The following is a 230,686-nucleotide window of genomic DNA, read 5'->3' as shown; positions in this document are numbered from 1 at the left end:
GCGGGGAGCGCGCGGGAGATCGCCGAAGATCTCCGGCATCAACGACGTCTTGCCGTGGAGCCGGAGCACACACTCCACGAGGAGCTTCGCCGCGCGATAGGTGTTGATCCACTCGTCGCGGGCGGCCTTCATCTCCGGGGTCACGGTGCGGCGCGCGAGCCGGGTCTTGCGCACGCTCCTGATGAGCGGCTCGATGGCGTCCCGGGAGCGCTCGAGGTCGTCCGTCCACGCCTCGCGCTCGGGCAGCTGCCCCTCGTGCTGCTCGAGCACCTCGATCGCGTGCGTCAGCGCGGCGGCGAGCGCCGCGGGGCGGCGGCGCAGCACGGTGGCGAGCGACTGGCCCTGGAGGAGCTCGCGGGCCAGCGCGACCCCGTTGGGCCGCGAGGCGGCGCGCTCCACGAGGCGGCGCAGCAGGCCGCGGCCCGCCGCGACCGGATCGGCCCGGACGCCCCTCGAGCCGCGGGACGCGCTGGGAGGCACGGGAGCGGCCGTCGCGTCCAGCTTCGCCTTGCGCAGGGCCTCGGTCGCGGCGTCCAGGCGCGCCGTGACGGTGCGCAGCGCCTTCCCGAACCCCGCGTCGACCGGCAGGACGAGCTTCTGGATCTGCGACGCGGTGAAGCTGCCGTACGTCTCGATATCACGCTGGTAGATGTGGGGATCGGGCATGGAAGCGACTCCACCGCGCGCGGGCGCGTTCAGGGCGGGCGCCATCATACCTGTCGCCGGCGTTGACGAAAGGAGTCGACCTCGCGAGAGTGGGAACGATGGGGCGGCGACGGCGATGATCACGAAACAGCTCAAGAGCCTGCTGATGATCCCGTCGCCGAACGCGCCGCGACCCCGGCCTGGCGCGCCGACCTCGGCGGCAGCGGCGCGCGCCCCCTCGGAAGCAGCCGGCGCTGCTCGCGCGGACGCGCCTGCGCCGCCCGAGCCGAGCGAGGCGCACGCGCCGCGTCCGACCGGCGAGCAGGCCGCGAGCCGCGCGCCGGCGGTGCCGAGCTACCTGCGCGCCGCAGCGGACGCGCCCTCGCCCGCCGCCGCGTCGATTTCGCCCGCGGCCGCGTCGATTTCGCCCGCGGCCGCGTCGATTTCGCTCGTGCCGGAGGGGATGCGGCACTTCAAGCTCCACGGGACGGAGCGCTCCTCGGACGCTCCCAGGGGCCCGGCGCTGCCCTTCAAGTCGGGCGACGCCTCGACGTCCACGGCACATGCCGAGCCGCGCCGCTCGCCGCCGGCGCCGGTCGACGCAGCGTCGCTGGTGCCGCCGGGCATGCGGGGGTTCACCGAGCTCCGTGGCACGCAGCCCACCTCCGCGGCCGCTTCCGGCGCGCCCGTGCTGCCGTTCGGCCCCCCTGCCCCGCCGGAGCCTGCGCGCCCCGCCTCGCCGACCGCGGTCCTGCCCGCCCTCCCTGCCCCGCCGGAGCCTGCGCGCCCCGCCCCGCCGACCGCGGTCCTGCCCGCCGTCCCTGCCCCGCCGGAGCCCGCGGATCCCGCCGTGGCGATGGCCCTGGTGCCGAAGGGCATGCGCGGCTTCACCAGCCTGACCGGTACGCACCCGACATCCGGAGCGCCCTCAGGCGCGCCGTTGCCGTTCGCATCCGGCCCCCGCGCCGCGCCGGCCGCTCCCTCGGCCCCGCCGCCGACGCCGGCGCTCTCGCTGGAGCAGTACGCATCGCTCTGCGCCGATCTCGCCGCCTCTCCTGGCGACGCCGAGGCCCTCTTCGCGCGGTACGGGCTCGGCCGGCCCGAGGAGCGCGCCGCGGTGGACGCCTTCTGGCGCGATCGCCTGGCGCGCGACCCGGCCGCGCACCGGCGCTGGCAGGAGCTTTACTCGCAGCACCGTTCCCGCTCCGCTCCCGCAGGGGAGAGCCGCAACGAGCCAAGATGAGCGCCGCGCGGTGTCGTCGCGCGCGCGCCACCCGAGGAGACCCGACCATGGCCATCGACGTGAGCCTGACGTTCCCCCGTTCCGGAGTCACCGGCTTCGAGGTCCACCAGATCGAGTACCGGGACGCGCTCAACGAGCTCTTCGAGCTGACGCTCGACGTGGTGAGCACCGATCCGGAGCTCGATCTCTCCAGCGTCGTGGGCGAGGAGATCGTCATCGAGCAGAGCACCGAGCCGTTCCTCAAGAAGGTCCACGGCATCGTGCGCCGGGTGCGGCAGGTCTCCGCGGAGCCCAGCGGCGTGTCGCGGTACGAGTTCGCCGTGGTCCCGCCCCTCTGGCTCGCCACGCGGAGCGCGGATCACCGCATCTTCCAGGGCCTCACGGCGGACGGCGTGTGCAAGGTCGTGGCGGGCGCGTACGGCGGACGTATCCCGGCGCCGAGCTCGCTCGTCGCGTCGCCGGACCGGCCAGCGCGCGAGTACCGCGTCCAGTACGGGGAGACCGACTTCGATTTCATGTTCCGCGCGCTCGCGGAGGAGGGCCTCGTCTCGTACTTCGATCACGGGCCAGGCGGCAGCGACTGGGTCCTCTCCGAGGACACGGCGTTCACGGACGACGGCGCGCCCCGGGTGCCGTTCGTGCCGCCGGTGGACGCGGGCATGAACGCGGCGGGCCCCGCGGTCTCGTTCATCGCGATCACGTCGTCGATCGAGACGTCGATGGTCACGGTGCGGGACTACGACTTCAAGAAGCCGGAGTACGTCCTCGATCAGCGCGCCGAGACCTCGCAGCGGGCGTTCGTCCGCGAGGCGACGCTCGAGCGGTACGAGTTCTCGACGAACCGGTTCACGGCGGCCTCCGAGAAGCGGGGCGAGGCGCTGGCCAAGCAGTACCTGGAGGAGGCCCGATCGGAGCGGCGCACCTTCGAGTGCCACACGAGCTTCGCGCTCGGCGCTGGCGCCCGCTTCACGGTCGAGGGGCACCCGCGGGCCGACGTGAACGGCCAGCTGCTCGTGATCCGCTCCCGCTGCGCCGTCACCGAGGGCGCCGACGGCCGTCCCGCGCGCCGGAACGTCCTCGTCTGCGTCCCTGCCGGCGATCCCTGGCGCCCTGCGCGCCGCCCCAAGCCGCGCATCTTCGGCACGCAGACCGCCTTCGTCGTCGGCAACAAGGCCGGCGTCGACGAGATCGACGTCGACGAGCACGGCCGCGTCAAGGTCGAGTTCCGCTGGGATCGCCGCGATCTGCACGAGGGCAACCCCACCCGCTTCGTCCGCGTCTCTCAGGGCTGGGCGGGCCTCGACTACGGCTTCGTCATGCTCCCCCGCGTCAACGAGGAGGTCATCATCGCCTACCTCGACGGCGACCCCGACGAGCCCGTCGTCGTCGGCCGCCTCCACAACGCCTGGAGCGTCGCCCCCCTCAAGCTCCCGGCCGAGAAGACCCGCTCGATCTGGAAAAGCAAGACCTCGCCCGGCGGCGAGGGCTTCAACCAGATCATGATGGAGGACAAGAAGGGCGAGGAGCTGCTCGAGCTCCACGCCCACCGCGACAACCTCGTCACCGCCGGCGCCAACCAGACCGTCGATGTGGGCGGAGACCAGAAGGTCCACGTCGCTGGCAAGCGAGAGGACCATGTCGAGGGCGCGGTCAAGGAGGACTACGACACGTCCCTGACCACGACCATCGGCGGGAAGCAGGAGACGACGGCCCAGGACGTGATCGAGCGCTACGCCAGCCAGGACACCGAGATGGCGGGCAAGAAGCACACGAAGGCCGGCGCCGTGGACGAGGACTTCGCGAGCCTCAAGACGACCATCGCGGGGCTGCACGAAGAGAAGTTCGGGACGACGGAGCTTTCGGGCGGGAAGGTCCAGTGGAGGGTGGGCGCGCTCGACTGGGAGACGAAGGGGCTCAGCTGGACCCTCAGCGAGAAGGGCTACATCAAGGCGCCGAGCTTCGTCATCGATTCGCCGGAGTTCAAGGTCACCAACGCGGGGAGCCACAAGGAAATCAAGGGCGTGTGGGAGACATTGCAGGCAGCCCGGAAAGACACCGCCTCGCACAAAGCCGCGTTCATCACATCAGACACGAAAGGGGTGGTTGTAGAGCACAAGTTCTTTGTCTCGAGCCTCAACTTTGGCGCGGAGAAGATCGACGTCACGATCATGAAAGTCGATCTGGCAGGCTTCAAGCTCCAGAACAATGCCTTCAACCTGAAGAAGCTTGGAGAGGTAGCGGACATAGCCGGAGTCAAGACAACGATCGCCGGAATTTTCTCCATTGCATAAGCACCTTCCCCGCTGGCGACATATCATTCAAGCAAAGAAGGCATGGGGGCGACGTAGGTCAACCTAGGATTTCCTGGAACCATCCAGGCGCGCACCTTGCCCCCCTCACCGCCAAGCTCATCGAACCGCTTCCTGTCGAGAGCCCAAAGAGAAGCGCGCGCGAGCACAATGGCTGGTTGATTGGCTCGAGTGATCAGCACTTTAGTACCGAACCCCGAGCTCCAATGGGTGGACAAGCGACCGACGACTTCGTTCTCAGGGCGGCAAATATGCCAGTAGCGCAATCTCATCCGAAGCCACAAACACAGGAAGATAGCAGCAGGAACGACGAAGCAACCAGCGATCGCCAACTCGATGCGCTCGAATGCACCTGGTGCAACGACAAAAAATCCTAGCGCCCCCAGGACCCCTAGACCGCCACCTATCGTAACGGCAGGCGTCTGAAAGCGCATGAGGTTAGCCGGCTCCCGCCGCGGGTCGGCTGCGACATGGATGACGAGCCACCAGCGCTTCTTGATCCTCGGCGGGTGCAGCGCAGCCCACACCGCATCCGGCAACGCGACCCGCGCCGAGCAGTAGCCGCACGGCACGATCCGGCTCGACCCATCCGCCACGAGCGGCCCGCCGCACTGGGTGCACGCGACATGCACCGGCTCGCGCGGTCGCTCCTCGGCCACCGCCGGCTCATCGCTCACGAAGCCTAGGACAGGGCTGTTCTCCGGAAGCCACGGCGGCTTCGGCAAGATCGCCCGCCCAGCCCCACACGCGGGACAGACGCAGCCCCCCTGCGGCGCGAGGCGCATCGTTGTCTGGCAGCGCGGGCACGGCGGGGCGTCGTGGCCGCGCTGCCACTCGACGTGCGGCCCCGGTGGAGGGCCGCCCTCGCCCCACACCGGGCCGTGGCGCAGGTACCCGGTCGCGAACTGCACAACGTCCTTCTCGACGCCGCCCAGCGCCTCGTCCCACACCGACGGCGGCAGCGCCGACTCCATGAGGCAGCTCGAGCAGCGGGACCGGTCGGTCAACGTGTTGACCGCCATCGGCGCGCTGCAGTGGGGGCACGGGCTCAGCAGCTCGATGCCGGCAAACTCGACGGTCGCGGTGCTCATCCTGTCCTGGGGTCGGCGGCGCCTCGGAGCGCGTTGCGTACACTCTATACCCACTGCACGCCGCGCGGTCCGCACCTTCGAGTGCCACACGAGCTTCGCGCTCGGCGCCGGCGCCCGCTTCACGGTCGAGGGGCACCCGCGGGCCGACGTGAACGGCCAGCTGCTCGTGATCCGCTCCCGCTGCGCCGTCACCGAAGGCGCCGACGGCCGTCCCGCGCGCCGGAACGTCCTCGTCTGCGTCCCTGCCGGCGATCCCTGGCGCCCTGCGCGCCGCCCCAAGCCGCGCATCTTCGGCACGCAGACCGCCTTCGTCGTCGGCAACAAGGCCGGCGTCGACGAGATCGACGTCGACGAGCACGGCCGCGTCAAGGTCGAGTTCCGCTGGGATCGCCGCGATCTGCACGAGGGCAACCCCACCCGCTTCGTCCGCGTCTCTCAGGGCTGGGCGGGCCTCGACTACGGCTTCGTCATGCTCCCCCGCGTCAACGAGGAGGTCATCATCGCCTACCTCGACGGCGACCCCGACGAGCCCGTCGTCGTCGGCCGCCTCCACAACGCCTGGAGCGTCGCCCCCCTCAAGCTCCCGGCCGAGAAGACCCGCTCGATCTGGAAAAGCAAGACCTCGCCCGGCGGCGAGGGCTTCAACCAGATCATGATGGAGGACAAGAAGGGCGAGGAGCTGCTCGAGCTCCACGCCCACCGCGACAACCTCGTCACCGCCGGCGCCAACCAGACCGTCGATGTGGGCGGAGACCAGAAGGTCCACGTCGCTGGCAAGCGAGAGGACCATGTCGAGGGCGCGGTCAAGGAGGACTACGACACGTCCCTGACCACGACCATCGGCGGGAAGCAGGAGACGACGGCCCAGGACGTGATCGAGCGCTACGCCAGCCAGGACACCGAGATGGCGGGCAAGAAGCACACGAAGGCCGGCGCCGTGGACGAGGACTTCGCGAGCCTCAAGACGACCGTCGCGGGGCTGCACGAAGAGAAGTTCGGGACGACGGAGCTTTCGGGCGGGAAGGTCCAGTGGAGGGTGGGCGCGCTCGACTGGGAGACGAAGGGGCTCACGTGGACCCTCAGCGAGAAGGGCTACATCAAGGCGCCGAGCTTCGTCATCGACGCGCCGGAGTTCAAGGTCACCAACGCGGGGAGCCACAAGGAAACGAAAGGCTTCGTGGACACGGTGATCGCGAGCTGGAACGACAGGACCTGGTACAAGTCGGCGGTCATCGGCATTGATATGAAAGCAGTGATCGCCGAGAACAAGAATTTCGGCCGAAGCATTAACATCGGCTATCAAAAGCTGGACATAACTGGCTTCAAGATCGACTTCGCCGCATTCAAGATGCAGAACAACGCCGTCAACATGAAGACCATCGGCACCGTCAAAAAGGAAGCTCTCCACTCGACGCTCGCGGGTATCTTCTCGATCGCATGAATCAGCATCTCTCGACGCAGCGAGCCGCACTCCATGGGTAACGACCCGAACAAAGGTACCTATTCCAGCACAGAAGGCACTGCCTCAACGTGAGTCCGATCAGCTCTTCCCGGCACCATCCATGCGCGGACTTTGCCGCCCGCCCCGCCGAGTTCAGCAAAGCGCTCGGCGCTAATGTACCGTAGAACGGCACGTGCCAAAACAACCTCCGGCTGATGCGGCTTCGCGAGGAGCACGCCGGCCTTGTGCTGCAAGTACCAAGGGTCTACCAGACGGCCTACGATTTCGTGTTCAGGACGACAGATCGTTCCGTATAGCCAGCGCCCTCGGAGCCACAAGGCGACGATGACGACAATCACCGTGAGGAGAGAGGCGACAACCACTTCGATTCGCCAATCAAATAGTGCACAGAGAAGGCCAATGGGCCAGGGTCCCCCCCAGCACCGCGAGGAGGATAGCCCAGAGCGCTGGTTCGCTAAACAGGTCGGGCCGCGCCGGCTCCCGCCGGGGATCGGCCTCTACGTACACGGCGAGCCACCACCGCTTCTTGATCCGCGGCGGGTGCAGCGCAGTCTACACCGCATCGGGCAACGCGACCCGCGCCGAGCAGTAGCCGCACGGCACGATCCGGCTCGACCCATCCGCCACGAGCGGCCCGCCGCACTGGGTGCAGGCGACGTGCACCGGCTCGCGCGGCCGCTCCTCGGCCATCGCCGGCTCGTCGCTCACGAAGCCCAGGACAGGGCTGTTCTCCCGCAGCCACGGCGGCTTCGGCAAGATCGCCCGCCCCGCCCCGCACGCGGGGCAGACGCAGCCCCCCTGCGGCGCCAGGCGCATCGACTGCTGGCAGCGCGGGCACGGCGGGGCGTCGTGGCCGCGCTGCCACTCGACGTGCGGGCCTGGCGGCGGGCCGCCCTCGCCCCACACCGGGCCGTGGCGCAGGTACCCGTTCGCGAACTGCACAACGTCCTTCTCGACGCCGCTCAGCGCCTCGTCCCACACCGACGGCGGCAGCGCCGATTCCATGAGGCAGCTCGAGCAGCGGCACCGGTCGGTCAGCGTGTTGACCGCCATCGGCGCGCTGCAGTGGGGGCATGGGCTCAGGAGCTCGATGCCGGCAAACTCGACGGTCGCGGTGCTCATCCTATCCTGGGTCGACGGCGCCTCGGAGCGCGTTTCGTGCATCGTACACGAAGCGCTGCTCCGGCGCACAAAGCGCTGCCCCGGAGCACGAAATGCTGCCCCTGACGCGATCGATGGCTCCAGCCGTCAGCTCGATCGCAGCAGCCGCCGGCGCCTCGACGTGGCCCAGCCGTCCTCTCGCGCCCGCCCTAGAAGCCGCGACCCCGACCGAGCCCCCGTCTCACAGCCCTGCTTTGGCGAGCCGCGCCGGCAGGCGCTCTCCGAAGCTCGCTGGCGCGAGCCGGCCGGCTTGCCGGTCCCTCCTGCCGGACGCCTTCGCGACCGCTGCTCATGGGCAGCAGGTGAAGAGCGCGCTCGCGGCCTCGCCATCGAGGCAGGCCGCGTTGCCAAAGCCGTACCCGATATGGAAGAGCGTCTGGTCGGTGCGCGCGCACAGGACGCTGACTTCGGCATCGAGCACCGGTAGTGCCTGGCACAGCTCCCCGTGGTCGAGCTTGCTCGTCCAGCACCGGGACGACGGCAGCGGCTCCGCCGCCGGGCAGCACGTGTAGGCGGCCCTCATGTTCTCGCTGATCCCGCAGCCAGAGCTGTCAGAATCGTAATCGAGGGCGGCGAGATCCCCTCCCTGGTTCCTGCACGTGATGTAGGCCTCGTCCTTCAGATCGATGCTGTCACGGCAAGTGAAGCCGTCGCCGAGCTGACCGCTCCAGCACTCGGTCGGCTCGCCGTCGAGGCACGTGTGCTCGATACCGCGGTAGCCGCCGTCTCTACAGGGCTCGAGCAGCCTGACGTTGCCAAGGATGAGGCCCTGCGCGTCGCACATCGCCTCGACCTCGCTCGTCAAGTCATCCGCCGTCCGGCAGCCCGTCTCTTCCTGCGGAGACGTCGACTCCTCGCTCGGCTTCGCCGTTGCAGGTCCGTCCGGCCCCTGGGCGCTGCTCTCGGCGCTTCGTTCGTCCTTTTGCCCAGCCACCCCCGCTGGCACGCCGGCGCCGCCGGTGCCTCGGCTCGACGAGGGGAGCTGGCCGCGCGACGGCGACGCCTGGACCGGCGGACGTTCCAGGGCGTCGACCCACCCGGGGGTCGACGGGAGCGCGACGTCCGACGGCTGGGCGCGCGCGCGCAACGACGAGGCTGGGGGGGTGCGGCCCTCGGGGAGCTCGCCGCTGCGCTGGCTTAAGGGCGCGTTGCGCGCGTCCGGCGGCGCTGCCGAGCTGTGCGGCGCAGGGGGCGAGGCCTTCGGCGGCGGAGCGAGCCGGCGGGGCGGCTCCCGGAGGAGCGGGGCGAGGATCCGGGGCGGCGCCGGCGGGTGGCCCTCGGCCGGCGTGCGCTCCGGGATCCCGCCGTCCGTGCGGGAGCGATCGCCGACGATCTCGATCGCCGGATCGACGGCCGGGCTGCTCGCGGAGACCTCGGGGGTCGCGGGGCGCTGGAGAGCGGCGCCGAGGGCGACCGCGGCCGTTCCGGCGGCGAGGGCCAGCGCGAGCGGGCGCCCCACGCGCCGGGCGAGGGACGGGCGCGCCCCGCGCAGCTGCGCGCCGAGGCTCGCCGCGAGCCGGGGCGACGGCGCCGCCGCCGCGAGCCGCGCGTCGACCTCGTGCAGCAGCGCGAGCAGGTCGCGGTCTCGCGTCATGGCCCCACCTCCCACCCGGCGTCGCGGAGCCGCGCGACGGCCCTTTGAATCAGCTTGCACACGTACCCTTTGGAGTGGCCAAGGACGCTCCCGATCTCCTCCTGCTCCTTGCCGTCGAGATAGAACATCGAGAATGCCACCTGCTCCTTGGGAGGCAGCGTGCCCAGCGCCTTGAACGCCCGGCGCAGATCGTCGCGCGCGATGGCCACCTCTTCCAGCATCGGGCGCGGATCGGCCTCGTCCTGCCCGAGCAGCCAGCGGATGGGCGCGAGGTCGAGGAACCGGTCCCGCCGCAGGCGGTTCAGGCAGCGATTCGAGGTCGCCCGGTACAGCCATCCTTCGAGGTTGTCTCGATCGGTCAGCGTCGCGAGCGCCTTCATGAGGTCGAGAAACACGTCCTGCGTCACATCCTCGGCCCAGGCCACGTTGCCGCGGCCGTAACGGAGGGCGAGGCGGTACACCAGGAGATGGTGGCGGCGGTACAGCGCCTCGGCGTCCAGCGCCGCTGCGCCCGAGGCCCGCCCCCTGGACGCCGGGAGATCCTGGGACGACATGGGGGCGATGTGCTCGGGCGGGTCGTACCGCTCGCCGTCTGCGGGACGGGGGAGCAGCTCCCCGGCCCCGGCCTGCGGGCCGAGCCGGGATCGCGCGGCGAGATTCACGGGAGCCTCGGCGCGAGGGACCCGTCCGCCGCGATGCACCATGAGCCGACCACCAGCACCGTCATCTCGCACACTACACAACCGAGATCGCCGCCGGTTTCCTCTCGGCGCGCCGCGGTGACGATCGCGCAGGCCCGGATCTGGGGGCTCCTTGAAAATTCTACCGAGCCCTGGATCGTGCCCCTCTCACCTCCACGGTGATGAGCGCGCGCCACGGCCGCGACGTTCCGGATCCCCACGCTGCGCTTGGGCGACGCGGCGCTGGTTCTGAAGCTCCTGGCCTGTACGCAGCCGAGGTCCCCGCCGCAGCCGCCCCCATCCCCACGTCGTGATGCTGGTTGCGCCCCCTGCATCACGCCTCCGCGAGCTCGCCCAAAGAATCGACGCAGCGGAGCTACGGCGCAGCGAGCAGAAACTCCCAGATCGTCTTCTGTGAGTCCTGAGGAAGCGTGTGACCGAGCTCGTGTTGCCACCACCACGTCGGCTTGGTGCAGCCCTCGTAAGCGACGCACGAGCCCGCGCCTGCGGGCGAAGTGCCGGAGCCGCATTGATTCAAGGCCACGAACCTGTCCCGGGTCTGGATGCCGGAGTCGAGCGGCTCGGCGTTGTCCGCCGCGCCGTGGACGATGAGAGCGCTCACCGGTCCGGCGCACGGACCTTCGGGCGGCCCACCCGCGCCGGAGACCAGCGCGCGCACCTGATCGCCCAGCGCGCAGCCCGCCTGGGCCGACATCCAGCCACCCCAGCTGAAGCCCACCAGGAAGACGCGCGAACGATCGATACAGTGCGACGCCGCGGCCTCGTCGATGAGCGCCTTGGTGAACGCAACGTCGGGGGACGTCGTGCTGCGATTGTCCCATCCCACGGCATCGCCGTACCAATCCTGCGGCACGCCATCGGGGAACATCAGGACGGCTTGCCCCCCGGTGGTGTCGCGGAGGGCGAAGGTGGACACGTCTCCCTGACCCGTGCCGCTGTGCCCGTGAAAGCTGATGACGAGCGGCGCGGGCGACGTCGTCGTCGCGGGGACGAGATAGTAGCGGCGGGTCGTGCCGCCCACCTCGATCGACCTGTAACCTTCGGTTGCCTGGTCCGGCGCCGCGCAGCCATCGCTCGGGTCGCCGCCGCCAGCGCCCGTCGCGCCAGCGCCCGTCGCCGGGCCGCTGCCGCCGATGCCGCCCGAGCTTGTCGAGCCGCCGGTCGACGCTCCTTGGCCGCCCGAGCTGCCGTTGCTGCCGCCGCTGCTCTGGCTGCCGGTGCCGCCCTCCGCCCCCGAAGTCCCTCCGGAGGTCGAGCCCCCGCCGCCAGCCTCGCCGTCGCCGGAGCTCGCGCCGCCGCTTCCGCTGCACGCGGCCACGCAACCGCCGACGAGGGCAGCCAGCGCGATCGACGAAACGACGCCTTCACCATATTGGTACTTCAAGAGCCACCTCGCCCCTTCCACACGCTGGACATGCCCCGCATCACCCGCAGGCTGTGGAGTGTACCACTGTCCATTCGATGGGGACCCTGAGGTGCGGGGCGGCCGGAGCTCGGCGCCCTGGGTCAGCTCCGTTGAGCCGAGGGGCTCAATCGCAGGCCATGTTCGCGCAAGGGTCGCAAACAGCGGGCAGGCAGCGGCCGTCGACCACGATATTCCTCGCGCAGAGCGCGTCCAGCACGCCGCCGAACGAGCTTTCACCGGGGTTCCCCGAGAGCGAGACCCGCGCGCAGCGGTCGAACACGACGTCGTTCAGCGGAGACGCGTCCTCGATCAGGTTGTCCGACAGATCCAGGACGCCGATGCGCTGTACGCCCAGGAGGGGCGTGAGGTCGGTGATGGAATCGGAGCGCGCCTCGATCCAGGTGAGACCCGCGAGCCCCGTGACCCAGCTCAGATCCGCGCCGCTCGCGCCGATCTCGCTGATCGTCACCCCCCTCAGCTGCGGGTACGTGGAGAGCAGGGACGTGTCCGCCAGCGGATTGCGAGCGAGCCCCAGGTGCTGCAGGGCGGGCACGCGCGCGGGGTCGAGCCCGGCGATCGACGCGATGTGATTGCCGCTCAGGTGCAGGTTCGCGAGGGCCGGAAGGACCGCTCCGAGGCGCACGTCCTCGACCTCCGCGTCATCGAGGATCAACGTCGTCAGGGAGTGGAGGCCCGGCAGCGTCGCGAGGCTCGTCACCTTGGTCTCGGTGAAGTTCGCGTTGTCCAGCGCCGGAAACCTGGAGAGGCTCGAGAGCTCGGCGACGTCGGTGTGGTCGACCGAGAGATGGAACAGGGCGTGTGTACCGTCCAGCCCTTCGAGGGCCTCGAGCGGATTGCCCGACAAGTTCAGGTTCTGAAGCTCCGGAAGGTCGTTGAGGTCCCTCGTCGACGACACCAGGTTGTCCTTCGCGGAAAGCGTCATGAGCCCCTGGTGCCCGGAGAGCGCGCCCAGCGAGACGATCCGATTCCCGTCGAGGTGCAGGTTGTAGAGCCGCGGCAGGCGCGCGAGGACCGAGATGTCCTCGATCCGATTGCCCTGGAGGAACAGCTGCTCGACCGATCTGGCGCACTCGAGGCCGCTCAGGTCCTCGATGCCGAGGTCGGCGAGGAAGAGGATGTCAGGCGCGGCGACCGCCGCCCCCGGGATCGGTTCGCCGGCGCCGAGGCCGAGCTGCTCGCGCAAGCCCGCGGCGAGCGCCGGATCCGGCACGTCCAGGGTGCCGTTGCAGCCCTCCGGAGCCGGCCTGGGGTCGATGCTCGGGTTGCCCGGAGCGCCGCCGGTATCGCTCGACGCGTCCCCCGTGCCCTCCACGCCCCCCGGAGGACCGTTCGACGCGCTCCGATCGTCGACGATGGTGGCGCAGCCGACGAGGGAAAGGCACGTGGCCAAGGCAAAGAAGCCCCGCGTTCTGGTGAGCATGAGGCGGCTCCAGCAAACCCGGTGCCGCCACGGAACACAGCCAGCTTCCGACGATCTCGTTCATCGCCCTGCCCGATGAGCCAGCCTGCGCCAACTCCCCTGTGCCACGTCGCAGCCTGCTCACGCTACCCGCGCGGTCCTCGGCGACGCGCCCCCCCCTTCTGGCGCGGCGACCACGGCGATCGCCCTGATCTATCGTATAATCTATGATTTTATCCCATGGGATAGACCCCAGACCGACGGGAGACGTCAGCGGCCCTTGCCGCCGTCCGCTTCCCCGGGGTTTCTGCGGCCGGCACCGGCGGAGACCGCCTTGGCATCCGACCTGCAATACCCCCCAGCGTCCACGCCAGAGTAGCTCAGCGGTTAGAGCGCGAAAACAACTCCGGACGGTGTTCTCCGGCGCGATGAGCGCCGGCAGTGAGCTCCGGGGTTACTTCCCTTCTCAGGACGAGGTCGCGGGTTCGAGTCCCGCCTCTGGCACCAGGGCACAGCGCGGCAGTGAGCGTCACGGTTCCTTCGTTTTGACACGACCAACCCCGTGACCACCATCCTCCGCGCTGCGCCCGTTTTCTACGAGCGGGGCGCAGCTTCAATCTGCGCCCCGCTCTCGACCCCTCGCCGCGCGTGCGTCGAGGATGGAGGTGTCATCATGGCGTTCTTTCAGCATCTCAAGCGTCAGGACAAGCGCAGCGCCGACTCGCACCTGAACTGGATGGGCGGCCGCTCCTTCGATATCGCCGATCCGCTGACGCGCCTCCGCCTCGCGGCCTCGTCGTGCTTCTTCGGCGAGCCCATGTACTACCACCGCGACCCCGCGGATCCGCGCCCGGCGAAGGCCGTGAACGCGGCGAAGGCGAAGGTGTCGGCGAAGTCGTCGGCGAAGGCGGCGAAGAAGGCGGCCGCCCGCGCGCGCCTCTCGGACGCCGAGGTGCGGCGCCTGCGCGAGACGCTCGGCGCCGTGGATCCGGCCGAGTGGCGCAAGCTCTCGCCGGCGGCGCTGATCGAGAAGGCCATCGACGAGGCGCTCGCGGCCGATCCGGAGGCGACGCTCGCCGAGGCGGTGCGGCTGCGCGAGGAGGAGCATATGCGCACGACGCCCCAGGTCATCCTGGTGCGCGCGGCGAACACCGCCTCCGTGCGCGGGACGGGCCTCGTGCGCAGCTACGCGCCGCGCATCCTGAAGCGCGCGGACGAGCCGGCGGTCGCCCTCGCGTACCAGCTCTACCGCTTCGGCAAGCCGGTGCCGAACGCGCTGAAGCGCGCGCTGCGCGACGCGCTCGAGCGCTTCGACGATCACGCCCTCGCGAAGTACCGGCTCGAGGGCAAGGGGAGCAAGACCGTGGACGTCATGAACCTCGTGCACCCGAAGAGCCCCAGCGTGGACCGCCTCGCAAAGGGCGCGCTCCGCGCGACCGGCCGCACGTGGGAGGCGATCGTCTCGGCGCGCGGCTCGAACCGGACGGCGTGGCGCAAGGCGCTGCCGGTCATGGGCCACATGGCCCTGCTGCGCAACCTGCGCAACCTGATCGAGGCGGGCGTGCCGTTCGACCAGTTCCTCCCGAAGCTCGTCGAGACGGCCGCGGAGGGGAAGCAGCTGCCGTTCCGGTACTACAGCGCTTACCGCGCGGTGAAGGGCTGCGCGCCGGGCGCCGTGCTCGACGCGGTGGAGAAGTGCCTGAACCGCTCGCTCGGCCAGGTGCCGTATTTCCCCGGCCGCGTGATGGTGCTCTGCGACAACAGCGGCTCGGCGCAGGGGACGACCACGAGCAGCCTCGGGACGATGCAGATCTCCACGATCGCGAACCTCACGGGGGTCGTGGCCGGGATGCGCGCGAGCGACGGGCACCTCGGCGTGTTCGGTGACCGGCTGGAGACCTTCGCGGTGCGCAAGCAGGAGAGCGTGTTCTCGCAGCTCGAGAAGGCGGAGCACATCGCCCGCACGATCGGGACGGCGACCGAGAACGGCGTGTGGCTCTTCTGGGATCGCGCGATCCGCGAGCGGCAGCGCTGGGACTCGGTGTTCGTGATGAGCGACATGCAGGCCGGCCACGGCGGCCTGTACGGTACGCGGCCGAAGGACTACGCGGACTTCGCCTGGAACGGGCACTACATCGACGTGGCGAAGCTCGTCGCCACGTACCGCGCCCGGGTGAACCGCGACGTGCGCGTGTTCCTGGTCCAGGTCGCCGGGTACCAGGACACGCTCGTGCCCGAGTTCTACGACCGCACGTACATCCTCGGCGGCTGGGGCGAGGGGCTGCTGCGCTTCGCCGCGGCGATGGCGCAGCAGTAGCAGTAGGCGCGCGATCGGGGCTGGCGCGACGAGCGTCGGCGGCCGTGAGCGTTGACTGACGCGAGTCGCTCGGAGACAGTGCGCCGCGGCCCCGGGCGACGTCGTCCCCGGGGCCGTGGACCCGCGCGCTGGCGGCGCGACCCCCTCCCGATGAAGACGATCAAGCCCCAGAAGCTCGGCCTCCTCCACAGGGTCTTCGAGGACGGCAGCGACTGCTATCTGTCCGTCACGGTCCTCGCGTTCTTCTCGTTCGGCCCGCCGGCAGCCCTGCTCTCCGAGATCGATCTCTGGAAGTTCACCGCGGCCGAGCTCGGCAAGGACGCGGTGCTCGACATGGGGATGCCCAAGCCGCGGGGAGAGCTCCTGATCTCGGGGCGGGCGTACCCGCCCGGGGGCCGCGCGCCGGCCTGCGCGGTGCGGGCGCGGCTCGGCGCGGTGGACAAGACGCTCTACGCCATCGGCGACCGGATCTGGCGGCGCGGGGTGCCCACCGAGCCGGAACCGTTCACCGAGATGCCCATCGCCTGGGAGCGCGCCTTCGGCGGCCCGGAGTTCGCCCAGAACCCCGTGGGCAAGGGGGCCCAGCCGGTCGAGACCGAACGGGGCGAGATCCACCCGCTCCCGAACATCGAGCTGCCGAAGCCGCTGATCACGTCGCCGAGCGACCAGCCCGCGCCCGCGGGCTTCGGCCCGCTCGACCTCATGTGGCCGCAGCGCTTCGGCAAGATCGGCACGTACGACCAGAAATGGCTCAAGGAGAGGTTCCCGGGCTTCGCCGAGGACACCGATCTCGGCATGTTCAACGCGGCGCCGGAAGACCAGCAGATCCAGGGGTTCTTCCGGGGCGACGAGCCGCTCTTGCTGGAGAACATGCACCCGGAGAGGCCCGTCATCGAGGCGGCGCTGCCGGGCGTCGCGGCGCGCGCGTTCATCAACCGGAAGAGCGGAGGCGAGGAGACGTTCGGGGAGGTGGCGATGCGCCTCGAGACCGTGCACCTCTTCCCCCACGCCGAGCGCGGCGTCCTCCTGTTCCGGGGGATCGCGCTCGTCGACGAGGACGACGCGGCCGACGTGCTGCAGATCGTGATCGGCGCGGAGGCGCTCGGCGCGCCGAGGCCCGCGGAGCACTACCGCGAGGTGCTGAGGCAGCGGCTCGACCCCAAGGCAGGGCACCTCGCGTCGCTGCGCGAGAGCGATCTGCTGCCTGCGCTCCCGCCCGGAGCGCGGCCGCCGCGCGACAAGTCCGACGTGGAGCGGCTGCTCGAGAGCGACGATCTGCTCCGGAAGAACCTCCAGGGCGGCGCGCGGCGCAGGGCGGAGGAGAACCGCCAGAAGGCGCGCGCGACCGTCGTGGAGCTCGGGCTCGACCCGGCGCAGTTCGGCCTCGAAGGAGAGGAGGAGCCCGTCGTGGAGCCGGTCATCCCCGACATCGAGGAGCTGGGGCCCTTCGTCGAGGAGCTCGAGGCGCGCGCGGAGCGGGAGCAAGCCGAGGCGGAGGGCCGCCGGGCGAAGGCCGAGGCCGAGGCGCGCGCGGCCTACGCGGCGGCCGGGATGGACTACGACGCGCTCCAGGAAGAGGCGATGAAGCAGGCCGCCGGCCCGCCGAGGTTCTCGGCGAAGGCCGAGCGCGAGCGGCTGGAGGATCTCGCGACCCTGCTCGCGAACGCGGGGTACCCGAACGCCGAGCTCGAGGAGACGCTCGCGGATCCGGCCCTCGATCGGAAGCTCGCCCGGATGGAGGCGCAGGTGATCGAGGGATACCGGCAGACCGCGCACTTCGGCCCCGAGGCCGGCCGGCTCGCCGGCGAGGCCGCGCGGCGCCTCCGCGAGGAGGTGATCGAGGCGCACCGCGCGGGGCGCTCGCTCGCCGGGCGCGACCTGACCGGCGCGGATCTCTCCGGCCTCGATCTCCGGGGCGCGACGCTGACCGGCGCGCTGCTCGAGGGCGCGAGCCTCGCGGACGCCGACCTCACGGGCGCCGACCTGGAGAAGGCGGTCCTCGCGCGCGCCGACCTCTCGCGCGCCGCGCTCCGGGGCGCGAAGCTCGAGGAGGCGAACCTGGGGCGGGCGAAGCTCGCGGGCGCCGATCTCTCTGGCGCCGATCTCTCCGGCGCGGTGCTCTACCAGGCAGATCTGACGGGCGCGTCGTTCCGCGGCGCGGAGCTCACGCTGGCCGACCTGTCCGAGGCCACGCTGCGCGACAACGACCTCTCCGACGCGCTGGCGCAGCTGCTCACGCTGCTCCGGGTCGACCTCGCCGGGTCGAAGCTCGCCGGCGCGGATCTCTCGCGGTCCACCTTCATCGAGTGCAAGCTCGGCGGCGTGGATCTCTCGGGCGCCCGGCTGATCTCGACGGCGTTCTTCTCGTCGGAGGGCCGAGGCGCCGTGCTCCGGGGCGCCTTCGCGGAGAACCTGCGCATGGTCAAGGAGTGCGACTTCGACGGCGCCGACTTCCACGGCGCCACGCTCACGGGCGCGAACCTCCGCGGGGCGAGCCTCGCCGGCGCCGATTTCACCGAGGCGTGGATGAACGGCAGCGATCTCGGCGAGTGCGACCTGCGCGGCGCCAGGATGGCGTGGATCGCGGCGCGCGAGGCGCGGTTCGTCCGCGCCGACCTCACGGACGCCGATCTGACGTGCGCCGATCTGATGCAGGGCGTCCTCCAGAAGGCAAAGCTCATGGGCGCAGACTTCACCCGGGCCAACCTCTTCCGCGCCGATCTCGCGAAGGTGATCGGCGACGATCGGACGCGCTTCGAGGAGGCGAACCTCCGGGAGGTGCGCTTCGTGCCGCGGAGGCCGCGTGGACAGGGCTGAGCTCATCGCGAAGATCAAGGGCGGCGAGACGATCGAGGGCGCCTGCCTCGACGGCGAGGACCTCGGCGGCGCCGACCTCTCGGGCGGGCTCTTCGAGCAGGTGAGCTTCAAGGGGGCGCGCCTCGCCGGGGCCACGTTCAAGGAGTCGATCCTCACCGCGTGCGACCTAACGGGGGCGGATCTGACCGGCGCCAACCTGCACCACGCGGCGATGCACCGGTGCGCGCTCGCGCAGGCGAAGCTCGCACGGACGACCTGGGCGGCGGCGCAGGTCGCCGAGTCCGATCTGTCGCTCGCCGATCTCTCCGAGGCGGACCTGGTCATCGCGGCGTTCGCAAGCTCGCGCTTCGCGGGCGCGAGGCTCGCGCGCGCGAACCTGGATCGCACGGTGCTCGTCGACGCGAACGTGGAAGAGCTCGATCTCTCGGGCGCGCGGCTCGAGTTCACGCACCTGATCCGGGCGGACATGACGTCGGTGGCGCTGGCCGAGGCGCGCTGCCGGAGCGTCGTCTTCATCGGCGCCCGGTTCGCGGGCATGGACCTCTCGGGGCTCGACTTCACCCTGAGCCAGTTCACCGACGCGGATCTCTCCGGGGCGAACCTGACCGGCGCGAACCTCACGCAGTGCGGCTTCAAGGGCGCGAAGCTCGCCGGCGCTCGGCTCGACGACGCCAGGGCGGCGAACGCGATCTTCGTCGAGGCCGATCTGACGGGCGCGAGCCTGCGCGGAGCGCAGCTGACGCAGGCGATCTTCGTGGACGCCGCGCTCGGAGGCGCCGACCTCGCGAGGGCCAGCCTCGAGCAGAGCATCTGGCACCGCGCGCGCTGCGAGCGCGCCCGCTTCCCGGGCGCGGAGCTCACCTACGCCGACTTCTCCCACGCCGACGTGCGAGGGGCGGACTTCACGGGGACGGCGCTCTTCCGGGCGCGCTTCCACCGGACGCGGGACGAGGGGGCGATCTTCACGAGCCGCGCGCTCGCGCTGGGCGACGACGAGCCGCTCGCCGAGGCGGAGGCGTGGCAGGACAGGCTTCGAGGCAAGGCCGGCTGAGCCGGCGCGGGAGGCGCGGTGCGAAACAACGTTGCGAGGAAGATCGAGACGATCGAGCCCGAGGCCGCGAAGCAGGAGGCGGGGCGCGTGGTGCGCGCCGCGGGCGGCGCGTTCGTGGTGGCCACCGGCTCCGCCGAGCTCGAGGCGCGCCGCGCGGTGAGCTGCATGGTGGAGCCGGCGGCGGGCGACGTGGTGCTCGTCTCGGTGCTGCCGGAGCGCGGCGCCTACATCCTGGCGGTGCTGGAGCGGCAGGGCAGCGACCTCTGCGTGGTGCTGGACGGGGACCTGCACGTGAAGCTGCCGAGAGGGCGGTTCGTGCTCGGCGCCGCCGAGGGCGTGACGCTCGCGTCGGGCAAGGAGGTCGGGGTGGTGGCCGGCGAGCTGAAGGTCAACGCGCGCCGCGGCAGCCTCCTCGTGGAGAGCCTGTCGTACCTCGGGACGGCGGTGCAGGCCGAGATCGAGAAGGCGAAGGTCAAAGCGGCGGCGTTCGACGCGTCGTTCGAGCGAGTGACGCAGCGGCTGAAGCGGGTGTACCGCTTCGTCGAGGAGCTCGAGCAACTCCGGGCGGAGCGCGTCGACTACGTGGCGAAGAAGAACATGAGCCTGCGCGGCGAGAACACGCTCGTGACGGCCGAGGAGCTGGTCAAGCTCGACGGCGCGCAGATCCACCTCGGCTGAGCCTCACGAGAGGAACGGGAGGAGAACAGCGATGTTTGCCAATTCGCAGATGATGGGTATCGACATGGGGCTCCCGGACGTGTGTTTGACGCCGACCCCGGCGCCGGTGCCCGTGCCCTACCCCAACATCGCCGCCGGGCCGATGGGCGTGCCGGCCGTGTACAACGTGCTCTTCATGGCCGCGCCGGCGCACAACCTGGCGACGACGATCCCGCTGACCAACGGGGACAACGCCGGCGTCGCGATGGGGGTCGCGTCGGGCACGGTGATGGGGCCGAGCCGCCACCTGACCGGGGCATTCTCGGTGCTGATCCGCGGGATGCCGGCGAGCAGGCTGACGAGCATGTCGCTCCAGAACAGCACGAACTGCCCCGGGGTGCGCGTCGTGCCGAGTCAGGTGAAGGTGCTGATGCTGGCGCCCTGAGGGGCCCGCGCGGCGACCGCACGGGCCGTATCAGGGGCACACGCCGCGAGCAGCCTCACCGACCGGGTCGGGGGCCGCTCACGGCGAGCGCATCACGACGGTAGAACGGGTTCGGTCAGGCCTTGCCGCCGAGCCCGAAGCCATCGTGCAGCGCACGGACGGCCAGCTCGGCGTACTTCGTCGAGACAAGACACGAGATCTTGATCTCGCTCGTGGAGATCGCCTGGATGTTGATCCCATCCGCCGCGAGCAGCTGGAACATCCGCGCCGCCACGCCCGCGTGCGTCCGCATCCCGAGTCCGACGATCGACACCTTCACGATGTCCTCCTCGTAACGGATGCTCATCGCGCGCACGGCGCTGGCGACCTTCTCCATCACGAGCTTCGCCCGCGGGAGATCCGCCTTGCCGACGGTGAACGTGACGTCGGCCTTCACCTCGCCGGACGTGCCGCGCGTCTCCAGGCCGTAGCTCGGCGCGTTCTGGATGATCATGTCGACGCTGATGTTCTCCTCGGCCAGCGCGCCGAAGATCTGTGCCACCACGCCCGGCTTGTCGTCGACGCCGACGAGCATGACCCGCGCCTCGTTCCGGTCGAGCGCCACGCCCGTCACCGTCACGCTCTCGAGAGACTGCTCCTCGCTGACGACCCACGTGCCCGGCACGTCCGAGAACGATGACCGCACATGCACCGGGACACCGTACTTCATCGCAACCTCCACGCTCCGTATCTGAAGGACCTTCGCTCCCAGCGAGGCGAGCTCCAGCATCTCTTCGTAGCTGATCCGCTCGATCTTCCGCGCCGTCTTGCAGATGTTCGGGTCCGTTGTGTAAACGCCGTCGACGTCCGTGTAGATCTCGCACTCGGCACCGACCGCCGCCGCGATCGCCACGGCGCTCGTGTCGCTGCCGCCTCGGCCGAGCGTCGTGATGTTGCCCGCGTCGTCCACGCCCTGGAACCCGGCGACCACCGCGATCTTCCCCCCGGCGAGCGCCTCGTGCAGCCGCTGGGCGTCGATCGCCTTGATCCGCGCCTTCGTATAGGCGCTGTCCGTCAGGATCTTCAGCTGGTGGCCAAGGAAGCTCCGCGCCTTGCCCCCCTGCGCCTGGATCGCAATCGCCATCAGCGCGGCCGAGACCTGCTCGCCGGTCGCCGCGAGCGCGTCCATCTCCCGCGCGTCGGGCACGGGCGCGATGTCCGACGCCAGCTTGAGCAGCCGGTTCGTCTCGCCGGACATCGCGCTGACGATGACCACGACGTCATGACCGGCCTGCTGTGTGGCGAGCGCCCGCGCGGCCGCCCGCTGGATGCGCTCGATGGACCCGACGGACGTGCCGCCGAACTTCTGGACGATGAGGCTCACGCGAGGTGTGGCCAACTAGTCCAACACAGACGCCCAGGTCAAGGACAAATTCGGCAGCCGCGCGCCGGGCGAGCCCGTCCCACGCACGACACGCCGCGGAGGAACCGCGGCGACGCCGTCAAACCGGGGATAGCCCGGACAACCGTGCCCGGAGCAGCCGCGATCGCCGGGAATAAACCCCAGGTTCAGCCGCTTCGGGTCGGCGCTGTTGACAGAGATCCACCCGCCGCTACGATGGCGCCGCCTTTCGCCTGGGTAATGGGTGATCCAGGGTGCCACAACGGCGCGCCCTCTGGTCAGTGCGGGGGGGATCGCCAGGGGCGAACGACGGAGCCGGGCGCTCCGCTTCTCAAGGAACCATCTAAGGAGGTCATTTTGGCTAGCGATGTGATGATCGAGGCGAGCTCGCTGACCAAGCGCTATGGGTCGCTGCGCGCGCTCGACAAGGTGAGCTTCGAGGTCCATCGCGGCGAGGTCGTCGGCTTCCTGGGACCGAACGGGGCCGGCAAGTCGACGACGATGCGCATCCTCACCTGCTTCCTCTCGGCGTCGGCCGGGACGGCGCGGGTCCACGGGTACGACGTCTTCGACGACCCGCTCGATGTCCGGCGCAAGCTCGGGTACCTGCCCCAGCGCGCCCCGCTCTACGGCGAGATGAACGTCTGGGAATACCTCTCGTTCGTCGCCGACATGCGCGGCCTCGATCAATCGCTCTTCCAGAAGCGAATGAAGGGGATCGTCGAGGTGTGCGGCCTCGCCCAGGTGCTCGGCAAGGACATCGGCACGCTCTCTCACGGCTATCGCCAGCGCGTCGGCCTCGGCCAGGCGCTCGTCCACGACCCCCCGATCCTCATCCTCGACGAGCCGACGAGCGATCTCGACCCGAACGAGAAGGCGGAGGTCATCCGCTACATCAAGGAGATCGGCAAGGAGCGGACGATCCTCCTCTCCACCCACAACCTGTCCGAGGTCGAGGCCGCCTGTGCCCGCGCCATCGTCGTCTCCAAGGGGCGCGTCGTCGCCGACGGCCCGCTCGACGAGATCCGCGCCAAGAGCGGCAAGGTCCGGTACGTCGTCACCGTCCACGAGAAGAAGGTCTTCGAGGGCGGCGACGGTTACCGGTCGGGCGCGCGCAAGCCCCCGACGGCCCAGGAGGTCCAGGAGGCGCTCTCCGGTCTGCCCGGGGTCACCAGCGTCACCGAGCTGCCGACCGGCGACAGCGCCCACAGCTTCCAGCTGCTCGGCGCGCTCGGCGGCGACATCCGGCCCGAGCTCTTCCAGCTCGTCGTGCAGAAGGGCTGGCTCCTCCTCGAGATGCGGCGCGACTCGCAGAGCCTCGAGGACGTGTTCAAGGCGCTCACGCGCGGCGACGAGCGCAAGGACCGCGGCCGCAAGCTGATCACCGACGACCTCGACGACGAGGACGAGGCGAGCGCGTCGGCCGACGACGAGGACGACGAGGACGACGAAGACGACAGCGCCGGCGACGAAGCCAAGGACGGCGGCGACGGCGGCGAGGACGAAGGCGCAGAGGAAGAAGCGCCCGCCAAGAAGAAGGGCTGAACGGTATGAGCACCACCCTGACCATCGCGAAGCGGGAGTTCCGCTCCAACTTCGATTCCCCCCTGGCCTATGTCGTGATCTGCTTCGGGCTGATCGCGCTCGGCGTCATCTTCTTCCTGATGAACGGCGGCTTCTGGCAGGCGGACCGCGCCTCGCTCGTGCAGCTGTTCAGCTGGGCGCCGATAGGGCTCTCCTTCCTCATCATCCCCGTCATCACGATGCGGCTCCTCGCCGAGGAGAAGCGGAGCGGCACGCTGGAGATGCTGATCACCCTGCCCGTGCAGGATCACGAGGTCGTCCTCGGCAAGTTCCTCGGCGCGTGGGGGCTCGTCCTCGTGCTCGTCTTCTCGACGATCCTCTACCCGCTGATGATGTTCGTGTGGCCCTGGCACCTCGGCGCGCTCGACAGCGGGCCGGTGCTCTCGGGGTACATCGGCCTCGTGCTCTACAGCGCGGCGGCGGTGTCGATCGGCCTCCTCATCTCGTCGCTGACCGACAGCCAGGTGATCGCGTTCTTCATCACCTTCCTGGTGCTCGGCTTCCTGCACGGCGTGGACAACCTCGCCGACTACGCCCCGTCGCTCTTCCGCGACGTCCTCTCCTTCATCAGCTTCGACACCCGCCTCACGCCGTTCGCGCGCGGCATGGTGTCCACCCGAGACATCGTCTTCTTCCTCTCGATCACAGCGGGCTGCCTCATGGCCTCGTTCAGGGCGCTCGAGCGCAGGAAGTGGGCGTAAGGACCAACCATGGAACGGAAAGCCAAAGCCGCGACGCAGACAGGCGTCTACCTGGCCATCGTCGCCGCCATCCTCGTGGCGGCCAACGTCATCTCGTACGGCGCCTACAAGCGCTTCGACATGACGAAGACCGAGAGGTTCACCCTCTCGAAGGGCTCGGCCCACCTCGTCCGCGAGGGGCTCAAGCAGGATCTCCAGATCGACGTCTACGTCACCCGGGGGCTCCCGAAGCACGAGGCGTTCATCCAGGACCTCACCGACCTCATGAACGAGTACGAGCAGGCCTCGAACGGCAAGCTCCACTACGCGATCATCGAGGCGAAGACGGACGAGCAGCGCGCCGCCGCCAAGGAGGCGGGCCTGCAGGAGGCCGCCTTCGGCGAGGGGAGCGAGACCGGCCAGGATCAGGCCACGATCACCCGCGGGTTCATGGGCATCGCCTTCAAGTACGGCAGCGAGAAGGAGGCGATCCCGATGCTCTCGCCGGACCAGGCGCAGGGCCTCGAGTTCTGGATCACGAACACCATCCGCGAGATCCGCGACAAGGCGGACGCCATCGACACCAAGATCGGCGTCGTGACCGGCAAGGATGAGATCAAGCTGACCGACGCGAACCTCGTCGCGTCGCAGGGCGGCCGGGGCGGCGGCCCGTCGATGCGCGCGCTGCTCGAGCACCACTTCCCGTTCTACAAGTTCGAGGACGTCGACCTGAAGGGCGGCGACAGCGAGATCAACAAGGAGCTCGCCGGCCTCGTGATCACGCAGCCGGGCAAGGAGTTCACCGAGAAGGAGCTGCGCCGCATCGACCAGTTCATGATGCTCGGCAACAAGGCGCTCGCCGTGTTCGCCGGCGCGGTGAACCTCAAGGCGTCCGACCCGGCGATGAAGGCGTCGCTCAACACCTGGGGCCTCGAGAAGCTGCTCGACGGCTACGGCGTCGAGATGAAGAAGGAGGCGATCCTCGACTGGAGCCGCTCGATGGCCATCCCGGTGCAGACGCAGTCGGGCCAGATGATGTGGTTCCGCGCGCCGGGCATCCTCCAGCTCCAGGAGGACAGCCGCTTCGACGAGAAGGAGCAGATCCTCGACTCGTCGTTCCCCGGCTTCTTCCGCCTCCCCGAGCTCGCCTTCCCCTTCCCGTCGACCCTCGTGCCGCACCCGGAGAAGCAGCCCGAGGCGACGATGAAGGTCGTCGCGCGCTCGACGCCGAAGACGACGGTCGACGTGTCCGAGGCCATCGACATGAAGTTCTCGGCCGACTGGAAGCCGAAGGGCGAGTACGCGCAGCGCGCGATCGCCGTGACGGTCGAGGGCAAGCTCAAGAGCGCCTTCGGCGGCCAGGAGGGGCTCGGGATCAGCGCCCCCGCGGAGAGCGCGGACAAGGGCCGGATCCTCGTGCTCTCGGCGTCGCAGTTCCTCGCGAACCCGTTCGCCCGCTCGGGCAACCCGCCCCCCATGCCGCCGCAGATGGCGATGATGGGCGGGATGGGCGGCGACGAGGATCTCCTGATGCTCTCGCAGCCGTACGCGCAGAAGTACCTGACCGCCACCATCCTGGCGTTCAAGAACACCCTCGACTGGATGGCGGGGGACAGCACGCTGCTCGCCGCGACCGCGAAGATGTTCGGCGAGACGAACCTGACCTACGCGGGCATCGAGAAGCCGAAGCAGGAGGCCACGGACGACGAGGCCACCCTGGCCAAGAAGGCCGAGGAGTACCGGGCGGAGCGCAAGACCGTGCAGCAGCGCGTGCAGTGGACGCTGACGCTCCTTCCGGCGGCGCTCTTCGCCGTGTTCGGCCTCATCCGGTGGCGGCGTCGCGAGAGCGCCCGCGAGAACATCACGCTCGACTGAGCCAGAGCCCCATCGGGTGAAAGAGCCATGAAGACCGAGCACAGAATCTACATCGCCCTCGCCGTCCTCGCGCTCCTCGGCCTCGGCGTGTACTTCACGCAGAAGAAGCAGAAGGACGAGCTCGCCGCGCACTCGGCGACCGCCGCCACGGCGGATCTGCCGAAGGTGGGGGTCTCGAAGGAAGACGTCGAGAAGGTCACGAAGATCTCGATCAAGAACGCCGACAAGTCCGACGTGACGCTCGAGAAGAAGGGCGACACGTGGGAGGTCACGAAGCCCGTCAACGCCAAGGCGAACGCGGCGAACGTCCGGAGCCTCCTCGACAACCTGAAGGAGCTCAAGCTGAAGGAGGTCATCGACCGGACGAGCGGCACGTACCCTCAGTACGAGCTCACCGACGAGAAGGCGGTCCACGTCGTCGCGTACAAGGGCGAGGAGAAGGCGCTCGACCTGTACTTGGGCAAGAGCGGCTCGCGCGGGCAGATGGCGCGCGTCGACGGGCAGGACGGCGTCTACGTCGCGGGCGGCTACTCGAGCTACCTCTACACGCGGGAGCCGAAGAACTGGCGCGAGACGTCGATCCTCAAGTTCGAGGACGAGAACGCCATCCAGGTCTCGGTCGAGAACAAGAACGGCCTGTTCAGCTTCTCGAAGAACGACGACAAGTGGGCCGGCACGTTCGCTCCGCGCGACAAGGGCGGCAAGCTGGGCGCGGCCTCCGCGAAGTGGGAGAAGTTCGACGAGGCCAAGGTGAAGGACCTGCTGCGCGCCTACAAGAACCTCGGCGCGGAGGACTTCGGCGACGAGAAGTCGGACACCGGGCTCGACGCGGCGGCCTCGAACGGCGGCATCATCACGATCAAGCTGAAGGACAACGCGGGCGACTTCACCGTCAAGGTGGGCAAGACCGCGAAGGGGTCGAGCCGCTACGCCACGAAGGAAGGCGGCGACGGCACGATCTACGTCCTGTCGTCGTGGTCGGCCGACTGGGCCCTCGCAGAGCCGAAGAGGTTCGAGAAGACCGAGAAGAAGGACGACAAGAAGGGCGAAGACGCCCATGAAGATGAGGCGGCGGGCCACATGGGCCTGGACGACGGCGAGTAGCAGGCGACGTCGCGTGTGAGAGCGGGAGGCGCTGGGAGACCGGCGCCTCCTTGCATTTTGTGCGCCCGCCTCCCGAAGCCCCGCCGGCGAGACAACCTCAACCTGGGTCGGCGCCGGCAACCTCAACCTGGGTCGGCGTCAACCTCAACCTGGGTCGGCGCCGGCAACCTCAACCTGGGTCGGCGTCAACCTCAACCTGGGTCGGCGCCGGCAACCTCAACCTGGGTCGATGCAATCCAATCGGCCCGGTGTGGCTCTCGCGTCACGCGAACCTCGATTCGCACTCAGGGGCCGATGTGACGAATATTCGACGCACTCTGCGCACGATTTTTCGTCACCTATGACCCTCGCGCCCGGGGGAATCAGAGGCGTTCACGGCGGAATCAAGCCCAAACCCTGGATTCCCGTGTTTTCTGTTTGCCCTGGCTCGATTTTCGCTTATGGCTGCGCTCACTCAGGCCCCCCGCTGTCCTTAGCGGACGGATCACTACGTCCGGCCGACCTGAGCCGCCAGAGAGCCTATGCGCACGTTCGTCGAAGTCCTTCAGCAGAATTCGGTGCACGCCGACCGCGCAGTCACGTTCGTTCGCAGCTCCGGGGAGGAGCGGGCGATCAGCTACGCCGAGCTCTGGCTCGAGGCGAAGCGCCGAGCGTACGCGCTTCGCAAGCTCGGGCTCCGCAAGGGCGACCGCGTCGCGCTGATCCTGACGGAGGCCGACGAGTTCGTCCTGACCTTCGTGGGCGCGCTGACGGCAGGCATCGTCGCCGTCCCGATGTACCCGCCGCAGTCGCTGGCCAAGCTCGAGGCGTACGGCGAGACGGTGCAGCACATCCTCGAGGCGTCAGGCGCCAGCGTGCTCGTCACGAACGAGCAGCTCAAGGAGATGATCGACGCCTACCTCGCGGCGAACGGAGAGAGCCGTGAGGCCCTGCCAGGCCTACGCGTCGTCCTCGAGCGCGATCTGCGCGCTGGCGATGGGTTCGACGCGTCCGAGGCATCCCACGCGGCCGAGCCCTGGCGCGTGTCCCTCGACGACCTCGCGTTCCTGCAGTTCACTTCGGGGAGCACCTCGCGGCCGAAGGGCGTGATGGTGACCCACCGCAACCTGACGGTGAACAGCCACGCCATCATGTTCGACGGGCTGCGCTCCACGCCGGAAGATCGCGGCGTCAGCTGGCTGCCCCTCTACCACGACATGGGGCTCATCGGCTTCGTCATCGCGCCGCTCTACGCGCTCGTGCCGGTGATGTTCCTGCCGACGACGGCGTTCATCCGCCGCCCCTCGCTCTGGCTCGACGCGATCCACAGGTTCCGCGGCACGATCACCTTTGCCCCGAACTTCGCCTTCGCCCTCGCCACGCGCGCCGTCACCGACGCGCAGGCGGGCAACTGGGACCTCTCCTGCGTGCGCGCGCTCGGGTGCGGCGCCGAGCCGATCCAGGCCGACGTGCTCCGCGCGTTCCTCCGCCGCTTCAGCGAGCGGGGGCTCCGCCCGGAGAGCATCCTTCCCTCGTACGGCATGGCCGAGGCCACGCTGGCGATCACGTTCAGCGACCTCAAGGCCCCGCTCACCACCGATCGCGTGGACGCGAAGGCGATGCAGGCCGGGAAGGCGTGGCCGGCGAACGGCGGCGCGTCGCTGGAGCTCGTCTCCTGCGGTCGCCCCCTCCCCTGCCACGAGCTCATCGTCGCGGGCCCCGACGGATCGCCGCTCGGCCCGCGTGAGGTCGGGGAGATCTGGGTGCGCGGCCCGAGCGTCGCCGCCGGCTACTTCAACGAGCCAGAGGCGACGGAGGCCGCGTTCGGAGGGGGCTGGCTGCGGACAGGCGATCTCGGCTATACGGTCGCCGGCGAGGTGTACCTGTGCGGCCGCTCCAAGGACCTCATCATCCTGGGCGGCAAGAACTACTTCCCCCAGGACATCGAGCGCATCGCGTCCTCCGTCGAGGGGGTGCGCGACGGCCACTGCGTCGCGTTCTCGTGCCTCACCGCCGAGGGGGCCGAGCGCGCGATCGTCGTCGCCGAGGCCAAGCGGAGCGTCGCCGGCGTCGCGCAGGCGATCACCCAGGCCGTGCGCTCCCAGCTCGGCGTGCAGCTGTCCGAGGTCGCGCTGATCAAGCGGGGGACGCTGGCGAAGACGTCGAGCGGGAAGGTGCGGCGCCGCGAGATGAAGCGGCGCTTCGAGGCCGGCGAGCTCGAGGTCGCCTCGGACATTGACGAGGGCGCGACGCCCTCTCCCCATGGCGACGTGGTCCGCGCGGGCGGCCCTGTGTCGCGAACCGAAGGGGGCCGCGCGGGCGGCGCCCCGGCACGTGTCGAAGGAGTCATCGATGGGATCCAGTAAGGCCGAGGTCGAGGTCAGCTACGACGTCTCGAACGAGTTCTTCAGGCTCTGGCTCGACGAGCGCATGAACTACACCTGCGCCGTCTACGAGTCCCCCGAGCAGTCGCTCGAGGCCGCGCAGCTGAACAAGCTCCGGATCCTGTCGGACTTCGCCAAGGCGGGGCCCGGGAAGAAGGTGCTCGACATCGGCTGCGGCTGGGGCGCAGCGCTCGAGTACGTGGCCACGGCGCGCGGCGTGACGCGCGCGGTCGGCGTCACCCTGTCCACCGCGCAGGCCGCCGAGGTGAACGCCCGGAAGATCCCCGGCGTCGAGGTGGTCGGCGGCGACTTCCGGACCTTCGCGACGGCCGAGCGGTTCGACAGCCTCATCTCGATCTGCATGATCGATCACCTGTGCTCGCCGGAGGAGGCGCGCCAGGGCAAGGCGATCGACATCTATCGGGCTTACTTCAAGAAGGCCTGGGAGCTCACGAACAAGGGCGCCTGGTTCGGCCTCCAGACCATCCTCCGCAACCGGACGCCGCGGATGACGCCCTGGGGCGGGCTCCCCGCCGGCACGAGGAAAGAGCTGGAGGACATCTACTTCGTCACGAAGGAGATCTTCCCCGGCGGCCTGAACCCTCGGCTCGAGGACATCATCCAGGCGGCGAACCCCTACTGGGAGGTGATGCAGGTCAACACGCGGCGCGAGCACTACCAGCGCACCACCGCGGAGTGGCTCCGCCGCCTCAAGCTGAACGAGAAGACCATCCGGTCGACGTGGGGGGACAAGGTCTTCGACGACTACGATCGTTACCTGTCGACGTGCGTGAACGCGTTCGACAAGCACTACAGCTCCCTCGCTCAATACGAGCTTCGCAGGATCGACTGAACCATGACGGACAAGACCAATCTGCTCGAGATTTTCAAGACGGTTGCCGCCCGGGTGGACAAGCGCGAGTTCCCCAATGTCACCGCGGCGTCTGTGATCACGGAGCTCGGCATCGACTCGCTCTCGATGATGCAGATCGTGGGAGAGATGGAGACCGAGCTCGGGATCATGATTCCGGACGAGGATCTGGTCGAGCTCATCACGGTGGGCGACCTCTGCAAGAAGGTCGGAGAGCGGCTGGAGGCGATCGTATGAGCCGGCTGGAGGAGAAGATCTTCCAGGAGTACATGACGTTCTTCGAGAAGGCGGAGCGCGAGCGCCGCTGGAACGTCTTCCAGGACATCCCGTGGGAGCGCGTGAACAAGGAGGCGAGCGAGGAGCTCGCCCTGTGCGCGGAGACCTTCTGCTCGGTCGAGATGTACCTGCCCGACTACGTGGCGAACGGCATCAACCTCGTGCGGAAATACTTCGGCCAGGCGTGGTTCCAGGCCAACTGGGCCTACGAAGAGTCGAAGCACTCGCTCACGCTGATGCAGTACCTCCTGCGCTCCGGAAAGCGCACGGAGGAGCAGCTCAGCGATCTGCAGCACCAGATCTTCGCGAAGAAGTGGGACCTCCCGTTCCACACGCCGCGGCAGATGACGTTCTACGGCTGCGTGCAGGAGATGGCGACGTTCGTCATCTACGTGAAGCACCGGGAGCGGGCCGCGACGGAGGGCGACGAGTGCCTGCGGACGATCTACGACTACATCGCCCGCGACGAGATCGCCCATTGCCGCTTCTACCAGAGCGTCGTCAAGGTGCTGCTCGAGGAGGACCGGCCGGGGACGCTCGCGGACATGGCCCACGTGTTCGCGAACTTCGAGATGCCCGGCGTCGGGATCGTCCCGGACTACGACTCGCGCATCCTGAAGATGCGCGAGGCCGGCGTCGACCGGAACGTGTTCATCCAGAAGGTCTACATGCCGATCCTCAAGTACCTCGGCGTGAACCGGCACGAGATGCTCGCCGCCCAGCGCACCGCGCTCGATCTTCGCCGCGGCGGTGAGCGCCGTGACCCCTCGATCGAGGGCCTCGCAAGCGCTCCCAACCTGGACAACACTGCGCCCCAGGCGCTGTCCGCCTGAACCTTCCACCTCCCCCCCAACGAGCAAGAGCAGTCCGATGCGAAGGCGCGTCGTCGTGACCGGGATCGGCGCCGTTTGCCCGCTGGGCAACGACGTCGCGACCACCTGGCAGAACCTCCTCGCCGGCCGATCCGGCGTGGACTACATCCGCGATTTCCCCGTCGACAGGCTCCGCAGCGACATCGCAGCCAGCGTGAAGGGGTTCGATGTCGGGAGGTACCTGTCGCCCAAGGAGGCGGACATCTATGGCCGCGTGACCCACTTCAGCCTCGCGGCCGCGGTGGAGGCGCTGCGCGAGGCCGGCATCGTGCCGATCGAGCGCGCCTCAGGCGCGGAGGACGAGGCGGCGGAGCGCGCGGGCGCGCGGGCACAGGGCGCGCCGCTCGCCGCCGCGGCGCCGGCGAGCGGCATCGACCGGACCCGCGTCGGGTGCCTGATGTCCACGGGCATGGGGTCGGTCGAGATCTTCGAAGAACAGGTCGGCAGGAGCGCGGCGCGCGGTCCGCGGGCCGTGTCGCCCTACTTCATCCCGGGGGTCATGCCGAACGGCGCGGCAGCGCTCATCTCCATGCGCTACGGGCTCATGGGGCCGTCGTACAACCTCGCGAGCGCGTGCGCGACGGGCACGCACTCGATCGCGACCTCGGCCCTCATGATCGAGGCGGGCGAGGCCGACGTGATGGTCGCGGGGGGCGCCGAGGCCGCGACGCGGCTCAACACCGTCGCGGGGTTCGGCAATGCGAAGGCGCTCGCCAGGGCCGTCGACGGCGACCCGGCGCGCGCGAGCCGCCCGTTCGACCGGCGCCGCCAGGGCTTCGTGATGGGCGAGGGAGCAGGCGCGCTCGTGCTCGAGGAGGAGCAGCACGCGCTCGCGCGCGGCGCGAAGCCGCTCGCCGTCGTGGCCGGCTTCGGGATGACCACGGACGCGGAGCACCTCACGCGGCCGCACTCGGGGGGGCTCGGGCTCGCGCTCGCGCTGGAGCGCGCCCTCGCCAGGGCGGGCACGGCGCCGGAGGCGATCGGCTACATCAACCCGCACGCGACCTCGACGCCGCAGGGCGACGCCGCCGAGGTGCTCGCGCTGCGGCGCGTGTTCGGCGAGCGCCTCGCGCGCATCCCGATCTCGGCGACCAAGTCGATGATCGGGCACCTGCTCGGCGGCGCCGGCGCCGTCGAGACGATCGCGGTCGTGTGCTCGCTGCGCGACCAGCTGCTGCACCCGTCGATCAACGTGGATGAGCTCGATCCGGAGTGCTCCCTGGACGTCGTGAGGGAGCGGCGGGCGGTCGATCTGCGTCACGCGGTGAAGTGCTCGGCGGGCTTCGGCGGGCACAACTGCGCGCTGGTGCTGGAGCGGGCGTAGCGCCGGCGACCGCGCCACGGCTGGCGGACGGCTGGCGGCCCCCCGCGCCCGGCCCTACGTGGGGCCCATGGCAGCCCACAAGAACAGGCTCGCGAGCGAGTCGTCGCCGTACCTCCTGCAGCACGCGCACAACCCGGTCGCGTGGTACCCGTGGGGCGCCGAGGCGCTCGATCTCGCTCGTCGAGAGGACAAGCCGATCCTCCTGTCCATCGGCTACGCCGCCTGCCACTGGTGCCACGTGATGGAGCGCGAGTCGTTCGAGGACGAGGCGATCGCCCGGCACATGAACGACCTCTTCGTGAACATCAAGGTCGACCGGGAAGAGCGGCCCGATCTCGACCACATCTACCAGCTCGTCGTGCAGCTCATGGGCCGGAGCGGCGGCTGGCCGCTGACGGTGTTCCTCACCCCGGATCAGCGCCCCTTCTTCGCGGGCACGTACTTCCCGCCGAAGGACGCGCTCGGCATGCCCGGCTTCCCGAAGGTGCTCGACAAGATCGCCGACGCCTTCAGGAACCGGCGCGACGACGTCGAGCAGCAGGCGCAGGAGATCACCGAGGCCATCGAGCGCGCTCAGCGCGCGCCGGCGCGCGCTGCAGGCGTCGTCGCGCCCGCGTCGTCCGATCTGCTCCGGCGCGCGTCGCGGCAGCTGCTCGCGCGCCTCGACCCCCGCCACGGCGGCATCGGATCGCGGCCGAAGTTCCCGAACACGATGGCGCTCGACGTGCTGCTCCGCCGCGGCGCGCTGGAGGGCGATCGCGTCGCGGCGGAGGGCGTCGAGCTCACGCTGGACAGGATGCGGGACGGCGGCATCTGGGATCACCTGCGCGGCGGCTTCCACCGCTACTCGACGGACGAGCGCTGGCTCGTGCCCCACTTCGAGAAGATGCTCTACGACAACGCGCTGCTCCTGCGCCTCTACGCCGACGGGTTCCGCGCGTTCAAGAAGCCGATCTACGCCGAGACGGCGCGCGAGATCGTCGGCTACCTGTTCGCCGAGATGCGCGACCCGGAGGGCGGCTTCTACGCGTCGCAGGACGCCGACTCCGAGGGGCGCGAGGGCAAGTTCTTCGTGTGGACGCTCGATCAGCTCCGCGACGCCGTCGGCGAGGATCAGCTCGCGTACGACGTGGCCCGCCTCGTCTTCGGCATCAGCGAGGAGGGCAACTTCGAGGACAGCGGCGCGACGGTGCTCTCGCAGCACCGCACGCTCGAGCAGGCCGCGGCGGTCATCGACGACGGCGCGGCAGGTGCCGCCTCGACCCACCTCGATCGGTGCCGCGATGCGCTCGCGCGCGCCAGGGTCGCGATGCTCGCGGCGCGCGACGCGAGGGCTCGACCGGCGCGCGACGACAAGGTGCTCGCGAGCTGGAACGGGCTGGTCATCGGGGCGCTCGCCGACGCCGGCCGCGCGCTGGACGAGCCCGCCTGGGTCGACGCCGCGGCGCGCGCCTTTGCGCTGCTCGAGCGGAAGCTCATCCGCGGCGGCCGCGTCGGCCGTTATCTCAAGGACGGCGCGCCTGCAGGCGCGAAGAGCGAGCAAGGCGGCTCCGGGGCGGCCGTGCGCGACGTCCGGCAAGGGTTCCTCGACGACCAGGCGTACCTCGGGAACGCGGCGCTCGACCTGTACGAGGCCACCTCCGACCCGCGCTACGTCGACGTCGCGCGCGCGATCGCCGACGCGATGATCGCGCACCACTGGGACGAGGCCGCGCCCGGGTTCTTCTTCACGCCGGACGACGGCGACGCGCTGATCGCGCGCACGCAGGACATCTACGACCAGGCCGCGCCCTCGGCCGCCTCGATGGCGGCGCTCCTCTGCCTGCGCCTCTCCGAGATCGCCGACGAGCGTTACCGCTCACCGGCAGAGCGGCAGCTGGACGTCCTCGCGCCGACGGCGCTCGAGAACGCCTTCGGTCTCGGCCAGACCGTGTGCGTGCTCGACCGCCTGACCCGCGGCGCAGTGACGGTCGTTGTGGTCGGCGAGGCGGGCTCGGCGTCGGCGGCCGAGCTCGCGCGCGAGGCGTTCAAGGCGTACCTGCCGAACCGGGCGATCGTGTTCGTGGACCCGGCTCGGCCGGAGAGCGCCGCGGCGGTGAAGGTCGTCGCCGAGGGCAAGCCCGCGCGCCCTGACGGGGCGGTCGCCTACGCATGTCGCGGGCGGACGTGCTCGGCGCCCGTCAGGACGGCGGCCGAACTCAAGGCGCTGCTGGCGTAACGCGGCACGCGCCGAGCTCGCACGGGCCGCGATCCGGCGCGCCTCCGCAGGTGCATCCAGACACCGGGCCCGGCGCATGGGTCTGCGCGCATCCACGTCCGACGCCTTCGGCGCGGGCGTCGCTCGGAGCGCAGACCTCCACGTCGAGCCTCGAGTCATCGTCGAAGTCGGTAACGAAGGTGCAGCTGCAGCGGTAAGGCGTGCCCTGCTCAGGGCGGCACGCCGACGAGAGCACCACGCACAGCAGGGCTCCCGCGCGCGCCGCCCGGATGGGCCACCTACGGCGTGACGGTACCGCCACCCTTGTCGCCGCCAGCCTTGTTCCCGCCCGTGTTGCTCTCGCGGATGTGGAACTCGACGCGCCGGTTCTTCTGGCGCCCGGCCTCGGTGTTGTTGTCGTCGATCGGCCGCTTCGGACCAAAGCCCGCCGCCGTGAGCCGGGCGGGATCGATGCCGCCCCGCTCGATCAGGTACGTCCTGACCGAGTGAGCGCGATCGTTCGAGAGCTTCTCGTTGAGCTGGTCCGAGCCCCGGTTGTCGGTGTGGCCCTCGATCGCGACGAGCGTGATCTCGGGGTTCACCTTCAAGAGCCGGACGACCTCGTCCAGGATGCTGTAGCTGTTCTGCAGGATCCTCGCGCTGCCGGTCGCGAACTGCACCTGCTTCAGGATCTGGATCTCGCTCGACCCCGTGATGCGGCGGATGAACTGCGGGCAGCCGTTCTTCGTCGGCTCGGGGCTCGGCTGGCCCGGCTCCTTGGGGCAGGCGTCCTTCGCGTCCGGGATGCTGTCCTCGTCGGCGTCGTCCTCCGGGCAGCCGTCGGCGTCGTTGATCTTGTCGAAATCCTCGGGTTGATCCGGGCACTTGTCGCTGGTGTCGGGGATGCCGTCGCCGTCCCGATCGGGCAGCGCCGGGCAGCCGTCGTCGGCGTTCGGCGGCTTGCCGTCCTCGGGATCGGTCGGGCAGAGATCGATGTCGTCCGGGAGCCCGTCCTTGTCCGTATCCGCGGCGCGCGGCGGGACCGCCTGGAAGCGCCTGCCGGGAGACACGGGCTCGACATCCTTGATGCCGAACGAGTAGCCGACGACCGCGACCATCCGGAAATCCGGCGCGTAGCCGCCCGACAGCCGCGTCCCGGCGCCGACCCCGAGCCACCCCTTCTTCCGCTGATCGAGCGCGAGCCGCCCCTCGGCCATCCACTCCAGCGGCGTGTTGTCGCCGGTGAACGTCGTGTCGCGGCCGAGGCCCGTCGATCCGAAGATCTGCGCGCCGAGCCGCAGCGCCCCGTTCCGCAGCGGGAGGAAGCCGCCGATCCCCCACCTCCACTCGTTCGTCACGGTGAAGTCGTTGAGCGATGAGTACGGACGGAAGTGCACCCCGGTGTTCAGGACGAAGAACATCGACTTGAGATCGATCTCACCCGAGAGCCCGATCATCGCGCTCGCGGCGTTGTCGCCCGAGAACGAGAGCTTGCTGCCGGTAGGCACCCACGCCGTCGCGTTGGCGCCCAGCTTGAAGAAGCGATCCTCGGTGCGGTACAGGATCGCCCGCCCGTCGAGCCGGATGTCCATGAGCGCGGCGGTCGACGGGCTCGCCGCGTCCTCCGCGCCGACGACGCTCGGGTCGTTCGTCGGGTTGCTCGTCTGGAGGGCGATGATCGGCAGCCCCACCTGGAGCGAGAAGCGGTCGAGCAGCTCGACGCCCCCGTTGAAGTAGCCGATGAGCTGCGAGGACACCGGCGAGCCGTGTTCCCTGCTGAACCGCCCCGCGGCCTGCTCGTCATTCAGCATGTTCTCGACCCGGAAGGGATTGAGGCCGAGGCCGAGCCCGAACTGCCCGAAGAAGCGCGTCTCCGGCGCCACCTGCGGTCGCCAGAGCGCGATCGAGTCGTCGGGAGCGCCGGCCATGTAGAGCCGGTCCAGGTAGAACGTTCTCGTCTGCGCGCTCACAGGGAGCGCGCTCAAGAACAAGGCTCCCGCCGCAGCAGCCGCCAGCGCGCGTCGCTTGACGCCCCGTGCGGGCGCGTGCTGCTTTTCCCCCTCATGTCCTCCGGTGCGCGTCAAATTCCCTCCTGTGACCCGCTTTTGAACGACCGTTGCGGTCGATCGGAGGCTACACGCTAACCCAGGCCTCTAGAAAGGTGAGAGAGAACGGCGAACGTGGGCAACGCGCGTAACCGTGCGCGCAACCGTACGCGTAACCGTACGCGTAACCGCGCATCACCACGTCGTCTGGTGTTGACCTGGGCCAAATGCCGTGCTTTCTTGCGCGCCCGCTTGACGTGCGGCCAGGATGCCGCCGTTCGCGCTCCAGACCGAAGGACCACCAGCCATGAAGCGCACCTACCAGCCCCATAACACCCGCCGCGCCCGGACCCACGGCTTCCGTGCGCGTATGGCGACCGCCGGCGGTCGCAAGGTCATCAACAACCGCCGCCGCAAGGGCCGCGCCCGGCTCGCGCCCAGCATCTACAAGAAGTAACGCGGCGGTGATGGCGCCAGCGCAACCGCGCTCGTCGGCGTCCTCCTCCACGTTCCCGCGCGAGCGCCGCATTCGCAGGCGGGCAGAATTTGTCCGCATCCAGAACGGTGGTCATCGCGTCAGCACCCGCCACCTGCTGATCCTCGTGGCGGCCCCCACCGAGGGCGCTGCTCGCGGCGAGGCCCCCCGCGGCACGAAGAGCGCTGCCGCGCCTGTCCCATCGGGGGCGCCTCGCCTGGGCCTCGTCGCCTCGCGCAAGGTGGGCGGCGCTGTGGCGCGCAACCGCGCGAAGCGCCTGCTCAGGGAGGCGTTCCGGAGATTCCCCGAGCTCTTCCCTGAGCGCGTCGACATCGTGGTGATCCTCCGCACTGGCGCCGGCTCGCTCGGCCTCGATGACGTCCTCACGGAGCTTCGTGGCGTGGTTCCGGTGCTCCGCCGCCGGGCGAAGGAGGCGCTCACCGCCGCGTCGCGCGCGCGAACGGAGGTCATGGCCGAGCGCAGCGCAGGCGATCCGCCAGCGCCCGCGCCAGACCAGACTGACCCGACCGACGGCTAGAAGGAAGATGGCGCGGCATACCTTGCGCCGTGGTGCGCTGGGCCCCAAGCTCCTCGCTCTCTCACGGCTCACCGCATGCTGGCGACGCTCCTCCTCGCGCTGATCCGCGCCTACCAGATGACGCTCTCCAGGCTCATCGTGGCGTTGATGGGCCCGGTCTGTCGGTTCGAGCCCTCCTGCTCGCGCTACGCCGCCGCCTGCATCGTGGACCATGGGGCGCTCCGGGGGAGCTTGCTTTCGCTCAAGCGACTGTGTAGGTGTCACCCGTTTCATCCAGGCGGGTTCGACCCTCCGCCACCACCTCGTCTTCGCCGTGCCGCGGCTGCCCGGATGCCGCGTCAACGGGACGCTGACCCGCGGGATACGACACGCAGTTCGTCTACTGGCGCGGAGCTCGCCTCGCGCGCCTCATCCCCTTGTCGAGCGGGCTTCAGCGGCCGGGTCACCCTCATGGACTAATCCCGCTCGGCCATCGACAAGGCCCCCTGCGGCACGGCGCCCGACACGCCGCGGAGCGGAGCCCGCACGGAGCGACCCTGGGCAGGCTCGTGAGGCGTCACGAGACGCCCGCAGCGAAGGGCGCGGCTCGAGATCCTGGGATCGACGAAGGACTTCATGGAACGCAGCAATATCGCCAAATGGCTGTTCCTCGGCCTCGCCATCATCCTGTTCTTCCAGTTCGGCAAGCCGCTCCTCTTCGGTGAGGGCGCGCCGCAGCTCCAGCCGCTCGACGTCAACGACAGCACGGCCCCCGCCGAGCGCGCGCCCGCGGAGACGTGCGTCATCGACGGAGATCGCTTCAAGGCTGAGCTGTCGACGCAAGGCGGGTCGCTCCGGCACCTCTGGATGACGGACCCGAAATACACGACGGGGAACGGCGAGCGCAGGCCGATGGACCTGGTGACGACCTCGCTCGAGTCGCGGATGCCTCTCAGGACGGACCTGCACCTGCCTGGCGGCAGCGCGCAGCAGGTGCCGTTCGACGACCTCGACTGGAAGCTCTCGGCGCAGGACGGCAAGAGCTGCACGTTCACCTACGCCGACAGCGCGACGAGGCTCACCAAGGTCGTCGCGGCCACGGGGCGTCCCTTCGAGCTCTCGGTGCAGATGACGGTCGAGAACCTCGCGCAGGAGCCGCGCAAGCACCGGCTCGCCGTCGAGCAGACCGCGTGGCGGACCCAGAAGGAGACGGAGGGCCATCTCGGCCTGATCTCCGAGTGGATCACCGAGACGGTCGCCGCGACCGACCAGAAGACCGAGCGTCAGCTCCCCGACGCCTTCGAGCCCGGCGACTTCAAGGACCCGGAGTTCACCGCCGAGCGCTGGCGGCGCACCCCGGGCAACGCGCGGTTCGCCGCGGTCTCGAGCAGCTACTTCAGCAAGATCGCGATCCCGCTGGAAGGGCCAGGGCAGCCCACGGCCGAGACGCAGATCGAGGACGTCTGGGATACATCGAAGTTCCAGGACAAAAGCAAGGACCCGAGCTTCGGGCACGTCTATCGCGCGCGGCTCGCCTATCCGGAGCACGAGCTCGCGCCCGGCGGCGCGGTGACCTACAAGCTCCTGTCCTTCACCGGGCCGAAGGAGCGCGAGCTGCTCGCCGCCGTGGACCACGGGGCGAGCGAGGTCATCAACCTCGGCTGGTTCTCGCCGATCGCGAAGCTCCTCGTCTCGTACCTCTACGTCCTCTACGGCGCCGTGGGCAGCTGGGGCTGGGCGATCGTCCTGCTCACCATCACGGTCCGGCTCCTGCTCTTCCCGCTGAGCATCCAGCAGATCAAGAGCGCCGCGGCGATGCGCAAGCTCAAGCCGGAGATGGATGAGATCAACGCGAGGTACAAGGACGACGCCGCCCAGCGCGGCCTCGCGATGCAGGAGCTCTGGCGCAAGAACAAGGTCGCGAACCCGGTCGTCGGCTGCTTCCCGATGCTGCTCCAGATGCCGGTATGGTTCGCCCTCTACACCGCGCTCCAGACCGCGGTGGAGCTCTACCACACCCCGTTCGGCCCCGTGATTCCGGACCTGTCGGCCCCGGGAAAGTACTTCATCATTCCCATCGTCCTCGGCGGCTCGAGCTTCATCCAGCAGAAGCTCATGCCCCCGCAGGGCGACCCGGCGCAGCAGAAGATGATGCTGTACCTGATGCCCGGCATCTTCACCGCGATGATGCTCTTCCTCCCGGCCGGCCTCGGCGTTTACATGTTGACGAACACCTGGCTCGGCATCGGGCAGCAGGTGCTCGTCGAGCGCTACCTGAAGGCGAAGAACGAACGGGCCGGCGGCATCCAGGTGCGAGAGGTCGCGAGCGCGGAGCCCCAATCCGCGATGAAGAAGACTCCGGGCGACGACGACAAGTCGGCCCCTGCTCTCGGAAAGGGAAAAGCACGTGTCCGTGGATAGTGAAGTTGCCGAAAGGGGAATCGACGCAGCGGACGTCGATGTCGATGCCGAGGCGCAGGGCGCTGGCGACGCGGCCGAGTTCGAGGAGGATGGGCGCGCCGACGTCGCGCTCGACTTCGTCATCGATGTGCTCGCGGCGATGGGCATGGACTGCACCGTCGACCTCCTCGAGAACGAGGAGGAAGATCCGCCCGAGGAGATCCGGCTCGAGATCGAGGGGAAGGACGCGGGCCGCGTGATCGGCAAGAAGGGGCAGACGCTCTCGGCGCTGCAGTTCCTCGCCAACCGCGTGATCAACCGGCCCGGCAAGAAGCGGCGTCATGTGATCATCGACGCCGAGGGCTACCGGCAGCGGCGCGAGGACACGCTCTCTTCCATGGCGCGCAGGCTGGGCAAGCAGGCAGTCGAGGAGGGCAAGATCATCACCTTCGAGCCGATGAACCCGCAGGACCGCCGCGTCGTCCACCTGGCGCTGGCGAAGTTTCCGGGCGTCGTCACCAAGAGCGACGGCGAGGGAGAGGCCCGCCGCGTGCAAATCATCCCCGTTCGCCGCTGAGGCAGTAGGCCCGGCAGGAAACGCGCACCAGACGCGCGCATCAAGAGCGACTGCGCGACTGCGCCGCTGCCGGCGTTGACACCGGATCGCCCGCATGCATAATGCCGCACCTCTCCGGTACCCCCCGGGGAGGTGCGCGGGCACGCGCTCGCGCCCATGTTCTCCCGGAACCGCAACCGGGTTCCATCTGCGTTCATCGCGTGAAGCACGAGGGCCGCGCGCGGCCCCCGCTCCGCCGGACGCAGCCCACGAACGGCGGCGGCCCAGCCCCCCTTGAGCACGGGCACGGGACCGCGAAGACGGATCCCCGACCCTTTGAAGGATTGACCGACCATGCAGACCTCGAACATCCTCGCGAAGATCGAAGCTCCCCTGTTCCGCGAGGGGATCCCGGATTTCCGGGTCGGCGATACGGTGCGCGTCCACTACAAGATCGTCGAGGGCGAGAAGGAGCGCATCCAGGTGTTCCAGGGTGTCGTTCTGAAGCGCCACCGCGCCGGGGTCCGGAGCACCTTCACCGTGCGCAAGGTGAGCTTCACGGTCGGCGTCGAGCGCATGTTCCTCCTCCACAGCCCCCGCATCGACAAGGTCGAGATCGTCTCGCGCGGCGTGGTCCGCCGTTCGCGGCTCTTCTACCTGCGCAACCTGGCAGGCAAGGCCGCTCGCGTCCGCGACGCAAAGGATTGATCCCGCCGGCCGGCACACCGGCCGCGAGGAGAGCGCTCCCGCAGCGCAGATTGCCAGGGGGACAGCCGGCTCCCTGGCTCGATCGCGCGCGCGCAAGCATCCATGGCACAGCGCGGAAGCAGCTGCGCGCTGGGCGGTGACGCCTGCATGCGTGCGCACGCGCCGCGTTGCCGGCCTGTAGCAAGGGTTCCCGCATACTTCTTCCTTGATCCTCGGCCGAGCGGCCACGGTATGCTCGCGGCGGCGGTGCCCCGGCGCCGCGAAACCCGAGAAGGATCACCATGCTCTGTCCGCGTTGCGGTGCGCCCGCGACCCCCGCCGATAAATTCTGCGCTGTGTGCGCCTCGCCGCTCACCCCGTCCGGGCCTGGAGCGTTCGGGGCTCCTCCGCCGCCTCCTCCTCCGCCGTTTCCTGCTCCGGGCTTCGGGGCGCCCCCCGAGCCTCCCCCGAACTATGGCTCGCCGAGCGGCGGTTTTGGTCCGCCCCCGCCGGCGCCTTTCGGGGCTCCTCCAGGCTCGCCTCCCGGGTTCCCGCCGGCGCCCGAGGGCGGCCCGGCCGGCTTCGGTCCGCCTCCGCCCTTCGGGCCGCAGCCTGGTGGTTACGGGGCGCCCCAGCCGCCTCCTCCGGTGCCGCTGAAGCCGCCGCCGTTCCCGCCGGAGCCGCCGATCTACGGCGCGCCGGGCGGCGGCTATGGCTCGGCCCCGAGCTTCCCGGAGCAGCAGGGCAGCTATCCCGGCCCTCCGCCCCCGCGGCCCGGCTTCGGCCCGCCCCCGCAGCCCGGCTTCGGCCCGCCCCCGCAGCCTGGGTTCGGTCCGCCCCCGCAGCCGCAGGGCGCGCGCTGCGTGCAGGGGCACGCGATCCCGGCGGGCGGCTCGTTCTGCATGGAAGGAGGCCACCCGATCGCCCTCGACGGCATCCAGATGAGCGGCGATCCCTTCAACCAGACGGCCTATGCGCCCAACCAGCAAGGGGCATCCGCGCCGCCGCCGATGCCGCAGGCGAGCGGCAGCGGAGCCTACGGCGAGCCGCCGCAGCCACAGCAGAACATCGCCCCGCCGGGCCCGCCGCCCGCGTACATCCCGCCTCCTCCCGCGGTGCGCCCGCCGACGCCGGCGCCGCCGAGGGCCGCGGGGCAGGAGAGCCGCCGCACCCTCGCCGGCTTCCTCGTCAGCTTCCAGGACGACGCGCTCGGCAGGTTCTGGCCGCTCTGGCAAGGCAAGAACATCATCGGCCGCGCCGAGACAGGGCAGAAGGTCGACATCGAGATAGCGCATGGGACGACCTCGACGCATCACGCGACGGTCGAGATCGACGGAGGTCGGATCGTCCTCGCCGACCTCGGCTCCACCAACGGGACATTCCACAACGAGGAGGCGATCGGCTTCCAGGGCCGACGCGAGCTGCGCGATGGCGACAAGATCCGCTTCGGCGGGTTCAGCGTCATCCTGCTCAGCGTGGCCGCGCGGGCCTGACGGGCCCATCGCACGAGGAGAGGCGTTGCCGAGCCTGGCCCCCCTTCCCCCGCGACGTTCGACCGGCACCTGGCGCCCCGCCAGGCTGCGTGAAAACCAACCGGATAGCCGCCGCCAGCGCGCGGCGGCCGCCCCGCTCGCGCAGGGAGCGCTCCTCGGCTCCCTCGCGCCCGCTGGAGATCCCCACGCATGACTCCCTCTCATGACGCGACTCGCCCGATCCACTCCATGAGCGCCTCCGCCCGTCGCGGCAGGCGCGAGGGCAAGGCCCTGCGCTGCGCGAGGCTCCTCGCGCTCGCGGCCGCTGTCCTCGCGCTCCTCGCCGGACAGCGCCGCGCCGAGGCCGCGCCCGAGGCGCACGTGCTCCGCATCGACCCGCGCGCGAGCACCGTGGACGGCTCGCCCGTGCTCACGACCGTGCTCGAGGTCGTGCAGAACAAGCGCCTCAGCGACCTCACCCGCAACTGCGCCGCGCTCACGGGCAACGCGAACCTCGATTGCGTCGCCGATGCGATCGAGCAGCCGTCGGCGCTCTACTCGTCGTTCGACTTCCCGGACAAGAACGCGATCCTCTCCGTCACGGTCGACGGCACGGATCTGCCGGCGAAGTTCGAGTCGAAGGCGCGGTGGGGCGACAGCGCCGGTCAGCCGGGCGTCGGGACGGCGTGGCTCATCCTGATCGACGCCGCGTCGAGCATGGGCAACCGCTTCGACGAGGCGAAGGCGGTCGCGAGCGCGTTCGTCAACGCGATGCAGCCGAACGACATCGTCGACGTGATGTTCTTCAACGATCGCGGCATCGTCGAGGACTCGAAGTGGGTGAGCAACAAGCAGGCGGCGGCGCAGGCGATCGCCGGCGTCGCGCGCACCTACCCGACGCAGGGCCGCACGCGCCCGCTCTTCACGATCATCAAGAACGCCGCGACCGACGCGTTCAAGGAGCTCGGCAACGCAGGTCAGGGCGTCCAGGTGCCGATGCACCAGGCGATGGTGGTCCTCTCGAACGGCTCCGCCGGCGCGGATCCCAGCTCGACCGCCGCCGCGTCGAACCTCCTCCGCGAGTACCTGACGAAGGGGCGGTTCCCCGAGAACAACGACGTCCTGCCGAAGACGCCGGTGCCCGTCATCTCGATCTGGTTCCCGAGCCAGCTCGTCGAGGAGTTCACGGCGAACGCCCGCGAGTTCATGGAAGGGATGGCGAACACCGAGATCGGCGGCTTCTTCAGCGTGGTGCGGGACGGCCAGCAGCGGCGCGCGGCCAACATCGTCAACGCGATCCGCACCCGCTTCAACAAGATGCACATCGTGAAGTGGCGGGTCTCGTGCGTCGCGCCGAGCATCACGCAGACGTTCAAGCTCGCCTTCATCAACACGGATCCGCCGATCGCGGGCGACGCCACCTTCCAGAACGTCCCCGTCGGCATCGATCCGACCGCGTGGCCGCTCGACATCGACCGCGACGCGACCGACCGCGCGGCGAAGAAGACGCCGATCTACCCCGGCGGCACGGTCAAGATCTTCGGCAACTTCTGCTGGGGTGGCAACGCGCAGCGGGCCGAGATCTACATGGTCCCGAAGAACCAGGCCGCGCCGCAGTCGCTGCAGGGCGGGAGCCTCGAGGACGCGAAGAAGGCCCAGCGGACGCTGATCGAGGGCGGGATGCGCGGCAAGGCGGTCTCGGCCGGCGACAGCGTCGTCGAGTTCGAGCTCCCGGACACCGACAAGTTCCTCGTCGGCAAGGGCGACCAGATGACGGCGCGCCTCATCATCTACGACAACCAGGCGCGGCGGACGAGCGCGGTCACGGCCGACAAGATCGTCACGCTGAAGGCGAAGGAGGCGCCGCTGCCGTACCTGCTCATCGGCGGCGTGACCTTCGGCGGCGTCGTCATCGTGCTGCTCCTCGTCTCCATCTTCCGCGGCGGCGGGAAGCGACGCGGCGGCACGGTGGCGGCCGCGCCCCCGAGGCCCATCGTGGCCGGGAGCGGGCCGCCTCCGCCCTACGCCCCCGCGCCGCCGCCTCCGGGCGACTTCGGCTATGGCGGCGGGCCGATGATGGGCCCTCCCATGGGCGGGGCCAGCCGGGCGACGCTCTCGGGCCCGGCGGGCATCTTCACCGTGCACCCCGGCGCCGAGGTGCGCGCCGGGCGCGACGGCGCCTCGTGCCTGATCGCGCTGTCGGAGCCGCGCGTGTCCGGCACCCATGCGAGCGTGAAGCTCGAGGCCGGCCAGCTGTTCGTGCGGGACGAGAACTCCAACAACGGGACCTACGTGAACGGCCAGCGCATCGCCGCGGCCGTGTGGACGCTCGTGCCACCCGGCGCGTCGTTGCGGTTCGGCCCCGTCGAGTTCAGCGTCCGTTTGGAGTAGCGTGTCCGGGGCCCGTTCTCGCGCCCCGAGCGACGCCCCCCCATGATGCCCCCGACCGAGTCCTCCCCGCACCTCAAGATCGAGTTCGCCCAGGCCAGCGATGCTGGTCGGGACCCGAACAAGCAGGTCAACGAGGATGCCTGCGGCTACGCCGAGACCAAGTTCGGTTACCTGTGCGTCCTGTGCGACGGCATGGGCGGACACTATGGCGGCAGCGAGGCGAGCCGCACCGCCATCACGACCATCTTCGAGATGATCGAGCGCACGCCCGCCACCGTGGATCCGAGCGGGGCCCTCAAGGCCGCGATCGAGGAAGCGGGGCGCCGCGTCTACCAGCTGGGCGGGCCGCCGGAGAACCGCGTCCGGCCTGGCTCGACCGTCGTCGCGATGGTCCTCCACGATCGCGGCATCGACGTCGCGCACGTCGGCGACAGCCGCGCGTACGTGATCCGGAGCCACCAGATCTACCCCCTCACGCGCGACCACTCGATGGTGCAGGGGATGATCGACGCGGGCATGATCACGGAGGCGCAGGCGATCGGCCACCCCGACGCGAACAAGATCACGCGCGCGCTCGGGATGAGGCCGGAGGTGGAGGTCGAGGTTCGACCCGAGCCGATGGAGCTCTACCCGGGAGACGTGCTGATCCAGTCGAGCGACGGGCTCACCGATCTCGTGCTCCCCGGCGACATCCTCGGGTGCACGCGGCAAGCGCTCGCATCGGGCTCGGTCGATCACGCGTGCCGGATGCTCGTGCAGCTCGCGAACCACCGCGGCGGTCACGACAACATCACCGTCCAGATGGTCCGGGTGCTCGAGACGGGCAGCCGCTCGCTGACCATCGCGCACGGGCCACCAGGGGCGGCTGGCCCGGGCGACGGCGTCAATCCTGCGCGCGCTTCACGCCCTCAGGAGACCGTCGCGATGACCCGGTCCGAGGCGGCGGCGATCGGCCAGCAGCTCGCCACGAGCACGCCGCTCCCCCACGGCCATGGCGCTCCTGCGGCAGCGAGCGGCGCGGCGGCCGCGGGAAACGCCCCGGCGCCGTACCCGGCGTCCATCAACAACGCGATCACCGTGGTCCCGACGGGCTCGCCCGACACGCCGCGCCCTGCGTCCACCAGCGACGCCGTCACCGTGATCCCGGCTGGCTCCACCGGCGCGCCGGGGCTGCGTCCAGCGTCCCCCCGCTCCGCGGCGAGCGCGGCCTCGACCGGCTCCGACAACGTGCCGGCCGTCGGCGCGACGGCCACCGACAACGTGCCGGCCGTCGCGCCGACGGCCACCGACAACGTGCCGGCCGTCGCGCCGAGCGCCGCCCATGGCGCGCCGGCGCTTCGCCCCACCACCGTCGACAGCGCGCCGGCCGTGAGCCCCACGGCCACCGACGAGCTGCCTCCCGTGGCTCCGGCCGCTGCCCCCAGCGCGAAGGCCGTGAGCCCCACGGCGGCCGACGGCGGGTCGGCCATGACGCCCACGCCGATGGACTCCGCGCTGGCGCTGCCTCCAACCGTGCCAGGCGCCCATCCCCCGGTGGCTTACCCGAACGCGCCCGACGCGCCCGCCGTGCTGTCTCCCCTTCCCCTGAGCGCTCCTGCGCCGGCTCCGATGGGCCGCGTCGCGGCCCTTCAGCCTGGTTCGTTCGGAGCGCCGCCTCACCCAGGCGCCGCTTACGGCGCTCCGCCCCACCCCGCCGTCCCCTACGGCGCTCCGCACCCTCCTGGCGCCGCCTACGGCGCGCCACCCCCTCCTGGCGTCCCTTACGGCGCACCGCACCATCCTGGCGCCGCCTACGGCGCGCCGCCTCACGTCGGCGCCGCCTATGGTGCGCCTCTTCACGCGACCGAGCAGGATGTTCCGCCGCCTTCGGTGGCCTTCCCGGGGCACAACCCAGCAGCGCCCGGTGGTCCCCCGGTCGCCGCCGCCCCGCCCCCCCACCTCGCGCCCGCGCCACTGCATGCTCACGCGTACGCCGCGACCGGCCCGCGCCCCGCGCCAGCACCGAGCTTCTCCGGACCCGTCTCGTCCTCCGGGGCATCGAGCGTGCCGAGCACCGTGCGCGCCCCGCGCGGCGTCTACATCGCCCTCATCGCCTCGGCCTCGGCCGTGATCCTCGTGCTGGTCGTCTTCCTGCTCTGGAAGCTCCTCGGCAGCTGAGCGCGAAGCGGAAAAGGCCGCCCCCACCCACCGCCCCGCACGGATGAGCGGAAACCGCGACGGAGACGAGAACGAGGACCGAGCTCGGCTCACTCGGCTCACTCGACCCAGATGACCACCGCGCAACGGCCCCGCTCGCGGAATGCGATTGAAGAAAGATCGGATTCCGGATTAGCCTAATTTTCCGGAGGTCCCTCCATGCCTGGCGACCAAGAGCTCGAGCACGGCGACGACATGGATGGCGCGCCTGAGGATCTGGAAGAAGAGGTGCCGGAGTCGACCCGTACACCCTCTCTCGAGGAGGCCCGCGCCGGTTTCATGCTGCTCGATCTGTGACCCGCTGAACCACGTGGTTCCCGGAAGTCACGCCCCTCCGCGCCGACACTCCGTTCGTCCAGCGGGCGAGAGCCTCCGCCGAACGGCGCCCACCGCCGCGCGCGTGCAGAAGCGCGCTCCTCTCCCGCGAGCGGCACCGCGCCAGCGCGGCGCGAGGCGGCGCACGGGACGCGCCTCTTCCCTTGCCCTCCCCGACGGCCTGTGGTGAAACGCGGCCCGCATGATCCCGGGGCTAGGCAAACAAAGCATCACGATCGGCAGCGCCCCCACCTGCGATGTGGTGCTCGTCGCTCCCGGCGTCCTGCCCGAGCACGCGCGCATCGTCAACCAGGGGGGTGGCAAGCTGCTCTTCTCCTGCGGGCAAGGGCCGGCGTCGGCGAACGGGCGGCCCCTCTCGCCGGGAGAGCAGGTCCCGTTCGACTTCCGCACCCAGTTCGTGGTCGCGCAGACGCCGGTCCCGCTGAACCATCCGGCCATCACGCTGATGCTGGCGTCGCCCGGGAACCTCGCGCCCGCGCCCGGCCAGGTCGTGATCGGACGAGACCCCGGGCGCGCCTCCTTGGTGCTCCAGCACCCGAGCGTCTCGAGCCAGCACGCGACCGTCACGCTCGATCGCATGATGGTCATCGACCACAACTCGACGAGCGGCACGTACGTGGGCGCGCAGCGCATCGCCGCTGGCTCGCCGACGCCCATCGATCCGCAAGGCGCCATCGCCTTCGGGCCCGTCCCGGTCCAGATCAGCCTGCTCGTCCAGCTCGCGCAGGCCGCCCGGCAGTCCGCGCTGCCGGCCGCCTCCGGCGCCCCGCCCGCGGCGAGCGTCCTGCCGCCGCAGCCTGCCGCTTCCGGCTACGCGCCGCCGCAGCAGCCCGGCGCCGGGGGCTACGCGCCGCAGCAGCCCGGCGCCGTGAGTCACGCGCCGCCAGGCGTCGCCGGCGGTTACGCGCCGCCGCAGCAGCCCGCGCACGCGGCGTCCTCGGTGCCCGCCGCCGGCGCGCCCGGGCGGAAGAACAAGACGGTCCTCGGCCAGCTCGACTTCTCCGGCGGCGGATCGAACGTCAAGAAGATCGGCCGCACGCCCGACAACGACATCGTGCTCGCCCACCCCCAGGTGTCGAGCCACCACGCGCTCCTGCACTCGATCAACGGGCAGCTCTACGTCGAGGACCGCGGCAGCGCGAACGGGACCTACGTCCGCGGCAACCGCATCGCGCCCGGCCAGAAGATCGCCGTGCAGAGCGGCGAGAAGATCTACATCGGGCCCATGCCCCTCCAGATCGAGATGGGGGGCGCGGGCGCCGTCGAGGTCGTCCAGGAGGAGTATTCCGCCGATCGGTGGGCAGGGCGCCCGCTCTACGAGATCGAGGCGTGGAGCCTCGCCCTCCAGGTCCCCGACCGGGACAACCCGAACGAGCAGAAGACCCTGCTCGACAACGTGTCGTTCAAGGCGCTGCCGGGCGACATGATCGCGCTCATGGGGCCGTCGGGCGCCGGCAAGACGACGCTCCTGCTCACGCTGAACGGCTACCTGCCGCCGACGAGCGGCGTCGTCCGCATCAACGGCGAGGACCTCTACAACATCTACGACACGCTCCGCGGATCCATCGGCTACGTGCCGCAGGACGATCTCGTCCACCCGGAGCTCACCGTCTTCGAGGCCGTCCGCTACAGCGCGAAGTTCCGCCTCCCGCCCGACTACACCGAGGCCGAGATCGACGCCCGCGTCGAGCAGACCATCAAGGATCTCGGCCTCGAGGGCGTCAAGAACCTCCAGATCGGCAAGCCCGAGAACAAGATCCTCTCGGGCGGGCAGCGCAAGCGCGTCAACATCGCGCTCGAGCTCGTCACCGATCCGGTCATCCTCTTCCTCGACGAGCCGACCTCGGGCCTCGCCGCCGACGACACGACCGCGCTGATCAGCCTGCTGCATGACCTCACGAAGGCCACCGGCAAGACGATCATCATGACGATTCACCAGCCGGCGAAGGACGAGTTCGAGAAGTTCAGCCACGCGCTCATCCTGGGCTACGGCGGCATCCCGATGTTCTTCGGGCCGACCCGGCCCGACGCGTACCGCTTCTTCGGCAGCTGGAAGGAGCGGCACGGCCAGCAGAACGACGTCGACAACCCGCGCGACATGTTCGAGATGCTCGCGCTCCGCGAGCGGCCCATCTTCGATCAGCTCCGCGCGCGGAACCCGAACGCGTCGCGCGGCGACGCCAGGAAGCTCGCCGCCATCGAGTGGCGCAAGGAGTTCTTCAGCGACGGCAACCCGACGTACCGCCGGATGTACTCCGGCCGGCGCGAGATCGGCACCGGCCAGGGGCAGCGCGGCATCCCCGCCGGGCGCGCCACGACCAAGGGGCAGCTCGGCCTGCTCCTGTCGCGCTACTTCAAGGTGAAGAAGCGCGACATCGGCGGCACCCTGATCATGCTCCTCCAGGCCCCGATCATCGGCATCCTGCTCGCGATCGTCTTCGGCGGGCAGGAGAAGGCGATCCCGGCGTGGTGCCTCGGCGCGCTCCAGGAGCTCGGCCGCCGCGCCGGCGGCGCGGACAAGAGCACCGACGTCATCAAGGGCATGGAGGTCACCACCGACCACACCGCGGCGATCTTCTTCCTCGTCGTCGCCGCGGTCTGGTTCGGGACCTCGAACGCGGCGCGCGAGATCGTCAGCGAGCGGGCCATCTACCTCCGCGAGCGCATGGTCAACCTGGGGCTCGTCAACTACGTGCTCTCCAAGTACCTGCTGCTCGCCGGCTTCTGCCTCGTCCAGTGCACCGTCCTGCTCGCGATCGTGTTCTTCGCCCTCGGCTTCCACGGCGGCATGCAGGCGTTCGGCATGCAGCTCGCCGCGCTGACCGCCACCTCGCTCAGCGCCGTCGCGATGGGGCTCCTCCTCTCCACGGTGGTCGCCTCGTCCGAGGCGGCGATGGCGCTCACGCCGATCGCGCTCATCCCGCAGGTCGTCCTCGGCGGGCTCATGGTGCCGATGACGACCGTGCCGCACCTCCGGCCGCTCATGTACATCATCCCGGCGCGCTGGGGCTTCGAGGGGGCGATCGCGCCGGAGCGGCTCGCGACCGCGGAGGATCCAGCGTGGGTCATCGATCTGCACCGCACCGACACGAGCGCCGCGGACTTCATCGAGGGCGGCAAGTTCAAGTGCGCCATCGCGCAGATGGCGGCCGACAACTACGCGGGCGCGTGGGGCTTCACCACGTACGATCAGACCTGGATGCCCTATGCGGTGCTCGCCGGAATGACCTTCATCATCCTCGTCACGCTCTGCGCGGTGCTCAAGCGGCGCGACCCGGTGTGACGTCGTGACCGCGCAGGAGCCCGCCGCTTCCATCCGCATCGTTGACCGGCGCCCGCGCCGGCGCCCGCGCGCGCGAGGCCACCGCAGGCCGGCCGCCGCGGCGCTCCTCTCGCTGCTCGCCGCCCTCGCGCCCTCCCCGGCGCGGGCGCAGCAGCAAGGCCAAGAGGGGCAGGCGCCCGAGGGCGGGGCGGCCGTGCCCCGAGGCCCGGGCGGCGCGATCGTCACGCCGCCTGCCTCCACGGCCGCGCCGGCGGGGAAGGCGACGCCGCCGCGGGCGCTCAACTACACGCCCCCGGAGTACCCGCCGGAGGCCGAGAAGCAGGGGCGCGAAGCGTCGGTCACCCTGCAGCTCGACATCGACCGCGACGGGCGCGTGAAGCACGCCGTCGTCGTCGAGAGCGCAGGGCACGGGTTCGATGAGTCGGCGCTCACCGCGGCCCAGAAGCTCGATTTCGAGCCCGCCCGCCGCGCCGACGGGACCCCCGCCCCGGCCCGCATCCTGTACCGCTACTCGTTCACCCTGAAGACGGCCTCGCCGCCGCCGGCCGCCGGCGAGCCCGCGAAGCCCGCCGAGAGCCTCCGCGGCACCGTGCTCGCCAGCGGGGGCGACGTCCCGCTCGCAGGCGCCACCGTCTCGGTCGCGCGCGTCGCCAGCGCGGGCGCGGGCGCAGCGACGGCCGCCGCGCCGCCGGGGCTCACGACCGACGAGGGCGGCGCCTTCGCCTTCGCCGCGCTGCCGCCGGGGCGCTACCAGGTCACCATCGCGGCGCCCGGCTTCGAGCCGCTCTCCGTCGAGGAGGCGCTCGCCCCCGGGGAGCAGCTCGAGGTGAAGTACCGGCTCCTGCCGCAAGGCGACGGCCTCGAGGTCACGGTCCGCGGCAAGCGGCCGCCGCGCGAGGTCACGAAGCGCACGATCGAGCAGCGCGAGATCAACCGCATCCCCGGCACGAACGGCGACGCCCTGCGCTCGCTGCAGAACCTGCCGGGCGTCGCCCGCCCGCCCAGCATCGCGGGGCTGCTCATCGTCCGCGGCTCCGGCCCGCAGGACACGCAGACCTTCGTCGACGGCACGCAGGTGCCGCTCATCTACCACTTCGGCGGCCTCTCCTCGGTCGTGCCGACCGAGATGCTGGATCGGATCGACTTCTACCCCGGCAACTTCAGCGCCAAGTACGGGCGGGTGCAGGGCGGCATCGTCGACGTCGCCCTCCGCTCCCCCAAGGAGGACGGCAAGCTCCACGGCCTGGCGCAGATGGACCTCATCGACGCGCGCGTCCTGCTCGAGGGCCCCGTGCCGTTCCTCGAGAACACCCGCTTCATGGTGGCAGGACGGCGGAGCTACATCGGCGAGTCGTTCGGCCCCGTGCTCGAGGCCGCGGGCGCAGGCGTCACGCAGGCGCCGGTCTATTACGACTACCAGGTCCTCCTCGAGACCGAGCCCACGCCCTCCGCGCGGCTCCGCCTCACGTTCTTCGGCTCCGACGACGCCCTCGAGCTGCTGCTCAGCGACCCGGCGCCGAACGAGCCGGCCCTCTCCGGCAACGTCGGGCTGCACACGGCGTTTCAGCGGCTGCAGCTCCGCTACGATCACGAGCTCACCGACAAGGACCGGCTCGACGGCGTGCTCGCGATCGCGCGCGACGACGCCGATTTCGGGATCGGGCCGATCTACTTCCAGCTCGATCTCAAGACGATCTCCGGCCGCCTCGAGTACGCGCGGCGTGTCTCGAAGGGCACGGTGTTCAACGCGGGGCTCGACGTCTTCGCCGGCCTCTACGCCGTGAACCTCCGCGCCCCCGGGCCGAACCGCCCCGGCGAGCCGCCGAACCAGCCGTTCTCGACGCGCACCCTCCAGGAGGTCTCGCGCGACGGCGAGTTCTTCTACCCCGCGGCGTACGCCGAGCTCGAGCTCGCCCCGACCCCTCGGGCGAAGATCGTCCCGGGCCTGCGCGTCGACTACCAGGACCTGAACCAGCAGGTCACCGTGAGCCCGCGCGTGAACGGGCGCTTCGACGTCGTCCCCGGGTTCCCACGGACCACGGTGAAGGGCGGCCTCGGGGTGTTCCATCAGCCGCCGCAGTTCCAGGAGGTGATCCCGCCGCTCGGCAACCCCGGCCTGAAGTCGACCCGCGCGCTGCACTACGCGGCCGGCGTCGAGCAGGAGCTGACCCGGCACATCGAGGCGTCGGCGGAGGGGTTCTACAAGCAGCTCGACGAGCTCGTCGTCGGCGTGAACCGACCCGGGTCGATCCAGCTCGACTACCAGAACGTCGGATCGGGCAGGGTCATCGGCGGCGAGTTCCTGCTCAAGTACAAGCCCGACGATCGCTTCTTCGGCTGGGCCGCGTACACGCTGTCCCGCAGCACGCGGGTGCCGGAGCCCGGCGAGCCGGAGCGGCTCGTCCCGTTCGATCAGACCCACATCCTGACCGTGCTCGGCAGCTACCGCCTGGGCGACGGCTGGGAGTTCGGCGCCCGGTTCCGCCTCGTCTCCGGCAACCTGGTCACGCCCAACGTGTGCAACGTCAACGAGCAGAGCTGCGACCCGTACCGCACCAACGCGCTCTTCTACGCGCCCACCGGGACGTATACGCCCATCCCGTTCTCCGGCCCGAACAGCGAGCGGCTCCCGGCGTTCCACCAGCTCGATCTGCGCCTGGACAAGACGTGGAAGTTCAAGACCTGGCGGCTCTCGGCCTACCTCGACGTGCAGAACGTCTACAACAACGCGAACAGCGAGGCGATTCAGTACAATTACAACTACACAGCCCGACAGTACGTCACGGGGCTGCCCATCCTGCCGAGCTTCGGGATGCGAGGAGAGTTCTGAGATGCGCGGGGCGCAGGTGATGAACGGCGCGGCGAAGCGCGAGCGTCCCGAGCGCCGCGGGCGCCGGTGGCGGCGCGCGGTCCTGGGGGCGCTCGCGCTCGCGGCGATCGCGTCGCCGGCGATCGCCTCGGGGTGCGTCGCGGGCTTCGATGCGCCGAGCCTCGTGAGCGGGCTCCGCGTCCTCGCGGTGGTCGCCGACAAGCCGTACGCCAACCCCGGAGACCAGGTCACCTTCCGGATCCACTACCAGGACGGGCTGGGCGGCCCCGAGGACGGGTCGCGCCCTGTCTCGGTCTACTGGTTCGGCGGGTGCGAGAACCCCGTCGGGGACGACTACTACGGCTGCTACGCGCAGCTCGAAGGCATCGCCTCCGAGATGGAGGCGTGGGTGGAGCGAGGCGACCCGACGGTCCCGCTGCCCGACCTCAACGGCGTGCGCCCCGGCTTCGGGGACACGTACACGATCACGATCAGCGACGACATCCTCACCGGCCGCACGCCGCCCACCACCGGGGGTCCGGCCTTCGGGAGCGCGTTCGTCTTCTTCGTCGCCTGCACCGGGGAGCTCGGTCTCGTGGAGGACCAGGGCACCGGCCGCGCCGGGACGTTCCCCGCCGCCTGCTTCAGCGGCGGGCGCCGGCTCGGCCCGGACAGCTTCGTGCCCGGCTACACGCAGATCTACGCCTTCGAGGGGGGTCGCGAGAACGCGAACCCGGAGATGCAGGGGCTCACGCTCGACGGCGAGCCCCTGCCAGAGGACTTCGCCGACATCCCCACCGTCTCGCGCTGCCGCGTGAGCGCGGAGGCGCGGCGCGAAGCCGGCTGCAGCGCGGAGGATCCGTTCGTCGAGTGCGACGCCTACGAGCTCGACGCGATCGTCGACCCCGACACGGTGGCGGAGGACGATCCCAGCGCGCAGCAGCAGGCGCTGAAGGAGATCGTCTGGGTCGACTACTTCGCCGATCTGGGCGATCTCGACGGGAGCATCAAGCTCGTGAGCGACGCGAATAAGGGGTACATCAGCGATCACGCCGTGAGGTGGATCCCGCCCGCCGAGCCGGGCGTCGCCACGATCACCGCGGTCCTGCGCGACGCGCGCGGCGGCTCGTCCGTCGTGCAGCGCCTCGTCCGCGTGGAGTGACGGCGGCCCATCGGCCGCCGCGGCGGGGGCCGCGGCGATCAGCCGCAGCCCGCTTCGATCTGCGAGAGCTGGTCGATGAGCTGCGCGGGGTCGCGGGCTGCGCACAGCGCGTCGGCGGCCCCGAGCCTGGCGAGCCTGGCCGCCTGGGCGAGCAGCTCGAGGTGCGCGCGGCCCCCCTCGGCGCAGACGAGGACGACGAACAACCGGAGCGGCGCCCCGCCCGGCGTCGGCACCGCGAGCGGCTCGGCCAGCGTCGCGAGCGCGGCCGCCAGGCACGCGCCGGGGACGATCGCGTGCGGGACCGCGACGCCGTTGCCGAGCGCCGTGGGCGACTCGCGCTCGCGCCGCAGGATCTCCTGGGCGAGCGCGCTCGCCGCGAGCACGCTGCCGGGAGGCGCCAGCCGGGACGCCGCGACGTCGATGACGTCCTCGATGTCCGCGCACGAGAGGTGCAGCACGACGCGCTCGGGCGTGAGCAGCTCGCAGAGCCGCCGCGCGGGCCGCCCCCCGAAGGCCGCGCTCGCCGGGAACTCGGCGTCGATGAACGCCTTGACGCGCGCGAGCTGCGGGCCGGTGAGGTTGCGCCGCGCGAGCTCCACGCAGAGCGCCTTCGCCGACGGGACGCGGTCGAGGTAGCGGGAGACGAGCGGCTCCACCTGGTGGCCTAGCTCGAGGAGCACCGCCGGCGGGAGATCGAGCGCGCCCGCGATCGCCGTGAGCCGGTCGGGCGTGGGGATGGCGTCGTGCCCATGCTCGACGCGGCTCAGGTAGGCGCTGGAGACGCCGATGCGGTGCGCGAGCGCGCGCAGGCTCAGGCCCGCCTCGACGCGGAGGAGCCGCAGCGTAGCCCCGAACTCGGCGACCGCGCGGGCGCGCGCGGCGCCGTCAGCGTCGGACATCACTGGCATGGGGCTTCAGGAGCGATCGGGCTCGACCGCGAGGGCGGTCGGGAGGACGTTCGGGACGGGCGCCGTGGCCGGGGCGGACACGGCGGCGGGCTCGTAGTGGCGCACGACGAGCAGCGAGGTCGGGCACCCCTGGATGATGTGCTCGGCGCGGATGCCGAACCGGCGCTGCGCGAGGCCCCACTCGGGACCGACGCCGACGAGGACGAGATCGTAGCCGCGCCTCGCCTCCTCGAGGGCCGCGTCCGCGGGGGAGTCGTGCTCCACCACCTTGAGAAGCACCTTGGACTTCTGCAGCGCGCCGCCCTCCTCGCCCTCGAACACCTCGTCGACCGTCTGCTGCGCGCCGAGCGCGTCGTCGGACCTGCGCTTCGGCTTGACGACGTGGAGGATGGTGACGTCCGCGCCGACCTGCTGCGCGAGCCGGCGGGCGAGCGAGAGCGCCGCCTTGTCGTGCAACGTGCCGTGGAACGGCACGAGCAGCTTGCGGACCGCGGCGAGCCCGCGATCGATGAGCACGCCGACGTCGGTGTGGGCGCCGCGCATGACCTCGTAGACGGTGCCGCCGAGCACGGTCTGGCTGAGGAGCGGCTTGTGCCAGCCGACCAGCACGAGGTCGGCCTGCTTCACGTCGGCGACGTTGCAGATGTCGTTGCTCGGCTTGGGCGAGACGAAGGAGAGCGGCCGGACCTCGGCGCCCAGCTCCTTGGCCCGCGACAGGAGCGGCGCGAGCGCGGCCGCCCCCTGCCGCTCGGGCCCCTGGTCGAGGTAGAACGAGCCGCGATCGGTCGGCGGGATGAGGCGCAGGGCGTAGAGGCGCCTCGCCTCGGGGCCCGTGCCGGCGAGCGCGCTCGCGAGCGTCACCATGCCGGGGCCGGAGCGCTCGTAGGAGACGCACATGAGCACGGTGAACACCTCTGCTGCCGCGGGCAGAGGCGTCCGCTCCGGCGCGTCGGCGAGCTCCTTGGCGAGCTCCTCCGGAGGGTAGATCCAGCGCAGGAGCGGCGTGGTCATGAAGGTGGTGACCAGCGCCATGAGCACCATCATCGTGAACAGCTTGGGCGAGATGATGCCCAGATCGAGCCCGAGGTTCAGGACGATGAGCTCCATCAGGCCGCGGGTGTTCATGAGGATGCCGAGCGCGCTGGCCTCCCGCCAGCTCTGGCCGGTGAAGCGGGCGGCCACGGTGCTGCCGCCGAACTTGCCGAGGCAGGCGACCAGGATGATGAGGCCGCACATCATCCAGCCGTCGACCGAGTTGAGCAGCCCGATGTGCGTGCGCAGGCCGCTGTAGGCGAAGAACAGCGGGAGCAGGAAGACGACGGCGAAGTCCTCGAGCTTCTCGGCGAGGCTCTTCGCGAAGCCGGTGCCCTTCGGCATGATCGCGCCGAGCATGAAGGCCCCGAACAGCGGGTGGATGCCGATCATCTCGGTCATCCAGCTCGAGACGATGAGCAGGAGGAGCGTGACGGCGACGAGGTCCTGCGAGAGCCCTTCCTTGCTGGAGCCGCGCTCGCCGAGCCGGGCGAGGAAGGGGCGGACCACGAACAGCATGCCGGCGATGTAGGCGACGGCGAAGACGGTGGTCCAGACAGCGCCCACGAGCCCCGTGGCGCGCGCGATCGAGACGACGAACGCGAGGATGCACCAGGCGGTCACGTCGTCGACGGCGGCGCACGTGATGGTGAGGGCGCCGACCTTCGTGCCCAGCAGGCGCCGCTCGGTGAGGATGCGCGCGAGCACCGGGAACGCCGTGATGCTCATGGCCACGCCCATGAACAGCGTGAACGACGAGAACGGGACGGAGCTGTCGGAGAGCCGCGGGTACAGGTAGAGCGCGAGGAGCCCGCCCAGCGCGAACGGCACGACGATGCTCGTGTGGCTGATGATGACCGAGGCGTGGCCGCGCCCGCGCAAGAGCTTCGGATCGAGCTCCAGCCCGATGAGGAACATGAAGACGATGAGGCCGACCTCGCTCACCAGCTTCAGGAGCGGCAGCGACTCGTTTGCAAACAGGAGCGCCGACGTATCGGGAAAGAGCCAGCCGAACAGCGACGGGCCGAGCAGGATGCCCGCCGTGACCTCGGCGATGACCATCGGCTGCTCCATCCGGCGGGCCACCAGGCCCACGAGCCGCGCGCAGGCGATGATCAAGAACGCCTGGATGAGGAAGCGGCTCAGCGGGTTGTGAATCAGGCTCTCCATGCGGAGCGCTCCCTCCCGGTGGTAAGTGTTAAGTTATCGCTTATCAGCGGGCTGTCTCGACTGTCAAGAAAGGGATGCGCAGCGTCAAGCGACCTGAACAGGACGTCGGCGGCGTGCAGACAAGGAGGAGCGCGCCCTGGCGCGGGCGGCGGCGGCTACCAATCGGTCGGCATGTAGTCTTTGAAGAACTGGCCGTACGCGTGCTGGCCGCTGAGCAGCCCGGAGAAGATGGGGTCGCAGATGCGGGCGGCGCCGTCGACGATATCGAGCGGCGGATGAAAGCCGTGCTCCTCGAGCTTTCGCGCGGCGAGCGCCGCGGGGTCCTCGTCGGTGACCCACCCGGTATCGACGCTGTTCATGAAGATGCCGTCCTTCACATAATCGGGCGCGGACGTGCGCGTCATCATGTTGAGCGCGGCTTTCGCCATGTTGGTGTGAGGGTGCCTGTCCGTCTTGTAACGACGGTAGAACTGCCCCTCCATCGCCGAGACGTTGACGATGTGCCTGTCGAACGTGGGCCGTCGCGTCATGAGCGGCTTCAGCCGGGAGTTCAGGACGAAGGGGGCGACCGCGTTGACGAGCTGCACCTCGAGCATCTCGACGGTCGGGACCTCGGCGAGGGTGAGCCGCCAGCTGTTCAGCGTCCGGAGATCGACCTGCTGGAGATCGGCGTCGTAGCGCCCCTGGGGGAAGAGCAGCTCGTCGAGGCGCTCATCGCCTGGAGCCGGGATCTGGGAGAGCAAGGCGGGCTCGCGCAGGCCCGCGGTGGGGTCGGCGCCGGCGACGAGGGGGAGCGTGCCGCACGCGCGGAGCGCGTCGTACTCGCGGAGCGGAGCCTGAGCGCCCTGCGGGAGAGAGTGGACGGGCGCGGTCTCGCCCTCGATGAGGTGGCCGTAGAAGCCCGGCGGTCGCCGCACGGTCTGACAGGCGTTGTTGATGATGAAATCGAGCCGGTCGAGCGTGTGGAGGAGGTGGCGCGTGAAGAGCTCGACGCTCGGCGTGTGTCGGAGATCGAGGCCGTAGATCGCGACCCGTGATCCCCAGGCGTCGAAGTCGCGCTCGGCCGAGAAGCGGCGGGCGGCGTCGTGCGGGAAGCGGGTCGTGACGATGACCCGCGCGCCGGCGCGGAGGAGCATGATCGCCGCCTGATAACCGATCTTCACGCGCGCGCCCGTGACGAGCGCGACGCGGCCGTCGAGCGGCGCGGTCTGGCTGCGTTTGCGGTAGTTGAAGTCGCCGCACGCGGCGCACATCGCGTCGTAGAAGAAGTGGACTTTGCGGAACTCGGCCTTGCAGACGTAACACTTCCGCGGCCGCGCGAGCTCCGGCGCGCCCGGCTCGGCCGGCGGCCCGGGCTCCTCGGTGGCCTCCGGCGACGCGGGCTCCTCGGCGGGGTCGGCCCACGACAGCGGGGGCGCGGCCGGGGCGAGCGCGTCCGGCGTGCGGAACACCGGCTCTCGACGGGCGACGCGGATGCCGACCGCATCGAGCAGGGCGGCGTCGGCGGACTTCTGCGCGTGCCGGTCGCGCTTGCGGAACGCCCTGGCGAGCTCTCGCTGCTCGGCGCGCTCGGGGCGCGAGACGCGGCCGGCGGCCAGGAGGAGCCGGCGGCGGTCCTCGGAGCTGATGGCGGCGAGCTGCGCGCGATCGAGGGCCAAGGCCTCCAGCACCTTGAGGCAAGCGTCGAGATCGGCGGCAGTGAACGGCCGGCCTGCGCCGGCGGCTTCGCGGTCGGGACTCATCGAAGCGTGCGTGCATAGCACGCGGGAGACCGCGCGCGAACCGCAGGGGCGCTTCGGGTCCTGCCGGCACGCTTCTAACCGCGCCGCATCGCGCCCCATCGTGCCGCGCCGCGCCGCGCCCAGAGCCCCGCGGACGAGTCGCGCGAGCCGCATCCTGTTCGCCGGCTGACGATTGTACACTATGCCCGCACATCCCCCTGAGCCCTCGGAAACTCAAGCAGAGGATCTTATGCTCGAGTCGGCACACAGTCTGTTCGCGACGGAATTCATGCCCCATGGCCATTGCTACTTCTGGCAGCCGGGCATGGTCTGGCTGCAGGTCATCACCAACCTCGCGATCGGCTTCGCCTATCTCTCGATCTCCCTGACCCTCGCCCACCTGGTCCGGCGCATCCGGGACATCCCCTTCCAGTGGGTGTACTTCGCGTTCGGCACCTTCATCGTTGCCTGTGGGTTCACGCACTTCATGGATGTGTGGGTCATCTGGCAGCCGCTGTACTGGCTGGATGGGGCCCTCCGGGCCATCACGGCGATCGCCTCCGTCGGCACCGCGATCCTGCTCGTTCCGCTGTTCCCCAAGGTGGTCGCGCTGGCGGGCGCGGCGCGTGTCACACGCGAGGACGAGCTCCGCAGGGAGGAGCTGAACCGCCAGCTCTCGGCGCTCTACGAGAGCACGCGCGAGGCGCTCGCGGAGGCCATTCCCCAGCTCGTATGGACCGCGACGCCTGACGGGGAGTTCGACTACGTCAACCGGCGCTTCGCGGAGTACGTCGGCGAGCGTCGGCCCAGCGGCGCGGCCTGGACGGCCGCCATCCACCCCGAGGACGCGGATCGGGTCGTGGCGCGCTGGAAGGAGAGCTTCGCCAGCGGAGACGCCTACGAGATCGAGTACCGAATTCGGCGCAGCGACGGGGTCTACCGCTGGTTCCTCGTGCGCGGGTTGCCCCTGCACGACACGACCAGGCGGATCGTGAAGTGGTTCGGCACCTGCACCGACATCCAGGAGCAGAAGATCGCGGCCGAGGAGCGCGAGGTGATGCTCCAGCAGGCGCGAGAGGCCGTGAGGGCGCGAGAGATCTTCCTCGCCGTCGCGGCCCATGAGCTCAAGACACCGATCACGCCGCTGCGCGCCGAGGTGGAGAGCGTGCTGCGCGCGGCGCGCGCCGCGCGCGCAGACCGCCTCACGCCCGAGCGCCTGGTCGTCAAGCTATCGGTCGTGGAGCGCCAGATCGATCGCCTGGAACGGCTGGTCTCCGACCTGCTCGACGTCTCGCGCATCGCCGCTGGACGGATCGAGCTTCAGATACAGGAGGTCGACCTCGCGGAGGTCGTGTGCGACGTGGTCGAGCAGCACAAATACGACCTCGCCAGGAACTCGATGTCGCTCCACCTCGCCGCCGACGCCACGGGCGGCTGGGATCGCAGGCGCCTCGACCAGGTGGTGAACAACCTCCTCACCAACGCGCTCAAGTACGGCCGTGGACGTCCGATCACGATCACCGTGTGGTCAAGCGATGTCCGCGCGTGGCTCACGATCGCGGACCAGGGCATCGGCATCGCGCCCGAGCACCAGGCCATCATCTTCAACCAGTTCGAGCGCGCGGTCTCGGAGCGGCACTACGGGGGGCTCGGCCTCGGGCTGTGGATCGTGCGGGAGGTCGTCGGGGCCATGGGTGGGACGGTGTCCGTCGCGAGTGAACCGGACGTCGGCTCGACCTTTACTGTGGAGTTGCCTCGACAACGTGGGAAGCTCGATGACACCGAGACCAAATCTCCTTAAGCTGACACGATGAAGCACATCCTGTTGGTGGAGGACAACGAGGATATTCAGATCTCGCTCCGCGACGCGCTGGAGGAAGACGGTGCTTACAGCGTCATGACGGCTGGAAACGGAGCGGAGGCGCTCGCGCTGCTCGAGCGCGGCGAGCGGCCGAATATGATGCTCATCGATCTGTTGATGCCCGTCATGGACGGTGTGGAGTTGATCGACCGGATGCGGCGCGACGCGCGGTTCGCGGGCATCCCGGTCGTCGTCCTGTCGGCCGCGTCGATCACGTCCCCGCCGCCGGGAACACCGTTGCTCAGGAAGCCGATCCGCTACGAGGCCCTCCTCGGAGCGGTCCAGAAGGCGTGCGGGTGCTGAGCGCGGTGCGCTCGCGCACAGAGGAGGCTACTTGCCGGCGGGCGCGTAGGGGCAGGGAGCGCCGCCTTCTCCGGTCTCGGCGAGGACGCCCGTCGAAGGATCGATGGTGAGCGCGGTCGGGAACGGGTGAGCGCCCGGCCCCTGCGACCCTTCGGAGACCGAGAGCAGGATCGTCCTGTCGGCGCGCTTGAACGCCCCCTTGCGATGGACGATGCCCGACCAGACGCACGCCACATTCGGCGGGCAGGGAGAGACGCGATCCTCGGCGACGAAGCTGCCGTCTTTCGCGAGGGAGAGCCGGCGCTCGTACTTGCGCGGACCGCACGCGGCGGAGCTCCACGTGCCGAACAGCGCTTCCTCGCCGGGCGCGGTGGTCGCGGTCCGCCCTGTCGTGGCCGGCGCCTGGGTCGTCGCGGTGACCGTGGCCGAAGCCTGCGGCGCGGGCGTGCCCGGCGCCGCGGTGGACAACGGCTCCGCGGGTGATGACGGCTCGGGCGCCGGCTCGCGCGGACCGTTGACGGTGCACGCAGCGAGCGGCGCCAGCAGCGCGGCGAGGGGGAGGATGAACGTTCGCATCACACCCGCTCATCCCATGGCGGCTCAACGCGCGCAACGCATGCACCGCCGGAGGCCGCGGCGATGCGCCCGCCCCGCGAGCGACACACGGGGAGCACCGCGCGGAAGGCCGCGATCGACGTGCGCTACCCCAGCAGCGCGAGCAGATCCTCCCGCGTCAGCGAGGCCGCCCTGTCCGCCTCGCCAAGCGCGGCGCCCGCGATCGCGCGCTTCCGCTCCTGCAGCGCGAGGATCCCCTCCTCCACCGTGTCCTTCGCGACGAGCCGGTGGACCATCACAGGCCGGTGCTGTCCGATACGGTGGGCCCGATCGGCCGCCTGATCTTCGACCGCGGGGTTCCACCAGGGATCGAGCAGGAAGACGTGATCCGCCGCCGTCAGGTTCAGGCCGGTGCCGCCCGCCTTGAGCGAGATCAGCATCACCGGCGGGCCGCCCGGCGACTGGAACTCGTTGACCACCCCGGCGCGGTCGCGCGTCCCGCCGTCGAGGCGGCTCCACGGGATCCCCGCCGCGTTGAGGTGCGGCTCGACGAGGTCGAGCAGCGAGGTCCACTGCGAGAACACGAGCGCCTTGTGGCCGTCCGCGACGCACTCCTCGAGCGCCTCGATCAGCCGCGTCACCTTGGAGGAGGGCGTGGTCCGCGCCGCCGGCGCCGCGCCGCCGGCGCTCGATCCCGGGATCAGCGCCGGATGGCAGGCCGCCTGGCGCAGGCGGAGCAGCGCCTCCAGCGCCGCCATGACGCTCGCCCCCTCCGCGAGCTTCTCCACCACGTCCTTGCGGGTGGCCGCGCGCACCGCATCGTAGAGCTCGCGCTCCGCCTCCTCGAGCTCGCAGTAGAGCACCATCTCCGATCGCGGCGGCAGCTCCGGCGCCACCTCGCCCTTCAGCCGCCGCAGCACGAAGGGGCGGATCTTCTGCCGCAGCTCGGCCGCGGCGCCCTGCACGCCCTCGGCGATCGGCCGGCCGTAGCGCTCCTGGAAGGCGCTCCGCCCGCCGAGAAGGCCGCGGTTCGTGAAGTGGAGCAGGCTCCAGAGCTCCTCGAGCCGGTTCTCGACCGGCGTGCCGCTCAGCGCCACACGCAGCTCGGCGCGGAGCGCGAACGCCGCCCGCGCCGCCTGGCTGTCGGGGTTCTTGATCGCCTGCGCCTCGTCGAGCACCACGGCCTCCCAGGCCTGCGTCGCGAGCAGCTCGGCGTCGTTGCGGAGCACGGCGTAGGTCGTCAGCGTGACGTCGGCCGAAGGATCGAGGGCGCGCCGCGTGCCGTGGTAGATCGCGAACCGGAGGCCCGGGCGAAAGCGCCGTATCTCGTCGGCCCAGTTGTGGACGACGCTGCGCGGGCACACGACGAGCGTCCGCCCGCGCAGCGAGCAGAGCGTCTGCAGCGTCTTGCCGAGCCCCATGTCGTCGGCGAGCACCGCGCCGAGGCCGGCGTCTCGCAGGAACGACAGCCAGTCGACGCCGCGCCGCTGGTAGGGGCGAAGCGTCGCGGTCAGGTCGGAGGGCAGCGGCGCCTCCGGGAGCGACGCGAAGCCGTCGAGCAGCGGCATGAGCTTGTCGAAGCCCGACGGGCGCGGGTACTCGATCTCGTCGCACAGCGCGGCCAGCGCCGGGAGCGCCGCGGGCGGCACCTCCTTGTCTTCGCGCCGCGCCGCGAGCAGATCGGCGACGCGCGCGCCGTACCTGTCGAGCCACTCCGAGGGCAGCGGCGCCCACCCGCCGCCGAGGAGCGGCACGAGCGGCAGGCCGTCCTGCCACGCGCGGATCACGGCCGTCGCGTCCGCGCGCTTCGGGGGCGCGCCGGCGCCGTCGCCCTCGTCGCCCGCGCCGTCGTCGCGCCCCGCCGAGAGCTCGAACTCGACGTCGAAGGCCCGGTCCTCGATGACGAAGCGCGGCACGAGCGCGGCCTTGCCGAAGATCTCGCCGCGCGCGTCGGCGAAGGCGCGGGCGTCCCACGACTCGAGGCGCGAGGCGAAGCGGATCGCCTCGACGCCGTCGAAGTCGACCCGGCGGCCCGGGATGAGGTGGAGCTCGTCGCGCAGCCGGACCAGCAACATGCGCTCCGCGGGCTCGTCGCGGACGGGCACGGCGCCGGACAGGTGCACGAGCCGGCCGTTCTCGATGCGCGCCTCCGGCGGGTCGCCGTACACGAGGCTGGGCACGACGGAGAGCGTGTGCTCCTTCTGGCTGAGCTCCAGGAGGATCCGCGGCCGGGACGCGCCGCCCGCGCGGGGCAGGCGCTGGCTCTGGATCGTGACCGGGACGCGCTTGGTCAGCTCCGGGAGGACGTCGGTCACCAGCTTGCCGAGGTCCCCCCGCGGGAACACCCGCCGGAGCGGCAGCCGCTCGAGCTTCGGCCCCGTGAGGTCCATCTCCCGGAGCAGGTGCAGCGTGCCGCCGCACCGCACGACGCCCGACGCGATCACCTCGTCGACGCGCGGGTCCCGCTCCACGACGAGCGCCGCGCCATCGTCGTGATCGCGCACCGCCGCGCGAGGGCCGATCGCCTCGCTGGAGACGCGCACGGGCGCGCCGTCGAGCTCCACGTCCGCGACGCCCGCCAGCGCCGCGAAGAGCTCGGGCTGGCGATCCGAGGGGAAGTAGCCGTGCTGCTTCGTGCCCACGAGGCGGTCGATCGCCAGGTCCTCGTGCGTCGGGTAGAGCTCGGGCAGCCTCGGCCCCGGCCGCTCCGGGCTCGCTGGAGCCCGCACGGCGCGGCCAGCGAGGCTGGCGAGCGAGAGCCGGAGCGGCTCCTCGGCGCCGCTCGCGTGCACGACCATCCGCTCGAGCGCGAGCACGAGCCCCTTGCGCCGGAGCCGGTACCGCAGCCGCGCCGGCGGCGCAGCCGCGCCGGTCGCGCCGCCCTGCGCGGCCGGGTGCCCCTGCGCCGCTGGCTGGCCCTGCGCGGCCGGCTGGCCCTGCGCCGCTGGCTGGCCCTGCGCAGCCGGCTGGCCTTGCGCGACCGGTTGCGAGAGCGACAGCGTCGCCGCGACAGCGTGCGCGCAGGGGTCGATTTTTCCACCGCAGTCGCAGGTCCACTCGGCGTCCGCTGGGTAGAGGGTGACGGTTGGCGCAACGGGCTGCCCGGCCGCCTTGATGCGGACCACGATGGCATCGCCGCGATCCTCCCGTCCGAAGGCAGCGCCCTCACGGGCGAGCTTGACGCCCTGGGACCAGAGGCCCGGAAGACAGGCTTTCCTGATGGCTTCGAGAAGACCCTGCACTGAGACTCCAGACACCGACGGCTGGCCGCGGTAGCTCGCGCGCTCTCCCGGGACCAGCGCCACTTCTTGGGATGTTCACAGAAAGACGAGGATGACGGAAAGAGGTTCAGGCGTCTTCTTCCGCTTCTTCCGCTGCCTCGTCCTCCAGATTCCGGGAGCTTGCCCGGCATGAGCGGGGCGCTGCTGTAGCAGGTATCCGCGCCGCATCACGCGGCGAGCTTCACCGACGCGTCAGGTGCTCGCGGTAGCGCGTCGTGAGCTCCATCCAGCGCAACGTGAGGATCGGCTCGCGCTCGAGCCGATCCTGCCAGCTGCGATCGACGGCTTTCCACAGGTCGCGGTCGGCGATGCCGTGGCGCAGGAGCGCCTGGTCGAACGACGAGGCCGCTCCGATCGACGACTCGGCGCAGAGGACCGCGTACTGCTGAAGGCTGAGCGAGGGCAGCGCGCTCCGCGCGCCCGGAAGGTCGCTCCGCGAGGCGGGCGCAGGGGCCGCAACGCTCGGCGTCGCCACCCCGGCCGCGGCCGGCACGGCGCCGCTCGCGTCGAGCTCGCCGGGAGATCGCCGGAGGGTGACCCCCGACCGCGCGTTGCCGCCATCGAGCTCCAGCGGCTCGGCCTCCAACGGGAGCTTGATCGAGGGCAGCGGCAGGGCCCGCGGCACCTCGACGGTCTCGTCGGCCTCGCCCTCCGAGGGGGGGCGTTTTCCGCTCGACATGGGGACGATCACCGACTGCGGCGACGAGGCCGCGCGCCGCGGCGGCGCGGAGGAGGCGCTCCCCCGACCGCCTCGCCGTGAGCCGGCGCGCTCGCCGTCGGGCGCCGCGAACGACAGCACCGGACCGGCGTCGGTGATCTCCATCTGCAGGATGATCTCACCCGTCCTTCCGCGAACGACGAGCCGATCACCCGCGGGCGTCACCTCCATCTCGTAGCGCCGCCCGGAGGAGAGCGAGACGGTCGCCGAGGGGACCGGCGCGCCGCTCGCCGCCCCCCGCGAGGCCATCTCTTCCTGAGGACGGAGCCCGGCCTGATGCAGCCCGCGCTCGCTATCGGGTGGATCCCCGCTCATCAGGATCCGAGCCTAACGCAGCAAGCGCACGCCCCGCGAGCGCTTTCTGCGCCTGCGACGCTTTCGACGCTCTCGACGCATGTTCAAGCGTCTGAGCCCGGTCCCAGTACGCCGCCTGGGGACACGCGGCTCGCTTTCCTGCGATCGGGCGCGGGCGCATCCGAGCCGAACCGACCCCCTCCGACGCGGTGCGCCCGGTCGGTCGCCTTGGCTCGCGCCTGAGCGCCGCGGCCTGCGCTCGGTCGCGCAGGGTTGCGCAGGAGCGCGCTCGGTCACCCAGGAGTTGGGTCGAGGGTGCACTCCGACACAGAGCGCTTACGTGGCCCGGCGTGTCTTCATTTCACGAGGTGCGTCGCTGCGCTCAGGCCCGGGCTGCGCTGACAAAAATCGCCGCTGTTGGCGTTCTCTTGGAATTCGCCGGCGCTGATCGCAATGCGTCCAGAGAGGTCATTCCTTGTGTACTCCGGCCCATCTTCGCTTGGAACGGTCGCCTCTGTAGTAAAGCGGGCTGCGAGCTCTTCCCGACAGGAGGTCTATGAAGACTACCTCTCTCGCCCTTGCGCTGCTGTTCACCGCGTGCATCCCAGGCTGCTTCTACACCAAAGTAACTTACGAGACATGCGACACCGAGTGTGAGAACGTGCCCAACCAGGACGCATGTCTAGCGGAATGCGGGACGTGCGTGGATCAATGTGAAAGCGAGCCCTACGGACCCGAACGCTGGGATTGCATCGCGGAATGTCGGACGTGCGCGAAAGTGTGTAGAAACCAGCCTGACCGCGACGCGTGCATCTCGGCATGCGACGACACGTGCAGCGGCGACCAGTGTGTCGAGCCGGCTCCGGAGGGCTTCTATGGCCCGGCGCTGCTCTGGGTCGGCAGGACGGTGGACGAGCCGAACTGCCCCGGCAGCGCCCCCACCAGGGTGTACAGGGGGTACGAGACCCCTGACTTCCCCTTCGCGTGCAGCCCATGTCGGTGCGGCGAGCCAGCCTGCGCCTTGCCCGACGATCTCCGGACGGCCGCCTCGCTGAAGTGCGGTGGCCCGGCGGTCTCGGTGCATGAGCCCCGGGACATGCTGAACGGCACCTGCGTGGTGCCCGGCGACGCCCGGGTGAACGATCATCAATCGATCGTCCTCGGCGCGACCCGAGTGACGCCTTGCGAAGCCAGCATCGAGCCCCCCCCGGTGCCACAGTTCACCTTGCGGTGGTCTCGCTCCGGCGTGGCGTGCGGAGGCGTCCCCCGGGAACCCACGTGCGCCTCTCCGTCGGAGACGTGCGTGTCACCCGATCAGGGGCGCGGCTTCGCTCAGTGCATCATGTACCTCGGCGAGGGCGAGGTGACCTGCCCGGAAGATTACCCGGAGGACGTCGTCCTCTACGACGGCATGAGGGACGAACGCCACTGCACGCCGTGTGAGTGCGGCCCTCCGACAGGCAGCGAGTGTTCCCTGGCGCTCCTTTCCTTCCGGGACGGCGCGTGCGGCGAGCTGATCACCGCCGGCACCGCTTCGAGCCATGCCCCGGGCTGCGTCGCCGCCGTGCCCGGGAAAACGCCCAAGAGCATGAAGGCTATCTGGCAGGTCAACCAGCCCGGAAGCTGCGAGCCGAGCGGCGGAGAGCTGCGAGGCGAGATCGTCCTCACCGGCCCGAGCACGTTTTGCTGCCAAACACGTCCAGGCGAGAACGGGTGACGGTCACGCGCCGCGAAGGGTGGCGCAGCGCCGCCCGAGCCACACGATTCGGGCTTCTCCTGAACCACGGTCGGGCTTGACCAGAATCTACGATGTCAGGCAAAGGCGCCAGGTAGATGGATCCGTGGGCATGACGGAAAAATCTCTCGATAGGGAGAAATCGACGAGTCAAAACGCAATGCGACCCGCGCGCTCGAGAGCGCACACAAAAGCCTTTACGTGCGCTCCAAAGTCAGTATCTACAGGATCACGACGTGGGAGCGGCGACGTCGAGCCGGCCTCCGTCACGCGGCAGAGGTGCACTGTCCTACGGGCGCCGGAGACGTTGAAGAGGGGGGCCACATGGCGGGGTGTTGCGGCCGGACGGGAGACAGCGGCGTGCATCGGGTCGAGGTGTCCACTCCGCTCCGTACCGCACCGATCCCGCCCTAGCCGGGACGCCGATGCGACGCGCCGGTTGTGCCGCCGTGCTCGTTGTTTTGATGGCGACGACCCCGGTGCACGCGGATACGCCTCGGTCTGAATCGGGACGGGAGACTCAGGAGGACGACCACATGTTCCGCGGCGAGATCTCCGCGTCACCGCTGCTCGCCGTGGGCCTCCTGCCCGCGCTCGGCGGAGGGGCCTCTTTCGCCACGGCGTTCCGCTGGCCCAGCCTGTCGATCGGCGTCGAGGCGCGGATGTTCACCTCCCTGGCAGACACCTTCGCGGACGGCGTCCTGGTCCATGCGAGCCTGGCGATGCCGACGCTCGACATCTGCGGTCATCGCGGGGTCCTGTCGGTGTGCGCCGTCTTCGACGCCGGCGAGCTGCGGATCACGAGCGACCCCGGCGTCAGCATTCAAGCGCGCCAGCCGTGGGTCAGCTCGGTCGGCCTGCGGGTCGCGGGCGACTGGCGCTTCTCCGAGCAGCTGTTCCTGCGCGGGTTCGCCGAGCTGCACACGAACCACAGCCGTCCGTCCCTCTGGGTGAACAACAGAGAGGTATGGCGGGTCCCTCCGCTCTCCGGCGTGGTCGGCGTGGGGCTCGTGCTCCCCGTGGATGCCTTCTGAGCGAGTCACCCTGGCCGCCCCCTGGACGGGAATGCGGCCGATGACACCTGGCCTGAACAAGCGGTCACCACGCCGCGATGAGCACCATGTCAGCAGCATCAGCAAGAGACACCGGGGCTGACGCGGCGCCGCACGACCGACCCGGCTCCGCGCGTCGGCGATCCCTGGCCGGACTTCGGGCGGGCGGAACCAGCGTCCGAGCGCCGTGGTGGCTCGTCGCTGCGGCCGCGGCCCTGCTGTCACCCTGGCGCGCCGGCGCCGCGCCGCCCCGCGCCGCAGTGCAGCTCGAGTACCGGCGCGCGCCAGGGGCCGAGCGCTGCCCGGGCGAGGCGCTCCTGCGCGAGGAGATGGCCAGGCAGCTCGGCTATGACCCGGTGGAGCCCGAGGCGGCCGCGCAGGCCAAAGCCCTTGTCTTCCGCGGTCCAGGGAGGGAGATACACGCCACCATGGATCTCTACGACGCCGATGGATCCATCGCATGGTCACGGCACCTGGTCGTCTATCACGACGACTGCAAAGAGCTTGTCATGAACATGGCGCTCTCGCTCCGGGTCGCGCTCGATCCGAGCCTCCACGTGCCGCCCGCCGCGCCCCCACCGCCGCCCTCCCCCGCCCCGCCCGACGCCGCTGCCGCCGCGCCCGCGCGGCGGGCGTGGCCCGACGTCAGGGTCGGCCTTGCGGGGTCCGCGGTGCTCGGAACCCTGCAGGGGACGACCGCCGGGACGGCGCTCCATGTCGCGCTCCGCTATCCATCCTTCACCCTCGGCGTGGAAGGCCACGTTCAATTGCCGGTCACGATTCAGCTCGACGAGGCGACGAGCATCTCGACCTGGCTCGCGGCGGCGAACGTGATGCCGTGTTCGCAGCGCCGTCACCTCTTCGCGTGTGCCGTCGCGTCGGTCGGGGTCGTGACGACCTCCAGCACCGACGCCAGGATCATCGACACCTCGTCGCTCTGGCTCGCCACAGGGCCGCGCGCAGGCATCGAGATGCCGATCTCGGATCGGCTCGCCATCCAGTTCTATGGCGACATCCTGCTCCGCCTCTCGGAGTTCCGCGTCGAGAGCCAGGAACGTGTGCTCTGGACCCCGCCCGCCTACGGCGGGCTCGTGGGCCTCCGCCTGGACGTCAACCTCGATCCGCGGAGCGAGGCGCCCGCGCGTCGCGCTGCCCTCCCTCGGGGTGCCGAGGCAGCGCATTGACAAGCTTCGCGACGACGACGCCGTCGCCACGCTCGAGGGGGGAACAGAGATGGGGTCACAGTCACGCAAAAACACATCCGCAGAGCCTTCCCACGCCCGCATGGCGGAGATCGCCGACGAGCACTTCTCGTTCATCGCCCGCTACCTCGCCCGCCTCGGGGTTCGCGCGCAGGACATCGAGGACGTCACCCAGGAGGTCCTCGCCGGCGCCTACCGTGCGCTGCCGCGGTTCGATCCCAGCCGGGGCACCGTGCGGTCGTGGCTCATGGGCATCGCGACCCACCAGGCGTCGAACCATTTCCGACGGGCCCACCGCCGCCACGAGCGCCTCCGGCCGTTCGACGATCTCGCGGCGCTGCCCGACGTCACCCCCGACTCCGAGCAGCACGCCATCGCGAGGGACCGGCGCTGCGTGCTCGACAAGCTGCTCCAGGAGATGCCCATGGAGCGCCGCTGCGTGTTCGTCGCCCATGAGCTCGAGGAGATCGACATGGCCGAGATCGCCCAGCAGCTGTCGATCCCCCTGAGCACCGCGTGGAGCCGGCACCGGCTCGCCTGGGTCGACATCGAGGCGGCGATGCGTCGCTGGCAGGCGCGGCAGCGCGGCCGCGGGCTCGCGCTCATCCCCTTCAGCGCCGGCGCGCTCGTCCAGGAGGCGCGCACGGGAGGCGAGGGCGCGCCGACGTTGCTCACGAGGCTGTACCGCAGCGTCCGCGGGGTGTTCTCTCCGTGGCCATGGAAGCTCCCGATCGAGGGCGGCGCGCCGACGCGGACAGGCTCGCTCCATATCGCAGCGAGCATCGCAGTCCCGCTGGCGAGCGCCGCCGCCGTCATCGCGCTCACCCTCGGCGCGCTGCGCGCCGCCTCGACGCCGGCCGCCGCCGGCACGCGCGCGGCGACCGGGCTCGCCATGGCGGTCATCCGGACGCCGCCCCCCCCGCCCGCGCTGCCGCCGCCGTCCCCGGCCGCGCCATCGCTGCCTTCCCCGGCGGCGGTGCCGCCGTCCCCGGCCGCGCTGCCGCCGCCGCCCGGCGCAGCTGCAGCGGCGGACGCTCCACAGGGCGGCCGGATCGCGGCCGCCGGGAACCCGCGAGCGACAAGCGCGGCGCTGCCCGCGCAGAAGGCCGCGCTCCGTCCGTCGGGCGGAGCGACCTTGCACTCCGCGGGACCGTCTGGGGCGTCGAACGATCAGGAGATCGCCGCGGAGCGCATCCTCATCGACGGCGCGATCACGGCGTTGTCGCGGGGTCGTTATGCGGAGGCGAAGCGCAGCCTGATCGAGCACCGGATGAGGTTCCCAGCCGGCCGCCTCACCGCCGAGAGGAACGCGGCGCTGCGCGCGCTCCGCGCGAGGACGGCAGCCGCCGGGCCCCGCCCGCTCCTGTAGAGCGGCGGTCACCCGCTTCGGATACGGGCCCACCTCGACGTTTTCGGTGCTCAGCGCACAGGAGTGCGCTTGCGCGCCGAAAACGCCGATCTGGGCCCGTCTCCTGTGCGGGAGACCGCCGCTCTGCTCTCCATGTATCTGCATGGTGCAGAGGTGGGCGGAAACCGCTGTAGCACTGCGCGGATGGCGAGGATTTGAACCGCCGAGGACACCAGGAGACTGGAGCCCTGGCCCCTCTAGACCCCTCGTCCGCCTCTCCTATCGGCACCGCCGGGGCACGGCGAAGCCGAAGCCCGGTCGAGAGCGATTCCCCTGTTCAGCTCTCCACGACGTCAGTGCTGCTCTCCTGCACAGGAGACGCTCCATACCGAGCGCTGCTCTCCCGTCCTTGGCGCTCGGGGGCGAGATGCAGGGGATCGCGCGCGCACAGAAGATCATTTTTCAGAGCCGATGGCTTTTTTTTGAGATGGGAGATCAGGTCCTCCTAATTAAGCGAGCATGGGACAACCGCATCGCACTCTCGCACCGTCGATGCCGCTGGATAGACAGCGGGCCTTCGTCCGGCTCTTTCGGGGGAAGACCTACGACTCCGTATGGAATTGGCTTAGGCGGCTCGGGGTCCCACGCCGTGATCGGCGAGACATTCTCCAGGATGTGTTCCTCGCCGGATACCAGAGCTTCCCATCGTACGACCCGCTCCGCGCGCGACCGGAGCGGTGGCTCAACAGGATCACGGTCCACGTGGCCGCCCACTACCGCGACCGCGCGCACCACCGGCGCGAAGAGCTGTCCTCCGGCCACGCCCCGCGCCGCGTCGCCGACGAGCGCCCGAACGCCGAGGAGCAGATCGACGCAGAGCAGACGCGCTCCCTCATCCTCTCGCGGCTCAGGTCGCTGCAGGCCGAGGAGCAGCAGATCCTCATCGCGCACGACATCGAAGGCGTGCCGATGGCGACGGTCGCCGAACAACACGGGATCCCGCTGTCGACGGCGTACAAGTGGCGCACGCGCGCGCTCGCGTCGCTGCGCGCGCTGCTCGAGGAGCCCCGCGCAGAGCGCAGGCAGCAACGACCGCCGCGACCGACGGCGAGCGACGTCACCGAGGCGGCGCGCTCGGCGAGCGCCGCACGCTCGGCGACCCCCCCGCGCCGGACGGCGCTGGCAGAGCGACCCGTCCGCTCGACCACAGCGGGCACGAAGCGGCCGGCGGCGCCCTGCCGCACGCAGCCGAAGGGCGCCCCGTTCCTGCGGCGACCGGGCGGGGAGCGGCCACACTCGCCAGCGCGCTTATGACCGGCGGAGGCCGCCAGCGCGTTCGGGCCAGCGCTCGCCCGAACGCCGGCGTCAGCCCGGATCCGACGGCCCCCCATGACCCGATAGCCCGCCCGCGCCTGCGAGACAAATCTTCAGGCCGATCGCAAGCCGCACGGGACACGGGAGTACGGGGCGCCGTACGCCGACCAGAAAGCGTCTCCGGCCCACGCGCGGGTAGTCGGGGCGGTTGTCGTCGCGCTATGCTGGAGCCTCAACGATGTACTACTCGACCGACGACCTTCGTATTGCAGGGCTCAGGCCCTTGATCCCCCCCGCGATCCTTATCGAAGAGATCCCCGTCAGCCCCGCGGCCTCCGAGACCGTGGCCTTCACGCGCAAGGCCGCCGAGCGCGTGATCTCGGGCGACGACGACCGGATCATCGTGGTGGTGGGCCCCTGCTCCATCCACGACCCCAAGGCCGCCCTGGAGTACGCCGCGCAGCTCCGGGAGGCGCGCGACCGGCTGAGCGACGATCTGCTCGTGGTCATGCGCGTGTACTTCGAGAAGCCGCGCACCACGGTCGGCTGGAAGGGGCTGATCAACGATCCCGACCTCGACGGGAGCTTCTCGATCAACAAGGGGCTCCGCGTCGCCCGCGGGCTGCTCCGCGACATCGCCGAGCTCGGGCTCGCGAGCGCGACCGAGTTCCTGGACACGATCTCGCCGCAGTTCATCGCGGATTTCATCTCCTGGGGCGCGATCGGCGCGCGCACGACCGAGAGCCAGATCCACCGCGAGCTCGCCTCCGGGCTCTCGTGCCCCGTCGGCTTCAAGAACAGCACCGAGGGCGACGTCCAGATCGCGGTCGACGCCGTGCGGGCCGCGCGCGAGGCGCACCATTTCCTCTCCGTGACGAAGCAGGGGATCTCGGCGATCGTGGCGACGCGCGGCAACGCGTCGTGTCACGTGATCCTCCGCGGCTCGCAGCGCGGGCCCAACTACGCGGCCGAGCACGTCCGCGAGGCGGCCGACCGCCTGACCAAGGCAGGCCTGCCGCGCCGGCTGATGGTCGACTGCAGCCACGGCAACAGCCAGAAGGATCCGGCGCGCCAGAGGATCGTGGCCGAGAGCCTGGCCGACCAGCTGCGCTCGGGCTCGCGGGACATCCTCGGCGTGATGATCGAGAGCCACCTCGTGGGAGGCCGGCAGGATCTCGCGCCGGGCAAGCTCCCCACCTACGGCCAGAGCATCACCGACGCCTGCCTCGGGTGGAACGACACCGTTCCGGTGCTCGAGCTGCTCGCGCAGGCGGTGCGGGACCGGCGAGCCAGCAAGGCGGCGTGAGCCCTCCGCGCAGCGCCTGCGGCCGTGCGTGACGGCGCGCCTGGCGACGCGCCGGCCGCCGCGCGTGGCGGATCCCTTCAGAAAATTTCATCATAAGCGTAATTCACGGCCCGCGGCACGCTGCAGCCACGGCCGCCTGGGTTTCGTGCGCCGCGGGCTCGGCGCCGCTGCCGTCCGGGCGAGCGACACGCTATGCCTGCACCCGGGAACGCCGCGGAGGGAGCCGCCATTCTCTCGGAAATCCTCATCATCCTGGCCCTCGTGCTCGTGAACGGCGTCTTCTCGGGCGCCGAGATCGCGATCGTCACGGTCCGCAAGACGCGGCTCGACCAGCTCGTCCAGTCGGGGAGCCGCCGGGCGTGGGCGGTGAAGCGCTTGCGGGGCAACCCGGAGCGCTTCCTCGCCACCGTGCAGATCGGCATCACCGTCGTCGGCGCGACCGCGAGCGCCTTCGGCGGGTCGACCCTCGCGAAGGACCTCGCGCCGGTCCTCCGCGCGGTGCCGTGGGTCGGGGACGCGGCGGACGAGCTCGCGTTCGCCGCGGTGGTCGCGCTCGTCTCCTTCCTGTCGCTCGTCCTCGGCGAGCTCGTCCCGAAGTCGCTCGCGCTCCGCGCCTCGGAGCGGTACGCGATGCTCGTCGGCCCGCCGCTCCGCGGGCTCTCGTCGCTCGCCCGCCCGCTCGTCTGGCTGCTCACCGCCAGCTCCAACCTGGTGCTGAGGCTCTTCGGCGACCGCACGAACTTCGTCGAGGCGCGCCTCTCCCCGGAGGAGATCCAGCAGATCGTCGACGAGGCCGCCGAGGCGGGCTCGGTCGACAAGCGCGCCGGCGAGATCGCGTCCCGCGCCATCGATTTCGGCTGGCTCACCGCGCTCCAGGTGATGCTCCCCCGCGGCCGCGTCGTGGCGCTCCCGCGCGACGCGGCCGCCCCGGAGGTGCAGCGCGCCGTGCTGGAGCACGGCCACACGCGGATGCCGGTCTACGAGGGGTCGAACGACAACGTGATCGGCTACGTCACGATGCCGGAGGTGCTCGCGCTCCTCTGGGGCGACGGGCAGTTCTCGCTGGAGAGCATCCTGCGCCCGGCGTACTTCGTTGTCGGGTCGATGCCGGCCGTCGATCTCCTCGCCGAGCTGAAGCGGCGCCGGCTCCAGCTCGCCGTCGTCGTGGACGAGCAGGGCGGCATGATCGGCATCGTCACGATGGAGGACCTCGTCGAGGAGCTCGTCGGCGAGATCTTCGCCGAGAACGAGGCGCACCCGCCCCACGCAGAGACGATCCGGCGCGAGCCGGACGGGTCGGCGCTCGTGCCCGGCGACATGCCGGTCCACGAGGTCAGCCGGCAGCTCGCGATCGCGCTGCCGGACGACGTCCGCTGGTCGACGGTCGCGGGGCTCTGCCTGGGGCTCGCCCGGCGCATCCCCGCGCCCGGCGACGTCGTGACGACCCCGGACGGGGCGGAGCTCCACATCGTCGACGCGAGCCCGCGGCAGATCCGCACGGTGCGGGTCCGCATCCCGCCCGCGCATCCGAGCGAGCCCGAGGACGAGGAGCGGCACGGCGAGGGCTGAGCCGGCGCGACGCGTCAGGACGCAGCGGCGGGCGCGCCCGGGGGCCTCCGCTGGAAGTAGTCGACAACCACGTAGCGCCGGGCGAGGAGGCCGAAGACGACGGCCGCGATCAGGATGAGCGCCGCGAAGAAGAGGTATTGAAGCGCGCCCGTGAACACGTTGAGCGCCGCGACGCCGGCGGTGATCAGGTTGCCGACCGTCACGGTGAGGTTCCAGAAGCTCATGATGGTGCTCTTCATCTCCCGCGGCGCCTGGGAGTAGGCGAACTCGAGGCCCGTTGTGGACACCAGCACCTCGGCGAGCGTGATGAGCAGGTACGGCCCGGCCTGCCAGAGCACGCTCGGGCGCTCACCCGAGGTCATGGCGAGCTCGATGGCGGCGACCGCCACGAACGAGAGCCCCGCGATCGCCATGCCGGCCGTCATGCGGCCGAGCGCCGCGAGGCGGACGCCGCGCCGCTCGAGCGCGGGGTAGAGGATCATCGTGTTGAAGGGGATGATCAGCATCACGAGGAGGGGGTTCAGCGCCATGAGCTGCGACGGAGCGAGCTTGTGGCCGAGCACCTCGAGATCCATGCGGGTCGCCTGGACGATCCAGGTCGACCCCTTCTGGTCGAACAGCGCCCAGAACACCGGGATGGGGGCGAAGATCGTCATCACCCGCAGGACGGCCTTGGCGCCGTCGATCGCGCCCTCCGGGTGCCTGCCGAGCGCGGCGTCGAGGAAGTGCCCGCGCGCGGCGCTGCCACGCGCGTCGCGCCCCACCCGGACAGCGTCCCAGAGGACGCGGAGGAACGAGTGGGGGTTCTTGCCGGTCGGCGGCACGTGCACATACCGGTCGCGCCCACTCCAGAACACGAGCGTCGCGATGAACATGAGCGCGCCCGGGATCCCGAAAGCCACCCTCGGGCCCCACCACTCCAGCGTCTTCGGGATCAGCGCCGACGCGAAGAACGAGCCGAAGTTGATGATCCAGTAGAAGAGGGCGAACACGCTCTTGACGAGGTGCTTGTTCTCCTCGGAGAACTGGTCACCGACGTGCGCCGAGACACAGGGCTTGATGCCGCCCGAGCCGAGCGCGATGAGCGCGAGCCCCGCGTAGAAGCCGGCCGGACGGCTCTCGAAGACCGCGAGGCACGCGTGCCCCGCGCAATAGACGAGCGAGAGCCAGAGGATCGTCCGATACTTCCCGAGGAAGCGGTCGGACAGGAATCCCCCGAGGAGCGGGAAGAAATAGCAGGCGCTCACGAACAGGTGGTAATTGGCCTTGGCCACATGCTCGTGGATCAGCATGTAGTTGATCATGAAGAACGTTAAGATGTTCTTCATCCCGTAAAAGCTGAAGCGCTCGCACCCCTCGTTTCCGATGATGTACTTGATCTGAGGGGGAAATCGGTCGGTGCTAGTGCTAGGAGCGGTTTGCGTCATGGCAGGCCCTCGCGCGCGCCATCCCTCCGTAGACCGCCTCCCGCGCCAGGGCAATCCGCGCTGCCTCCATCCCCTCCGGAGAGCGCCGGCGCGGGCTGGCCTGGCCACGCGCGGCTAGGCCAGCCCGAGCAGCGCACCCTGTGGTCAAGGTGTGCGACGGTGGCAAAACGGCGCGCGCACGCGCCGGCGCAGATGACGATCGACGATCCACGCGCGGGATTCAGGCTGCAAGCATTGACATCCTGGAAGGCCATCGTCGTATCCTCCCGGTAGCTCCGCGTTACGACCCCCGTCGTCGGCGACTCTGCCGAGGGAAGGTTCATGGAAAAGCTCAAATCGCGCTTCAGGCTCGCGCCGACGTATACCCTGCTCTGGCTCGCTGCGGCGGCGCTCGCCTCCGTGGCATCGTGTTCGGACGGCGGCCCCAGCACGAGCGCGTGCGTCGCGCCGGAGACGGAGTGCGACGGCATCTGTATCAACACGGGCACGAGCACGAGCCACTGCGGCGCGTGCGGCGTGGCGTGCGACGGCGATCAGACCTGCCGCGACGGCGAGTGCGTGGCCGTGGCCGCGTGCGACGAAGGCCTCGCCGCGTGCGGCGACAGCTGCGTCGACCCCCAGAGCGACGAGGCGAACTGCGGCCGCTGTAACAACGCCTGCGAGGAGGGGCAGACCTGCGAGGCCGGCGAGTGCCAGGACGAGGGCGGCTGCCCCGTGGGGCGCACCGACTGCGGCGGCACGTGCGTCGACGTCGCGTCCGATCCGGACAACTGCGGCGAGTGCGGCGCGGCCTGCACGGACGGCCAGACCTGCGAGTCCGGCGAGTGCCAGGACGGCGAGTGCTCGGAGGGGCTCACCGACTGCGACGGCGCCTGCGTCAACCTCCAGAACGACGCCGGGAATTGCGGCGCGTGCGGCACCGCGTGCACGGACGACCAGACGTGCGTCGCCGGCGAATGCCAGGACGGCTGCGGCTCCGGGCTCACGGCCTGCGACGGCGTCGAGGTCTGCGTCGATCTCCAGACCAGCGCCGATCACTGCGGCGAGTGCGGCGCCGCGTGCAACGACTCGCAGGTCTGCCAGGCCGGGGCGTGCGCGTGCACGGTGAGCCCGGGCAACGATCTCGGCAGCGCCGTGCCGCAGATCGTCAACGGCACGACCGCGGGCCAGGCGAACACGTATTCCCCGACGTGCTCCGCCACGAGCTCGGGCGAGCGCATCTACTCGTTCACCGCCGCGACCGCGGGCGTCTACTCGTTCGACAGCACGAACTCCGGCTACAGCGTCGTCCTCGCCCTCCTCGACGCGACGGGCTGCTCCGAGCTCGCGTGCAGCGCCGACCCGAGCGCGGTCATCACGGCCGACCTCGCCACGGGCCAGACCGTCTACATCGTGGTCGACGGCGCGGAGGACCAGGCGGGCACCTTCGAGCTGAGCGTGACGCGTGCGAGCGCGCCGAGCTGCCCGGCGGGCACCCTCGCCTCGTCGGTGCCGCAGACGATCACCGGCAGCACGATCGGCCGACCCAACAGCGTGCGGCCGACCGTGACGACGGACTGCCGCCAATCGAGCAGCCCCGACGCGGGATACGCGTTCACGGCGCCGGTCGCCGGCGACTACACCTTCGATACGTTCGGATCGGCGTTCGACACGATGCTCCACGTGCACGAGGCGACGTGCAGGGGGGCTCAGCTCGCGTGCAACGACGACACGGACGTCGAGCAGTCGGAGGTCACGGTGACGCTCGCGGCGGGTCAGACCGTCGTGGTCGTGGTGGACGGCTCGACCGACACCAGCGACGGCGCGTTCACGCTCAACGTGAAGAGGGCCGTCCCGCCGCCTGTATGCGACAACTCGGGCACCTGCGGCGACGGCAGCTCGGGGTGCACCCGGTGCGCGCTCGAGACCAGCTGCGCCGACGAGCTCTCGGCGTGCACGGACAGCATCCCGTGCATGGAGTACGTGAGCTGCTTCCGTACGTGCGACACGGCCGCCTGCAAGGCGGCCTGCAGGACGGCAGACCCGGCCAGCGCGGACCTCTACGAAGCGATGATCCAGTGCGCCCACTGCGACGTGTGCCGGAACGATTGCAGCGGCTCGTCGGAGGTCGTGTGTCGCTGAGCGAGCGGGTGAAATAGAAACGCTGCGTCGCCCGTGTTACGAACGGGATGATGCAGCGCATCCTCCACGGCCACTTCTGGACGGTCGCTCCCTGGCTCAAGCATCAGATTCGCGCCCCGCGGCTCGCTCCGTCTTCCCCCTTCTCGGTCCACGTCGATGAGACTCCTGCCGGGCCCGTCCGGTTGCTCGGCAGGATCCGCCACCGAGAAGGCGCGGGCGCGATCCTCGTCGTCGTCCACGGGCTCGGCGGAACGAGCGAGAGTCATTATGTGGTCGAGGCCGCCCTGAGGGCCGAGCGCGCCGGGCTCGCCTGCCTGCGCATCAACCTGCGCGGCGCCGGGGGCGACGGAGACGACATCTACCACGCTGGCCTGTTCTCCGATCTCCACGCCGCCATCACCTCCCCCGAGCTCGACCGGTACGAGCGCGTGCTCGTGCTCGGCTACTCGCTGGGCGGGCATATCGCCCTCCGTTACGCGGCGTCGGGCTCGCTCGACGGGCGCGTCCACGCCGTGGCGGCCGTCTGCCCGCCGCTCGACCTGGAGCGAGCCGTCGCCGCCATCGATCAGCCCGAGCGGTGGGTTTACCGCAGGCACGTGATGGCCGGGCTGAAGGAGATGTACAGCGCCGTCGCCTCGCGCCGCGCCGTGCCCGTGCCCCTCGACGAGGCGCTCGCCATTCGCACGATCCGCGAATGGGACCGGCGCATCATGACGCGACGCTTCGGCTACCGGAGCGCGGAGGCCTACTACGCGAGCGAGAGCGCCGCCCCGCGCCTCCGCGACATCGCCGTCCCGTCGCTGATCGTCGCGGCGGAGGCCGACCCGATGGTGCCCCTCGACACGGTGCGGCCGGCGATCGAGGCCTGCCCGCGCTCGCCGCTGCTCGACGTGCAGTGGCTCCGGCACGGCGGGCACGTGGGCTTCCCGCGGACGCTGAGCCTCGGGTTCGGGGCGGCGCCGGGCCTCGAGTCCCAGGTCATCCACTGGCTCACGAGGCATTGACGCGCGGCCGCGGCGCGGCGGCGTCACCCGCGCGGCGCGGCGGGCGTCAGCGCGTAGACGTCGACGTCCACGCCCGGGCTATAGAGCACGTGCGGCGCCCCCGCCGGGGCGGGCAGGCCGGCCGCAGAGACGACGCTCTCCTCGACGTGGGTGACCTCGGCCCGGTGGAGCGGATAGGGCGCGTGGTGCACCTGCCCGATCCTGAGCGCGCCGCCGCTCGCGGCGAAGAGCAGGTAACGCTCGGCCAGGAAGTGCTCGAAGGTCCCCGGCGCCGCGGCGCCGCCGTCGATCGCCGCGCCGACGCGATAGCGCGCCTCGAAGCGCGCAGGCACGGGGCCCGGCCAGCGCCGCTCGCTGCGGTAACGGACCTCTCCGTCCCTCGATTCGAGATCCATCGAGGCGTAGTGATAGGGCAGGTGCCAGCCGACCCGGGCCGCGACGACCGCGATCGCCTTGGCCGCGTCCAGGCTGAAGAACCAGACGCCCGGCGCTCGCCCCTCCTGGTGAACGTAGGTGCGGACGTTGAGCTCGTGGAAGTTCGAGATCCCGGGCACGCTCGGCGACCACCAGGGGCTGACGTCGCGCATGGTGAAGGCGACGACGCCGACGTAGGCCCTGCCCTCGAAGGTGTCGAGTTCGAGCGCAGGCGGCACGACGGCGCGCAGCGCGGCGATCGGCGTCTCCCAGTGCAGGAAGAGCAGCTCTCTCCAGCGCTGGAAGCCTGCCGGACGGCCAGGAGGGCGGAGCGTGGGGGCGATTCGATCCACGGCGACCTCATCTTAGGATGGCGCGGGCCGAAGATCTCCTCTCGCGGCGGGCAATGGCATGGGGATATCCTGCGCGCGGGCCGAACGGGTACGGAGCGGAGGCAGGATGAAGAAGCTCATCAATGCGCCGGACGATCTCGTCGATGAGGCGCTCGAGGGGATGGCGCTCGCGCACGCCGAGCTCCTCCGGGTGAACGCCGCGCCGCGCTTCGTCACGCGCGCGGAGGCGAAGGGCAAGGGCAAGGTCGCGCTCCTCTCCGGCGGCGGCAGCGGGCACGAGCCGCTGCACGCCGGGTTCGTCGGGCGGGGCATGCTCGACGCCGCCTGCCCCGGCGCCGTGTTCACGAGCCCGACGCCCGACCAGATCTTCGAAGCGACGCGGGCAGTCGACGGCGACGCCGGCGTGCTCCACATCATCAAGAACTACACCGGTGATGTGATGAACTTCGAGATGGCCGCCGAGCTCGCGCGCGAGGCGGGAATCCCGGTGGAGGGCGTGCTCGTGAACGACGACGTGGCGGTCGAGGACAGCCTGTACACGGCCGGACGGCGCGGCGTGGGGACGACCGTCCTCGTCGAGAAGATCTGCGGCGGCGCCGCCGAGGCGGGCCGCCCGCTCGAGGAGGTGGCGGCGCTCGGCCGACGGGTCAACGCGCGCGGCCGCAGCATGGGGGTCGCGCTCTCCGCCTGCACGGTGCCGCACGCCGGCAAGCCGTCGTTCGAGCTCGGCCCTGGCGAGATGGAGGTCGGCATCGGCATCCACGGTGAGCCCGGCCGGCGGCGGGCCAAGCTGGAGCCGGCCGACCGGGTGGCCGAGATCCTGATGCAGCCGATCCTCGACGACCTGCCGTTCGAGCCGGGCGACGACGTGCTGCTGTTCGTCAACGGCATGGGCGGGACGCCGCTCCTCGAGCTCTACGTCCTGTACCGCAAGGCGCGCGCGATCGCGCAGGGCCGCGGCCTCAAGGTCGCGCGCAGCCTCGTGGGGTCGTACATCACGTCGCTCGAGATGGCCGGCGCGTCGGTGACCCTGCTCAAGCTCGACGACGAGATGCTCCGCTGGTGGGACGCGCCGGTGCACACGCCGGCGCTGCGCTGGGGGACCTGAGCCATGGACGCCTTGAACGGCGCGCACATCGCGGCGTGGATCGAGCGCGCGGCCGACGTCATGGAGCGCGAGAAGGTGCTCCTGACCGAGCTCGACGCGGCGATCGGCGACAGCGACCACGGCGTCAACATGGCGCGCGGCTTCACGGCGGTGCGCGCCCGGCTCGGCGGCCTCGATCACGGCGACGTCGGCGCGCTGCTGAAGGGCGTCGGGATGATCTTGCTCTCGACCGTCGGCGGGGCGAGCGGCCCGCTCTACGGCACGCTGTTCCGCGACGCGGGCCAGCGGGCGGCCGGCGCCGCGGCGCTCGATCTCGCGGCCCTGGCCGGGTGCCTCGAGGCGGGCCTCGACGGCGTGAAGCGGCGAGGCAAGGCGTCGCCCGGCGACAAGACGATGGTCGACGCGCTCTCCCCTGCGGTCGACGCGCTCAAGGCCGCGCTGAGCACGCCGGCGCCCACGGGCGATCCGGTGCGCTCCGCGCTCATGGACGGGCTCGCTCGCGCCGCCGAGGCGGCGCAGGCCGGCGCGCTCGCGACCGTGCCGCTCATCGCCCGCAAGGGCCGGGCGAGCTACCTCGGTGAGCGCAGCGCTGGGCACCAGGACCCCGGCGCCACGTCGTGTTCGCTCTTGCTGCGGAGCCTGGCCGCGACGGCAGGCGTATGAGCGGGGCGGCGGGCCGCGTCGGGCTCGTCCTGGTCTCGCACAGCCGCGTGCTCGCCGAGGCCACCGAGGCGCTGGCCCGCCAGATGACCGGCGAGGCGGTCGCCATCGCGTGCGCGGCGGGCGCGGGCGACGGCGGCACGGAGCTCGGCACCGACGCGACCGCGATCGCCGCGGCGATCGAGCGCGTCTGCGGGCCGGCCGGCGCCGTCGTGCTGATGGACATCGGCGGCGCGATCCTGAGCGCCGAGACGGCGCTCGAGCTCATCGATCCGGCCATCGCCGCGCGCACGCGCCTCACCGGCGGGCCGATCGTGGAAGGGGCGGTCGCGGCGGCCGTGCGGGCTGCAGCGGGCGGCACGCTCGATCAGGTCGCCGCGGAGGCGCGGCAGGCGCTCGTTCCGAAGGCCGAGCAGCTCGGCGAGGCGGAGCGCCCCGCGGCGGCGGTGGCCGCGACCGATGCGGCCGCCGCGGTGGCGGTGGCCGCGACCGATGCGGCCGCCGCGGTCGCGGCGGTCGAGCTCGCGATCGCCGATCCGGGCGGCCTGCACGCCCGCCCCGCCGCGCGGCTCATCACGCGCGCGGTGGCCTTCGACGCGGCGATCACCCTGGAGAACGTGACGGCCGCGCGCGGTCCGGTGCCGGCTTCGAGCCTGATCGCGCTCGCGTCCCTCGGGGCGCGCCGGGGCGACGTGCTGCGCTTGCGCGCGACCGGGCGGCAGGCGGTCGAGGCGGTCGACGCGCTCGCTGCGCTCCTGCAGCGCGACGCGCCGGCGGCCGCGCCTGCGGCGCCCCCCGCGTCGTGCCACGCGATCCCCGTCGCGCCCGGCGTCGCGCTCGGCCCCATGGTCCGGCTGGTGCGGTCGATGCCGGAGGTCCCCGAGACCACGGTCGACGACCCTGCGGCCGAGGCCGAGCGGCTGCGGCGGGCGCTCGTTCTGGCGGCGCAGGACCTCGGCAGCGCGCTGCGCGGCACCGACATCCTCGACGCCCATCAGGCGCTGCTCTGCGACCCGGCGCTCGTCGACGAGGCGATCGCCCGGATCGAGCGGGAGCGCTGCAACGCCGCCTGGGCCTTCCGCCAGGCGATCCACGCGGCGGCCGCGATCTACCGGCGGCTCGACGATCCGTACCTGCGGGCGCGCGAGGCCGACGTCCACGACGTGGGCGACGCCGTGATGCGCGCCCTGCTCGGCGGCGCCGCGGCGGTGCTGCCCGACGGCCCGCCGGCCGTCGTCGTGGCCGAGGACCTCACGCCGTCGGAGGCCGCGCGGCTCGATACGAGGCGGGTGCTCGGCGTCATCGACCGGCGCGGCGGTCCCACCTCGCACGCGGCCATCCTGCTGCGGAGCGCCGGCATCCCCGCGGTCGCCGGGGCCGCGGCGCTGGTGCCGGACGCGGGCGGCGCGCGAGCCGGCCTCGACGGGGCGACCGGCGAGGTGTGGCTCGACCCGGATCCCGAGACCACGATCGAGATCGAGCGGCGACAGGCGGCCCTCCGCGCGTCACGGCGACCGCCAGGCGCCCGGGACGGCCGGTTACGCCTCGCCTGCGGCCGCGAGGTCGAGCTCTGGGCGAACGTGGCCGGCCCCTCGGACGCGCGCGCCGCGCGCGAGGCTGGCGCCCTCGGGATCGGGCTCCTGCGCACCGAGATGCTGTTCCTGGACCGCGTGGACGAGCCTGGCGAGGACGAGCAGGCGGAGCTGCTCGCGGAGATCTTCGCGGCGTTCGCCGGCGCTCCCATCGTGGTCCGCACGCTCGACGCCGGCGGGGACAAGGCGCTGCCGTACCTCGAGCTCGACGCCGAGACGAACCCCAGCCTGGGCGTCCGCGGCGTCCGCCTCTCCCTCGCGCGGCCGGCGCTGCTCGAGGCGCAGCTCCGGGCGATCCTGGTCGCGGGGCGCGGCCATGACATCCGGGTGCTGGTCCCGATGGTCTCGACCGCCGCGGAGGTGAGCGCCGTGCGCGCCGCGCTGGAGCGCGCGCACGCGACGCTCGCGGCGACGGGCGCGGCGCACCGCTGGCCCGTGGCCACGGGCATCATGGTCGAGGTGCCGTCGGCGGCGCTCATGGCGGAGCGCCTCGCGCGCCAGGCCGACTTCTTCAGCATCGGGACCAACGATCTGACGCAGCACACGCTGGCGGCCGAGCGCGGTCACCCGCGGCTGCACGCGCTCGCGGATCCGGCGCACCCGGCCGTCCTGCGGCTCGTGCGCGGGGTGGTGGAGGCGGGGCACGCCGCGAAGCGGCCGGTCTCGGTGTGCGGCGAGGCCGCCGGCGATCCCGGCGTCGCGCCGCTCCTCGTCGGGCTCGGGATCACGCGCCTCAGCATGTGCGCCTCCGCGTTCGACGCGGTGGAGGACGCGCTCGCCGGCGCCTCGTTCGCCGATCTCGCCGCCGTCGCCGAGGAGGCGCTCGCGGTCGACGACGCGGCGGCGGCCCGCGCAGCCCGCGCGGCGGCGCGGCGTCCGGGCTGACGTCGGTGCGGTGACGGGGCGGGCAGAGGCCTGGCAAGGGACCGCCAGACGTCTGGCCAGTCCGGCGCCCGACCTCCCGAGCGATCCGGCCCGCGACCGTCGATGCGCCGCTCGCTACAGCGCCCCCGCCGGCGCGGCGCCCTCGTGCGCGGAGCGCGCGGTGGTGTCGCCCGAGGGCTGATTTGCCCGCACCGGGTGTCCCAGCAGGCACACGCCTTCTTCGGGCAGCTCCGTCGCCGCATCGCACGCCGCGAGCTCCCAGCCGGTCGCCTGTTCGGCGTCGGTCCCGGTGAGGTCTGCACCTCGGAGGTTGGCAGCGGTCAGATCGGCGGATCCGAAGGTCGACTCCATCAGCGCGGCGCCCGAGAGGTCCGCCCCGGCGAGGCGCGCGTTCCGAAAGCTGCTCTGGCCGAGATCGGCGCGGGAGAGATCGAGTCCCGACAGATCCAGCCCGTCGAAGCTGCGGTGACCGCTCCGCGCGAGGAGGCGTACGGCGGTGGACCGTTGCGCGGCGTCGCCCGAGACGAGCGTGGCGCGCAGCCGGAAGACCGCGAGGCGCGACGGATCGAGCCCATAAACGAGCGTCGCGGCGAACGCGGCGAGCACGAGGCGGGCGCCCAGGGAACGCGGGGCGTTGCGCTCGGCGCCGACGAGAGGCAGCGCGAACGTCAAGAGCGCCGCGCCCAGCGCGCTGCCGGCGTGCGCTGCCAGGAGGAGGCCGCGCGGAGGGATCTTCGCCAGGGCGACGGCGGCCGCGAGGACGAGGAGCAATGCGCCGCCGGCGAGCGCGAGGCGCAGCTCGGTCGACCGCGCGAGCTGGGGCGCGTCCGGCGCCCTCCGAGGGCCACCGGACACGGCGGCGCGGCGGACCGCCGGAGCCTCGCGCTCACCGGCCGCGCGGCGCGAGGCGCTGATCGCCACGCCCTGGCGGGGAACGTCGGTCGCGGGGGGCATCCGCTGCGACTCGGGTATCCGCTGCGACTCGGGTGGCGCCGAGATCCGTTGCGGTGACCACGCCGCCTCCATCCGCCGCGAGTCAGGCGCCGCCTCCACCCGCCGCGACTCCGGCGCCGCCTCCATCCGCCGCGAGTCAGGCGCCGCCTCCATCCGCCGCGACTCCGGCGCCGCCTCCATCCGCCGCGAGTCAGGCGCCGCCTCCATCCGCCGCGAGTCAGGCGCCGCGGGGCGACGGCTCCGCGCTGCGCTCTCGGGGACCGCGTCGGCGCTCGCGAGGGCGTCGCGCAGCGGCGAAGGGAACGACGCGACGTCGTCGAAGGACGCGCCCGCGCTCGCCAGCGCCAGGATGGCCTCCTCGTCGAAGCCGGAGCGCGCGCACGCCGACGGATCGACGCGCGCGCCCACGAGCGACCCCGCCGAGGAGAACGAGCGCGGGAGCTTGGCCCCGCGCAGATCCGCGGCCGCGAGCAGCGCCCCGCCGAGCAGCGCCCCCGAGAGGTCGGCCCAGCGCAGGTCGGCCCCGGTGAGGTCGGCGTTGATGAGCGACGCGGCGTCGAGCCGCGCCCCCCCGAGGTTCGCGCCGGTGAGCTTGGCCCCGTCGAGGCGCGCGCCCGCGAGGTTCGCGCCCTGGAGGTCGGCGCAACGCAGGTGCGCGGCCGCGAGGTCCGCGCCCGGGAGCTCGATGGCGGTGCTCTCGCCGCCGCGGCGCGACGAGAGGGCACCGAAGAGCGTGTGGAGAGCTGCGGTGTCCATGGCGGCGCCGCCTACTCGTCCGGGTCGATGGTGCCGATCGTGCTGGCGAACACCACCTGCCCGTCCTTCATGTAGCCGTCCAGCGCGAACCACGCGTGAATATTGTCCCCGTCGAGGTCGCCTCGCGCATAGGCGGCCCACCTGCGATCCTCCGGCACGTCCGCCGGAAAGTGGTTGACGGAGACGGGCATCGGAGAGCCGCCGAGTCGATATCGATACTGGTACGACTGAGGGTGGCTGATCGAGAACGCGAGGCACTTCCAGCCAACGGTCGGGCTGCCGGTGTTGTAGTCAACATTCGGGCTGGGGTCGGGCTGATATTTCTTCCCCTGGACACGAGAGAACCCGTTGGGCACCGTGACCGCATCGCTGCAGAGCGGCTGGGTCGCCGTGGTGCCCGACATCGCCTGGAGGCGCTCGGCCGAACCGACGACCGCCCTGGCGATGCCGCCGATCGTCTGCTTGGCCTCGGCCGATTTGGCGAACACGAGGTACTTGGACACCCCCTGGGTCCCCAGGGCGGCCAGGATCGCCACGACCCCGCCCGCGACCATCACCTCGACGAGCGAGAAACCTCGTTGACCTCGCCCTCGAGCCGCCCACTCCACGCCAGGTCGAAAATTTCTTGCCACGATACAACTATATACCGGGGCTGTTCATCGCTAAACAAGCACAACCCAGAGCGCTCTGGGCCATGGAACGCTGTTTGGTCGGGGGTTGTGGGGAGTGTGGTCGTGCGGGCGGCGCGACTCCCACGTAGGCCACGGAAGAAGCGATGTGGCGGCGCGGTGAGCGCCCGTGGTGCATCCTGCGCTCGGCGTCGTGTCAGTCGCGCCCGTCGCGCCCGTCGCTCCGGCACCGCGGCGAGCGAGGATGGGCGGTGAGCTCAGGCGCGCGGGCCAGCGGTCTTGGGCGGCGGATCCCCGGCGAGGAACGCTTCCAGCGCGTCGGCGATGCGCTCGCCGGTCTTGCCGTCCCACCCCTCGGGCACGGAGCCTCGCTTGGCGCGGCCGTCGAGGATGGCGTCGACCTCGCGCGCGATGAGCGCGGCGTCGAGCCCGACGACGATGTTCGTGCCCTGCGTCACGGTGATGGGCCGCTCGGTGCCCTGACGCATCGTGAGGCACGGGATCCCGAGCGCGGTCGTCTCTTCCTGGATGCCGCCGGAGTCGGTGGCGACGAGCAGCGCATTGCCCATCACGGTCACGAAATCGTCGTATCCGAGCGGCTCCATGATCCGGAGCCCCTTCGTCTCGCGGAGGCGCGCCGACAGCCCGAAGGACTCGGCGCGGGCGACGGTGCGCGGGTGGACGGGGAACACGGTCGGCAGGCGCTGCGCGATCGCCTCGAGCGCGTCGAGCGTCTCGGCGAGCCGCTCGGCGCTGTCGACGTTGGCCGGGCGGTGGAGCGTCGCGATCGCGTACTTCTTCGGCTCGAGCCCGAAGCGCGAGAGCGCGTCCGTCTGGCGCTTGAGGGCGTAGTGCACCGAGTCGATCATCACGTTGCCGACGAACCGGATTCGCTCGGGCGGGATGCCCTCCGCGAGCAGGTTGGGGTGGGCGTCGTGAGAGGGGGTGAGCAGGAGATCGGAGAGCTGGTCGGTGAGGATGCGGTTGATCTCCTCGGGCATCGTCCAGTCGCGCGAGCGCAGCCCGGACTCCACGTGGACGACGGGAATTCCGAGCTTGGACGCCGCGAGCGCGCCCGCGAGGGTGCTGGTGACGTCCCCGACGACGACAACCACCTTGGGCCGGTGCTCGATCATGTCGGCCTCGGCGCCGACGAGGACCGCCGCGGTCTGCTGGGCGTGCGAGCCGCCGCCTGCCTTAAGCGTGTGATCCGGCGTCGGCAGGCCGAGATCCCGGAAGAACACATCGCTCATCGTCGTGTCGAAGTGCTGCCCCGTGTGGAGCAGCCGCATCGGTAGACGGCGCGCCTTGAGGGCGCGGCAGATGGGGGCGAGCTTCATGAAGTTCGGGCGCGTCGCGGCGACGAGGTAGATCATCTCGACCGAGGATGATGCCGTGGTACTCGGCGCAGCACCAGCGTTTTGACGGAGCCGCGGGCGCGGCGCTCGGTATCGTCTCGGTATCGTCACTGCTTACGATTACGGTGACGACACCTACGCGCCGCGGTTCGCCATCGCGCCCGCGACGCCGCTCACGTCGGACGCGTCGGACCTGCGCTCGCGCTCCGCCGAGCGCCGCGCCCGGCGTGTGCGCCACCACCGCTCGGCGCTCATCACGGGCAGGATCGACATCGCCACCAGCGTCGACTTCACCCACGCGTCGAGCGAGAGCGGCGCGGAGCCGAACAGCGTGTGCATGAACGGCGCATAGACGAAGCAGAGCTGCAGCGCGAGCAGCGCGCCGATCCCGACGTAGACCCAGGGATTCGAGAAGAGCCCGATCTTCAGCATCGAATCGCGCAGCGACCGGCAGTTGAGCACGTAGAAGATCTGGAACAGCACGACCGTCGTGACCGCCGCGGTCTGGGCCTCGCGGTAGGCGATCTCCGAGACGACGCCGCCGCGCACCTCCGTGATGTACTCGTAAAAGAACAGCCCGATCGCCCCGGCCGTCATGAGGACCGCGACGATCGCCGTACGCACGAGCACGAACCGGCTCAGGATCGGCTCGCCCGGATCCCGGGGCGGGCGGCTCATCACGTCCTTCTCCATCGCCTCGAACGCGAGCGGCAGGGAGAGCGCCACCGTGGCGACCAGGTTGACCCAGAGGATCTGCACGGCCGTGATCGGCATGAGCGGCGCGCCCCCGACGATCGGGAAGGTCATCACCGCCACGAGCAGGATCAGCGCCTCGCCCAGGTTCGTCGGCAGCACGAACGCGAGCGCCTTGACCAGGTTGTCATAGACGCGGCGCCCCTCCTCGACCGCCGCCCGGATGCTCGCGAAGTTGTCGTCCGTCAGCACGACGTCGGCGGACTCCTTCGACACCGCGGTCCCCGTGATCCCCATGGCCACGCCGATGTCGGCCTGCTTGAGCGCGGGCGCGTCGTTCACGCCGTCGCCGGTCATCGCGACGACCTTCCCCTCGGCCTGCAGCGCCTTCACCAGGCGGAGCTTGTGCTCCGGCGCGACGCGGGCGAACACGTGCGTGGACGTCGCCGCCGCGCGCAGCTCGCCCTCCGAGAGCCGCGAGAGCTCGGTGCCGTTCATCGCGCGCGCCCCGTCGGGCACGAGCCCGAGCTGCCCGCCGATCGCCCGCGCGGTCGCCAGGTGGTCGCCCGTGATCATCTTCACGGTGATCCCGGCCGCGTGGCACGCCTTGATCGCGTCGATCGCCTCGGGCCGCGGCGGGTCGATCATCCCCTCCAGGCCGAGGAGCTCGAACCCCTCCGGGAGGTGCTCCTCGTCGAGCGAGGCCACGTCGCGGCCCGCCGGCCGCGAGGCCACGGCGAGCACGCGCATGCCCTGCGCCGCCATCTGCTCGACCTGCGCCATCGCCTGGGCCCGCCCCGCCTCGCCGATCGCGGCGCGGCCGAGCACCGCCTCGGGCGCCCCCTTCATGAAGATCACCCGGTCTCCGCCGGGGGCCTCGTGGAGCGTCGCCATGAGCTGCCGCTCCGACGAGAACGGGACGACATCGACGCGGCGGTGCTCCCGCCGCGTCCCCTCGACGTCCACGCCGAGCTTCTGGGCCGCGACGACGAGCGCTCCCTCCGTCGGGTCGCCCTCGATGCCGCAGGCGTCCCCCTCGCGCGTCATGCGGGCGTCGTTGCAGAGCAGCCCCGCGCGGAGCAGCGCGCGCACCGCCTCGGGCACCTCGCCGACCGGCGCGCCGTCGCGGCGGAGCTCGCCTTCGGGCGCGTAGCCGACGCCGGTCACCTCGAGCGCGGCTCCGGCCTGCTCGATCGCCGCCTCCCCTTGCGCGCCGGCGGCGGGCGTCCACAGGGCCCGGACCGTCATCTCGTTCCGCGTCAGCGTCCCGGTCTTGTCCGAGCAGATGACGCCCGTGCTGCCCAGCGTCTCGACCGCGGGCAGCTTCCGGATCACCGCGCGGCGCCGCGCCATCCGCTGCACGCCGATGGCGAGCGAGATGGTGATGATCGCGGGCAGCCCCTCCGGGATCGCGGCGACCGCGAGCGAGATGCCCGCGAGCATCGCGTCGACCGGCGGGTAGCCCCGGAGCAGCGCGACCCCGACGATGAGCAGCGCGACCGCGACGATCGCGACGGTCAGCACGCGGCCGACCTTGGCCATCGAGCGCGTGAGCGGCGTCTCGATCTCGGTCGCCTCGTGGAGCATCGAGGAGATGCGGCCGAGCTCGGTCGCGGCGCCCGTGGCGACGACCACCGCGGTGGCCGCGCCGCTGGTCACGAGCGTCCCGCCGAAGGCGAGGTTCTTGCGGTCGCCGACGCCGGCGTCCTCGGGGACCGGCGCGACGTGTTTGTCCGACGGCACCGACTCCCCGGTGAGCGCCGACTCGTCCACGTGGAGGTTCTTCACCGAGAGCAGCCGGGCGTCAGCCGGGACCTTGTCGCCGGCGTCGAGCACCACCACGTCGCCGGGGACCACGTCGGCGGCGGGGATCACGCTCCGCTGGCCGCCGCGCACGACCGTGGCCGTCTGGGGCACCATGTCGACGAGCGCCTCGATCGCCTTGCCCGCGCGGAGCTCCTGGACGAAGCCGATCGCCGTGTTGAGCACCACGACCGCCAGCACGACCGCGCCGTCGATCGCCTCGCCCATGGCCATCGCGAGGGCCGCCGACGCGAGCAGCACGTAGATGAGCGGGTCGTTGATCTGACGGAAGAGCAGCTTGAGCGGGCCGTCGCCCTTCGCGCGCTGGATCACGTTGGGCCCGACGTCCTTGAGCCGCCGGGCGGCCTCGTCGCCCGCGAGGCCGACCTCGGCGCTCTCGATCCTGGAGAGCACATCGGGGGCAGGCAGGCTGTGCCAGGCGATCGCGACCGACGGGGGGAGGACGCGTTGGGACATGGAGTCATCTCCTGCGGTGGCAGCCGCGCTGTGCGCGCTGTTCCGACCGGCTGTGGCTGCTCATCACGTGGTCTGCACGTGGCTGGCGCTTGGTTTCCCCTGCCATTTGGCACGTCTCATGCCAGACCACGCCAGGGCGGAAGCGGGCTGTTCAGCGCCCTGAGCGGCACGCGCGCCGACGTTCCGCGGGACCTTTTCACCCGGGTGGGGAAATTTGTCTCGCCAGCGCTCGCCCGCGCGCAGCACATTCGACCGGCGAGCACGCTGGCGTCACCCCACGACGACCAGCGCGTCGTGGGTAGTCGTGGGTAACCGAGCACCGGCGCGACGCTTTACGCGGGCGGGGCCGTCCTGTACACGCGCCGCGTGCGTCTGACCGTGCTCCTCCACGGCGATCCAAGGGCCCCGCAGCAGGCCCGCCTCGGCGCCGCGCTCGCCGCCCGGGGCCACCGGGTCATCGTCTGCGACGCGCCCGGGGTCGCGGCCGCCATCCAGCGCGAGTACGGGGAGCGCTGCGAGGAGCTGAGGCTCGTTTCTTCCCTGATCCCACAGGCGATCCGGCGCCTCTGGGCGCGTCGGCGCGTGCGCGAGCTCGGCGTCGACGTGGTGCACCTGAACTTCCTGCGCCCCTGGCACGACCTCTGGTCGAGGATGCGCGGGGGCCCGCCGATCGTCGCCACGGCGTGGGGATCCGACATCAACCCGGAGGTGCTCCACAAGTCGCGGCGGACGGTCCGGAGGGTCGACCACGTGCTGTCCCACGCCTCGGCCGTCAGCGCCGACAGCGTGCCCCTGCTGGCGAGGGCGCGGGCGCGCATGGGTGAGCGCGCCGGCGCCGTCCCCTGCGAGATCGTGCTCTGGGGCGTGGATCTCGCGACGTACGAGCGGCAAAGGTCGCTCGCCGGGGCGGCGCGCTTCCGGCGCGCGCTCGGGATCGAGCCCGGCAAACGCGTCCTCCTGAGCCCGCGGCAGACGAAGCCGCACTACCACGTCGATCGCATCCTCCGCGCCTTCGCCGCGAGCCGCTGGGCGAAGGAGGGCGTCCTCGTGATCAAGGTTCACGGCCGACCCGAGGAGCTCCCGTACGTGCAGACGCTCACGTCGATGATGCGCGAGCTCGGCGTCAGCGACAGCGTGAGGTTCGCCGAGCCGTGCCTGTACAGCGAGCTCCCTGGCCTCTACGTGATGGCCGACGCGGCGGTCTCGCTGCTGGAGGTCGACGGCGTGCCGTCCACGTTCTGCGAGCTCGCGGCGCTCGGCGTGCCGATCGTCGCGAGCGATCTGCCGGCCTACGAGGGCGTGCTCGCTCACGATCGCGCGCTCCTGGTCCCCGCCGCGGACCACACGGCGCTCGTCGCGGCGCTCGACCGGCTGCTCGACGAGCCCGAGCTCGGACCGCGCCTCGCGGAGCGCGGGCGCGCGTGGGCGGTGGAGCGCGCGGACTGGCAGCGGTGCGTCGACCAGTTCGAGGCGCTCTACCGCGCCACCGTCGCCACCGCCGCGGCGACCTCGGGCCAGCACGCGTAGCGGCCGGCGCGCGCTGCGCTCAGCGCGCCTGCGCCCCGCGCCGCCCCTCGGCGAGGCGCTCGAACAGCGCGACGATCTCGGCGACCTGCGTCTGCCGCGTGAGCTTCGCGATCTCGTCCTCCCGCCGGGCGGGCAGCTCCCCGCGGCGGAAGCGATCGTAGGCGCGCTCGATCGCCAGCGCCCCCAGCTCGACGTCGTCCGTGGGGACCGCCTCCCCCGCCCCCGTCCGCGACAGCACGAGCGCCGCGTCGGTCCCGGGCACCACGAAGGCGAGCACCGGCGGGCCTGCGGCGATGTACTCGTACAGCTTGCCGGGCGTCGAGAGCGGATCCAGCGCGCACAGCACGAGCGCGTCGGCGTCCCGGTAGCGGGCCACGATCTGGTCGTGCGGCACCGGCGCCTCGATCCGGAGGTGCGGCCGGAGGTGCGGGTACTTCCTGCCCTCCCGCTCCGCCCACGCGACCGCGCGGCTCACGATGGAGAGCTCGAAGCCCGGCAAGGCGCGCCGCGACAGGAGCCGCTCGGCCGCGCGGAACACCGGGGCGAGGTTGTAGTCGCCGTACATGTTGCCCGCGAACAGGAGGCGGAAGCGGCCGCCCCGGTCCGGCCGGGGCGCGTACGGCTCGGCGAAATCGTCCGCGTCGAAGCCGTTCCGCACGAGGCGCACCTTGTCCTCAGGGAGGCCGCGCCGCTCGACGAGCAGCGAGCGGAACGGGTCCGCCGTGACCAGCACCGCGTCGGCGCCCGCGAAGATGCGCTCCTCGACGCGCCGATCCACGCGCTGGCGCATCCGGGCGATCGGGCCCTCGCCGCGGTAGAGCGGCAGGAAGCTGTTGTCGGTCCACGGGTCCCGGAAATCGGCCACCCAGGGGACGCCGAGCGCGCGCCGCGCGCGGTCCCCGAGGAGGTGGGCCGTGAAGGGCGCCGACGTGCTGAACACGAGATCGAACCGCTCCTCACGGAGGATCGTCGAGAGCCGCTGCAGGGCGAAGGGAAACCAGCCGAGGTAGGCGTCGACCGGCAGGGCGCCGAAGAGCGTTCCGAAGCCGACCGCAGCGCGCGTGCGCTCCACGCGGACCCCGTGCGGGACCTTGGAGAGGAGCGAGCGATCGATCGCGGTCTTGCCGCGCTCGCCGGACGCGAGCACCACCGGCTCCCACCCGAGGGAGGGCGCAATCCGGCTGAGGTGCAGCGCGCGCTGCACGCCCGCGCCGCCGTGCGGAGGGTAGAAGTAGCTGATCAACAGGAAGCGGCGCTGCGGCATGTCGGAACCGCGCGCGTGATAACACACGGCCCCGCCCGATGGCGCCGCTCTCGAGGTGCCACGTCACGGCTCGCCACTTTGCCGTGGCGCCCCCGGCGCGCCGCGCGCCCGGGGCCAGCCGGACCTCCGCCGCGCAGCGCTGCCCCACCCCTCGATCCGGTGGATCAGCCGCGCATATAGGCAAAGGTCCCGTCGATGTTGAACAGCCGGGTCGCCTGGACGAGCTCGGTCACGGTCACGCCCACGCGCGGCAGGAGCCGCTCCGCGACGCCGCGGCTCAGGAGATCTTTGCGGAAGTAGCGCAGCTTTCGTGGGGCGACGTACCCCTCGAGCTCCGCGAACGTGAGGCGCTGGTACTCGGGCGTGCCGGGCACGTGGCGCCGCGAGATCACGTCGTAGAAGAAGAAGATGCCGCCAGGCTTGAGCTGGGCGATCGCCTTGTCCATGAGGCGCCGCTTGAGCTCTGCGTTGGTCACCGACGACAGCACGGCGAGCATCATCACCATGTCGAACGGCCCGCCGACATCGGCCTTCAGGAAATCGCCCGCCATGAAGCGGATGCCGGCGAAGCGCGATCGCGCGACGTCGGTGCGCTGCGCGATGAGATCGATGCCGGTGAGGCGCGAGGGGTCCGCGCCCAGCTCGACCAGCCACGCCAGGTTGGAGCCCGCTCCGCAGCCCACGTCGAGCACCGACATCTCGCGCAGCGCCTCGGGCGTGCGCACGCCGCACGCGACGAGCGCCTCGCGCATACGGCGCTGCCGCTGGCGCGCGACGAGGTACGGGTACGTATTGAGCAGGCTCGCCCAGGGGTTCGCCGGCAAGAAGCGCTCGGCGTAGTATCGGTTGATCGCCTCGAGATCCCGCTCGAAGCCGCCGCCCTCCCGGTCCTGGAGAAGTTGATCAGGCATCGCGGCACGCATGCCACGGCGGCCGCCGCGCAGGCAAGGATGTGCTACCGAGCCGCCATGCAGCACCAGCAGCCGGCCCGGGTGGATCCAGGCGCGCCGTCGAGCGCGTCGCAGGCCGCCCGGGAGGCGCCGGCGCCCGCCGAGGCGCAGGGGACGTCGCTCGCCGACCGGATCGGGATGATCGTCGGAGGGCAGTTCGTGAGCACCCTCATCATCCTCGTGCAGGGTGTCCTCGTCGTGCGCCTGCTCGGCAAGGCCGAATACGGCACGCTCGCGTTCTCGACGATGCTGTTCATGACGGGGCGCGATCTCGCGCAGCTCTACCTGCCGGAGTCGTTCCTCTACTTTGCGCCAAAGGTAACCCGCGCCGAGCTCCGTGGGCTGGTGCGGCAGAGCATGCTGCTCTTGCTCGGCCTCGGAGCGCTCTCCGCGCTCGCGTTCTCGGCCTTCGCCCTGGTCCCCAGCGTCTTCCTCGACGGCCGCGAGGGCGTCACGCAGCTCCTCCTGCTCATCGGCCTCATGAGCATGATCGCCTACCCGGCGAGCGTCTTCGGCCCGCTCTTCATCGCCACGAACAACCACCGCAAGTCCGCGGGCGTCGCGCTGGTCGTCACGCTCTCGAACGCCGCGGGCGCGATCGTCCCTGCGGCGTTCGGGTGCTCGATCGCCTGGATCTTGGCCGCCCAGTGCGCGGCCCAGGCCCTCCGGCTCTGGCTCTCGTACCGGCTCTATGCGCGGCTGTTCCAGGACGTCGCCGCGGCTCCGTTCCCGGGCGGCGTCAAGGCGCAGCTCGCCTACGCGTTCCCGCTCTCGGTGACGCGCTTCGCCGGCCTCTTCAACCAGAAGCTCGACAAGTTCGTCATCGGCCTCTTCTTCAGCGCGGGGCTCTACGCGGAGTTCGCCGTCGGCGCGCAGGAGCTCCCGCTCGTCAGCGTCCTCGCCTACTCCGTCGCCTCGACGATGCTCCCCGACCTCGTCGCCCGCGTCGAGAAGGGGCGGACGCCCGCGGAGGGCGCGAGGGCGGCGATCGACCTGTGGCACTCGGGCATCCGCAAGACGACGCTGATCATGCTCCCGATCGCGGCGTTCCTCCTCCTCCTCGCCGAGCCGCTCATGCGCACCATCTACGGCGACGCCTACGCCGGCGCCGCCGTCCCGTTTCGCATCTACTCCGCGCTCCTGCCGCTGCGCGTGACGGCGTACGCGATCCCGCTGATGGCGTTCGGAAAGACGTCGATGATCTTGCGTATCCAGGTGCTGTCGATGGTGTTCAACGCCGCGGCGAACCTGGCCCTCCTGCCCACGATCGGGATGGTCGGCGCGCCGCTCTCGGCCGTCCTGACCCAGGTGGTCGTGATCACCTCGACCGTGGTCTGCATCGCGCGCTTCTCCGGCGTCGGCCTCCGCGGCGTCTTCCCGTGGGGCCACTACGGGCGCGTCGCGGCCACCGCGATCGTGGCCGCCGCGCCGCTCGCCGCGTTCCTGCTCACGGGCGCGGCCGACAGGCGCCCCGCCCTCTGCCTCGCGCTCGGCGCCCCGCTCTATACGGGGCTCTACCTCGTGGCCGCTCGGATCACCGGCCTGCTCGCCCCCGAGGACCGGGCGTTCGTCGCGCGCTGGCTCCGCCTCGAGCCGCTGCGCGGCCGCCACGGCTGATGCGTCCGCGCGCGTCGCACCCTCGCTGTCTCGGGCGGCGACACGAGGGCTGCGGACGCGGAATCCGCGCATGCCGCTTCAAAGCGCGGCTCGGCTGGAAGGCCTCGCCTGGAACGCGGGAAATGCTTGATAGTCTTCCGATCGTCCATCGCGCGGCTCCCGCCTTCGTGTGGATTTCCCGCCGAGCGGTGTTCTACGCTTAGTTGCCGGCCTCATCGGCGCCTTGTGCGATGGAGACGACCATGAGCGAAGACCAGGAAGCAGGGTTCGTCCTCCGGGTCATCTCCGGCCCCCTGGCCGGGCAGAGCGCCCGCATCCCTGGCGACCGTCCATTGCTCGTTGGCCGCGCGCCTGAATCGGATCTCTCGATCACGAGCGACGGTGAGCTCTCTGCCCTGCATTTCTCGGTGGAGCAGATCGACGGCAGCTACCTGCTCCGCGATCTGGGCAGCCGCAACGGGACGCAGGTCAACCGCGAGCCGGCGCGCGAGGTGTCGCTCCGTGACGGCGACGAGATCCGCGCGGGGGCGACCCTGTTCGCGGTGATGCACCGCGAGGCGAACCGCCGCTGCGCGCCGACCGAGCCCGCCCCGCCCTCGCGCCGCACGCGGAGGACCGCGGCGCGCGCGACGGGGGCGCCGTTCGCTGCGTCGGCGCGGGCGCGGCTCCGGCAGGAGCGCTCGCCCCTCTTCGCCGTGGTCGACGCCGCCCGGGACCCGCGCATCCGGCTGCTGCTCGGCGAGGCGGGCGAGCAGAGCGCCTCGCTCTATACCGGCTTCCAGGGCGAGATCCTCGCCGACGTCGGCCCCACGCTGGTGCGCCTCCCGCACGGGTCCAGGCTGCTCGACGCCCTGGTCGACGGCGGCTGGGGCGACTGCTGGGGCGTCTTCCTGACGAGCGACCGCCCGTTCAGCGACGTGCGGAAGCACCTCCACAGATTTCTCCTGGTCGAGAGCAGAACAGGCAAGCAGCAGTATTTCCGGTTCTACGATCCACGCGTGCTCCGTGGCTTCCTGCCCACGTGTGGTCCGCGAAAGCTCGAGGCGCTGTTCGAGCAGGTCGAGGCCTTCGCCATGGAGGCCGAGGATCCGGGGAAGCTGCTGCGCTTCACCGCCCGAGGCGGCAAGGCGCTGCGCGAGGAATCGGCGCTGGAACGCGAAGGCTGACGGCCCGCGCCGGCGCGGCGCGGGCCAGCGTGGATCAGCGCGGCGGCGCGCCGGCGGGGCCGCCTGGCTCCGGCGCAGGGAGATCCCAGGCGATGATGCGCAGGAGCTCCGCCACGCTGAAGGCCTGCGCGAAGCTGCCACCAGGGTGGTGCGGCGGCTCGCCGGAGGCGACCTCGGGCACCTGGCCGAGCGTGATCTCGTTCGCGGCCGCGGAGGCAGCGAGCCGGTGCAGCAGCGGGATCACGTGCTCGCCGAGCGTGGAGAAGCGCCGGGCGGCGCGCGCGTAGAACCCGAGCAGGAACGGCCAGGCCGTGCCCTGGTGGTAGGCGCTGTCGCGCGCCTCGGGGCCTCCCTGGTACCGGGGCGCGTAGGCCGGATCGGCCGGCGAGAGCGTGCGCACGCCGGCGGGGGTCACGAGCTCCAGGCGGACCCGATCGAGCAGCGACGCGGCCCGCTCCGGCGTGAAGCAGGCGGGATCCACGGCGACGGCGATCAGCGCGTTGGGGCGGATCGACGCGTCGCGGAACGCGCCCTCCCCCGCCGCGTGCTCCGAGATGACGTCGTACGGGTAGCCGGTGTCCTCGCACCAGAAGCGGGCGGCGAAGCCCCGGCGCGCCGCGCTCGCGGCCGCCTCCGCCCGCCCCGCGAGGCGGGCGTCGCCGGCGGCCCGCGCGAGGCGCGCGAGCGTCTCCGAGCCCTTCGCCCACAGCGCCGTGAGCTCGACCGGGCAACCGGCGCGCGGGGTCACCGCGCGGCCCGCGACGCGCGCGTCCATCCACGTGAGCCCGTCGACGGCGCCCTCGCCCGGGCGCCCGGCGGCGAAGAGGCCGTCGGCCGTGACGTGGATCCCGTTCCGGGTCCCGCGCACGGCGGCCTCGAACGCGTCGCGGAGCGCGCCGAGCAGCTCGCCCGCCACGAACGGGTGCGTGTCGCCGACCACGTCCGCGAGCAGGCGAGCCGCCTCGAACAGCCAGAGGGTCGCGTCGGCCGCTTGGTAATCCGCCGGCTCGCCCGCGTCGGGGAGCCGGTTCGGCACGAGGCCGTCCTGCATCGCGTCGATCATCGCGCGGAGGACGCGGATCGCGGCCTCGGTCTTGCGCGGCACGAGGTAGAGGCCGGGCAGGGAGATGAGCGCGTCGCGGCCCCACACCTCGAACCAGGGGTAGCCCGCGATGACGCTGGGCCGCGCGGCCGCGTCGGCGCGGAACGCCTCGGCCGCGATGGAGAGCTTCCGCTCCAGCAGCGGGCGCCGGGGCCCCGGGTCCTCGGCGCGGATCGCCGCGCTCGCCGCCGCGAGGAGGTTCTCCGGCTCGTCGTCGGGCAGCGCGCCCACCGCCACGAGGAGGTGAACGGGCTCGGCGCCGATCACCGTCTCGAAATGGCCCGGCGTCCAGAGATCCTCGAGGAAGTCGAGGCCCCGATCCTGCTCGCCGAGGTACTCGAAGCGTCGCCACCAGTCCTGCGAGCCGACGAACGTGCCCTGGTAGCGGAAGCAGATCCTCGGCAGCGCGCGGTTCGGCTGCACCCGGACCTCGCCCATCACGGGGCGGTCGCGCCCCGAGCCGGGCTCGCCGCGCGCCGCCCCTGCGCGCAGCTCGACCTTCTGGGAGATCCCGCCGTTCTCGCGGAGCAGCTGGTGGATGTGGCGGGCGGCGAGGAGCGGGCGCAGCGTCAGCATCACCGGATCCGCCCCGCTCCAGGCATAGCGGAGGACGGCGGCGTTCTCGCCGCGCACGAGGCCGAGCGTCACCTCTAGCTCGCCGCCCGGGACGGCGTACGCCCAGCGCGGGAGCGGATCCTGATCGAAGCGCTCGAGGTAGAACGAGCTGCTCTCCGGATCGATGCCCGGGAACTGGTGCTTGGCGAGGTCCCACCGCGGCCACGAGGCGCGGCGCTCGGACGGCGCGCCCTGCTGCCGGACCGGGCGGACGCAGGCGTCGACGTGCGAGAGCATGACGTGCCGGCGCCGCGGAGGGTCGAGGGCCGCGACGAGCAGGCCGTGGTAGCGGCGGGTGTGCATGCAGGCGATCGTCGAGCTCGCGTAGGCCCCCGCGCCGTTCGTGTGTAGCCACTCCTTGCGCGCGATCGAGAGCTGGCCCCGCACCTCGACGTGCGGCCACGGCGAGGCGTGCTCGAGCGCGGCGCCCTGCCCGCGGGGCGCCGCGGGCGTGGACGAGAGCGCGTCGTGGGTCGGAAAACTCCGTCGGGATCCGTCCGAGCTCATCGACCGCCGGTTGCCTTCCTGAGCGAATCCTCGGCGGCGGCGCGCATCACCTCGACCGGCGCCGGGAGGCCGGTCCAGAGCGTGAAGGACTGCGCCGCCTGGCCGACCAGCATCCCGAGCCCGCCTGCGGCGCGGAGCCCTCTCTCGCGCGCCGTCCGGAGGAAGGGCGTCACCGGGGGGTTGTAGACGAGGTCGTAGAGGCACACGCTCGGCGAGAGCGCGTCCCACGGGATGATGCCCGTGACCTCCTCCCCGGCCGGCCCCCCGAGCATGCCGGCGCTCGTGGCCTGGATGATCAGGTCGGCGGCGACGGTGAACTCGCTCCAGTTGAGCCGCAGCGCCACGGAGGACTTGCTGCTGATCGACCTGTCGGTCGGGATCGGCCAGGGCGCGGTGAGGGCGCCGAGCTCGGACGCGCGCTGCCCCGCGGGCGACTCGAGCATCGCCTCGGTGCCGGTCCACGAGCGGGTGGTCACGCTGATGAGGTGATAGCCGAGCATCTTGCACGCGGCGATCGCCGCGAACGCCGCGCCGCCCGCGCCGATGATCACCGCGCGCTGGCGCGGGCTCGAGCGCGCGCCGTACGGCCCCTCCGGATCGTCCACGCGGGGCGGGGCGGATCCCAGGAGCAGCGCGAGCTCGTCGCGGAGCGCGACCACGTCGGTGTTGTACGCCGTCACGCGCCGCGCCTCCGTCGCGCAGAGGACGTTCGCGGCGCCGACGTCGGCCGCGCTCGCGTCCACGTCGTCGACCATCGACATGATCGCGCGCTTGTGCGGGATCGTGACGTTCGCGCCGGAGATAAGGCCGCTCCGGATGTCGCTGACGAAGCGCGCGAGCTCCGCGCCGGTGGGCACGTCGAACGCGCTGTAGATGTGCGGCAGGTGGTGCGCCCGAAACGCGGCCGAGTGCATCGCCGGCGAGACCGAGTGGCCCACCGGGTGCCCCACGAGACCGAACATTCGCCGCTCAGCGTTCGACATGGTGCCTCTCCTCAGGGCCGGCCTCCGCGCCGCCCTGCCCCCCCACCGAGACCTGGCCGGCGGCGCCCGCGCGACCGAGGGTCGGGGCGTGCTCCTCGGCCGCGAAGCCGAGCCCGAGCTGCTCGCACGCGGGCGCGCCGGGCTGCGTCCTCTTGCGCCTCGGCGCGCGGCCGGACGCGGCGCGCGGGCCGCCGCCCTGGCGCGAAGGCGGCGCGGGCGCCGCCGCGGCCGACGCGGCCGCCGCTGCCGGCGCGTGCGCGTGGCCCTCGACGAGCGGCTCGTCCGGACCTGCCGTGACGACGACCCGCGCGAGCAGCGCGCCGTGGTGCACGCGCACCGCGATCGGATCGCCCGGCGCGACCTCGCGGTGATCGCGGACCGCGCGCCCCGACGCGTCCGTCGCGATGGCGTAACCGCGCGCGAGCACGCGGAGCGGCGACATCGCCTCGAGCCGGGCCACGTCGCCCGCGAAGCCCTCCCGCAGGAGGGCGACGTGGCGGTGCGCGGCGGCAGAGAGGCGCACCGACAGCGGCCTGAGCGCCCCGCGGGCGCCCGCGAGCACCGCGCGCGGGTGGCGCGCGGCGAGCCTCCGCTCGGAGCGCTGGAGCGCGGCGCGGTCCTCGACGAGGATGCGTTCCATGCGGCGCCGGAGCCTCGCCATCGCGTCGTCGATGCGCTGCTGGGGCTCCGCCAGGATCTGCGCGGGCGAGCCGAGCCGGGCGCGCTGCCGGTCGAGATCGGCCCGAGCGCCCCGGAGCCGGTGGGCTATCGCGCGGCGCATGCGGGCCTCGAGGTGCTCCAGCGCCGCGCGGCGCGCGGCCGCGTCCGCGACGAGCATCTCTGCAGCCTGCGAGGGCGTGGCGGCGCGCGCGTCGGCGGCGAGGTCGGTCAGCGCGACGTCGATCTCGTGCCCGACGGCGCTCACGATCGGCACGCGCGCGGCCGCGACCTTCCGGACGACGATCTCCTCGTTGAACGCGCTGAGGTCGTCGGCCGAGCCGCCCCCGCGCCCCACGATGATCACCTCGATGCCCGGGAACTCCTCGAGCAGCGCGATCGCGCGCACGATCCGCTGCCCTGCGCCCGCGCCCTGCACCGGCGTGCGCGCCAGGATCAGCCGTGCGCCGCCGCGGCGGAACGCGACGGTCACGATGTCGTGGATCGCCGCGCCGTCGCCGCTCGTGACGACGCCGATGATCTGCGGATCGACGGGCAGCTTGCGCTTGCGCTCCGGCGCGAAGAGCCCCTCGGCGGCGAGCTTCTCCTTGAGGCGGAAGAGCGCCTCCAGGAGCGCGCCGCGGCCGGCGAGGCGCGCGTCGTCCGCGGAGAACTGGAGCCGGCCCCGAGGCACGTAGACCGTGGCGCGGCCCGTGAGCACGACGCGCGCGCCGTCGGCGAGCAGCTTCCGCGCGCGCGGCGCCGCGGTCCTGTACATCACGCAGTCGATGGCCGCCTCTTCGCTCTCGTCCTTGAGCGTGAAGTAGGCGTGGCCGCTGCCCACGACGCGCAGGCCCGAGATCTCGCCCTCGACGCGTACGTCCGCGGTCGACCCCTCGAGGATCCGCTTCAGCCGGCGATCCAGCTCCGCGACCGAGACCACCTCCGGCTCGGCGCCCCGCTGGCGGCGCGAGGGCGGCGGGCCCGTGAGCTCGCGAGGCTCGGCGACGGGAAGGGCCGCGAACGAGAGCTCGGGCGGGATATCGCGGCGCTGCACAGGGCAGACGTACCCTTTTGCTCGGCCTGTGGAAAGACTCTCGCGGGCCTGATCCCGCGTCAGGCGAGCCCGCCGTCGGGCGCGCGGCGAGGCTCGGCGCGGAGCGGCGGAGCGACGAGCCGTTCGCGGAGGCGATTTCGCGTGAGAGGGCCGGCTCGTGATCCGCAAGGTCCTCTTCCCCGACCGCGGCGAGATCGCCGTGTGAGTCCTCCGATCGCTGCATGAGGCCGGCCTCCAGGGCATCGCTGTCTACAGCGACGCTGGCGGCGACAACCTCCATGTCCGCCTCGCGAGCGCGTCGTACGCCATCGGCCCCGCGTCTATGGCCGAGAGCTACCTCCGCTTCGACCGGATCCGCCGCGTCACCAGGCGTTCCGGGGCGGGCGCTATCCATCTCGGGTACGGAAAACCGCGAGTACGAGGAAGTATGCGAGCGGACTTCGTCGGGTTCCTCGTCGCCGAGGAGGGGTCGCCACGCGACGTGACACGTCGCAGCGCGCGCCATCCGCGACCCGCCGGGGACGTCATCGGCAGGTCGTAACCGGTCGTAACCGGTCGTAACCAGTTGTAACAGAGCGGGCCGTCAACAACGCGCAGCACCCTACGCAGCGCGTTGTCCCAAAGTCCCCTCGCTCCGGCCTCGGTCAATGCTATTCTACCGCCAACTTTCGGCCGGGGTGGAGGTGCGATGGGACGCGAGGCGAAGGGCCAGAAGGACCCGCTTGGGTCCGTCGCGATGCTCCCGTCGATCGAGGTCCGAGCCCACGAGCCTCCCTCTGCGACAGGCAGGCCGGCGACGCAGCGCGCGGGCGAGCCGGCGAGCGACGCCGCCGTGACGCCTTTCCCACGAGCCCGGTGGTTCGACGCGACCGCTCCCGACGTGACGCCGGCGAGGGGCACGGACACCCGGCGGCGCTGGGCGATCCCGCTCTTCCTGGCCGCGCTCGTGCTGGTCGTGACCGCGCGCGGCCTGATATTCCGTGCGCTGTTGCCGGTCGCCCTCGTGACGGCGGCGGTCGCGCTGCTCGCGCGGAGACGGCGCCAGCTCGTGCCCCCTCCGCAGGTGAGCCGGCGCGGGCTGAGCCTCGAGGGCGATCAGCTGCTCCTTCGAAGCCAGGGCAGCGCTGCTCCGCACGTGCTGCTCACCACCCGCGAGCGGTTCGGCGTCACGCTCCTCGCGACGCCGCGCCGGGATCGTATCGTCGCTCTGCTCAGCTCCAGCGCCGGGATGTCCTCCATCGGGGCCGGCTTCGACGGCCCCTCGCGGCGCACCTTCGCCGCGCTGCTCGACCACGCGTCCGTCGTGGGCTCCGACGAGGTCGGGCTCGAGGCGATCGGCCCGGACGGCGAGCCGATCTCGCTCAGCCCCGCGGCGCTCGCCGCGCTCCTCGAGGAGCTCACGCTGCGCTCTCCTGGGTGCCTCGATCGCTTCCTCCTGACCGACGCGCGCGGCGCCGCCCTCGGCCTCGACAGCCGGGAGCTCCGCGCCGGCGGCCGCGTCTTCGATCTGACGGCGCCGCTCGAGTGGCGCGCGTTCGTGTTCCAGGAGGCGCTCGGGCAGGCGATCGCGGTGTACCAGGGAACGTGGGTACGCCAGGGTACCAACGAGATCTCCCTCGTCTGTCTGCTCCCCGCGATGACGCCGCCGCTCGACGGGCTGGGGGCATCGCTCGGCCCGCTCGATCGCGGCGCGCTCCGCGACCTCCGGCTGATGCAGGGCATCCCGGAGAGCCCGCCGCCCGCCGATCAGCGCGTCGCCATCGATCGCCTGCTGATGGTCCCGATCCGATCCGCGCTGGACAAGGCGCCCCGGCCCGCCGCGCAGGCGCCGCGCGCGCGCGCATGACGCATCCACCGTGAACCCAGCGCCAGGGTTGTCCTGATGGGTCGACGAGACGGCGCGCCAGGGCTGCCCTGACGGAGCGAGGAGACAGCGCGCGGGCGTCGTGCTTCGCTTGACTCCCGCGCGCGGGCACGGGTAAACCGCGCTCGGTATCCAGGCGATTTCGAGTCACCACGTCCCACACGACATCCGGAGGCGATCCATGGCCGTCGATATCCAGAAACTGTTCAACGAGGAGCTGCCCGCTGCGCTGGTGAAGCATTCGGACGCGGCCAAGCAGATCGGCGGGAAGTACCAGATCAACGTGACGGGCGAGGGCGGCGGCGAGTGGCTGATCGACCTGTCCGACAGCGGGCCCAAGCTCTCCTCGGGCAACCCTGGCAACGCGGATGTCACGATCTCGCTCAGCAGCGAGGATTTCCAGAAGCTGCACGAGAACCCGCAGGCCAACTCGATGCAGCTCTTCTTCGCGGGCAAGCTGAAGGTCACGGGCAACCAGATGCTCGCGATGAAGCTCCCGAAGCTGTTCCAGCTCAACGCGGGCTGATCCGGGCGCCGGCAGAGACAGGGCGAGCCCACCTGCGCCGCCGTGCGCCCCCTCACCGACACGCGCGTCCTCGATCTTTCGAGGCTCTTGCCAGGCCCCTTCGCGACCCTCGTGCTCGCGGATCTCGGCGCCACGGTGGACAAGATCGAGGACGTCGCCGGCGGGGACTTCCTGCGCCAGCTCCCCCCGCAGGTCGCCGGAGAGTCCGCGGCGTTCCAGCTCTTGAACCGCGGCAAGCGCAGCGCCCTGCTCGACCTGAAGACGCCTGAGGGGCGCGACGCCTTCCGCCGGCTCGTCGCCAGCTACGACGTGCTCTTCGACCAGTTCCGCCCGGGGGTGCTCGATCGGCTCGGGCTCGGTCACGCGGCGCTGCGCGCGGAAAACCCGCGGCTCATCGTCTGCGCGCTGACCGGCTACGGTCAGACGGGCACCCTGGCGGCGCGCGCGGGGCACGATCTGAACTACATCGCGCGCGCGGGGATCCTCGGCGCGCAGGGGCCCGCCGAGGGGCCGCCACAGGTACCAGGCTTCCAGGTCGCCGACATGAGCGGCGGGATGTGGTGCGTGATCGCCATCCTCGCCGCGCTGCGTGAGCGGGAGCGGACCGGACAGGGCGCGGTGCTCGACATCGCCATGACCGACGGCGTGCTCGGCTTCGCCCTTCCCACGCTCGCCGCCGCGCTCGCGAGCGGCGACGAAGCGGCCAGGGAGACAGCGCGCGGGGCGGGCGGCGAGCCGCTCACCGGCGGGCTCGCGCTGTACAACACCTACCTCTCGAAGGACGGGCACGCGATGGCCCTCGCCGCGCTGGAGCCGAAGTTCTGGGCCTCGTTCTGCGAGGGCGCCGGGCTCGATCCCGACCCGAGCGCGCTCGTCCCCGGGCCGCACCAGGCCGAGCTCAAGCGCAAGCTGGCCGCCGTCGTTCGGGAGCGGACGCGCGCCGAGTGGGAGACCTTCGCCGCCGAGCGCGACTGCTGCTTCGAGCCGGTCCTCGATCCGCGCAGCGCCGCGGCGGATCCCCACCTCGCCTCGCGCGATCTCCTGTTCGAGATCGCCTCGCCACGCGGCCGGATCCCCCAGCTGAGGACGCCGGTCACGCCGACGGGCGTCGCGTTCGCGCCGGCGCCTCGCGCCGGCGAGCACACGCGCGCCGTGCTCCGCGACGCGGGCTTCTCGGAAGGGGACATCGACGCGCTGATCCGCGCTGGCGCGGCGCGGGAGGCGCGCTGACGGCCGCCGTTCGCGAGCGCGCCACGCGCCACGTGCCGCGTCGAAGATGCGCGCGGCGCGCCGGCAGCGGCGCTCGAGCTCCTGCTTCGCGTCAAATCTTCTTCAGCTCGTCGACGAACTCCCAGTCGGCGATGAGGTGCTTCTTCAGCATCAGCGACAGGAGCGCGGCGAACATCGCCTCCCAGCGCACGTTGTTGCCGAGGATCTCGCTCGCGTCGGCGCCGTGCGACACCGCGCGCAGCGCGGAAACCAGATCGCGCGCGGTGAGGCCCGAGTCGTCCGCCGTGGGAGGCGGAGGCGGCTCCGACTGCGCGGTGGCGCGGGGGGACGGGGCTTCTTTCCGCTGCTGCGGTTGCTGCTGCTGCGATTTGGACCCGCGCGCGGGGAGCGTGATCGTCGTCCCGTCGAGCAGGGTGAGCGAGACCATCCGCCGGCGACCGCGGCCTTGCGGCGCGGGGATGTTGCGCACCTCGCGCTCGCTCGGGGGCTCGTCGCCGTAGTCGGGCACGCTCTCCGGGATGGTGCGCGCCGCAACGCTGGCGCGTCCGAGCACCGCGCCGAGGAGGGCCGCGGCTGGCGTGCTCGACGTTGGCGCCCCGTCCATGCTCGGCGCCGCGTCGCCGGCGGACGCCGAGACGGGCCCCGGCGCGGAGCTCGGGCGCATCGTCTTCCGGCGCTCCGGCTGCGCTGCCTGCGCCTGCGTGGACTGCGCCTGCGCCGCCTGCGTGAACTGCGCCTGCGCTGGCTGCGCAGGTTGCGCGGGCTGCGCGGATCGTGCTGCCTGCGCCGCCGCGAGCAGCTCCGGCGTCGGCGCGACCTTCAACGTCGGCCGCGAGCGCTCGTCCGGTCGGCCGCGGATCTGCCGCTCCTCCGGGGAGCTGCGGACTTCCTTGGCCGCGGGGCGAGGCGCTTCCCACGCCAGCTCGTCATCCATGACGCCCACGTCGGAGGGGTCGACATCGGAGGTCTCGATCGCCGGCCCCGCGTCCTCGACCAGCCGCGCCCCGGATCGCATCGCGGGCCTGGTGAGCAGCAAGGGCTCCGGCGTCGATGGCGTCAGCGGCGTGTCCTCCGCATGGCGCGCGGTCTCGGGCGCTCCGGAGAGCTCGGACGAAGGCGGCGGGTCGGCGGGGCGCGCCCGCGACTGCGGCTCGCTCACCTGGACCTGCTTCGCCGCGGGCGCGGGCGGCGGCGCCGAGCGGGCGCGCGCCCCGTAATAGACCCGGATCGCGTTCCGGATGTCGCTCGGCGGAGCGATCATCGCGCGCACGGGCAGGCCGGAGAACGCCATGCACTCCTTCATGCCGTCCTCGTTCGTCGGATCGTCCATCGCGACGTACAGCGTCTCGCCCTGGTTGCGGACGTGGCGAACGTAGATCGGGACGAGGCAGTACCGCTCGGCCACGTCGTGCGGGACGAGGTTGAGCAGCTGCCGCGAGAACTCGATGTGCAGGAGCGACACCCAGGGGACAGCGAGCTGGTGCGACAGGATCTGCGTCAGCTGGGTCTCGTTGATGAGCCCTTGCTCGACAAGGAGCGTCCCCAGCCGCCGGCCATCCGTACGCTGCTGCTCCAGGGTCCTCTCGAGGGCGTCCTGGGTGATCATCCGCGCGTCGACCAGGAGCTGACCGAGACGTAGGCGAGGCGTAACCATCGCGCCCGAGGTTACCCCAAGAAGGATCCAGGACCTAACAGACGGCTGGACGAGCCCCCCCGCCCCCTCCAGACGGCGCCCCCGCGGGCCGAGGGAGACCTCGACTCCAATCGTTATCGCGAACGTGGTAAGGTCCCGCGCGTGTCCACAGTGGTCTGCCCGCAATGCGCGAATCCGTGCGAGCAGGCGCACAAATTCTGCCCGGTGTGCGGCTTCCCGATCTCGGAGTTCAACCGGACGTCCGACGATCCGCTGATCGGGACGACGCTCCCGGGCAACTACGTGATCCTGGAGCTCGTCGGGGTGGGCGGCATGGGCCGCGTGTACAGGGCCGAGCAGAAGGCCCTGGGGCGCACCGTGGCCGTCAAGATCATCCATCCCCACCTGCTCGGCGACGAGAGCGCGTCGGTCCGGTTCATCACCGAGGCACGCGCCGCGAGCCGCCTCAACCACCCGAACTCGGTCGGGGTCATCGACTTCGGTAAGAACGGCGGGCAGCTCTACCTCGTCATGGAGTTCCTGCGCGGGCGCGACCTCGCCCGCGTCGTCTACGAGGACGGCCCGCTCCCGTTCCGCCGCATCGTCGACATCCTCTGCCAGGTGCTCGCGGCGCTCGCCGAGGCGCACCACCTCGGCATCATCCACCGCGATCTCAAGCCCGAGAACATCGTGCTCGAGCCGATGCGCTCGGGCGGCGACTTCGTGAAGGTCGTCGACTTCGGCCTCGCGAAGCTGAAGGGGGAGGTCGCGACCACGAACATCACGAGCCCGGGCATCGTCTGCGGGACCCCGGACTACATGGCCCCCGAGCAGGGGCGCGGCGATCCGATCGACGCGCGGAGCGACCTCTACGCGTGCGGCGTCATCCTGTTCCAGCTGCTGACCGGCCGGCTCCCGTTCGAGGCGGAATCGCCGACGCAGGTGGTGCTCATGCACCTCTCCTTGCCGCCGCCCGATCCCGCCCTGCTCGCGCCGGAGCGCGAGATCCCCGAGCCGCTCGTGGAGGTCACGCTCCGGGCGCTCGAGAAGGACGCCGCGCGGCGCTACCAGTCGGCGGACGAGTTCGCGGCGGCGCTGCGCGCGGCGCTCGGGACGTTCGACACCCCCTCGGGGCGCTTCTCGTTCGCCGACGCGACGGTCATCTGCGGCTCGTGCCGGGCCATCGTGCCGCGCGGCCAGAAGTTCTGCGGCGAGTGCGGCGCCAGGATCGCGCAGGCGCACTCGCCCGCCCCTGCGCCGCGCGCGGCGCCCCAGGCCGCCCGGCGCGATCGCGCCCCCTCGGCCCCCACGCTCCCGCTCCCGTTCGCGGCGCGCGAGGACGACCTCGCGTGGCTCGACACCTGCCTCGCCGACGTCGAGGGCTCGGTCGTCGCCGCGCGCATCGTCGGCGAGCACGGCGTCGGCAAGACCCGGCTCCTCCGCGAGTTCCTCGACGTCGCCGCGAGCCGGGGCGACATCGTCATCCAGACCGGCCCGGACCCGTGGGGCGCGGAGGTCGGCTACTACGCGCTCCGCTGGGCGATCGCCGGGCTCGCCGAGCTCCCGCCCGACGGCGGCAACGCGTCGAACTGGAGCGGCGCGACGCCGGAGGCGCGGCGCGGGCTGCTCGAGATCTTCGGCAAGGGCGAGCGCGGGAGCGACGTGCGCAGGCACGCCTGGAACAAGCCGACGGCGGGGGGCCTCTCGCCCGACGATCGCCGCTTCATCGCCGCGGAGGCCCTGCGCTGGGCGCTCTCTCGCGCGCAGCAGACCGCCTTCCCGCACCGGGTCCTGCTCGCGATCGACGACCTGCACGCCGTCGACGGCGCGAGCCGGAACGCGTTCGCCGACGTGATCGCGGAGCCGCCGCTCGCGGCGCTGCTCATCGTCGCCAGCCACACGCCGGGCTTCGAGCCCGAGTGGGGCGGCGCCGTGCGCGCGCTCGGCGGCCTCCCGAAGGACATCGCGCTCTCGCTCCTCCGCAGCAGCGTGGGCCTGGACCACCGCGCCGCCCGCAAGACGCCGCCGAGCATGGGCGGCCTGCGGCTGTCGCCGCGGCGCGACCCGTCGGACGGCGCCGCCGATCAAACCCCGCTGGCCCTGCCGCCGAGCGCGGCGAGCCCGGCCGTCCTCGGCGGCGAGGCCGCCACGGTGCCGCCGCTCTACATCGACCAGCTGGTCCGCTACACGCTCGAGGGGGGCAGCGATCCGCCCGCGCGGATGGCCGACCTCGTCGCCGCGCGGATCGAGCGGCTGCCGCAGGACGCGCGCCGCACGCTGCAGGCGCTCGCCGTCATCGGCGACGCGGCGGACCGGGCCACGCTGCAGCGCCTGCTGCCGGACATCCGCGCCTTCGACGACCTGCTCGGCAAGCTCGCGGCGGCGGGCATGATGGAGGAGCACTCGAGCGGCATCCGCACGGCGCACCCGCTGCTCCGCGACGTGACGCTCGCGACGATCCCGGCCGGCGTCCGGCGCGATCTGCACGCCAAGGCGACGTTCGACAGCGCGGGCGACCCGCTCGCGCTGCCGCTCGAGGTGCAGGCGATCCACGCCTACCACGCGCAGAACGCGTTCGTCGCGCTGATGCTCCTCGAGCAGGCGGCGGACCGCTCCGCCGCGCGCGGGGACAGCGCCGGCAGCGTGCTCGCGCTGCGCCGCGGCCTCGATCTGGCGCGGCGGGAGATCTTCCGGGGCGAGCTCGACGATCCGGTGCGCGCCGTCCTGATCTTCAGCCGGAAGCTCGGCGAGGCGCTCGCGCGCGCCGGAGATCTGACCGACGCCGACGGCGTGCTGCGCGAGGCGCTCGACCTCGCCGGCCCAGGCGGGCCTGATCGCGCGCTCGTCCTGGGCGCGCTCGCGCACGTGGCGCACCAGCGCGAGCGCACGGGCGAGGCGTCGATGTACCTCCGCGAGGCGATGGACCTCGCCCGGCAGGGCGCCGACAGCGACGTGGTGCAGTCGCTCGACAAGATGCGGCGCGAGTGGATGGCGCGCTGAGCGAGAGACGGTGAACGACGAGGAACGATCGCGAGGGCCCGGATCGCCGGCGAACGCAGCGGCATCGCCGCCGCGCGCGCCGTTCATCGCGCGGTGGGACCTCGACAAGACCTACCTCCGGACCGACTTCGACACGCTGCGCGACCTCGTGCGGACCGCGATCGAGCGGCCGGATCAGAAGCGCACCGTGCCGGGCGCGGGGTCGCTCCTGCGCGAGCTCGGCCGCGCGGGCGTCGAGACCCACATCCTCTCGGGCAGCCCGGAGCAGCTCCGCTCCCGCATCGAGCAGAAGCTGCGGCTCGACGGCGCGCGCTGGGCGTCGCTCACGCTGAAGCCCAACCTGCAGAACATCCTCCGGCTGCGCTTCCGCGCGCTGCGCGGGCAGCTCGGCTACAAGCTGCCCGCGCTGCTCCAGCGGCGCTGCGAGCTCGCGGATCAGCGCGACCCGAGCGGCGCGCTGATCCGCGAGGTGCTGCTCGGGGACGACGCGGAGGCCGACGCGTTCGTCTACTCGCTGTACGCGGACGTCTGCGAGGGCCGGGTCACCCCGCTGGAGCTCGGCGAGGTGATGCGGCTCGGGCACGCGTACGACGACACCATCGTCGATGCGATCCGGTTCGCGAGCTATGTCGAGAAGGGCCCCGTCGTCGAGCGCATCCTGATCCACCTCGACCGCCAGTCCTCTCCCTCGGATTTCCGGATCTTCGGCGACCGGGTCGTCCCCTTCTACAACTACCTTCAGGCGGCGTTCGTCCTCCACGAGGACGGCCGGATCGCGGCGCACGCGGTGCTCCGCGTCGCGCAGTCGCTGGTCGTCGCCCACAACTTCGACAGCGTCGCGCTCGCGCGGAGCTACGTCGATCTGTCGCGCCGCGGGCACGTCTCCGGCAAGGGCATCGCGTCCCTCGCGGCCGCCTACGGCGAGCTCGCGCAGCGCAGGGCCGCGGGCGCGAGCGATCTCGGCGCGATGGTCGCGGAGCTCACCCGGCTCTGCAGCGATCTGCGCCCCGCCGTGAGCCGGCCGCACGCGGACATCGACTACCGCGCGCTCGCCGCCGGCCACAACCGCCGCTCGAAGCGCGGCCGCTGACAGCGGGCGTGCGCGGTGGCCGCGCCGGCCACGGCGTCGGCGCGGGGCGCCGCCGCGGGGCGCCGCCGCGGGGAGGCCCTCGCGCTCACAGCCAGGCGTTGTTGAGGATCTCGCCGACGCCGCCGGCGCCCGGGACGATGTACTGGATGCTGTTCAGGCCGCGCTCCTCGTCCCAGTGCGTGCCCGGCTCGGTCTTGAGGACGCGCGCCGGCGAGAGCCCGCGATCGAGCCGGAGCGCGTAGATGATCGCGTCCGGGTGGGCCTCGGTGACGCGGCGGATGTACTCGGGCGTGACGATGAGGTGCATGGCGATGCACTTGGCCGGCCGCCCCTCGAGCGCGGTCTTGTAGTACGTCATGGCGCTGACCATGGACGAGCCGGTGGCGCCCATCGGGTCGGGGAAGAGCACGTGGCGCCCCTCGACGTCGCGGCCGATCTTGGCGTCGTGCCAGGTCGCGCCGACGACCTCGCCCTGCTCGTTCGTCTGCCGGCTCATGAACAGGTGATCCTGCCGGACCAGCGCGGGGTCGAGGACCTCATTCAAGAGCTCGTAGACCACCTGGGAAGGCATCGTCCCGGCGCGCGCGATGCCCACGGTGACGGCCTTGGTCGCGCGCGACAGCGCGGCGCCGCGATACACGGCCTCCGGGTGGGAGGAGATCATCCGGGTCGGGATATCGACGCGCGCGCGCCCCAGCTCGGCGGCGAGGACCGCGCGCGCCAGGTTCTGGTAGAGAACGCCGACGAGGCGCCCGACGTCGGGCTGGACCGTCTCCGGGGAGCAGGCTCGAGCCAGCAGAGTCCATGCGAGCGGGTCATCGAGCAGGTGCACGCCCGGACCGTACCGGTGGGCGATTTCGGGGGGCCGGAATCGACTCTCAGCGTACGCAACGTCGACCATCGTTTTTCTGTTACACTACCTGGCCCGGCGCGGGGTATTCCTCCGGGTGCGCGCCGGTGCTCTCCCCGGGAGCGGAGTGGTTTCGAAGCGATGAGGGCGCCCGCCCAGCGGGCTGTCCCGGTGGACTTGCAAAGGAAGGGATGTTCGGTGGATAGCGACCTTGCCGAGTCGGTTGCGGCGCTCAAGGATGCCTTTGTCCGAAGAGGCATCCCTGCGAGGTTCGGAAAGGCGGCTCCAGCGGCGGTGGAAGAGCTGCGCAAGACGCTGCGGGTGCCCGCGAGGTACCGCGCTTTCCTGCAGGAGGCCGACCCGCTCGACGTCGAGACGGTGACCCCGGTCGAGCGTGTACGCCTCATCCCCTCCGAGAAGCTCGCGGCCGAGCAGCTAGCGAACGGCGGCGACAGCTCCCTCCCGGGCTGGCGCAAGAGCTGGATCCTCATCGCTCGCAGCGCCCTGCTGGGAGATCCCTATTTCCTCGACATCTCGAAGCTCGACGCCGAGGGGGACTGCCCCGTGTTCACCTGTATGACGGGGACCGAGTCGCTCAAGCCGGAGCTCTGTGCGTCGAGCTTCCAGCAGTTCCTGCGCATCCTCGCTACCTCGATGGAGGTCGCGTCCGGCTTCGGAGAGAGCGGCCTCGACGACGACGATGAGGCCATCTTCCGCGAGGCGCTCGCGCCGAAGATCAAGACCATCGACTCCGCGGCGCTCCGCGCGGGCCACTGGACCTGACGTAACCTCCACGGCGCGCTGCTCACCGGGCGCGCCGCGGATCGAGCTGACCGCGCCATGGCCAGGTGCCTCGTATGCAACGCCGAGAACCCGGGCTCCGCCCGGTTCTGTGTGGCGTGCGGCGCGTCGCTGACCGCGAACGAGGCGGGCGTCGGCGCGGCGGCCTCGGCGCCTCCTGCGCCCGGCCCGCGGACGACCGTCCCTGGGCAGCCGCTGCTGGGCGCGCTGGTGCCCGAGGATCCGGCGCACAGGGCAAGCCTCTCGGCCCTCGCGGCCGGCGGCGCGAACGGGCCCGCGGCGAACGTCCACGCGCCTCACGTCGTCCCCGCGCCGCTGGCGGGCTCGCTGCCGCGGCGCGCGCCGGGCGGCCACCTGCCGGCGGGGACGCTCGTCGATCAGAAGTACGTGGTCGAGCGGGTGCTCGGCGAGGGCGGCATGGGCGTCGTCTATCTCGCTCGGGACGTCCACACCGGCCTGCACGTGGTGCTGAAGGCGGTGCGCCAGGAGCTCGGGCACCGGCCGGACGTGCGCGCGAGGACGCTCGCCGAGGGCCGCGCGCTCGCGCAGATCGATCATCCGAACGTCGTCCACCTGAAGGCGGTGGTGGCGGAGCGAGACGACCTCTGGCTCGTCATGCAGTACATCGACGGCGAGAGCCTGGAGCAGACGCTCGCCAGGTACGCCGAGGAGCGCCGGCGGATGCCCCTGCCCGAGGCGCTCTCGATCTTCGGCCAGATCGCCTCCGGCATCGCGGCCGCGCACCGCGAGGGGGTGATCCACCGCGATCTCAAGCCGGCGAACGTGCTCATCCGCGGCAAGGACGGCGTCGCGAAGGTCACCGACTTCGGCATCGCCAAGGCCGAAGCGGACGCGCTCGCGGGGCGCGGGCTGACCAAGGGGATCATCGGCTCGCTCTATTACATGTCGCCGGAGCAGGTCCTCGGGCGCCGCGACCTCGACAAGCGGGTGGACATCTACGCGCTGGGCGTCGTGCTCTACGAGATGCTGGTGGGGCAGGTGCCGTTCGACGCCGAGAGCGACATCGAGATCATGCGGCAGCACGCGGAGGTGCCGCTCCCCCTGGTCAGCGCCGTGCGTCACGACGTCCCTCCGGCGCTCGACGCCTTCCTCCAGAAGGCGTGCGCCAAGGAGCGGGCGGATCGCTTTGCCAGCTGCGAGGAGCTGCTCGCCGCGCTCGACGCGATCGCCCACCCTGCGCCGGCCGCGGCCGCCGCGCCGCTCGGCGCGTCGAGCCGCCCGCCGCCGCCCGCGGCCACGACGGTCGACGAGGTCCGCGAGGGGCTGCGGTCGCCGTCGGGCGCGCCGCTGGCGAGCGGGCCTCGGGGGCCACAGCGCGCGCGCGGCTCGTGGCTCGCGATCGGCGCCGGGGCCCTCGTGATGTTCGGCGGGGCCGCCGCGCTGCTCGGGCTGGGCGTGCTCGACAGGCCGCGCGATGGTCGCCGGCGGGCCGTCTCGTCGAGGGAGCAGCGCCCGGCGGCCAGCGCGAGCAGCACCACCCCGGCGGCGAGCGCGGAGCAACCGCAGCCGTCGCCGCTCGCCGGCCTCACCGGGCTGTGGGTCGGCAACGGGCGCGAGCTCGAGGCCGTCCTTGCCGGCGAGTCGCTCGAGTTCCGGGTCCGCCGCCCGGAGCAGTTCGCGCCGCAGGACTATGCCGAGGGCGAGGCCCGCTTCTCGCTGCGCGAGATCCCCGGCGAGACCGGGGTGTTCGCCGTCGAGGACCGGCTCCGCTTCATCGCCCCCGAGTCGCGCAAGTTCGATCCGGCCCGCTCCAGGGGCACCTGCCAGGACGTCCGTAGCGCGGTGGAGGGCCACCCCCTGCGCGCGAGCTTCGACGGGGCCCGCCTGAGCGTCGAGTTCGCGAAGATCGAGCCCTCGACGAGCAACTTCGTGGTGGAGCGCGGCAAGGTCGTCAGCTGCGTCGGCCTCAGCGCCCTCCCCGCCACGCGCGTCGTCAGCACGCTGTCGAGGATGTGACGGGCTAGACCGCTCCAGAGCGGCGGTCACCCGCACAGGAGACGGGCTCAGCTCGGCGTTTTCGGCGCGGAAGCGCGCTCAGGTGCGCTGAGCACCGAAAACGTCGAGATGGGCCCGTATCCGAAGCGGGTGGCCGCCGCTCACAAGCCGCCGACCGCGGGCACCGGCTGCGGCTTTCCGGCGTGGATCACCGCGCAGCGGACGGTCGTCGACGAGGTCGGCGCGCTCGCCCGCCCGCCACCCAGGACGAGCGTGCCGAAGATGTTGCGCGCCGCCGCATCGACCTCCGCGGCGCCGCGCGGCGGCACCGGGTTCCCGCTCGCGTCGAACACCGTCACCGCCTGCACGACGCCGCGGGCGATCTCGCCCTCCGGGAAGGACATCATCACCGTGGCGCGGACGTAGGCCGAAGAGCCCTCGACGATCCCGAAGCTGTATGGCTTCTTCGCGAAAGCGCCGCAGAAGCCGCTCGTACCCATGCCACCGTCGGGCCCGTAGTTCGCCGATGCCCACTGCCCGACGTTGACCGTGAGCCCGCTCTCACCCGAGCCCTGCGCGTACTGGACGCACTGGGCGAGCGCTGGATCCCACATCGCGCCCGTTGGGCAGCGCCCTACCTTCGCGCACGCCTGGCCGGTCCAGACCTCGTCGCGCGCGCAGGTCTGCGAGAGGGGCACGCACGCGGCGGTCGGACCGTCGACGACGAGCTCCTGGCCGGGCGGGCATCCGAGCTTCTGCCCGGCGCCGACCGCGACGCCGATGTTGGTCGCCACCTGCTCGCGCGACACGCAGTAACCCGTGCTCTGGTCGATCTCGTCGCCGGGCCGGCAGCGATCGGGAGCGCACCCGCCGGCCTCGTAGTGGCGACCCACGCCGCAATAGGCGTTCGCCGCCTGGGGCGTGAGGCACTGGCCCGCGACCGAGAGGTAGCCCTTCAGGCATCGGCAGCGGTTCTGCTTCGTGTCGAAGCCGGCGCCGTCGCTGCACGACGAGATCGAGCAGCGGCAGCTGCTGCCCTGGCAGATCTTGAGGAAGCAGGAGTTCTCCGGGCAACCGACGAGCACGGCAGGCGCCAGCGCGAGGAGCACGACCGAGAGCGCGGTTGAGGCGAGACCAAACGAGCCGGACCGCATCAGGCGACCCTACTCGATCCGCTCAGGCCGGGGAACTCGGGGAGCGACGCGCGGCAGCCGCCGCAATGCGCGGCAGCCGCCGCGATGCGCTGACGCGGCCGCGGCGCGCGCCGCGCGGCCGACGTACCGGCGGCCGGGGTGGTGTGGTACGGGGTGTCGCCGTCGACGCGGAGATTCCACCGCGCCGGTCCATATCAAGCCATGCTGCCCATCTACATCGAAGGTTCGCCTCAGTTCGAGTCCACCCTGTCAGCCCTGCGCACCCGCGGCACGGGCGACCTCGCGAACGTCACGCCGGCCGTGACCGAGATCATCGACAACGTGCGGCGTGGGGGGACGTCCGCCGTGCTCGGCTACATCGAGAAGTTCGAGCGGAGAACGTCGAAGGCGCTCGTCCGCCACGCAGGCCCCGAGGCGGAGGGCGGCTTCGGCGGAGCCGAGGCGCTCGCGAGGCTCTCGCCGGAGGTCCGCGCCGCGCTCGAGACCGCGGCAGCGAGGATCGCGCGTTACCATGAGCGGCAGCGCGACGCGGGCGACCTCGGCCCCGCGAACGTGGCGGCGAACGGGCCCGCGCTGCAGGCCGGCTTCAGCTACGAGGAGGAGGGCGTCCTGCTGGGCATGCGCGTGCGCCCGCTGCGCCGGGTCGGCGTCTACGCGCCGGGCGGCAAGGCCCGCTATCCCTCCAGCGTGCTCATGTCGGCCATCCCCGCGCGCATCGCCGGCGTGCGGGAGATCGTCCTCGCGAGCCCGTCGGCCGACGACGCAACGCTCGCCGCGGCGCACCTCTCCGGCGTGACGACCCTGCTCGACGCGGGCGGCGCGCAGGCGATCGCGGCCATGGCCTACGGGCTCCCGGAGCTCACGCCGGTCGACAAGATCGTGGGGCCCGGCAACGCCTACGTCGCCTGCGCGAAGAAGCTGGTCTTCGGGGATGTGTCGATCGACGGCATCACCGGGCCGAGCGAGATCCTCGCGCTCGCCGACGAATCCGCGGATCCCCGGCTCGTCGCCGCCGATCTGCTCTCGCAGGCCGAGCATGACGAGGCGTCCTACGCCCTGCTCGCGACGACCTCCGCGAAGCTGGCGGAGGCGGTCGCGCGCGAGCTCGACGCGGCGCTCCCCGAGCTCACGCGTCGCACGATCGTGCAGGCGTCGCTCTCGACGCACGCGGCGGCGCTGGTCGTCGGCTCGCGCGCCCGCCTCGCCGAGATCGCCGATCAGCTCGCGGTCGAGCACGTGGCCTTCCACGTCGCCGACGCCGAGGGGTTGTTCTCGGAGATCGGCACGCTCGGCGCCGCGCTGCTCGGCGACCTCACCCCGGTCGCCGCGGGCGACTACCTCGCGGGGCCGTCCCACGTCCTCCCGACCGGCGGCTCAGCCCGCTTCGGCGCGCCGCTCGGGGTCTACGACTTCGTGACGCGCGCGAGCCTCATCCGGTACTCGGGCGCGGCGCTCCGGACGCAAGGCCCGATCATCGAGAAGCTGGCCCTGGCCGAGGGCCTGCAGGCGCACGCCCGCGCCGTGTCGCTCCGCCTCGCGAGCAAGGCGATCGACCCCGCGAAGCGCGGCACGTCGCAGTCCTGACGCCGCGCTGCCGCCCTGCGCGCCGCGCCCTCGGGAGCGCGGCGCGCGAGGACGCGCTGTCGACCGCGCTCCCCTGACCTATCGATCTCGGTTCAGCCGAGCACCGCGCGCGCGCCGCCGCGATCGGCCGCCTTGCGCGGCCTCGCGGCGACGTGCGCTCCCGCCAGGCTCACTCGGCGCGGAGGTAGCCCGCGTTGATCATCTTCAACACGGACTGCGCGGTCTCCAGATCCGTCGCGGGGCTCTTGTTGAGGACCATCGCGAGGTGCCCGTGGTTGTAGACGACCTGGAGGACGTCGAGATCGACGGGCGAGAGATCGCGGAGCTGCGGCTTGAGCGGCTGGGGGATGACCAGGCGCGCCGACAGGTCCGGGAGCTGGTGGCGGATGTTGTTCAGCTCGTCGATCTGCCGGAGCCCCTCCATGAGGAGCTCCTGCACCGTCGCGCTGATCTCGCCGGTCATGACCCGCTCCTCGGCCGCCTCGAGGTCGAACGTCCCGCCGGCCCAGGTGAGGATCCGGTAGACACTCTTCAGCGGCGGGACGTCGGTCAGATCGTTGATGGTCGCAAAGGTCACGATGCCCTTGCGCAGGTAGATCTTGCCGACATCGTCGTCGGAGCGGACCACGAGGACGCCGCTCTTCTTCGATGTGCCGAAGAGCTGCAGCAGATCCGGGAGCGGGATCTCGTCGATCGACCCGGACATCGACCGGGTCTGACCGCTCCTCAGCGATGGTTCGTCCATCCGTTTCCGCGCCGGCGGCGCGCCCGGGTCGGTGGAGACGACCTTGAGGATGCTGGTGCCGATGAGCACCCGATCGCCCTCCTTCAGGGTCGTCTTCTTGATCTTCTCGCCGTTGACGAACGTTCCGTTCGTCGAGCCGAGATCCTCGATCACAATCGACTGTTCGGTGCAGGCAATCCGGGCATGGCGCCGGGAGACCATGTCCTCGACGAGGACCATGTCGAGGTCGCTGGAGCGACCCACGACGATCTCCTGCTGCTCCCCGAGGGGGAATTCGCCGCCTTGGTACTTCCCGGAGATGAAGCGCAACGCTAGTTGCCGCGTTGCCGACACCTTGGGAGCGTGGTTATCCATCGCAGGGAGTAAAAACCTTCGTGCGCTTACGAGAGCGCCAGCAGGGGGCAAAGCTTAGTTTCACCGAGCAAAGGTGGTCAAGAGATCCGGTCCGTTCTTTCAAATGAGTCGGCTCGTCCGATCCTGACGCAACGCGCCGGCCCCCCTCCCTCGGCCGCCACAGAGGCGCGCCGCGGGGGTAGGGGCCAACGTACCCGGCGCACGCGAGTGTATCCAATTTGAGGGAAAGAGGGCGATTGGCTCCGTCGAAACGGTCGGCACCGCCATTTTCCGAGGCCACCGGGCCCCGGGCGGTGCGCCGGGCCGCCTCAGCGAGGAATCCTGCGGTCGTTCGGCTCATTGCCCTTGCTTTCGAGCCCGGCATGTTGAACGGCCTCGGCGTGAGCTCCGAAGCGACGCGACCCACCCTCTCCGCAGGCGATCCGCTGGGCACGCACCGCGTGCTCGATCCACCGGGGGCCATGCCGCAGCCGGCGGAGCGGCTGGACGCCGACGCCTCGCGCCACTTCGAGACCGAGATCGTCGTCGATGTGCAGACGCTGAACATCGACGCCGCGAGCTTCCGCCAGATGGAGGAGGCCTCCGGCGGCAGCCCGGACGGCGTGGCCCAGCTCGTCCTCGAGACGGTGGCGCGCCGGGGCAAGCAGCACAACCCGGTCACCGGCTCGGGCGGCATGCTGCTCGGCGTCGTGCGTCGGGTCGGCTCGCTCGCCGAGCACCGCGGCGTCGCCGTCGGCGATCGCATCGCGACGCTCGCGTCGCTCTCGCTCACGCCGCTCTCGCTCCGCCGGATCATCACCGTGCGGCCCGCGTCCGCGCAGATCGACGTCGAGGGCACCGCGATCCTCTTCGGGTCGGCGCCGCTCGCCCGGATGCCGACCGACATGCCGGAGCGGCTCGCCCTCGCGCTGCTCGACGTCGCCGGCGCCGCGCCTCAGGTGGCGCGCCTCGCCGGCCCGCGCGACAGCGTCGTGGTGCTCGGCGCGGGCGGGAAATCGGGCCTCCTGTGCGCGGCCGAGGCGCGGCGCTGCGTCGGCCGCGCCGGGCGCGTCATCGGGATCGAGGCGTCGCCGGGGCTCGCCGGCGATCTGCGCTCGCTCGCGATCTGCGACCACGTCGCGGTCCTCGACGCGCGCGACCCCCTCGCCGTGCGCGACGCCGTGCTGCCGTTCACCGGCGACGCGGGCGCCGATCTCACGCTCTCGTGCGTGAACGTCCCGGGCGTGGAGCTCAGCGCCATCGTCGCCACGCGCGATCGCGGCAAGACGTACTTCTTCGCGATGAGCACGAGCTTCACCGCCGCCGCTCTGGGGGCCGAGGGGATCGGCAAGGACGTGGACCTCTACATCGGCAACGGCTACGCCCACGGACACGCCGAGCACACGCTCGCGCTCGTGCGCGAGCATCCCGCGCTCGAGCGGCTCATGACGTCGCGCTACGGCTGAGCGCCCTGCTCGACGCGACGCGCGCAGCGCGCACGCGCCGAGACGCTGCGGGCGCTTCCGGGGTCACCCGCTTCAGCCGGGCCGCTCCTGAGGGGCCGGCTCGGCGGGCGCCAGCGCCGCGGGCGACGGCTGCGGCGCGCTCAGCTTGTCGACGGCGGCCGGGAGGATCACGGCGAAGGTGCTCCCCTTCCCCTCGTACGACCGGACCTCGATGCGACCGCCGGCGCTCTGCGCGATGCGCTGGCTGATGGACAGGCCGAGCCCCGTCCCCTTGTCCTTCGTCGTGAAGAACGGCAGGAAGATGTTCGCGAGCACCTTCTGGGAGATCCCGGGGCCGTTGTCGGTGACGTTGAGCTCGACGAACGGCTCGTCCGAGCCCGAGCCGGGCCGCGTGCCGCGGCCGAAGCGGACGCGCGTCGAGATCACCACCTTGCCCCGGCCCTTCATGGCCTGAACGGCGTTTCGGAACAGGTTCATCAGCACCTGCCGCAGCTGCTCTGGATCGATGGCGACGCGGGGGAGGTCGGGATCGAGCGTGACCTCGACCTCGAGCTGGTCGTTCCTGCGCTCGATCGAGAGCACCTGCAGGGTGCGGCGCACGATCGCGTTCACGTCGGTCGGGACGGCCGAGCCCTGCGCCGGCCGCGCGAGATCGAGCACCGAGCCCACGACGCGATCGAGCCGATCGACCTCCTCGAGGATGATCCCGAGGAACTCGCGCGACGCCGCGTCGATCTGCGCTTCCGGTACGGGATCGGCGAGCAGCTGCGCCGCCCCCTTGATCGCGCCGAGCGGGTTCCTGATCTCGTGCGCGAGCCCGGCCGCCATCTGGCCGAGGAGCGCGAGCCGGTCGCGCTCCTTCATCTGCGCGTAGAGCCGCGAGTTCTCCAGGACGACGCCGATCTGCGCGGCGAGCGTCTCGAGCAGGGTCAGCTCCTCGGGAGAGAACGCGTCGCGCACGCGCGTGTCCGCCACGACCAGGAGCCCGATCGGCTCGCCCTGCTCGTCGCGCGCGCACAGCACCACGCCCGAGCACAGGCTGCCGAGCACCTCGGCCGCCGCGAGCACCGCGTCCTCGGGGACCTGGGGCCGAACCTCCGTCCGCCGCGCGAAGTTGCCGTCGTCGTCCGCGTCGCTCTGGCTGCGTCGCGCCCGCCGCTCGCGCGCCTCCCGCTCCAGCTCCTCCATCGCGAGCGGCCCCCGGTCGAGGCGATCGAGCAGCGCCCTCGCGGTCGCCACCTCGATCCGCTCGGGGACCCGCGGCCCGAGCGAGGCCAGCCGGTCGAAGCCCGTCCCGTCCTGATCGCGCAGGTAGAGCGCCGCCGCGGTGACCCGGCGCGACTGCTCGAGCGCGCTCATCACGATCGAGCCCATCTCGTCCACCTCGAGCGTGTGCACGAGGCGCCGCCGGGCCTCCGCGAGCGAGCGGTCGAGATCGAACCGCTCCCGCAAGAAGAGGCGCTGGAGCTGCTCCTCGACGCGCTCCCGCAACGGGTCGAACAGCACCAGGATGACGATCGCGGCGAGCACCGCGTTCAGGTACATCGTGTTGAAGCCGCCGATGAACGTGAGCAGGAGATAGAAGATCAGCGCGATCAGGAACGCGACCGCCGTGGCGACGAGCAGGCGCGCGAGCATCTCGTAGGCGTCGAGCAGGCGCTCGTGACGGAGCGCCTGGGCGAGGACGAACAGGAACACGATCGAGAGCGCCGCGCCCACGGGCGGCGGCTCCGCGCCGAGGAACCAGGCGAAGTCGGCGACGCTGGCGAGCCCGGCGAGCGCGCCGATCACCACGAGGAACCGCACGCGGCGCTGCGTCGCGCGCGAGGAGCTCTGCTTGCCGCGCTGGCCGAGCGTGTACAGCCCCGCGGTGAGCAGCGCGAAGACGTAGAGGAAAATGCAGCCGCGCGTGAGCCAGTCGAGCCACGAGCCCGGCTCCCGGCTCACCAGCACGAGGACGAACAGCGGGATGACGAGCACCCCCGCGAACCGGAGCAGCCGCGAGCGCCGATCCGGGTCATGGGGGATCATCGCCTCGAAGAGCTGCAGCGCGAACTGCGGGAGCAGCACGGCGAGGATCGCCGTGAAGCGCTCCCAGATCGAGGCCTGAAAGAAGCCGAAGAGCGACTGCGAGAGGTACCAGAGCCCGACGTCGGCGGCGAACGCGGCGAAGAAGAGGTGGACGCGGCGGACGCGACCTCGCAGCAGCGTCGACGCCGCGATGGCGAGGGCGAGGGCCCCGCAGACCAGGGTCGTCCGTGTGCGGAGATCGATCCCGAGCGGCGCCACGCGCGAAGGCTACCGCGGCGAGCCGCGCGGCGACCGCAAAACGCGTCGGGGAGCGGCGCCGGGCGGCGCCGGGGCGCGGACGCGCTCAGGCCGCCCGGGCGCGCGGCTCAGCGCGTCCCGTCGCTCTCGGAGGGAGTGGCGTCGCGTCTGTCCGCGCTGCTGGGGCTCCACGGGAGCGGGTCCGGGTTGCAGCGCTCCTGGGATCGCACCTCGATCGTCGTGGGCGCGCCGTCACCGCTGGACGGCGGCGCGACGTCGCGCGGCGGGAGCGACGCAGGCGTGACGAAGTCGGAGACGGGTACGACGACATCGCCGTCGGCGCCCTCGCTCGATCCGGACGCTTCTTCGGAGATCATCGGGTCGAGATCGCTCCACGCTTCGACGCTCTGCTCCTCGTGCTCAGGGGACGCGATCGCGCAGCCCGCCAGCAGCAGAGGCGCCGCGAAGCCCCCCGAGAGCCAACTCCTCCAGCAACCTCGCATCACTTCAATCCTCCGAAGTCCCGCCAAAGCCATACTGTTTGACAAGCTGGGAAAGCCGCGGGCGCTTCATGCCCAGGAGCACGGCGGCGCGCGTGATGTTCCCACGACTTTCGTCGAGCGCCCTGGCAACGCACTCGCGCTCGATCTCGCGCTTCATGTCGCTGAGGCTGACCCCTCCGCGGACGTGAGCGTACGCGAGCTCCAGCGGCGTGCGATCCACGGGCATCGACGGGGGATGTGCCATCAGCGTCGCCTGATCGGGCGCCGACGCGCGTGGCCCGCTGGACGGCTCTCTGGGCGCGTCTCTGGACGACTCTCTCGACGATTCTCTGAACGATTCTTTCAACGATTCTTTCAACGAGTCTTTCAACGAGTCTTTCAACGAGTCTACGGCAGGGTGCATGCCAGCCCTCGGCGTCATCGGAGCGCTCACCAGCTCCACGGCGTCGAGCTCCCGCAGCCCTTCGACGTTCGTCGTGAAATCCTCGAGATCGATCACCTCGCCGTCCGCGAAGATCGCCGCGGCGCGCAGGGCGTTCTCGAGCTCGCGCACGTTCCCCGGCCAGGAGTGCCGCGACAGCGCCTCGATGGCCCGGCTGGACAGGCGCTTCGGCGCCACGCCACGCTCGCCGCCGATCCTCTCCAGGATCGCGGCCGCGATCGCGGGCAGATCCCGCGGCCGATGGCGCAGCGCGGGGACCTCCAGGACGACCTGCCGGAGCCGGTAATAGAGATCTTCCCGGAACTCGCCCCGGGCAACCATCGCACGCAGGTCGCGGTGGGTCGCGCAGAGGATCCGTACGTTCGCGCGCAGCGGCGTGACACCCCCGACCCGCTCGAAGGTCTTGTCCTGCAGGACGCGTAGCAGCGCGACCTGCGTGCGCGGCGAGATGTCCCCGATCTCGTCGAGGAAGAGCGTTCCCCCCTCGGCGAGCTCGAAGCGCCCGCGACGGCGCGACGCCGCGCCGGTGAACGACCCCTTCTCGTGGCCGAACAGCTCCGAGAGCAGCAGCGTCTCGACCAGGGCGGCGCAGTTGACCTTGATCAGCGGGCCCGCGCGCCGCGCGCTCACCTCGTGGATCGCCTCGGCGACGAGCTCCTTTCCGGTGCCGCTCTCGCCGTGGATCAACACGGTCGCGTCGCTCGCGCCGACCTTCTCGATCTGGTGGATGAGGCTGAGCAGCGCCGGCGTCGTCCCGACCATCCGCTTGATCGCGGGGCCGGCGCTCGCCGGCCTCGGGGCGCGAGCCGCCCCCCTGGCGCACCCGGCGCACGCGCTGGAGCCGCAGAGCTCGCAGCCCCTCGGCTCCGCCTCGGCGGCGCTGCGCGCGCACGCCTCCAGCCGGGCGAGCTCGGCGAAGCTCCGGCGCGCGAGGAACTTGCGCGAGATCTCGGGCGGGAGCGACTCGGCGATGCGATCGCGGAGGTCGATCGCCGCCTCCAGGTGCGAGCGCCCCGCCGAGGGCTCGTCCTCGGAGGCGCGCGACGCGCGGTCCCCGGCGGACGACGCGTGGTGCAGGAGCACGTGCGCCTCCAGGGCGCACTCATGGCTGTGGGCCCGGCGCGACAGCGCGAGCGCCTCCGCGGCGATCTTCCCGAACGGCGCGCCGGCGGCGCGGGAGCACATCGCCTCGAGGAGGGCGATCTCGGCGCGGTGCCGGTCGGAGGTCGCCTCGGCGCGCGCCCGCTGGATCATCTGGCCGGCCTGCAGGAGGTCGCCGTCGTGCAGCGCGATGCGGGCGGCGATCGCGTAGCACTCGCCGAGCTTCGAGCCGGCGCCGCAGGCGAAGGCGGCCGTGAGCTCGGACCAGGCGTCCACCGTGCGGCGGCACTCGAGGTGGATCTGCGCCGCGACGTAGGCGACGTGCGTGATCCGAACGCCAGGGATGACGTGGCCGCAGGCCTTCCGCGCGAACGCGAGCGCCTGCTCGGCCTCCTCGATCAGCCCGAGCTGCAGCCGGATCTCGGCGAGGTTCGTGATGAGGTTCACGAGCGCGACCTTGTCGCCGATCCTCCGGAAGATCTCGATCGCGCGCTCGAAGAGGCGCAAGGCCTCCGGGTACTCGTGCTTCAGGTGGGCGATGACCGCGAGGTTCGTGAGCGCATAGCCGGTCGCCGCGCGCTCGCCGCGCCGCTCGCCCTCCTCGAGCACGCCGGCCAGCATCGTGCGCGCCTCGTCGAGGCGGCCGCTGGAGAGCAGCGCGATGGCGCGGTTCAGCCGGGCGCGCAGCTCGCTCACGTGCTCGCCCGCGCACGCCGCCTCCCACGCGTCGGCCGCGAAGTGCAGCTCCGCCTCGGCCCAGGCCTGCTGCGCGAGCAGCAGCTTGCCGAGGATGTTGCGCGCCTGGAGGCGCGTCGCGATCTCCCCCGCGCCGGCGAGCCCTTCCTCGGCGCGCGCCTTGGCCGCCGCGAGGTCACCCGTCTTGCAGCAGAGCTCCGCCATCTCCACGGCGCCGCGCGCCCGCTCCTCGGGCGTGGCGGCGAGCGAGAGCGCCCGCGAGAGCACCATCGCGGCGGTCGTGAGGTCGCCGCGCGCGCTCGTCGCGCGGCCGCGCACGAGCAGCGCGGCGAACGTCTCCCGCTCGCGCTGGGCCGCGGAGGAGAAGTCGATGGCGAACTCGATGTCGCCGAGCCGGAGCGCGAGCTCCGCCGCGCGGAGCAGCCGCTCGCCCGACGCGGCGCTCCCGCCGGAGAGCGCCCGCATCGTCCGGGCCCAGCGCTGCCAGAAATCGGCGCGCGCCGACGGCTCGCCGACCGAGGAGATCGCGAGCATCGCCGCGGCCTCGGCGCGGTCGTCCTGGCCTAGCGAGGCGAAAAGCTCGCTCGCGCGCGAGAGGCTCCACGGGTCGGACGACTGCTCCTCGAGCGCCTCCGCGATCGCGAACACATCCTCGCGGTCGACGTTGGCCGGGTCGACGACCGCGCGCCGCGCGGCGACCCACCCTCGATCGTCGACCTCGATCAGGCCGAGGGCGGCGAGCTCCTCGGCGACCCCCTGGCACGCCGCCTCCCCCGGCCCGGGCTCCGCGCGCCGCGCCGCGAGCTGACGGAGCTGCGCGCACGGCCAGGGCCGCTGGCTCAGCGCGAGCCGGTCGAGCAGGCGCGCGGCCTCGCGGCTCGGCGGCTGCCGCGCGGGGCGCTGCTCGGGCGGCGCGGCCAGCACGGCGGAGCACCAGCCCTCCAGCGCGTCGAGCCGCTCGATCTTCGCGACGACCCGGCGCTCCGCGTCCGCCGCGAACGCCTCCCAGAAGCGGTGCAGATCGTCCGGCGACGCGATGCCGTCGATCGTGAGCGCGCTCGTCCAGGGCCGCATCGCGCCGTCGCTGCACACGATGACCAGCGCGGAGCACGACCCCTCCGCGATGAGGCGCGTGACCTCCTCCAGCACCAGGCTCCCCCAGCTGGTGGCCTCTCCCTCGGCGACCAGCAGGATCGCGCCTTGCGCGGCGGCGCTGATGCCCTGCGCGGCCGCGGCCGGATCGGCAGAGGTGACAGCGCAGCGAAGCGCGAGATCGCGCCAGGGATCCCGATCCGCGGCGTGCGCGGCCGAGATCAGCGAGCGTCCCGCACCTCGAGCGCGGCGCGCGAGGTGCGAACAAACGGCGTCCAGGACCGGCCGCTGTCCATGGACGTGGAGCACACCACGTGACGCGGCATCACGGACGCGCTCATCGAGCGCCCGGAACCCCCCGGAGTCGCTCGTGATGACAGAAGAAACGCGGGCTGCGGCAACGGATCCCAAGGCAACAAAAGCGTACCTCTCCGCCGGACCTCGCATCAATGGATCCCGCCGTTGAATATAATGAGGCGCCTACCTCACCATAAGAAAATTACAGTATTATTGCCGTGTTCCGTCCAGGACCCGCTGGATGGCGTCGAACGCATCCGCAGGTGCTTCGCCCAGGGCGCGGGCCAGCGGGAGCTGCGTCGCCGCGGCGGCGACGTAGAAAGGTACGAGGTGCGGCGCGAGCCGACAGAGCGTCTCGAGGTGCCGCGCGACGCCGACCGCGTCGCCGCGGCGCACCGGCCCCGTCAGCGCGTCGGGCACGCCGAGGACCTCGACGTTGTCCGCGACCGTGCGGAGCAGCGGGCCGAGCATCTCGGCCGCCGTCCTCCGATCGATGCCCGCGCGCTCGAGCAGATCGACGCCGGCGGCGGCGAGCGCGGCAGCGCCGTTGGCGACCAGGCCCGCCGCCGCGTGGTAGGCGACGCGGTCGAGACCGGAGAACGTGCGCGGCGTCATGCCGAGGCACACCCCGAGCGAGCGAGCGGCGCGCACGGCGGTCGGATCGCCGTCGATGTGGAGCTGGCCACGCTCGAGGAAGGGCGCGAACGAGGGCGAGGCGAACGAGATCATCGGGTGCATCTGCGCGACCGAGACGCGGCCGCCTCGCGCCGCCGCGAGCGCCTCCGGGCCGAGCGCGCCGGCGCAGTGCACCACCGCGACGTCCCTGTGGCCGACGAGCCCGCGGTCGCGCAGCGCCTCGGCGCACGGCGCGATATCCCGATCGCGCACGGCGAGGATCACGAAGTTCGCCTCGATGCGCTCCGACGGCAGGCCGTCCCGCGCCGGCCGAAGGGTCACCCGTAGCCCCGCGTCGCGAATGGCGCGCGCGAGCCCTCGGCCCACCTTGCCGCCGCCATAGATGAACACCTCCAGGAGGGCGTTGTCCTCCGGGTGCACCGGCGACGGGCGCGTGCTGTCCATCTCGCTCATGGGCCGCTCCCGTAAAGGCGGTGCGCGAGCACGTAGTCCAGCACGGCGCGCGGCACGCGCTGGTGGACGGCCTCGAGATCGCCCGCCGCGAGCGCCCGGCGGATGTCGCTGCTCGAGATCCTAGGGAGCTCCACGTCCGCGGGGCGCAGGTGAGGACGATCATCGGCCGGCCCCGCATCGAGGCGCTCCGCGGCGGGCGCGACGACGCCGGAGCGGCCGAGGACGATCGGCGGGGCGAGCTGCTCGATGCGGTCGAAGCGGTGCCACCTCGGTAGATCGGAGAGCACGTCGGCGCCCACGAGCAGGCGCATCGCCCAGTCCAGGTGCGCCGCGGCGAGGTGCTCCAGCGTGCGCAGCGTGAGGCTCTCGCCGCCGAGATCGCGCTCGACGGGCGACACCGACACGCCCGGGAGCCACCCGAGCGCGAGGTGGCACATCGCCAGACGATGCTCGAACGGCACGAGCTCCTTCGAGAAGGGGTGGCGGTAGACAGGGACGACGAGCACCTCGTCGATCGGCGCGATGGAGATCGCGTAGGTGGCCGCGAGGACATGCGCGACGTGGGGCGGGTTGAAGCTGCCCCCGAAGATGGCGACGCGGCGCGCCTCGGGCGCGCGCGCAGCCGGGACGCGGGCGGGCGCATCAACCGTGCGAGCCACCTTGAACCCTCAGCCTGGGGCCAGCGGCGGACGGGCCCACGATCTCGCGCGCCGTCACCGCGCCGCTCGCGTTCATCACCTCGATCCGCACGCCGCCCTGCCCGTCGTCGAGGAGCGCCGTGCCGCCGTCGGAGCCGATCGGCCCCGGAGAGAAGAACGTCCGCGAGCCGACCTTCTTGATGAGCGGCTCCGGGCTCTTGCCGAAGACGAGGAGCGACGCCGCCACGATGTCCTCCTCGTCGAGCGCGGCCTTGTCGAACACGAAGAGCGCGACGCGCCCGTCCAGGATCTCGATGGTGCGCCGGCCGGACGGCAGGCTCATCAGCACCCGGAGGCGCAGCCGAGCGCGCTCGGACGCCACGAAGGCGTCGATCTGGTCCGGGGTCGCGGCCGCGCACCGAGCGGCCCGATCGAACAGCGCGCCCTCGGTGGGGTCCGCGCCGACCAGGCGCTGCGCCCAGCCCACGACGACCCGGTCGAGCGCGTCGTCCTCGGCGACGTAGATGACCCGCTCGGCGTGGCCTTCGTCGAGCAGGTGCTGCGCGCCGCGAGCGAGCGCGGGCAGATCACCCTGAGCAGGGCCGAGGACGCCGAGGCGCATCGGAGACAGCATAGATCACCGCGCGAAGGTGAGGACACCTTCTCCACTCCGCCCGCTCTGGGCTTCCCTCGCCTCGGCTCCCCCCATTGCGTCCCATTGCCTCCCATGATTCCCGCGCCTCCCGCGCCTCCCGCGCCTCCCGTGATTGGGCGCCTCCGCGCATCGGGCTCCTGCCGCCGGCGCTCGTCTGTCTTTCCCTGCTCCGGCCTCTCTCCGTCTCTCTCCTCCTGCTTGCTCCCGCGCCCTCCTCTGCCGGCGCGGCGCGCGTCTGCTAGCGTCCGCCCATGTTTCGGCGAGCTCGCGCGCTCCAGCACCCGGTCACCATCACCCTCGACGGGGCGGACGTCCCGGCGGAGCGGGGCGAGCCCCTGGCCGTGGCGCTGATCGCCTCCGGGCGCGTGACGCTCGCGCGGAGCCCGAAGCTGCACCGTCCCAGGGCGCCGACCTGCCTGCGCGGAGGCTGCGACGGCTGCCTCGCGCGGGTCGATGGCGTGCCCAACGTCATGACCTGCCTGCGACCGGCGGCCGGTGGAGAGCGCATCGAGGTGCAGAACGTCGTGGGCTCGCGGCAGGCCGACCTGCTCCAGGTGACCGACTGGTTCTTCCCGCAGGGGATCGACCACCACCACCTGATGGCCGGCGTCCCCGGCCTGTCCGGGGTCATGCAGTCGATCGCGCGCAAGCTGGCGGGGCTCGGGCAGCTGCCGAGCGCGGCGCTCCCCCCCGAGCGCGCCGCGCGGCTCGACGTGGACGCGGCCGTGATCGGCGCCGGGCCCGCGGGCGTGGCGGCCGCGTCGGCGCTCTCGGCGCGCGGCCTCCGCGTGGCGCTTGTCGACGACGGGCTCGCCCCCGGCGGATCGCTCGCCGGCGCGCCGCGCCGCGCGGCGGAGCTCCTCGCGCGATACCCGCTCGACGGCGTCCGCGTGCTCCGCCGTCACGTGGCCGCCGGCGTCTACCTCGGCGAGCTCCTGGTCGCCGGCGACGCGGGCGCGACCGTGATCAGGGCGCCCGCCAAGGTCTTCGCCACCGGGGCGCACGACGGCGTCGCGGCGTTTCCGAACAACGATCTGCCCGGGGTCTTCTCGGCGCGCGCGTTCTGCCGGCTCCTCGCGTGCGGCGTCGAGCCGACCGGCCCCGTCGCTCTCGCGGGCGAGGGCCTCTGGGCCGACGAGCTCGCGAGCGCCCTCGGCGACCGCATCGCGGTCCGGATCCCGCTCGCCGCGCTCGCCGCGGTGAACGGGATCTCGCAGGTGAAGAGCGTGACGGTGCGCGACGCGCCGTTCGCCCCCGACAGCCCGACGAGCGACGTCCGGGTCGTGGCCGTCGCGGTGGACGCGCCGGCCGCGCCCGCGTTCGAGGTCGCCGCGCAGGCGGGCGCGCGCGTCGAGATCGACCCGCGCGCGGGGTACGCGGTGCAGGTCGACGCGCGCTGCAAGGCGGGCGACGGCCTGTGGGCGATCGGCGAGTGCACCGGCGCCTCGCTCGATCTCGCCGGCATCGAGCGGGCGGCGACGATCCTCGCCGACGACGTGCTCGCGGCGCGCGGCGCGCCCGCGTGAGCCCGCGGGCGCGCGCGTCGAGATCGACCCGCGCGGCGGCTCAGCCCTCGATGATCAGATCGAAGAGGCCGAGCCCGCCCGCGAGGAACACGACGTCGAACACGCCCATGAGCGCGATGTAGTCGGTGAGCTCGCCGATCGACGCGCCGCCGAAGAGCTCCCGCGTCCCCGCGACCGCGGCGAGCAAGGTGGGCGCGAGCAGCGGGAAGAGCACGCTCGCGAGCACGAGGTCGCGGGCGCGGGTGCGCACGGTCATGGCCCCGAAGAGGGTGCCGCTCGCGGCGATGCCCGGCGTCGCCGCGAGGCAGAAGAGCGCGAGCCCCGGGCCCGTCTTCACGAGATCCACCGCGAAGAGGAGCGCCGCGACCGGGATGATGATCACCTCGACCGCGATCACGAACGCGCAGAGCCCGAGCGCCTTGCCGGCGAAGAGCGCGCTCCTCGCGATGGGCAGCACGAGCAGGCCCGAGAGCGCGCCGTCCTCGCGCTCCCGCTGCCACGTGCGGCTCAGCGCGAGCACCGACGCGAACGCCACGCTCACCCAGATGACCCCGGGCGCGACCCGCTCGGCCGCGTCCTGGCCCGCGTAGAACGCGAGCGACGCGATCACGGCGACGAGCACCGCGAAGAACCCGCTCGTGGTGACGATCTCGCCCGTGGCGAGCTCGATCGCGAGATCCTTCCGCGCGACGAGCGCCGCCTGGCGCGCCCAGCCGGGCCGGCGCCGGGGGAGCGACGCGCGGACCGTGGGCGCCGTGCTCTCCGAGATCACGGCGCGGAGGTGAGGCTCAGGTACGTCTGGTCCTTGAGCCCCCGCTCGTAGTCGGCGAGGAGCCGCATGCCCTCGGTCGGCTTGAGCAGGTCCTGCTTGATCGCGCCGTCCACCTGGGCCTTCACCTTCCCCACGAGATCGCGGTTGTCGTACTGGGTCAGCGCCAGCACCTCGTGGATCTTGTTCCCGGCGATCGTCTCCTCGATGTAGTACCCGCTCTCCTCGTCCTCATCGAGGAAGACGTGCACCTCGTTGACCCGGCCGAAGAGGTTGTGGATGTCGCCCATGATGTCCTGGTACGCGCCGGTCAGGAAGATGCCGACGTAGTACGGCTGGTCGCCCGAGATCGGGTGCAGCGGGAGCGTGTCCTTCACGTCGTTGAGATCGATGAACTTGCTCACCTTGCCGTCGGAGTCGCAGGTGATGTCGACGAGCGTGCTGTCCGCCGCGGGGCGCTCGTTCAGCCGGTGGATCGGCACGATCGGGAAGAGCGCGCCGAGCGCCCAGTGATCGAGCAGCGACTGGAACACCGAGAAGTTGCAGATGTACTGGTCGGCGAGCTGCTTGCGGAGCTCGCCGAGATCGTCCGGCACCTCCTCCGGCTCGAGCGACGACGCGATCTTCTGCATGCCCTCGGCGATCTCCCAGAAGAGGATCTCGACCCGGGCCTTCACGTCGAGGTTGAGGAGGCCGAGCTCGAACATCTTCTGCGCCTCCTCCTTGATCTGGAGCAGGTCGTGCCACGACTCGCCGAGGTTCGGCCCGGAGATGTTGTCCTTGATGTAGAGGAGGTTCTGGATGAGCTTGTGCTCCTCGGTCTGGATGTCGATCGGCGACATCGGCGTCTTCTCGATCGAGCCGAACGCCTGGACGACCAGCACCGAGTGGTGCGCGACGATCGCTCGCCCGGACTCGGAGACGATGTTGGGGTGAGGCACCCGCTCCTCGTCGCAGATGTCGGCGATGTTGTGCACGATGTCGCGCGCGTACTCCTCGACCGAGTAGTTCATCGAGGAGTGGAAGGTCGAGCGCGAGCCGTCGTAGTCGATGGCGAGCCCGCCGCCGACGTCGATGTACTCGATGCGCTGCCCCATCTTGCGGAGCTTGGCGTAGTAGCGCGTCGCCTCGCGCACGGCGCGCTTGATGATCAGGATGTCCGGCACCTGCGAGCCGATATGGAAGTGGAGGAGCTTGAACGAGGAGCTCATGCCCGCCTCGTCCATGATCCTGATCGCCGCGAGGATCTCGGCGGTGGAGAGCCCGAACTTCGCGTTCTCTCCGCCCGAGGTCTTCCACTTGCCCGCCCCCTCGGTCAGCAGCCGCACCCGGAGCCCGATCATCGGCTCGACGTTCATCTCCTTGGCGACGCGGGTGATCATCCGCACCTCGGAGAGCTTCTCCGCGATGAGGATCACCTTCTTGCCGAGCTTGCGCCCGATCAGCGCCGTGCGGATGAAGTTGTCGTCCTTGTAGCCGTTGCAGACGATCAGCGACTCGGGGTCGGTATGGACCGACAGGCCGGCGAACACCTCGGGCTTGGAGCCGACCTCGACGCCGTAGTGGTAGGTCTTTCCCGCGTCGAGGATCTCCTCCACGACCTCCCGGAGCTGGTTCACCTTGATCGGGAACACGCCGCGGTAGGTCCCGCGGAACTTGCTCTCGGCGATCGCCCTGTTGAAGGCCTCGTTGAGCGCCCGCACCCGGTGATGGAGGAGATCCTGGAAGCGGATGAGCAGCGGCGTGCGGAGCCCTTGCTCGAGCGCCGCGTCGACGACGTCGCGGATCGCGATCTTGCTGCCGCGCTCCTGGAGCGGCGCGACCGTGAGGTTGCCGTCCGGGCTCACGTCGAAGTAGCCACGACCCCAGCGGTCGATCATGTAGAGCGACTTGGCGTCTTCGGTCGTCCAGACGTCGGTCTCGGTCTCGTGCGCGCTGCTCACGGTCGTTCTCCTTGGCGGGGGCCGCGGCCGGCGGCGCCCACACCTTCTCTGGGAGTGCCCCCACGAGGGGGCTTCTGGCTCATCAGGGGGACGTCAGATCGTCGGTCCGACGCAGGACGGCTGGACGCCGCGCGCTGGCGACGCGGCTCATTACGATAGGAACGCCTGACCTTCAAGGGCAGGCAGCCCGGTCACAACCGGCGGGAGGGGGGCTCCGAGCAGCGCGCGCTCAGGCCTGGGCCTTCGAGGCCGCCTTCGCCCGCTTCGAGGCCGACTGGTAAAGGTCGTAGAGGCGCGGGACGGGGTACGCCTCGAGGCGCTTCCTGTACCCCTGGTCCTTCGACCGGTTCAGGACGGTCAACGTCTCGTCGATGAGCTTCGCCCGCGTCCCGAACTTCTCCTTTACAACGCTGAACGTCGCGTGGAGGCGGAGGAGCTTGGCGTTCGAGACGTGATCCAGGCCCTTCGTGCCGCCCCGATCGGAGCTGACGCGCCCGAGCCAGAGGTCCTCGGTCGCGAACCCTTTCACGGCCTCGACGAGCTTCGCCTTGTCGCCGAAGCGCTCCTTCACGATCGCAAGCGGATTTTTGCTGGCCATTGCTGAGACTCCCACGGGCAGGCGAGGCCTGCGCCGGACATGCGCGAGATGACTCGCGCGGCTTTGAAGAGGGGCGCGATCTAGCAGAGCAGGGCGGGGCGCCGCAAGGCCGCGCTGCGGAGGGGCGGCGCCGGCGGCCTTCGAGATCCCGCGTCGCCCGAGTGTCGCCGCTGTGCTGGGCCGCAGATCGTGGTACACGGCGCGCCGATGCTCAACCTGGGGAGCTGGCTCGTGGCGCACGTCGACCGGCTCCGACCGTTGAAGCCGCCCCTCTCGGACGTCAGCTCGCACCTCGCCGCACCCTCGTCGGCCCTGGGGAGCACCGTCCTCAAGGCCCTGTTCCCGGTCGTCGCGTTCATCGCGCTCGCGCCCGTCCTCTGGCTCTTCTTCCGGCGCACCTGGCGGGAGCTCGACGTCGAGGCCCACGAGCACCAGCGGCGCACCCTCGCCGCCGGCGGCTACGACCGCCGCCCCGCCGTCCTGTTCACCATCACCGCGGTCGTGCTCATGCTGCAGCAGTACTACGGCGGCCGCGCCGTCTACGACGAGCACATCCGGCCGTGGCTGCGCGAGCTCGAGCTCGCCCAGACGCTCTCGCCGGCCGGGACGCTGCTGCCCATCTCGATCCGCCGCTACGACGAGCTCTATGGCTACGTCTGGTGGTCGTTCACCCGCGTCTTCGGCTACGTCGCCATCCCGATGGTCGCGTGGAAGGCCTGCTTCCCGAAGGACAGCCTGCTCGACATGGGGCTGCGCGTCCGGGGCCTCGCGAAGCACGCGTGGATCTACCTGCTCTGCCTCGCCGTCGTCGTCCCGGCGGTGTTCGTCGTCGCGAGCGCGCCCGACTTCGGGACCTATTACCCCTTCTACAAGCAGTCCTCCCGCTCCTGGTTCGACCTCATCGCCTGGGAGACGATGTATTTCGCCCAGTTCTTCGCGCTGGAGATCTTCTTCCGCGGCTTCTGGCTCGCCGGCCTGCGGCACACGCTGGGCTCCGGCGCGATCTTCGCGATGATCGTCCCCTACTGCATGATCCACTTCGGCAAGCCGTACCTGGAGGCGGCCGGCGCCGTGGTCGCCGGGATCGCGCTCGGCTCGCTCGCGATGCGCACGAAGAGCATCTACTCGGGCTTCCTGGTCCACGTCACGATCGCGCTGCTCATGGACCTCGTCGCGCTGTCGAACCGCGGCGCGCTGCCGCGATCGTTCTGGGGGACGTGACGTCGTCTGACGTTTCGCACGTCTTCGCGGCCGGCCGGCGGCGCGCCCGATGGCGCGCCCTCGCGCCTTGGCTCAGCCGAGCGTCCGGGTCAGCTTGCGCATGATCTCCGCCCGGCTGCGGTCACGGATCCCGCGCCGGTAGAGCGCCTCCAGCCCGCCGGCGGCCGCGCGCACCGCGTCGCGGTGCTCGCCGTCCCAGGGGAGCACCGCGAGCCTCCGCCAGAGGATCTTCTCGAGGAGCCGGGGCTTGCGCCTGGCCAGCGCGCCGCTCGCGAGCTCGATGACCCGGGCCGAGGTCGGGTCGGCGCGCATCGCGCGCACGAAGAACCCCACGGCCGCTGTCACGCGGCGGCCGCCGTGCATCGCCTGTACGCCAGCGTCGCACAGGGCCTCGGCCCGCTCGCGCGGGGTCGCGGCGCGCCGCGCGCGCTCCCGCGCGGCCTGCACCTCGGCGCTCAGCGCGTCCCGGCGCCGCCGGGCAGGGCGCATCTTGACGACGAGGAACAGGATGAAGAGGGCCGCAACCCCCGCGAGCACATGCCGCCAGCCGATGTCCATGGCGCCCGCCTTACTACAGCGCCCGGGACGTGCTCACCAGACCGAGCTTCCACGACGGGGGGGCGTCGCGCCGGATCGCCTCGCGACGACGTCCTCGGGATGACCGCGCGTGCCCGGAGCGTTGCTCTCCAATCCAGCTTCAGCTTCCTCCGATTCCATCGGCACGATTTCCGCCGATACGGTGCGGTTTGCGCGAGCGGACGATCGCAACCTATGCTGAACCGAGAGATGCCTGCCCCGTCGACCTCCGGGCCTTCCCTTCGCGTGCCCCTGCGCGCCCTCGCCGCCGCGCTCGGGCTCGCCGTCCTCGCGCTGCACCCGGGCAGCGCGCTCGCCGACATCTTCACGTACACCGACGCGGATGGAACGGTGCACTTCGCGAACCGCCCCACCGGCGACGCGCGGTTCAAGCTGTACATCAAGGGAGACGGGCGCCGCTCTTCGACGACGCGCGCGGGGGTGACGCCCGTCGCGCCGAGCGACAAATCGCTCGAGCGCTTCAGCCGCTACGACGCGTGGATCCGCCAGGCCGCCGCGCTCTATCAGATCCCCGAGGAGCTCGTCCGCGCGGTGATCAAGTGCGAGAGCGACTACGATCCACGGGCCGTCTCGCCCGTCGGCGCGCAGGGGCTGATGCAGCTGATGCCAGAGACCGCGCTCCGCATGCAGGTGCGCGACGCGTTCGACGCGCGAGAGAACATCTTCGGTGGAACGCGGTACCTGCGCATCCTGGCCAACCTCTTCAACGGAGATCTCGATCTCACCATCGCCGGCTACAACGCCGGTGAAGGGGCGGTCATGAGGCACGGCGGCATCCCGCCGTACGAAGAGACCCAGGCCTACGTGACGCGCGTCCGGACCTACTACGCGCGCTACCGCACCACCCGGGACACCACGGTCGCGTCGATCGAACCCTGACCGGCTCGCGCGCCCGCCAATCACGCCCGCGCGCCCGCGCGCCCGCCAACAGCGAGCGCGCTCGCCAACCCCCCGCCCGCCCGCCAGAGGCGCCGCTCGGCGACAAGCGGCGCACATCGCCCCCGACGGGGTACCGCGATGCTACGCTCCCAGGAACCGCTGCCGCAGCCTCTCCCGGGCAGGCCCCGAGACGCGCAGGCGCAGGCACGCGGCCATCCATCGACGCTCTCTTTGCTCCGCGCGAGCAAGGGTCCACGACATGACGACCACCTCGAGCCTCATCGAACTCAGCAAGCGAAGCCACGACATCGCGCCCCTCAAGCCGCCGGTGGACCCGGCGTCCCTCCATCACGCGAACCTGCTCGAGCTGCCCGATTTCCGGAGGATCCCGGCCTACGCCGACGTGACCGACGAGCAGTTCAATGACCACCGGTGGCAGGCGAAGAAGTCGATCACCCGCCCCGACAAGCTGCTCGACACGCTGCGCGGGATGGTGTCGGACGACTTCATCCGGGACGCGACCGAGGGCTTCGCGCGCGCGCCGATGAGCGTCCGGGTCTCGCCGTACATGCTCTCTCTGATCGACTGGAACGATCCGTACGGCGATCCGCTCCGCACGCAGTTCATCCCGCTGGCCTCGCGCTTCCTGCCGGATCACCCGAAGCTCGGGCTCGACTCGCTGCACGAGCGCGCGGACGCGCCCGTCCCCGGGCTGACGCACCGGTACGCCGACAAGGCGCTCTTCCTGCCGCTCGACACGTGCCCCGTGTACTGCCGCTTCTGTACGCGCAGCTACGCGGTGGGCATCGACACGGAGGAGGTCGAGAAGACCCACTTCAAGGTCGACGAGGAGCGCTGGAAGCGAGCGTACGCGTACATCGCGTCGCGCCCCGAGCTCGAGGACATCGTCGTCTCCGGCGGCGACGCGTACAACCTGCGGCCGGAGCAGCTCGGCGCGATCGGCGAGACGCTCCTCAGGATGCCGAACATCCAGCGCATCCGCCTCGCCACGAAGGGCCCGGCCGTGATGCCGCAGAAGATCCTGACCGACGACGAGTGGATCGACGCGGTCACGCGCACGGTCGAGCTCGGCCGGAAGCTGCACAAGGAGGTCGTGATCCACACGCACTTCAACCACCCGAACGAGATCACGGGCGTCACCCGCGACGCGATGAACAAGCTCTTCGAGCGCGGGATCACGGTCAGGAACCAGTCGGTGCTGCAGCGCGGGGTGAACGACACGCCCGAGACGATGAAGCTGCTCGTGAAGCGCCTGGGACACGTGCACGTGCACCCCTATTACGTCTACATCCACGACCTCGTCCGCGGCGTGGAGGACCTCCGGACCACGCTGGCGACCGGACTCACGATCGAGAAGTATGTGCGCGGCTCGACCGCCGGGTTCAACACGCCGACGTTCGTCGTCGACGCGCCCGGCGGCGGAGGCAAGCGCGACGCGCACTCGTTCGAGCACTACGACCGCACGACCGGGATCTCGGTGTTCGAGGCGCCGAGCGTCAAGCCGGGGCAGCGGTACACGTACTTCGATCCGATCGATCAGCTCCCGCCCGAGGGGCGCGCCCGCTGGGCCGACCCGGCGGAGCACCAGAAGATGATCGACGAGGCGCTCCAGGCCTCGCGCTGAGGCGGGCCAGCTCCGTGGGTCAGGGATCCCACCCGGGATCGCTGAACTGCGGAGCTAGGCCTCGGCCGGCGGCTCCGCGTAGCGAGCGAGCGCGCCGGCGAGCTCGCGCTTCACGCGGTCCACGAGGTCGGGCGGCTCGACCACGCGGGCGGTCTCGCCGAAGCCGAGGACCCACGTCGCGAGCTCCGTCATGTCGCCGATGAGCATCGTGAGCCGCACGCCGCCGCCGGAAAGCGGCGTGATCTCCTGAGACGGATGCACCTTGCGCGTCCGCACGAACTCGGTGACGCGCTCGTCGAAGTCGATCACGACGCGCCGGGGCTCGCCCCCGCGCCAGATGCCGAACTGGCCCTGGAAGTAGTCGTCGATGGAGAAATCCGGGGGCAGCTCGAACCGCTCGGTGACCGCGCACTCCGTGTCGCGCATGCGATCGAGCAGGAACGTGCGCACCTCGCCTCGCCCCACGTGGAGGCCCACGCAGTAGATCGCGTCCTTGTAGAGGACGAGCGCGTACGGGTGGATGAGCACCCGCTCCTCGCGCCCGTCCCGCGAGCGGCGATAGCGGCACCGCAGGGGGCGCAGGTCGGCGACGGACTGGAACAGGTCGTCGAGCTCCTCGGTGCGCGCGGCGTAGTCCTTCGGGGCGAACGGGAGATAGAGGAAGCGCTCCTCCAGCCGCGCGTCGGCGACGCCGGCGTTCGGCCCGCGCCCGGGCCTGCGCGCGACGCCGAGGAGGCGCTGCGCGGCGAGGTCGATCTCCTCGAACAGGGTCGAGCCGCGCATCGGCTCGAACAGCCGGCGGGCGGCGAGCAGGGCGTACGCCTGCGTCCGCCGCACCTCGACGCGCCGGGGCGCCTCGCTCGGAGACAGCCGCCAGAGGCGAGGGCCCCCGGGGCGCGTGGCGACCGACACGAGATCGAGCTCGCGCTTGACCTCGACAAGGTAGCGCCGGAGCGAGCGCGGCGTGACATTGAGCTCGCGCGCGAGATCATAGATCGTCAGGCCAGCAGGGTGCTTCTGCAGCAGGCTGCGCAGCGAGTCGAGCCGCCGGTGCTGGGTGAACGGGCCGCGCGGCCGGCCGCGCTGCGCGCCGCCCGGCACGTCATCATCGTCGTCGTCGTCCTCGTCCGGCGGAGGAGGCCTCTTCGAGGCGGCCGCAGGAGCACCCGCCTCCGCCCGCGGAGGGCCCGCTGGAGGGCGCACGCTCGGCGCGGACGGGGCCGCTGGAGGGCGCACGCTCGGCGCGGACGGGGCCGCTGGAGGGCGCACGCTCGGCGCGGACGGGGCCGCTGGAGGGCGCACGCTCGGGGCCGCCGTGCTCGACCTGACGTCGAGGGCCGCGTCCCCGGTGAGCCGCGGCGCCGCGCCCGCGCGCGGCTTCGGGGGCGGCGTCGCGCCGCTCGAGAACGGGTCGGCGGTCTGGCCGACGCGCGGGCGCGGAGCAGCCGCTGCCCCGCTCGATTTGCCGGCCCCCCGCGCGCGAGTGGACGCGGTGGCAGGCGCATGGGCACCCCCAGGGCCTGTGCGAACAGCGCGCGCCATCAGCTCAGCGCTGTATCGCATCACCCCCTCCCGTCCAAGATGTTTGTCCCGCGCCCTGCCGACCGAGCAGCGATCCCCGACCGGGCGCGCGGCGGCGGCGCTCGCCGCTCGCGGCGCTCCAGGAAGCGGCGCTCGGCGCTCGCCACGGCGCCGTGGGCCCGCGAAAATGTCGTTCGGTTACGGGAATTTCGCCGCGGCGACCCGCGGGGACGCAGCGGCGAGCGGCGCGAGCCGGAGCGGATCCGACGCGCCGCCGGCGGGCGGCTCACCAGGGACGATCGCGCATCGTCTTCTTGTACTGCTCCTTGTAGAGGTCGTGGCACTGCTTGCAGCTCGCCTTCGCGCCGTCGACGTCGCCGGCCTTCGCCTTGGCGATGCCGGCCTTCGTGATCGCCACCCAGCTGCCCATGCCGGGCGGCGGCTTGCTGGCCACGTACTGCAGCGCGGTCGCGATCTTCGCGGCGTCGCCGCTCGAGGTCGCGGAGGCCATCGTGCTCTTCATCCAGGCCTGCATCGGGCACATCTTCTGGCCCTTCGCGCCGCACTCGAACTTCTTCTCGCCCGCCTGCGCGGCGCCGGTCGACGCTGGCCCCGCGGCCGCGGCGGCAGACGCAGCGGCCGTCGCCTTCGGCGCGGCCGTCTCCGCCGGCTCGGCGGTCGCCGCGGCCGTCTCCGCCGGCGCAGCCGACGCAGCGGCCGTCGGCTCGGCGGTCGCCGCGGCCGGCACGGCCGCCGTCGCCACCGGCGCGGCCGTCGTCGCCGCAGGCGCGGCGCTCTCGGTCGGCTTGCCCTCGGCCACCGCTCCGGGGGCCGTCGCGTCGCTCCCCTTGCTATCGCAGCCGAGCGTGGCGAAAGACAGGCTCGCGAGCAACAGCGCGAGCGGCGTGATCGTTCTCCTCATGCAGTCTCCTTGGGTGATGAACGGAAGCGCTCCTGACGAGCGCGAGGCCGCGGGATGCGTGCCGCGGTCCTCTGTGCGCCGCGCAGTGTAATCGGGTCGCCGTCCGTCCGCTGCGGTCGCGCGCCTCGGTCAGGGCGCGCTGCGCGGCGCTTCAGTCGCGCGTGCCGGGCGTCGAGGCAAACGGCGACCACTGGAAGTTGTCGAGGAGGGCCACGGAATCGTTCCAGGGATCGCCGGTGTCCCAAAGTACGAAGCGCAGCTCCATGATCTCACCCGGGGTGACATTGCCGTTCATGACCAGCCATCCGGTCCCGCCGCCCGCGCGCTCGCTCGATCCGCACCAGCCGGGCTCACCTTCGAACTGGGCGGGCGGCCTCGTGGCATCGAACCCCGTCCCGCGGAGCTGGGTGATGCTCGTGCAGGTGGTCGTCGTGCCGGGGGTGGCGCCGCCGCCGCACCCGGTCGGCCCGTTCACGCACTGGGTGAAGAGCCCGGTGCCGCCGAACGCGAGGTTCGTGCCCAGCGGGTAGACCGGCGCCCCGGCGGGCGGCGGGTCATAGAAGGCCAGGTTCCCGTCCGCAGGATTCGCCACCTCGCCTGGAAAGGGCTCGAACGTCGAGTCGAGGAGCGCCAGAAAGAAGTCGTTGAACCGGCTGCACACCCACTCCGGATACTCGGACGAGAGGAAGAACGTCGAGACGCTGAACGCGCTCGCGTTCGTCGGCACGCGGACGCGCAGCTTCAGCATCACGGGATCGTGGGCAATCGCGCCGCCCTGCGGGTCAGGGCACCCGGGCGCGTTCGGGAGGTTGTCGCCGTTCGCGTCGAGCCAGTCCGCGGGCACCCTGCTCGACGTCCCCATGTCCTGGCCGCCCTGGAACGGGGCGAAGCTCGGCCTCGTGTTGTTCGGCGCGTCCTCGGCCGCGGCGACGCCGGTCGAGAGCACCGCGAGCCGCGCGCCCTGGAGCGGCGTGATGCCGGAGCCGAAGCCCTGGCGGATCGACCGCTGGGCCGCGGCCGGCGCGCTTGCGCCGTCGGCGCGGTGGAAGCTCGCGGAGAGGACCCCCCACGTGCGCTGCGAGCGCGACGGCGGGCTCGCCGTCGTGGTGACGCAGAGGTCGATCGCCTTGGCATAGTCGAGCGCGGTCGGCGAGTCGCTCGTGAGCCCGGCGTCGCAAGGCGCGATGTTGTCTGCCACGCCGTCGCAGTCGTCGTCGATCCCGTTGCCCGCCACCTCGAACGCGCCGCGGTTCACGAGGGCCGGGGTGCCGCACCCGTCCGAAGGCGAGTCGCAGCAATCGCCATCGCAGATCGTCCACCCGTCGCCGTCCTGATCGGGTGGGTTGTCGACGGTGCCGTCGCAGTCGTTGTCGACATCGTCGGCGCACACGTCGAGCGCCGGCAGCACCTGGTGGAGGCATGGCCCCCACGAGAGGCCGCTCGACCTGCAGGTGGAGACCCCGGGGGCGCAGGGAGCGACCCCCTCGGTGCCCGGCGATCCCTCGTAACACACCCTCGTGTCGCCCGGCGCGCACGAGCAGGGCCCGCGCTCTGCTTCGTCGTGCTCGCACCCGTCCGCCGGGTCGTGGTTGCAGTCGAGGAACCCGTCCTCGCAGGCGGTGAGCGCGCACGCGCCCGAGACGCAGGCGATCCCGGCGTGCGAGAGCTCCGGACAGGCGCGACCGCAGGCGCCGCAGCTCAGCGCGTCCGTCTGGAGATCCCGACAGACACCATCGCAGCACGCCGCGCCGCTCTCACACGGGTGCGCCGCCGAGCAGCCCTGAACGCACTCGCCCTCTCCGGTGCACAGCGCGCCCAGGGGACAGTCGCCGTCGACGAGACAGGCAACACAGGCGTGCTTCGCGGGATCGCAGGTGAGCGGAGCTGCGCAGTCGGACTCGGCTTCACAGCCCGGAAGACAGCGCTTCGCCTCGGGATCGCAGTACTGACCGGGCGGGCACGCCAGAGGGCCAGGCAGACAGGCCACGCAGTCGCCCGTCTCCGGGTCGCACAGCGGGGCGCTCGGGTCCGCGGCGCAGTCGGCCGGACAGCCGGAAGCGCCCTCGCCTCCATCACCCCGCGGGATGTCGGGGCCTGCCGCGCCGGCGCAGGACGGCGCCACGCCGGACGCCAGCGCGAGCCCGACCACGGCGGCGAGCCCTCCGCTCCAGGCCAGCGGGCGGCGACGGACTGCGCGGGTTCTGATCGGCATCGGCAAGCGGCTCCCCTCCTCGGCGCGACGCACCCGACGGGTGGCCGACCGCGAGGATCGTAGACTACCCGGTCGGTGGCGTCGCTCAACGCGTGTGCTCGTAGAGCGTGAAGGCGCCATCGCGCTCGATCCGGCGAAACGAGGGGTGCGCCGCGGTGAACAGCGGCTTATCCGGCCGCTCGTTCCGGAGGATCACGTAATCGTACGCGACGCCATGGACATCCGGCCTGAACCACTCACCGCGGTTCGACGGCGGCGCGGGGAGGCGACGCTTCAGCGTGAAGGGGAAACCCACGTTGTGCCAGCCGTCCGCGCTGAAGCCCCCGTGCATGATCTGCACCCACGAGGAGAAGTGGTTCGTGCCCTCGATGATCAGCGATTCATCGGTCCGCGGAGGCAGCGTCACGAAGAGGACCTCGGCGCCCGGCGGGATCCGCTCCACCATCCGGGCGAACGGCGCGACCCGCTCGTCGAAGCGCGCATATTTCTCCGAGAGGTGGAGCGGCAGCACGAGCGCGGCCACCACGGCGGGGGCCATCAGGAGGCGCGAGCGGCCCTGGAGCGGCGCGGTGATGGCCAGGAAGCCGAAGAAGCAGATGAACGGCGAGAAGCGCCCGCTCACGAACCACCAGTCGAAGGGGCGAGCCAGGTGCAGCGGCACGAGAAAATAGCAGATCGCCATCGCAGCGCAGAGGGCGAGAGAGCGATGGCGATGCAGCCGGTCGAGGAGCGAGCCGGCAGGCGCAGCTGGCTCGCGCGCGGGAAGGCTGCGGCCAGGGAGGAAGCGCCGGGCGACGCGCGCGACGCCAGAGAGGCCCAGCAGCGACGCCACCGCGAGGAGCACCCAGAAGAGCCGGGTGTCGAGATCGCCCGATACCGAGTCGAGCGTGTACTCCGGGAACGATCGGAGCATCTCGTGCCATGGCACCCAGACGCCCTGGAACCGCGGGCCGCTCCGCAGATCGACCATGGGGCTCTTGAAGGCGACGAGCTGCCACAGGACGAGCGCGACGGCGGGCGCGAAGAGCGGCAGCGCGACGGCGATCCGCGACCACCGGGGCAGGTGGCAGATCATCAGCACGGCGACGCAGACGTAATAGCCGAAGAGGATGAGCGGATGGCTGAGGCCGCAGCCGACGCTGAGCAGCGCGACGGCGGCCCCGCGCAAGGGGCTCGGCCGATCGAGGTAGACGTCGAGCGCGAGCACGCCGGCGAGCAGCAGCGCGACGCCGACGAGGAACGGCAGGAAGCCGCACGCCCAGGAGAGGGTGAAGGCCAGCGGGAAGGTGAGGACCGAGAGCCAGGGGCTGCGCCGCGTCCGGCGCGCCCAGCCGAGCGCCGCCGCGGGGATGGCGAGCACATAACCGGAGAGCACGACGCGATTCGCGTTCTCGAGGCCGACGCCATAGGCGATCACGTGCGTCAGGATGTGATAGGCGCCGTAGGGGGCCGGACGGAGGCTGAGCTCGTAGAAGTCCCTGAAGCGCGTCCACGGCTCGTCGAAGCTGTGCCAGATATGGACGGCCGCGAGGTGGTTCGGCAGATCGAGCAGCGGCAGGAACCGCACCCGCCATATCGGCACGATGGCTGCGACGGCGAGGAGCACGAACGTCGCGACGAACGCCCTGTCGCAGGGCCAGCGATTCCCGCTCTCGACCGCGGGAGGCGCCTCCGCGCCAGGAGGTCGAGGCGGCGGGGCGACGGACGCGCCGGCCCGGGGCGTGGGATCACTGTCGGACGGGCTCGAACCGGGCATTTCCATGAGAAGTGTGGCGCTCCCCTTCCCTCCGCTGCTGCGCGAGGAGCGGGTAGGCCGCGAGCGTTAGCACAGGGCGCCGCGCGGATTGCAGCGCCGCGTGTCTTCCTCTAGTTTCCCGGGCACCTCGCCGGGTGGACACGGCACGAGGTGACGACCACTGGCCAGCCGGAGCGGCAGGGGCGCTCCAGGCAGCCCTCCAGGAGACCCGAATCCATGAGGCACCTCGCTCGCGTCGCAGGCGGCGCCGCAGTCCTGCTCGCCGCCGCCACGCCGCGCGCGCAGGAGCCCGAGCCCGCGGCAGAGGAGCCCGCCGCCGCGGTCGCGAGCCCCGGCGACGCGCAGACAGAAGGGGTCGGGGCGGCCGGCGAGCCGGAAGGCGCAGCGGCGCAGGCCGATCGAGCGAACGCGCAGGCGCGGGAGCTGCAGCCGCGCGACGCGCCCGCGCCCGTGTCGCCGGCGCCCGCGAGCGGCGACCGCGGCGACCTCTTGCCGCCGGGCTTCCGAGAGCAGGTGCGGGTCGCGCTCGGGCCGCTGGAGATCGCGCCGATCGCGCTGCTCGCGCTGCAAGCCGCGCCCTACGTGGGCGACGACGCCCTGGGCCAGGCCGGCGACAGCGCCGAGCAGCCCGGCTTCCGCCTGCGCCGGGTCCGCGCCGGGCTGCGCGGCGACGTCGCGGGGCTCGTGCGGTTCGCCATCTCCACGGAGCTCGCCGGGGACGACGCGGGGACGGCGCGCATCCACGAGGCGTGGGCCGGCGTCACGGCGGCGCGCGCGCTCGAGGTGATCGCGGGCGCGCGCACGGTGCCCTTCTCTCGCTCGGCGATGACCGGCGCCGGCGATGGCGCCCTCGCCGAGCGGCCGCTCGCCGTCCGCGCGATCGCCCCGTTCACGCAGGTCGGGATCCAGGCCGAAGGGCATTTCCAGGACCGCGCCTTCAGCTGTCACGCGGGCGTCTACAACGCCTTCCAGCGATCGGATCAGTTCTACGCAGGTCCCTCCGAGAGCCTCGCTCCCCTCGGCAACCGCTTCGAGGGGATCGCCGTCGTCGGCCGGGTCGCCACCGAGCCGCGGGGCCCGCTCGGCCGTACGCTCCAGGACGTCGCCCGCTCGCCCTTCCGCCTCGGGGTCGGCGCCGACGGCTTCTTCAGCGACGGCGGCGCGCGCACGCTCTATGGCGCGAGCGCCGATGTCCTGGTGCACGCCGCGGGGCTCCACGCGCTCGGCGAGGTGCTCTGGACCGGGGCGAGCCCCAAGGCGGTGCCCACCCAGCCGATCGCGCAGATCACCTCGGTCTCGTCGCTCGCGCTCGTCTTCGAGGCAGGCTACATGCTCATCGCCCGGAAGCTCGGTGTCTCGGGTCGCGTGGAGTGGATCGACCCCAACCTGGATATCGACGATGAAGGGGACAACCTCGTGCTCACCGGCGGCGCGAGCTACCACGCGGTCGACGATCTGGTGAAGGCGCAGATCGAGGTCACGCACCGGGAGGAGCTCGGCGGGCTGTCGCTCTCGAACGACGTGCTCCTCCTGCAACTCCAGCTCTCGCTGTAGGAGAGATCGCTGTGCGACCAACCCACCGCTGGCTCACCCGGGTAGCGCTCGTCCCGCTCGCCGCCGCCGCGCTCGCCGCCCCCGCGCTGCCGAGCTGCGGGGGCGATCGGCTGCTCCGCGCCAAGCGGATAGAGCAGCGCGCCGAGCTCGTCGGCGGCCCTGTGGCGATGGCGGACATCGGCGACTTCCTCCTCGAGAACGACCAGATCCGCGTGGCGATCCTGGGCGGGCGGGACTCGCCCGGGCCGGGGATCTTCGGCGGGGCCATCGTCGACGTCGACCGGCGGCGCGGCCGGATCGGCGAGGAGGGCGGACAGGGGCGGGACCGGTTCGCGGAGATGTTCTCGCTCGCCAACCTCATCGTGCCGGACCCGACGGCGACCGACGTCTCCGTGCTCGCGGACGGCTCCGACGGCGCGGAGGCCGGGATCCGCGTCGAGGGAGACGGCGAGTTCCTGTTCGAGGCGATAGGCCTGCTCCGGGCGCAGGAGGATCTGCTCGGCCTCTTCTTCCCCGACGTCCGCTCCAGGATCCGCTTCCGGACAGACTACCTCCTTCACCCGGGCGATCGGTTCGTGACGGTGCGCACGGTCCTCCTGCTCGACGACAGGCCGCCGCCCGGCTGCGAGCCCCAGAGGAGCTGCGAGCCGTGCCCGAACGGGTATCGGCAGGACCCGGGCGGCTGCCTGACCTGCGCCTGCAGCGACGTCCTGCCGCTGGACAACGCCACGGCCCCGGTCTCGGTGTTCGGCGGCGTCCTCGGCGATCCGCCGGAGGCCGCGCAGGAGGCGTCGTCGCGCCGCGCCGGCATCGTCGCCGGAGACTTCGTGTTCTTCGGCAACCAGAACGACGTCTTCGCGCCCGGCGCGGGCTTCGACGAGGACACGGCGGTCCAGGACGCGTGGAACGCGGGGCGGAACTCCTTCCAGGCGCCGCTCACCTTCGATTTCGTGGCCGCGGCGGGCGGCGACGTCAGCTACGGCTACTTCACGAAGGCAGCGGAGGGCACGGCGCCATCGGTGGTCAACGTGCCCCTCTTCGCCAGCGCGGCGACGGCGTTCGTGTCCGCCAGCCGTTCGTGCCTGTTCAGCGAGGAGGACGACGCGGCGTGCGACGCCCACCGCGCGTTCAGCTACGAGCGCTACCTGGCCGTGGGCGACGGCGACGTCTCGAGCGTGACGGGCGTGATGCACCGGCTCCGCGGGACCGCGACCGGCGCGGTCAGCGGCCACGTGCTGTGGGAGGACACCCTCGAGGCCGCGCCGAACGCCCGGGTGTTCGTCTTCGCCGATCCCGATCCCGCGCGGCCCTTCGCCTCGCTGGACGAGCTCGTGGCGGCCAACCGGGAGGCGCGCGGCGACGTGGGCCTCGTCGACGAGATCGACGCGGATCTCGGCCTCGACCCGTCCGAGGACGGCGATTTCCGCGGCGCCTTGCCGCCCGGCAGCTACCTGCTCGTGGCGAGGAACGCTGCGGGGACGGCGACGTCGGCGCCCCTCCGGGTGAGCCTGCGGGCCGGACAGGAGGCCGTGGTGTCGCCGCGCCTCCCCGCGCCGGCGAGGGTGCGTTACCGGGTCGCGGACGAGGCGGGCCAGCGGGTGCCGGCCAAGCTCGCCTTCGCCTCGCTCGACGAGGCGGGGCGTAGGCTCCCGGGCGACGGCCGGCGCAGGGTCTACCTCGGCGACGGCCGGCTCGGGAACGGCAACCGGGCCGTCGAGATCACGGCCACCGGCGAGGGAGAGGTCGAGATCGAGCCGGGGCGATACCAGATCACGGTGTCGCGCGGCATCGAGTACGGCATCTACGTCGAGCGCGACGTCACGCTCGCGCCGGGCCGCACGTTGCAGCTCGACGCCACGCTCGTGCGCGAGGTCGACACGAGCGGGTGGATGTCGGCCGACATGCACCTCCACTCCGAGCCGAGCTTCGACAGCGGCATGGCGCTGCCGCGGCGGGTGGCCGCGGTGGCGGCCGAGGGCGTGGAGCTCGCGGTGTCGACCGACCACGACGTCGAGACGGACTACCAGCCGACAGCGCGCGCGCTCGGGCTCGCGCCTCACCTCGCCACGGCGATCGGGGCGGAGATCACCACGCTGGAGCAGGGGCACTTCATCGGGTTCCCGCTCGGGTACGACGAGCTCGACGTCCCGGGCCACGGAGCGCACGACTGGACGTGCGAGCCCGGCGGGGCGATCCTCGACGCCCTCCGGGCCTCCGGCGACGGCACCGTGGCGCCGCTGACGATCGTCGCGCACCCGCGCGACGGCTTCTTCGGCTACATCGACCAGCTCGGCGTCGACACCTACACGATGGGCCGGACGCCGACGTTCCTCGAGGAGAACAACCCCGTCTTCCGGACCGCGAGCTGCGCGTTCGACGCGATGGAAATCATCAACGGCAAGCGGTTCGATCTGGTGCGCACGCCGAGCGTGGCCGAGGTCGTCGACTGGAACCGCTGCCTCGCGCGGCTGAACGCCGCCGGGAGCGCCGCCGAGATCGAGGCCGCGTGCCCCGAGGAGGCGGGCTGGCTGCGCGCGCCGTGCGCGGCGACGTCCGCGCCGGGCGGCGCCCCCCGCGCAGGCGCGGCTGCCGTCGCTCTTGCTGTCTCCGATTGCAAGCGCCGCGCCCGCACCGAGCTCGCGTGGGCGCTGATGAAGCGCATCCTCGCCCGGACGCCTGACGAGCAGGCGAACGACTGGGGCTTCTCCGGAACGACCTCCGACAGCCAGGAGCTCTGCGGGCCCGCGGCGCTCGGCGGCGATCCGGTCCCCGAGGACGCGCGCGACGCGCCGTGCACGTACCGCGCGGGCCAGGTGGACGACTACTTCCGCTACCTCGAGCGGGGCTTCGCCCCGGCGCAGATCGCCAGCAGCGACAGCCACGACGGGTCGAAGGAGCCGGGCTTCCCGCGGACCTATTTCCGGAGCGCGACCGACTCCCCAGCCGCCCTCGAGATGCCGGCCGCGGTCGAGAGCCTGCGGGGCGCGCACGCCTTCGCGACGTACGGCCCCTTCATCCGCGCGACGATCCGCGGCAAGACCTACGGCGAGGTGGCGGCGGCGAGCGCGGGCGAGTCGCTCGAGCTCCTGTTCGATGTCCAGACGGCGAGCTGGTTCGGCGTCGATCGGGTGGAGATCTACCTGAACGGCGGGATGGTCCGCTTGCTGGAGCCGGCCATGCCGCCGAGCGCGATCGTGGACGTGCGCGGCAAGGTCACCTTCACGGCGCCGGATCGCGACTCCTGGGTGGTGATCATCGCCATGGGGCTCGAGGACAGGAACCTCATGAGCCCTGTCTCCCTGGACGTCCCCTTCGGTGAGATCCAGCTCTCCCGGCTGGCCGGCGACGCGTTCGGCCGGATCCCCGCGCTCAGCGCCCTGTTCGCGCTCACGCCGACGGTGCCCGACTGGTCGCCGGTCCCGCCCTACGCGATCACCAACCCGATCACCATCGATGTCGACGGCAACGGCCGCTACGACGCCCCGCTGGCGAGGCCCGATTTCTGCTCTCGTCCCTGCGATCCCGGCGTCCTCGATCCGGAGCAGTGTCCCGCGGAGCAGGTTTGCCTGACGGAAGAGGCGGTCTGCGGCTTTCCGATCCCCGGCAAATGCGACCATCGTCGCCCGGCGCTCGCGCACCGCGACGACTGAACGCCGATCCCCGGGAGCGCGCCTGCGTGGGACGCGCCCGCGTGGCCGGGCCGAACCCGGCCGGCTCTCAGGAGATGACGTTTGCGTGCCCATGCCGGGGCACGTGCACGCAAACGTCGCTTGATCCCGGGGGGAGGATCGGCCAGCCGCTCCGGCTGGAGCTTACCGGCCCTCGATCGTCTGCGACTTGATATGGAACTCGACGCGCCGGTTGCGCTGCCGGCCTTCCGGCGTGTCGTTGGACAGGAGCGGCCGGCGGGAGCCATAGCCGACGGAGGTGAGCCGCTCCGACTGAACGCCCTTGTTGATCAGGTAGACCCTGACCGCGATGGCGCGGTTGTGCGCGAGCCGGTCGTTGTAGTCGATGGTGCCCTGGTTGTCGGTGTGCCCCTCGATGCTGAGCAGCTTGATCTCGGGGTTCGCCTTGAGCAGGCGCACGACCTCGTCGAGGATCGGATAGCTCTGCGGGAGGATCCTGGAGCTGTCGAACTCGAACTCGACCTGCTTCATGATCTCGATCTCGGCGGAGCCCGTGATCCTGCGGATGTAGAACGGGCAGCCGTTCTTCTCCGGGTCTTCGACGACGACCTGCCCCGGCTCCTTCGGGCATTTGTCCTGCGCGTCGGGGATGCCGTCCTGATCCGCGTCCTCCTCGGGGCAGCCGTCGCGATCGTCGATGCCGTCCTTGTCCTCGGGGTCGTCCGGGCACTTGTCGACGACGTCGGGGATGCCGTCGCCGTCGCGGTCGGGCATGTCCGGACATCCGTCGCTCGGCTTGGGCTGCTTGCCGTCCTCGGGGTCCTCCGGGCAGAGGTCGATGACGTCGGGGTAGCCGTCGCCGTCGGTGTCCTTCTCCGCCGTGATCACGTAGTTGAAGCCCGGCGAGCGCGCGTCGGAGTCGGCGATGCCGAACGAGCCGCCGACGAGGGCGACCCCCCGGAAATCGGGCGCGTAGCCGCCGCTCATGCGGGTGCCGACGCCCGCGCCGACGTAGACCGCCTTGTCCTTGGTGAGGAACATCTTGCTGTTGAGCTGCCACTCGATGGGCGAGGCATCGAGCTCGCCCGCGGTCTCCTTGAGGAGGCCGAACGAGCCGAAGATCTCGGCCCCGAGGCGGAGCTTGCCGTCGACGAGCGGGACGTAGCCGCCGACGCCGTACGTGAGCTCGCTGCCCACGACGAGCTCGTTGAGCGCCACGCGCGGCCGGATGGCGACGCCGGTGTTCAGGGTGACGAAGAAATCCTTGAAGTCGTACTCGGCGCCGAGGCCGAACGAGCTGCTCACGCCCCGGTCGCCTGCGAACGAGTACGTGTTGCCGATGGGCACGAAGACCGCCCCGGTGAGGCCGAGCCGGAAGCGGCGCTCGTCGAGCTCCAGGGCGACGAAGCGCGCGTCGACCCGGAGGTCCATGGGGGTGGCGGTCTTCAGGTCGACGCTCTGGTTGAGGCCGAGCTCGCGGTGGTAGGTCTGGTTGCCGTCCTGGAACAGGACGATGGGGAACGAGACCTGGAGGGCGCCGCGGCCGAGGATCTCGACGCCCGCGTTCAGGTAGGTGATGAGCTGGGAGGTGACGGGTCCGTCGCCCTCGACCCGCTCCTCGATGGCGAGGTTGTCAACGTAGTTGTCGTCGCGGAGCGGGTGGACCGACATCCCCAGCCCGAGCTGCCCGAAGAAGCGCGTCCGTTCCCCCATGTGCGGGCGCCAGACGCCGATCCCGTCGTCGGGGGCGCCGGCCATCCTGAGGCGATCGAGGTAGAAGGTCCGGTCCTGCGCGCGGGCGGCGGAGGGCGCCAGCGCGGCGAGGGCCGGTGCGGCCAGGGCCGCTGCGGTCAGCGCGCAGCGAAGGCGCGACGGGCGTCGCGGCGCACGGCCCGGCAGGTTTCGTCGATCCATCACGGTGAGCTGTCCTCCAAGCAACGCTCGAAAAACGAGGTTGACGCGGGCGTTCCGCCGCATGCGGGCCGGCGTCCGGGCGGGAGCCTACTCGGGCCGGGGGAGGATGTCTCCTGGGTCGAACCAGGAGGTGCGAGGACCGCCGCGGAAGCGGGCGGCTGTGTCCGGGGCGCGCGGGTCGGAGCGGCGGGCTGGCGCGCGGTCCTTCCGCGACCTCGGCACGCTGTGTAGCTTGGGCCGCATGTCGACAATGAAAAGGCGGCGCACGGGCCACGGCGCGGGCGCGCGGATGGCTCCGCTGGCGATTGCGGCCGGGATGACGAGCTGCGGCCTGGTGCTCGGGCTCGACGACTTCAAGGACGCTCCGCGGGCGAGTGCTGGGGAGGCGGAGCCGGCGGCGACAGCGACTCGAGCTCCGGCGCAGGAGGTTGCGAGCACGGCAAGCGCGACTGTGTCGGCGATACGCCCAGGCAGTGCGCAGATGGGGAGTGGGTTCCCCAGCGGCCTTGCAGTGGAGAGGCGCCAGTCTGTGCAAAGGGCCGATGTGTCCCATGCACCGAGGGGGAGCGCTGGTGCGCAGGCGGCAAGCCACGGAGATGCGAAGGGGGCGCGTGGGTCGAGGAGGCGCCGTGCGCGCCGCCCTTCCCGGGGCGCCGCGACGGCGTGTGCGTCCCGACGAGCTGCCAGGGCGGCGACGCGCCTGGCACGGGAGTGAGCTGCGGGCCCGACGGAGACGCGGATTGCTGCGCCGCTGACGTCGTGCCGGGAGGCACGTTCTACCGGAGCAACGATGAGAGCTATCCAGCGACCGTCAGCGACTTCAGGCTCGACAGATACGAGGTCACGGTAGGACGATTTCGTGCGTTCGTGGAGGCGCTGAAAGGGACGCGGAGGGATCCCCCGGCGCTCGGAGCCGGGGAGCGCCCAGGTGTGACCGATAGCGGGTGGCAATTCGATTGGACATCCTCGCTCACAGCAAACACCGAGCAGCTCAAAGCACAGCTAGAATGCCAGTACTACCCGACACGGACCGCCGAGCGGGGCCCCAACGAACACCGGCCGACGCATTGCATCACGTGGTACGAGGCCTTCGCATTCTGCGCATGGGACGGGGGCTACCTGCCCACCGAGGCCGAGTGGAACTACGCCGTCGCCGGCGGTGAGGAGCAGCGGGTGTATCTTTCAAACCCCCGAGGCCGCCCAGCAAAGCGCACTACAAAACCCGCGCATCCGCTGACTGCTGCGGCATACCGCACATCTTCCGCATCACAGGGGATCTACAGGAATCGTGATCTGGTTAATTGGCTGGAATCCCGCGCCTGCCGGGTATGCATATGAGACCTCGAGAGAACCTGAAATGGCGCCCCATCCCCAGACAGTGACGCCAAATGGAAGCTCGCTCGACATCACGTGGCGCCCGTTGATGCAGTCGCCGGAGCCCTCAAAATTCCCGCTCACCAGCTGAACACGTGTATACTCGTAGTCTCCAATCGGCTCCCATCCGGAGAGCTTCCCCATGCAGTCCAGGGTCACATCTGCGAACTTGCCATCACGCTTCGACTTGGTACGCACAACATTCAAGCTGGTCTGCGGGTATGAGGGGTCCGTAAACAGAACATAATAATCCAAGAACTGAGACGGAGGAATAACATTGACCCATTCCGGATCACCCACCCGCTGAAAGTTCTCGCCTCCAGTCATGTAACCACCAAAGTAGAACGGATGCTCGCCGTTCTGACTCCGCACAACGAAGGGACCGGCTGCGCTGAATTCGACAACGTCACCGAGTTTAAGCGTGTCAGGAGCCCCCTCTGGCTTCGATGGCTCCCAGTTCAACTCTGTACCGTCGACCATGCCGACCAGGCGCCACGGAGGCGCTTCTTCGACGCCCTCCTCCCGCCCCTGATAACGCACCGCCACATACTCGCTTCCTGTCGCTCGTACTGGCGCAATCTGCTGATGCGCCGAATCGCAGTCCGCGACTTCAAGCGGAACATTCATACAGGAAGAGGCCCCAAACACACCAACGGGCTTATCCGACGAAATGGGGCTGCCTGTAAGCTCAGCATCCTGAGAAATCTGCAAAAACTCGCCCTTGTTCAGCGTATATGTTACTGGCATTCCCTTCGTAGCCGGAGCGACCACTGGATTATCGACGGGCCCTGCACCTTTGATATCTTCCCTGGGAAGGATGGTAACCGATGTATTGTCTTCGCGGGCCACGATCTCCAATGACGGCAGCCCCTCCGTATTCAAAGGAGACACCGGATAGGCATTAACGGCAACATAGTTCGTATCCCACGAGCTCGTGGGCAACAGCAGGGTCGCCGAAGTGTAGCTGGTCGGGCCTCCACCATAGGGGGCGATCTGGTACGCAACCGCGGGGTAATCCGTGGTTATATGGAAACCCGAACCGCGCCCTGTACCGGCGACGCCAGTCTCAGCCCTCATCGCAGGTTCTTTTGGGCAATCCAGCAGACCGCCGCTACTGCGTGACAAGAACAAGACAGCGACCTCGCCAACGCCAAGCCCCACATCAGGATTGTATGGCTGGTATACGATCTGGCTCCCTTGCCCCTGTGGGATGAAGGCAAAGTCCTCAACGGGCAAGGTCTCGCCGTTTCGTTGCACCGTAAGCTTTACCTCCTTTTCCCACGTATTGGCGATAACCGCCGCGAAGCAGGCTCCCTTCGCCTCCGCCCGCTGCGCGGTCTTCACCGCCCAGAAGTCGCACCCGTACGAGCTCTTCGACTGCTCCGCCGCCTCGCACGGGTTGGGCACGCACTCGGCGTTGACACACCCCTCCTCCGGCTTGCAAGTCGCCAGCGTCACCCCATTGCAGCTGAGGATCTTCTTCAGATCGTTGGAGCAGATCGGATCGCACCGCCCCCCCTCCCCGAACGTCCCCGTGCTCCCCGCCTCCCCGCCCGCGCCGCCGGTGCCGCCGCTGCTGCCGCCGGTCCCGGTGGGGCCCGAGCCGGAGCCGGTGAGCCCATGACGGTACGAGTCCGTGCACGCGGCGAACGAGCCCGTCACACCGGCTGTCGCTGCAAGTAACCCCACAATCGCGTGTCGACGGTATCTAGCCATGTTCGCCATCTCTACAGGGCTCCTTCCCCCACAAGCATCCTGAAACTTCGCGCCTTCGAGCGTAACACGGTTCGACCGCCGTGGGGAGGCCCGCGAAAGCGTTCGCATTTTTTCGGGGGCGCAGCGAGAGCGGGTTGCAGGTCCCAGGAATGCAATGGGCGACCGGCATCGCGCCATCGGCCCCTGGCGCCCGGACGGACACAGAGCCGCTGTTCAGCCAGCCGTCCTCACGCCTCTCCTGCGGGTAGGTCGAGGTGGTGCATCAGATTTGGCCACCGCGACTTCCACGTACGTCGGCCCCACTCCCGCTCAATGGTCGTCGTCGCCGTCCGACGCAGCCCCCGCCCGGCCGCTGCCGAAGACGCGGAAGAGCACGTACAGCGATGGGAACAGCAGCACGGATCCGACGCCGAGCACCCAGACAAGCAATCGCAACGTCCTCGGGTTCGCCGCCGCGCCCTCGAGCGTCACGTCCGGCACCACCAGGAACGGGTACTGCGAGGCCGCCCAGCCGAGCAGGATCAGCGTGACCTGCGCCGCCGCCGCGAAGCGCGCCAGACGGAAACGGCGGGTCCACAACGCGAAGAGCGCCGCGGTGGCCGCGAGGCCCGTCGTGACGTGGAGCGGCCACGTGATCGGATGATCGGTCAGCCCCTCTCGAATGAGCGGCGCGCCCTGGAACGACGCCGCGAACGACGCCAGCGCGAGCGCCGCCACAACGCAGCCCGCGGCGAGCGCGCGCCGCCGGAAATCGTCGACCAGCGCAGGCTCCTTCGCCTCGTTCGTCAGGTACACCGCCGCCAGGAACGCGAACAGCGCCAGCGCGAACAGCCCCACCACGAACGGAAACAGCGAGAGCCACGGCGCGAAGAAGCCGCTCGTCACCACCCCCGACACCACCCGGATCCGCCCGGACGCCACCGCGCCGACGATCATGCCGAGCAGCACAGGCGCGATCACGCTCGCGAGCGAGAAGACGAACCCCCAGCGCTTCTGCCGCCGATCGCCCCGGGAGTCGTAGCTGCGGAAGCTGAACGCCGAGCCGCGAAACACGACGCCAACGAGGAACAGCGTGAGGGGGACGTGCAGCGCGATCGAGATCGCCGCGAACGCGGGAGGAAACGCGGTGAAGAGCAGCACCACGACCAGGATGAGCCACACGTGGTTGGCCTCCCAGATCGGGCCGATGACCCGCTCGATGAGGGCGCGCTGCTCCCGCTTCCGCGGGCCGGAGGCGAGCAGATCCCACACGCCGCCGCCGAAATCGGCGCCCCCGAGCAGCGCGTACAGCACGAGCGCCGCCATCATCACCCCGCCGATGAACCACTCAGTGCGCATCGGCCTCGCCTCCCCCGGACGCGCGCGGCGCGCCGCCGCCCGTCCCCTCGAGCGGCGCGCCGCCGCCTCCCGTCACCCCGAGCGGCGCCGCGCGGAGCTGGCGCACGAGCAGGTAGACCACCACCACGCCGAGAAAGACATAGAGCGCCGTGAACGTCCAGAAAGGCGCCGCGAGGTGCGGGAACGGGGTCACCGCGTCGCGCGTGCGCATCGCGCCCCGCACGATCCACGGCTGGCGACCGAGCTCCGTCACCAGCCAGCCCGCCTCCATCGCCACGATGCCGAGCGGGCTCGCCAGGATCGCCGCCCACAGAAACGGGCGCTGATCCGGGATCCCCCTGCGGCGCCACGCGAGCACCGCCCCGACCACCGCCAGCAGCGCCATCGCGGAGCCCGCGCCCACCATCACCTGAAACGAGAGGTGCGTCGCCGTGACCGGCGGCCACTCGTCCCGGGGGACCGCATCCAGCCCGGGCACCACCGCGTCAGGATCCGCGTGCAGGAACACCGAGAGCCCCGCCGGGATCTCGATCGCGTAGTCGACCTCGCCCCGCTCCACGTCGGGCAGGCCGCCGACGAGGAGCGGCGCGCGGGCCGAGGTCTCGAAGTGCGCCTCCATCGCCGCGAGCTTGGCGGGCTGCCCCCTCCCGACCTCCACCGCCGCGTAGTGACCGACGAGCGGCTGCGCCAGCGCCGTCACCCCGGCGACCGCGAGCGTCACCGCGAACGCCTTGCGGAACAGCGGGCTCGACGGGTGCCGCAGGAGCACCAGCGCGTGGATCCCCGTCATCACGAACGCCGTCGCCTGATAACACGCGAGGATGCCGTGCAGCGTCTCGTGCTTCCACGGCGGGCTGAACATCGCCGCGACCGGGTCGATGTTCGCCGGGCGCCCGTCGACCATCGTGAACCCGGCAGGGTCGTTCATGCACGCGTTCACAAGGATCACGAAGAACGCGGACAGCGCGCCGCTCAGCGCGACCAGCGCGCCCGAGAGCAGGTGCAGCCTCGGCGAGAGCTTGCCGCGCCCGTAGAGGTAGATGCCGAGGAAGATCGCCTCCGTGAAGAACGCGAACCCCTCGAGCGAGAACGGGAGCCCTATCACCTCTCCGAACGTCCCCATGAAGCTCGGCCACAGGAGCCCGAGCTCGAACGAGAGCACCGTCCCCGACACGGCGCCCACCGCGAACAGGATCGCCGTCCCCTTCGCCATGCGCTTCGAGAACTCGAGGTAGTCTCGATCGCCCGTCCGGTGCCAGAGCGCGTCCGCGATGACCATGATCAGCGGCAGCGCCACCCCGGCGGCGGCGAAGATCATGTGAAATGCCAGCGACAGGCCCATCTGGGCCCGGGCGTAGAGGAGGCTGTTCATGAGGCCCTTTGCGGCTCCCTTCTCCCGCGCGACCGTGACCGGCGCCGTGTCCGCTCTCCTGCGGGGACGGTCCGCGCGCTCCCGCCGACCATAGGGGGGCCCGCGCCAGGGACAAATAGGGGCGAACCCGGGTAAGCTCGACGCCGATGCAGACCCTTGTCGAGCTCGTCGCGAAGAAGCGCGACGGCGGGCGGCTGTCCGAGGACGAGATCGCGCGGATCATCCGCGCCCTCAGCGACGGCGAGCTCGCCGATTACCAGATGGCCGCGCTGCTCATGGCGATCTTCTTCCGCGGCATGGACGACGCCGAGACCGTCGCGCTCACGCGCGCGATGCTCCACTCGGGCGACGTCCTCGATCTGTCCGGCGTGCCCGGACGGAAGGTCGACAAGCACTCGACCGGCGGCGTCGGCGACAAGGTCTCGATCTGCCTCGCCCCCCTCGTCGCCGCCTGCGGCGTCCCCGTCCCGATGGTGTCCGGCCGCGGCCTCGGCCACACCGGAGGCACCCTCGACAAGCTCGAGGCGATCCCGGGGTTCGACGTCGCGCTCGACGCCGACGCGTTCGCGCGCATCGTCCGCGAGGTGGGGACGTGCATGATCGGGCAGACCGCGCGGATCGCGCCCGCGGACAAGCGCATCTACGCGCTGCGCGACGTGACCGCCACGGTCGAGTCGATCCCGCTCATCGTCGCCAGCATCCTCTCGAAGAAGCTCGCGGAGGGCATCGACGCGCTCGTGCTCGACGTCAAGGTCGGGCGCGGCGCGTTCATGAAGACCCTCGGCGACGCCCGCGCCCTCGCGACCGCGCTCGTGCGCGTCGGGACCGCGGCCGGCAAGCGCGTCTCCGCGCTGCTCACCGACATGAGCGCCCCGCTCGGGCGCACCGTCGGCAACGCCATCGAGACCCGCGAGGCCATCGAGGTGCTGCACGGCCGCGGGCCGGGCGACCTCGTCGCGTGCACGCTCGCCCTCGGCGAGGAGATGCTGATCGCCGGCGGCGCAGCGGCGAGCGCGGCCGAGGCGCGGGTGAAGCTCGAGGCAGCCATCGCGAGCGGCGCGGCGGCCGAGGTCCTCGCGCGGATGATCGCGGCGCAGAAGGGCGATCCGGCCGTGGTGCAGGACGCCGGCCGGCTGCCCAGCGCCCCCGTCGTGGTCGAGGTCGCCGCGCAGGACGAGGGGCACGTCGCCGCCGTCGATCCGCTGGAGATCGGCCTGTCGGCGGTCGCGCTCGGCGCCGGGCGGACGCGCGCCGACCAGCGCGTGGACCCCGCCGTGGGGATCGAGCTCGCCGCGGTGCGCGGCGATCGCGTGGACCGCGGCGCGCCCCTCGCCCGCATCCACGCGCGCCGGGCGGACGACGCGCGGGCCGCGGCCGATCGCGTCCGCGCCGCCTTCCGGCTCGGCCCGGCGCCCGCCGAGGCGCCCGCGCTCGTGCTGGAGCGGATCGAGGCGTAGCCGCGCGCGGGCGCTCGCGGCGGCTCGCCGGCGGCGCGGGGCCCCACTAAGCTGCCGGCATGCGGACCCCGAGGCGCGACCTCACCACGCTCGGCTACCGGCGGATCATCCAGCTCCTCGTCTACCTGGTGATCATCCCCGGGGTGCTCCTGTCGGGCGTCGGCTTCCTCCTGCTCGTCCTCGGCGAGGCCCAGTACAACCTCATCATGGGGATCATCGTCCTCACGTTCTGCGGGACGCTCGCGACCGGGGTCATCCTCGTGTGGGTCTTCCTCCGGCGCGAGCGCAACCTGTCCGAGCTCCAGGCCGATTTCGTGTCCAAGGTCTCGCACGAGCTGCGCACCCCGCTCACGTCGATCCGGATGTTCACCGAGACCCTCACGCTCCGGCGCGGCGACACGATCAGCGAGGATCGCTGCATCGAGGCGCTCACCAAGGAGAGCGCCCGCCTGCAGCAGCTCATCGATCGGCTGCTCGACTGGGGGCGGATGGAGAGCGGCCGGCGCGTCTACGAGCTCTCGGAGCACCACCTCGGGGAGATCGCCGACGAGGCGATCCACGCCTTCGAGCCGACCCGCGAGAAGCGCAGCGTCGACCTCGACGTCTCCATCGACGCGAACCTCCCGCCCGTGCTCTGCGATCGCAGCGCGCTCGTCGACGCGATCGTGAACCTCCTGTCGAACGCCTACAAGTACGGCGGCCAGCCGAGGAAGATCAGCGTCTCCGCCCACGTCCTCAAGCGGTCGGCGCTGCTCACGGTCCGCGACAACGGCAAGGGCATCGCCCGCGCGGAGCACAAGCGGATCTTCGAGAAGTTCTACCGGGTCGACGATCTCCTGGCCCGGCAGCAGGAGGGCTCGGGGCTCGGGCTGTCGATCGTCAAGCATGTCATCCGGGCGCACGGCGGCAAGATCCTCGTCGACAGCGAGCCCGGGAAGGGCAGCACGTTCACCCTCGTGCTCCCGCTCCGGAGCGCGCCCAAGGCGAGCGCCGAGCGACGCCCGCAGGTCGCGGCGCCCGCGGTCGCCGCGGCGCACAACGACGCGTCGGATCACGGCGCCGACGCGAGCGCGCCGCCGTAGCGCGGCCGCCGCCGGTCAGGACATGAACATGCTAGAGGACCTCCTCAGCATGACCCGAACCCCTCAGACACCGGCGCGGACCGTCCTGCTCGTGGAGGACGACCCCAGCATCGCGATGGGTCTCGAGATGAACCTGACCGCCGAGGGCTACCGCGTCCTCGTGGCCGAGGACGGGGAGCGCGGGCTCGCGCTGGCCCGCGGCGGCGGCGTCGATCTCATCATCATCGACGTCATGCTCCCCCGGCTGAACGGCTTCGAGCTGCTCCGCATGCTCCGGAACGAGCGGCGCACCCTGCCGGTGATCATGCTGTCCGCGCGCGGCGCCGAGATGGACAAGGTGATGGGCCTCGAGCTCGGCGCCGAGGACTACATCACGAAGCCGTTCAGCCTGGCCGAGCTGCTCGCGCGCGTGAAGGCCGTGCTCCGGCGCGACGCGATCGCGCGCGCCGACGGGGCGCAGCTGCGCGCCGGCGACATCGTGATCAACGCGGCGACGCGCGAGGTCCGCCGCGGCGACGCGCTGATCGAGCTCACGGCGACCGAGTTCGACGTGCTGCTCTGCCTCGCCGAGGCGGGCGGCAGGGTCCTGTCGAGGGAGCAGATCCAGGCCAAGGTCTGGGGCCCGACGCACCACGGGACCCCGCGCACCATCGACAATTTCATCCTCCAGCTCCGCAACAAGCTGGAAGAGAACGCGACGACGCCGCGCCACCTGCTGACGGTGCGCGGCGTCGGCTATCGCTTCGTCCCCTAGAGCGGCGGTCGGAGGGCGAGCGCTCCGGGGGGTGCGCCCGTCAGGGCGCCTGACAGAACTTGTTGATGTTGTCGACGAGGGGATCTTCCTGCTTGATCGCCTTCTCGATCGACGCCTGGGCGGCGTTGCTCTTCTCCGCGTCGTTGGCGTCCGCCGCGGTCGCGAGATCGCGCGCCGCCTTGGCGACGTCCTTCGCCATGGCCTGGTATTCGCCCGAGAACTTCTGCAGCTCCGGGGTGGTCAGCTTCACCTGCGCCGCGTCGGCCGCCACCTTGTCCATCGCGTCGGCCATCGCCTTCAGCTCGCTCGACCCGCCCTGGTCGGTGCCGGCCTTGGTGCCTTTCTCGATGCTCTGAACGCCCTTGTTGATGACCTCGATGAGCGCGTTGCACTCCGAGACCTTGTTCTGGCCGCAGCCGCCAGCGCCGGCGACGAGCCCGAGCGCTGCGACGAGCGCTGCGAGGGTGACCTGGGTGCGCATTCTGCTGTGTCTCCTCATGTGGTGAGCGAGGCCGGTCCGCCCATCCCTAAACGCCAAGGCATGAACCCACATTTTGCGGGTACGTTTCAACATGGAATCGGCGATCCGCGTCCACGGCCGCCGCGTGGGTCAGGACCGCACCCGCCAGTTCCCCTGGAAAGTTCGGCCGATGTCGTCGGCTGTCGGATCGGTGATGATGAGCTCCGGCCGGCCGCCTTGCGCGAACACGATCGTGTTCTGCCGGAAGACGCGGCCGAAGGCGATCGCCTCGTCCCGGTCCATGCCGTGGACGAGCCACGCCGGCTCGCGCCAGATGCCCTCCGGCTCCGCCTCGGAGCCGACGCACGGCTCCACCCGGTAACAGCCGAGGATCAGGAGATCGCGGAGGACGTGGTGGCGCTGATCGTTGACCCGGCGCGGGATGAGCATCGAGCGCGGGTTGTAGGCGGTGAGCACCGCGAACTTGCGGGTCAGGAGCTCGGGAAGCCCGGCCTGATCCTGGACGATCTCGCCGTCCAGCGAGACGCGCAGCGTCCCCGCCGGGGTGGGGAACTCGTAGATGGTCGAGAAATACGACCGGAGGAGCGTCTGATCCATCGTGCAGCGGTGGTGTGAGGGGGCCGCGGCGCTCGGCGCACCGGGTGCGTCGCCTTGCAGAGGGGCCCGTGGCGTGAGCGCCCGGGCCGCCGGGCGCGACGGCGCAGGGTTACCAGAGACGCGCGGCTCTGGCTACTCGCCGGCGCGCTCGTCGTCAGACCGCCGCCAGACCACGCCAGACCGGCGCGCGCTTCCCCTGCCCCGCCCGGTGCGCTAAGCGTTCCGCGCGATCGACCGGCCTGCCCGCGCGCACCGCGCCGGCGGCCCTGACCCCCTGCGCCCGATGCCACGATGATCGAGGTCGAGCACCTCTCCAAGTCCTACGGCCCCCACCAGGCGGTGAGCGACCTCTCGTTCCAGGTGAGCCAGGGGGAGATCGTCGGGTTCCTCGGGCCGAACGGCGCAGGCAAGAGCACGACCCTCCGCATCCTCGCGGGGTTCCTCGGCGCGACGTCCGGCCGGGTGCGGATCGCCGGCCACGACATCACGGAGGAGCCGATGCGCGCGCGCGCCTCGCTCGGGTACATGCCCGAGACCTCGCCGCTCTACCCGGAGATGCGCGTCTCGGAGTACCTCGCGTTCCGCGCCGAGCTGAAGCTCGTGCCGCGGCGCGCCCGCGGCGAGGCCGTCGCGCGCGCCCTCCGCGACGCGCGCGTCGAGGACGTCGCGAGCGTCCTGATCGGCCACCTCTCGAAGGGCTACCGCCAGCGGGTCGGCCTCGCGGACGCGCTCGTCGGCGACCCGCCGCTGCTCATCCTGGACGAGCCGACGGCGGGCCTCGATCCGAACCAGATCCGCGAGGTGCGCGCGCTCGTGCGCCGGCTCGGCCGCGACCGCACAGTGCTCCTCTCGACGCACATCCTCTCCGAGGTCGAGGCGACGTGCACGCGGGCGCTCGTGATCGCCCGCGGGAGCCTCGTGGCGGAGGGCTCGATCGACGAGATCCGCGCGATGCGCCGGTCGTCCGGCGCGCGCGTCGTCGTGCGCGGGGCGGCGGACGCGGCGCTCGCGGTGGCGCGCGGCGCGGCGCAGGTCCGCTCGGCCGAGGCGGAGGACGCCGGCGAAGCGGCGCGGCTCACGGTCGAGTTCGACGCCGGCGCCGACGCGGGCGAGGCCGCCGAGCGCCTCGTCGCCGCGCTGGTCGCCGCGGGCCTCGGGGTGCGCGAGCTCGTCCCCTGGGCCCCTTCGCTGGAGCAGGTCTTCTCCGAGCTGACCGCGGCCGACGACGCCGGCGCGCGGGGCGGCGCCGGAGAGCCGGCCGAGCCCGGGGCGGGCGGCGGCGAGGCGCCTCGGCCGGCGGCCGGCAGCCGGAAGAAGAAGGGCAGCGCGGCCCGGCGCGGCGAGGGCGGCGCGGGGAAGGAGCGGCGGTGAGGGGCTTCTGGCCGATCTTCAAGCGGGAGCTCTTCTCGCTCTTCGTGACGCCGCTCGCGTGGGTGCTGATCACCACGTTCCTGCTGGTGCAGGGCGTGCACTTTTTCCTGATCGCGACGCAGTTCGCCGGCGAGGTGGAGCTCTCCGCCGACACGGGCCCGGTGCAGGTCTTCTTCGGCCAGACGATCCTGATCTACCTGCCGCTGCTCTTCGTCTGCCCGCTGCTCACGATGCGGCTCTTCGCGGAGGAGCGCAGGAGCGGCACCATCGAGGCGCTCCTGACGGCGCCGGTCGGCTCCGCCGGCGTCGTGCTGGCGAAGTACGCCGCGGCCCTCGTGACGTACGTCGCGATGTGGGCGCCGACGGTGCTCTACGTCGTCCTCATCGGCAGGACCGGCGAGCTCGACTGGCGGGTCGTGGGGTCGAGCTACCTCGCCGTCTTCGCGGTCGGCGCCGGCTACCTCGCGATCGGGACGATGACCAGCGCGCTCACGAAGAGCCAGCTCATGGCCGCGGTGCTCAGCACGATGGCGGTGATGGGCATGTTCATCCTCGGCATCGGCGAGTTCATCTTCCCGGACGGCCCCGCCCACGACCTCTGCGCCTACGTCTCGGTGTGGACGCAGATGAACGACTTCTCCCGTGGGATCGTCGATCTGCGCCGCCTCGTGTTCGACGGGACGGTGGTCGCGCTGCCGCTGTTCGTGACCGTGCGCGCGGTCGACGCGTGGAGGTGGGGCTGATGTCCGGAGAGCGGCCCGCGCAAGCCGGGGCTCCGCCGCCGGGCACCTCGCTCGGCGAGAAGCTCTCGACGAGCGTCGGGATCATCGCGGCGATGGTGCTCGCGGTGCTCGTCAACTTGCTCGTCGCCCGCCACTACAGGCGCTGGGACTGGACGCAGGGCGGCCTGTACACGCTGAGCGACGCGACCGTCTCGACGCTGCGCTCGATCGAGGAGCCGATCCGCGTCTACGTCCTGCTCTCGGAGGGCGACCCCCTGACGCTCTCGGTGCGGCACCTGCTCGACGCGTACCGGGCCGAGAACCCGCGGATCGAGGTCGAGGTGACCGATCCCGACCGGCGCCCGGCGGAGTTCCTGGCGGTGCAGCAGCGCTACGGCGTCGTCGCGGGCAAGACGGACGACGGGCGCATCGTCACGGACGCGGCGATCATCGTCGCGCGCGGCGATCGGCCCCATTTCCTGACGGCGAGCGACCTGGTCGAGGTCGAGGACGAGGACGACCTGCGGTCGCGCCCGCGGCTCGAGCAGGCGCTCACCGGCGCGCTCCGGAGCGTCCTGCGCAGCGAGCGGCCGCTGATCTGCTTCGCGGCCGGGCACGGCGAGAAGTCGATCGAGGCCGGCGGCGCCGGCGGGCTCGCGGCGCTGAAGGACCGGCTCAACAAGAACAACTACGAGGTCGTGGCGCTCGGCGGCGGCCGGGGCGCGGATGGCCACGGCCACGACGACGAGGAGGAGGCTTTCGCCGCGCCGCCGGAGCCCGCGCCGGAGGTCGATCTCGACCGCTGCCGGGTGCTCGTCCTCGCCGGGCCGAGCCGGCCGGTGCCGGCGAGCGACGTGGCCCGCTACCGCGCGTTCATCGAGAAGGGCGGCAGCGCGCTGATCGCGCTCGGGCCCGTGCCGGACGAGAGCGATCAGCGGTACGTGGACCTCGGGCTCTCGGGCCTGCTGGCCGTGGCGGGGGTCGAGCTCCGGTCGGACTTCGTGTTCGAGCTCGACCCGAAGCTCCGGTCGACGCAGGGCTTCGGCGAGACCTTCGCGCCGATCGTCAGGCCGCACCCGATCACCGAGGGGCTCATCAAGGCGGCCGATCTCGGGCTCGGCCCGGTGCTCACGGTGGCGAGCTCGCTCGCGCCCACGGCGAGCGGGCCGGTGGTCCCGGCGCCCCTGCTCGTGACGAGCGACCAGGCCTTCGGCATGGTCGATTTCTTCAGCTGGGCCCGGGATCCGTCCGACCCGAAGCCGCGCGACGGCGACCACCCGGGTCCGCTCACGATCGCCTGCGCCTCGGAGCTGCCGAAGCCCGCGGGGTCCAGCGCCGCGCACGGGCCGCGCGTCGTGGTGGTCGGCTCGCCCGGCGTGCTCTACGGCGCGAACTGGCAGAGCCCCGAGCTCCGCGGGACAGCCGTGCTCGTCGAGAGCGCGCTGTCCTGGCTCGCGGCGAGCCCGCCCATGCTCGACATCCCGGACAAGCCGGCGTTCACGGCGGGCCTGCGGATCAGCGAGGACTCGCTCGCCGGGATCTTCCGCTACGTCATCGTGTACATGCCGCTCGCCGCGGCCCTCCTCGGCCTCGCCGTGTACCTGGCGCGGCGCGGCTCCGAGCGCCGCCCCGGCGACAAGGGGGGCCCCGGCGCGCCGGCCGGACGCGGCGCGCGCGGCGCGTCGGCCGAGGCCGAGGCCGAGCGCGAAGGATCGCCGTGATGCGGCCGCTGCGCCGGCACGCGACGACGCTGCTCCTGGTCGCGCTCGCCGCCGCGGCGGCCGTCGCGTTGCTCGTCCTCGACCGGGGCTCGGTGTCCACCGACGAGGCCGAGCGCCGCAGGAGGCACCTGATCGAGGCGTGGCGGCCCGACGAGATCACCGAGCTCACCGTGACGATGGCCGCGCCCGGCGCGCCGCAGACCGCGCGGCTCACCCGCGGCGAGGTCGACGACGCCGGCCAGCGCCCCTGGAACGTCGAGATCGACGGGCAGCGCTACCCGGCCGACGAGCCCACGGTCGACCAGCTCCTCGGCACGCTGGAGTTCGCGACCGCGGAGCGGCGCGTCTCCGCGGAGGCGAGCGACCCGGCCGCCCTCGGCCTGGCCTCGCCCAGGCTGTCGATCGCGCTCGCGATGGGCCCGCGCCGCGAGCGCCTGCTGCTCGGCGGCGGCGCCCCGACGCCGCCCGGCGCGGTCTACGCCGAGGTCGCGGGCCGAGGCGTCTTCGTCATCACGAAGCAGCTCGCCTCGGCCCTCGACGTGGCGCCGGATCGCTTCCGCTCGCGGAGCTTCGTCCCCTACGCCACCGCGGATCTCTCGGGCCTCACGCTCGACGGCGACGGCGGATCGCGGCGGTTCTCGCGCGCCCCCTGGGGCGGCGGCCGCGGGGCCGGCTTCCGCTTCGCGGAGGGCTCGCCCGAGGGCAGCGGCGTCCGGGTCAGCGCGCCGGCGCTCGACCTCGTGCTCTCGGCGCTCGGCCGCATGCAGGCCGAGGCGTTCCTCTCCGAGGCGGAAGCGCGGCAGGCCGCGTCCTCCGGCGGCCCCCGGGTCACGCTGACGCTGGAGCCGAGCGATCCCGCGGCGAAGCGCGGCGTGATCGACGTGGGCGGCGCCTGCCCGGGCCGGCCCGACCACGTCGTCGCGGCGCGGCGCGAGCCCACGCGCGCGGCCGCCTGCGTGCCCGCGAGCGTGCTCGATCCGCTCTCCGAGGAGGCGTCGCGCTTCGTCGATCTCGCGCTCGTCGCCGCGCCGCTCGACGAGGTCGTCGAGGTGAAGCTCGCCGCCGGCGAGCGTTCGCTGGAGCTCGCGCGCGCCGGCACCGAGTGGCACCTGCGGGCCCCGCAGGACCGGCCTGTCCCGACGGAGACGGGCCGCGCCCTGGTCCAGGCGATCCTCGACGTCCGCGCGACGCGCCTCCTGCCCGGGGCGAGCGATCTCGCGGCGCTCGGCCTCGCCTCGCCTCGGGCCACCCTCCGCGTCGTCTCGACGCCGCCGGGCGCAGTCGCCGAGGGCGAGCCGCAGGAGCGGATCGAGACGCTCGAGATCGGCGCCGAGCAGGCCGGCGTGGTGCACGTCCGGCGGCTCGAGGACGGCGCGATCGCCGAGATCCCTGCCCTGGCCGCCGGCGCGCTCCTCCCTTCCGAGGTGTCGCTGCGCTCCATGAAGGTGTTCGATTTCACCCCCGATCGGGTCAGCGCGCTGCGGATCGAGCGCCCCGGCCTGGTCCAGCGGCTCCGCCGGACGGGCGAGGGCGCCTGGCGGCTCGTCGAGCCGACCGGCGAGGGCCTCGCGGCCGACAGCGGGCTGGCGGACGAGCTCGCCGAGCTGCTCGCCGGCCTCCAGGCCGAGCGCTGGATCGCCGAGGATGCTGGCCAGAGCTACGGGCTCGGCGCGCCCCGGCTCGTGGTCGAGGCCGAGCTCGACCCCGCGCCGGAGCCCGGCGGCGGAAGCACCGGCGCGGCGACGCGCGCGGCCCGGGTGGCGCTCGGCGCGCGCAGCGGCGCGGGCTCCTTCGCGCGCGCCGGGGACGGCGCTGCGGTGTTCGTCGCGCCGCCGGCGCTGGAGGCCGCGGCCGGTCGCCTGCTGCTCCGCCGCGACGTCTTCCTCGTCCCGCCGCACGAGATCGCGCGGGTGACGCTGGCCCCTCGGGGCGCGAAGCCGGTCGTGATCGAGCGCTCGCCGGAGGGCTTCACGATCGCGGGAGCGGCCGATCAGGCGAGCGCCGCCGCGCTGGCCGCGAGCGTCCGGGACGCGCTGGCCGATCTCCGGGCCGAGGGCGCCGTCGCGCTGGGCGAGCCGGAGCGGCGCCATGGCCTCGGCCCGCCGCGCCTCCGGGTCAGCGTCGAGCTTTCCCGGCCGCAGGCCGCCCCGGCGGAGGAAAGCGACGCGGTCCCGCCGCGGGCGCCGGCGGGGTCGTTCACGATCGCGATCGGCGCGGGCGACGCCTTCCGCGGCACGAACGTCGTCTACGCCCGGCGCGACGGCGTGCGCGCGGTCTACGCCATCGCGCAGTCGCGGGTGCGACCGCTCCTCGAGGCGGCGGGCATCGCGGGCGACTGAGCGGTCCGCCGCCCGATCGAACGGACTATTTCGTTCTGATGGCTCACCTGTGCTAGGCGACGTGCTGGACATGGCGAAGGCGGACATGGCGAAGAGGCAGCGCCCGCTGACGGTCGACATCCCCCGTCCCGGCGATGAGCAGCCGGTCTGGTCGCGGGTGGGGGTGATCGCGCTGGTGGGGTTTGTCGTCGGCGTCGCGTGGCCCAAGCTCGCCGGCGTCCGCATCGGCCCGACCGTGCCTTCCGACGTCAAGGCGACGGCCGAGGCCACGGCGGCGCCGGCGTCCCCTCCCCCCGCGGCAGCGGCGCCCGGGACCGCGGAGCCCGAGGCCAAGCCTCCCGAGGCCGCCGCGAAGAACCAGCAGCAGGTCGTGGTCGGCCCCGGCAGGATCACGCGCTGCTCCGACAAGAAGAACAAGAAGGTCGAGGACTGCGGAGAGCTCCAGTTCGATCCGATCGCGCTGCCCCGGCTGAAGGAGCTCGCCCAGTGTCCGGCGGCGCTCGGCGTGGACGGCAAGCTCCCGATCGGCTTCGAGCTCAACTTCGAGAAGAAGGAGGTCCAGGTCGTCAAGGGGAAGAAGACGAGCCTGCCGGCCTCGACGGTCAGCGGCATTCTCCAGTGCGCAGCGCGGGAGTTCTCGAACGTGTCCCTCGAGGAAGTCCCGCACAAGTACCGCCGGTACTCCCTCGTTTACACTGCCACCTTCTATCCCCCTGGCGCGCAGGCCGACCCCGCGAAGGCAGAGGCCGGCGGCGGCGAACAGGAGCAGGCCGCCGGCACGACCACGAGCGAGACCGCGGTGAGCGGCCTGGCCACGGTGAGCTGGGATACTGCGCTCGTCCGCGGCGCGCCCAAGGAGGGTGATGTGGTGATGCGGCTGGTGCGTGGCACTCGGGTCAAGCTCGTTGGCCGGCAGAACGATTGGTACAAGATCGAGCACCGCGGCAAGACGGGGTGGATGTACCGCGGCGCCATCGGCCTGTAACCGGGGGCAGCGAGCGTCAGCCTGACGGGAGACACGCAGGCGGCTTCAGGCGCGGATTCCAGGGCCGCGCCCGAGCGAGGGCGCGTCGGTTCGCGTAGAATGGTTGGGGCCGATGACGCGCAAGTTCTCGCTCCCCCTGCTCCACCTGGCCCGCGCCGACCGCGCGACGGCGCCTGCGTCGGCCACGCCCACGGTGGACGCGGTGCGTGAGCGCCTCGGCGGGCGCGCGCCGACCGAGCCCGGCGTGGGCGAGCTGGTCCTGCTGACCACCGCCACGGGCAAGGCGCTCCCCGGCGTGGTCCTGTACAGGGGCGGCACCACCGTCGATGTGTGGATTGACACCACCACAACGGCATCATCCACCCCGGACGAAGCGCGAGGCCTGGACCTCGCGAACGCCGTGACCCGCCGGGGCGTGGTTCACCGAGCGCGCCCTGCCGACCTCGCGCCGTTGCGCGTCGCTGCGCCCGAGTCGCTGATCGCCATCGCGGCCGACGCGCGCGTCTTCGCGGCCCTGAGCGAGGGCCAGCGCATCCGGTTTCAAGACGGCGGCGATCTCGCCGAAGGCACGCTGGTCGAGAAGTGCCGCTTCGGCGGCCTGGTGCGGCGCGACGACGGCACCCTCCTCGGCGTCGGCTTCCGCCGGCTCTGGCCGGCGCGGTCCGAAGGAGCGAAGCGGGGCCAGCGGAACTGAGAGGGAGGCGGTATCGCACACTGGCCAGCTCCCTGGCGCACGTGCGGCTTGTGCCTCCTCCGCGGACGCGATAAGAGGGCCACCGTCATCGTAGCTCGCGCGCTGCGCGTCCAGCTCGGAGGATACCCCTTGAAGCTCGCCCCCTCGTTCACGATCGCCCTCGCGCTCGCCATGCTTCCGGGCTGTGGTGCTTCGCTGTCCGGCCTGTGCGAGGACAAGTGCGATTGCACTGGCTCGTGCAGCGACAGAGACCAGGTGGAGTGCGTGGACGCCCTCGAGGACGCCGAGAGATCCGCGGAGTACGACGGCTGCGAGGACCAGTTCGACGAGGCCATCTCCTGCATCGACGATGAGTTCAGGTGCGACGGCAACGACGTCGCCATCGCCGGGTGCAACACGGTGATAGAGAACCTGCGCAAATGCGCCGGGCTGCCGGTGTCCGGCGCCCTCGTGGGCCAGTTCTTCCTCTGATCGACGGCCGGCGCCGAGCCTGTCGCGCGCGCCCGCGTGGCTGCTCTGCGCCCCTCGTGACAGGGCACCTCCCGCGAGGCGCGCTCGCGGCGCTCGCGTATGCGTCGCGGCAGGCCTCGCGCGGCACCTGCCGTCCCATCTTCCTGCGAGCTGCTCCCGCGCGCGGAGGGCCTTTCCGGTCGCCAGGGTTCGGTCGAAGCAGCGCCTGGCGCGCGCCGAGAGGGCGAGATCGCTTATTCGCCGAGGTGGGTGCGGACCTTCGTGAGCAGCGTATTGCTGTCGAAAGGCTTGATGAGGTAGTCGGTACACCCGTTCGCGAAGCCGATCTTGATGCTCGTCTGATCGCTCCTCGTCGTCATCATGATGATCGGCACGGTCTTCGTCGCATCGAACGCGCGGAGCCACCTGCAGGCCTGGAAGCCGTCCATCGCCGGCATGACGACGTCCATCAGGATGAGATCGGGGCGCTCCGCAATCGCCTTCGCGATGGCCTCCTTGCCGTTGCGCGCGATGATGATGTCGTAGTCGTCCACGCCGAGCGTCAGCTGCTGTGACAGCAGCGAAGTCAGCGAGTCGTCGACGACGAGGATCTTCTTCTTTCGAGCGGTCTCGCTGGCCTGGCTACTTGGCGCTGACGGCCGGCTCCGCGGCGCCGAGTCGGAAGCGGAGGCCGTTTCCGGAGAGCTCTTTCGCGAGGAGTCGACACGACGATCGGCCATGAGGGAGCCTCCATGAGGAGGCGCCGTTCCCTGGGGCGCCTCCGGAGTGTTCAGGTTGCAACGAGTGATCCCCCCGTCACCTTATCAGGATCGCTACCGCACCGGAACCAAGTTCCACTGTCACCCGATGTGGCCAAACCCGCGAAAGTACTCCTGAACAGACCGCTGCGCGCTCACCCGCAGCGAGCTGCCGAGGCCAGCTGGCGAGAGGAGGAGTTCAACGCAAGCCTTCGAACCCACGACAAGCGGCTGCGCCGTGCGGAACGGCTGCTCACGCTAGCGTGTAAGGACGACGACGGCGGCGTTTGCTCGCCGGTCCAAGCAAAAGAACGGTAGTGCCCAGGGACGGAATCGAACCGCCCACACGAGGATTTTCAATCCTCTGCTCTACCAACTGAGCTACCTGGGCTTGCTGCGGGCCCCGCGCTTACGCTGGAAGCGTCGGTCACGGGCGGGCTACGTTACGCGGATGTGGCTGAATGTCAAGGAATTCTTCGGCGCTCCGCCGCGCTCCTCGCGGGCCGGGCCCCCCGCCTGCGGCGGGCGCGGAGCGATCACCCGGCCGCGTCGTCGGGCGCGCTGTGCTGGTCGCGTTCGTGCCAGGGCGCGGAGCGATCGAGCAGCCGGAAGGCGGCCGCGAGCCACGAGGCGCGCAGGTAGGCCGCGGCGGCGAGCGCCGCGAGCTGCGCGGCGAACGCGGCCGCGACGCGCGGGCCGGTGCTGACCCCGGCGAGATGCATGCCCCACGCCCCACCGGCGAGCGCGACGACCGCGAGGGCGCCTCGGGACGCACAGGCCCAGACGGCCGCGAGCGGAGCGCCACGCAGCGCGTCGAGCCCTCTGGAGACGGCGGTGTAGAAGCCCCGCTGCTCACCGACCACGGCGACCCGCGCGAGATCGTGGAGCAGGGCGATGGCCGCGACCGGTACCAGCGCGACAACGGCGACGGCGATCGCCGCAAGGTCGCGGCCGCGCGGCAGGATCGGGAGCTCCGCGCAGAGCTTCGTCCCGGGGAGCAGGACGAGCGCCGCAGCGGCGACCTGCGCCGCGAGCGCGACGCCCCAGAGCAGCGCGAGCGGGCCCAGGGCGCGCGCCGCGCGGCCTCCCAGGTCCTGCGCGGAGAGCGATCCCTTCTGGCTCAGCGCGGCGAGGAGCACCGCGAGCGGGAGCAGCCCGAGCGCGGCGGCCAGCAGGGTTCCCAGGCCGAGCTGCGTGGCGAGGGCAGCGGCGGCGTGCGCCGAGAGACGCGCGAGCTCGCTGAGCATCAGGCCGCCGGGATCGAAGAGGATCGCGTCGCCGCGCGGGTATCCGCCGACGATCTGGGCCACGAAGACGGACAGCGGCGCCGCGACCACGAGCGAGGCGAGCGCCCGGTAGCCGAAGTACAGCGCGACCGCCGCTGGCCGCTCGTGCGCGGCGGGGCGCCCCGCCGCGCGCCGCGCGCGCCCTGGCTCGGCCACCGCGGCCCCCTGCGAGCCCGCATCGCTCGCGCCCCGCTCCGCCGGCGCGCTCATGGCCCGAGGAGCGTGAGCGCGAGCCCCACGGCGAAGCTCGCGCGCGAGAGCACGCCGGGCGCGAGGAGGTCGGGGCGCGATCGGCGCGCGTTGTTCGCGAGGTCCTCGTCGAGCAGCACCCGGTGGTCGGGGTCGATCACCACCGCGGCGAGCGGAGAGGCGCCGGCGTAAGGGATCGCGGCGGTGCTCTCGCGCGCATCCCACCGCGCCCGCTGCACGCTCCCGTCCTCGCCGTGCAGCGCGACGTCGACGGGGAGCACGAGCGAGCCGCGGCGCCGCACGACGGCGCGGCCGCGGTAGCCCGCCGCCTCGATCCCGGCCTCGGCCGGCGCGGGCGCCGCGCCGTCCGCGGGCCATGCGTCGAACGCCTCGACGGTGTAGTCGACCCACGCGCGCTCGAAGAGCCCGGCTCGAAGCGCCTCGGCCGCCTCGTCGCCCACCTCCCGCCGCACCGCGTCGAGCAGCGCCTCGGGGCCAGGGTGCCGGAACCGGTTCTCGCGCGCGTAGCGGCCGACGGCTCGCCGCACGAGGTCCTCGCCGTACACGCCGGCGAGGGTCGCGAGGAGCACCGCGGGCCTCCCGTACACGAGCCCGAGGTAGTCTTTCCCGTCGACGAAGCCCGCGGCCGGCTGGGCGACGGCGCCGTTGTGGCCCGACGTGAGCGCGTCGGCGCGGTACTGCGGGTGGAGGTCGATCTCGAGCCCGAGCAGGCGCGCCCACGAGCCGTCGCCGTAGCGCGCGCGCAGCGCGTCCGCTTCCGCGTAGGTGGTGAGGCCCTCGTCGAGGAACGGGTAGCGGTGCTCGTTCGTCGCGACGAGGCCGTAGAACCACTGGTGCGCGAGCTCGTGCACCGTGACCGCCTCGACGAAGCGCACGCCCACGGCGGGCCAGAGCCAGCTGCCGCCGGTCGTGATGAGCGTCGGATACTCCATGCCGCCCGCCTCCTCGGCGCCCTCCGGCGGATGCACGATCGTGAGCGTGCCGTACGGGTAGCGGCCGAACGCCGCGCCGAAGCGCTCGAGGCCGAACCGGACCAGGTCGATCTCCAGCGCCGCCTCGCGCTCGCTCCCTTCGGGGAAGAGGCACCGGATCGCGACGCCGTCGCCGGTGGTGGCGCGCAGCTCGCGAAAGCGGTCCCACGCGGCGAAGGCGAAGTCGTGCACGTCCTCCTGCACGAACCGGCGGATCGCTCGCCCGTCGGCCCGCCGCTCCTCCACGAGCCGGCCGGTCGCCCCGACCACGAAGCGCTCGGGGACGTCGACCGTCACGTCGTACGCCCCGAAGTCGGCGTAGAACTCCGAGAGCCGGTGGTAAGGGAAGTGCGCCCAGCGCCCGTCGGGCTCGAGGCGGGCGATCTTTGGGAACCACTGCCCCACCATGTGGAAGCTCCCGTGGTGACCCGTCCTGAGCGCGAGCGACGGGAGGTCCGCGTCCCACGCGAGATCGATCGTGATCGCCTCGCCCGGCGCCACGGCCCGCGGCAGCTCCACCCGGATGTCGGTCTCGTCGTCGGGATCGCCGGGCGTCGTGGGCTTGCCGCGGGGCCAGACGTCCGCGCCGTCCATCTCGCGAACCGCGAAGCGGGTCACCTGGATATGCCCGTAATCATAGAGCATTTCTCCACCGCGAAAGCCGTCGATGGACGACCGGAGGAACACGGTGCGCGGGTCCTTGAAGGCGTTCAGGTAGAGGTGGACGAACAGCTCGCGCTGCGGCTCGCGCGACGCGTTCCGCCAGACCAGCGTGCCCTCGCCGTGCATCGTGTGCTGCGCCGGATCGAGGCGCGCGCGCAGCGTGTAGCTCGCGATCGGATCGGCGTGGGCCGCGAGCTCGGCGTCCGGCGGAGGCGCGGGCGCCGGAGCTGCCAGCGCCGGCGCGGCGCTCGCGCCGGAGGGAGCGGCCGGCGACCGCCGCGCCGGAGCGTCGGGCTCGATCGGCTGGATTGTCGAGAGGAGCGACGCGCCCATGCGGCCGGCGAGCAGCGCGAGGAGGAGACCGACAGCGGCCTGGAGAGCCGTGCGCACCGGTGCAACCTAGCGAGCTTGCGGCATCACGGAAAGGCGGGTCTGGGGACGCGGCGGTCCGCTCGGAGCGATGAGGCGGCGCCGCGACGTCAGGCGAGGCCGGCGCCTAGACGCTGCAGACGATCCCCTCCTGCACGAGCTCGTACAGGAGCCGCAGGGCCTCGAGCGACTGCATGCCCGACACGTCGAGGATCTCGTCGATCGAGCTGTAGCCGTCGATGCACGAGAGCAGGAAGCCCGCGCGGTGATCGAGGTTCAGCGAGCGGAGCTGATCCGGCGACACCGCGAGCCGCAGCACGCGCGAGCCGTCCCCGAGGCGCGACTGGTACATCTGCCGGAGCATCTCGACGCAGCTGTCCGCGTACTGCCGCGCCATCCAGTCCTTCGGGTTCTCCTCGAGCAGGCCCTCCGCGAGGATGAGCGCGCCGCCGAAATCGCCCTGATCGAACCGGTGCTGCATCTGCTCCCGCGGCCCCTGGGCGCTCAGCTGGGGCTCGGTTGCGCGTGAATGAACCCCCTTGTCGACCTTCGCGACGGCCGCGGGCGCGCGCTCGGTCTCGGATCGGCGCGGAGCGCGCGCCGCGCCCTGCGCCTCGCCCGAGACCCTGTACGAGGTCGAACCGGCGAGCGCCCCCGTCCCGCCGCGAAAAGCGGGCTCGTCGTCCTCCACGAGCAGGCCGTAACGGAGCGTGCCGGGCGGCGGCGTGATCGGCGGCTCGTCCATCGGAGGGCCCGGCTCCTCGAACCCGAGATCGAGGCGGAAATCGATGCCCAGCGGCCCGCCGTCGTCCGGACGAGGGACGCGCCCCTTCGCCGCCGGGGGGACGTGGACGTCCCGCGCATCGACAGGCGGACCGCCGAAGACGTCGATCTCGCCAAAGCTGCGCGGGTACGACGGGCTCGGCTCGCGCAGGAGATCGTCGTCGAGCTCCGACCCGAAGTCGCGCTCGGCGTCGAGCGATCCGAACCCCATCCGCCCGCCGGGCCGCGACGGGACCCCGGGCTCGTCGCACTCCAGGCCGAGCCGCGCCGCCTCTCGGCCGGAAGCGCCGTGTTTGCCCGAGAACGAGGAGCCTGGCGGCGGCTCCCAGGGGATCGTCCTGCGCGGCGGCGGGACGGGCGGATACCCCTCCGGCGGAAAGGCCTCCGGAGGGCGCTGCCGCTGGGCGGTGATCTCGGAGCTCGAGTGAGAGCGGCGGGTCATCATCTTTGCCACGTAGTCGCTGACCGGGATCGGCGGCGGGAGCGTGATCTTGCCCTCGCCGTCCGGCTGGAGAGGCGTGCCGGCGGGCGGGGTTTCCATGCGGGGTGAGCCCCTCTCCTCGCGGGCGAGCTCGGCGAGCGCGAGGAGCTCCTCCGAGGCGACCGGTTGGGTGTCCTCGAGCTCGTCCACCTCGTCGAGCCCCCAGGAGGAGTCCAGGGTCTTGGAGTCAGGCGGCACCGACCGCATCGTCTTCCCTCATCGCGGCCATCCCTCACCCCTGTGGCCTGGCTACGACACCCTTGAACATCCGGTGGGTGCGCGAGAGCGCCTCCATCTGCTCCTTGACCGCGGCAGCGTCGCGCCGGCCGATGGCCTGACGCGAGCGCTCCACGATCCCGCGCGCCTTGCCGATGGCGTCGCGGCCGAAGTCGCTGGACGCCACGATCTGCTCGACCTGCGGGAACATCCGCTCGATCTCGGCGATGAGCTTCTCGGCCTCCTGCCGGACGCCCTCGAACTGGTCGCTCGCGCGGCGATCGACGAGGTACTCCTTCGCCGCCTCCATCATCTCGCCGACCTCCTCCTTCGTGAGGCCGCTCGACGCGGTGACCTGGATCGACTGCTGCTGGCCCGTCTCCAGATCCTTCGCGCTCACCGAGACGATGCCGTCGCTGTTGATCTCGAACGTGACCTCGATCTCGACCTGCCCCTTCGGCGCGCGGCGCAGGCCGGTGAGGATGAACTCGCCGAGCAGCTCGTTGTCCGTCGCCTTCTGGTGCTCGCCTTGCATGACCAGGATCTTCACGGCGGTCTGGTTGTCGCGGCTCGTCGTGAAGATCTTCGACCGGCTCGTGGGCACCGTGGTGTTCTGCGGGATGAGCTCCTCGAAGTTCGACCCGAACGTCATGATGCCGAGCGCGTGCGGCGTGACGTCGAGCAGGATCATCTGCTTCGTCTCGTCCACGAGCGCGGCGCCCTGCACCGCCGCGCCGAGCGCGACCACCTCGTCGGGGTGCACCCCCTTGCACGGCTCGCGCTCGAAGAAGTCGCGGACGGCCTCCTGCACCCTCGGCATGCGCGTCATGCCGCCGACGAGCACGACGTCCTCGATCTCGTCGCGGTCGAGCCGCGCGTCCTCGAGCGTCTGGCTGCAGATCTCGATGCACCGCTCGACGAGGTCCTCGCACAGCTCCTGCAGCGTGGCCCGCGAGAGCGTCCGCTGGAGGTGCAGCGCCTCGTTCCGCGCGCTCGAGATGATGAACGGCAGGTTGATCTCGGTCTCCAGGACGCTGGACAGCTCGCACTTCGCCTTCTCGGCCGCGTCCTTGAGCCGCTGGAGCGCCATCCGGTCCTGCCGCAGATCGACGTCGTGCTGCTCCTTGAAGCCCTGCACCAGCCAGTCGATGACGCGCGCGTCGAAGTCCTCGCCGCCGAGGAACGTGTCCCCCGCCGTGGCGATGACCTTGAAGACCCCGCCCGCGCCGATCTCGAGCACGGAGATGTCGAAGGTGCCGCCGCCGAGGTCGAAGACGGCGATCGTCTTCTCGACGTTCTTGCCGAACCCGTACGCGAGCGCTGCAGCCGTCGGCTCGTTGACGATGCGGATGACGTCGAGCCCCGCGATCTGGCCCGCGTCCTTCGTCGCCTGCCGCTGGTTGTCGTTGAAGTAGGCGGGGACCGTGATGACCGCCTTCGAGACCGGTTCGTTGAGGTAGTCCTCGGCGAACAGCTTCATCTCCTGGAGGACCATCGCGCTGATCTCGGGGACCGAGTACGTCTTGTCGCGCAGCTGGATGCGGACGTCGCCGTGCGGCCCCTCGACGATCTTGTACGAGGCGGTCAGGATCGCGTTCTTCACCTGCGGGGACGACCACTTCCGGCCGATCAGCCGCTTCGCGGCGTAGACCGTGTTCTCGGCGTTGGTGATCGCCTGCCGCTTCGCGATGTGCCCGCAGAGCCGCTTGCCGGCCTCGGTGATCGCGACCATGGACGGCGTCGTCTTGTACCCACCGCGATTCGGGATGACGGTCGGGACGCCCTCCTCGACGATGGCAACGCACGAGTTCGTGGTGCCAAGGTCAATGCCGATGACACGCTCCATCGATGCCGCTGCTCCTCTTGTGATCTTCGGCCCGAACGGCCGCTGAGGCCACGATGCTAGACCGTTTCGCGGAGCCGAGCGGGGCAATCGTGCGCCGCCCATGCGGAAGGCGCCGCCCCGGGCCTTCCCGAGGCCGGCGCGCCTTCTGTAAGGGCCGGCGCTAGACTTGCTTCCCCTGCTGTTTGGCCTGCTCGCGCGCCTGCGCGACGAGACCGCGCAGCCTACCATCGTTCCCTGCGAGCTCGGCGGCGCGCTCGAGCTCGCCGGCCGCGCTCTTCGCGAGCCCCGCGGCCGCGTACGACAGCGCGAGCGTGATCCGGTACTCCACGGAGGTGGGCACGAGCTCCACCGCCCGCCGCGCAAACTCCACCGCCCGCCGCGAGCTCTCCCCGGCCTGGAGCGTCGCGTGCGCGACCCGCTCGTGCGCGCCGGCGTCGTCCGGGCGGCCGTTGCACACCTTCACGTAGCTCAGCGCCGCCTCGACCCAGCGGCCGTTCTGTGCCTCGTACTCGGCCTGCTTGAGGTACCCGTCCGCCAGCGCCACCGCCGCGAGGCGCTCCACCTCGGCCGACGCCCTCTGGAGCTCGGCGTCCTCCGGAGCCAGCGACGCGGCGATCCGGTACGCGTTGGCCGCGCTCGCGAACTCGCTCCGATCGAGCGCGGCCCGAGCCACGTCGGAGTACCGCGCGATCTGGCTCCGGAGCGCCTCGTTGCGGGCGTTCTCGTAACGCGCCTTGAGCGCCTCGACCGCCCGTATCGACTCCGGCGAACGCACGCCGGAAGGGGTCTTCGGCGGCGCCCCAGGGGCGCCTGCCGACACAGCCGGCGCGACGGCCGCTCCAGGCGCAGCCGTCGCCACAGGCGGCGGGGTGGCCACCCGAGGCGCAGCCGTCGCCGCGGCCGGCGTTGCAGCCGCCCCGGACGCAGCGGCCACCGACGCAGAGGGCGCCCCCGGCGGAGGGCGCCTCAAGCCTCCGGTGAGCTTGCGCGCGAACGTCTCACGCCGGTCCTTGGCGATGGGAGCAGGCGCGGCAGGCGAGGCCGGCGCTGCGCTCCGCGCCGGCGCGCCTCCGCTGTCGGGCGAGCCTCCTCCTGCGGGCGGCTGCGCCGGCGACGGCTGAACCGGCGCGGCGGCGCCGGAGGACACAGCGGACGCGCCCTGCCCTGCGGGCGCGCGCTCGGAGGAATAACGTCCGGGCGACGCGCCCATGTCGCGCGGATCGGCGAACGCGGCGCGCACCGTGGCGTCGACGGCGGTCGTTATCGTGGCGATGTCGCGCGGCGTCTGCTCGATCAGCGCCGCCATCGTCCGGTTCTTGTGGGACTGCTCGAGGTACGCGTCGTACTCGGCGCGCCGCTGCTTCGACGTCAGCGTGTCGTGCGCCAGCGTGATGCGCGTGAAGATGGCCTCGATCTTCGGCTTGTAGGAGCCGAGCTGCTTCCGGAAGTAAGTGTCCGGATGGAACTCCGGCGCGAGCTGGTAGTAGGCGCTCTTGATCTGCTTCTTGTCCGCCTGATCCGCGACGCCGAGCAGCGCGTAATAGCTGAGATCCTCGAGGCGGTAGTAGAGGTCGAGGATCCGCCGCTTCCGGTCGGGGGCGAGCTCGACCGGCTCGTCGAGCTCGGCGGGATCGTAGAGCGGCAGGGACTCCATCTGCTGCAGCGCGTCCCGGCCGAGCGGAGCGGACTCGGACCCGGACGGCATCGTCTTCTCTGGATCCACCGCGGCCGCGCGCCGCGCGGCGTCCCGCGGCGGAGGCTGTCCGGAAAGGTCCCCGTCCAGGAGGATCGCGCCGAGGTCGCGCAAGCGGCGCAGCACCTCGACGGTATCGACGTGCGACATTCCCGTGATCAACGACAGATCCCGATCCGTCAGGACGCCGTCGATGCGGGACAGGAGGAACGCCTCCGCGGGTTTCAGCGGGAGCGATTTGAGATCGTACCCGGGCTTCGGCCTTGGAACACGGAACGTCATCGGGTCGAGCAGCGGCCCCCTCGCGCTCGAGTCTAGCGACGAACGCGCGCCCGTCGCAATTGCAGACCACGGCGAGCGCGCCCTTCAGCGCGGCTTTTCCCCGGGGCCCGCCAGCGCCTCGGTGATCACCTGGTCCTGGATCGAGATCGCCCGCTCCAGCAGCCCGACCGCCCGCGCGCGGGCCTGCGTCGCCGCCTCGCGATCCCCCTTCGCTTCGAGCGCCTTCGCGCGGCGCTCCTCGACCACGCCCGCGACCTCGTAGAGGTGGCCTTGATAATGAGAGGGCGCCGGCGCCAACCGGAGGCCCGCGTCGATGTCGCGCGCCGCGGCGTCGAACTCGCCGGCCTCGCTCCGGAGCTCCGCCAGCCGGGCGTAGGTATCCGCCGTCACCTCGGCGACCTCCGGCGGCGCCCCCGGCGGCCTCGGCGCGGCGATGATCCCCTCCAGGGCGCGGAGCGCAGCGGCGCGATCGCCCGCGCCGAGCGCGACGTCGGCGGCATGGTGCGCCGCGCGCGCCCTCGAGAGGAAGGCGAGGAGCGTGGGATCGACGACCTGGGCCGGGGCGCACGCGCACGCCGGATCGCCCTGGCCCCCGGCAGCGCGCGCCCGCTCGTCGCCCGGGGCGCACCCGAGGTGCGCCGCCGCGAAGAGCCCCAGGCAGACGGCGACGAGGCGCGGGCCCCGCATCAGCGCACCCCCCACGCCGCGTAGCGGTTCTGGCGCAGATCGGACGCGCGCGCGGCGGCGATGCGATCGATCCGCTCCGTCTGACCGCCCTCCCGCGGAAAGGGCGCGGCCGGATCGAAGAGCGCGGCGGTCGAGCGCGCCTCGATCAGCAGGGGCCGCTCGGCGAGCGCCGCGGCCGGAGCAGCGGCCCCGGGCGCGCGCGCGACGGAGGCGCGCTCCTCGCTGATCTGGCCGACGATCAGCGCCACGGCCGCCGCGGCCGCGGCGAGCGTCGAGAGCGCCGCCATCGTCACCGGCGCGATGCGCCGGGGGCCGCGCGCGGGCGAGGCGCGGAAGGCCCTGTCGATGAGCGCGCGCCCAGGGAGCTCCGGGAGCGCCGCCGGACGCCACGCGGCCCGGAGCGCGACAGCGAGCTCCGCGAGCTCGTCGCGCGCGTCAGGCGAGCCGAGCGCGCCCTCGCCGCCGGAGCCGCCGCGCCCCGGTCCGCCGCCGGACGCGGCCCGGGGCTCCAGCGCCTCCCGCAAGCGCTCGGCGGCGCGCAGCTCGGCCTTGGTCGGCGGCGCGCCCTCGTCGCCGAGCGCGCGCGCGAGCAGCGCCTCGTGGTCCGCCCTGTCGAGCCCGGCGGGGCGGGCCGCCGCCCTGAGCGCGTCCGCGAGCGGGACCTCGCCGCGATCGAGCGCCTCCGCGAGCGCGCGCGCCGCGCCCAGCTCGTCGTCGGACGCAGGCGCGACGGGCTCCGCGCCGGGCACGACGAGCGCGAGCCGCCGGCCGCGATCCGCGCCGGCGCGGCGCTCCAGGGGCCCGTCGCCGGCCGGCGGCGAGCGCGGATCCGAGGGCGGCCGCGGCTTCATCGCGCTCCTTCCTTGCGCTCCGCGCGCGGCGCGGCGAGCGCCTTCTTCAGCGCGGTCATGGCGCGGTGCAGGACGACATCGAACGTCGCCACGCTGACCCCGAGCGCGAGGGCCACCTCGTCGCGGGGGCGCTCGTCGAGCACCCGTAACCGGATCGCCTCGGCGTAACGGGGGTTGAGGCGCCCGAGCGCGTCCTCGACGCGCGCCCGCGCGTCGGCGAGATCGCGCTTCTCGCAGAGCTCGGCCTCTCCGCGCGCGGTGAGGTCGGTCTCCGCGGCGTCGATCTCGCGCTGGAGATCCTCGGGCTCGAAGAGCGCCTCGCGGCGGCGCGCGCGGAGCATGTCGAGCGCGATGCGCAGCGCGATGACGCGGAGCCAGGGATAGATGCCGCAGCTCTGCCACTGGAACTGGTAGAACCGCTCGATCACGCGCGCGTACGTCTCGGCCAGAGCGTCCTGCGCGGCCGCGTCGGAGCCGAGGCGGGGCAGCAGCACCGCGCGGTACAGCGCTGGCCCGTACTTGCGGAGCAGCTGCCCGAGCGCGAGGCGATCGCCCTGCGCCGCGCGCTCGCACAGCAGGCGCTCCGCCTCGAGATCGGGCCTCGCTGCTGCCACCGCCGTCACAGCGGCGACGATACCCGGACGCAGAACGGAGCGCACCGGTGTCCGCCTCGCGCCCCTCTCCGGCCGGCGCGCCCCGCGGGGAAGGAGCGCCTGCGCGCCGCCGGCGAGCCGCCGCGGGCCCCCCGCGAGGAGGGCGCGCGGCGGCTCGCCAGCGACAGGCGGAACCGAACGCGGGAGGGCCACGGCATTCACCCCTCGACAACGGCCCAAACCCGTGGACCTTACGGCCAGGAGCCGCCACATTGTGCCGGCCTCCACGCCGAGCGTCCGGCGTGAAAGGAGCCCAGGTGACCCTCGATACAGCGTTCAGGTCCCCCCCACACCCCGGCGCCGGGCAGCGCTTCGGGGCCGCCCTGTGACGGCGGGGCCGTCCGGAGAACGGAGGCGCTCGCAGCACTGCGCGCGCTGCGGCGCCCTCAACGGCGGCGACTTCAGCCGCTGCATCCGCTGCGGCGCGCCGCTCCTCGCGCCTCCCGCCCACGCCGCGCCCGCCCGAGGACGCCTCGACGGGCGAAGCCTGCTCGCGACCAAGATCCTGGGCGGGCTCACGGCGTTCGTGTTCGTCGGCCAGCTGATGGCCGCGCACTCCCGCGATCTCGGGCTCCTCTCGGCGTGGGACACGTCGAGCTACCTCCGCTTCGGCGCGCTCCTCCTCGCGCCCGGCGTGCCCTTCGAGCCGTTCCGGCTGCTCTCCGCGGTCTTCGTCCACATGGGCGTCCTCCACTTCGGCATGAACATGGTGACGCTCGGCATGCTCGCCCGCGCCGCCGAGCCCGCCGTCGGCTCGGCGCGGTTCGCGATCGCGTACGTGCTCACGGGCCTGTTCGGCTTCGGCGCGAGCGCCGCATGGAACCTCTTCGTGCAGCCCGAGGTCGTGTGCACCGCGGGCGCGAGCGGCGCCGTGTTCGGCGTGCTGGGCCTCCTGCTCGGCTGGCTGCTCCGCCGCCGCGACCCGCGATGGAAGGACCTCGCGCTCCAGGCCGTGTTCTACATCGTCCTCTTCGGCTTCGTCGTGAACGCGTCGAGCACGGGCATCCGCATCAACAACGCCGCGCACATCGGGGGCCTTGTGAGCGGCGCGCTGCTCGGGCTGACCTACGCGGGCCCCGCGCGGGGCCGGTACGAGGGCGTGATGAACGCCGGCGCGCTCGCCAGCGTGCTCGCCTGCCTCGCCGCGCTCGCGCTCGCCCAGCGCTCGCCGGTCTGGCGCGCCGCGGAATCGCTCGACGGGAACGCGCGGCAGGAGGCGCCCGGGCCCGCGCTGCACGGCCAAGCCAACGGGCTCCCCGAAGACGCGCTCGACGCGCTCGGGGCTCGACCGGCTGGCTCGCTCGTGCCGGGGGCTCCTGACGCGACGTGACGCTGATTGCGGCGCACGGCTCGAACGTCTAAGCGCCATCCTCGCATTCACGTGGGGGCGGGCCAATCCGTCCGTTCCCTCTCAGGAGACGTCATGGTCCGAACCTCGTCGCACATCGCCTCGTGCGTGCTTGCCGCGTCTCTGCTCAGCGGCTGCCATGTCACCATCCAGAGCGGCAACACGCCGGCAGAGGCCTCGCCGCCGCCCCCGCCGCCCGCCAAGAAGACCTCCCGGACGCGCAAGCCGGCCAAGCCCGACCCGGAGCCCGAGCGGCGCAGGACCCCGAAGTGGCGCCTGCCCACGAACAACGCGCCGCGCATCACCGCCCCGAACGCGTTCGGCAACGGGGAGGGCGGCGCCTTCCGGGGGCTCGCGTACGTGATCCCCGAGAACACCCAGAAGCTCCCGACCTTCGACGGGCTCGTGCCGTTCGCTGTGCTGTTCACGGACAAGTTCGAGGTGAAGTCGCAGGACTTCGCCGGCGGCTTCCCGGGCGCGCTCGCGCAGAACGAGTGGTTCGCGATCCGGTTCGAGGGCGAGTTCAAGGCGCCCCAGGAAGGCGTGTTCCAGCTGAGGCTCACCTCGGACGACGGCGCGGTCCTCTACATCGACGACAAGCGCGTGGTCGCGAACGACGGAGTCCACAGCGCGAAGACCGTGGACGGCGAGGCCCGCCTCACGGAGGGGACGCACCGGCTGCGGCTCGATTACTTCCAGGCGCAGCGCGGCCAGGTCGCGCTCATGCTCCAGATCGGCCAGAAGGACAAGTTCGAGCCGCTCGTCGGCCTCCGCTGACGGCGCGCCGCGCCAGCCGCGCCTCCAGTGCCCCGCCCTGGCGGGCGCGCGGGGCGCGCGGCCGGCTTTCATGTGCCCGCGCACACCCCGGCGCTCTCGTTCGCCTTTTCGTGTATCGTCGCCGCCGCCCATGGCGTCGGTGAACCCACTGTCGCGCGAGCTCGTCTTCAAGGTCGTCTATTACGGGCCCGGCCTGGGCGGCAAGACGACCACGCTGGAGTACTTGCACGCCACGGCGAAGCCCGAGTACCGCGGCAAGCTCGTCTCCCTCGCGACGCCGGTCGATCGAACGCTCTACTTCGACTTCTTGCCGGTCCGGCTCCCGCAGCTGCGCGGGATGAACGTGAGGCTCCAGCTCTTCACGGTGCCAGGGCAGGTCTACTTCAACGCGACCCGGAAGCTGGTGCTCACGGGCGCCGACGGCATCGTGTTCGTCAGCGATTCGCAGGCCGTTCGCGCCGACGCCAACATGGAGAGCATGGAGAACCTGCGCGAGAACCTCGCCGAGCAGGGGCGGGCGCTGGAGCATGTTCCGCACATTTTCCAGCACAACAAGCGCGATTTGCCCGATTTGCTGCCGCTCTCGGAGCTCGACGCGATGTTGAACCCGTCCCGCGTCTTCTCGCTGGCCACGTCGGCGAAGACGGGGCTCGGCCTCTACGAGGGGCTCGAGGAGATCAGCGCCGCGGTCCTGCGCGCCTTCGAGAGCCGCCTGCCCGACGCGATGGGGAGAGGTCTGGGCGGGTTCGACGCGATCGAGGGCGGGCTCGCCACCGCCCTGCGTGACGCGTCGCCGCCGCCGTCGGCGCCGCTCGACGCGGTGATCTCGCGGCTCGCGCCGCCCAGCAAGCCGTGGTCGACGATGCCGCCGGACTCGACGATCGGCGATCCGAGCGAGGGCGCCGCCGCGCCCGGCGTGGCGGTGTCACCTGGCGGCGAGCTCGCGCCGCGCAGCGCCGGCGTCAGGGATCCGGCGAGCCGCGGGCTCCCGCCGTCGCTGCGGCTCGCCGCCCGGAGGCTGGCCGCGCCGGCGGACGCCCCGGCGACCGCGCGCGCGGACGGCCCGTCCGCGGCGACGAGGCACCTCGCCCAGCCGGGCCTCTCGTTCGTCGCGCTCTGGCCGACCGCCGAGCGGGAGGCGATCGCGGAGATCGAGGCGACGATCGCCGCGGAGCGGTATGCCGTCGCGCTCGAGCGCTGCGACGCGCTCGTCGCAGGGATCTTCGACAAAGCGGCGGAGCTCGCGGGATCGAGCGGCGCGGCGCGCGATCCGGCGACGGTGCCGGCGCTGCTCGGCCTGGACGGGCGCCGCTACCTCGGCTTTCGCGCCGTGGTCCGCAGAGCGCGCGCGGGCGGCGAGATCACCGAGCGCGACGCGCTCAAGGCCTTCGCGTTCGTCCTCGAAGCGCGGCTCGCAGAGAGCGCGATTTGAGCCCACGCGGCGGGCGCACGCTCGCCGCGCCGTCAGAGCCGATCGAGCGAGGCGACGCCGGAGTAGCGGCGCATCGACACGCTCATGAGCAGCGCGATCGCCACCATCACCGTGGTCACGCTCGATCCGCCGTACGAGAACAGGGGCAGCGTGACGCCGACGACGGGCAGCACGCCCGACGTCATGCCGAGGTTGATGACCGCGTGCCAGAAGATGATCGCCGCGCAGCCGACGCCGAGCACCGCGCCGAAGCGATCCTTCGCCATCGACGCGATGCGGATCCCCCACACGACGAGGAACGCGTAGAGGCACACGAGGACGATGCACCCGACGAACCCCCACTCCTCGGCGAAGACAGGGAACGGGAAGTCCGTGAACTGATCCGGCAGGAAGAGGAACTGGTTCTGGGTGCCGCGCAGGTACCCGCTGCCGAACAGGCCGCCGTTACCGATCGCGACGCGCGAGTGGTGGGCGTGCCAGCCGCGGTGCAGGAGATCCTCCTCGGGGTGGAGGAACACGAGCACGCGCGCGCGCTGGTAGTCGAGCAGCACGTACTCCCAGACGATCGGGATCGCCACCGCGATGGACACGACGAACAGCGCCGCGCTCCTCCACCGCACGCGCGTGACCGCCGCGATCGTCAGGAAGACGAACACGAGGATGAGCGCCGTCCCCAGATCGGGCTGCTTGAGCACGAGGAGCGCGGGGACCGCCGTCAGCGCCGCCGGGATCGCCAGATCGCGGAGGGTGCGGCCCTCGTTGCGCGGATCGTCGTGCAGGAACTTCGCCAGCGCGATGACCAGGAACACCTTCATGAACTCGCTGGGCTGGAACCGGAACGCGCCGAACTCGATCCACCGGGCGGAGCCGCGCACGTCGCGCGCGAGCACGAAGACGAGCGCCAGCGAGAAGACGCCGAACGTGTAGAGCACGTAGCCGAGGCGCTCGAGGTGCCGGTAGTCGACCGCGATCAGCACGCCGCCGATGATGCCGCCCATGAACAGCCAGTACACCTGGCTGATGTAGAGCTCCGCGCGCGCGCCGGAGTAGACGCTCGTCGCGCTGTAGAGGTTGACGACGCCGAGCACCGCGATGGCCACCGCGGCGATGAAGAGCGGCCAGTCGAAATGATCGCGATCGCGCGCAGAGAGAGAGTCACCCCGGATCATGGCGTGCGCCCCGACGCGGCGGGCGCGCGGCCCGCGCTGCTCTTGCCCGCGCGCGGCCCCTCGTTCGGGCCGCCGCGGCGCTCCTTCGCGAGCTCCTGGTACGCGCGGACCACCTCGAAGGCGACCGGCGCCGCGTGCTTGCCGCCCGTGCCGCCGTGCTCGACGAGCACGACCACGGCGACCTCGGGCGAGCGCGCCGGCGCGTAGCCGGCGAACCAGGCGTGCTCGCGGTTGAAGTACCAGACCCGCTCGGCCTCGACGCCGCGGGTGAGCCGGTGCGAGACCTGCGCGGTCCCCGTCTTGCCCGCCATCTCCACGCCCGCGACGCGCGCCTTGAACGCCGTGCCGCCCTCCTCGTTCACGCCGGCGACCATCGCGCGGTGCACGAGGGAGAGGTTCTCCGGCCGGATGTCGATCTGGCGGCGCACGCGCGGCGTGAACTCCTGGACGACCGTGCCGGCGCTCGTCTCGACGGCCCGCACGATCTGCGGCTGGTACAGCGTGCCGCCGTTCGCGAGCGCCGCATACGCGAGCGCGAGCTGGAGCACCGTGACCGTCGTCGCGCCTTGGCCGATCGCCGCGTTCAGGCCGAACCCGAGGCGGAACTGGCCCTTGTTCCGGAGCGTCATCCACGCCCGGGTGGGCATCCTGCCCCCCGCCTCGGCGTTGATGCCGAGCCCCGTCCGCGCGCCGAGCCCGTAGCGCTGGCCCATCTCCGCGATGACGTCCATGCCGACGCCGTACTCCGCCGCGAGCCGGTAGAAGTAGACGTTGCACGACTCGGCGATCGCCTGCTGCATCGCGACCGGCCCGTGCACGTGCGTGCACCGGAAGGTGCGCTTGCCGAACGTCAGCGCGCCCCGGCACCGCGAGGACTGGCGGGGATCGATGAGCCCCTTCTCGAGCGCCGCCAGCGCGGTGAACGGCTTGAACGTCGAGCCGGGCGGGTACGCCCCGGACAGCGTCTTGTCGAGCGCGGGCTTCAGCGGATCGGAGTAGAGCCTCCGGAACGCGTCGCGGATGACCTGCTTCCCCGAGCCGCCGGAGAGCGCGTTCGGGTTGTAGCCGGGCTTCGAGTACAGCCCGAGGATCCGCCCGGTGCGCACGTCGATGACCGCGACGCCGCCGGCGAGCTCGCCGCGCATCGCCTTGTCGATCGCCTTCTGGATGTCGGCGTCGAGCGTCAGCCGGAGATCGCGGCCGGGGATCGGGTCCACCCGCCGCGGCTCCTCGATGATCCCGTCGCCGCCCGTCCTGCGCCGCCCCTTGGCGTCGACGAGCACCTTCTCCCAGCCGCGCGTGCCGCGCAGGTAGCTCTCCCAGGCGCGCTCGATGCCGGTGACGCCGATGCGATCGCCCTCGATGTACCCGACGCTGCGGAGCGACGCGAGCCGCTCGGCGTCCACCTCGGCCATGTAGCCGAGGACGTGCGAGCCGACCTCCTCGTACGGGTAGTAGCGCACCGGGACGGGCACCACGTCGACCCCCGGCAGCTCGGCGTCGTGCGTCGCCAAGGTCGCCACGGCGTCGCGCGAGATGTCCTCCTTGAGCAGGATCTGCTGGTTCTTGCGCGGGCCCTCGTCGGCGCGGATCGAGGTGATCAGCGCCTCCAGCCGCGCGCGCTCCTCGATCCCGATGCCGAGGTACTCGACGAGCTTCGGCCAGATCGTCTCCATGTCGAGGCGCCGCGGGACGACGTAGACGTTGTACGACGGCCGGCTGGCCGCGAGCACCTTGCCGTTCTTGTCCCGGATGATCCCGCGCGTGGTCGCGAGCGTCACGCGCCGAACGATGTTCTCGCGAGCGATGGCCTTGTTCTCGTCGACCTCGAGGATCTGCAGGTAGAACAGGCGCCCGAGGAGCACCATGAATCCGACGACCATGCCGAGCGCGATCCACCGGAAGCGCCGACGGAACTCGCTCACGTCGGAGCGCTGGACGAGCAGGCTCACCGCGGGCTCTCCCCTGGCCGCGGGACGTTGATCGTCGCCTGGTGCACGCGCTCGGCCAGCCGGAAGACGAACGGCGCGAACAGCGCCGTCGAGATGGCGTGCGGCGCGACGAGCCGGGCGAGCGCGCGGGTGCGCGCCGCGTCGCCCCCGAAGATGGCGGTGAGGATCACGATGAGCACCCCCTCGACGAGGCCGAAGACGAAGGCCAGCGCGATCTTCGTGAGGAGCGTCTGCGCGGCGAGCCGCACGCCGGCCGCCCGCGAGACGACGAAGGTCGCGACGGTGATGAAGGTGAACAGGCCGACCGGCGCGCCGGTGAAGAGATCGAGCAGGTACCCGAGCAGGAACGCGAGCGCGGCGCCCCGCGCGATCGAGTACTCGTGCACCCCCATGAACACGACGAGCGGCAGGAGCAGGCTCGGCGTGGAGCCCGGGATGTTCAGCTTGCCGATGAGCCGGAACAGGTTCGACTGAAGGATCAGCAGGGCGGCCCCCATCGCCAGGAACGCGGAGTTTCTCATCGCGTCACCTCCGCTGCGCCTGGGGGGGCGTCTCCTCCGGGGGCGTCGTCGTCACGATGAGCACCTCCTCCAGCCGGGAGAAATCGACCGCCGGCGCGACGTACACCTGCTGGTAGATGCCGAAGTCGCGGCGGACGACCTGCGTCACGGTCCCGACCGGGATCCCCTTCGGGAAGCGCCGGCCGACGCCGCTCGTCACGAGCAGATCGCCGACCTCGATCTCGTCGGTGCGCTGCACGTACTCGACGCTGCAGGAGTACTTGCTCTCGTCGCCCGTGCCGCGGACGAAGCCGCGCGCGCCGGTGCGCTCGACCACCACGTCGACGCCGCTGCCCCCGTCGACGACGAGCCGCACGTCGACCGTGTCGCCGGCGCTCTTCAGCGTGGTGCCGACGACGCCGTCCGCGGAGAGGACCGGCAAGTTGGAGCCGATGTCCCGCGCCTCGCGATCGAGCGTGACGCGGACCACCCGGAAGAAATCGTTCGTGCTCTTGCCGACGACCTGGGCGCTCACCACGTCGGTCCGGAGGCTCTGGCGCAGGTCGAGCAGCCTGCGCAGGCGGCGGTTCTCTTCCTCGAGCGCCTCGAGCTTCCGCACCCGCTCTCGGAGGCGGGCGATCTGCGAGGCCTGCCTGGCGTTGTCTTCCTTGACGTCGACCAGGTAGATGTAGTCGCCCCAGAGGTTCGAGAGCCCGCGCGCCAGCGTCGCGGCCGCGTACTGGATCGGCGCCGCGATGCTGATGATGATCCGGTCGGCCCCCGTGTTCTGCTTGGGGTCGCGCATGCTGGCGCGCAGGAACCAGAACGGCACCGCGAGCGCCAACAGCACGATCACGAAGTCGCGGTAGCGTTTGAGGTTCACCGTGGCTCCCGGACCCAGGTAGTACGAGGCGCCCCGCGAGGCCACCCCTCTCGACGCCGCGCGCGGCGCCCACCCCGGCGCGGGGCGGCTCGCCGCGCGCCGCAAACACCCCCGCCGGCGTGCTCACGGGCGGGACACGAAGACGACCCTCAGCTGATCGTGACCTCTTTCAAGAGCTCGAGGTGATCCAGCGCCTTGCCGCTGCCGAGCACCACGGCGCTGATCGGGTCGTCGCACACCATCACGGGCAACCCCGTCTCCTCGCGGAGGAGCACGTCGAGGTTCTTGAGGAGCGAGCCGCCGCCGGTGAGCACGATGCCCTTGTCGACGATGTCGGCCGCCAGCTCGGGCGGCGTGCGCTCCAGCGCGATGAGAACGGCGTCCACGATGGCGTTCGTCGGCTCGCTCAGCGAGTCGCGGATCTCGTCGGAGTTGACGACGACCGTCTTGGGGATGCCCGCGACCATGTCGCGCCCCTTGACCTCCATCGTGAGCTGCTGCTCGAGCGGGTACGCGTTGCCGATCGTGATCTTGATGCGCTCCGCGGTCTGCTCGCCGATGGCCATGTTGTACTTGCGCTTCATGTAGGCCATGATCGACTCGTCCATCTTGTCGCCGCCGACGCGGACGCTCTGCGAGTAGACGATGCCGGCGAGGGAGATCACGGCGACCTCGGTCGTGCCGCCGCCGATGTCGACGACCATGTTGCCGCTCGGCTCGGTGATCGGCAGCCCGGCGCCGATCGCGGCCGCCATGGGCTCTTCGATGAGGTAGACCTCGCGCGCGCCAGCGCCCTCGGCGCTCTCCTTCACCGCCCGCTTCTCGACCTCGGTGATGCCGAACGGGACGCAGATGATGATGCGCGGCTTGACGAGCGTGCGGCGGTTGTGTGCGCGCGCGATGAAGTACCGGAGCATCGCCTCGGTGATCTCGAAGTCGGCGATGACGCCGTCGCGCAGCGGCCGCACCGCCTGGATGTTGCCGGGGGTGCGACCGAGCATCTCCTTCGCCTCGCGGCCGACGGCGAGCACCTTCTTGCCGCCGCGAGCATCGCGCTGGACGGCGACCACCGAGGGCTCGCATGACACGATCCCCTTGCCCTTCACGTAGATGAGGGTGGTTGCGGTGCCGAGATCGATCGCGAGATCGTTCGAGAACAGGCCGTAGAGCCAGTCGAAGATCATCGCTTCGCCCTAGAAAGGAACAAGGTTAAGCCGAGCACCGCGGAGGACGCAGCAGCCCGACCAGACGCCCGCTCGAGCGGGTCCGGCGGCAGCGGCCAGCGGTGCAGCGTGGCCTAGCCCTTCGAGATCTTGCCTTCTTTGTGCTCGGTGTGCTTGCGCTCGGTCGGGCAGAACTTCTTGATGACGAACTTGTCCGTCATCGTCCGCTTGTTCTTCGTCGTGTGGTAATTCGCGCGGCCACAGTTGCCGCACGTCAGCTTGATTATGTCGCGCATCGGAGGTCTCCGAAGACAGGGCCGACCTGTTTCAACAGGCGGCCCTGGTTGAACCTAGGCACGGGCAGCACGGGAAGCGCTAGCACCGCAACCGGCGTGGGGCACCAGAGGACGTATGTCGGATCAGCGACGCCCGACCGCCCGTCTGGAGGGCGCTACCCTACGAGAAACGATGCAGTTGTCAACCGGGAGCGCTCATTCGTCATCCCAGTCGTCACCGGTGCGGCCGCGATCCCAGTTCTTGTTGTTGCTGCGCCGGCCACCACCACCAGCGCCGCCACCGGCCCCGGGAGGACCGTCCCCGTCGTGAGCGCCGCGCCGACGGCGATCATCGAACGTCTTGCGCGCAGGCGGCGGAGGAGCTCCACCACCGCCGCCGCCGCCGGCGAAGCCGCCGCCACCACCGCCGAAGCCGCCGCCGCCGCCGGCGAAGCCGCCGCCACCGCCGCCGAAGCCGCCGCCACCGCCGCCGAAGCCGCCCGGACGGTCCTCGCGCGCCGGCCGCTCCCCCTTCGGGTGAGCGAGGTTGACGACGAGGCGCCGGCCGCGCACGTCCACGCCGCGCAGGGCATCGATCGCGCCGCGCGCCGCCTCGGCGCTCGCCATCGTCACGAAGCCGAACCCGCGCTTGCGACCGTCAGGATCCATGGGGAGGTGCACCCGCACCACCGGACCGGCGCCGGTCGAGCCGATGAGCCCCTCGACTTCCTCGACGCTCGCGTCATAGGGGAGATTGCCGACGTAGAGGGTGCGATCGGGCGCAGCAAGCCCGCCGCCGCCCATACCGCCACCGCCGCCAGGGCCACCTGGACCGCCGCCGCCGGGGCCACCGCCGGGGCCCATCGGGCGCCCCTCGCGCCGCGGCGGCTCGGCCTGGAAGGGGCGGACCGAGATGGACTTGCCGCCCTGAAATGAACCGTCGAGCGACTCGCGCGCGGCGTTGGCTTCGCCGGTCGTCGAGAGTGTGACGAAGCCGAACCCGCGCGGACGACCCGTCGCGCGATCTTTCGGAAGACTGACCTCGACGACGTTGCCGCCGGTGGCCTCGAAGAGCTGCCGCAAAACGTCTTCGGTGATGGAGTCGGGCAAGCCCGCCACGAACAACTTACGCGAATCTTCAGCCATTGTAGAAAAACCTGGGGTTGGCCCCTGCGTTCCCTCTTATTTGGTCCACTCGCTCCGTGATCGATGTCGATGACGCGGAGCCTTTCGCGAGCGCGCCTCGGTCGCTCCTCCATCGGCGGAAGGAGCGGCCGAGCTCAATCGAGCGAAGGTCGGCAGGCCGACCCTCTGGTGCAAACTCCACCCCACGATATCTGGCGCCCCTGGCGCGTCAAGGGACCCGCCACGGGCGGGCGAGCCAAATGAAGGCCCGGAAGGAGCCGTCAGCCGACCCTCCGCGCCCCTCCGCGCCCCCTCCGCGCCTTCGCCCCTCACGCGAACGCCGGTCCGGAGGACCCGGGCGCCGGTCCAGGCGACCAGGGACCCCGCAGCGCGCGCTCCGTCACAGGCGGGCGTCGCCGGACCGGCGCTCGGGAAACCCGGCGCTCGGGAGGGCCGAGCGGTCCAGCGCCGCCCGGCGGATGAGCGCATCGCGCGGCGTGGATCTGCCCGAAACCCGAAACGACCGGTCCAAGGCGCCCAGGTCCGGGATCACCTCTCGGCCCGGGCGCGGGAGGCCCGAGGCGCCTCGGCCTCATCGTCCTCGTCGGACGGATCGTCGTCCGCGACGCGCGAAGCGCCGTCCAGCGGGCTCGCCCCGGCGCTCGACGGCTCGCCGCGCGCCGCCATGCGCAGGAAATAGAGCCCCACCGCGAACAGACCAAAGCATGCCCACTGCGCGGGAGTGAGACCGGCATAACGCGGATCGCCGCCGACGACCGTGCCCTCCCGCTCGCGCAGGAAATCGAGCGCGAAGCGCACCGGAGCGTACGCGATGCACATGATCCCGGTATAGAAACCGAGAGGACGATGGGGGTTCCGGCGCCAGAGCACCGCGAACGCGATCGCGAGCGGGATCGCGAGCACACACTCATATAGGCCGAGATCGAACCGGCCGACATGCCCCGTCCCGAGCGGGTATTGGACCGCGAACCATGCGTCGGAGATACGGCCCGGATGATCGTGGACCGACGCGCAGCCCGCGCGCCCGAAGACCCACGCGAGCGGAAACGCGCTGTTGACGACCTCGCAGTAGGGCATGATCCGCTCGCGGCGATAGAAGCGCCACGCGAAGGCGCCGATCAGCGCGCCGGTGAAGCCGCCGAAGCTCGACAGGCCGTCCCAGAGCGCGAAGAGGTAGAGAGGATCTCGGGCGACCCGCTGCGGGTGATAGAAGATCGCGTCGAGGACGTGCCCACCGATGAACCCGGCCGCCACGACCCAGAAGATGAACTCGCTCATCTTCTTCTCGTCGAGGCGCCGCTCGCGCGCGTGCCGCGTGGCGACCACGGCGCCGATGTAGACGCCGAGCGCCACCAGCGTTCCGAACGGCTTGATCGAGGGCGGCTTCGCCGGATCGATGAGCTGCCCCACGAGCGGGATGTGCTCCAGGAAAGCGAGCGGGATCTCGGGGAGCTCGATGTAAGGGATCAGAGGGCCTGACACGTCGCTCCCCTAGCGCAGCGACGAGGCGAAAGCCATCCGCCGTCGATGACGTCGGAGCGACAAGGCCGCTTCACGCGCCGCGGGGGCGCGCTGAGCGCGGCGGGGGCGCCAGGGACGCAGCGAGGCCGCCTTCGCCCGGTCGAGCGCCGCGCCGCCGCGCCGCGAGGCCACCGCGCCCGCGCGAAGTCCGCCGCGACGTCGCGCCGGCGTCGTCAAGAGTTCGCCAACCGCGGGAAGAGTTCGCCAACCGCGGGGGACAGGCGTAAACCTGCCGCATGAGCCGCTCCCCCGTGCGCGTCGCCACGCTGACGCTCAGTGACACCCGCACCCTCGACGATGACGAGGGCGGACAGCTCCTCGGCGAGCTCCTGAAGCGCGCCGGCTTCTCCGTGACCTCCCACGCCGTCCTCCGCGAGGAGCCCGAGCTGCTGCGCGCGGCGATCGCTCAGATCGCGGACGCAGGCTCGGCCGACGCGGTCGTCACCACGGGCGGGACCGGGATCGCACCGCGCGACCGGACCCTCGAGGCGCTCGCGCCGCTCTTCGAGAAGACGCTCGACGGCTTCGGCGAGGCGTTCCGGCGCCTGAGCTGGGACGCGATCGGGCCGAACGCCATCCTGTCGCGCGCCGCGGCCGGCGTCGCGCGAGGGCTCGTGGTGATCGCGCTGCCCGGCAGCCCGAAGGCGGTGGAGCTCGCCGTCACGCAGATCATCGGCCCCGTCCTCGCGCACGCGGTCACGCTGGCGTCCGGCAAGGGCGGACACCACCACCGGCCCCCGCAGCCCGTGCAGGGCGAGGAGCAGCGCGGATGATCCCCTTCGAAGAGGCGCTCGATCGGCTGCTCGCGACCGCTGCCCCGGTCGGCCCCGAGCGGGTGCCGCTCGACGACGCGGCAGGGCGCGTGCTCGCCGAGGACATCGCGGCGGCCGACGCGATGCCCGCCTTCGACTACAGCGCGATGGACGGCTACGCCCTCGCCTCGGCCGACCTCGCGGGCAGCGGGCCCTTCAGGCTGCCCGTCCGCGGCGAGAGCGCGGCCGGCCGCCCGCTGCCGGCGCTCCACCCGGGCACGGCGTGCCGGATCTTCACCGGCGCGCGGCTGCCGCCCGGCGCCGACACGATCGCGCCGCAGGAGGACGCCGCGCGCAGCGGCGACGAGATCACCCTGCAGGAAGCGCCGCGGGCGGGCGCCTGGGTGCGCCGCCGGGGCGCGGACCTCGCGGAGGGCGCCGTCCCGCTGCGCAGAGGAGCGCGGCTCACCCCGGGGAAGGTCGCGCTCGCGGCCGCGCTCGATCGCCCGAGCGTCCTCGTCGCGCGCCGCCCGGTGGTCACGGTGATGTGCTCCGGCGACGAGCTGCGCGCGCCCGGCTCGCCCGGCCCCGCGGGCACGATCCCGGAGTCGAACAGCTACTTCATCGCCGCGACCGCGCGAGCGGCGGGCGCCGCGGTCCGCATCGCGCCGTTCGTCCCCGACGACGCGGCGCGCGCCGCCGAGGCGGTGTCGACGGCGCTGCGCGGATCCGATCTCGTGGTGACCGTCGGCGGCGTGAGCGTCGGCGACCACGACATCGTCCGCCCCGCGCTCGAGGCGGCCGGCGTATCGCTCGATTTCTGGCGCGTCGCCATCAAGCCGGGCAAGCCGCTCGCGGTGGGGCGCGCCGAGCTCTCGCGGTGCGGCGTCGTCCACGTGCTCGGGCTGCCAGGCAATCCGGCCTCGGCCTCGCTCACGTTCGTCCTCTTCGGCGTGCCGCTGCTCCGCGCGCTCCAGGGCGACGCGGCGCCGCGGCCGCCCCGCGTGATCGTCCGCGCGGACAGCGCGCTCCGGCGCCAGACCGGTCGCGCCGAGTTCCTCCGCACCCGCCTCGACGCCTCGAGCGGCGAGCTCGTCGCCCGCATCGCCGCGAACCAGGCGTCGGGCGCCGTCACGAGCTTCGCCGAGGCCGACGCGCTCGTCCTCGTGCCCGCCGATCGGGAGCGCATCGACGAGGGCGATCGCCTCGAGGCCATCCGCCTCGCGGAGATCTGATCGCGCGCCGCGCAATGCCGCGCATTGCCGCGCATTGCCCACGGCGCGCGGCATTGCCTCCAGCGCACAGCATTGCCACGCGGCCGGCGAATTTACGTCACGAACCCGCGCTCCATCACGCCTCGCTCGGGCGGAGGGCTCACCTTGACCCTCGCGCGGGGGCGCCGGAAGATGGCGGAGCCATGCTCATCCTCGGGATCAACGCCTACCACGGCGATGCGTCGGCAGCCCTGCTCGTCGACGGCCAGCTCGTCGCGGCGGCGGAGGAGGAGCGGTTCAGCAGGATCAAGCACTGCGCGGGCTTCCCGCGGCTGGCGGTCGAGTACTGCCTCGGCGCCGCGGGCGCGCGGGTCGAGGACATCGATCACATCGCGATCAGCCGCGACACGAGGGCGCACCTCGGCGACAAGCTCCTCTACGCGCTGACGCGGCGCTCGCCGGCGGGGCTCCTCAAGGGCTCGCTCGGCGCGAGCGACCCGAAGGTGCACCTCGGCGCCGCGCTCGGCGTCGACCCGAAGCGCATCCGCGCCGCGTCGCACAGCGTCGAGCACCACCGCGCGCACCTCGCCTCCGCGTTCTTCCCCTCGGGCTTCGACGAGGCGGCGGTCCTGTCCATCGACGCCTTCGGCGACTTCGTCAGCACGATGTGGGCGCGCGGCCGCGGCAACAAGCTGGAGATCCTCCGTCACGTCGGCTTCCCCCACTCGCTCGGGCTGTTCTACTCGGGCCTGACGCAGTACCTCGGGTTCCCCAAGTTCGGCGACGAGTACAAGGTCATGGGGCTGTCGGCCTACGGCCAGCCGGATCTGCTCGACAAGCTCCGGCAGGTGGTGCGCGTCAAGGACGGGGCGTTCGAGCTCGGGCTCGAGTACTTCCAGCACCACACGAAGGGCATCGCGATGACCTGGGAGGGCGAGCCCCGCTACGGCCCCATCCACTCCGAGCGCCTGATCGACCTGCTCGGCCCCGCCCGCAGCCCGAAGAGCGGGATGGAAGATCGCTTCATGGCGGTCGCCGCCTCGACGCAGGCGGCGTTCGAGGAGGTCTACTTCGAGCTGCTCGCGACGGCGAAGCACCTCACCGGCTCGCCGCGCCTCGCCCTCGCGGGCGGCTGCGCCTACAACAGCGTGGCGGCCGGGAAGATCCGCCCGAAGGGGCTGTTCGACGACGTCTTCATCCAGCCCGCGGCCGGCGACGCGGGCACGGCGTTCGGCGCGGCGCTCTACGTCCACCACCACAAGCTCGACAACCCGCGCGGCTTCCACCAGACGCACAGCTACTTCGGCCCGGCCTTCTCGCAGGAGACCATCGACGAGCTGCTCCGGAAAGAGCAGGTCGCGTTCGAGACGCTCCCCGACGAGGACCTGATCCCCCGCGTCGCCAGGGCGATCAGCGAGGGCAAGGTGGTCGGCTGGTTCCAGGGGCGGATGGAGTACGGCCCGCGCGCGCTCGGCAACCGCAGCATCCTCTGCGACCCGCGGCGGCCGGACATCAAGGACGCGATGAACGAGCGGATCAAGCGCCGCGAGATGTTCCGCCCCTTCGCGCCGGCGCTGCCCCTCGAGCGCGTCGGCGACTACTTCGAGCAGACCTCGCCGGACCCGTTCATGGTCAAGGTCTACAAGATCAAGCCCGAGCGCCGCGCCGAGATCCCCGCCGTGACCCACGTCGACGGCACGGGGCGCCTCCAGACGGTGACCGCCCAGGAGAACCCGCGCTACCACGCGCTCCTCAGCGAGTTCGGCCGGCAGACGGGCACGCCCGTCCTCCTGAACACCTCCTTCAACGCGAGCGAGCCGATCGTTTGCACCCCAAAGGAAGCGCTCGACTGCTTCCTCCGGACCAAGATGGACGTGCTCGTGCTCGAGCGGGCCTACCTCGAGCGCGCGCCGGCCCTCTAGGCAGACCGCGCGCGCTCCGGGCAGGCCGCGAAAAGCCCGCCGGAAGCGGCCGTGGAGGCGCGGCCGAAAGTTCGTGGTTGACGTGGAGCGAGGGGACGGCAAATGGGCGTCCCCGGCATGTGGAAGAACGGGACGCCGGGCGCCCTGCCCCACCTCGACGGAGCGCCGGAGCAACCGGCTCCGGCGACCGGGGGTGCTTGGACGCCTTGCCTCGAGCATGATGCCGGCCCGCCGCGCGGCGTGCGCGCGGACCTGGTACCCCATGGGCCCACGGCGCTGCATGCGCTCACGGCCCCTCCTGCGTAAGGGTCCGCGCCGCGGCGGCCCAGGCGGTCAAAGAGGATGGATGCGAATCGGATGAAGCTCGTACTCGAAGACGGGACGACCATGACGGGCCGGTGCTTCGGCGCCCCGCGCGCGGTGAGCGGCGAGGTCGTCTTCAACACCGGCATGACGGGGTACGTCGAGACGCTCACGGATCCCTCGTACAGAGGCCAGATCCTGACGATCACGTACCCGCTCGTGGGCAGCTACGGCGTGCCCGCGCCGCGGAAAGCTGGCAGCGTCGACGGGCCCTACGAGGCCGACCGAATCCAGGTGCAGGGGCTCGTGGTCCAGAGCTACGTGGAGCGCTACAGCCACCACGCCGCGGTCCGCTCGCTCGGCGCCTGGCTCGCCAGCGAGGGCATCCCGGCGATCACGGGGATCGACACGCGCACGCTGACGCGGCGGCTCCGGGAGGCCGGGACGATGAAGGGCTGGCTGTTCCCGGCCGAGATGGACCTGGAGCGGGTGAAGCGCTCGGCCGAGGCCGTGGACATGCGCGAGGAGGTGTTCCGCCTCGTCTCGCCCCGCGAGCCCATCACGTACGAGGGCGGCCCCCTGAAGGTGCTGCTCATCGACGCGGGCGCGAAGGACAACATCGTCCGCTCGCTCCTGCGGCGCGGGGTCACCGTCATCCGCGCCCCCTACCACGCGCCCATCGCCGAGCTCGCCGAGAGCGCCGACGGCATCCTCATCGGCAACGGCCCCGGCGACCCGAAGGACCTCGGCCAGCTGGTCGCCGCGCTGCGCGGCTTGCTCGGGACCTACACGAAGCCGATCTTCGGCATCTGCCTCGGCAACCAGATCCTCGCGCTGGCCGCCGGCGGCGACACCTTCAAGCTGCCGTACGGCCACCGCGGGGTGAACCAGCCGGTGCAGGACCTCCTGAGCCGCCGCTGTTACGTCACGAGCCAGAACCACGGGTACGCGGTGAAGCACGAGTCGCTGCCCGCCGAGTGGGAGCCCTGGTTCGTCAACATCAACGACGGCACCAACGAGGGCATCCGCTCGCGGCTCCGCCCCTTCTTCAGCGTCCAGTTCCACCCCGAGGCGACGCCCGGGCCCGAGGACGCGGGCTACCTGTTCGACGACTTCCTCCGCCTCTGCGGCGCGATGAAGGGGTCCTCCGATTCGCGACTCAAGACCGCGGGGGCCGCTGCCGCGGAGCCCCGCGCCACCCCCACCGCAGGAAGGAGCTGAGCCATGTACGGCGCGTATCTCCCCAAGAAACCCCGGCGCGTCCTCGTGCTCGGCTCCGGCGCGCTCCAGATCGGTCAGGCCGGCGAGTTCGACTACTCGGGGTCGCAGGCGATCAAGGCCCTCAAGGAAGAGGGGATCGCCACCGTCCTCGTGAACCCCAACATCGCCACCATCCAGACGAGCGAGGGGCTCGCCGACCGCATCCACCTCTGCGCGGTCACCCCGGAGTTCGTCGAGCGGATCATCGTGAAGGAGGAGGTCGACGCGATCGCCCTCTCCTTCGGCGGGCAGACGGCGCTCAACTGCGGGCTCGAGCTCCACGATTCGGGCATCCTCGACAAGTACGGCGTGCGGGTGCTCGGCACGCCGATCAAGGCGATCCGCGACACCGAGGACCGGCGGCTCTTCATCGAGCGCCTCGACGAGATCGGCGTGAAGACGGCCCGCAGCCGCGCCTGCCGCTCGGCGGCCGAGGCCATGGCGGCGGCGCGCGAGATCGGGTTCCCCGTGATGCTCCGCGGCGGCTACGCGCTCGGCGGCAAGGGCAGCGGCATCGTCGAGAGCGAGCGCGACCTCGAGGACGCCGTGCGCCGCGGCTTCGCCGGCGGCGTGCCCCAGGTGCTCGTCGAGGAGTGCCTCCGCGGCTGGAAGGAGATCGAGTACGAGGTCGTCCGCGACGGGCGCGACAACTGCATCACCGTCTGCAACATGGAGAACCTCGACCCGATGGGGATCCATACCGGGGAGTCGATCGTCGTCGCCCCGTCGCAGACGCTGAACGACGAGGAGTACCAGCTCCTCCGCTCGGTCGCGCTGAAGACGATCCGCCACCTCGGCATCGTGGGCGAGTGCAACATCCAGTACGCGCTCGACCCGCACAGCGCCGATTACCGGGTCATCGAGGTGAACGCGCGCCTCTCCCGGTCGAGCGCCCTCGCCAGCAAGGCGACGGGCTACCCGCTCGCCTACGTCGCCGCGAAGATCGCCGTCGGCTACACCATGCCGGAGATCGCCAACGCGATCACCCGCAGGACGACCGCGTTCTTCGAGCCGGCGCTCGATTACCTCGTCTGCAAGGTCCCGCGCTGGGATCTCGGCAAGTTCCGCGGCGCCTCGATGCGGATCGGCAGCGAGATGAAGAGCGTCGGCGAGGTCATGGCCATCGGCAGGACGTTCCCCGAGGTCATCCAGAAGGCGCTCCGCATGCTCGACATCGGGGTGAAGGGGCTCGACCCCGACGCGTTCACCTTCAAGGACCTCCGCGACGAGCTGCAGAACGCGACGCCGCTCCGGATCTTCGCCGTGGCCCGCGCGCTCCAGGAGGGGATGTCGGTCGACGAGATCCACAACCTCACCAAGATCGACCGGTGGTTCTTGAACCAGATCGAGCCGATCGTCCGGATGCACCGGGACCTGAAGACGCTCAAGGTCGCCGTCCCCGCGCAGGCCGACAAGGCCGCGCAGGAGCCGGCGCTCGAGGAGGCGACCCTCCGGGAGGCGAAGCAGCTCGGCTTCAGCGACCGGATGATCGGCACGCTGACCGGCGCGCCGCGGGGCTCGATCCGGGAGGCCAGGAAGCGGCACGGCGTCGTGCCGCACCTCGCGCAGATCGACACGCTCGCGGCGGAGTTCCCCGCCGAGACGAATTACCTCTATTCGAGCTACCACGCGTCGGCCACGGACGTCGCGCCGTCCTGGCGGAAGAAGATCATGGTGCTCGGCTCCGGCGCCTACCGCATCGGATCGAGCGTCGAGTTCGACTGGTGCTGCGTCAACGCGATCCGCGCGGCCTCGGAGCTCGGCTACGAGACCATGATGCTGAACTACAACCCGGAGACGGTCAGCACCGACTACGACACGTGCGACAAGCTGGTCTTCGACGAGATCAGCTTCGAGACGGTGCTCGACATCTACGAGCGGGAGCAGCCCTACGGCATCGTGGTCAGCATGGGCGGGCAGGTCCCGAACAACCTGGCGCTCCGGCTGCACGAGGCGGGGGCGCGCATCCTCGGCACGAGCCCGGGGAGCATCGACACCGCCGAGGACCGGAAGAAGTTCAGCGATCTGCTCGACCGGCTGGAGATCGACCAGCCGCGCTGGGCGCACGTCGTCGACGCGGGCCAGGCGGGCGAGATCGTGAACAAGCTCGGCGGCTTCCCCGTCCTCGTCCGCCCGAGCTACGTGCTGAGCGGCGCGGCCATGAGCGTGGCGCACGAGCCCAACGAGCTCGATCGCATCCTCGCCCGGGCCAAGGCCGTCTCCCCCACCTACCCCGTCGTCGTGTCCAAGTTCGAGACCCACGCCCGCGAGGTGGAGATCGACGCGGTCGCCGATCGCGGGGAGATCATCCTCTGGGCGATCAGCGAGCACATCGAGAACGCCGGCGTCCACAGCGGCGACGCGACGCTCGTCCTGCCCCCGCAGTCGCTCTACATCGCGACGATCCGCAGGATCAAGCAGATCGCCCAGCAGGTGGCGCGGTCGCTCTCGATCACCGGGCCGTTCAACATGCAGTTCTTGGCCAAGCACAACACGGTCAAGGTGATCGAGTGCAACCTGCGCGCGTCGCGGAGCTTCCCCTTCGTGTCGAAGGTCACGGGGAACAACTTCGTCCGGGAGGCGATGCGCAGGATGCTCGGCGTGTCGCAGCCGGTCGAGAACCGCGGGCTCGACCTCGATTACGTCGGGGTGAAGGCGCCGATGTTCTCGTTCTCGCGCCTCGTGGGGGCCGATCCGATGCTCGGCGTCGAGATGGCGAGCACCGGCGAGGTCGGCTGCTTCGGCGACGACATGCACGAGGCGCTCCTGCACTCGCTGCTCGCGACCGGCTTCAGGTTCCCCAAGAAGGGTGTGCTGCTGTCGCTCGGGCCGCTCGAGGACAAGTACTGGTTCGCCGACGAGGCCCGCGTCATCGCCGAGCACCTGAAGCTCCCCATCTTCGCGACGCCGGGCACGGCCGAGGCGCTCCGGGCGCTCGGGCTCGAGTGCACGAGCCTCGCGAAGCAGCCCGACGAGGGGGAGACGGCGATGAGCGCCATCGAGCAGGGGAAGGTGGATCTCGTGATCAACATCCCCCGCGAGTACGACCAGCTCGGCCGTCCGGACGGCTACCTGATCCGGCGGCGCGCTGTCGACGCGAACATCCCGCTCCTCACGGACCTCCAGCTGGCGCGGGCGGTCATCGGGGCGATGCGCGCGAAGAGGATCGAGGATCTGCGGACCCTGTCCTACGACGAGTACCTCGCGCGGAGCCCGGTGGCGCTCAGGTGACCTGAAGCGCTAGCGCGGCGAAGAGCGGCTCCGGGTGGCTCGGGAGGTTGTACCGAGCCGCCCGGCCCCGCGACGGACACTCCCCCACGGGGCCGGCTGCCCTCCCGAGAGCAGAACCAACACCGGCCCTCGCCGCGCCCCGCGACGGATGCCCCCGCACGGGGCCTGCCGACTTCATCAGAGCAGAGGTAGGTGCACGAACCCAGACGGCGGGCTCGCCTTCAGTCGTTCGTGACGATGAACCAGCCGTTCACCATGCCGTTGCCGGTCGACGAGGTCGATCCCTGGATCGGGCTTGTCCCCTCATTGCGGAGGCACATGCCGACATTCCATTCGCCCTCTGGCAGCACCGTCGTGGCAGAGACCGAGTAGGTCGTGCGGGTCGGCGTGAAGTAGTGGCTCGCGAAGGTGCCGCCGAAGAAGTTGACGAGCTCGCCGGTGCCGCCGCGCCGCTGGTAACAGAGGCCGAGCGGGGCGACGAACGCAGCGCTGGACGCCCGCAGCCCGAGCGGCGCAGAGGCCGATCCGGTCACGCGCTGGCTGCCGGTGATGGTCACCGACCCCGGGGGGCCGACGAAGACATACGCGGCGCTGCCACCATCAAAAAGGGGAGCAACGTTGCCAGCAATCGCGATCGTCGCGACCACACCCGTCGGCCCCTGAGGCCCTGTCGCGCCCACTGGCCCGGTCGGTCCCTCGGGCCCCATCGGCCCCTCGGGCCCCATCGGCCCCTCGGGTCCCATCGGGCCCTCGGGCCCCGTCGGCCCCTCGGGTCCCATCGGCCCCTCGGGCCCCATCGGTCCCTGGGGCCCCATTGGCCCCTCGGGCCCCATCGGTCCCCTCTCGCCGGGCAGGCCAGCCGGCCCCGTCGGCCCCGCCGGCCCCTCGGGCCCTGTCGCGCCCACGGGCCCCTCTGGCCCCTCTGGCCCCTTCGGCCCCTGGGGCCCTGTCGGTCCCTCCGGCCCCTGGGGCCCTGTCGGACCCGTCGGTCCCATGGGACCCGCGATTCCGCTCGAGTTGCCCACCCAGTTGCCGCTCTCGTCGATGACGACCCTGCCGCCGATCTTCACCAGCTTCGGCGTGATCTCACCAACAGCGTTGTTCGCGACCATCGCGTACGGGACGCTCCCGATCGAAGCGCGGGGCTCCATCTCCTGATCGTCCCCGACCGTGATTCCGATGTAGCGAACCGAGCCGTCAAAGACCTTCGCGGATTGCTCCTCGGTGAAGTCGAGCACGGTGGAGAAAAAGCCTTCGTCGAACGAGAGCGCGATCTCCTCGCTCCAGAGCGGCTCGTCGTCGTCCTCGGCGGCGTAGATGGCGAACGTCACCGAGAGGACGTCATTGACCGGCTCGCCGTTGGCCGTGAAGAGCCGCCCCTGATGCGAGATCTGCATCGGCACGGCGGCGGCGGCGCCGCGCACGAGGCCGACGGAGGCGGCGAGAAAAACACCCATCGCGAGGACACGCCGTCCCATCCCGTTCATGGCACGCTCCCGTTCGCCCCGACCAGACCGCCCTGCACGCGGTAACTCGGTGAGGTCGTCTTTCCCTGATTCTGCGTCGGCTGACCGAGCGTGAAGACCATGCGATAGCTCGGACTCCTCACGACCTTCCCCGCGCTGACCATCTCGCCCGCGGCGATGCCCCGATCCCCCACCTCGGGACGCCCACCTGCCCCACCCCCGCCCGCCGAAGCCACAGGATCGCCTGCACCGGCCCCGCCAGCCCCCCCGAGACCTTCACCCCCCGACCCGGCCCCAGGCACGGACACGTCGGGACTGCCGCAGCTACAGCCCGGAGACACGGCGAGCGATGCAACAGTCAAGCCTAGCCACACCGGGAATTGCAGTCGCGCCATCAACGTGTTCCCCTCTGCTTCCGGGGCTTACGATCCGGACCAGGAAGGTACGCGCCCGGCCACCAAGGTTCAATCTATTCCCGAGCCATTGTGATACATCGCCGCTTTACGTCGGGGTCGACAGGCGGCGCCACGGGCTCGAAAGCGCGCCGACACTCTCACGCCGCGATCGCAAGGCGATGTCCGAGGCGAGCTGAACGCCGAGAATCCTGGCCCCGCCGGCGGAATGCCCTCGTCCCACGCTCTCCTGCCCTCCCCGCGCGCGGGGGCATCTCCCGCCGAGCGCTGCCCCAGCGCGCCGCGCCGATGGGCCCGCCTTCGGCCGCTCCCGGAGCGCCCCGAGGCGGTGCGTCCGCGGAGCGGACATGCCTTTCTACAGCGGTTTCCGCCCACCTCTGCCACGTGCAGAGCGGCGGTCACCCGCACAGGAGACGGGCCCAGATCGGCGTTTTCGGCGCGCAAGCGCACTCCCGTGCGCTGAGCACCGAAAACGCCGAGGTGGACCCGTATCCGAAGCGGGTGCCCGCCGCTCTAGAGATCGTCGCAGACTGGACCTGCCTCGCCGGGCCCCTCGCCCGCGACGCCCGGCTGGCCCTGCGCCCCGCCGCCGCTGTTCAGCTCCTCCGAGATCGCCCCGGGGTTGAACGTCATGAACCACCGGAGCGACCACCAGAGCAGGTTGAACCAGGCCGGCACAGGCAGCCTGCGCGTGGCCCCGACCTCGGCGAGCCCCGCCGCCGCGAAGACGACCGGCAAGATGGTGCCGAGATCCGCACGGTAATCCATCGCCTCGCGCACATCGGCGTTGATCCCGGCAAAGGCGTGCGCGACCGCGCGGGCGACGCGCGTCGGACCAGGATGCCCCTCGGGCCGCGGCGCGCCGAGCGGGTGGCCGTCGTCCTCGCGCGCCCCGTCGACCAGCCCGGCGAGCCGGGCGCGGAGCCGCTCCGGATCGAGCCCGCCCTCGGAGCGCTCGACGATCACCGAGCCCGTCATCGGACGGATCGAGACGACCTCGCAGGCCGGATCGGCCGCGAGCTGCTCCGCGATCCGCTCGCACACCCGACGATGGCCGGCCAGCGCCGGCGCGCGCAGGCGGACGCGCCGCTCCAGGGCGTGGACGACGAGGACCGCCGGCGACATCATGACGACGGCTCGCCGTGGAGCGCCGAGGCGCCGTTGCTCTTGCGCGCAGCCCGCTCGCCGCGCGCCCCGCCCGCGGCCTTCTGGCGCACCCGCTCGGCGACCTCGGCGAAGAGATCCTCGACGTGCTCCCGCTGGCGCTCGAGCAAGCCGACGCCCAGCCTGCCCAGGTGGAGCCCGAGCGCCGCGATCTCGACGACCACCGGCCGGAGGTGCTGCTTCTTGCCCATCAGGAGGACGGCCGTGCCGACCCCCAGGGCGAACGACGGTGGATGGAACTTCATGATGCCATGTCTCCCTTGCGCAGCCCGGCGACGCGCGCGGCGCGCACGCCTTGCTTGCGTCTCGCGGCCGCCCCCGCATCCTCGCCTGCGCCCTGGTCCGTTTCCGCTTCCGCTCTCGCGCCTGCTGCTTCCGCTTCGGCTGACGCGTCCGATTCCGCTTCTGACGCCGACTCCGAATCCGACTCCGATTCCGCTTCCGACTTCGATTCCGATTCCGACTCCGATTCCGATTTCGATTCCGCGCGCCTGCCGTTGACGATCACGATCTCGCGGCCAGCGCTCGCGGAGCGCCCTAGAGGACCGCGGAGCAGCGCGGGCAGCGCGCCGACGGCCACGGCGAGCGCGATCTCCCCGGCGCGGAGGCGCTGCGCCCCCAGCAGGCGGCCCAGGGACCCGGAGCCGAGCGCGAGCGCCTGGAGCGCGGACGTGGCGGCGAGCGCGCGGGCCACGTGCGGGCTGTCCCGGCGGAGCGCGGCCGCCGCTGCGCCCTCCCCGGCGCCGGCGCGGCAGGCCAGGATGTGGAGCAGCTGCGCGGTCACCAGCGCCGTGAACGCCCTCGTCCCCGCGGTGGCCCGGCCCCCGAGCGCGTACGCCGACAGCGACGCGCCGGACATCGCGGCCGCGTCCACGCCCAGCGCGCGGAGATCGGCCGCGCCGAGCAGCCGCGCCGCAGGGTCGCGCGGGGGACGCCGCATGACGCCGGCCTCGGCCGGCTCGAGCGCGAGCGCGAGCGCCGGCGCCACGTCGGTGAGCAGGTTGATCCAGAGCAGCTGCAGCGGCGTGAGCGGAGAGGCGCCGCAGAGGGCGCCGACCAGCATCGTGAGGACCTCGCTCGCGTTCGTCGCGACGAAGTAGGCGATCGCCCGGCGGACGTTGTCGTGCAGCCGCCGCCCCTCGCGGACCGCCTCGGTGAGGCTCGGCAGATCGTCCTCGGCGAGGACCACGTCGGCCACGGCCCGCGCGATGTCCGTGCCGCGCTTGCCCATGGCCACGCCGACGTCGGCCGCCTTGAGCGCGGGCCCGTCGTTCACGCCGTCGCCCGTCATCGCCACGATCGCGCCGCCCTGCTGGAGCGCCCGCACGATGTCGAGCTTGGCCTCCGGGGTGACCCGGCTGTGCACGGCGTCCGGCGGGATGCCGAGCTCGACGCCGATCGCGCGCGCGGTCCGCTCCTGGTCGCCCGTGAGCATCAGGGTGCGGATGCCGGCGCCGGAGAGGGCCTCGAGCGCCTCCCGCACGCCGGGGCGCGGCGGGTCGCGGAGGCCGATGAGGCCGGCGAACTCGAGCGGAGCGTCGTTGTCCGGCCGGCCGTTCTGCCGCCACGCGAGCGCGAGCACGCGCAGCCCCCGCGAGGCCATCGCGTCGTTGTGCCGGAGCACCTCGCCGCGCTCGTCGCCGGCCCCCTCGCGCCGCGGCGGCGCGTCGCAGCGCGCGACGACCTGCTCGGGCGCGCCCTTCACGAGCTCGATGTGCCCGAGCTCCGGGTGGTCGTGGACCGTCACCATGAACGCCCGCTCGGCCGAGCGCCGCGCCTCGCTCACGCGCCGCGCCGCGAGGCGCCGCGCCGACACGGGGTAGCCGGCGGCGAGCGCGAACTCCACGAGGGCGCGCTCGGTGCCGCTGCCCTGGACGACCTTGCCCGCCTCGCTCAGCTCGACGTCGGCGTTGAGGGCGGCGATGCGCGCGAGCGCGTGCACGCGCGGGGCGGCGGCGTCGACCTCCCGCCCGTCCTCGCCGATCAGCGCGATCGCGCGCCCAGGCCCCGCGCCGCCGCCCCGGCGCGCGGCGCGCTCCACCCGCAGGGCGCCCTCGCCGGGGAGGAAGATCTCGGCCACCTGCATCCGGTTCTCGGTGAGCGTGCCGGTCTTGTCGGCGCAGACGACGCTCACGGCGCCGAGCGTCTCGGCCGCGGCGAGGCGGCGGATCACGATGCCGGAGCCGCGCAGGCGGCGGCTCGCGAGCGCGAGCGCCGTGGTGCCCACGGTGGGGAACCCCTCGGGGATGGCGGCGACGCCGAGCGCGACGGCGCTCCGCAAGAGCGCGCGGAGCGGCCTCCGGCGCGCGAGGCCGACGACCATCACCGCCGACGAGCTCGCGAGCGCGAAGGTCGCGAGGCGCCGGCCGATCCAGGCGAGCTCCTGCTCGAGCGGCGGGGTGCGCTCGGACTCGCGGGAGAGCGCGCGCTGGATGTCCCCGAGCGCGGTCCACCGGCCGGTCGCGACGACCACCGCCGCCCCCTCGCCCGAGGCGATCGTGGTGCCCGCGTACACCATGCCGCGGCGCTCGGCGAGCGGCGCGCCGCCGTCGACCCTCGCGGCGCACTTCTCGGCGGGCTCGCTCTCGCCGGTCAACGTGCTCTCGTCGGCGGCGAGGGCGCGCGAGGTCAGGACGCGCGCGTCCGCCGCGACCGGCTCGCCGGCGCGCAGCGCGAGCACGTCGCCCGGCACGATCTCCGACGCGGCGAGCCGCTGCTCGCGCCCGTCGCGCACGACGCGCGCCCACCCGACGCGGAGGTCGCCCCACGCGTGCAGGAGCTCCTCGGCGCGCGACTCCGTGTACGTGCCGATCGCGGCGTTCGCGCCGACGACGAGGAGGACGGCGCCTGCGTCGATCGTGTCGCCGAGCGCGAGCGACACGCCCGCCGCGCCGAGGAGCATCGCCGTGGGCACCGTGAAGATCTGCCCGGCGAGGATCTCGATCGACGAGCGGGTCGCGACGCCGGCGAGCTCGTTCGGGCCGACCGCGCGGAGGCGGCGGCGCGCCTCGGCGGCGGTGAGCCCCTCGCGCGGATCGACGCCGAGCGCACGGGCGACCTCGCCCGCGTCCTCCGCGTGGGCGCAGAGCGCCACGTCGACGCGGCGGGCGCGCTCGCCTCCCCCCTGCCCGGCCGGCGCGCCTCCACCCTGCCCGGCCGGCGCGCCTCCCCCCTGCCCGGCCGGCGCGCCTCCCCCCTGCCCGGCCGGCGCGCCTCCCCCCTGCCCGGCCGGCGCGCCTCCACCCTGCCCGGTCGGCGCGACCTGGCTGCCCCAGGCCCGCGCCTGCCACGCGCGGCGCTCGTCCTCGCCCGCCGTGCCCTCGCGGGGGCGCGCGCAGCGGCGCGCCGCGCGCACGAGCGCGCCCACGCCCTCGGCCATGGCCCGCACGGCGCGGCGCGCGGACGGCGGCGGCGGGGCGCCGGGCACGGCGTGGGCGCCAAGCACGAGCGCGGCCTCGTCGGCCGCGTCCTCCCCCACGCGCACGAGCACCCGCCCGGTGCGCGCGCTCGCCCGCGCGGACACGACGCCGGGGATCGCCGCGAGGTCGCGCTCGATGCGCGCGGCGCGCGCAGCGTCTCCGAAGAGGCCGGCCACCTCGGCGCGCACCCGCGCGATCCCGGCGGGCCCGTGCAGATCGCGCGCAGGCGTGCGATCTGCACGGGCCCGCCGCCGCGCGCCGCCGCCGCGGCCCCTGCGCCCGCCACGAAGATCGATCCAGCCCCTGCCCCGACGCTCCATGATCCTCCGCGCTGAGGCGGAGGCCTTTTCAAAGGTCGAGCCAGCGCCTGTGTGCGAGCGAGCCACATCGAGCCGCCGGGCCGGCGCGGCGGCGCCCTCGCGCCCTCGTCGCCGTCACGCCCGCGCCCTCGTCGCCGTCACGCCCGCGCCCCCGTCACGCCCGCGTCGCCACGGAGGCCAGGAGGCTCTGCAGCGAGCCCGGATCGATCGGCTTGACAAAGTGCATATCGAAGCCGGCCTCGCGGACCCGGCGCTGGTCGCGCTCCTGGCCATAACCCGTCAGCGCGATCATCAGCGACGGGGCGACGTCCGCGCTCTCCTCCAAGGCCTTCAAGGTCCGCGCCACGCCGCAGCCATCCATCCCGCCGGGGAGGCCGATGTCGCACAGGATGACCTCCGGCCGGAACGAGCGGGCCGCTTCGACCCCCGCGGCCCCCGACAGGGCCACCTCGACCTGATGGCCGTTCATCGCGAGGAGCGCCTGCAGCATCTCGGCGGCGTCCTCGTTGTCCTCGATGATCAGGACGCGCAGCGACCTCACGGCGCCCGCCGACATCGAGTCGGGGCCCGGCGGCGGCCCGGCGCGCTCCGGGGACGACTCGGGCCCGCGCGCGAGCGGCAGGCGGAGGACGATCTCCGTCCCGTGGCCTACGCCGGCGCTCTCGGCCGACGCCGCGCCGCCGTGGAGCTCGACAAGACCCTTTACGAGCGCCAGCCCCAGTCCGAGCCCACCCCGGTTGCGATCCAGGCTGCGCTCGGCCTGGCTGAACGGCTCGAACATGCGCGCCAGCGTCGCCGGCTCCACGCCGATGCCGGTATCGCGGACGCGGATCACGGCGGAGCCGTCCGGCGTCGCCGACAGCGCGACCGTCACCCGACCGCCGGCGTCGGTGAACTTGTTGGCGTTGTGGAGCACGTTGCTGACCGCCTGCGACAGACGCGTGGGATCGCCGGAGACCCAGAGCGGCTCGATCGGCACGTCCAGCCGGAGCTCCAGGCCGCTCGCCTCCAGCGTGCTGCGGTAGTCCTCCGCCGTCTGCCGGAGCAACCGGGGCAGGTCGCAGCGCTCCGCCCTCAGCTGGATCCTCCCGCGCGCCACGCGGGACACGTCGAGCAGGTCGTCCACCAGCCGGGCCATGTGCGCGACCTGCCGCTCGATCACGCCGCACGCCCGCAGGAGCGACGGCTCCTCGATCCCGGTGCTCCGCAGGATCTCCACCGCATTGCGGATGGGCCCGAGCGGATTGCGCAGCTCGTGCGCCAGCATCGCCAGGAAAGCATCTTTGCGCTGGTCCGCTTCCCTCAGCGTCGCCTCCCAGGCGTCGCCGGCCCGCTTCCGCGCGGTGATGTCGTAGGCGATGGTGACAAGGAGCCGCCGGCCCGCCGCGTCCCTCCCCAGCCGAGCGGAGCTGAAGACCCACGTGCGCTCGGCGCCGCTCGCCGTGGTGAGGGTGAGCTCGTTCTCGCCCGAGGCCTCATCCATATCGAACAGGGACGCCACACGGGCGTGGATGGCGGCGCTCCTCGCCCCGAACGCCCTGTCGAGCCACGCCGTGACCGTGGGGATCTGCTCGCGGGTATAGCCGCTGATGTCCGTCCACGCGCCGTTGACGCAGACGACGTGCCCGTCCTCCGCGTAGATCATGATGGGGAACGAGGTCGCCATGATGGCGCGGCGCAGCCCCTGCTCCCGCTCCCGCAGCTGGAGCTCGGCCTCGGCGCGCCGCTGGGCGGTGCTCTCGCGCCCGGTCTCCAGGACGAGCGGCCCGCGCTCCGCCCCTTCCACGAGCCGCAGGCGGCTCTCGACGAGGATCTCCCGGCCGTCGCGGGTCGTGCGACGGATCTCGCCGTCCCAGAGGCCGTCGCGCGCGAGCGCCGCCTCGATCTGCGCGAGCGGCGCCGGCAGGACGGTGCGCAGGAGCTCGTGGCTCGACCGCCCGAGGGCGTCGCGCGCCGGGAAGCCGTAGAGCTGCTCGGCCCCGGCGCCGAAGTACACGACGACGCTCGCGCCGCCGAGCTCCCACGCGAGGGCCGCCTCGCCGAGCCGATCCAGGAGGGCCGCCTTCAGCTGCAGCTCCCCCGCGGCCCGCCCCCTGTCGCCGCGGCCGTCCTCCGGCGAGGCCGCGTTCGGGACCGGCGAGGGCGCGCAAAGGAGGGGGCGCACCGCCTGGCCAGCCAACCCGCAGCGACGCTCCGACCGCACCGTCAGCGGGCATCTCCGTCGAGCGCGCCGGCTCGAAACCCAGGCCAGATGTCCCCGATGATCACACGCAGCATTTGTCCGCCTCGAGCGCGTGCTGCAAGCGGCGCGAGCGTGAATCGTCACGCGAGATCCGAGGAATACCAGGCGATCTGCGCGTACCTGGCGAGCGCGAGCAGGCGGCGCGCCGGTCGAGCGTCGATCGTTAGCCGCGCCGCTAACCGCGCCGCTAGCCGCGGCCGAACCGCTCCACGAACCGCCGGTGCGCCTCGAGATCGGGGCCCTCGCCGCCGACGAGCTCCTTCTCGCGGTAGCCCGTCGCCACCGACAGCACGTCGATCCGCCGCCCCTCGGCCCTGAACCGCACCCGCCACGACGTCACGGCGAGGCGCATCGCGTCCCCGTCGGCGCGGATCCGGCGGTAGGGGTGCGGCTGCGGGCCGAGCGCGAGCACGCGGTCGACGCGCTCCCGCAGCGCGAAGCCGTGCGCCTCCTCGATCCACGCGGCCTGCTCGGCGGCGCGCGCGCCCCACGCGACCTCGAAGCCGGGCTCGGGGTCGACGGGCGCCCCGCCGCCCGGCTCCTCCGCGAGCGGCGTGAGCCAGCCGGTGCGCGCGTGCGGGTGGGCGTCCGCGTACGGCACGTAGGGCTTGAGATCGAGCACCGGCGTGCCGTCGACCATGTCCACGCCGCCGACGCGCAGGGTGAGCCCGTCCACCGCGAGGAGCCTCACCGCGCTGAGGCCGATGGGGTTCGGGCGGTGCGGCGAGCGCGTCGACAGCACGCCGCGCCGCTTGCCGGCGCTCCGCGGGGGCAGCACCTTCGGGCGCCAGCCCTCGTTGAGGTGGAACCAGAAGACCACCCAGAGGTAGTCCCACCCCTCGATGTCCGAGAGCGCGTGCTCCAGCCCGAGGCCCGGCACGAGCTCGATGGTCCCCTCCGCGCCGCCCGCGGCGTGGGGCTGCCGCGGCGCGCTCACCTTGTCGGAGAACGGCGTGCGCACCACGCCGATGGGCGTGAACGTGACGGGCTTCAGCATCGCGCCCCGGAGGTATCGGGCACCTCGACGATCAGGACCGACGGCCCCTCGAGCTCCACCCAGCCGCGCTCGATCGGGGGCCGCCGCGCCGCGCCGCCGAACCGCGGCTCCTCGCTGAACGCGAGCGCCCGCGCCTCCGGGCGGCCGAGGTCGAGCGAGAGCGCGCCCCGGAGCGCGCAGAGCGCGATCACCGCGGCCCCGCCGCCGCGGCGCTCGATGCAGATCGCGTCCGGCGAGAGCGCGTCGGCCGAGAAGGCGCCGCGCGCGCGGCTCTGCAGCGCGGGGTGCGAGGCGCGGAGGCGGAGGAGCTCGCGGTACCACGCGAGCACGCCGGCGTGCTCGGGCCGCTGCCGCTCGGCGTGGTCGAGCTTCGAGCGCTGGAACGTCCGAGGATCCTGCGGATCCGGCACCTCCGCGCCCGCGAACGCCGCGAAGTACTGGAACTCGCGCCGGCGGCCCTCGGTCACGAGCCGGCCGAGCTCGGCCTCGTGATCGGTGAAGTACTGGAACGGCGTCCGCGCGTTCCACTCCTGGCCCATGAACAGCAGCGGCGTGTACGGCGTGAGCAGGAGCAGCGCCGACATCGTCCGGAAGGCCGCCGGGCTCACCTTGTCCCCGAGCCGATCGCCGACGGCGCGGTTGCCGATCTGATCGTGGTTCTGGATGCAGTGCACGAAGCGCGGCGGCGGCACCGGATCGGCGGGCGTGCCCCGCGGCTTGCCCGTGTGCTTCGAGATCTGCCCCTCGTAGAGCCACCCCTTGCGGATCGTCGCCGCGATGTCCTCCGCGGTGCCCGTGTGATCCTCGAAGTAGCCGTCGCGATCGCCGGCGAACAGGACGCGCAGCTCGTGGTGGAAGTCGTCGGACCACACCGCGTCGAGGCCGTACCCGCCCTGCTCGACGGGCGTCACGAGGCGCGCGTCGTTGTGGCTGTCCTCGGCGATCACGAGGACGCGCCGCCCCTCGCCGGCCGCCCGCGCGCGCTCGCCGATCTCGCGGAGGATGTGGGGATCGGAGTCGTCGACGATCGCGTGGGTCGCGTCGAGGCGGAGGCCGTCGATGTGGAAGTCGCGGATCCACAGCTCGACGTTCTCGAGGACGAGCGCGCGGACCTGCTCGGCGCCCGCGCCGTCGTAGTTCACCGCGTCGCCCCAGGGCGTCTTGTGCCGATCGGTGAAGTAGCGCTTCGCGTACGCGCGAAGGTAGTTCCCGTCGGGGCCGAAGTGGTTGTAGACGCAGTCGAGGATGACGCCGACCCCCGCGGCGTGGGCCGCGTCGACGAGGCGGCGCAGGCCCGCCGGGCCGCCGTAGGCGGCGAGCGGCGCGAAGAGGTCGACCCCGTCGTAGCCCCACCCGCGCTCGCCCGGGAAGCTCGCGACCGGCATGAGCTCGATCGCCGTGATCCCGAGCTCCCGGAGCTCGGCGAGCCGCCCGATGAGCGCGTCGAACGTGCCCTCCGGGGTCGCCGCGCCGACGTGGACCTCGTAGAGGACGAGATCCTCGAGCGCGACGCCCCGCCACCCCGCGTCGGTCCACGCGAACGAGGGGTCAAAGACCGCCGACGGGCCGTGGACCCCGAGCGGCTGCGCGCGGGAGTACGGGTCCGGGAACGGGCCCTCGCCGTCGATCCGCACCTTGTAGAGCGCGCCGGCCCCGAGCCCCGGCGCCGTCGCCTCGAAGTAGCCGTCGCCGGTCGGGGCCGCAGGCAGCGCGCCCGTGACCTCCTGGCCGTCGACCCCGTAGGTGACGATCTCGATCCGATCGTGGTCGGGCGCCCAGACGCGGAAGCGGACCGCGCCGCCCTCGAGCCACGCGCCCATCGTGCGCATCGCCTTCATGTCACTGGCCTCGCTGCGCCGCCCGCAGGAGCAGGGCGACGGGGAAATCGGAGAGCACGCGGTCGAGCGGGAGCGACGCGCCTTCGCCCGGCTCGGGCGGCGCGTCCGAGCCGCGCGGCGGAGCGGAGGACGGCGACGCCTCGATCTCGGCGCCGGTGAAGAGATCCGTGTAGAGGCCGGGCTCCACGTCGACCGCGGTGCCGGCCCACGCCGCGCCGATCGGCGGGGAGCAGGCGCCGCCGAGCAGCCGCGCGCTGAACCGGGGCGCGACGACGACGATCGAGCGCCCGTCCGGCGCGCGGCGCGCGAAGGAGACGACGTGGGCCTCGCGCTCGCCGATCACGGCGCGCGGCACATAGTCCCCGTCGGCCCCGAAGAGCGCCGGGTGGCGCCGGCGCAGCTCGAGCGCGACGTGGGTGACGAACAGCTTGACGCGGCCGTCGCGCGCCTCGGCGCAGAGCTCGCGCGCGAGCGCGCGGCCCCCGCCGCTCGATCGCCAGCGCGCGCGGATCTCCGCGAGCGCCCGCTCGCGCACGGCGTAGTCGACAGGGCGGCGGTTGTCCGGGTCGACGAGGCTGAAGTCCCACACCTCGTTGCCCTGGTAGATGTCGGGCACGCCCGGCGAGGTGAGCTTCAGGAGCGTCTGCGAGAGCGAGCCCCACATGCCGTGGTACGCGACAACGCGCGCGAGCGGCAGGAGCGCGCCCACGACCTCCGCGGACGAGAGCGCCTTGCGGACGAACGCCTCGACGGCGGCGTCGTACTCGGGCTGCGCGTCGATCCAGGACGTGTTGACCTTCGCCTCCTTCGTGGCCTTGCGCATGTAGTCCACGAGGCGGTCGGCGTACGCCGAGAGGGCGTCGCCCTCGGGCGCGCGCGGGTCGCGTGGCTCGCGTTCGCCGCCGAGCAGCGGCTCGATCGGCAGGCTGCCGAGGAGGGTCTGGTAGAAGAGGTACTCCTCGTTGCTGTCCGGCGCGAGGCGGCCCTCGATCTCGGCCTTGAGCGGCGCGGCGGCGGCGGCGGCGCGGTGGAGCGCCTCCTCCCAGGCCGACGACAGCTCCGAGAGCACGCTGATGCGCGCCCGCACGTCCTCGCTCCGCTTCGTGTCGTGCGTCGACGTCGCGAGCATCGAGTACGGCCACGCCCTGTGCCGCTGCACGTTGCCGCGGTGGAACGCGAGGACGCTCGATCCGTAGCGCTCGGGCTCGCCCCCGACCTCGTTCAGCGACACGAGCCGGTTGTAGATGTAGAACGACGTGTCCTCGAGCCCCTTGGCCATCACCGGCCCGGTGAGCTGCTGGAACTTCATCACGAAGTCGCAGAAGAGGTGCCGGTCCTCCTCGGGGAAGAGATCCGTGCCGTCGAGCATGAGGACCGAGCGCACGAACGTGAAGATGGATCCCTCCATCGTCGGGTTCTGCCGGCGCGCGAGGGCGACGGCGCGGCCGATGGCGACGCGGTCGTGATCGGAGATCGCCGGCGTCCGGTCGTTGATGTAGGTGCGGTAGACCGGGAAGCACGCGATGACCTCGCGCAGCGCCTCGTTGAGCGAGCCCAGGGTGAAGTCGCGGAAGCGGCGGTCGCGCTCGGTGAGCCGGTTCAGGGCGTGGGTGAGGACGTTGAGCTCGCTCGCCAGGGCCGTCCGGAGGATCACCTTCTTCTTCTCGTAGACGAGCGCCTCGAACGGCACGTGCTCGTCGATGAACCGCTCGTAGATCGCGGTCATCTGCGCCTCGCTCGAGGCGTCGACGAAGAGCTCGCCCACCAGCGCGGTGAAGTCGTAGCCGCTCGTCCCGTGGACGGGCCAGGCCTCGGGCAGCGTCTCGCCGCGCGCGAGGATCTTCTCGACGACGACGTAGAGCGGCGTGTTCAGCGAGCCGCGCGCGCCGCGCTCCGAGAGGGCCGCGCGGAGGGCCGGCTCCAGCCGGGCGAAGCGGGCTTCGGGGCGGCGGCGCGGGTCGAGGAGGCTCTTCTGCTCGGGCTCGTCCGAGGCCTCGGCGAGGAAGCGGCGCCGGCAGCGCTCGATCAGGTAGCCCTGCTGCAGCTCCTCGAAGTAGCCGATCGGGTCCCAGAGGCCGTCGGGGTGGTCGATGCGCAGCCCCGTGACCTGACCCCGCGCGCAGAGCTCGAAGACGAGGCGGTGCGCCTCGGCGAACACCGGCCGGTGCTCCATCCGGATCGCGGCGAGGTCGTTGATGTCGAAGAACCGGCGGTAGTTGATCTCCTCGGCGGCGGTGCGCCAGAAGCTGAGGCGGTAGGCCTGCTCCTCGAGCAGCGCCTCGATCGGGTCGAAGCTCCGCGGATCGCCCGGCTTGCCGTTGATGCGCAGGACGCCCTCGGCCACCGCCGCCGCGATGTCGGGCGAGTCCGCGACGAGCGACGCGAGCCGCCGCCTGAGGATCTCCTTCTCCCGGCGCCGCTCGATCACCTTGGCCCGCTGCGTCTCGGTCCGCGGCGGCATGTTGCGGAGCCCGGTCAGGATGCTCTGCAGCTCGAGGAGCGCGTCGTGCTCCTCGCCGAGCGCGGCGACGAGCCCGGGCACGAGCGGCCCGATGATCATGCCGTACGTCCGCGGGTTCACCGGGAAGACGTGATCGAAGTACCGGAGGACGAACGCGCCGCTGTCGAACTCGATCTTGAGCTCGCCGCGCTCGAGCACGCGCCCGAAGTGGTCGCCGAGCACGGGGAGCAGCACCTTGTGCTTGAGCTCCGTCTTGAGCGGCGCCCAGTCGATGTCGAAGAACGGCGCGTAGAGCGAGCTCGGGCCGTTCTGGAGGACGTCGTTCCACCAGGCGTTGTCGGAGGTGCCGACGCCCATGTGGTTGGGGACGAAGTCGAGCAGGAGGCCCATGCCGTGCGCCGCGAGCTCGCCGGTGAGCCGGTCGAGGCCTTCGCGCTCGCCGATCTCCGGGTTGAGCGCGTTGTGGTCGACGAGGTCGTAGCCGTGCATGCTCTCCGGCCGCGCCTTGAAGAACGGCGACGAGTAGAGATCGCTGACGCCGAGGGCGTCGAGGTAGGCGACGACCTGGCGCGCCTGCTCGAAGGTAAAGTCCTTGTTGAGCTGCACGCGGTAGGTGGCGCGCGGCAGGCGAGGCGCCACGCCCTCGCACGCCGCGTCGGCGAGCCGCGCGGCGTTCGCCTGCAGGCCAGCGCCCTCCCCATGGCCGCTCGTCTGCTGATCGTCCGACGTTCCGGTCATCCCTCAGTTGCCTCCGGCGGCAGAATCTACTGCGAACGAAGCGATGAGCACCCGCGGATCGGCGCAGCTCGCGCGGCTCCTGTCGTTTCGGCGTGCGGCACGAAGGAATGGCCTGATGCGCCTACGGGGAACGCAGCAGCGCTGGCATCGGGCATAGAGGGGTGACGGGCTCAGCCGCTGTCGGGCGCGCGCCAGGCTCAGCCGTCGTCGAAGGAGTCGCCGTCAGCGCGCTGCGCTTCCCAGGGGAACGCGGAACCCCCTCATCGCCGCCGTTCTCCTTTGCTGTTCCACCCCTTCGTGCATGGCCGCACCGATACCCGACTAGCAAGCGTCGTTCAGGCGGCCGACTGCATGTTTCCGGAGCCGCGCCCCGCGAACATCACGGCGCGCGCATTCCTGCTCCGGTGTTCGTTTGCACCGCCCGCGCGCGCTCGTCGCGTGTCCCCTGAAGCCCGCCGTCGAGATGGCTCGGCCGGCGCATGCGCGGCGGCGCGCGGCCGGAGGCGCGCGCTCGGGAAACGATATGTTGCCAAATGCCCGTACTCGCGGGCGGAGTGAGACAACAACCGTTTCCGTCATGAAGAATCAGGAGAGGTATTGATGACCAGCTCGTGGAGATTCGTCGCGCACTCGGAGGCGCGGCGCAGGGCGCTCGGGTTCGCCAAACAGGCAGCGTCCGCAGACTGCTCGGTCCTGATCGTCGGGCCGACCGGAGCGGGGAAAGACATCCTCGCGCGCGACATCCATCAGCACAGCAAGCGTTCGAAGCACCGACTCATCACCATCAACTGCGCGGCCCTCACGCAAACGCTGTTCGAGAGCGAGCTGTTCGGCCACGCGCGCGGCGCGTACACGGGGGCGACCGTATCGAAGCGCGGCGTCGTGGAGCTCGCGTCCGGAGGCAGCCTGTTCCTCGACGAGATCGGTGAGCTGCCGGCGGAGGCGCAGGCGAAGCTGCTCCGCTTCCTCGCGGACGGCTCGTTCTGGCCCGTGGGCGGCAGCGAGGAGAAGAGCGTCGACGTCCGCGTCCTCGCCGCCACGAACCGGGACCTCGCCGCCGGGCTCGACAAGACGTTTCGAGCCGACCTGTTCTTCCGGCTCAGCGTGCTCACCATCGTCGTGCCGCCGCCCAGCCGGGAGGACCTGCGCAGCCTCTCGAGGGTCCTCGCCCTGGAGCTCGGCGAGCGCTACCGCACGCTCCTGCCCGCGCGCGAGGTGAGCGCCATCGGCGAGCTCGCGAGCTGCGGAGTGTACAGGGGCAACGTCCGCGAGCTCCGCAACGCCGTCGAGCGGTACTTCCTCGTGCGAGACCCGGAGCGCACCGTCGAGCAAAACTGGCGGGCCGGGTGCGCGCTCGACCTCCTGGCCCAGCAAGGCGCGCCCCCACACGACGACGCTGCGGCGATATCCCAGGTACACCCACAAGAGGTCGAGAAGCTCTACGACCTCCTGTTCCTGACGTGGGCCAGAGAGACGAGGAACGCGCGCGAGCTGTCGCGGCGAATCGATCGCTCGTTGCCGTACGTTTACAGCCGCCTCGCGAAGCTCGGTATCAAGCCGAAGGACCTCCAGAGCACCGAGATCCTCGAGCGCGCGTCGGCGAGGATCCGCGCCGCGCTCGCCCCCCATCGCTCCACATTTCTCCAGCTTCTTAAAGAATCTTAACAAAACGGTTCACCCCCTCCCGAGGGCGCCGCCGGAACCGTCGCGTCGTTCGATGGAACGACCCTTGCGAAACGGCCGAGACGGAACCCGGGAGGGCGGTGGACGTCCCGACCGAGAAGGATGGAGGAGCGCATGCTGACTCTGGGCCTCGCAGGAGGCTTGGATCCCGTCTACGACTGCCGCTACGACTCGCCGCAGTTCTTCACGTACGACGCGGCGGCCGTGCTGGTCGAGGACGGGCAGGTGGTGGCCGCCATCGAGGAAGAGCGGCTGAACCGCGTCCGGCGGACGAACAAGTTCCCGTTCGACGCGCTGCGCGCCTGCCTGAGACAGCGAGGCGTCGCGCTCTCGGACGTGGACCGGATCGCCTATTATTCAGGCGAGGAGACGGCCAATCTGCTCGTCGGGCGCCTGCGCGCGGCGTTCCCGGAGCTCGCCGGCGTGCCGGACGCGCGCGGGCTGCTGCACGCGGCCATCCAGCGGGAGATGAGGTGCGCGATCGATCCGGCGCGGCTCGTCTTCGTGCCGCACATGATGACGCACGCGGTGAGCGCCATCGCGTTGTCGGGCTTCGATCAGGCGCTCGTCTACGTGATCGACAACGAGGGCGGGGTCCTCGCCGGGACGTCGGCGAGCGGGAGCCGGTCGTGCCTCACGTCGCTCGCGGCCTTCTCACCGTACAAGTCGCTCGGCGAGCTGTGCCATCGCACGATCCGCGCGCTCGGATACAGCCCGTTCGAGGAGGCCGAGGCGATGGAGCTCGCCCCGCAAGGCGACCCCGCCGCGCTCCGCGGCGCGATGCGCGAGGTGTACAGGCTGCTGCCGGACGGCGACTACGATCTCGCCTTCCAGAACCTCGCGGCCGTGCTCTCGAGGGCGCCGGGCAGGCTGCGCGGCGATCCGGTGGAGCAGGCGCACAAGGACGTGATCGCCGCGCTGGAAGAGGCGATCTCCGAGATCGTGCTCCACGTGCTGCGCCACCACCGCACGAAGAGCGGGCTCCGGCGGCTGTGCCTGGCCGGCGGGGGCGCGCAGATCTGCGCCGTCAACTCGCGCGTGCTCGCGAGCGGCCTGTTCGACGAGGTGTTCGTGCAGCCCGCGGCGCACGACGCGGGCTGCGCCCTCGGGGCCGCGCTCTTCGCGAGCGACGCGCCGCCGCGCCGCGCCCCGCTCGACCACGTGGCCTGGGGCACGGACATCGGGAACGCGGACGCGGTGCTCCCGGCGCTCAGGCGCTGGGGCGCGCTCGTGACGGCCGAGCGCCCGGCCGATCCGGCCCGCGAGGCCGCGGAGCTGATCGCCGGGGGCGCCGCCGTGGGCTGGGCGAACGGCCGCTCGGAGATGGGGCTCGTGGCGCTCGGGCGCCGCGCGATCGTCGCCGATCCGCGGGACGAGCGGCGGCGGGAGGCGCTGAACGAGCTGAAGCGGCGCGCGCCGCACAGGCCGCTGTCGGTCGCGATGCTCGCCGAGGACGCGGCCGAGTGCCTGATGCTGCCGTGCCCGGCCGAGCAGCTGCGCTGGAAGAGCTTCGCCCTGCGCGTGAGGCGCGAGCGCCGCGCGGCGCTCGCCGCGGCGCTGCACGCGGACGGCACGGTCCGCGCGCAGGTGGTGCTGAAGGAGTCGGATCCCCGGCTGTTCGCGCTGCTCTGCGCGTTCAAGGAGATCTCCGGGGTCGGGGCGCTGCTCGCGACGTCGCTCGATCACGGGGCGGAGCCGCCCGCCGAGACCGTCGACGACGTTGTCGCGCTGCTCGTCACGAGCCGCCTCGAGGCCGCCTTCGTGGACGACGTGCTCGTCCGCGGGAAGGGCCCGTCGCTGGAGGCCAGGCTCGGCATGACCGTGGAGATCCCGCGCTCGACCCAGGTGTGCCGCACGCGCGGGTGGCTCGACGGCGCGCGCATCGGCGACGCGTGGGAGCTGCGGACGAGCTACGACCGCGGGATCCGCCGGAAGATCTCGCGCTCCGCGTACGAGGCGCTGGTGAGGGCCGACGGGAGCCGGCCGCTGTCGTCGCTGCTCGACGGCGCGGGGGCCGATGTCGCGGGCGAGCTCTGGGCCCTCTGGACAGAGCGGCTCGTCCGGCTCGCGCCGCCCGAGCGCGGGTGAAGAGCGAACCAGACGCGCATGAAGGGCGCGCGCCGGCCTGACGGACGTGCAGTGAGCGCGCCGGCCGGGCGCACAGGGAAGAGACGACGCGGGCCTGCGTGGCCGCGGGGCTCGGGACACGACGGGTGCAAGGAGAAGAGCGCTGTGAGCTCGGATGACATGACCATGAGCGCTGGACGCAAGGCGCGCCCCAGGATCGACCTCGAGCGGCAGACGCAGCTCGCGGCAGAAGCGCTGAAGAAGGCGCTCGCGGACCGGGATCTGCCAGCCTTCTACCGGGTGTTCCGGTCGACGGATCTGCCCTTTCTGGGGCGCATCCATGAGGGAGACGCAGCAGGCCTGTTCCGCGCGTGCGCGCACGTGCTGCACCGGCTCGGGGGGATCTCCCCTGCTGTAGCGCTCGCGGTGGAGAACCATTTCTACGTGACCTCCGCGATAGCCACCTTCCCCATCGCGGACGACGCGCGGCTCGACGCGCGGCGGCGCGCGCTGCTCTCGGAGGTCGTCGAGGGGCGCCGGCTCGTGGCCAACACGAACTCGCGGGTCCACGCGGACCGCGTGAACGCGGTGGGGACGCGGGCGCGAAAGGTGCCCGGAGGCCACGTGGTGAGCGGCGCCGCGTCGTACACGTCCCTCGCGACCGAGGGAGATCTCCTGATCTTCACGACGGCGCTGGAGGAGGGTTTCCCCGCGGTCTTCATGGTGCGGCCGCGGGGCAACCCGGCCGTCGAGATAGGCCCGTACCTGTTCCCGGACGCGATGCTCGACTCCGATACACGCCGGATCGTGTTCCACGATCTCTTCGTGCCGGAGGAGGACCTCCTGCTCGGCGGCCCCGGGCCGGAGGTGGTGCAGCTCCTCCTGTTCGAGATGGTGTGGCACCAGGTGCTGATTCCATCGCTGTACCTCGGCGCCGCGGCGCAGGCGATCGACGAGTCGCGCCGGTTCCTCCGCGCGGTGCGCGGCCGGGACGGGGCGCCGCTCGCCGAGCTGGACGGCATGGTCGTGGATATCGGCCGCCTCGTGATCCGCTACCGCGCCGCGTGCGCGGCGGTCCGCGAGGCGGGCGAGGCGATGGGCACGATCGCCTCCCCGAGGGACCGCGCCGAGCGGCTGCCGCGGCTCTACGAGCTCGCCGGGGCCGCGAAGTACACGGGGACACGGTGCGCCGAGGAGACCGTCGCGGCGGCGCGCGGCATCGTCGGCGCGCGCGCGTACGCGGGGGACGGCGCCCTGGAGCGCCTGTGCAAGGAGGTCGTCTTCGGCCCGCTCGGGCCGGAGGTGAACGCCGTCATCGAGCGCGCCCACGGGCGACGAGCGCTCGGAGAGGGCGAGTTCGACGGCGCGGCGTCGTCGCCGTGGCTCGATGGCGCGATGAGCGCGAGCGGCAAGGAGGAGACATGCTGACGCTGGGCCTTTCCGGCGGGTTGAGCTTCGCCCACGAGGAGATGTACGACATCCCGAAGAGCTTCACGCACGACGGCGCGGCCGTGCTCGTCGACAGCGGGGAGGTCATCGCGGGGATCGAGGAGGAGCGGCTCAACCGCATCAAGCACTCCAACAAGTTCCCCATCGAGGCGATCCGCTTCTGCCTCGCCCGGGGCGGCGTCGACATCGATCGTGTGGACCGGATCGCGTTCTACGCGAGCGAGGAGTACTGCAATGCGCTCCTCGGGCGGGTGCGGCTCCTGACCGGGGGCGCGCTGCCGCGGATCGACGCGCGCACGCTGCTCGCGGCGAAGCTCGGCCAGGGCCTGGGGCGCCCGATCGACCGCGACAAGATCGTGTTCGTGCCGCACCACCAGGCGCACGCGGCGAGCACGTACCTGCTGTCGGGGTACGACGACAGCCTGATCGTGGCGATCGACGGGTCGGGAGACTTCCTGTCAGGCCTCGTGGCCGTGGGCTCGGGCGACAGGATCGACGTGCTGAAGACGATCCCGGAGTCGAAGTCGCTCGGGAACTTCTATGTCTCCGTCATCGCGCTCCTCGGATACGGGGTGTTCGACGAGTACAAGGTGATGGGGCTCGCGCCCTACGGCGATCCGGCGAGGTACCGCGCGCTGATGAGCTCGCTCTACACGCTCTTGCCGGACGGAGATTACGAGATCCACCGCGACCGCGTGGGCGCGCTGGCGCAGGCGATCGAGGTGCGCAGGAAGGGCGGGCCCTTCACCCAGCAGCACCGCGACGTCGCGGCGTCGCTGCAGGAGGCGCTGGAGGCGCTCGCGCTGCACGTGATCCGCCACGAGCGCGAGGCCACGGGCAAGACGCGGCTCTGCCTGGCGGGCGGGGTCGCGCACAACTGCACGATGAACGGGAAGATCCTCTATTCGGGGATGTTCGAGCGCGTCTTCGTGCAGCCGGCGGCGCACGACGCGGGCTGCGCGCTCGGGGCGGCGCTGCACACGACCCTCGCCGCGGGAGCGCTGAAGTCGCGGCGTCGGATCGAGCACGTGTTCTGGGGCAGGGACGTGGGCGGCGAGGCCGAGATCGAGCGAGAGCTCTCGGGGTGGTCCCGCTTCCTCCGCCACGAGCGCGCCGAGGATCTGCCGGGGCGCGTCGCCGAGGTGATCGCCGCCGGGGCCGCCGTCGGCTGGGCGCAGGGAGGATCGGAGTTCGGGCCGCGGGCGCTCGGGCACAGGAGCATCCTGGCCGACCCGAGGCCGGCCGCGAACAAGGACCTCGTGAACGCGATGGTCAAGAAGCGCGAGGCCTACCGGCCGTTCGCGCCGGCCGTCCTCGCGGAGGACGCGCGCGAGTTCTTCGAGCTCCCGCCCGGTGAAGACGAGTTCCCGTTCATGATCTTCGTGCTGAAGGTCCGAGAGGACAAGCGGAGCGTCCTCGGGGCGACGACGCACGTGGACGGCACGGCCCGCGTCCAGACGGTGGCGCGGGGCTCGAACCCGCATTTCTGGGGCGTCCTCAAGGCGTTCAAGGACAGGACGGGCGTGCCGGTGCTGCTCAACACCTCGTTCAACAACAACGTGGAGCCGATCGTCGACTCCGCGCACGACGTGGTAACGAGCTTCCTGACCACCGGGCTCAACTACCTCGCGATCGGCGGCTTCTTCGTCGAGAAGCGCGCGTGGACGTGGGAGGACGTGGCGACGCTCGCGGTCGACATCCCGAGGCACGTCCGCGTGGACCAGATCCGCCGCTTCGTCGCGATGGATCGCGCGGCCACCGCCTTCGAGCTGCGGAACACGTACGACGCCGGCGTGCGGGTGGGCGTGTCGGCCGACCTGGGCGAGGCGCTGATGCGCGCGGACGGGGCGCGCTCCCTGGCCGAGCTGCTCGCGGAAGCCGGCGTGGACGAGCCCGCGCGCGCGCAGAAGGCTGCCCAGGAGCTCGAGGGGCTCTGGGCGGAGCGGCTCGTCTCCCTGCGCCCGCGAGGAGCCTAGGGCGAGAGCGCCTGTCCGTCGTCTCGTGATGAGCCTTTGGCGCGAGCGCCCTCGTCCGCCCGCACGTCGCCTGTCCGCTGTCTTGAGGTGGTGAAGCTTGCATGCTTAAACAAGAGCAACTCCTGGCGCGGGCGGCCACGCTCGTCAGCATGCTCCGTGAGACGCCGGTCGTGAAGCTCGATCACGAGCGGCTCGATCTCTCCGTGAAGCTCGAGTACTGCAACGCGGTCGGGAGCATCAAGGACCGCCCCGCGCTCTGGATCCTGAAGACGGCGATCGAGCGCGGCGAGGTCGACCCGCGGACGACGATCGTGGAGTCGTCGTCAGGCAACTTCGCGATCGCGCTCGCCGCGTACGCTCAGCTCCTCGGGCTCGACTACATCCCCGTGATCGATCCCCACATCTCCGCGGTGAACGAGCACGTGCTCCGCTCGCTCTGCGCGAAGGTCGTGAAGGTGGAGGAGCCCGATGACACGGGCGGATTCCTGAAGACGCGGCTCGCCCGGGTGCAGTCGCTCTGCGCCGCGCTCCCGCGCTCTTACTGGCCCAACCAGTACAAGAACCCTGACGGGATGATGGCCCATTTCCACACGACGGGGCGGGAGATCTGCGAGGCGTTCACGGCCCTCGATTTCGTGTTCGTCGCCGTGAGCTCGGCGGGGACGATCGCGGGGCTCTCGCGGCGCCTGAAGGAGCACTTCCAGGGCGTGAAGATCGTCGCGGTGGACGCCGAGGGCTCGGTCATCTTCGGCGGCCCGCCGCGGCCGCGGCGCATCCCTGGTATCGGCGCGGGGGTCGTCCCGGATCTGCTCCGCGAGGCGCTGATCGACGATGTGGTGATCGTGCCCGAGGTCGAGTCGATCGCCGCGTGCCGGACCCTCCTCGACCGCCACAAGCTGCTCGTCGGCGGCTCGACGGGGACGGTCTACGCCGCGATCCAGCGCTATTTCAGCAGGGCGACCGGCCTCGTGAGGCCGAAGGTCCTGTTCCTCTGCGCGGACCGCGGCGTGCCTTATCTGGACACTGTTTACAACCCTGCTTGGGCGTCGCGTTACGCCGAGGGATGAGCGATGCGCTTTGGTGTGGTATCTGGCAATGTCATCCGCCGCCTCATCGAGGAGAGCCCCGAGGAGTGCGTCAAGGCGGTCGAGGACGTGTACCTCGCAGGCCACCGGGGAGAGGTGGTCTGTCCCAACAGCTATTTCCTCCGCTTCCCCGACCGACCGGACGCGCGGATCATCGCGCTTCCGGCCCACCTCGGCGGTGGTGAGCCCGTGTCTGGGATCAAGTGGATCGCCAGCTATCCGGCGAACATCCGGCAAGGCATCCCCCGGGCGTCGGCGGTGATCGTCCTCAACCGGGCGGACAACGGCTATCCGTTCGCGTGCCTCGAGGGCTCGATCATCTCGGCGGCGCGCACCGCGGCGTCGGCGGTCTCGGCCGCCGCAGCGCTCTCCGGGGGGCGGCGCGCGGGCACGCTCGGCATCGTCGGGACGGGGCTCATCGCGCGGTACGTGGTGTCCTTCCTGTCGCGCCTCGGCTGGGAGATCCCCGAGGTGCTCCTGTTCGACACGAACCCCGCGGAGCCGGAGCGGTTCCGCGAGGCCGCCTTCGCGCCGGAGCGGCGCCGCGACGTGCAGGTGGCAAAGGACCTGGAGTCGGTGGTGCGGCGGAGCGATCTCCTCGTCTTCACGACCTCGGCCGCCACGCCGCACGTCCACGATCCGGGCTGGTTCTCGCACGCGCCGGTGGTGCTGCACCTGTCGCTGCGCGACCTGTCGCCGCGCATCGTCCTCTCCTCGTTCAACGTGGTGGACAGCGTGGAACACGTGATGAGCGCCGGGACGTCGCTGCACCTCGCAGAGCAGGAGTCCGGCGGGCGCGAGTTCGTGACGGGGACGCTCGCCGAGGTGCTCCTCGGGCAGCGCGCGGCGCCGCGGACGAAGCCGATCGTGTTCTCGCCGTTCGGCATGGGGACGCTCGACCTCGCCGTGGCGAGGTGGGCTTACGCGCGCGCCGAGGCGGCGGGCGACGTGGCGTGGATCGACGACTTCTTCGACATGACGCGCTGACGCCGGGCGGGCTTCGCAGAGCGCGACAGGGCGCTGGAGAGATTCGATGAACGGTGATGTGTTGTTGGGCGATCTGGATCGCTGCGAGACCCTCGTGGATCTCCTCCGGCTGCGCGCGGAGGCCCAGGGCGACGCCCTCGCCTTTCGGTTCCTGACCACCGGAGACGTGGACGGCGGCTCCGAGGAGTGGACGTTTCGAGATCTCCACCTCCGCGCGATGGGCATCGCCGCGTCGCTGCAGGCGGCGGGGGCCGCCGCGGACCGCGCGCTGCTCCTCTACGCGCCCGGGCTCGACTTCATCGCGGCGTTCATGGGCTGCGTCTACGCCGGCGTCGTCGCCGTCCCGACGTACCCGCCGAACCCGGCGCAGCTCGACCGCACCCTGCCGCGCCTCCGGGCGATCGCCCGCGACGCCGGCGCGAGGTTCGTGCTGACGACCGGGCTGATCGCCTCCCTCTCGGAGGCCCTCCGGGCGCAGGCGCCCGAGCTCTCGGAGCTCCGCTGGATCGCGACGGACGCGCTCGAGCCCGGGGCGGCCTCGGCGTGGCGCGCGCCGGACATCTCGGGGGAGACGCTGGCGTTCCTCCAGTACACGTCGGGCTCCACCGGGCACCCCAAGGGGGTGATGGTGAGCCACGCGAACGTGATCGCCAACGAGCGCGCCATCCGCGCCGGCTTCGAGCACGACGCGGGCTCGTCGGGCGTGGGGTGGCTGCCGCTCTTCCACGACATGGGGCTCATCGGGAACGTGCTGCAGCCGATCTTCGTCGGCTTTCCGTGCACGCACATGTCGCCGCTCGCCTTCCTGGAGAGGCCGCTCCGGTGGCTCAAGGCGATCTCCCATTTCCGCGCCACGACGAGCGGCGGGCCGAACTTCGCGTACGACCTCTGCGCGCGCAAGGCGACCCGCGAGGATCTGGCGGCGCTCGACCTCCGCTCGTGGACGGTGGCGTTCAACGGCGCCGAGCCGATCCGCGCCGAGACGCTCGACCGGTTCGCGGCGGCGTTCGCGCCCTGCGGCTTCCGCCGGGAGGCGTTCTACCCGTGCTACGGGCTCGCGGAGGCGACGCTGTTCGCCTCCGGGGGCCTCCGCGCCGCGCCGCCCGCCTGCGTGAGCGTCGACGCCGGCGCGCTCGCGCGAGGGGTCTCGCTCCCGGTGGAGCCGGCCGCCCCGGGGGCGCGGCGGCTCGTGTCGTCCGGGGCGCCCCGGGCGCGCGTCGCCGTCGTGTCGCCGGAGCGCGGAGCGCGCGTGGCGGACGGGCAGATCGGCGAGATCTGGATCGCCGGCCCGAGCGTCGCGGGTGGCTACTGGGGCCGCGCCGAGGAGACCGCGCGCGCGTTCGGCGCGCGCCTCCAGGGCGACGGCGAGGCGTCGTACCTGCGGACGGGGGATCTCGGCTTCCTCTCGGG

165 protein-coding genes and 2 tRNA genes (2 of these 167 running past the window's edge) are annotated in these 230,686 nt (G+C 71.8%); 91 read left to right on the top strand and 76 right to left on the bottom strand.

The features are described from left to right. On the bottom strand, positions 1-666 hold the 5' portion of the coding sequence (locus WMF11_RS14220; protein ID WP_437977839.1) for a hypothetical protein. Its footprint begins 60 nt before the window's first position; the window shows 666 of its 726 coding nt (coding positions 1-666); its start codon is at positions 664-666; its stop codon lies beyond the left edge, outside the window. 115 nt (positions 667-781) lie between these two features. Between WMF11_RS14220 and WMF11_RS14215 the strand changes: the two genes are divergently transcribed. Continuing rightward, positions 782-1,888 (top strand): hypothetical protein, encoded by a 1,107-nt coding sequence (locus WMF11_RS14215; protein WP_437977838.1) that lies wholly within the window; start codon positions 782-784, stop codon positions 1,886-1,888. Positions 1,889-1,935: 47 nt separating this feature from the next. Further along, on the top strand, positions 1,936-4,179 hold the full coding sequence (locus WMF11_RS14210) for a type VI secretion system Vgr family protein (protein ID WP_437977837.1): 2,244 nt from the start codon (positions 1,936-1,938) through the stop codon (positions 4,177-4,179). Between the two features lie 23 nt (positions 4,180-4,202). Here WMF11_RS14210 and WMF11_RS14205 read toward each other — a convergent pair whose 3' ends face one another. Continuing rightward, positions 4,203-5,171, bottom strand: a complete 969-nt coding sequence (locus WMF11_RS14205) for a hypothetical protein (RefSeq protein ID WP_437977836.1) — start codon at positions 5,169-5,171, stop codon at positions 4,203-4,205. On the opposite strand from WMF11_RS14205, the gene WMF11_RS14200 reads away from it, so the two are divergent. After that, positions 5,170-6,729, top strand: a complete 1,560-nt coding sequence (locus tag WMF11_RS14200; protein WP_437977835.1) for a type VI secretion system Vgr family protein — start codon at positions 5,170-5,172, stop codon at positions 6,727-6,729. The two genes, WMF11_RS14205 and WMF11_RS14200, sit on opposite strands and share 2 nt — an antisense overlap. 573 nt (positions 6,730-7,302) lie before the next feature. Here the strand turns inward: WMF11_RS14200 and WMF11_RS14195 are convergent. From WMF11_RS14195 to WMF11_RS14175, 5 genes are all read right to left on the bottom strand, one after another. Then, a complete protein-coding gene (locus tag WMF11_RS14195) occupies positions 7,303-7,872 on the bottom strand; it encodes a hypothetical protein (RefSeq protein WP_437977834.1) in 570 nt (189 codons plus the stop codon). Positions 7,873-8,200: 328 nt separating this feature from the next. Continuing rightward, entirely contained in the window at positions 8,201-9,505 is a 1,305-nt protein-coding gene (locus WMF11_RS14190; protein ID WP_437977833.1) for a hypothetical protein, read from the bottom strand. After that, positions 9,502-10,167 (bottom strand): RNA polymerase sigma factor, encoded by a 666-nt coding sequence (locus WMF11_RS14185; protein ID WP_437977832.1) that lies wholly within the window; start codon positions 10,165-10,167, stop codon positions 9,502-9,504. The genes WMF11_RS14190 and WMF11_RS14185 overlap by 4 nt, the downstream gene beginning before the upstream one ends. A gap of 394 nt (positions 10,168-10,561) precedes the next feature. Next, positions 10,562-11,590, bottom strand: a complete 1,029-nt coding sequence (locus tag WMF11_RS14180) for an alpha/beta hydrolase family esterase (protein WP_437977831.1) — start codon at positions 11,588-11,590, stop codon at positions 10,562-10,564. A gap of 145 nt (positions 11,591-11,735) precedes the next feature. Beyond that, on the bottom strand, positions 11,736-13,052 hold the full coding sequence (locus WMF11_RS14175; RefSeq protein ID WP_437977830.1) for a hypothetical protein: 1,317 nt from the start codon (positions 13,050-13,052) through the stop codon (positions 11,736-11,738). Positions 13,053-13,400: 348 nt separating this feature from the next. On the opposite strand from WMF11_RS14175, the gene WMF11_RS14170 reads away from it, so the two are divergent. The 6 genes from WMF11_RS14170 (at position 13,401) to WMF11_RS14145 (ending at position 20,318) form a co-directional block, all read left to right on the top strand. Then, positions 13,401-13,538: transfer RNA gene (locus WMF11_RS14170), tRNA-Arg, on the top strand. Positions 13,539-13,704: 166 nt separating this feature from the next. Further along, complete coding sequence (locus tag WMF11_RS14165) at positions 13,705-15,348, top strand: TROVE domain-containing protein (protein ID WP_437977829.1); 1,644 nt, start codon at positions 13,705-13,707, stop codon at positions 15,346-15,348. Between the two features lie 150 nt (positions 15,349-15,498). After that, positions 15,499-18,165 (top strand): DUF2169 family type VI secretion system accessory protein, encoded by a 2,667-nt coding sequence (locus WMF11_RS14160; RefSeq protein ID WP_437977828.1) that lies wholly within the window; start codon positions 15,499-15,501, stop codon positions 18,163-18,165. Continuing rightward, complete coding sequence (locus WMF11_RS14155; RefSeq protein ID WP_437977827.1) at positions 18,152-19,216, top strand: pentapeptide repeat-containing protein; 1,065 nt, start codon at positions 18,152-18,154, stop codon at positions 19,214-19,216. The genes WMF11_RS14160 and WMF11_RS14155 overlap by 14 nt, the downstream gene beginning before the upstream one ends. Positions 19,217-19,234: 18 nt before the next feature. Continuing rightward, on the top strand, positions 19,235-19,894 hold the full coding sequence (locus WMF11_RS14150) for a DUF3540 domain-containing protein (RefSeq protein ID WP_437977826.1): 660 nt from the start codon (positions 19,235-19,237) through the stop codon (positions 19,892-19,894). 31 nt (positions 19,895-19,925) lie between these two features. Further along, positions 19,926-20,318, top strand: coding sequence for a DUF4150 domain-containing protein (locus WMF11_RS14145; protein WP_437717505.1), 393 nt, complete (start codon positions 19,926-19,928; stop codon positions 20,316-20,318). 115 nt (positions 20,319-20,433) lie between these two features. Here the strand turns inward: WMF11_RS14145 and WMF11_RS14140 are convergent, their stop codons facing one another. Beyond that, complete coding sequence (locus WMF11_RS14140) at positions 20,434-21,681, bottom strand: aspartate kinase (protein ID WP_437329235.1); 1,248 nt, start codon at positions 21,679-21,681, stop codon at positions 20,434-20,436. 375 nt (positions 21,682-22,056) lie between these two features. Between WMF11_RS14140 and WMF11_RS14135 the strand changes: the two genes are divergently transcribed. From WMF11_RS14135 to WMF11_RS14090, 10 genes are all read left to right on the top strand, one after another. Next, entirely contained in the window at positions 22,057-23,244 is a 1,188-nt protein-coding gene (locus WMF11_RS14135) for an ATP-binding cassette domain-containing protein (protein WP_437977825.1), read from the top strand. Positions 23,245-23,249: 5 nt separating this feature from the next. Next, positions 23,250-23,984: an ABC transporter permease gene (locus WMF11_RS14130; RefSeq protein WP_437552361.1), complete on the top strand. Its 735-nt coding sequence runs from the start codon at positions 23,250-23,252 to the stop codon at positions 23,982-23,984. A 9-nt stretch (positions 23,985-23,993) separates the two neighbouring features. After that, positions 23,994-25,838: a GldG family protein gene (locus tag WMF11_RS14125; protein WP_437552360.1), complete on the top strand. Its 1,845-nt coding sequence runs from the start codon at positions 23,994-23,996 to the stop codon at positions 25,836-25,838. 27 nt (positions 25,839-25,865) lie between these two features. Continuing rightward, a complete protein-coding gene (locus WMF11_RS14120; RefSeq protein WP_437908927.1) occupies positions 25,866-26,942 on the top strand; it encodes a DUF4340 domain-containing protein in 1,077 nt (358 codons plus the stop codon). 521 nt (positions 26,943-27,463) lie between these two features. Then, positions 27,464-29,287 (top strand): fatty acyl-AMP ligase, encoded by a 1,824-nt coding sequence (locus tag WMF11_RS14115; protein ID WP_437977824.1) that lies wholly within the window; start codon positions 27,464-27,466, stop codon positions 29,285-29,287. After that, entirely contained in the window at positions 29,274-30,158 is an 885-nt protein-coding gene (locus tag WMF11_RS14110; RefSeq protein ID WP_437552357.1) for a class I SAM-dependent methyltransferase, read from the top strand. Before WMF11_RS14115 ends, WMF11_RS14110 begins: the two co-directional genes overlap by 14 nt. Before the next feature lie 3 nt (positions 30,159-30,161). Next, a complete protein-coding gene (locus WMF11_RS14105; RefSeq protein WP_437281439.1) occupies positions 30,162-30,413 on the top strand; it encodes an acyl carrier protein in 252 nt (83 codons plus the stop codon). After that, entirely contained in the window at positions 30,410-31,285 is an 876-nt protein-coding gene (locus WMF11_RS14100; RefSeq protein ID WP_437908925.1) for an acyl-ACP desaturase, read from the top strand. Before WMF11_RS14105 ends, WMF11_RS14100 begins: the two co-directional genes overlap by 4 nt. A 37-nt stretch (positions 31,286-31,322) precedes the next feature. Continuing rightward, positions 31,323-32,648 (top strand): beta-ketoacyl-[acyl-carrier-protein] synthase family protein, encoded by a 1,326-nt coding sequence (locus tag WMF11_RS14095; RefSeq protein ID WP_437908924.1) that lies wholly within the window; start codon positions 31,323-31,325, stop codon positions 32,646-32,648. Between the two features lie 67 nt (positions 32,649-32,715). After that, entirely contained in the window at positions 32,716-34,866 is a 2,151-nt protein-coding gene (locus WMF11_RS14090) for a thioredoxin domain-containing protein (RefSeq protein WP_437977823.1), read from the top strand. 278 nt (positions 34,867-35,144) lie between these two features. Here WMF11_RS14090 and WMF11_RS14085 read toward each other — a convergent pair whose 3' ends face one another. Then, positions 35,145-36,830 carry an OmpA family protein gene (locus tag WMF11_RS14085; protein WP_437908922.1) on the bottom strand — a complete coding sequence of 562 codons (1,686 nt, stop codon included), beginning with the start codon at positions 36,828-36,830 and terminating at the stop codon, positions 35,145-35,147. 367 nt (positions 36,831-37,197) lie between these two features. Between WMF11_RS14085 and rpmH the strand changes: the two genes are divergently transcribed. The 13 genes from rpmH to WMF11_RS14020 all read left to right on the top strand — a co-directional run bounded on the left by rpmH (position 37,198) and on the right by WMF11_RS14020 (position 55,174). Next, entirely contained in the window at positions 37,198-37,347 is a 150-nt protein-coding gene (gene rpmH / locus WMF11_RS14080) for a 50S ribosomal protein L34 (protein ID WP_061605775.1), read from the top strand. Positions 37,348-37,357: 10 nt separating this feature from the next. Further along, positions 37,358-37,903: a ribonuclease P protein component gene (gene rnpA / locus WMF11_RS14075; protein WP_437908921.1), complete on the top strand. Its 546-nt coding sequence runs from the start codon at positions 37,358-37,360 to the stop codon at positions 37,901-37,903. Positions 37,904-37,978: 75 nt separating this feature from the next. Next, the gene (yidD, locus tag WMF11_RS14070) at positions 37,979-38,362 is read left to right on the top strand and encodes a membrane protein insertion efficiency factor YidD (RefSeq protein ID WP_437977822.1); all 384 of its coding nucleotides are present in this window, start codon (positions 37,979-37,981) and stop codon (positions 38,360-38,362) included. Positions 38,363-38,518: 156 nt separating this feature from the next. Beyond that, complete coding sequence (yidC, locus tag WMF11_RS14065; RefSeq protein ID WP_437552349.1) at positions 38,519-40,303, top strand: membrane protein insertase YidC; 1,785 nt, start codon at positions 38,519-38,521, stop codon at positions 40,301-40,303. Then, entirely contained in the window at positions 40,296-40,859 is a 564-nt protein-coding gene (locus WMF11_RS14060; protein ID WP_231864816.1) for a protein jag, read from the top strand. Before yidC ends, WMF11_RS14060 begins: the two co-directional genes overlap by 8 nt. A gap of 333 nt (positions 40,860-41,192) precedes the next feature. Next, a complete protein-coding gene (gene rplS, locus WMF11_RS14055) occupies positions 41,193-41,546 on the top strand; it encodes a 50S ribosomal protein L19 (RefSeq protein WP_437552348.1) in 354 nt (117 codons plus the stop codon). A 281-nt stretch (positions 41,547-41,827) separates the two neighbouring features. After that, positions 41,828-43,018, top strand: coding sequence for an FHA domain-containing protein (locus WMF11_RS14050; protein WP_437908919.1), 1,191 nt, complete (start codon positions 41,828-41,830; stop codon positions 43,016-43,018). A gap of 228 nt (positions 43,019-43,246) precedes the next feature. Beyond that, a complete protein-coding gene (locus WMF11_RS14045) occupies positions 43,247-45,388 on the top strand; it encodes an FHA domain-containing protein (RefSeq protein WP_437977821.1) in 2,142 nt (713 codons plus the stop codon). Positions 45,389-45,430: 42 nt separating this feature from the next. Continuing rightward, positions 45,431-47,545, top strand: a complete 2,115-nt coding sequence (locus WMF11_RS14040) for a protein phosphatase 2C domain-containing protein (RefSeq protein ID WP_437977820.1) — start codon at positions 45,431-45,433, stop codon at positions 47,543-47,545. A 198-nt stretch (positions 47,546-47,743) separates the two neighbouring features. Continuing rightward, a complete protein-coding gene (locus WMF11_RS14035; protein WP_437552344.1) occupies positions 47,744-47,881 on the top strand; it encodes a hypothetical protein in 138 nt (45 codons plus the stop codon). Between the two features lie 220 nt (positions 47,882-48,101). After that, the gene (locus WMF11_RS14030) at positions 48,102-51,203 is read left to right on the top strand and encodes an FHA domain-containing protein (RefSeq protein WP_437552343.1); all 3,102 of its coding nucleotides are present in this window, start codon (positions 48,102-48,104) and stop codon (positions 51,201-51,203) included. Between the two features lie 4 nt (positions 51,204-51,207). After that, positions 51,208-54,033 (top strand): TonB-dependent receptor domain-containing protein, encoded by a 2,826-nt coding sequence (locus WMF11_RS14025; protein ID WP_437977819.1) that lies wholly within the window; start codon positions 51,208-51,210, stop codon positions 54,031-54,033. A gap of 1 nt (position 54,034) precedes the next feature. Next, positions 54,035-55,174 carry a hypothetical protein gene (locus WMF11_RS14020; protein WP_437977818.1) on the top strand — a complete coding sequence of 380 codons (1,140 nt, stop codon included), beginning with the start codon at positions 54,035-54,037 and terminating at the stop codon, positions 55,172-55,174. 38 nt (positions 55,175-55,212) lie between these two features. Here the strand turns inward: WMF11_RS14020 and WMF11_RS14015 are convergent, their stop codons facing one another. From WMF11_RS14015 to WMF11_RS14005, 3 genes are all read right to left on the bottom strand, one after another. Continuing rightward, positions 55,213-56,082 carry a PTS sugar transporter subunit IIA gene (locus WMF11_RS14015; RefSeq protein WP_437977817.1) on the bottom strand — a complete coding sequence of 290 codons (870 nt, stop codon included), beginning with the start codon at positions 56,080-56,082 and terminating at the stop codon, positions 55,213-55,215. 6 nt (positions 56,083-56,088) lie between these two features. Further along, complete coding sequence (locus WMF11_RS14010; protein WP_437977816.1) at positions 56,089-58,284, bottom strand: cation:proton antiporter domain-containing protein; 2,196 nt, start codon at positions 58,282-58,284, stop codon at positions 56,089-56,091. 155 nt (positions 58,285-58,439) lie between these two features. Further along, positions 58,440-60,026, bottom strand: a complete 1,587-nt coding sequence (locus tag WMF11_RS14005) for an SDR family NAD(P)-dependent oxidoreductase (protein WP_437908913.1) — start codon at positions 60,024-60,026, stop codon at positions 58,440-58,442. A 229-nt stretch (positions 60,027-60,255) separates the two neighbouring features. Here WMF11_RS14005 and WMF11_RS14000 point away from each other — a divergent pair, with 229 nt between their 5' ends. Both WMF11_RS14000 and WMF11_RS13995 read left to right on the top strand, forming a co-directional pair. Beyond that, entirely contained in the window at positions 60,256-61,806 is a 1,551-nt protein-coding gene (locus WMF11_RS14000) for an ATP-binding protein (RefSeq protein ID WP_437977815.1), read from the top strand. Positions 61,807-61,815: 9 nt separating this feature from the next. After that, on the top strand, positions 61,816-62,169 hold the full coding sequence (locus tag WMF11_RS13995; protein ID WP_437908911.1) for a response regulator: 354 nt from the start codon (positions 61,816-61,818) through the stop codon (positions 62,167-62,169). A 27-nt stretch (positions 62,170-62,196) separates the two neighbouring features. Here WMF11_RS13995 and WMF11_RS13990 read toward each other — a convergent pair whose 3' ends face one another. The 3 genes from WMF11_RS13990 to WMF11_RS13980 form a co-directional block, all read right to left on the bottom strand. Next, positions 62,197-62,745 carry a hypothetical protein gene (locus WMF11_RS13990; protein WP_437977814.1) on the bottom strand — a complete coding sequence of 183 codons (549 nt, stop codon included), beginning with the start codon at positions 62,743-62,745 and terminating at the stop codon, positions 62,197-62,199. Positions 62,746-62,870: 125 nt separating this feature from the next. After that, positions 62,871-65,966 carry a DEAD/DEAH box helicase gene (locus WMF11_RS13985; RefSeq protein ID WP_437908909.1) on the bottom strand — a complete coding sequence of 1,032 codons (3,096 nt, stop codon included), beginning with the start codon at positions 65,964-65,966 and terminating at the stop codon, positions 62,871-62,873. A gap of 220 nt (positions 65,967-66,186) precedes the next feature. Beyond that, on the bottom strand, positions 66,187-67,038 hold the full coding sequence (locus WMF11_RS13980) for a hypothetical protein (RefSeq protein WP_437977813.1): 852 nt from the start codon (positions 67,036-67,038) through the stop codon (positions 66,187-66,189). A gap of 757 nt (positions 67,039-67,795) precedes the next feature. On the opposite strand from WMF11_RS13980, the gene WMF11_RS13975 reads away from it, so the two are divergent. The 7 genes from WMF11_RS13975 (at position 67,796) to WMF11_RS13945 (ending at position 76,543) form a co-directional block, all read left to right on the top strand. Beyond that, positions 67,796-68,734: a hypothetical protein gene (locus WMF11_RS13975; protein WP_437977812.1), complete on the top strand. Its 939-nt coding sequence runs from the start codon at positions 67,796-67,798 to the stop codon at positions 68,732-68,734. A 554-nt stretch (positions 68,735-69,288) separates the two neighbouring features. Next, on the top strand, positions 69,289-69,786 hold the full coding sequence (locus WMF11_RS13970; RefSeq protein ID WP_437552330.1) for a hypothetical protein: 498 nt from the start codon (positions 69,289-69,291) through the stop codon (positions 69,784-69,786). Positions 69,787-70,064: 278 nt separating this feature from the next. Continuing rightward, a complete protein-coding gene (locus WMF11_RS13965) occupies positions 70,065-70,988 on the top strand; it encodes a hypothetical protein (RefSeq protein ID WP_437977811.1) in 924 nt (307 codons plus the stop codon). Between the two features lie 100 nt (positions 70,989-71,088). Continuing rightward, positions 71,089-72,375: an RNA polymerase sigma factor gene (locus WMF11_RS13960; RefSeq protein ID WP_437977810.1), complete on the top strand. Its 1,287-nt coding sequence runs from the start codon at positions 71,089-71,091 to the stop codon at positions 72,373-72,375. A gap of 498 nt (positions 72,376-72,873) precedes the next feature. After that, positions 72,874-73,668 (top strand): RNA polymerase sigma factor, encoded by a 795-nt coding sequence (locus WMF11_RS13955; protein WP_437908905.1) that lies wholly within the window; start codon positions 72,874-72,876, stop codon positions 73,666-73,668. Positions 73,669-73,906: 238 nt separating this feature from the next. Continuing rightward, on the top strand, positions 73,907-74,974 hold the full coding sequence (locus WMF11_RS13950) for a 3-deoxy-7-phosphoheptulonate synthase (RefSeq protein ID WP_437552326.1): 1,068 nt from the start codon (positions 73,907-73,909) through the stop codon (positions 74,972-74,974). Between the two features lie 192 nt (positions 74,975-75,166). After that, positions 75,167-76,543, top strand: a complete 1,377-nt coding sequence (locus tag WMF11_RS13945; RefSeq protein ID WP_437977809.1) for a hemolysin family protein — start codon at positions 75,167-75,169, stop codon at positions 76,541-76,543. Between the two features lie 14 nt (positions 76,544-76,557). Here WMF11_RS13945 and WMF11_RS13940 read toward each other — a convergent pair whose 3' ends face one another. Next, positions 76,558-77,970: a POT family MFS transporter gene (locus WMF11_RS13940; RefSeq protein WP_437908903.1), complete on the bottom strand. Its 1,413-nt coding sequence runs from the start codon at positions 77,968-77,970 to the stop codon at positions 76,558-76,560. A 321-nt stretch (positions 77,971-78,291) separates the two neighbouring features. Between WMF11_RS13940 and WMF11_RS13935 the strand changes: the two genes are divergently transcribed. Together WMF11_RS13935 and WMF11_RS13930 are read left to right on the top strand one after the other, a co-directional pair. Continuing rightward, positions 78,292-80,091: an MXAN_6577-like cysteine-rich protein gene (locus tag WMF11_RS13935; protein ID WP_437977808.1), complete on the top strand. Its 1,800-nt coding sequence runs from the start codon at positions 78,292-78,294 to the stop codon at positions 80,089-80,091. A 47-nt stretch (positions 80,092-80,138) separates the two neighbouring features. Beyond that, complete coding sequence (locus tag WMF11_RS13930; protein WP_437977807.1) at positions 80,139-81,095, top strand: YheT family hydrolase; 957 nt, start codon at positions 80,139-80,141, stop codon at positions 81,093-81,095. Positions 81,096-81,118: 23 nt separating this feature from the next. On the opposite strand, the gene WMF11_RS13925 is transcribed toward WMF11_RS13930, so the two are convergent. After that, complete coding sequence (locus tag WMF11_RS13925; protein WP_437977806.1) at positions 81,119-81,862, bottom strand: YqjF family protein; 744 nt, start codon at positions 81,860-81,862, stop codon at positions 81,119-81,121. A 106-nt stretch (positions 81,863-81,968) separates the two neighbouring features. Between WMF11_RS13925 and dhaK the strand changes: the two genes are divergently transcribed. The 3 genes from dhaK to ptsP are packed head-to-tail and all read left to right on the top strand — an operon-like array spanning position 81,969 to position 86,107. Then, on the top strand, positions 81,969-82,970 hold the full coding sequence (gene dhaK / locus WMF11_RS13920) for a dihydroxyacetone kinase subunit DhaK (RefSeq protein ID WP_437977805.1): 1,002 nt from the start codon (positions 81,969-81,971) through the stop codon (positions 82,968-82,970). Positions 82,971-82,973: 3 nt separating this feature from the next. Beyond that, positions 82,974-83,633 (top strand): dihydroxyacetone kinase subunit DhaL, encoded by a 660-nt coding sequence (dhaL, locus tag WMF11_RS13915; protein ID WP_437977804.1) that lies wholly within the window; start codon positions 82,974-82,976, stop codon positions 83,631-83,633. Then, the gene (gene ptsP, locus WMF11_RS13910; RefSeq protein ID WP_437977803.1) at positions 83,630-86,107 is read left to right on the top strand and encodes a phosphoenolpyruvate--protein phosphotransferase; all 2,478 of its coding nucleotides are present in this window, start codon (positions 83,630-83,632) and stop codon (positions 86,105-86,107) included. The genes dhaL and ptsP overlap by 4 nt, the downstream gene beginning before the upstream one ends. A gap of 114 nt (positions 86,108-86,221) precedes the next feature. Here ptsP and WMF11_RS13905 read toward each other — a convergent pair whose 3' ends face one another. The 4 genes from WMF11_RS13905 to WMF11_RS13890 all read right to left on the bottom strand — a co-directional run bounded on the left by WMF11_RS13905 (position 86,222) and on the right by WMF11_RS13890 (position 92,777). Then, positions 86,222-87,817, bottom strand: coding sequence for a pentapeptide repeat-containing protein (locus tag WMF11_RS13905; RefSeq protein ID WP_437977802.1), 1,596 nt, complete (start codon positions 87,815-87,817; stop codon positions 86,222-86,224). 11 nt (positions 87,818-87,828) lie between these two features. Further along, a complete protein-coding gene (locus WMF11_RS13900) occupies positions 87,829-88,449 on the bottom strand; it encodes a pilin (RefSeq protein ID WP_437977801.1) in 621 nt (206 codons plus the stop codon). A 254-nt stretch (positions 88,450-88,703) separates the two neighbouring features. Further along, a complete protein-coding gene (gene wecB, locus WMF11_RS13895; protein WP_437535334.1) occupies positions 88,704-89,822 on the bottom strand; it encodes a non-hydrolyzing UDP-N-acetylglucosamine 2-epimerase in 1,119 nt (372 codons plus the stop codon). A gap of 117 nt (positions 89,823-89,939) precedes the next feature. Further along, entirely contained in the window at positions 89,940-92,777 is a 2,838-nt protein-coding gene (locus WMF11_RS13890; protein WP_437977800.1) for a cation-translocating P-type ATPase, read from the bottom strand. A 366-nt stretch (positions 92,778-93,143) separates the two neighbouring features. Between WMF11_RS13890 and WMF11_RS13885 the strand changes: the two genes are divergently transcribed. Further along, positions 93,144-94,304: a glycosyltransferase family 4 protein gene (locus WMF11_RS13885; protein WP_437908893.1), complete on the top strand. Its 1,161-nt coding sequence runs from the start codon at positions 93,144-93,146 to the stop codon at positions 94,302-94,304. A gap of 19 nt (positions 94,305-94,323) precedes the next feature. On the opposite strand, the gene WMF11_RS13880 is transcribed toward WMF11_RS13885, so the two are convergent. Together WMF11_RS13880 and WMF11_RS13875 are read right to left on the bottom strand one after the other, a co-directional pair. Continuing rightward, the gene (locus WMF11_RS13880; protein ID WP_437977799.1) at positions 94,324-95,568 is read right to left on the bottom strand and encodes a glycosyltransferase family 4 protein; all 1,245 of its coding nucleotides are present in this window, start codon (positions 95,566-95,568) and stop codon (positions 94,324-94,326) included. Between the two features lie 164 nt (positions 95,569-95,732). Then, entirely contained in the window at positions 95,733-96,479 is a 747-nt protein-coding gene (locus tag WMF11_RS13875) for a class I SAM-dependent methyltransferase (RefSeq protein ID WP_437552312.1), read from the bottom strand. A gap of 57 nt (positions 96,480-96,536) precedes the next feature. Between WMF11_RS13875 and WMF11_RS13870 the strand changes: the two genes are divergently transcribed. Next, positions 96,537-98,135: a lipopolysaccharide biosynthesis protein gene (locus WMF11_RS13870; protein WP_437977798.1), complete on the top strand. Its 1,599-nt coding sequence runs from the start codon at positions 96,537-96,539 to the stop codon at positions 98,133-98,135. 242 nt (positions 98,136-98,377) lie between these two features. Continuing rightward, a complete protein-coding gene (locus WMF11_RS13865) occupies positions 98,378-99,301 on the top strand; it encodes a DUF4123 domain-containing protein (protein WP_437977797.1) in 924 nt (307 codons plus the stop codon). Positions 99,302-99,335: 34 nt separating this feature from the next. Here WMF11_RS13865 and WMF11_RS13860 read toward each other — a convergent pair whose 3' ends face one another. From WMF11_RS13860 to xseA, 3 genes are read right to left on the bottom strand one after another with little or no spacing between them, the layout of a single operon-like run. Beyond that, complete coding sequence (locus WMF11_RS13860) at positions 99,336-101,525, bottom strand: amylo-alpha-1,6-glucosidase (protein ID WP_437977796.1); 2,190 nt, start codon at positions 101,523-101,525, stop codon at positions 99,336-99,338. Beyond that, positions 101,522-102,508, bottom strand: coding sequence for a shikimate dehydrogenase family protein (locus tag WMF11_RS13855; protein WP_437977795.1), 987 nt, complete (start codon positions 102,506-102,508; stop codon positions 101,522-101,524). Before WMF11_RS13855 ends, WMF11_RS13860 begins: the two co-directional genes overlap by 4 nt. Beyond that, entirely contained in the window at positions 102,495-104,222 is a 1,728-nt protein-coding gene (xseA, locus tag WMF11_RS13850) for an exodeoxyribonuclease VII large subunit (protein WP_437977794.1), read from the bottom strand. The genes WMF11_RS13855 and xseA overlap by 14 nt, the downstream gene beginning before the upstream one ends. 217 nt (positions 104,223-104,439) lie before the next feature. Here xseA and WMF11_RS13845 point away from each other — a divergent pair, with 217 nt between their 5' ends. From WMF11_RS13845 to WMF11_RS13830, 4 genes are all read left to right on the top strand, one after another. Next, complete coding sequence (locus WMF11_RS13845; RefSeq protein WP_437910982.1) at positions 104,440-104,763, top strand: biotin carboxylase N-terminal domain-containing protein; 324 nt, start codon at positions 104,440-104,442, stop codon at positions 104,761-104,763. A gap of 147 nt (positions 104,764-104,910) precedes the next feature. Beyond that, complete coding sequence (locus tag WMF11_RS13840; RefSeq protein WP_437977793.1) at positions 104,911-106,068, top strand: IMP dehydrogenase; 1,158 nt, start codon at positions 104,911-104,913, stop codon at positions 106,066-106,068. Between the two features lie 199 nt (positions 106,069-106,267). Further along, positions 106,268-106,612 carry an SCP2 sterol-binding domain-containing protein gene (locus tag WMF11_RS13835; RefSeq protein ID WP_012235105.1) on the top strand — a complete coding sequence of 115 codons (345 nt, stop codon included), beginning with the start codon at positions 106,268-106,270 and terminating at the stop codon, positions 106,610-106,612. A gap of 42 nt (positions 106,613-106,654) precedes the next feature. After that, positions 106,655-107,842 (top strand): CaiB/BaiF CoA transferase family protein, encoded by a 1,188-nt coding sequence (locus tag WMF11_RS13830; protein ID WP_437977792.1) that lies wholly within the window; start codon positions 106,655-106,657, stop codon positions 107,840-107,842. Positions 107,843-107,933: 91 nt separating this feature from the next. Here the strand turns inward: WMF11_RS13830 and WMF11_RS13825 are convergent, their stop codons facing one another. Then, positions 107,934-109,496 carry a hypothetical protein gene (locus WMF11_RS13825; RefSeq protein WP_437977791.1) on the bottom strand — a complete coding sequence of 521 codons (1,563 nt, stop codon included), beginning with the start codon at positions 109,494-109,496 and terminating at the stop codon, positions 107,934-107,936. 141 nt (positions 109,497-109,637) lie between these two features. Between WMF11_RS13825 and WMF11_RS13820 the strand changes: the two genes are divergently transcribed. Both WMF11_RS13820 and WMF11_RS13815 read left to right on the top strand, forming a co-directional pair. Continuing rightward, entirely contained in the window at positions 109,638-112,475 is a 2,838-nt protein-coding gene (locus WMF11_RS13820; RefSeq protein ID WP_437908874.1) for a protein kinase domain-containing protein, read from the top strand. 10 nt (positions 112,476-112,485) lie between these two features. After that, positions 112,486-113,565, top strand: a complete 1,080-nt coding sequence (locus WMF11_RS13815; protein ID WP_437299506.1) for a hypothetical protein — start codon at positions 112,486-112,488, stop codon at positions 113,563-113,565. Between the two features lie 85 nt (positions 113,566-113,650). Here the strand turns inward: WMF11_RS13815 and WMF11_RS13810 are convergent, their stop codons facing one another. Continuing rightward, the gene (locus WMF11_RS13810) at positions 113,651-114,466 is read right to left on the bottom strand and encodes a uracil phosphoribosyltransferase (protein ID WP_437977790.1); all 816 of its coding nucleotides are present in this window, start codon (positions 114,464-114,466) and stop codon (positions 113,651-113,653) included. Positions 114,467-114,613: 147 nt separating this feature from the next. Here WMF11_RS13810 and WMF11_RS13805 point away from each other — a divergent pair, with 147 nt between their 5' ends. Further along, positions 114,614-115,198 (top strand): SMI1/KNR4 family protein, encoded by a 585-nt coding sequence (locus WMF11_RS13805; protein WP_437552301.1) that lies wholly within the window; start codon positions 114,614-114,616, stop codon positions 115,196-115,198. Between the two features lie 57 nt (positions 115,199-115,255). Beyond that, positions 115,256-117,193 (top strand): protein kinase domain-containing protein, encoded by a 1,938-nt coding sequence (locus tag WMF11_RS13800; RefSeq protein ID WP_437552300.1) that lies wholly within the window; start codon positions 115,256-115,258, stop codon positions 117,191-117,193. Between the two features lie 140 nt (positions 117,194-117,333). Here the strand turns inward: WMF11_RS13800 and WMF11_RS13795 are convergent, their stop codons facing one another. After that, entirely contained in the window at positions 117,334-118,326 is a 993-nt protein-coding gene (locus WMF11_RS13795) for a hypothetical protein (protein WP_437908870.1), read from the bottom strand. Between the two features lie 201 nt (positions 118,327-118,527). Between WMF11_RS13795 and hisD the strand changes: the two genes are divergently transcribed. Then, positions 118,528-119,910: a histidinol dehydrogenase gene (gene hisD, locus WMF11_RS13790; RefSeq protein WP_437908869.1), complete on the top strand. Its 1,383-nt coding sequence runs from the start codon at positions 118,528-118,530 to the stop codon at positions 119,908-119,910. A gap of 169 nt (positions 119,911-120,079) precedes the next feature. Here the strand turns inward: hisD and WMF11_RS13785 are convergent, their stop codons facing one another. After that, entirely contained in the window at positions 120,080-121,009 is a 930-nt protein-coding gene (locus WMF11_RS13785) for a DUF4388 domain-containing protein (RefSeq protein WP_272103306.1), read from the bottom strand. A 362-nt stretch (positions 121,010-121,371) separates the two neighbouring features. Between WMF11_RS13785 and WMF11_RS13780 the strand changes: the two genes are divergently transcribed. Further along, positions 121,372-122,454, top strand: a complete 1,083-nt coding sequence (locus tag WMF11_RS13780; protein ID WP_437908867.1) for an L-erythro-3,5-diaminohexanoate dehydrogenase — start codon at positions 121,372-121,374, stop codon at positions 122,452-122,454. A gap of 72 nt (positions 122,455-122,526) precedes the next feature. Here WMF11_RS13780 and WMF11_RS13775 read toward each other — a convergent pair whose 3' ends face one another. The 6 genes from WMF11_RS13775 to WMF11_RS13750 all read right to left on the bottom strand — a co-directional run bounded on the left by WMF11_RS13775 (position 122,527) and on the right by WMF11_RS13750 (position 131,202). After that, the gene (locus WMF11_RS13775) at positions 122,527-124,743 is read right to left on the bottom strand and encodes an ATP-binding protein (RefSeq protein WP_437908866.1); all 2,217 of its coding nucleotides are present in this window, start codon (positions 124,741-124,743) and stop codon (positions 122,527-122,529) included. 107 nt (positions 124,744-124,850) lie between these two features. Further along, the gene (locus tag WMF11_RS13770; RefSeq protein ID WP_437552295.1) at positions 124,851-125,225 is read right to left on the bottom strand and encodes a hypothetical protein; all 375 of its coding nucleotides are present in this window, start codon (positions 125,223-125,225) and stop codon (positions 124,851-124,853) included. Between the two features lie 4 nt (positions 125,226-125,229). After that, positions 125,230-128,967: a sigma 54-interacting transcriptional regulator gene (locus WMF11_RS13765; protein ID WP_437977789.1), complete on the bottom strand. Its 3,738-nt coding sequence runs from the start codon at positions 128,965-128,967 to the stop codon at positions 125,230-125,232. 96 nt (positions 128,968-129,063) lie between these two features. Next, positions 129,064-129,942, bottom strand: a complete 879-nt coding sequence (locus WMF11_RS13760; protein WP_437552293.1) for a DUF2520 domain-containing protein — start codon at positions 129,940-129,942, stop codon at positions 129,064-129,066. Beyond that, a complete protein-coding gene (gene nadD, locus WMF11_RS13755) occupies positions 129,939-130,601 on the bottom strand; it encodes a nicotinate (nicotinamide) nucleotide adenylyltransferase (RefSeq protein WP_437977788.1) in 663 nt (220 codons plus the stop codon). The genes WMF11_RS13760 and nadD overlap by 4 nt, the downstream gene beginning before the upstream one ends. Further along, positions 130,585-131,202: a hypothetical protein gene (locus WMF11_RS13750; protein WP_231864811.1), complete on the bottom strand. Its 618-nt coding sequence runs from the start codon at positions 131,200-131,202 to the stop codon at positions 130,585-130,587. The genes nadD and WMF11_RS13750 overlap by 17 nt, the downstream gene beginning before the upstream one ends. Before the next feature lie 284 nt (positions 131,203-131,486). On the opposite strand from WMF11_RS13750, the gene WMF11_RS13745 reads away from it, so the two are divergent. Further along, complete coding sequence (locus WMF11_RS13745) at positions 131,487-132,761, top strand: (2Fe-2S)-binding protein (RefSeq protein WP_437977787.1); 1,275 nt, start codon at positions 131,487-131,489, stop codon at positions 132,759-132,761. Positions 132,762-132,801: 40 nt separating this feature from the next. Here the strand turns inward: WMF11_RS13745 and WMF11_RS13740 are convergent, their stop codons facing one another. The 3 genes from WMF11_RS13740 to WMF11_RS13730 all read right to left on the bottom strand — a co-directional run bounded on the left by WMF11_RS13740 (position 132,802) and on the right by WMF11_RS13730 (position 136,071). Further along, the gene (locus WMF11_RS13740; protein ID WP_437552289.1) at positions 132,802-133,533 is read right to left on the bottom strand and encodes a heme exporter protein CcmB; all 732 of its coding nucleotides are present in this window, start codon (positions 133,531-133,533) and stop codon (positions 132,802-132,804) included. Next, positions 133,530-135,473: a biosynthetic arginine decarboxylase gene (speA, locus tag WMF11_RS13735; RefSeq protein ID WP_437908858.1), complete on the bottom strand. Its 1,944-nt coding sequence runs from the start codon at positions 135,471-135,473 to the stop codon at positions 133,530-133,532. Before speA ends, WMF11_RS13740 begins: the two co-directional genes overlap by 4 nt. Before the next feature lie 229 nt (positions 135,474-135,702). After that, positions 135,703-136,071, bottom strand: a complete 369-nt coding sequence (locus WMF11_RS13730; RefSeq protein WP_012235084.1) for a hypothetical protein — start codon at positions 136,069-136,071, stop codon at positions 135,703-135,705. A gap of 207 nt (positions 136,072-136,278) precedes the next feature. On the opposite strand from WMF11_RS13730, the gene WMF11_RS13725 reads away from it, so the two are divergent. After that, positions 136,279-137,292: a CPBP family glutamic-type intramembrane protease gene (locus WMF11_RS13725; RefSeq protein WP_437977786.1), complete on the top strand. Its 1,014-nt coding sequence runs from the start codon at positions 136,279-136,281 to the stop codon at positions 137,290-137,292. 72 nt (positions 137,293-137,364) lie between these two features. Here WMF11_RS13725 and WMF11_RS13720 read toward each other — a convergent pair whose 3' ends face one another. Continuing rightward, positions 137,365-137,850 (bottom strand): hypothetical protein, encoded by a 486-nt coding sequence (locus WMF11_RS13720; protein ID WP_437552285.1) that lies wholly within the window; start codon positions 137,848-137,850, stop codon positions 137,365-137,367. A 213-nt stretch (positions 137,851-138,063) separates the two neighbouring features. On the opposite strand from WMF11_RS13720, the gene WMF11_RS13715 reads away from it, so the two are divergent. After that, positions 138,064-138,768, top strand: coding sequence for a transglycosylase SLT domain-containing protein (locus tag WMF11_RS13715; RefSeq protein WP_437745905.1), 705 nt, complete (start codon positions 138,064-138,066; stop codon positions 138,766-138,768). A 259-nt stretch (positions 138,769-139,027) separates the two neighbouring features. Continuing rightward, complete coding sequence (locus WMF11_RS13710; RefSeq protein WP_437977785.1) at positions 139,028-140,413, top strand: KamA family radical SAM protein; 1,386 nt, start codon at positions 139,028-139,030, stop codon at positions 140,411-140,413. Positions 140,414-140,467: 54 nt separating this feature from the next. Here WMF11_RS13710 and WMF11_RS13705 read toward each other — a convergent pair whose 3' ends face one another. The 4 genes from WMF11_RS13705 to WMF11_RS13690 form a co-directional block, all read right to left on the bottom strand. Beyond that, positions 140,468-141,976, bottom strand: a complete 1,509-nt coding sequence (locus tag WMF11_RS13705) for a WYL domain-containing protein (RefSeq protein WP_437977784.1) — start codon at positions 141,974-141,976, stop codon at positions 140,468-140,470. A 244-nt stretch (positions 141,977-142,220) separates the two neighbouring features. Then, positions 142,221-142,856, bottom strand: a complete 636-nt coding sequence (locus WMF11_RS13700) for a hypothetical protein (protein WP_437552281.1) — start codon at positions 142,854-142,856, stop codon at positions 142,221-142,223. Between the two features lie 151 nt (positions 142,857-143,007). Next, entirely contained in the window at positions 143,008-145,068 is a 2,061-nt protein-coding gene (locus WMF11_RS13695; RefSeq protein ID WP_437977783.1) for a MopE-related protein, read from the bottom strand. Positions 145,069-145,153: 85 nt separating this feature from the next. Then, the gene (locus WMF11_RS13690; protein WP_437977782.1) at positions 145,154-146,830 is read right to left on the bottom strand and encodes a hypothetical protein; all 1,677 of its coding nucleotides are present in this window, start codon (positions 146,828-146,830) and stop codon (positions 145,154-145,156) included. Positions 146,831-147,040: 210 nt separating this feature from the next. On the opposite strand from WMF11_RS13690, the gene WMF11_RS13685 reads away from it, so the two are divergent. Both WMF11_RS13685 and WMF11_RS13680 read left to right on the top strand, forming a co-directional pair. Further along, complete coding sequence (locus tag WMF11_RS13685; RefSeq protein ID WP_437977781.1) at positions 147,041-148,378, top strand: porin; 1,338 nt, start codon at positions 147,041-147,043, stop codon at positions 148,376-148,378. Between the two features lie 11 nt (positions 148,379-148,389). Next, complete coding sequence (locus tag WMF11_RS13680; RefSeq protein ID WP_437977780.1) at positions 148,390-152,028, top strand: PHP domain-containing protein; 3,639 nt, start codon at positions 148,390-148,392, stop codon at positions 152,026-152,028. Positions 152,029-152,190: 162 nt separating this feature from the next. Here the strand turns inward: WMF11_RS13680 and WMF11_RS13675 are convergent, their stop codons facing one another. Next, on the bottom strand, positions 152,191-153,921 hold the full coding sequence (locus WMF11_RS13675) for an OmpA family protein (protein WP_437910981.1): 1,731 nt from the start codon (positions 153,919-153,921) through the stop codon (positions 152,191-152,193). A gap of 663 nt (positions 153,922-154,584) precedes the next feature. On the opposite strand from WMF11_RS13675, the gene WMF11_RS13670 reads away from it, so the two are divergent. Beyond that, complete coding sequence (locus WMF11_RS13670; protein WP_437977779.1) at positions 154,585-155,259, top strand: formylglycine-generating enzyme family protein; 675 nt, start codon at positions 154,585-154,587, stop codon at positions 155,257-155,259. On the opposite strand, the gene WMF11_RS13665 is transcribed toward WMF11_RS13670, so the two are convergent. The 3 genes from WMF11_RS13665 to WMF11_RS13655 all read right to left on the bottom strand — a co-directional run bounded on the left by WMF11_RS13665 (position 155,188) and on the right by WMF11_RS13655 (position 159,721). Further along, on the bottom strand, positions 155,188-156,639 hold the full coding sequence (locus WMF11_RS13665; RefSeq protein WP_437977778.1) for an IgGFc-binding protein: 1,452 nt from the start codon (positions 156,637-156,639) through the stop codon (positions 155,188-155,190). The two genes, WMF11_RS13670 and WMF11_RS13665, sit on opposite strands and share 72 nt — an antisense overlap. Before the next feature lie 681 nt (positions 156,640-157,320). Further along, entirely contained in the window at positions 157,321-158,349 is a 1,029-nt protein-coding gene (locus tag WMF11_RS13660; protein WP_437908842.1) for a cytochrome d ubiquinol oxidase subunit II, read from the bottom strand. After that, the gene (locus WMF11_RS13655) at positions 158,339-159,721 is read right to left on the bottom strand and encodes a cytochrome ubiquinol oxidase subunit I (RefSeq protein WP_437908840.1); all 1,383 of its coding nucleotides are present in this window, start codon (positions 159,719-159,721) and stop codon (positions 158,339-158,341) included. The genes WMF11_RS13660 and WMF11_RS13655 overlap by 11 nt, the downstream gene beginning before the upstream one ends. A gap of 146 nt (positions 159,722-159,867) precedes the next feature. On the opposite strand from WMF11_RS13655, the gene WMF11_RS13650 reads away from it, so the two are divergent. From WMF11_RS13650 to WMF11_RS13640, 3 genes are read left to right on the top strand one after another with little or no spacing between them, the layout of a single operon-like run. Next, a complete protein-coding gene (locus tag WMF11_RS13650) occupies positions 159,868-161,178 on the top strand; it encodes a thymidine phosphorylase (protein WP_437908839.1) in 1,311 nt (436 codons plus the stop codon). Positions 161,179-161,237: 59 nt separating this feature from the next. Next, positions 161,238-162,260 carry a sensor histidine kinase gene (locus tag WMF11_RS13645; RefSeq protein ID WP_437977777.1) on the top strand — a complete coding sequence of 341 codons (1,023 nt, stop codon included), beginning with the start codon at positions 161,238-161,240 and terminating at the stop codon, positions 162,258-162,260. 49 nt (positions 162,261-162,309) lie between these two features. Then, entirely contained in the window at positions 162,310-163,014 is a 705-nt protein-coding gene (locus WMF11_RS13640; protein ID WP_437552268.1) for a response regulator transcription factor, read from the top strand. A 40-nt stretch (positions 163,015-163,054) separates the two neighbouring features. Here the strand turns inward: WMF11_RS13640 and WMF11_RS13635 are convergent, their stop codons facing one another. Both WMF11_RS13635 and WMF11_RS13630 read right to left on the bottom strand, forming a co-directional pair. Further along, positions 163,055-163,495, bottom strand: coding sequence for a hypothetical protein (locus tag WMF11_RS13635; RefSeq protein ID WP_437299476.1), 441 nt, complete (start codon positions 163,493-163,495; stop codon positions 163,055-163,057). Between the two features lie 129 nt (positions 163,496-163,624). Next, entirely contained in the window at positions 163,625-164,092 is a 468-nt protein-coding gene (locus tag WMF11_RS13630) for a DUF3293 domain-containing protein (RefSeq protein ID WP_012235064.1), read from the bottom strand. Positions 164,093-164,383: 291 nt separating this feature from the next. On the opposite strand from WMF11_RS13630, the gene WMF11_RS13625 reads away from it, so the two are divergent. From WMF11_RS13625 to WMF11_RS13595, 7 genes are all read left to right on the top strand, one after another. Then, entirely contained in the window at positions 164,384-165,463 is a 1,080-nt protein-coding gene (locus WMF11_RS13625) for an ABC transporter ATP-binding protein (RefSeq protein WP_437977776.1), read from the top strand. Then, positions 165,460-166,206, top strand: a complete 747-nt coding sequence (locus WMF11_RS13620) for an ABC transporter permease (RefSeq protein ID WP_437908836.1) — start codon at positions 165,460-165,462, stop codon at positions 166,204-166,206. The genes WMF11_RS13625 and WMF11_RS13620 overlap by 4 nt, the downstream gene beginning before the upstream one ends. Beyond that, the gene (locus WMF11_RS13615) at positions 166,206-167,906 is read left to right on the top strand and encodes a GldG family protein (RefSeq protein WP_437977775.1); all 1,701 of its coding nucleotides are present in this window, start codon (positions 166,206-166,208) and stop codon (positions 167,904-167,906) included. Before WMF11_RS13620 ends, WMF11_RS13615 begins: the two co-directional genes overlap by 1 nt. Continuing rightward, positions 167,906-170,245 (top strand): DUF4340 domain-containing protein, encoded by a 2,340-nt coding sequence (locus WMF11_RS13610; RefSeq protein ID WP_437908834.1) that lies wholly within the window; start codon positions 167,906-167,908, stop codon positions 170,243-170,245. The genes WMF11_RS13615 and WMF11_RS13610 overlap by 1 nt, the downstream gene beginning before the upstream one ends. Before the next feature lie 70 nt (positions 170,246-170,315). After that, on the top strand, positions 170,316-171,230 hold the full coding sequence (locus WMF11_RS13605) for an SH3 domain-containing protein (protein ID WP_437552263.1): 915 nt from the start codon (positions 170,316-170,318) through the stop codon (positions 171,228-171,230). 112 nt (positions 171,231-171,342) lie between these two features. Further along, entirely contained in the window at positions 171,343-171,924 is a 582-nt protein-coding gene (locus WMF11_RS13600; RefSeq protein WP_437977774.1) for a hypothetical protein, read from the top strand. A gap of 129 nt (positions 171,925-172,053) precedes the next feature. Next, on the top strand, positions 172,054-172,395 hold the full coding sequence (locus WMF11_RS13595; RefSeq protein WP_437552261.1) for a hypothetical protein: 342 nt from the start codon (positions 172,054-172,056) through the stop codon (positions 172,393-172,395). A gap of 233 nt (positions 172,396-172,628) precedes the next feature. Here the strand turns inward: WMF11_RS13595 and WMF11_RS13590 are convergent, their stop codons facing one another. The 10 genes from WMF11_RS13590 to WMF11_RS13545 all read right to left on the bottom strand — a co-directional run bounded on the left by WMF11_RS13590 (position 172,629) and on the right by WMF11_RS13545 (position 184,084). After that, positions 172,629-173,114, bottom strand: coding sequence for a response regulator (locus WMF11_RS13590; RefSeq protein WP_437552260.1), 486 nt, complete (start codon positions 173,112-173,114; stop codon positions 172,629-172,631). Between the two features lie 336 nt (positions 173,115-173,450). Beyond that, positions 173,451-173,523, bottom strand: a tRNA-Phe gene (locus tag WMF11_RS13585). Positions 173,524-173,668: 145 nt separating this feature from the next. After that, entirely contained in the window at positions 173,669-174,628 is a 960-nt protein-coding gene (locus tag WMF11_RS13580; protein ID WP_437977773.1) for a hypothetical protein, read from the bottom strand. Further along, positions 174,625-176,652, bottom strand: a complete 2,028-nt coding sequence (locus WMF11_RS13575; protein WP_437977772.1) for a M1 family metallopeptidase — start codon at positions 176,650-176,652, stop codon at positions 174,625-174,627. The genes WMF11_RS13580 and WMF11_RS13575 overlap by 4 nt, the downstream gene beginning before the upstream one ends. A gap of 106 nt (positions 176,653-176,758) precedes the next feature. Then, a complete protein-coding gene (locus WMF11_RS13570) occupies positions 176,759-178,093 on the bottom strand; it encodes a hypothetical protein (RefSeq protein ID WP_437908829.1) in 1,335 nt (444 codons plus the stop codon). Between the two features lie 34 nt (positions 178,094-178,127). Then, positions 178,128-179,957, bottom strand: a complete 1,830-nt coding sequence (gene dnaK, locus WMF11_RS13565; RefSeq protein WP_012235052.1) for a molecular chaperone DnaK — start codon at positions 179,955-179,957, stop codon at positions 178,128-178,130. A gap of 160 nt (positions 179,958-180,117) precedes the next feature. Further along, entirely contained in the window at positions 180,118-181,932 is a 1,815-nt protein-coding gene (locus tag WMF11_RS13560) for a DnaJ domain-containing protein (RefSeq protein ID WP_437977771.1), read from the bottom strand. 84 nt (positions 181,933-182,016) lie between these two features. Beyond that, positions 182,017-182,619 (bottom strand): hypothetical protein, encoded by a 603-nt coding sequence (locus tag WMF11_RS13555; protein WP_437908826.1) that lies wholly within the window; start codon positions 182,617-182,619, stop codon positions 182,017-182,019. Next, a complete protein-coding gene (locus WMF11_RS13550) occupies positions 182,619-183,470 on the bottom strand; it encodes a hypothetical protein (RefSeq protein ID WP_437977770.1) in 852 nt (283 codons plus the stop codon). The genes WMF11_RS13555 and WMF11_RS13550 overlap by 1 nt, the downstream gene beginning before the upstream one ends. Next, positions 183,467-184,084 carry an RNA polymerase sigma factor gene (locus tag WMF11_RS13545; RefSeq protein WP_231864806.1) on the bottom strand — a complete coding sequence of 206 codons (618 nt, stop codon included), beginning with the start codon at positions 184,082-184,084 and terminating at the stop codon, positions 183,467-183,469. Before WMF11_RS13545 ends, WMF11_RS13550 begins: the two co-directional genes overlap by 4 nt. Positions 184,085-184,448: 364 nt before the next feature. Between WMF11_RS13545 and WMF11_RS13540 the strand changes: the two genes are divergently transcribed. From WMF11_RS13540 to WMF11_RS13530, 3 genes are all read left to right on the top strand, one after another. Then, positions 184,449-185,453 (top strand): rhomboid family intramembrane serine protease, encoded by a 1,005-nt coding sequence (locus WMF11_RS13540; RefSeq protein ID WP_437977769.1) that lies wholly within the window; start codon positions 184,449-184,451, stop codon positions 185,451-185,453. 93 nt (positions 185,454-185,546) lie between these two features. Continuing rightward, complete coding sequence (locus WMF11_RS13535) at positions 185,547-186,248, top strand: PA14 domain-containing protein (RefSeq protein WP_437977768.1); 702 nt, start codon at positions 185,547-185,549, stop codon at positions 186,246-186,248. Positions 186,249-186,378: 130 nt separating this feature from the next. Next, positions 186,379-187,680, top strand: coding sequence for a GTP-binding protein (locus tag WMF11_RS13530; RefSeq protein ID WP_437908821.1), 1,302 nt, complete (start codon positions 186,379-186,381; stop codon positions 187,678-187,680). Positions 187,681-187,712: 32 nt separating this feature from the next. On the opposite strand, the gene rodA is transcribed toward WMF11_RS13530, so the two are convergent. The 8 genes from rodA to WMF11_RS13490 form a co-directional block, all read right to left on the bottom strand. Then, positions 187,713-188,849, bottom strand: a complete 1,137-nt coding sequence (rodA, locus tag WMF11_RS13525; RefSeq protein ID WP_437552248.1) for a rod shape-determining protein RodA — start codon at positions 188,847-188,849, stop codon at positions 187,713-187,715. Next, entirely contained in the window at positions 188,846-190,801 is a 1,956-nt protein-coding gene (gene mrdA, locus WMF11_RS13520) for a penicillin-binding protein 2 (protein ID WP_437908820.1), read from the bottom strand. The genes rodA and mrdA overlap by 4 nt, the downstream gene beginning before the upstream one ends. After that, positions 190,798-191,322, bottom strand: coding sequence for a hypothetical protein (locus WMF11_RS13515; protein WP_012235042.1), 525 nt, complete (start codon positions 191,320-191,322; stop codon positions 190,798-190,800). Before WMF11_RS13515 ends, mrdA begins: the two co-directional genes overlap by 4 nt. 4 nt (positions 191,323-191,326) lie before the next feature. Beyond that, entirely contained in the window at positions 191,327-192,184 is an 858-nt protein-coding gene (mreC, locus tag WMF11_RS13510) for a rod shape-determining protein MreC (RefSeq protein WP_012235041.1), read from the bottom strand. Between the two features lie 149 nt (positions 192,185-192,333). Continuing rightward, on the bottom strand, positions 192,334-193,368 hold the full coding sequence (locus WMF11_RS13505; RefSeq protein ID WP_276598056.1) for a rod shape-determining protein: 1,035 nt from the start codon (positions 193,366-193,368) through the stop codon (positions 192,334-192,336). Between the two features lie 113 nt (positions 193,369-193,481). Continuing rightward, on the bottom strand, positions 193,482-193,643 hold the full coding sequence (rpmG, locus tag WMF11_RS13500; protein ID WP_012235039.1) for a 50S ribosomal protein L33: 162 nt from the start codon (positions 193,641-193,643) through the stop codon (positions 193,482-193,484). 195 nt (positions 193,644-193,838) lie between these two features. Then, positions 193,839-194,768, bottom strand: a complete 930-nt coding sequence (locus tag WMF11_RS13495; protein ID WP_437908819.1) for an RNA recognition motif domain-containing protein — start codon at positions 194,766-194,768, stop codon at positions 193,839-193,841. A gap of 528 nt (positions 194,769-195,296) precedes the next feature. Continuing rightward, positions 195,297-196,250 (bottom strand): prolipoprotein diacylglyceryl transferase, encoded by a 954-nt coding sequence (locus WMF11_RS13490; protein ID WP_437977767.1) that lies wholly within the window; start codon positions 196,248-196,250, stop codon positions 195,297-195,299. A 275-nt stretch (positions 196,251-196,525) separates the two neighbouring features. Between WMF11_RS13490 and WMF11_RS13485 the strand changes: the two genes are divergently transcribed. The 5 genes from WMF11_RS13485 to carB all read left to right on the top strand — a co-directional run bounded on the left by WMF11_RS13485 (position 196,526) and on the right by carB (position 204,971). After that, positions 196,526-197,062 (top strand): MogA/MoaB family molybdenum cofactor biosynthesis protein, encoded by a 537-nt coding sequence (locus WMF11_RS13485; RefSeq protein ID WP_437552244.1) that lies wholly within the window; start codon positions 196,526-196,528, stop codon positions 197,060-197,062. After that, on the top strand, positions 197,059-198,276 hold the full coding sequence (locus WMF11_RS13480; protein ID WP_437977766.1) for a molybdopterin molybdotransferase MoeA: 1,218 nt from the start codon (positions 197,059-197,061) through the stop codon (positions 198,274-198,276). Before WMF11_RS13485 ends, WMF11_RS13480 begins: the two co-directional genes overlap by 4 nt. A gap of 182 nt (positions 198,277-198,458) precedes the next feature. After that, entirely contained in the window at positions 198,459-200,177 is a 1,719-nt protein-coding gene (locus tag WMF11_RS13475) for a carbamoyltransferase family protein (protein WP_437552242.1), read from the top strand. 357 nt (positions 200,178-200,534) lie between these two features. Next, entirely contained in the window at positions 200,535-201,701 is a 1,167-nt protein-coding gene (gene carA / locus WMF11_RS13470) for a glutamine-hydrolyzing carbamoyl-phosphate synthase small subunit (RefSeq protein WP_437977765.1), read from the top strand. 3 nt (positions 201,702-201,704) lie between these two features. After that, positions 201,705-204,971: a carbamoyl-phosphate synthase (glutamine-hydrolyzing) large subunit gene (carB, locus tag WMF11_RS13465; RefSeq protein WP_437908814.1), complete on the top strand. Its 3,267-nt coding sequence runs from the start codon at positions 201,705-201,707 to the stop codon at positions 204,969-204,971. A 221-nt stretch (positions 204,972-205,192) separates the two neighbouring features. Here carB and WMF11_RS13460 read toward each other — a convergent pair whose 3' ends face one another. From WMF11_RS13460 to treY, 8 genes are all read right to left on the bottom strand, one after another. Continuing rightward, on the bottom strand, positions 205,193-206,458 hold the full coding sequence (locus WMF11_RS13460; protein WP_437977764.1) for a collagen-like protein: 1,266 nt from the start codon (positions 206,456-206,458) through the stop codon (positions 205,193-205,195). 905 nt (positions 206,459-207,363) lie between these two features. Further along, entirely contained in the window at positions 207,364-207,978 is a 615-nt protein-coding gene (locus WMF11_RS13455; RefSeq protein WP_437552238.1) for an HMA2 domain-containing protein, read from the bottom strand. After that, the gene (locus WMF11_RS13450) at positions 207,975-208,259 is read right to left on the bottom strand and encodes a hypothetical protein (protein ID WP_437977763.1); all 285 of its coding nucleotides are present in this window, start codon (positions 208,257-208,259) and stop codon (positions 207,975-207,977) included. Before WMF11_RS13450 ends, WMF11_RS13455 begins: the two co-directional genes overlap by 4 nt. After that, on the bottom strand, positions 208,256-211,753 hold the full coding sequence (locus WMF11_RS13445) for an HAD-IC family P-type ATPase (protein WP_437977762.1): 3,498 nt from the start codon (positions 211,751-211,753) through the stop codon (positions 208,256-208,258). The genes WMF11_RS13450 and WMF11_RS13445 overlap by 4 nt, the downstream gene beginning before the upstream one ends. A 154-nt stretch (positions 211,754-211,907) precedes the next feature. Next, positions 211,908-213,917: a hybrid sensor histidine kinase/response regulator gene (locus WMF11_RS13440; protein WP_437977761.1), complete on the bottom strand. Its 2,010-nt coding sequence runs from the start codon at positions 213,915-213,917 to the stop codon at positions 211,908-211,910. A 265-nt stretch (positions 213,918-214,182) separates the two neighbouring features. Continuing rightward, the gene (tsaA, locus tag WMF11_RS13435; protein WP_437908809.1) at positions 214,183-214,992 is read right to left on the bottom strand and encodes a tRNA (N6-threonylcarbamoyladenosine(37)-N6)-methyltransferase TrmO; all 810 of its coding nucleotides are present in this window, start codon (positions 214,990-214,992) and stop codon (positions 214,183-214,185) included. Continuing rightward, complete coding sequence (treZ, locus tag WMF11_RS13430) at positions 214,986-216,830, bottom strand: malto-oligosyltrehalose trehalohydrolase (protein ID WP_437977760.1); 1,845 nt, start codon at positions 216,828-216,830, stop codon at positions 214,986-214,988. Before treZ ends, tsaA begins: the two co-directional genes overlap by 7 nt. Position 216,831: 1 nt before the next feature. Further along, complete coding sequence (treY, locus tag WMF11_RS13425) at positions 216,832-220,029, bottom strand: malto-oligosyltrehalose synthase (RefSeq protein WP_437977759.1); 3,198 nt, start codon at positions 220,027-220,029, stop codon at positions 216,832-216,834. A gap of 600 nt (positions 220,030-220,629) precedes the next feature. Here treY and WMF11_RS13420 point away from each other — a divergent pair. The 7 genes from WMF11_RS13420 to WMF11_RS13390 form a co-directional block, all read left to right on the top strand. After that, a complete protein-coding gene (locus WMF11_RS13420) occupies positions 220,630-221,694 on the top strand; it encodes a sigma 54-interacting transcriptional regulator (RefSeq protein WP_437908805.1) in 1,065 nt (354 codons plus the stop codon). 132 nt (positions 221,695-221,826) lie between these two features. Continuing rightward, on the top strand, positions 221,827-223,800 hold the full coding sequence (locus WMF11_RS13415) for a carbamoyltransferase C-terminal domain-containing protein (RefSeq protein ID WP_437977758.1): 1,974 nt from the start codon (positions 221,827-221,829) through the stop codon (positions 223,798-223,800). Between the two features lie 165 nt (positions 223,801-223,965). Continuing rightward, positions 223,966-225,207, top strand: a complete 1,242-nt coding sequence (locus tag WMF11_RS13410) for an acyl-CoA dehydrogenase family protein (RefSeq protein WP_437977757.1) — start codon at positions 223,966-223,968, stop codon at positions 225,205-225,207. Beyond that, a complete protein-coding gene (locus WMF11_RS13405; RefSeq protein ID WP_437977756.1) occupies positions 225,201-227,204 on the top strand; it encodes a carbamoyltransferase family protein in 2,004 nt (667 codons plus the stop codon). Before WMF11_RS13410 ends, WMF11_RS13405 begins: the two co-directional genes overlap by 7 nt. Positions 227,205-227,305: 101 nt before the next feature. Continuing rightward, positions 227,306-228,271, top strand: coding sequence for a 2,3-diaminopropionate biosynthesis protein SbnA (sbnA, locus tag WMF11_RS13400; RefSeq protein ID WP_437977755.1), 966 nt, complete (start codon positions 227,306-227,308; stop codon positions 228,269-228,271). Between the two features lie 3 nt (positions 228,272-228,274). Next, positions 228,275-229,276, top strand: coding sequence for a 2,3-diaminopropionate biosynthesis protein SbnB (gene sbnB / locus WMF11_RS13395; protein ID WP_437977754.1), 1,002 nt, complete (start codon positions 228,275-228,277; stop codon positions 229,274-229,276). Between the two features lie 46 nt (positions 229,277-229,322). Continuing rightward, positions 229,323-230,686, top strand: partial view of an amino acid adenylation domain-containing protein gene (locus WMF11_RS13390; RefSeq protein WP_437977753.1) — the 5' end (the start) only. The gene runs 11,164 nt beyond the window's last position; only the first 1,364 of its 12,528 coding nucleotides appear in the window; it begins with the start codon at positions 229,323-229,325; its stop codon lies beyond the right edge, outside the window.

Origin of the sequence: Sorangium sp. So ce295 (assembly GCF_051527405.1) — a bacterium.
Taxonomy (GTDB): Bacteria; Myxococcota_A; Polyangia; order Polyangiales; family Polyangiaceae; genus Sorangium; species Sorangium cellulosum_B.
This window is presented reverse-complemented; position numbering and strand designations above follow the sequence as displayed.

Coding starts and splice junctions, on each gene's coding strand:
- WMF11_RS14215 (WP_437977838.1), top strand. CDS start 782: ATGATCACGAAACAGCTCAAGAGCCTGCTGATGATCCCGTCGCCGAAC.
- WMF11_RS14210 (WP_437977837.1), top strand. CDS start 1,936: ATGGCCATCGACGTGAGCCTGACGTTCCCCCGTTCCGGAGTCACCGGC.
- WMF11_RS14200 (WP_437977835.1), top strand. CDS start 5,170: ATGAGGCAGCTCGAGCAGCGGGACCGGTCGGTCAACGTGTTGACCGCC.
- WMF11_RS14205 (WP_437977836.1), bottom strand. CDS start 5,171: ATGGAGTCGGCGCTGCCGCCGTCGGTGTGGGACGAGGCGCTGGGCGGC.
- WMF11_RS14195 (WP_437977834.1), bottom strand. CDS start 7,872: ATGAGCACCGCGACCGTCGAGTTTGCCGGCATCGAGCTCCTGAGCCCA.
- WMF11_RS14190 (WP_437977833.1), bottom strand. CDS start 9,505: ATGACGCGAGACCGCGACCTGCTCGCGCTGCTGCACGAGGTCGACGCG.
- WMF11_RS14175 (WP_437977830.1), bottom strand. CDS start 13,052: ATGCTCACCAGAACGCGGGGCTTCTTTGCCTTGGCCACGTGCCTTTCC.
- WMF11_RS14165 (WP_437977829.1), top strand. CDS start 13,705: ATGGCGTTCTTTCAGCATCTCAAGCGTCAGGACAAGCGCAGCGCCGAC.
- WMF11_RS14160 (WP_437977828.1), top strand. CDS start 15,499: ATGAAGACGATCAAGCCCCAGAAGCTCGGCCTCCTCCACAGGGTCTTC.
- WMF11_RS14145 (WP_437717505.1), top strand. CDS start 19,926: ATGTTTGCCAATTCGCAGATGATGGGTATCGACATGGGGCTCCCGGAC.
- WMF11_RS14130 (WP_437552361.1), top strand. CDS start 23,250: ATGAGCACCACCCTGACCATCGCGAAGCGGGAGTTCCGCTCCAACTTC.
- WMF11_RS14125 (WP_437552360.1), top strand. CDS start 23,994: ATGGAACGGAAAGCCAAAGCCGCGACGCAGACAGGCGTCTACCTGGCC.
- WMF11_RS14120 (WP_437908927.1), top strand. CDS start 25,866: ATGAAGACCGAGCACAGAATCTACATCGCCCTCGCCGTCCTCGCGCTC.
- WMF11_RS14115 (WP_437977824.1), top strand. CDS start 27,464: ATGCGCACGTTCGTCGAAGTCCTTCAGCAGAATTCGGTGCACGCCGAC.
- WMF11_RS14110 (WP_437552357.1), top strand. CDS start 29,274: ATGGGATCCAGTAAGGCCGAGGTCGAGGTCAGCTACGACGTCTCGAAC.
- WMF11_RS14105 (WP_437281439.1), top strand. CDS start 30,162: ATGACGGACAAGACCAATCTGCTCGAGATTTTCAAGACGGTTGCCGCC.
- WMF11_RS14100 (WP_437908925.1), top strand. CDS start 30,410: ATGAGCCGGCTGGAGGAGAAGATCTTCCAGGAGTACATGACGTTCTTC.
- WMF11_RS14095 (WP_437908924.1), top strand. CDS start 31,323: ATGCGAAGGCGCGTCGTCGTGACCGGGATCGGCGCCGTTTGCCCGCTG.
- WMF11_RS14090 (WP_437977823.1), top strand. CDS start 32,716: ATGGCAGCCCACAAGAACAGGCTCGCGAGCGAGTCGTCGCCGTACCTC.
- rpmH (WP_061605775.1), top strand. CDS start 37,198: ATGAAGCGCACCTACCAGCCCCATAACACCCGCCGCGCCCGGACCCAC.
- rnpA (WP_437908921.1), top strand. CDS start 37,358: ATGGCGCCAGCGCAACCGCGCTCGTCGGCGTCCTCCTCCACGTTCCCG.
- yidD (WP_437977822.1), top strand. CDS start 37,979: ATGCTGGCGACGCTCCTCCTCGCGCTGATCCGCGCCTACCAGATGACG.
- yidC (WP_437552349.1), top strand. CDS start 38,519: ATGGAACGCAGCAATATCGCCAAATGGCTGTTCCTCGGCCTCGCCATC.
- rplS (WP_437552348.1), top strand. CDS start 41,193: ATGCAGACCTCGAACATCCTCGCGAAGATCGAAGCTCCCCTGTTCCGC.
- WMF11_RS14050 (WP_437908919.1), top strand. CDS start 41,828: ATGCTCTGTCCGCGTTGCGGTGCGCCCGCGACCCCCGCCGATAAATTC.
- WMF11_RS14045 (WP_437977821.1), top strand. CDS start 43,247: ATGAGCGCCTCCGCCCGTCGCGGCAGGCGCGAGGGCAAGGCCCTGCGC.
- WMF11_RS14040 (WP_437977820.1), top strand. CDS start 45,431: ATGATGCCCCCGACCGAGTCCTCCCCGCACCTCAAGATCGAGTTCGCC.
- WMF11_RS14035 (WP_437552344.1), top strand. CDS start 47,744: ATGCCTGGCGACCAAGAGCTCGAGCACGGCGACGACATGGATGGCGCG.
- WMF11_RS14030 (WP_437552343.1), top strand. CDS start 48,102: ATGATCCCGGGGCTAGGCAAACAAAGCATCACGATCGGCAGCGCCCCC.
- WMF11_RS14020 (WP_437977818.1), top strand. CDS start 54,035: ATGCGCGGGGCGCAGGTGATGAACGGCGCGGCGAAGCGCGAGCGTCCC.
- WMF11_RS14015 (WP_437977817.1), bottom strand. CDS start 56,082: ATGCCAGTGATGTCCGACGCTGACGGCGCCGCGCGCGCCCGCGCGGTC.
- WMF11_RS14010 (WP_437977816.1), bottom strand. CDS start 58,284: ATGGAGAGCCTGATTCACAACCCGCTGAGCCGCTTCCTCATCCAGGCG.
- WMF11_RS14005 (WP_437908913.1), bottom strand. CDS start 60,026: ATGAGTCCCGACCGCGAAGCCGCCGGCGCAGGCCGGCCGTTCACTGCC.
- WMF11_RS14000 (WP_437977815.1), top strand. CDS start 60,256: ATGCTCGAGTCGGCACACAGTCTGTTCGCGACGGAATTCATGCCCCAT.
- WMF11_RS13995 (WP_437908911.1), top strand. CDS start 61,816: ATGAAGCACATCCTGTTGGTGGAGGACAACGAGGATATTCAGATCTCG.
- WMF11_RS13990 (WP_437977814.1), bottom strand. CDS start 62,745: ATGCGAACGTTCATCCTCCCCCTCGCCGCGCTGCTGGCGCCGCTCGCT.
- WMF11_RS13980 (WP_437977813.1), bottom strand. CDS start 67,038: ATGAGCGGGGATCCACCCGATAGCGAGCGCGGGCTGCATCAGGCCGGG.
- WMF11_RS13970 (WP_437552330.1), top strand. CDS start 69,289: ATGTTCCGCGGCGAGATCTCCGCGTCACCGCTGCTCGCCGTGGGCCTC.
- WMF11_RS13960 (WP_437977810.1), top strand. CDS start 71,089: ATGGCGGAGATCGCCGACGAGCACTTCTCGTTCATCGCCCGCTACCTC.
- WMF11_RS13955 (WP_437908905.1), top strand. CDS start 72,874: ATGGGACAACCGCATCGCACTCTCGCACCGTCGATGCCGCTGGATAGA.
- WMF11_RS13950 (WP_437552326.1), top strand. CDS start 73,907: ATGTACTACTCGACCGACGACCTTCGTATTGCAGGGCTCAGGCCCTTG.
- WMF11_RS13945 (WP_437977809.1), top strand. CDS start 75,167: ATGCCTGCACCCGGGAACGCCGCGGAGGGAGCCGCCATTCTCTCGGAA.
- WMF11_RS13940 (WP_437908903.1), bottom strand. CDS start 77,970: ATGACGCAAACCGCTCCTAGCACTAGCACCGACCGATTTCCCCCTCAG.
- WMF11_RS13935 (WP_437977808.1), top strand. CDS start 78,292: ATGGAAAAGCTCAAATCGCGCTTCAGGCTCGCGCCGACGTATACCCTG.
- WMF11_RS13930 (WP_437977807.1), top strand. CDS start 80,139: ATGATGCAGCGCATCCTCCACGGCCACTTCTGGACGGTCGCTCCCTGG.
- dhaK (WP_437977805.1), top strand. CDS start 81,969: ATGAAGAAGCTCATCAATGCGCCGGACGATCTCGTCGATGAGGCGCTC.
- dhaL (WP_437977804.1), top strand. CDS start 82,974: ATGGACGCCTTGAACGGCGCGCACATCGCGGCGTGGATCGAGCGCGCG.
- ptsP (WP_437977803.1), top strand. CDS start 83,630: ATGAGCGGGGCGGCGGGCCGCGTCGGGCTCGTCCTGGTCTCGCACAGC.
- WMF11_RS13905 (WP_437977802.1), bottom strand. CDS start 87,817: ATGGACACCGCAGCTCTCCACACGCTCTTCGGTGCCCTCTCGTCGCGC.
- wecB (WP_437535334.1), bottom strand. CDS start 89,822: ATGATCTACCTCGTCGCCGCGACGCGCCCGAACTTCATGAAGCTCGCC.
- WMF11_RS13890 (WP_437977800.1), bottom strand. CDS start 92,777: ATGTCCCAACGCGTCCTCCCCCCGTCGGTCGCGATCGCCTGGCACAGC.
- WMF11_RS13880 (WP_437977799.1), bottom strand. CDS start 95,568: ATGCCGCAGCGCCGCTTCCTGTTGATCAGCTACTTCTACCCTCCGCAC.
- WMF11_RS13875 (WP_437552312.1), bottom strand. CDS start 96,479: ATGCCTGATCAACTTCTCCAGGACCGGGAGGGCGGCGGCTTCGAGCGG.
- WMF11_RS13870 (WP_437977798.1), top strand. CDS start 96,537: ATGCAGCACCAGCAGCCGGCCCGGGTGGATCCAGGCGCGCCGTCGAGC.
- WMF11_RS13865 (WP_437977797.1), top strand. CDS start 98,378: ATGAGCGAAGACCAGGAAGCAGGGTTCGTCCTCCGGGTCATCTCCGGC.
- WMF11_RS13860 (WP_437977796.1), bottom strand. CDS start 101,525: ATGAGCTCGGACGGATCCCGACGGAGTTTTCCGACCCACGACGCGCTC.
- WMF11_RS13855 (WP_437977795.1), bottom strand. CDS start 102,508: ATGTCGAACGCTGAGCGGCGAATGTTCGGTCTCGTGGGGCACCCGGTG.
- WMF11_RS13840 (WP_437977793.1), top strand. CDS start 104,911: ATGGGACGCGAGGCGAAGGGCCAGAAGGACCCGCTTGGGTCCGTCGCG.
- WMF11_RS13835 (WP_012235105.1), top strand. CDS start 106,268: ATGGCCGTCGATATCCAGAAACTGTTCAACGAGGAGCTGCCCGCTGCG.
- WMF11_RS13825 (WP_437977791.1), bottom strand. CDS start 109,496: ATGGTTACGCCTCGCCTACGTCTCGGTCAGCTCCTGGTCGACGCGCGG.
- WMF11_RS13810 (WP_437977790.1), bottom strand. CDS start 114,466: ATGGTCGACGTTGCGTACGCTGAGAGTCGATTCCGGCCCCCCGAAATC.
- WMF11_RS13800 (WP_437552300.1), top strand. CDS start 115,256: ATGGCCAGGTGCCTCGTATGCAACGCCGAGAACCCGGGCTCCGCCCGG.
- WMF11_RS13795 (WP_437908870.1), bottom strand. CDS start 118,326: ATGCGGTCCGGCTCGTTTGGTCTCGCCTCAACCGCGCTCTCGGTCGTG.
- hisD (WP_437908869.1), top strand. CDS start 118,528: ATGCTGCCCATCTACATCGAAGGTTCGCCTCAGTTCGAGTCCACCCTG.
- WMF11_RS13785 (WP_272103306.1), bottom strand. CDS start 121,009: ATGGATAACCACGCTCCCAAGGTGTCGGCAACGCGGCAACTAGCGTTG.
- WMF11_RS13780 (WP_437908867.1), top strand. CDS start 121,372: ATGTTGAACGGCCTCGGCGTGAGCTCCGAAGCGACGCGACCCACCCTC.
- WMF11_RS13770 (WP_437552295.1), bottom strand. CDS start 125,225: ATGCGAGGTTGCTGGAGGAGTTGGCTCTCGGGGGGCTTCGCGGCGCCT.
- WMF11_RS13760 (WP_437552293.1), bottom strand. CDS start 129,942: ATGAGCGAGATGGACAGCACGCGCCCGTCGCCGGTGCACCCGGAGGAC.
- WMF11_RS13750 (WP_231864811.1), bottom strand. CDS start 131,202: ATGCGCCTCGGCGTCCTCGGCCCTGCTCAGGGTGATCTGCCCGCGCTC.
- WMF11_RS13745 (WP_437977787.1), top strand. CDS start 131,487: ATGTTTCGGCGAGCTCGCGCGCTCCAGCACCCGGTCACCATCACCCTC.
- WMF11_RS13730 (WP_012235084.1), bottom strand. CDS start 136,071: ATGGCCAGCAAAAATCCGCTTGCGATCGTGAAGGAGCGCTTCGGCGAC.
- WMF11_RS13725 (WP_437977786.1), top strand. CDS start 136,279: ATGCTCAACCTGGGGAGCTGGCTCGTGGCGCACGTCGACCGGCTCCGA.
- WMF11_RS13720 (WP_437552285.1), bottom strand. CDS start 137,850: ATGGACATCGGCTGGCGGCATGTGCTCGCGGGGGTTGCGGCCCTCTTC.
- WMF11_RS13715 (WP_437745905.1), top strand. CDS start 138,064: ATGCTGAACCGAGAGATGCCTGCCCCGTCGACCTCCGGGCCTTCCCTT.
- WMF11_RS13710 (WP_437977785.1), top strand. CDS start 139,028: ATGACGACCACCTCGAGCCTCATCGAACTCAGCAAGCGAAGCCACGAC.
- WMF11_RS13705 (WP_437977784.1), bottom strand. CDS start 141,976: ATGCGATACAGCGCTGAGCTGATGGCGCGCGCTGTTCGCACAGGCCCT.
- WMF11_RS13700 (WP_437552281.1), bottom strand. CDS start 142,856: ATGAGGAGAACGATCACGCCGCTCGCGCTGTTGCTCGCGAGCCTGTCT.
- WMF11_RS13695 (WP_437977783.1), bottom strand. CDS start 145,068: ATGCCGATCAGAACCCGCGCAGTCCGTCGCCGCCCGCTGGCCTGGAGC.
- WMF11_RS13690 (WP_437977782.1), bottom strand. CDS start 146,830: ATGGAAATGCCCGGTTCGAGCCCGTCCGACAGTGATCCCACGCCCCGG.
- WMF11_RS13685 (WP_437977781.1), top strand. CDS start 147,041: ATGAGGCACCTCGCTCGCGTCGCAGGCGGCGCCGCAGTCCTGCTCGCC.
- WMF11_RS13675 (WP_437910981.1), bottom strand. CDS start 153,921: ATGGATCGACGAAACCTGCCGGGCCGTGCGCCGCGACGCCCGTCGCGC.
- WMF11_RS13660 (WP_437908842.1), bottom strand. CDS start 158,349: ATGCGCACTGAGTGGTTCATCGGCGGGGTGATGATGGCGGCGCTCGTG.
- WMF11_RS13655 (WP_437908840.1), bottom strand. CDS start 159,721: ATGAACAGCCTCCTCTACGCCCGGGCCCAGATGGGCCTGTCGCTGGCA.
- WMF11_RS13650 (WP_437908839.1), top strand. CDS start 159,868: ATGCAGACCCTTGTCGAGCTCGTCGCGAAGAAGCGCGACGGCGGGCGG.
- WMF11_RS13645 (WP_437977777.1), top strand. CDS start 161,238: ATGCGGACCCCGAGGCGCGACCTCACCACGCTCGGCTACCGGCGGATC.
- WMF11_RS13640 (WP_437552268.1), top strand. CDS start 162,310: ATGACCCGAACCCCTCAGACACCGGCGCGGACCGTCCTGCTCGTGGAG.
- WMF11_RS13635 (WP_437299476.1), bottom strand. CDS start 163,495: ATGCGCACCCAGGTCACCCTCGCAGCGCTCGTCGCAGCGCTCGGGCTC.
- WMF11_RS13630 (WP_012235064.1), bottom strand. CDS start 164,092: ATGGATCAGACGCTCCTCCGGTCGTATTTCTCGACCATCTACGAGTTC.
- WMF11_RS13625 (WP_437977776.1), top strand. CDS start 164,384: ATGATCGAGGTCGAGCACCTCTCCAAGTCCTACGGCCCCCACCAGGCG.
- WMF11_RS13615 (WP_437977775.1), top strand. CDS start 166,206: ATGTCCGGAGAGCGGCCCGCGCAAGCCGGGGCTCCGCCGCCGGGCACC.
- WMF11_RS13610 (WP_437908834.1), top strand. CDS start 167,906: ATGCGGCCGCTGCGCCGGCACGCGACGACGCTGCTCCTGGTCGCGCTC.
- WMF11_RS13605 (WP_437552263.1), top strand. CDS start 170,316: ATGGCGAAGGCGGACATGGCGAAGAGGCAGCGCCCGCTGACGGTCGAC.
- WMF11_RS13600 (WP_437977774.1), top strand. CDS start 171,343: ATGACGCGCAAGTTCTCGCTCCCCCTGCTCCACCTGGCCCGCGCCGAC.
- WMF11_RS13590 (WP_437552260.1), bottom strand. CDS start 173,114: ATGGCCGATCGTCGTGTCGACTCCTCGCGAAAGAGCTCTCCGGAAACG.
- WMF11_RS13580 (WP_437977773.1), bottom strand. CDS start 174,628: ATGAGCGCGCCGGCGGAGCGGGGCGCGAGCGATGCGGGCTCGCAGGGG.
- dnaK (WP_012235052.1), bottom strand. CDS start 179,957: ATGGAGCGTGTCATCGGCATTGACCTTGGCACCACGAACTCGTGCGTT.
- WMF11_RS13560 (WP_437977771.1), bottom strand. CDS start 181,932: ATGACGTTCCGTGTTCCAAGGCCGAAGCCCGGGTACGATCTCAAATCG.
- WMF11_RS13555 (WP_437908826.1), bottom strand. CDS start 182,619: ATGCGGGGCCCGCGCCTCGTCGCCGTCTGCCTGGGGCTCTTCGCGGCG.
- WMF11_RS13550 (WP_437977770.1), bottom strand. CDS start 183,470: ATGAAGCCGCGGCCGCCCTCGGATCCGCGCTCGCCGCCGGCCGGCGAC.
- WMF11_RS13535 (WP_437977768.1), top strand. CDS start 185,547: ATGGTCCGAACCTCGTCGCACATCGCCTCGTGCGTGCTTGCCGCGTCT.
- WMF11_RS13530 (WP_437908821.1), top strand. CDS start 186,379: ATGGCGTCGGTGAACCCACTGTCGCGCGAGCTCGTCTTCAAGGTCGTC.
- rodA (WP_437552248.1), bottom strand. CDS start 188,849: ATGATCCGGGGTGACTCTCTCTCTGCGCGCGATCGCGATCATTTCGAC.
- WMF11_RS13515 (WP_012235042.1), bottom strand. CDS start 191,322: ATGAGAAACTCCGCGTTCCTGGCGATGGGGGCCGCCCTGCTGATCCTT.
- WMF11_RS13505 (WP_276598056.1), bottom strand. CDS start 193,368: ATGATCTTCGACTGGCTCTACGGCCTGTTCTCGAACGATCTCGCGATC.
- rpmG (WP_012235039.1), bottom strand. CDS start 193,643: ATGCGCGACATAATCAAGCTGACGTGCGGCAACTGTGGCCGCGCGAAT.
- WMF11_RS13495 (WP_437908819.1), bottom strand. CDS start 194,768: ATGGCTGAAGATTCGCGTAAGTTGTTCGTGGCGGGCTTGCCCGACTCC.
- WMF11_RS13485 (WP_437552244.1), top strand. CDS start 196,526: ATGAGCCGCTCCCCCGTGCGCGTCGCCACGCTGACGCTCAGTGACACC.
- WMF11_RS13480 (WP_437977766.1), top strand. CDS start 197,059: ATGATCCCCTTCGAAGAGGCGCTCGATCGGCTGCTCGCGACCGCTGCC.
- WMF11_RS13475 (WP_437552242.1), top strand. CDS start 198,459: ATGCTCATCCTCGGGATCAACGCCTACCACGGCGATGCGTCGGCAGCC.
- carA (WP_437977765.1), top strand. CDS start 200,535: ATGAAGCTCGTACTCGAAGACGGGACGACCATGACGGGCCGGTGCTTC.
- carB (WP_437908814.1), top strand. CDS start 201,705: ATGTACGGCGCGTATCTCCCCAAGAAACCCCGGCGCGTCCTCGTGCTC.
- WMF11_RS13460 (WP_437977764.1), bottom strand. CDS start 206,458: ATGAACGGGATGGGACGGCGTGTCCTCGCGATGGGTGTTTTTCTCGCC.
- WMF11_RS13455 (WP_437552238.1), bottom strand. CDS start 207,978: ATGATGTCGCCGGCGGTCCTCGTCGTCCACGCCCTGGAGCGGCGCGTC.
- WMF11_RS13450 (WP_437977763.1), bottom strand. CDS start 208,259: ATGAAGTTCCATCCACCGTCGTTCGCCCTGGGGGTCGGCACGGCCGTC.
- WMF11_RS13445 (WP_437977762.1), bottom strand. CDS start 211,753: ATGGAGCGTCGGGGCAGGGGCTGGATCGATCTTCGTGGCGGGCGCAGG.
- tsaA (WP_437908809.1), bottom strand. CDS start 214,992: ATGCTGAAGCCCGTCACGTTCACGCCCATCGGCGTGGTGCGCACGCCG.
- treZ (WP_437977760.1), bottom strand. CDS start 216,830: ATGAAGGCGATGCGCACGATGGGCGCGTGGCTCGAGGGCGGCGCGGTC.
- treY (WP_437977759.1), bottom strand. CDS start 220,029: ATGACCGGAACGTCGGACGATCAGCAGACGAGCGGCCATGGGGAGGGC.
- WMF11_RS13420 (WP_437908805.1), top strand. CDS start 220,630: ATGACCAGCTCGTGGAGATTCGTCGCGCACTCGGAGGCGCGGCGCAGG.
- WMF11_RS13415 (WP_437977758.1), top strand. CDS start 221,827: ATGCTGACTCTGGGCCTCGCAGGAGGCTTGGATCCCGTCTACGACTGC.
- WMF11_RS13410 (WP_437977757.1), top strand. CDS start 223,966: ATGAGCGCTGGACGCAAGGCGCGCCCCAGGATCGACCTCGAGCGGCAG.
- WMF11_RS13405 (WP_437977756.1), top strand. CDS start 225,201: ATGCTGACGCTGGGCCTTTCCGGCGGGTTGAGCTTCGCCCACGAGGAG.
- sbnA (WP_437977755.1), top strand. CDS start 227,306: ATGCTTAAACAAGAGCAACTCCTGGCGCGGGCGGCCACGCTCGTCAGC.
- sbnB (WP_437977754.1), top strand. CDS start 228,275: ATGCGCTTTGGTGTGGTATCTGGCAATGTCATCCGCCGCCTCATCGAG.